Origin of the sequence: Halovivax cerinus, assembly GCF_024498195.1 — an archaeon.
Lineage (GTDB): Archaea > Halobacteriota > Halobacteria > Halobacteriales > Natrialbaceae > Halovivax > Halovivax cerinus.
On the sequence record NZ_CP101824.1, the window covers coordinates 3,306,248 to 3,536,933 of the forward strand.

At 64.9% G+C, this 230,686-nt stretch carries 212 protein-coding genes, 4 tRNA genes and 1 pseudogene (1 of these 217 only partly in view); 103 read left to right on the forward strand and 114 right to left on the reverse strand.

The genetic code is table 11. The features are described 5' to 3' along the window. Positions 1–1,602: the 5' portion of a radical SAM protein gene (locus NO366_RS15690; RefSeq protein WP_256531726.1), read on the reverse strand. The gene continues 111 nt to the left of window position 1, outside the view; only the first 1,602 of its 1,713 coding nucleotides appear in the window; it begins with the start codon at positions 1,600–1,602; its stop codon lies beyond the left edge, outside the window. A gap of 288 nt (positions 1,603–1,890) precedes the next feature. Between NO366_RS15690 and NO366_RS15695 the strand changes: the two genes are divergently transcribed. Together NO366_RS15695 and NO366_RS15700 are read left to right on the forward strand one after the other, a co-directional pair. Beyond that, on the forward strand, positions 1,891–2,049 hold the full coding sequence (locus NO366_RS15695; protein WP_256531727.1) for a DUF7559 family protein: 159 nt from the start codon (positions 1,891–1,893) through the stop codon (positions 2,047–2,049). A 199-nt stretch (positions 2,050–2,248) separates the two neighbouring features. Beyond that, positions 2,249–2,674 (forward strand): Hsp20/alpha crystallin family protein, encoded by a 426-nt coding sequence (locus NO366_RS15700; protein ID WP_256531728.1) that lies wholly within the window; start codon positions 2,249–2,251, stop codon positions 2,672–2,674. Positions 2,675–2,808: 134 nt separating this feature from the next. On the opposite strand, the gene NO366_RS15705 is transcribed toward NO366_RS15700, so the two are convergent. From NO366_RS15705 to NO366_RS15735, 7 genes are all read right to left on the reverse strand, one after another. Then, positions 2,809–4,023 (reverse strand): NAD(P)/FAD-dependent oxidoreductase, encoded by a 1,215-nt coding sequence (locus tag NO366_RS15705; RefSeq protein WP_256531729.1) that lies wholly within the window; start codon positions 4,021–4,023, stop codon positions 2,809–2,811. Further along, positions 4,020–4,784, reverse strand: coding sequence for a creatininase family protein (locus tag NO366_RS15710; RefSeq protein ID WP_256531730.1), 765 nt, complete (start codon positions 4,782–4,784; stop codon positions 4,020–4,022). The genes NO366_RS15705 and NO366_RS15710 overlap by 4 nt, the downstream gene beginning before the upstream one ends. Before the next feature lie 89 nt (positions 4,785–4,873). Further along, the gene (locus tag NO366_RS15715) at positions 4,874–5,677 is read right to left on the reverse strand and encodes a DUF7388 family protein (protein ID WP_256531731.1); all 804 of its coding nucleotides are present in this window, start codon (positions 5,675–5,677) and stop codon (positions 4,874–4,876) included. A 396-nt stretch (positions 5,678–6,073) separates the two neighbouring features. After that, the gene (locus NO366_RS15720; protein ID WP_256531732.1) at positions 6,074–6,661 is read right to left on the reverse strand and encodes an NUDIX hydrolase; all 588 of its coding nucleotides are present in this window, start codon (positions 6,659–6,661) and stop codon (positions 6,074–6,076) included. 3 nt (positions 6,662–6,664) lie between these two features. Beyond that, the gene (locus NO366_RS15725; protein ID WP_256531733.1) at positions 6,665–7,123 is read right to left on the reverse strand and encodes a DUF7109 family protein; all 459 of its coding nucleotides are present in this window, start codon (positions 7,121–7,123) and stop codon (positions 6,665–6,667) included. 73 nt (positions 7,124–7,196) lie between these two features. Beyond that, positions 7,197–8,288 (reverse strand): glycosyltransferase family protein, encoded by a 1,092-nt coding sequence (locus NO366_RS15730; protein WP_256531734.1) that lies wholly within the window; start codon positions 8,286–8,288, stop codon positions 7,197–7,199. 135 nt (positions 8,289–8,423) lie between these two features. Further along, the gene (locus NO366_RS15735) at positions 8,424–9,632 is read right to left on the reverse strand and encodes an MFS transporter (RefSeq protein WP_382273885.1); all 1,209 of its coding nucleotides are present in this window, start codon (positions 9,630–9,632) and stop codon (positions 8,424–8,426) included. A 107-nt stretch (positions 9,633–9,739) separates the two neighbouring features. On the opposite strand from NO366_RS15735, the gene NO366_RS15740 reads away from it, so the two are divergent. Beyond that, positions 9,740–9,910 (forward strand): HVO_0758 family zinc finger protein, encoded by a 171-nt coding sequence (locus NO366_RS15740; RefSeq protein WP_256531736.1) that lies wholly within the window; start codon positions 9,740–9,742, stop codon positions 9,908–9,910. A gap of 218 nt (positions 9,911–10,128) precedes the next feature. Here NO366_RS15740 and NO366_RS15745 read toward each other — a convergent pair whose 3' ends face one another. From NO366_RS15745 to NO366_RS15760, 4 genes are all read right to left on the reverse strand, one after another. Then, entirely contained in the window at positions 10,129–11,331 is a 1,203-nt protein-coding gene (locus NO366_RS15745; protein ID WP_256531737.1) for a DHH family phosphoesterase, read from the reverse strand. 152 nt (positions 11,332–11,483) lie between these two features. After that, positions 11,484–12,371 (reverse strand): SDR family oxidoreductase, encoded by an 888-nt coding sequence (locus NO366_RS15750; protein ID WP_256531738.1) that lies wholly within the window; start codon positions 12,369–12,371, stop codon positions 11,484–11,486. A 255-nt stretch (positions 12,372–12,626) separates the two neighbouring features. Further along, positions 12,627–15,365, reverse strand: a complete 2,739-nt coding sequence (gene acnA, locus NO366_RS15755) for an aconitate hydratase AcnA (protein ID WP_256531739.1) — start codon at positions 15,363–15,365, stop codon at positions 12,627–12,629. 359 nt (positions 15,366–15,724) lie between these two features. Then, positions 15,725–16,150, reverse strand: a complete 426-nt coding sequence (locus tag NO366_RS15760; protein ID WP_256531740.1) for a DUF5791 family protein — start codon at positions 16,148–16,150, stop codon at positions 15,725–15,727. A 260-nt stretch (positions 16,151–16,410) separates the two neighbouring features. On the opposite strand from NO366_RS15760, the gene NO366_RS15765 reads away from it, so the two are divergent. Both NO366_RS15765 and NO366_RS15770 read left to right on the forward strand, forming a co-directional pair. Next, entirely contained in the window at positions 16,411–18,291 is a 1,881-nt protein-coding gene (locus tag NO366_RS15765; RefSeq protein ID WP_256531741.1) for a glycoside hydrolase family 2 protein, read from the forward strand. 276 nt (positions 18,292–18,567) lie between these two features. Then, the gene (locus NO366_RS15770) at positions 18,568–19,449 is read left to right on the forward strand and encodes a coiled-coil protein (RefSeq protein WP_256534038.1); all 882 of its coding nucleotides are present in this window, start codon (positions 18,568–18,570) and stop codon (positions 19,447–19,449) included. A 236-nt stretch (positions 19,450–19,685) separates the two neighbouring features. Here the strand turns inward: NO366_RS15770 and NO366_RS15775 are convergent, their stop codons facing one another. Beyond that, positions 19,686–19,997, reverse strand: coding sequence for a HalOD1 output domain-containing protein (locus NO366_RS15775; protein WP_256531742.1), 312 nt, complete (start codon positions 19,995–19,997; stop codon positions 19,686–19,688). 316 nt (positions 19,998–20,313) lie between these two features. On the opposite strand from NO366_RS15775, the gene NO366_RS15780 reads away from it, so the two are divergent. Next, entirely contained in the window at positions 20,314–21,471 is a 1,158-nt protein-coding gene (locus NO366_RS15780; RefSeq protein ID WP_256531743.1) for a DUF373 family protein, read from the forward strand. A 50-nt stretch (positions 21,472–21,521) separates the two neighbouring features. After that, positions 21,522–22,241, forward strand: a complete 720-nt coding sequence (locus tag NO366_RS15785) for a diphthine--ammonia ligase (protein WP_256531744.1) — start codon at positions 21,522–21,524, stop codon at positions 22,239–22,241. A gap of 178 nt (positions 22,242–22,419) precedes the next feature. Here NO366_RS15785 and NO366_RS15790 read toward each other — a convergent pair whose 3' ends face one another. From NO366_RS15790 to NO366_RS15805, 4 genes are all read right to left on the reverse strand, one after another. Next, on the reverse strand, positions 22,420–23,388 hold the full coding sequence (locus tag NO366_RS15790) for a nucleotidyltransferase family protein (RefSeq protein WP_256531745.1): 969 nt from the start codon (positions 23,386–23,388) through the stop codon (positions 22,420–22,422). Positions 23,389–23,470: 82 nt separating this feature from the next. Beyond that, positions 23,471–26,641: an FAD-binding and (Fe-S)-binding domain-containing protein gene (locus NO366_RS15795; protein ID WP_256531746.1), complete on the reverse strand. Its 3,171-nt coding sequence runs from the start codon at positions 26,639–26,641 to the stop codon at positions 23,471–23,473. Positions 26,642–26,734: 93 nt separating this feature from the next. Continuing rightward, entirely contained in the window at positions 26,735–26,890 is a 156-nt protein-coding gene (locus NO366_RS15800) for a hypothetical protein (RefSeq protein WP_256531747.1), read from the reverse strand. After that, entirely contained in the window at positions 26,887–27,261 is a 375-nt protein-coding gene (locus tag NO366_RS15805; protein WP_256531748.1) for a hypothetical protein, read from the reverse strand. The genes NO366_RS15800 and NO366_RS15805 overlap by 4 nt, the downstream gene beginning before the upstream one ends. 388 nt (positions 27,262–27,649) lie before the next feature. Here NO366_RS15805 and NO366_RS15810 point away from each other — a divergent pair, with 388 nt between their 5' ends. Then, positions 27,650–28,042: a hypothetical protein gene (locus tag NO366_RS15810; RefSeq protein ID WP_256531749.1), complete on the forward strand. Its 393-nt coding sequence runs from the start codon at positions 27,650–27,652 to the stop codon at positions 28,040–28,042. A gap of 50 nt (positions 28,043–28,092) precedes the next feature. Here NO366_RS15810 and NO366_RS15815 read toward each other — a convergent pair whose 3' ends face one another. Continuing rightward, the gene (locus NO366_RS15815) at positions 28,093–28,440 is read right to left on the reverse strand and encodes a winged helix-turn-helix transcriptional regulator (protein ID WP_256531750.1); all 348 of its coding nucleotides are present in this window, start codon (positions 28,438–28,440) and stop codon (positions 28,093–28,095) included. 205 nt (positions 28,441–28,645) lie between these two features. Here NO366_RS15815 and NO366_RS15820 point away from each other — a divergent pair, with 205 nt between their 5' ends. Beyond that, positions 28,646–29,227 carry an FAD-dependent oxidoreductase gene (locus tag NO366_RS15820; RefSeq protein WP_256531751.1) on the forward strand — a complete coding sequence of 194 codons (582 nt, stop codon included), beginning with the start codon at positions 28,646–28,648 and terminating at the stop codon, positions 29,225–29,227. Positions 29,228–29,239: 12 nt separating this feature from the next. Here NO366_RS15820 and NO366_RS15825 read toward each other — a convergent pair whose 3' ends face one another. Further along, positions 29,240–29,410 carry a DUF7837 family putative zinc-binding protein gene (locus NO366_RS15825; protein WP_256531752.1) on the reverse strand — a complete coding sequence of 57 codons (171 nt, stop codon included), beginning with the start codon at positions 29,408–29,410 and terminating at the stop codon, positions 29,240–29,242. A gap of 141 nt (positions 29,411–29,551) precedes the next feature. Between NO366_RS15825 and NO366_RS15830 the strand changes: the two genes are divergently transcribed. Then, the gene (locus NO366_RS15830; protein WP_256531753.1) at positions 29,552–30,319 is read left to right on the forward strand and encodes an HFX_2341 family transcriptional regulator domain-containing protein; all 768 of its coding nucleotides are present in this window, start codon (positions 29,552–29,554) and stop codon (positions 30,317–30,319) included. A 58-nt stretch (positions 30,320–30,377) separates the two neighbouring features. On the opposite strand, the gene NO366_RS15835 is transcribed toward NO366_RS15830, so the two are convergent. After that, positions 30,378–30,947, reverse strand: coding sequence for a hypothetical protein (locus NO366_RS15835; protein ID WP_256531754.1), 570 nt, complete (start codon positions 30,945–30,947; stop codon positions 30,378–30,380). A 164-nt stretch (positions 30,948–31,111) separates the two neighbouring features. Further along, on the reverse strand, positions 31,112–32,248 hold the full coding sequence (locus NO366_RS15840) for a multicopper oxidase domain-containing protein (protein ID WP_256531755.1): 1,137 nt from the start codon (positions 32,246–32,248) through the stop codon (positions 31,112–31,114). A gap of 429 nt (positions 32,249–32,677) precedes the next feature. Between NO366_RS15840 and NO366_RS15845 the strand changes: the two genes are divergently transcribed. The 5 genes from NO366_RS15845 to cruF all read left to right on the forward strand — a co-directional run bounded on the left by NO366_RS15845 (position 32,678) and on the right by cruF (position 39,128). Further along, on the forward strand, positions 32,678–34,714 hold the full coding sequence (locus NO366_RS15845; RefSeq protein WP_256531756.1) for a bacterio-opsin activator domain-containing protein: 2,037 nt from the start codon (positions 32,678–32,680) through the stop codon (positions 34,712–34,714). A gap of 185 nt (positions 34,715–34,899) precedes the next feature. Then, on the forward strand, positions 34,900–35,949 hold the full coding sequence (locus tag NO366_RS15850; protein WP_256531757.1) for a phytoene/squalene synthase family protein: 1,050 nt from the start codon (positions 34,900–34,902) through the stop codon (positions 35,947–35,949). Next, a complete protein-coding gene (locus tag NO366_RS15855; protein ID WP_256531758.1) occupies positions 35,946–37,454 on the forward strand; it encodes a phytoene desaturase family protein in 1,509 nt (502 codons plus the stop codon). Before NO366_RS15850 ends, NO366_RS15855 begins: the two co-directional genes overlap by 4 nt. Then, complete coding sequence (locus NO366_RS15860) at positions 37,451–38,287, forward strand: prenyltransferase (RefSeq protein ID WP_256531759.1); 837 nt, start codon at positions 37,451–37,453, stop codon at positions 38,285–38,287. The genes NO366_RS15855 and NO366_RS15860 overlap by 4 nt, the downstream gene beginning before the upstream one ends. After that, complete coding sequence (cruF, locus tag NO366_RS15865; protein WP_256531760.1) at positions 38,277–39,128, forward strand: bisanhydrobacterioruberin hydratase; 852 nt, start codon at positions 38,277–38,279, stop codon at positions 39,126–39,128. Before NO366_RS15860 ends, cruF begins: the two co-directional genes overlap by 11 nt. Positions 39,129–39,292: 164 nt before the next feature. On the opposite strand, the gene NO366_RS15870 is transcribed toward cruF, so the two are convergent. Together NO366_RS15870 and NO366_RS15875 are read right to left on the reverse strand one after the other, a co-directional pair. Continuing rightward, positions 39,293–39,366, reverse strand: a tRNA-Ile gene (locus tag NO366_RS15870). A gap of 58 nt (positions 39,367–39,424) precedes the next feature. Further along, positions 39,425–40,066, reverse strand: a complete 642-nt coding sequence (locus NO366_RS15875) for an FxsA family protein (protein WP_256531761.1) — start codon at positions 40,064–40,066, stop codon at positions 39,425–39,427. Positions 40,067–40,197: 131 nt separating this feature from the next. Between NO366_RS15875 and NO366_RS15880 the strand changes: the two genes are divergently transcribed. After that, positions 40,198–41,883, forward strand: a complete 1,686-nt coding sequence (locus NO366_RS15880; protein ID WP_256531762.1) for a DUF255 domain-containing protein — start codon at positions 40,198–40,200, stop codon at positions 41,881–41,883. A 145-nt stretch (positions 41,884–42,028) separates the two neighbouring features. Further along, a complete protein-coding gene (locus NO366_RS15885; protein WP_256531763.1) occupies positions 42,029–42,832 on the forward strand; it encodes a TrmB family transcriptional regulator in 804 nt (267 codons plus the stop codon). 54 nt (positions 42,833–42,886) lie between these two features. Here NO366_RS15885 and mptA read toward each other — a convergent pair whose 3' ends face one another. After that, positions 42,887–43,816: a GTP cyclohydrolase MptA gene (gene mptA / locus NO366_RS15890; RefSeq protein WP_256531764.1), complete on the reverse strand. Its 930-nt coding sequence runs from the start codon at positions 43,814–43,816 to the stop codon at positions 42,887–42,889. Between the two features lie 338 nt (positions 43,817–44,154). On the opposite strand from mptA, the gene NO366_RS15895 reads away from it, so the two are divergent. Together NO366_RS15895 and NO366_RS15900 are read left to right on the forward strand one after the other, a co-directional pair. After that, a complete protein-coding gene (locus NO366_RS15895) occupies positions 44,155–45,057 on the forward strand; it encodes a ZIP family metal transporter (RefSeq protein ID WP_256531765.1) in 903 nt (300 codons plus the stop codon). Between the two features lie 413 nt (positions 45,058–45,470). Next, positions 45,471–47,651, forward strand: coding sequence for a histidine kinase N-terminal 7TM domain-containing protein (locus NO366_RS15900; protein WP_256531766.1), 2,181 nt, complete (start codon positions 45,471–45,473; stop codon positions 47,649–47,651). 98 nt (positions 47,652–47,749) lie between these two features. Here NO366_RS15900 and NO366_RS15905 read toward each other — a convergent pair whose 3' ends face one another. Together NO366_RS15905 and NO366_RS15910 are read right to left on the reverse strand one after the other, a co-directional pair. Next, positions 47,750–48,229, reverse strand: coding sequence for a DUF3592 domain-containing protein (locus tag NO366_RS15905; RefSeq protein WP_256531767.1), 480 nt, complete (start codon positions 48,227–48,229; stop codon positions 47,750–47,752). A gap of 220 nt (positions 48,230–48,449) precedes the next feature. Next, a complete protein-coding gene (locus NO366_RS15910; protein ID WP_256531768.1) occupies positions 48,450–49,250 on the reverse strand; it encodes a hypothetical protein in 801 nt (266 codons plus the stop codon). A 272-nt stretch (positions 49,251–49,522) separates the two neighbouring features. Between NO366_RS15910 and NO366_RS15915 the strand changes: the two are divergent. Next, a pseudogene (locus NO366_RS15915) lies at positions 49,523–49,815 on the forward strand (hypothetical protein). Between the two features lie 84 nt (positions 49,816–49,899). Here the strand turns inward: NO366_RS15915 and NO366_RS15920 are convergent. The 11 genes from NO366_RS15920 to NO366_RS15970 form a co-directional block, all read right to left on the reverse strand. Then, on the reverse strand, positions 49,900–50,421 hold the full coding sequence (locus tag NO366_RS15920; RefSeq protein ID WP_256531769.1) for a hypothetical protein: 522 nt from the start codon (positions 50,419–50,421) through the stop codon (positions 49,900–49,902). A 630-nt stretch (positions 50,422–51,051) separates the two neighbouring features. Then, positions 51,052–51,156: transfer RNA gene (locus tag NO366_RS15925), tRNA-Gln, on the reverse strand. 961 nt (positions 51,157–52,117) lie between these two features. After that, positions 52,118–52,546, reverse strand: coding sequence for a type II toxin-antitoxin system VapC family toxin (locus NO366_RS15930; protein WP_256531770.1), 429 nt, complete (start codon positions 52,544–52,546; stop codon positions 52,118–52,120). Next, entirely contained in the window at positions 52,546–52,815 is a 270-nt protein-coding gene (locus NO366_RS15935; protein WP_256531771.1) for an AbrB/MazE/SpoVT family DNA-binding domain-containing protein, read from the reverse strand. The genes NO366_RS15930 and NO366_RS15935 overlap by 1 nt, the downstream gene beginning before the upstream one ends. Before the next feature lie 132 nt (positions 52,816–52,947). Next, positions 52,948–53,370: a metal-dependent transcriptional regulator gene (locus NO366_RS15940; protein WP_256531772.1), complete on the reverse strand. Its 423-nt coding sequence runs from the start codon at positions 53,368–53,370 to the stop codon at positions 52,948–52,950. Between the two features lie 46 nt (positions 53,371–53,416). Further along, positions 53,417–53,911 carry a M41 family metallopeptidase gene (locus NO366_RS15945; RefSeq protein ID WP_256531773.1) on the reverse strand — a complete coding sequence of 165 codons (495 nt, stop codon included), beginning with the start codon at positions 53,909–53,911 and terminating at the stop codon, positions 53,417–53,419. A 193-nt stretch (positions 53,912–54,104) separates the two neighbouring features. After that, on the reverse strand, positions 54,105–55,070 hold the full coding sequence (locus NO366_RS15950) for a hypothetical protein (RefSeq protein ID WP_256531774.1): 966 nt from the start codon (positions 55,068–55,070) through the stop codon (positions 54,105–54,107). Positions 55,071–55,388: 318 nt separating this feature from the next. Continuing rightward, complete coding sequence (gene sufD / locus NO366_RS15955; RefSeq protein ID WP_256531775.1) at positions 55,389–56,609, reverse strand: Fe-S cluster assembly protein SufD; 1,221 nt, start codon at positions 56,607–56,609, stop codon at positions 55,389–55,391. A gap of 2 nt (positions 56,610–56,611) precedes the next feature. After that, positions 56,612–58,042, reverse strand: a complete 1,431-nt coding sequence (gene sufB / locus NO366_RS15960) for a Fe-S cluster assembly protein SufB (protein WP_256531776.1) — start codon at positions 58,040–58,042, stop codon at positions 56,612–56,614. A 56-nt stretch (positions 58,043–58,098) separates the two neighbouring features. Further along, positions 58,099–59,013 (reverse strand): ABC transporter ATP-binding protein, encoded by a 915-nt coding sequence (locus tag NO366_RS15965; RefSeq protein ID WP_256531777.1) that lies wholly within the window; start codon positions 59,011–59,013, stop codon positions 58,099–58,101. Between the two features lie 249 nt (positions 59,014–59,262). After that, complete coding sequence (locus tag NO366_RS15970; RefSeq protein WP_256531778.1) at positions 59,263–60,321, reverse strand: right-handed parallel beta-helix repeat-containing protein; 1,059 nt, start codon at positions 60,319–60,321, stop codon at positions 59,263–59,265. A 556-nt stretch (positions 60,322–60,877) separates the two neighbouring features. Between NO366_RS15970 and NO366_RS15975 the strand changes: the two genes are divergently transcribed. Further along, on the forward strand, positions 60,878–61,768 hold the full coding sequence (locus NO366_RS15975) for a Rossmann-fold NAD(P)-binding domain-containing protein (RefSeq protein WP_256531779.1): 891 nt from the start codon (positions 60,878–60,880) through the stop codon (positions 61,766–61,768). Next, positions 61,769–63,040 (forward strand): glycosyltransferase, encoded by a 1,272-nt coding sequence (locus NO366_RS15980; RefSeq protein ID WP_256531780.1) that lies wholly within the window; start codon positions 61,769–61,771, stop codon positions 63,038–63,040. Between the two features lie 281 nt (positions 63,041–63,321). Here the strand turns inward: NO366_RS15980 and NO366_RS15985 are convergent, their stop codons facing one another. Continuing rightward, positions 63,322–66,039 (reverse strand): DNA-directed DNA polymerase, encoded by a 2,718-nt coding sequence (locus tag NO366_RS15985; RefSeq protein WP_256531781.1) that lies wholly within the window; start codon positions 66,037–66,039, stop codon positions 63,322–63,324. A gap of 351 nt (positions 66,040–66,390) precedes the next feature. Here NO366_RS15985 and NO366_RS15990 point away from each other — a divergent pair, with 351 nt between their 5' ends. The 3 genes from NO366_RS15990 to NO366_RS16000 all read left to right on the forward strand — a co-directional run bounded on the left by NO366_RS15990 (position 66,391) and on the right by NO366_RS16000 (position 67,689). Then, positions 66,391–66,576 carry a DUF7331 family protein gene (locus NO366_RS15990; protein WP_256531782.1) on the forward strand — a complete coding sequence of 62 codons (186 nt, stop codon included), beginning with the start codon at positions 66,391–66,393 and terminating at the stop codon, positions 66,574–66,576. Positions 66,577–66,841: 265 nt separating this feature from the next. Continuing rightward, positions 66,842–67,258, forward strand: a complete 417-nt coding sequence (locus NO366_RS15995) for a DUF7322 domain-containing protein (protein ID WP_256531783.1) — start codon at positions 66,842–66,844, stop codon at positions 67,256–67,258. Then, complete coding sequence (locus NO366_RS16000) at positions 67,255–67,689, forward strand: DUF7346 family protein (protein WP_256531784.1); 435 nt, start codon at positions 67,255–67,257, stop codon at positions 67,687–67,689. Before NO366_RS15995 ends, NO366_RS16000 begins: the two co-directional genes overlap by 4 nt. A 170-nt stretch (positions 67,690–67,859) precedes the next feature. Here the strand turns inward: NO366_RS16000 and rad50 are convergent, their stop codons facing one another. From rad50 to NO366_RS16015, 3 genes are all read right to left on the reverse strand, one after another. Continuing rightward, positions 67,860–70,529 (reverse strand): DNA double-strand break repair ATPase Rad50, encoded by a 2,670-nt coding sequence (gene rad50 / locus NO366_RS16005; RefSeq protein ID WP_256531785.1) that lies wholly within the window; start codon positions 70,527–70,529, stop codon positions 67,860–67,862. After that, the gene (mre11, locus tag NO366_RS16010; RefSeq protein ID WP_256531786.1) at positions 70,526–71,986 is read right to left on the reverse strand and encodes a DNA double-strand break repair protein Mre11; all 1,461 of its coding nucleotides are present in this window, start codon (positions 71,984–71,986) and stop codon (positions 70,526–70,528) included. Before mre11 ends, rad50 begins: the two co-directional genes overlap by 4 nt. A gap of 152 nt (positions 71,987–72,138) precedes the next feature. After that, positions 72,139–72,408 carry a winged helix-turn-helix domain-containing protein gene (locus tag NO366_RS16015; RefSeq protein WP_256531787.1) on the reverse strand — a complete coding sequence of 90 codons (270 nt, stop codon included), beginning with the start codon at positions 72,406–72,408 and terminating at the stop codon, positions 72,139–72,141. Between the two features lie 225 nt (positions 72,409–72,633). Between NO366_RS16015 and pan1 the strand changes: the two genes are divergently transcribed. Together pan1 and NO366_RS16025 are read left to right on the forward strand one after the other, a co-directional pair. Next, positions 72,634–73,848, forward strand: coding sequence for a proteasome-activating nucleotidase Pan1 (pan1, locus tag NO366_RS16020; protein ID WP_256531788.1), 1,215 nt, complete (start codon positions 72,634–72,636; stop codon positions 73,846–73,848). A 104-nt stretch (positions 73,849–73,952) separates the two neighbouring features. Beyond that, the gene (locus NO366_RS16025; protein ID WP_256531789.1) at positions 73,953–74,507 is read left to right on the forward strand and encodes a GMP synthase subunit A; all 555 of its coding nucleotides are present in this window, start codon (positions 73,953–73,955) and stop codon (positions 74,505–74,507) included. A 114-nt stretch (positions 74,508–74,621) separates the two neighbouring features. On the opposite strand, the gene NO366_RS16030 is transcribed toward NO366_RS16025, so the two are convergent. From NO366_RS16030 to pth2, 11 genes are all read right to left on the reverse strand, one after another. Further along, positions 74,622–74,765: a hypothetical protein gene (locus NO366_RS16030; protein ID WP_256531790.1), complete on the reverse strand. Its 144-nt coding sequence runs from the start codon at positions 74,763–74,765 to the stop codon at positions 74,622–74,624. 167 nt (positions 74,766–74,932) lie between these two features. Next, complete coding sequence (locus NO366_RS16035; RefSeq protein ID WP_256531791.1) at positions 74,933–75,247, reverse strand: DUF3194 domain-containing protein; 315 nt, start codon at positions 75,245–75,247, stop codon at positions 74,933–74,935. Next, on the reverse strand, positions 75,247–75,642 hold the full coding sequence (locus NO366_RS16040) for a prefoldin subunit beta (protein WP_256531792.1): 396 nt from the start codon (positions 75,640–75,642) through the stop codon (positions 75,247–75,249). The genes NO366_RS16035 and NO366_RS16040 overlap by 1 nt, the downstream gene beginning before the upstream one ends. 103 nt (positions 75,643–75,745) lie before the next feature. After that, positions 75,746–76,015, reverse strand: coding sequence for a KEOPS complex subunit Pcc1 (locus tag NO366_RS16045; RefSeq protein ID WP_256531793.1), 270 nt, complete (start codon positions 76,013–76,015; stop codon positions 75,746–75,748). Next, on the reverse strand, positions 76,012–76,146 hold the full coding sequence (locus NO366_RS16050; RefSeq protein ID WP_007697490.1) for a DNA-directed RNA polymerase subunit P: 135 nt from the start codon (positions 76,144–76,146) through the stop codon (positions 76,012–76,014). The genes NO366_RS16045 and NO366_RS16050 overlap by 4 nt, the downstream gene beginning before the upstream one ends. Positions 76,147–76,149: 3 nt before the next feature. Next, positions 76,150–76,428 (reverse strand): eL43 family ribosomal protein, encoded by a 279-nt coding sequence (locus NO366_RS16055; protein WP_256531794.1) that lies wholly within the window; start codon positions 76,426–76,428, stop codon positions 76,150–76,152. A gap of 54 nt (positions 76,429–76,482) precedes the next feature. Beyond that, complete coding sequence (locus NO366_RS16060) at positions 76,483–76,674, reverse strand: hypothetical protein (protein ID WP_256531795.1); 192 nt, start codon at positions 76,672–76,674, stop codon at positions 76,483–76,485. Between the two features lie 148 nt (positions 76,675–76,822). Further along, a complete protein-coding gene (locus NO366_RS16065) occupies positions 76,823–77,548 on the reverse strand; it encodes a DUF2103 domain-containing protein (RefSeq protein WP_256531796.1) in 726 nt (241 codons plus the stop codon). Between the two features lie 83 nt (positions 77,549–77,631). Then, on the reverse strand, positions 77,632–78,999 hold the full coding sequence (gene truD, locus NO366_RS16070) for a tRNA pseudouridine(13) synthase TruD (RefSeq protein WP_256531797.1): 1,368 nt from the start codon (positions 78,997–78,999) through the stop codon (positions 77,632–77,634). A 57-nt stretch (positions 79,000–79,056) separates the two neighbouring features. Then, a complete protein-coding gene (locus NO366_RS16075; protein ID WP_256531798.1) occupies positions 79,057–79,710 on the reverse strand; it encodes an alpha/beta hydrolase in 654 nt (217 codons plus the stop codon). Positions 79,711–79,761: 51 nt separating this feature from the next. Further along, positions 79,762–80,100 (reverse strand): peptidyl-tRNA hydrolase Pth2, encoded by a 339-nt coding sequence (gene pth2 / locus NO366_RS16080; protein ID WP_256531799.1) that lies wholly within the window; start codon positions 80,098–80,100, stop codon positions 79,762–79,764. Positions 80,101–80,249: 149 nt separating this feature from the next. Here pth2 and dcd point away from each other — a divergent pair, with 149 nt between their 5' ends. From dcd to aspS, 4 genes are all read left to right on the forward strand, one after another. Next, the gene (gene dcd / locus NO366_RS16085) at positions 80,250–80,849 is read left to right on the forward strand and encodes a dCTP deaminase (RefSeq protein ID WP_256531800.1); all 600 of its coding nucleotides are present in this window, start codon (positions 80,250–80,252) and stop codon (positions 80,847–80,849) included. A gap of 238 nt (positions 80,850–81,087) precedes the next feature. Next, entirely contained in the window at positions 81,088–81,996 is a 909-nt protein-coding gene (locus NO366_RS16090) for a thiamine-phosphate synthase family protein (protein WP_256531801.1), read from the forward strand. A 63-nt stretch (positions 81,997–82,059) separates the two neighbouring features. Next, positions 82,060–82,929, forward strand: coding sequence for a class I SAM-dependent methyltransferase (locus NO366_RS16095; RefSeq protein ID WP_256531802.1), 870 nt, complete (start codon positions 82,060–82,062; stop codon positions 82,927–82,929). Positions 82,930–82,954: 25 nt separating this feature from the next. Then, positions 82,955–84,259 (forward strand): aspartate--tRNA(Asn) ligase, encoded by a 1,305-nt coding sequence (gene aspS / locus NO366_RS16100; protein ID WP_256531803.1) that lies wholly within the window; start codon positions 82,955–82,957, stop codon positions 84,257–84,259. Between the two features lie 568 nt (positions 84,260–84,827). Here aspS and NO366_RS16105 read toward each other — a convergent pair. Next, positions 84,828–86,975 carry a methyl-accepting chemotaxis protein gene (locus tag NO366_RS16105; RefSeq protein WP_256531804.1) on the reverse strand — a complete coding sequence of 716 codons (2,148 nt, stop codon included), beginning with the start codon at positions 86,973–86,975 and terminating at the stop codon, positions 84,828–84,830. 747 nt (positions 86,976–87,722) lie between these two features. Between NO366_RS16105 and NO366_RS16110 the strand changes: the two genes are divergently transcribed. From NO366_RS16110 to NO366_RS16130, 5 genes are all read left to right on the forward strand, one after another. Continuing rightward, entirely contained in the window at positions 87,723–88,553 is an 831-nt protein-coding gene (locus tag NO366_RS16110) for a pantoate kinase (RefSeq protein ID WP_256531805.1), read from the forward strand. Positions 88,554–88,829: 276 nt separating this feature from the next. Further along, entirely contained in the window at positions 88,830–91,628 is a 2,799-nt protein-coding gene (locus NO366_RS16115; protein ID WP_256531806.1) for a DUF1508 domain-containing protein, read from the forward strand. Positions 91,629–91,720: 92 nt separating this feature from the next. Then, a complete protein-coding gene (locus NO366_RS16120) occupies positions 91,721–92,509 on the forward strand; it encodes a 4-phosphopantoate--beta-alanine ligase (protein ID WP_256531807.1) in 789 nt (262 codons plus the stop codon). A gap of 340 nt (positions 92,510–92,849) precedes the next feature. Then, entirely contained in the window at positions 92,850–94,247 is a 1,398-nt protein-coding gene (hflX, locus tag NO366_RS16125; protein ID WP_382273824.1) for a GTPase HflX, read from the forward strand. A gap of 140 nt (positions 94,248–94,387) precedes the next feature. Then, the gene (locus NO366_RS16130) at positions 94,388–95,317 is read left to right on the forward strand and encodes a sulfide-dependent adenosine diphosphate thiazole synthase (RefSeq protein WP_256531809.1); all 930 of its coding nucleotides are present in this window, start codon (positions 94,388–94,390) and stop codon (positions 95,315–95,317) included. 180 nt (positions 95,318–95,497) lie between these two features. On the opposite strand, the gene NO366_RS16135 is transcribed toward NO366_RS16130, so the two are convergent. The 5 genes from NO366_RS16135 to NO366_RS16155 all read right to left on the reverse strand — a co-directional run bounded on the left by NO366_RS16135 (position 95,498) and on the right by NO366_RS16155 (position 103,112). Beyond that, on the reverse strand, positions 95,498–96,703 hold the full coding sequence (locus NO366_RS16135; RefSeq protein ID WP_256531810.1) for a PKD domain-containing protein: 1,206 nt from the start codon (positions 96,701–96,703) through the stop codon (positions 95,498–95,500). After that, positions 96,700–97,242 (reverse strand): hypothetical protein, encoded by a 543-nt coding sequence (locus tag NO366_RS16140; protein ID WP_256531811.1) that lies wholly within the window; start codon positions 97,240–97,242, stop codon positions 96,700–96,702. Before NO366_RS16140 ends, NO366_RS16135 begins: the two co-directional genes overlap by 4 nt. 288 nt (positions 97,243–97,530) lie before the next feature. After that, positions 97,531–99,222, reverse strand: a complete 1,692-nt coding sequence (locus NO366_RS16145; protein WP_256531812.1) for a PKD domain-containing protein — start codon at positions 99,220–99,222, stop codon at positions 97,531–97,533. A 407-nt stretch (positions 99,223–99,629) separates the two neighbouring features. Continuing rightward, positions 99,630–101,354, reverse strand: coding sequence for a PKD domain-containing protein (locus NO366_RS16150; protein ID WP_256531813.1), 1,725 nt, complete (start codon positions 101,352–101,354; stop codon positions 99,630–99,632). A gap of 153 nt (positions 101,355–101,507) precedes the next feature. After that, positions 101,508–103,112 (reverse strand): SagB/ThcOx family dehydrogenase, encoded by a 1,605-nt coding sequence (locus NO366_RS16155; protein WP_256531814.1) that lies wholly within the window; start codon positions 103,110–103,112, stop codon positions 101,508–101,510. Positions 103,113–103,238: 126 nt separating this feature from the next. Between NO366_RS16155 and NO366_RS16160 the strand changes: the two genes are divergently transcribed. After that, entirely contained in the window at positions 103,239–104,018 is a 780-nt protein-coding gene (locus tag NO366_RS16160) for a DUF7001 family protein (RefSeq protein WP_256531815.1), read from the forward strand. A 60-nt stretch (positions 104,019–104,078) separates the two neighbouring features. On the opposite strand, the gene NO366_RS16165 is transcribed toward NO366_RS16160, so the two are convergent. After that, positions 104,079–105,128 carry a KaiC domain-containing protein gene (locus NO366_RS16165; protein WP_425493189.1) on the reverse strand — a complete coding sequence of 350 codons (1,050 nt, stop codon included), beginning with the start codon at positions 105,126–105,128 and terminating at the stop codon, positions 104,079–104,081. 578 nt (positions 105,129–105,706) lie between these two features. Here NO366_RS16165 and NO366_RS16170 point away from each other — a divergent pair. Both NO366_RS16170 and NO366_RS16175 read left to right on the forward strand, forming a co-directional pair. Further along, complete coding sequence (locus NO366_RS16170) at positions 105,707–106,120, forward strand: hypothetical protein (protein ID WP_256531816.1); 414 nt, start codon at positions 105,707–105,709, stop codon at positions 106,118–106,120. 195 nt (positions 106,121–106,315) lie between these two features. Further along, the gene (locus NO366_RS16175) at positions 106,316–106,783 is read left to right on the forward strand and encodes a dCTP deaminase/dUTPase family protein (protein ID WP_256531817.1); all 468 of its coding nucleotides are present in this window, start codon (positions 106,316–106,318) and stop codon (positions 106,781–106,783) included. A gap of 66 nt (positions 106,784–106,849) precedes the next feature. On the opposite strand, the gene NO366_RS16180 is transcribed toward NO366_RS16175, so the two are convergent. Further along, a complete protein-coding gene (locus NO366_RS16180) occupies positions 106,850–107,422 on the reverse strand; it encodes a thioredoxin family protein (protein WP_256531818.1) in 573 nt (190 codons plus the stop codon). A 174-nt stretch (positions 107,423–107,596) separates the two neighbouring features. On the opposite strand from NO366_RS16180, the gene NO366_RS16185 reads away from it, so the two are divergent. Both NO366_RS16185 and NO366_RS16190 read left to right on the forward strand, forming a co-directional pair. Then, positions 107,597–108,067 (forward strand): hypothetical protein, encoded by a 471-nt coding sequence (locus NO366_RS16185; RefSeq protein ID WP_256531819.1) that lies wholly within the window; start codon positions 107,597–107,599, stop codon positions 108,065–108,067. 368 nt (positions 108,068–108,435) lie between these two features. After that, the gene (locus NO366_RS16190; protein ID WP_256531820.1) at positions 108,436–110,301 is read left to right on the forward strand and encodes a GAF domain-containing protein; all 1,866 of its coding nucleotides are present in this window, start codon (positions 108,436–108,438) and stop codon (positions 110,299–110,301) included. A gap of 141 nt (positions 110,302–110,442) precedes the next feature. Here NO366_RS16190 and NO366_RS16195 read toward each other — a convergent pair whose 3' ends face one another. Together NO366_RS16195 and purL are read right to left on the reverse strand one after the other, a co-directional pair. Next, positions 110,443–111,024 carry a response regulator transcription factor gene (locus NO366_RS16195; protein ID WP_256531821.1) on the reverse strand — a complete coding sequence of 194 codons (582 nt, stop codon included), beginning with the start codon at positions 111,022–111,024 and terminating at the stop codon, positions 110,443–110,445. A 192-nt stretch (positions 111,025–111,216) separates the two neighbouring features. Beyond that, the gene (gene purL / locus NO366_RS16200) at positions 111,217–113,448 is read right to left on the reverse strand and encodes a phosphoribosylformylglycinamidine synthase subunit PurL (RefSeq protein ID WP_256531822.1); all 2,232 of its coding nucleotides are present in this window, start codon (positions 113,446–113,448) and stop codon (positions 111,217–111,219) included. A gap of 125 nt (positions 113,449–113,573) precedes the next feature. Between purL and NO366_RS16205 the strand changes: the two genes are divergently transcribed. Next, the gene (locus NO366_RS16205) at positions 113,574–114,260 is read left to right on the forward strand and encodes a PHP domain-containing protein (RefSeq protein WP_256531823.1); all 687 of its coding nucleotides are present in this window, start codon (positions 113,574–113,576) and stop codon (positions 114,258–114,260) included. Then, entirely contained in the window at positions 114,257–115,432 is a 1,176-nt protein-coding gene (locus NO366_RS16210) for an asparagine synthase C-terminal domain-containing protein (protein WP_256531824.1), read from the forward strand. Before NO366_RS16205 ends, NO366_RS16210 begins: the two co-directional genes overlap by 4 nt. 94 nt (positions 115,433–115,526) lie before the next feature. Here NO366_RS16210 and NO366_RS16215 read toward each other — a convergent pair whose 3' ends face one another. The 4 genes from NO366_RS16215 to NO366_RS16230 form a co-directional block, all read right to left on the reverse strand. After that, positions 115,527–116,654, reverse strand: a complete 1,128-nt coding sequence (locus NO366_RS16215) for an Mrp/NBP35 family ATP-binding protein (protein ID WP_256531825.1) — start codon at positions 116,652–116,654, stop codon at positions 115,527–115,529. A 377-nt stretch (positions 116,655–117,031) separates the two neighbouring features. Then, complete coding sequence (locus NO366_RS16220) at positions 117,032–117,349, reverse strand: hypothetical protein (RefSeq protein WP_256531826.1); 318 nt, start codon at positions 117,347–117,349, stop codon at positions 117,032–117,034. After that, complete coding sequence (nrfD, locus tag NO366_RS16225; RefSeq protein ID WP_256531827.1) at positions 117,346–118,692, reverse strand: NrfD/PsrC family molybdoenzyme membrane anchor subunit; 1,347 nt, start codon at positions 118,690–118,692, stop codon at positions 117,346–117,348. Before nrfD ends, NO366_RS16220 begins: the two co-directional genes overlap by 4 nt. Then, a complete protein-coding gene (locus NO366_RS16230) occupies positions 118,693–120,387 on the reverse strand; it encodes a 4Fe-4S ferredoxin N-terminal domain-containing protein (protein ID WP_256531828.1) in 1,695 nt (564 codons plus the stop codon). A 780-nt stretch (positions 120,388–121,167) separates the two neighbouring features. Here NO366_RS16230 and gatC point away from each other — a divergent pair. From gatC to NO366_RS16245, 3 genes are all read left to right on the forward strand, one after another. Beyond that, entirely contained in the window at positions 121,168–121,446 is a 279-nt protein-coding gene (gatC, locus tag NO366_RS16235; protein ID WP_256534040.1) for an Asp-tRNA(Asn)/Glu-tRNA(Gln) amidotransferase subunit GatC, read from the forward strand. Beyond that, complete coding sequence (gatA, locus tag NO366_RS16240) at positions 121,446–122,714, forward strand: Asp-tRNA(Asn)/Glu-tRNA(Gln) amidotransferase subunit GatA (protein ID WP_256534041.1); 1,269 nt, start codon at positions 121,446–121,448, stop codon at positions 122,712–122,714. The genes gatC and gatA overlap by 1 nt, the downstream gene beginning before the upstream one ends. 231 nt (positions 122,715–122,945) lie before the next feature. Further along, entirely contained in the window at positions 122,946–123,359 is a 414-nt protein-coding gene (locus tag NO366_RS16245; RefSeq protein WP_256531829.1) for a DUF8048 family protein, read from the forward strand. Positions 123,360–123,628: 269 nt separating this feature from the next. On the opposite strand, the gene NO366_RS16250 is transcribed toward NO366_RS16245, so the two are convergent. The 5 genes from NO366_RS16250 to NO366_RS16270 form a co-directional block, all read right to left on the reverse strand. Beyond that, entirely contained in the window at positions 123,629–123,979 is a 351-nt protein-coding gene (locus NO366_RS16250) for a helix-turn-helix transcriptional regulator (protein WP_256531830.1), read from the reverse strand. Positions 123,980–124,051: 72 nt separating this feature from the next. Then, positions 124,052–124,795, reverse strand: a complete 744-nt coding sequence (locus NO366_RS16255) for an NRDE family protein (protein ID WP_256531831.1) — start codon at positions 124,793–124,795, stop codon at positions 124,052–124,054. Between the two features lie 114 nt (positions 124,796–124,909). Beyond that, on the reverse strand, positions 124,910–125,917 hold the full coding sequence (locus NO366_RS16260) for an NAD-dependent epimerase/dehydratase family protein (protein WP_256531832.1): 1,008 nt from the start codon (positions 125,915–125,917) through the stop codon (positions 124,910–124,912). A 205-nt stretch (positions 125,918–126,122) separates the two neighbouring features. Then, on the reverse strand, positions 126,123–126,551 hold the full coding sequence (locus NO366_RS16265; protein ID WP_256531833.1) for a hypothetical protein: 429 nt from the start codon (positions 126,549–126,551) through the stop codon (positions 126,123–126,125). A 100-nt stretch (positions 126,552–126,651) separates the two neighbouring features. Continuing rightward, positions 126,652–128,283, reverse strand: a complete 1,632-nt coding sequence (locus NO366_RS16270; RefSeq protein WP_256531834.1) for an amidohydrolase — start codon at positions 128,281–128,283, stop codon at positions 126,652–126,654. 137 nt (positions 128,284–128,420) lie between these two features. On the opposite strand from NO366_RS16270, the gene hmgA reads away from it, so the two are divergent. Both hmgA and ppsA read left to right on the forward strand, forming a co-directional pair. Further along, positions 128,421–129,650, forward strand: coding sequence for a hydroxymethylglutaryl-CoA reductase (NADPH) (hmgA, locus tag NO366_RS16275; RefSeq protein WP_256531835.1), 1,230 nt, complete (start codon positions 128,421–128,423; stop codon positions 129,648–129,650). A 413-nt stretch (positions 129,651–130,063) separates the two neighbouring features. Then, a complete protein-coding gene (ppsA, locus tag NO366_RS16280) occupies positions 130,064–132,394 on the forward strand; it encodes a phosphoenolpyruvate synthase (protein ID WP_256531836.1) in 2,331 nt (776 codons plus the stop codon). 50 nt (positions 132,395–132,444) lie between these two features. Here ppsA and NO366_RS16285 read toward each other — a convergent pair whose 3' ends face one another. Beyond that, positions 132,445–132,786, reverse strand: a complete 342-nt coding sequence (locus NO366_RS16285) for a type II toxin-antitoxin system PemK/MazF family toxin (RefSeq protein WP_256531837.1) — start codon at positions 132,784–132,786, stop codon at positions 132,445–132,447. After that, positions 132,783–133,145, reverse strand: coding sequence for a helix-turn-helix transcriptional regulator (locus NO366_RS16290; RefSeq protein WP_256531838.1), 363 nt, complete (start codon positions 133,143–133,145; stop codon positions 132,783–132,785). The genes NO366_RS16285 and NO366_RS16290 overlap by 4 nt, the downstream gene beginning before the upstream one ends. 164 nt (positions 133,146–133,309) lie before the next feature. On the opposite strand from NO366_RS16290, the gene mfnA reads away from it, so the two are divergent. From mfnA to NO366_RS16335, 9 genes are all read left to right on the forward strand, one after another. Further along, positions 133,310–134,404, forward strand: coding sequence for a tyrosine decarboxylase MfnA (mfnA, locus tag NO366_RS16295; RefSeq protein ID WP_256531839.1), 1,095 nt, complete (start codon positions 133,310–133,312; stop codon positions 134,402–134,404). A gap of 330 nt (positions 134,405–134,734) precedes the next feature. Then, a complete protein-coding gene (gene metG, locus NO366_RS16300; RefSeq protein ID WP_256531840.1) occupies positions 134,735–136,849 on the forward strand; it encodes a methionine--tRNA ligase in 2,115 nt (704 codons plus the stop codon). Positions 136,850–136,934: 85 nt separating this feature from the next. Then, positions 136,935–137,261 carry a hypothetical protein gene (locus NO366_RS16305; RefSeq protein ID WP_256531841.1) on the forward strand — a complete coding sequence of 109 codons (327 nt, stop codon included), beginning with the start codon at positions 136,935–136,937 and terminating at the stop codon, positions 137,259–137,261. 214 nt (positions 137,262–137,475) lie between these two features. Next, on the forward strand, positions 137,476–139,227 hold the full coding sequence (gene pyk / locus NO366_RS16310) for a pyruvate kinase (RefSeq protein WP_256531842.1): 1,752 nt from the start codon (positions 137,476–137,478) through the stop codon (positions 139,225–139,227). Positions 139,228–139,269: 42 nt separating this feature from the next. Next, positions 139,270–139,554 (forward strand): DUF7312 domain-containing protein, encoded by a 285-nt coding sequence (locus NO366_RS16315; RefSeq protein WP_256531843.1) that lies wholly within the window; start codon positions 139,270–139,272, stop codon positions 139,552–139,554. A gap of 73 nt (positions 139,555–139,627) precedes the next feature. Then, positions 139,628–140,233, forward strand: a complete 606-nt coding sequence (locus NO366_RS16320; RefSeq protein WP_256531844.1) for an NfeD family protein — start codon at positions 139,628–139,630, stop codon at positions 140,231–140,233. Positions 140,234–140,444: 211 nt separating this feature from the next. Further along, a complete protein-coding gene (locus tag NO366_RS16325; RefSeq protein WP_256531845.1) occupies positions 140,445–141,551 on the forward strand; it encodes an SPFH domain-containing protein in 1,107 nt (368 codons plus the stop codon). Positions 141,552–141,669: 118 nt separating this feature from the next. Further along, on the forward strand, positions 141,670–142,287 hold the full coding sequence (locus NO366_RS16330; RefSeq protein WP_256531846.1) for a winged helix-turn-helix transcriptional regulator: 618 nt from the start codon (positions 141,670–141,672) through the stop codon (positions 142,285–142,287). A gap of 71 nt (positions 142,288–142,358) precedes the next feature. Then, positions 142,359–142,655 (forward strand): DUF5779 family protein, encoded by a 297-nt coding sequence (locus NO366_RS16335; protein ID WP_256531847.1) that lies wholly within the window; start codon positions 142,359–142,361, stop codon positions 142,653–142,655. Between the two features lie 19 nt (positions 142,656–142,674). Here NO366_RS16335 and NO366_RS16340 read toward each other — a convergent pair whose 3' ends face one another. Next, positions 142,675–143,361: a VOC family protein gene (locus NO366_RS16340; protein WP_256531848.1), complete on the reverse strand. Its 687-nt coding sequence runs from the start codon at positions 143,359–143,361 to the stop codon at positions 142,675–142,677. 156 nt (positions 143,362–143,517) lie between these two features. Here NO366_RS16340 and NO366_RS16345 point away from each other — a divergent pair, with 156 nt between their 5' ends. Further along, the gene (locus NO366_RS16345; protein WP_256531849.1) at positions 143,518–144,213 is read left to right on the forward strand and encodes a phosphoribosyltransferase; all 696 of its coding nucleotides are present in this window, start codon (positions 143,518–143,520) and stop codon (positions 144,211–144,213) included. 18 nt (positions 144,214–144,231) lie between these two features. On the opposite strand, the gene NO366_RS16350 is transcribed toward NO366_RS16345, so the two are convergent. The 4 genes from NO366_RS16350 to NO366_RS16365 all read right to left on the reverse strand — a co-directional run bounded on the left by NO366_RS16350 (position 144,232) and on the right by NO366_RS16365 (position 150,008). Beyond that, entirely contained in the window at positions 144,232–144,720 is a 489-nt protein-coding gene (locus NO366_RS16350) for a DUF8108 domain-containing protein (protein WP_256531850.1), read from the reverse strand. Positions 144,721–144,789: 69 nt separating this feature from the next. Then, positions 144,790–146,058, reverse strand: a complete 1,269-nt coding sequence (locus NO366_RS16355) for a segregation/condensation protein A (RefSeq protein WP_256531851.1) — start codon at positions 146,056–146,058, stop codon at positions 144,790–144,792. Continuing rightward, positions 146,051–149,626: a chromosome segregation protein SMC gene (gene smc, locus NO366_RS16360; RefSeq protein ID WP_256531852.1), complete on the reverse strand. Its 3,576-nt coding sequence runs from the start codon at positions 149,624–149,626 to the stop codon at positions 146,051–146,053. The genes NO366_RS16355 and smc overlap by 8 nt, the downstream gene beginning before the upstream one ends. 43 nt (positions 149,627–149,669) lie before the next feature. Next, the gene (locus tag NO366_RS16365; RefSeq protein WP_256531853.1) at positions 149,670–150,008 is read right to left on the reverse strand and encodes a DUF7518 family protein; all 339 of its coding nucleotides are present in this window, start codon (positions 150,006–150,008) and stop codon (positions 149,670–149,672) included. 168 nt (positions 150,009–150,176) lie between these two features. Between NO366_RS16365 and gatB the strand changes: the two genes are divergently transcribed. Next, positions 150,177–151,667, forward strand: a complete 1,491-nt coding sequence (gene gatB / locus NO366_RS16370) for an Asp-tRNA(Asn)/Glu-tRNA(Gln) amidotransferase subunit GatB (protein WP_256531854.1) — start codon at positions 150,177–150,179, stop codon at positions 151,665–151,667. 45 nt (positions 151,668–151,712) lie between these two features. Here gatB and NO366_RS16375 read toward each other — a convergent pair whose 3' ends face one another. Next, on the reverse strand, positions 151,713–152,285 hold the full coding sequence (locus NO366_RS16375) for a cupin domain-containing protein (RefSeq protein WP_256531855.1): 573 nt from the start codon (positions 152,283–152,285) through the stop codon (positions 151,713–151,715). A 120-nt stretch (positions 152,286–152,405) separates the two neighbouring features. Then, complete coding sequence (locus NO366_RS16380; protein ID WP_256534042.1) at positions 152,406–153,875, reverse strand: MATE family efflux transporter; 1,470 nt, start codon at positions 153,873–153,875, stop codon at positions 152,406–152,408. Between the two features lie 467 nt (positions 153,876–154,342). Between NO366_RS16380 and NO366_RS16385 the strand changes: the two genes are divergently transcribed. Next, positions 154,343–156,886 carry a DNA topoisomerase I gene (locus NO366_RS16385; protein ID WP_256531856.1) on the forward strand — a complete coding sequence of 848 codons (2,544 nt, stop codon included), beginning with the start codon at positions 154,343–154,345 and terminating at the stop codon, positions 156,884–156,886. Between the two features lie 85 nt (positions 156,887–156,971). Next, positions 156,972–157,652, forward strand: coding sequence for a LysE family translocator (locus NO366_RS16390; RefSeq protein ID WP_256531857.1), 681 nt, complete (start codon positions 156,972–156,974; stop codon positions 157,650–157,652). A 64-nt stretch (positions 157,653–157,716) separates the two neighbouring features. Here NO366_RS16390 and NO366_RS16395 read toward each other — a convergent pair whose 3' ends face one another. Further along, positions 157,717–158,274: a DoxX family protein gene (locus NO366_RS16395; RefSeq protein ID WP_256531858.1), complete on the reverse strand. Its 558-nt coding sequence runs from the start codon at positions 158,272–158,274 to the stop codon at positions 157,717–157,719. Between the two features lie 135 nt (positions 158,275–158,409). Beyond that, complete coding sequence (locus tag NO366_RS16400; RefSeq protein WP_256531859.1) at positions 158,410–159,084, reverse strand: HD domain-containing protein; 675 nt, start codon at positions 159,082–159,084, stop codon at positions 158,410–158,412. Positions 159,085–159,270: 186 nt separating this feature from the next. On the opposite strand from NO366_RS16400, the gene NO366_RS16405 reads away from it, so the two are divergent. From NO366_RS16405 to NO366_RS16415, 3 genes are all read left to right on the forward strand, one after another. Beyond that, positions 159,271–159,687 (forward strand): cobalamin B12-binding domain-containing protein, encoded by a 417-nt coding sequence (locus NO366_RS16405; protein WP_256531860.1) that lies wholly within the window; start codon positions 159,271–159,273, stop codon positions 159,685–159,687. Then, positions 159,684–160,886: a methylmalonyl Co-A mutase-associated GTPase MeaB gene (gene meaB, locus NO366_RS16410; RefSeq protein WP_256531861.1), complete on the forward strand. Its 1,203-nt coding sequence runs from the start codon at positions 159,684–159,686 to the stop codon at positions 160,884–160,886. Before NO366_RS16405 ends, meaB begins: the two co-directional genes overlap by 4 nt. Before the next feature lie 334 nt (positions 160,887–161,220). Continuing rightward, complete coding sequence (locus NO366_RS16415) at positions 161,221–162,531, forward strand: dicarboxylate/amino acid:cation symporter (protein WP_256531862.1); 1,311 nt, start codon at positions 161,221–161,223, stop codon at positions 162,529–162,531. Between the two features lie 207 nt (positions 162,532–162,738). Here NO366_RS16415 and NO366_RS16420 read toward each other — a convergent pair whose 3' ends face one another. Next, positions 162,739–163,131, reverse strand: coding sequence for a Zn-ribbon domain-containing OB-fold protein (locus tag NO366_RS16420; protein WP_256531863.1), 393 nt, complete (start codon positions 163,129–163,131; stop codon positions 162,739–162,741). Between the two features lie 55 nt (positions 163,132–163,186). Continuing rightward, entirely contained in the window at positions 163,187–164,353 is a 1,167-nt protein-coding gene (locus NO366_RS16425; RefSeq protein ID WP_256531864.1) for a thiolase C-terminal domain-containing protein, read from the reverse strand. A gap of 215 nt (positions 164,354–164,568) precedes the next feature. On the opposite strand from NO366_RS16425, the gene NO366_RS16430 reads away from it, so the two are divergent. Together NO366_RS16430 and NO366_RS16435 are read left to right on the forward strand one after the other, a co-directional pair. After that, positions 164,569–165,636: a M42 family metallopeptidase gene (locus NO366_RS16430; protein WP_256531865.1), complete on the forward strand. Its 1,068-nt coding sequence runs from the start codon at positions 164,569–164,571 to the stop codon at positions 165,634–165,636. A 97-nt stretch (positions 165,637–165,733) separates the two neighbouring features. Next, positions 165,734–166,819 carry a plastocyanin gene (locus NO366_RS16435; protein WP_256531866.1) on the forward strand — a complete coding sequence of 362 codons (1,086 nt, stop codon included), beginning with the start codon at positions 165,734–165,736 and terminating at the stop codon, positions 166,817–166,819. Between the two features lie 60 nt (positions 166,820–166,879). Here the strand turns inward: NO366_RS16435 and NO366_RS16440 are convergent, their stop codons facing one another. Next, positions 166,880–167,407: a type II toxin-antitoxin system RatA family toxin gene (locus NO366_RS16440; RefSeq protein ID WP_256531867.1), complete on the reverse strand. Its 528-nt coding sequence runs from the start codon at positions 167,405–167,407 to the stop codon at positions 166,880–166,882. 195 nt (positions 167,408–167,602) lie between these two features. On the opposite strand from NO366_RS16440, the gene NO366_RS16445 reads away from it, so the two are divergent. The 5 genes from NO366_RS16445 to hpt all read left to right on the forward strand — a co-directional run bounded on the left by NO366_RS16445 (position 167,603) and on the right by hpt (position 171,933). After that, on the forward strand, positions 167,603–168,370 hold the full coding sequence (locus NO366_RS16445) for an FAD-binding protein (protein ID WP_256531868.1): 768 nt from the start codon (positions 167,603–167,605) through the stop codon (positions 168,368–168,370). A 114-nt stretch (positions 168,371–168,484) separates the two neighbouring features. Further along, positions 168,485–169,264, forward strand: coding sequence for an NAD-dependent epimerase/dehydratase family protein (locus tag NO366_RS16450; protein WP_256531869.1), 780 nt, complete (start codon positions 168,485–168,487; stop codon positions 169,262–169,264). A 58-nt stretch (positions 169,265–169,322) separates the two neighbouring features. Then, a complete protein-coding gene (gene coaBC / locus NO366_RS16455) occupies positions 169,323–170,534 on the forward strand; it encodes a bifunctional phosphopantothenoylcysteine decarboxylase/phosphopantothenate--cysteine ligase CoaBC (protein WP_256531870.1) in 1,212 nt (403 codons plus the stop codon). 103 nt (positions 170,535–170,637) lie between these two features. Then, positions 170,638–171,210, forward strand: coding sequence for a DUF7344 domain-containing protein (locus tag NO366_RS16460; protein WP_256531871.1), 573 nt, complete (start codon positions 170,638–170,640; stop codon positions 171,208–171,210). A 150-nt stretch (positions 171,211–171,360) separates the two neighbouring features. After that, positions 171,361–171,933: a hypoxanthine/guanine phosphoribosyltransferase gene (gene hpt / locus NO366_RS16465; RefSeq protein WP_256531872.1), complete on the forward strand. Its 573-nt coding sequence runs from the start codon at positions 171,361–171,363 to the stop codon at positions 171,931–171,933. Positions 171,934–172,197: 264 nt separating this feature from the next. On the opposite strand, the gene NO366_RS16470 is transcribed toward hpt, so the two are convergent. The 3 genes from NO366_RS16470 to NO366_RS16480 are packed head-to-tail and all read right to left on the reverse strand — an operon-like array spanning position 172,198 to position 175,841. Beyond that, positions 172,198–173,565, reverse strand: a complete 1,368-nt coding sequence (locus NO366_RS16470) for an ABC transporter ATP-binding protein (RefSeq protein WP_256531873.1) — start codon at positions 173,563–173,565, stop codon at positions 172,198–172,200. Next, complete coding sequence (locus NO366_RS16475) at positions 173,562–174,623, reverse strand: ABC transporter ATP-binding protein (RefSeq protein ID WP_256531874.1); 1,062 nt, start codon at positions 174,621–174,623, stop codon at positions 173,562–173,564. The genes NO366_RS16470 and NO366_RS16475 overlap by 4 nt, the downstream gene beginning before the upstream one ends. Before the next feature lie 3 nt (positions 174,624–174,626). Next, positions 174,627–175,841: an ABC transporter permease gene (locus NO366_RS16480; protein WP_256531875.1), complete on the reverse strand. Its 1,215-nt coding sequence runs from the start codon at positions 175,839–175,841 to the stop codon at positions 174,627–174,629. A gap of 376 nt (positions 175,842–176,217) precedes the next feature. Here NO366_RS16480 and NO366_RS16485 point away from each other — a divergent pair, with 376 nt between their 5' ends. From NO366_RS16485 to NO366_RS16515, 7 genes are all read left to right on the forward strand, one after another. Then, positions 176,218–177,159 carry an ABC transporter permease gene (locus tag NO366_RS16485; RefSeq protein ID WP_256531876.1) on the forward strand — a complete coding sequence of 314 codons (942 nt, stop codon included), beginning with the start codon at positions 176,218–176,220 and terminating at the stop codon, positions 177,157–177,159. Between the two features lie 332 nt (positions 177,160–177,491). Then, positions 177,492–179,456, forward strand: a complete 1,965-nt coding sequence (locus NO366_RS16490; RefSeq protein WP_256531877.1) for an ABC transporter substrate-binding protein — start codon at positions 177,492–177,494, stop codon at positions 179,454–179,456. A 66-nt stretch (positions 179,457–179,522) separates the two neighbouring features. Beyond that, the gene (locus NO366_RS16495) at positions 179,523–180,479 is read left to right on the forward strand and encodes an ABC transporter permease (RefSeq protein ID WP_256531878.1); all 957 of its coding nucleotides are present in this window, start codon (positions 179,523–179,525) and stop codon (positions 180,477–180,479) included. Next, entirely contained in the window at positions 180,472–181,527 is a 1,056-nt protein-coding gene (locus tag NO366_RS16500; RefSeq protein WP_256531879.1) for an ABC transporter permease, read from the forward strand. Before NO366_RS16495 ends, NO366_RS16500 begins: the two co-directional genes overlap by 8 nt. Continuing rightward, positions 181,527–182,606, forward strand: a complete 1,080-nt coding sequence (locus NO366_RS16505) for an ABC transporter ATP-binding protein (protein WP_256531880.1) — start codon at positions 181,527–181,529, stop codon at positions 182,604–182,606. Before NO366_RS16500 ends, NO366_RS16505 begins: the two co-directional genes overlap by 1 nt. Continuing rightward, complete coding sequence (locus NO366_RS16510; protein ID WP_256531881.1) at positions 182,603–183,937, forward strand: ABC transporter ATP-binding protein; 1,335 nt, start codon at positions 182,603–182,605, stop codon at positions 183,935–183,937. Before NO366_RS16505 ends, NO366_RS16510 begins: the two co-directional genes overlap by 4 nt. Before the next feature lie 72 nt (positions 183,938–184,009). Beyond that, the gene (locus tag NO366_RS16515; RefSeq protein ID WP_256531882.1) at positions 184,010–184,552 is read left to right on the forward strand and encodes a DUF7974 family protein; all 543 of its coding nucleotides are present in this window, start codon (positions 184,010–184,012) and stop codon (positions 184,550–184,552) included. A gap of 24 nt (positions 184,553–184,576) precedes the next feature. On the opposite strand, the gene NO366_RS16520 is transcribed toward NO366_RS16515, so the two are convergent. From NO366_RS16520 to NO366_RS16530, 3 genes are all read right to left on the reverse strand, one after another. Continuing rightward, the gene (locus tag NO366_RS16520) at positions 184,577–185,464 is read right to left on the reverse strand and encodes a DUF8054 domain-containing protein (protein ID WP_256531883.1); all 888 of its coding nucleotides are present in this window, start codon (positions 185,462–185,464) and stop codon (positions 184,577–184,579) included. Between the two features lie 308 nt (positions 185,465–185,772). After that, a tRNA-Met gene (locus NO366_RS16525) sits at positions 185,773–185,847 on the reverse strand. Between the two features lie 170 nt (positions 185,848–186,017). Then, positions 186,018–186,272, reverse strand: coding sequence for an HAH_0734 family protein (locus tag NO366_RS16530; RefSeq protein WP_256531884.1), 255 nt, complete (start codon positions 186,270–186,272; stop codon positions 186,018–186,020). A 162-nt stretch (positions 186,273–186,434) separates the two neighbouring features. Between NO366_RS16530 and NO366_RS16535 the strand changes: the two genes are divergently transcribed. From NO366_RS16535 to NO366_RS16555, 5 genes are read left to right on the forward strand one after another with little or no spacing between them, the layout of a single operon-like run. Next, the gene (locus NO366_RS16535) at positions 186,435–186,719 is read left to right on the forward strand and encodes a 50S ribosomal protein L44e (protein ID WP_256531885.1); all 285 of its coding nucleotides are present in this window, start codon (positions 186,435–186,437) and stop codon (positions 186,717–186,719) included. A gap of 5 nt (positions 186,720–186,724) precedes the next feature. Then, positions 186,725–186,898: a 30S ribosomal protein S27e gene (locus tag NO366_RS16540; RefSeq protein ID WP_256531886.1), complete on the forward strand. Its 174-nt coding sequence runs from the start codon at positions 186,725–186,727 to the stop codon at positions 186,896–186,898. After that, the gene (locus tag NO366_RS16545) at positions 186,895–187,695 is read left to right on the forward strand and encodes a translation initiation factor IF-2 subunit alpha (RefSeq protein ID WP_256531887.1); all 801 of its coding nucleotides are present in this window, start codon (positions 186,895–186,897) and stop codon (positions 187,693–187,695) included. The genes NO366_RS16540 and NO366_RS16545 overlap by 4 nt, the downstream gene beginning before the upstream one ends. 10 nt (positions 187,696–187,705) lie before the next feature. After that, positions 187,706–187,882, forward strand: coding sequence for an RNA-protein complex protein Nop10 (locus tag NO366_RS16550; protein ID WP_256531888.1), 177 nt, complete (start codon positions 187,706–187,708; stop codon positions 187,880–187,882). 4 nt (positions 187,883–187,886) lie between these two features. Further along, positions 187,887–188,654: a proteasome assembly chaperone family protein gene (locus tag NO366_RS16555; protein WP_256531889.1), complete on the forward strand. Its 768-nt coding sequence runs from the start codon at positions 187,887–187,889 to the stop codon at positions 188,652–188,654. Positions 188,655–188,674: 20 nt separating this feature from the next. Here the strand turns inward: NO366_RS16555 and NO366_RS16560 are convergent, their stop codons facing one another. From NO366_RS16560 to NO366_RS16570, 3 genes are all read right to left on the reverse strand, one after another. Beyond that, a complete protein-coding gene (locus tag NO366_RS16560) occupies positions 188,675–189,472 on the reverse strand; it encodes a DUF7839 domain-containing protein (RefSeq protein ID WP_256531890.1) in 798 nt (265 codons plus the stop codon). A gap of 127 nt (positions 189,473–189,599) precedes the next feature. Continuing rightward, positions 189,600–190,079, reverse strand: coding sequence for a MaoC family dehydratase (locus tag NO366_RS16565; protein WP_343217333.1), 480 nt, complete (start codon positions 190,077–190,079; stop codon positions 189,600–189,602). A gap of 50 nt (positions 190,080–190,129) precedes the next feature. Continuing rightward, positions 190,130–192,040, reverse strand: coding sequence for a CocE/NonD family hydrolase (locus NO366_RS16570; RefSeq protein ID WP_256531892.1), 1,911 nt, complete (start codon positions 192,038–192,040; stop codon positions 190,130–190,132). Positions 192,041–192,287: 247 nt separating this feature from the next. On the opposite strand from NO366_RS16570, the gene NO366_RS16575 reads away from it, so the two are divergent. Together NO366_RS16575 and NO366_RS16580 are read left to right on the forward strand one after the other, a co-directional pair. Then, the gene (locus tag NO366_RS16575; protein ID WP_256531893.1) at positions 192,288–193,139 is read left to right on the forward strand and encodes an HpcH/HpaI aldolase/citrate lyase family protein; all 852 of its coding nucleotides are present in this window, start codon (positions 192,288–192,290) and stop codon (positions 193,137–193,139) included. Between the two features lie 174 nt (positions 193,140–193,313). Beyond that, positions 193,314–194,564 (forward strand): Glu/Leu/Phe/Val family dehydrogenase, encoded by a 1,251-nt coding sequence (locus NO366_RS16580; protein ID WP_256531894.1) that lies wholly within the window; start codon positions 193,314–193,316, stop codon positions 194,562–194,564. A gap of 232 nt (positions 194,565–194,796) precedes the next feature. On the opposite strand, the gene NO366_RS16585 is transcribed toward NO366_RS16580, so the two are convergent. The 3 genes from NO366_RS16585 to NO366_RS16595 are packed head-to-tail and all read right to left on the reverse strand — an operon-like array spanning position 194,797 to position 197,430. Further along, entirely contained in the window at positions 194,797–195,012 is a 216-nt protein-coding gene (locus NO366_RS16585; protein WP_256531895.1) for a hypothetical protein, read from the reverse strand. A 2-nt stretch (positions 195,013–195,014) separates the two neighbouring features. Further along, a complete protein-coding gene (locus NO366_RS16590; RefSeq protein WP_256531896.1) occupies positions 195,015–196,205 on the reverse strand; it encodes an acyl-CoA dehydrogenase family protein in 1,191 nt (396 codons plus the stop codon). A 52-nt stretch (positions 196,206–196,257) separates the two neighbouring features. Beyond that, complete coding sequence (locus NO366_RS16595; RefSeq protein ID WP_256531897.1) at positions 196,258–197,430, reverse strand: DUF7544 domain-containing protein; 1,173 nt, start codon at positions 197,428–197,430, stop codon at positions 196,258–196,260. A 204-nt stretch (positions 197,431–197,634) separates the two neighbouring features. On the opposite strand from NO366_RS16595, the gene NO366_RS16600 reads away from it, so the two are divergent. Both NO366_RS16600 and NO366_RS16605 read left to right on the forward strand, forming a co-directional pair. After that, positions 197,635–198,444, forward strand: a complete 810-nt coding sequence (locus NO366_RS16600; RefSeq protein ID WP_256531898.1) for an RIO1 family regulatory kinase/ATPase domain-containing protein — start codon at positions 197,635–197,637, stop codon at positions 198,442–198,444. Positions 198,445–198,530: 86 nt separating this feature from the next. Then, positions 198,531–200,060, forward strand: a complete 1,530-nt coding sequence (locus tag NO366_RS16605) for an aldehyde dehydrogenase family protein (protein WP_256531899.1) — start codon at positions 198,531–198,533, stop codon at positions 200,058–200,060. A gap of 669 nt (positions 200,061–200,729) precedes the next feature. Here NO366_RS16605 and NO366_RS16610 read toward each other — a convergent pair. The 6 genes from NO366_RS16610 to NO366_RS16635 form a co-directional block, all read right to left on the reverse strand. Next, positions 200,730–201,551, reverse strand: coding sequence for a nitrilase-related carbon-nitrogen hydrolase (locus NO366_RS16610; protein WP_256531900.1), 822 nt, complete (start codon positions 201,549–201,551; stop codon positions 200,730–200,732). After that, positions 201,548–201,997 carry an SRPBCC family protein gene (locus tag NO366_RS16615; protein WP_256531901.1) on the reverse strand — a complete coding sequence of 150 codons (450 nt, stop codon included), beginning with the start codon at positions 201,995–201,997 and terminating at the stop codon, positions 201,548–201,550. The genes NO366_RS16610 and NO366_RS16615 overlap by 4 nt, the downstream gene beginning before the upstream one ends. A gap of 130 nt (positions 201,998–202,127) precedes the next feature. Continuing rightward, positions 202,128–202,352, reverse strand: coding sequence for a DUF7123 family protein (locus NO366_RS16620; RefSeq protein WP_256531902.1), 225 nt, complete (start codon positions 202,350–202,352; stop codon positions 202,128–202,130). Between the two features lie 77 nt (positions 202,353–202,429). Beyond that, positions 202,430–202,615 (reverse strand): DUF7525 family protein, encoded by a 186-nt coding sequence (locus tag NO366_RS16625; protein ID WP_256531903.1) that lies wholly within the window; start codon positions 202,613–202,615, stop codon positions 202,430–202,432. A gap of 183 nt (positions 202,616–202,798) precedes the next feature. Beyond that, the gene (locus NO366_RS16630; protein WP_256531904.1) at positions 202,799–203,830 is read right to left on the reverse strand and encodes a phosphate signaling complex PhoU family protein; all 1,032 of its coding nucleotides are present in this window, start codon (positions 203,828–203,830) and stop codon (positions 202,799–202,801) included. A gap of 338 nt (positions 203,831–204,168) precedes the next feature. Then, positions 204,169–205,245, reverse strand: a complete 1,077-nt coding sequence (locus NO366_RS16635; protein WP_256531905.1) for an ATP-NAD kinase family protein — start codon at positions 205,243–205,245, stop codon at positions 204,169–204,171. 121 nt (positions 205,246–205,366) lie between these two features. On the opposite strand from NO366_RS16635, the gene NO366_RS16640 reads away from it, so the two are divergent. Together NO366_RS16640 and NO366_RS16645 are read left to right on the forward strand one after the other, a co-directional pair. Then, on the forward strand, positions 205,367–205,489 hold the full coding sequence (locus NO366_RS16640; RefSeq protein WP_256531906.1) for a hypothetical protein: 123 nt from the start codon (positions 205,367–205,369) through the stop codon (positions 205,487–205,489). 297 nt (positions 205,490–205,786) lie between these two features. Continuing rightward, positions 205,787–206,140 (forward strand): winged helix-turn-helix domain-containing protein, encoded by a 354-nt coding sequence (locus NO366_RS16645; protein ID WP_256531907.1) that lies wholly within the window; start codon positions 205,787–205,789, stop codon positions 206,138–206,140. 181 nt (positions 206,141–206,321) lie between these two features. On the opposite strand, the gene NO366_RS16650 is transcribed toward NO366_RS16645, so the two are convergent. Next, on the reverse strand, positions 206,322–207,218 hold the full coding sequence (locus tag NO366_RS16650) for a DMT family transporter (protein WP_256531908.1): 897 nt from the start codon (positions 207,216–207,218) through the stop codon (positions 206,322–206,324). Positions 207,219–207,289: 71 nt separating this feature from the next. Here NO366_RS16650 and NO366_RS16655 point away from each other — a divergent pair, with 71 nt between their 5' ends. After that, the gene (locus NO366_RS16655; RefSeq protein ID WP_256531909.1) at positions 207,290–207,421 is read left to right on the forward strand and encodes a hypothetical protein; all 132 of its coding nucleotides are present in this window, start codon (positions 207,290–207,292) and stop codon (positions 207,419–207,421) included. A 9-nt stretch (positions 207,422–207,430) separates the two neighbouring features. Here NO366_RS16655 and NO366_RS16660 read toward each other — a convergent pair whose 3' ends face one another. Together NO366_RS16660 and NO366_RS16665 are read right to left on the reverse strand one after the other, a co-directional pair. Beyond that, a complete protein-coding gene (locus NO366_RS16660; RefSeq protein WP_256531910.1) occupies positions 207,431–208,861 on the reverse strand; it encodes a HEAT repeat domain-containing protein in 1,431 nt (476 codons plus the stop codon). 75 nt (positions 208,862–208,936) lie between these two features. Next, entirely contained in the window at positions 208,937–209,656 is a 720-nt protein-coding gene (locus tag NO366_RS16665; RefSeq protein ID WP_256531911.1) for a protein sorting system archaetidylserine synthase, read from the reverse strand. A 173-nt stretch (positions 209,657–209,829) separates the two neighbouring features. Here NO366_RS16665 and NO366_RS16670 point away from each other — a divergent pair, with 173 nt between their 5' ends. Beyond that, complete coding sequence (locus NO366_RS16670; RefSeq protein ID WP_256531912.1) at positions 209,830–210,276, forward strand: cupredoxin domain-containing protein; 447 nt, start codon at positions 209,830–209,832, stop codon at positions 210,274–210,276. A 158-nt stretch (positions 210,277–210,434) separates the two neighbouring features. On the opposite strand, the gene NO366_RS16675 is transcribed toward NO366_RS16670, so the two are convergent. From NO366_RS16675 to NO366_RS16690, 4 genes are read right to left on the reverse strand one after another with little or no spacing between them, the layout of a single operon-like run. Continuing rightward, positions 210,435–211,076, reverse strand: a complete 642-nt coding sequence (locus NO366_RS16675) for a 30S ribosomal protein S3ae (RefSeq protein WP_256531913.1) — start codon at positions 211,074–211,076, stop codon at positions 210,435–210,437. Continuing rightward, positions 211,073–211,549 carry a KEOPS complex subunit Pcc1 gene (locus tag NO366_RS16680; protein WP_256531914.1) on the reverse strand — a complete coding sequence of 159 codons (477 nt, stop codon included), beginning with the start codon at positions 211,547–211,549 and terminating at the stop codon, positions 211,073–211,075. Before NO366_RS16680 ends, NO366_RS16675 begins: the two co-directional genes overlap by 4 nt. Next, entirely contained in the window at positions 211,546–212,787 is a 1,242-nt protein-coding gene (locus NO366_RS16685) for a hypothetical protein (protein WP_256531915.1), read from the reverse strand. Before NO366_RS16685 ends, NO366_RS16680 begins: the two co-directional genes overlap by 4 nt. Then, complete coding sequence (locus NO366_RS16690) at positions 212,788–213,255, reverse strand: 30S ribosomal protein S15 (RefSeq protein WP_256531916.1); 468 nt, start codon at positions 213,253–213,255, stop codon at positions 212,788–212,790. A gap of 617 nt (positions 213,256–213,872) precedes the next feature. Here NO366_RS16690 and NO366_RS16695 point away from each other — a divergent pair. The 9 genes from NO366_RS16695 (at position 213,873) to NO366_RS16730 (ending at position 219,962) form a co-directional block, all read left to right on the forward strand. Next, the gene (locus NO366_RS16695; RefSeq protein WP_256531917.1) at positions 213,873–214,856 is read left to right on the forward strand and encodes a hypothetical protein; all 984 of its coding nucleotides are present in this window, start codon (positions 213,873–213,875) and stop codon (positions 214,854–214,856) included. A 92-nt stretch (positions 214,857–214,948) separates the two neighbouring features. Continuing rightward, a tRNA-Ala gene (locus tag NO366_RS16700) sits at positions 214,949–215,020 on the forward strand. A 289-nt stretch (positions 215,021–215,309) separates the two neighbouring features. Then, positions 215,310–215,597: a DUF7563 family protein gene (locus NO366_RS18685; protein ID WP_425493190.1), complete on the forward strand. Its 288-nt coding sequence runs from the start codon at positions 215,310–215,312 to the stop codon at positions 215,595–215,597. Further along, positions 215,594–215,887 (forward strand): hypothetical protein, encoded by a 294-nt coding sequence (locus NO366_RS16705; protein ID WP_256531918.1) that lies wholly within the window; start codon positions 215,594–215,596, stop codon positions 215,885–215,887. Before NO366_RS18685 ends, NO366_RS16705 begins: the two co-directional genes overlap by 4 nt. Then, the gene (locus tag NO366_RS16710; protein WP_256531919.1) at positions 215,884–216,333 is read left to right on the forward strand and encodes a hypothetical protein; all 450 of its coding nucleotides are present in this window, start codon (positions 215,884–215,886) and stop codon (positions 216,331–216,333) included. Before NO366_RS16705 ends, NO366_RS16710 begins: the two co-directional genes overlap by 4 nt. A gap of 112 nt (positions 216,334–216,445) precedes the next feature. Further along, on the forward strand, positions 216,446–216,973 hold the full coding sequence (locus tag NO366_RS16715; RefSeq protein WP_256531920.1) for a PD-(D/E)XK family putative nuclease: 528 nt from the start codon (positions 216,446–216,448) through the stop codon (positions 216,971–216,973). Between the two features lie 312 nt (positions 216,974–217,285). Beyond that, positions 217,286–217,573 (forward strand): hypothetical protein, encoded by a 288-nt coding sequence (locus tag NO366_RS16720; protein WP_256531921.1) that lies wholly within the window; start codon positions 217,286–217,288, stop codon positions 217,571–217,573. Positions 217,574–217,576: 3 nt separating this feature from the next. Then, entirely contained in the window at positions 217,577–219,199 is a 1,623-nt protein-coding gene (locus NO366_RS16725; protein ID WP_256531922.1) for a DUF7845 domain-containing protein, read from the forward strand. Between the two features lie 508 nt (positions 219,200–219,707). After that, positions 219,708–219,962, forward strand: a complete 255-nt coding sequence (locus NO366_RS16730; protein WP_256531923.1) for a DUF7692 domain-containing protein — start codon at positions 219,708–219,710, stop codon at positions 219,960–219,962. Positions 219,963–220,297: 335 nt separating this feature from the next. Here the strand turns inward: NO366_RS16730 and NO366_RS16735 are convergent, their stop codons facing one another. Continuing rightward, positions 220,298–220,681: a PD-(D/E)XK family putative nuclease gene (locus NO366_RS16735; protein ID WP_256531924.1), complete on the reverse strand. Its 384-nt coding sequence runs from the start codon at positions 220,679–220,681 to the stop codon at positions 220,298–220,300. 265 nt (positions 220,682–220,946) lie between these two features. On the opposite strand from NO366_RS16735, the gene NO366_RS16740 reads away from it, so the two are divergent. Beyond that, positions 220,947–221,204, forward strand: a complete 258-nt coding sequence (locus NO366_RS16740) for a hypothetical protein (RefSeq protein WP_256531925.1) — start codon at positions 220,947–220,949, stop codon at positions 221,202–221,204. Between the two features lie 26 nt (positions 221,205–221,230). Here NO366_RS16740 and NO366_RS16745 read toward each other — a convergent pair whose 3' ends face one another. Next, entirely contained in the window at positions 221,231–221,467 is a 237-nt protein-coding gene (locus tag NO366_RS16745; RefSeq protein WP_256531926.1) for a hypothetical protein, read from the reverse strand. Between the two features lie 493 nt (positions 221,468–221,960). Beyond that, positions 221,961–222,362: a DUF5518 domain-containing protein gene (locus NO366_RS18690; protein WP_382273790.1), complete on the reverse strand. Its 402-nt coding sequence runs from the start codon at positions 222,360–222,362 to the stop codon at positions 221,961–221,963. Here NO366_RS18690 and NO366_RS16750 point away from each other — a divergent pair. After that, the gene (locus tag NO366_RS16750; RefSeq protein WP_256531927.1) at positions 222,251–222,820 is read left to right on the forward strand and encodes a methyltransferase domain-containing protein; all 570 of its coding nucleotides are present in this window, start codon (positions 222,251–222,253) and stop codon (positions 222,818–222,820) included. The genes NO366_RS18690 and NO366_RS16750 overlap by 112 nt on opposite strands. Positions 222,821–223,033: 213 nt before the next feature. Beyond that, on the forward strand, positions 223,034–224,830 hold the full coding sequence (locus tag NO366_RS16755; protein ID WP_256531928.1) for an amidohydrolase: 1,797 nt from the start codon (positions 223,034–223,036) through the stop codon (positions 224,828–224,830). A gap of 137 nt (positions 224,831–224,967) precedes the next feature. Here the strand turns inward: NO366_RS16755 and NO366_RS16760 are convergent, their stop codons facing one another. Then, the gene (locus NO366_RS16760) at positions 224,968–230,205 is read right to left on the reverse strand and encodes a PKD domain-containing protein (RefSeq protein WP_256531929.1); all 5,238 of its coding nucleotides are present in this window, start codon (positions 230,203–230,205) and stop codon (positions 224,968–224,970) included. Positions 230,206–230,686: the final 481 nt, after the last annotated feature.

Below are 230,686 nucleotides of genomic sequence, written 5' to 3' on the forward strand. Positions count from 1 at the left end.
GACACCGGGAATGACGGTGAGTTCGTCGAGCGACGCGTCGTTCAGATCGAGCGGATACGGAACCCCGGTGACCGACCGGTAGCCGTGGTCGACGATCGCGACGTCCATCGTGGTCTCGAGCGGTCGTTCCCCCGGAATCCCGACGAGGAGCGGGTACGTCCCGAGTTGTCGACCGAAGGTCGTACCGTCCTGGTGGTATTCGAGGTGGACGTCCGGGAGGATCGTCCCGGACGGTACCAGCCGTCGGAGCATCGGATTGTCGATCTCCTCTCTGACCCGACGTTTGTAGGGTTTGAACTGGTTTTTGTGTGCGATGGCGATGTCCGCACCGGTCTCCGACATCTCCGTCCCGGCAAAGGCCATCACCTGTCTGATGTTCACCCGTCGAAGAAGCAACCCCTCGTCGTAGACCCGGTGGAGGAAGTCGAGGTTGTGTTCGTACGTCTGCTCGCGCTCGCCAGCGAGGCCGTGAACCAGATTGATCCCCGGAAGTAGCTTCGGCAATCGCATCGCGGCGTCGGAGCCGAAGGTGGGGGCGTCGTCGGGGTCGTCGCCCGGTCGCCATCCACCGGCTTCGTTGACGATGCGTACGGCCTCCAGGCACTCGTCGGTCGAGACGGCCAGGTTGTTCTCGTCCTGGACGACCGGATCGGCCGATTCGAGTCCGAACGCCGCCGTGTCACCGGGCGTGTTGTACTCGGCGATGATCTCGAGACCGCGACGGGCGGACGACGGCCAGCGCGCGATCGTTACCGGATTGATGTTGTCGAGGTGGAGCGTCTCCAGCTCGGGCGCGACCGCCCGGATACCGGCGTACAGCGTCTCCAGAGCGTCCGGGTTCGGCGCCTCCCCGTCGCCGCCGTAGGCGAGCATGTCGGCCTGCCGGCCGAGTCGGAAGTGGCGAACGCCGTATTCGGAGAGCGCGTCGACCTCGTCGATAACGCTCTCGGGCGGTCGGAACGTCGGATCACCGTACAGCGGTTCCGTGCAGAACGAACATCGATACGCACACCCCCGCGACGTCTCGAGTTCGCAGATGAGGTAGTCGGGGTGGTTGGGGTGCTGTTCGACGACGAACGCGCCGGTTTTCGCCCAGCGCGTCGCCTCCTCGACGTCGCGCATCCGGTCGCCGAAGCCTTCCAGCCCGTTTCGGACGAGATCGTGTGCGGCGGCCTCGACGTCGCCCTTCGCGACGAAGTCGAAGTCCAGATCCTGGCGCTGCGTCTCCGTTGCGCCCTCGTTCGCCTCGCCCACGCCGAACCTGACCGGCCCGCCAAGCAGCGTCGTCCCGTTCGCCGTCCAGGCGAGTTCTTTCACCTCGTCGGGTTCCGCGGGCGTCCCACCGACGTACTTTCCGGGAACGGTGATCCCGCCCAGGTAGACGAAGAGATCCGCTTCGTCGACGTCGCGCCAGCGCGATGGGTGTTCGCGGAGCCCGTCGATCGTGTGGTAGGTGATCCGGTCGGTCGGGACCCCTGCATCGACGAGCGCTCCGGCGGTGTACCGAGGGTACGTCGAAACGTACGGCGGCACCCCGAAGTGAGCCGGCTCGTCGACGTACCCGTCGACGATCGTCACCGTGAGCGACTCGGGGTCGGTCATACGGGACGTACTGATCCGAACGGGAAAACGCTGTCTGACTCCGCTTCGGTGGAATCGAGGATCAACGTTCGCCCCGCGCCGAGACGCCGACCGTGACACGACGAAACCCACCACCACTCACACGAGGCGAATACCAGCACCCCACGCGCCGAGAATACCAACTACCCACGTTCACGTCTACCATCCCACGACCCCGATATCACCTCCATCATCCCACGACCTCCGAGGGAATGGTTACCTCGTAGCGCCATCACAGCGTACAAGGGTTCGGACACCCGATGACCACGTATGCCAGCCACCGCCGAGTATCGCTGTGACGCGGACGAGTGCTTCCTCGACATGTTCGAAGTCCACTACACCTACGACGTGCCCGACGACCACGACGGCTCCGACCTCTCCTGTCCCGTCTGCGGCGAGACCGATAGCGTCCGCGAGATCGAACTGTAGGCAACTCGCCACCGATCCGCGACGGTCGCCGATAGTGGCCGACTCCAGTGCTACCAACGACCACAGCGTCTGACGATTATTTTGACTATACACAAGAGATATAATCGAGGACGTCGTATCAACTTCTGACAGTGATGTTACAGTCCTCCCTCCCCCCATTCCGTGATGCGTCGGCCCGACGCGGTAGAGGTGTCCGTCCGTGAGGGACCGGACAGTCCCTCGCAGCATCGTCGACCTGGTGTATCGAGGTGTCGGACAGGTAACCCGGACGATACAGCGAGTCCGCACCCTCGATTCGGACCTGCTCGAAACCGACGGCTCGTACCTGCTGGTCGTCGACACGCCGGGCGCCGACACGGCCGCACTCGACATACGGTATCTGGAAGGCCAGATACAGGTCGTAGTCGACCGGCCGAGAACGACCGACACCACGTACCGAACCCGGTTTCTGGGTCGATCGACGACGTTGGCCGCCGACATAGCTCTCCCCGACGACGCGGTCGTCGACCCGGAAACGGCGACGGCGAGACTCGATTCGCTGGGGACGGTGAAGATAGAACTCCCCAAGGAGACGGCCGCCGACGAGGACCGCCCGCAGGGCGAAGAGATTCCCATCGACGACTAGCGCTCAAACCCCCGAAACCCAGACCATCACCCGGTTGAGACCGGTCGACGATGACACGCCCACCACGTACCCGTACGCCTCGAAGAGCCGGTCGCGACGGTGCCCGCGTTCCCGTCACAGATCGCTCCCGACCGTCACTCGCCGGTTTCGATGCTCATTCCTGCGTGGATCTCGAACGAGACGTCAGCGTCGACCCTGGAGGGGTCGAACGCACCGATGGCGTCACCCCCGAGAACCCGCTCGGCCAGGCGCTCGCCGATCGCCGGAGCGCGCATGAACCCGTGTCCCTGGAACCCGGTCGCAACGAAGACGTCGTCTGCAACCTCGCCGACGAGCGGATCGCCGTCAGGCGTGGCCGTACAGAGCCCCGACCATGCCCGGCGGAGCGATGGGTCCAGTGACGGATAGCGATGTTCCACCCGATCAAGGAGGGACGTCGCGAACTCGTCCGGTGCTGATCGGTCCCAGTCGTCGGGGTCGGCTTCGACGAATTCGGTGCCGTTGCCCGCCAGAAGCCCGTCCGGGTGGGGCCGCACGTAGAAGTCTTCGGTCGCGTCGAAACACACGGGCTCGTCGTACGTGGCCGTGGCCGTGAGCGCTTTGACACGGTACGGTTTCATCGCGATGTCGACGCCCGCCGCCGCGAGTAGTGCTTTCGTGTGTGCACCGGCGGTCACGACGATGGCGTCGTACGTCGTCGACGACCCGTCCGACTCCGTGATGGCCGTCGGGTCGATCGAGATCGACACCGGCGTGTCGGGGCGTAGCGACGCACCGGCACCGTCCGCCGCAGCGGCCAGACACGCCGTGTACTGGGCCGGATCGGTGTAGCCGGCCGCCCCGGCGACGCCGGCGACGGCGACGTCGTCCGTCCGGAGTGAGTCGAACCGTTCGCCGAGGGCGTCACCGTCCATTTCGACCGCGACGAGCCCGTTCTCCTGCATACGGACGACGTCTCGCCTGATCGCCTCGGCCCGCTCGTCGTCGCCTTCACGTGCGAGAAACACGTACGGGCACTCGACGAACGGGAACGTCTCGTCGCCCGAGAGTTGCCGAAACCGTTCGATCGACTCGCGACCGATCTCCGCGTCGAGTTCGTCGGCGAACGCGGCGTAGCAGACGCCAGCGGCCCGACCGCTCGATCCGCTCGCGACCGAGCCGCGATCGTACAGCGTGACGTCGGCACCGCGACGAGCGAGGTCGTACGCACACGTCGCCCCGATCGCACCCGCACCGACGACGGCGATCTCCCTCCCCTCGCCGTCGAGTTCGAACGCATCCGGACCGACGGCGAGTGGGGCGTTTCCTGGCGCATCTCCGGTGACGTCCGGCGGCATTTCGGGCGTCATCGGTGGTCACGCTGCCAGCAGTCGGCGATCGGACGAGCGGCCAGCCAGTCGACGAGCGCGGCGAGTTCCGACGCCGCCGCGTCGAACAGGTCCGCTCCCGCCTCGGGAGAGGCCTGCGTCGGCTTTCCGACGGCCCCGCTCTCGGTGAAATCGATGGTGTCGAACCCGACGGTCGCGCCGTGGACCGACGACCCCCAGGAATCGGCACCCCCGGCTTCGGCGTCCGTAAGGGCGTCCGGATCGACGTGTTCTTCGTGGAGGTGCCAGACGAGACTCGATTCGGCGGCGTCCGCGTGCCCGCCACCCTCGTCGAAGCGGTCGTCGGCGAGATCGTCGACCGCGTCCCACCAGTTCCACGTCGGGGCGAACGCCGTCTCGGTCGCCCGCAGGTCTCGAGCGACCCTCGAGAGTGCGTCGACGTTACCGCCGTGACCGTTGACAAAGACGACTTTCCGCAGACCGTGCTCGCTCAGACTCTCGACGGTCTCACGAACGTACGCGGCGAACGTCTCCGCGGAGACGGTGAGCGAGCCGTCGAACTGCATGTGGTGTGGACTGACGCCGACCGGAATCGTTGGCAGGGAAACGACGTCGTCTCGTTCGGCGACGGCGCCTGCGAACGCCCGCGCCGCGTAGTGATCCATCCCCAGCGGGAGCGCCGGGCCGTGCTGTTCGGTACTGCCTGTCGGCACCACCGCCACGTCGGCTCGTTCGATCGCGTCGGCCGCCTCGCGCGTCGAACACGTCGCAAGCGTTGGCATGCGTGTCTGTCTGACCGGCAACTACTTACGTGTGTGGTCGCCGGCGGTCGTCGGCCGGCGTCCGCGGAGATTCGAATACGCTTCGCCGCCTACCGCCCGAGGAGCGTCTCGAGACCGCGAGCGGGATAGCCCACGATGGCGGTGACCCCGACGGATCGCAGTCGCTCGATCCGATCGCGTATCGACGAGGCGTCGCCCACGAGGGCGTAGTCGTCGACGGCAGCCAGGAGCGTCTCCCGGGCGTCGCCGGTCGCTCCGGCGTCCGTCTGTGCATCGTCCGGTAGCGCCCTCGCGACCGACGACCGGCGGGCGACGTACGCTCCGACTGCGTCGAGGAGCGCGTCCTCGTCGTCGGTCGCCACGACCGGCGCGTAGACGGCGACGTCGCCCGCGAAGCCGGCCGCCCGGACGGCTCTGACCCCTCGTTTCGTGTTCGGGGAGAGCAGGTCGAACTGCCCGGCACCGGTCGCCATCGCGATACGCTCGATGCTCTCTGTCCCCACCCAGGCGTCGTCCTCGCCCTCGAGCGCGGCGCCCAGGCGCGGGGCGACGGCGCGCGTCCGTTCCGCTTCGGAAAGGTACGCGGGGTGGCCGGCAACGAGAACCCGCCCGACGGTAGCCGGTAGTGCTGCGGCCAGCGAGTCGTCACCCAGTGGGTCGAATCCGTCGGCTCTGACCGGCGTCGTCACGCGGACGTCGGTCGATTCAGCGAGGCGAGCCAGGGCGTCGGCGGCAGGGAGCGACTCCCGGCCCTCGTAATCGATCGTCACCGTCGCGGCCGGGACAGACGCGAGGTCCTCGATCGCTGTCTCTGTCGGCTTGAGGGCGAGCCCATCCAGTCCGATTCGCGAGACGGACCCGTCGGTACGCGCTTTCGTGTGTTCGGTCAACATCGTCGATCACCGGTCGAGACGACGGCTGTGCTAGAATCGGCTCGGAACTCGATCCATCGTCTGTGAGACCATGTAGACGAGAGAAGTAAGCCGGCGTACAAAAGGGTGACGTTTGGTACATCGCAGCGTCCATCGATTCGAACGTGCATTCGTCGGATGATTCGCGTTCGGTGATCGATTCGGGTTCGTCGGGCGATTCGCGTTCGTCAGGTGAGTCGGGTGAGTAGCCGTCGTCAGGTGAGTCGGGTGAGTAGCCGTCGTCGGACGAGTAGGGTCCGCGTCGTCGAGTGAGGCGTACTTCGGGTGAGCTACGTCCGCGTCGGGAAATTCTGTCACGCCAGTCGCTTCTACAACCGTCGGTGACCCGATCCTCGCACGGGACCGAGTGCGACGAGTTCAGTCGACGGTCCGGTCGATCCGCGCCGCCGCGTGAAAGTCCGTCGCGAGATCGAGAAATTGCACGAGGATGCGCGCGGTCGCCCCCCAGACGGTGTAGCCGTCAACGTGAAAGTAGTGAATAATCGACGTCCCACCATCCGGCCGCTCGTGGTGTTCGTATTCGTACACATCGGGGTCGAGCAACGCCGAGAGCGAGAGAACGGCGATCTCGGCCACTTCGTGGTCGTCGGGGACGTACGTCCGGTCGGGAACCCAGGCGACGAACGGCGTCACCGCGTACCCGGTTATCGTGCTGATGTCGTCCAGCTGCCCGACGACGGTCGGTTCGTCGGGGTCGAGGCCGATCTCCTCGTTGGCCTCCCGTATCGCCGTCTCGCGGATCGAGGCGTCTTCGGGTTCGACGCCACCGCCGGGAAAGCTCATCTGTCCGGGGTGTTCGCCGAGGTGGTCTGCGCGTTTGGTGAACAGCAGGCCGTAGTCGTCGGCCCGATCCACGATCGGAACGAGGACAGCCGCGTCGGACGGCTGATCGTCGATCGGCGTCGGCGTGTGGCGCGTGATCGGTTCGATATCGAGAGAATCCATTGGTCAATCACACAGTGCGTCGAGGCGGTCGCGTTCGTCGTCGAGGTCGACCGGCGCCCAGGCCTCGACCTCGTAACTCAGGTCGAGGAGGTCGCGAGCGTGCGCCTCGTCGTTCGCGTCGACCGCCTGGTCGACCTCGGCGGCGAAGCGCTCTCCTGCCAGACGGGCCAGTTCGTCGGCCGACGGCGATCGAGGGGGGACCTCGAGGATGTGCGGCAGGTCCTCCGCGTGCGGGGGCAGTGTCGGAAAGGCAGCCGGTCCGGCCACAAATCCGTCCGAGCCATCGACATCGCAGGCGAGCAGGGCGAACGACTCGAGCGCCGCATCGATGGCGTCGGCTGCCGCCGGTTCGGATCGGCCCGTTCGCGCGGCGAGTTCCGTCAGCGCTCGCTCCAGTTCCGACCGGGTGAGTGCCCCGAAGAGGTCGACGATTCCCGCCAGCTCGTCCACGGTCGGCTCCATACCCGAGACAGAGGCGGCGGACAGTTAGCGTTTTCTGACTCCGTCGCCCGATCCGGCCGTCTCGGGCGACCGATCAGGTCCAGTCCGTCGCCACGGTCAGCACGTCGTCCGGAGAGAGGTCGACCGTCTCCCAGGTGGGGAGGCGCCGGTCCGGGCCGGGTGCCTCGATGGCCGTCACGTATCGTTCGAGCTGGGCGTACTCTGCCGACGCGTCGTACGAGAGCCCGTTGAACTGGGCGTCGGTCCGATACTGCGAGACGAGGCGTCGACCCGCCGCGAGGTACGCCTGACTCAACTCGTCGTAGGTCGGTCGTACACCGTGGTCGGCGAGGACGTGAAACAGCGTCTCGCCGACGCGGCGGCTCATTCCCTCGAGCCCGGTCTCGCCGGCGACAGCGCGGTGATCGTGTTCGTGGTGGCCGAGATCGACCTGGGCGGAGCCGTCGAATCCGGCAGCCGCGAACGCGTCGCCGAGGACGCCCAGCTCCAGCCCCCACGAACGCGGTGCGCGGACGGTTCGGGCCAGATCGGCGGTCATCGCGAACTCGCCGGCGAGCGCGTAGCGAATCGCACACAGGTACGAGACGATCGCGGCGTCGTGGTGTGCCTCGAGAGCGCGAACCAGCGGTTCGTAGAAGAGGCGAACGAGGCGACCGTACAGGCGGTCGTTCTCGACACGGGCGTAGTACCCCTTGGCGAACGAGTACTCCATCGTCAGGGGTGCGAGCAGCCGGCGCACGTGGTCGGACTCGAAGCTGCTGGCGTCGGCGTCGTGGACGACGACGTACGACGCCCGCTCGGTGGCCGGGCCGAGCGCCAGCCAGACGTCGTGGCCCTTGCCGAACCCGTCGTCCAGGCCGACCGATTCGAGAGTCCGTTCGACGGCCGGCGCGTTACACCACAGGACCTGGAGCGAGAGGTCGAACGACGAGAGCCAGGTTTCGAAGTCGTCGATCCGCTGCGCCGGCGCCCGCACGGGGACGAACACGACCGCGGGGTCGACGCGCTCGAGTTGGGAGAACACCCGCTCGGCCGCGAGGCTCGCGTGGTCCCGATCGGTCATCGGTACGACGACCGCCGTCTCGGCCAGGGCCGGGTCGACGGCGGGCGGGCTCCCCCGACCGAAGTCGTGTAGCGTCGTGATCCGCTCCTGGACGAACTCCATCGCTCTGTCCTTGGACTCGACGGGGAAAACAGGTCCGACTCCGGTCACCGTGAACCGCGACCCCATACGCGACGGATCGAGCGACCCCTAATGGGGAGAGCACCGAACGGACCCGTCCGCCGACCGGGTCGAGGGTCACCCGTTCGCGCCGGTGGGTATCCAGCCAGCGACGGTCAACACGACCAGGACGGCCGTCAGGGCGGCCACACCGATCGAGAGTGCGGTGAAGACGGCATCGAAGGAGAACCCGACGTCCACGAGGACACCGACGACGACGCTGCCGATCGCCTGGATCGGCATCATCGCGCCGCTGAAGACCGCGTAGCCGCTCCCGCTGTGGGCCTCCGGGAGTGACGTGAGAACGTACGTGTCGGTGACTGGAAACAGCGAGTGCATGACGAAGCCGAGAACGGCGGAGACGACCAGCACGGGGACGACCGACTGCACCGCTACGAGCGAGAGCATCGAGCCGACGAACGCGACGAGGATGCCGAGCATGAGTGGGACGAACTGGAGACGATCAGCGAGGAGGCCCGCAACCCAGAACGCGGGGACGCCGGCCGCGAATACCACCGTGAGCGCGAGCCGGGCGTCGGCGCTCGTGAGCCCCTTCTCAGTGACGAGGTAGGTCACGTAGAAGTTGAAGACGCCGTTCCACAGCAAGCCGGCGAGGCCGATCACGGCGATCCCGGCGAGGATGAGCCGCCAGTGAGCGGCGAGCGCGACGCGTAACCGCAGGTCGAGTGTCTGCGGGTCGGAGATGGTCGATCGTCTGGCGGCGGCCCAGAACAGGATCGCCGATCCGAGCGCTGCGACCGAGAGCGAGACGAACAGACCGCGCCAGGCTGCGAACGGCCAGAAACGAGCGGCGAGTGCGACCCCGACGGTGCCGGGGGCGACAACGGCGGCTATCTGGCTCGCCGTACCGTGTATACCGATCGCTCGGCCCACCCGGCCGGGATACAGCTGACCGATGAGCGGGCTTGCCGCCACGTAGTAGACACCGCTGGCGATCCCAACGAGCACCGTCGCGACAGAGAGCGTCACGAACGACGGCGCCGCTGCGGCCACCGCCGACGATGCGGCGAGGACCAGGCCCGAGCCGAGCACGACCCGGTGACGCGGATAGCGCGTCAGCAGGTAGCCGGTCGGAAACCGCGGCGCCGCACTCCCGATCCAGACGAGGGTGGCCAGCAGGCCGACGGCCGCCTCGCTCACCCCGAACGCGGTCCGGAAGGGTTCGAGTAGTGGCGCGTAAATCACCCTGGCAAAGTTGACCAGGAACACCAGGACACAGAGCGAGCCGAACACGCCCGCCCGGGGCGAGACAGTCCGCCGAGTGATACCGTACACGACCGTATCGAGGGGCGTCCCCGATTCAAAGATTTCGACACGAAATGTCTCCCCACCGACCCAGGTCTTTTTCTCCCCCACGTTCGTATGATCGAGACATGAAATCCATCAGAAAGGCGCTCCGGGAGGGTGAACTCGAGAAGGACACCTACGATCGCGTCACCTGCGCGACCTGCGGCAAGTCGCTCAAGACGGAGAACGATCCCGACTCCATCACCACCATTCGCCGGTGTCCGGACTGCGGCACCGAGTGGAAAGCGATCCGATAGCACGAGGCCCCGATCACGGTCGGTCGCGCCGGCGATCCGGGCGTCCCGACCGGTACCAAACTGAGCGGCGGCCGACCGCCGAGATCGCCACGGTGGCTGACGGTCGACCGCCGCGACGCTGTCGAATGCCGGCCTCGTTCGCGTGTTCCGTCGCGTACCGTACGCGCTGGATACACGCGAGTGACCGACGCCGAGGTGGGTATCGACGGAGAGCTCGACTACCGTTCACCCGACAGACCCGCGAACAGACGCTGTTCGAACTCTTCCCTGCTGACTCCGTCCGACGGACCGAGGCCGGCCATGTGCTCGATGGATATCTCACCGCCGCCCATACGCGCGTGACCGCCGGCGGACGCCATCGGAATGTCGCTGACGACGTGTCGCAACGTCTCGCCCATGTGCACGCGGTCGTCACGAGATCGACCGGAGAGGTGAAGCGTCCCGTCGTTTTCACCGTACACGACGACCGCAGTCACACCCTCTAGGTGCATCAACTCGTCCGCCGCCTGCGGGATCGCGTCGACGTTACCGATCGAACCGACGTCACAGATCGCGAACGATCCCTCGACGCGGCGATTCCTGATCGCGTCCGCCTTGATCTCGAGGACCTCGTCTGCGACCTGTGGATTGGCGATCCGATCGAGCAGATCTTCGTCGATCCCGGGAAAGAGCGTCGCGCTGGCGTCGAACTCCGCCGGTGAACATCCTTTCGTCAGCTGGTTCGTGTCGGACTGGATCCCGTACAATAATCCGGTCGCGAGCGACTCGGAGACGAGGGGCGCCGACGCCTCGCCGTCGTCGACTTCGGCCGCCAGTTTCGCCCCGATATCGGTCAGGTACTCGACGACGATCGTAGACGCCGCCCCGTAGTCCGGGCGGACGTCGGTGAACTGCGTCCCCGAACCGTTACCCGGGTGGTGGTCGACGACGGCGATCGGTTCGATCTGTTGCGATCCCGTGAATCCGCGCGCGGTGTTGTGATCGACCAGCACCACGTCGTCCGCGGCAAGTTCGGAGGCCGCCTCGATCTGCTCGAGATCGAGTTCGAGGAGCGTCCGAAACGCGCGGTTCTCCTGATGACGGATCTGTCCCGGATACTGAAGCGTCACGTCGGTACCGACCGTCTCGGCGAGTCTGGCCACGCCCATGGCACACGCCATCGCGTCGGGATCCGGGTTCGGGTGCATGAGGATCGCGACCTCGTCTCGCTTCGCGAGCAGGCGACGAAGTCGGTCGCCGGGTGGTCTGTTGAGCCACCGATAGAGGACCAGAGAGCCGGCACCGACCAGGACGACCACGAGTACGGCTGCGGAGAGTACCAGCGGATCCGTGGCTGTGATCGCGTCCACCTCGAGGCCACCCACCGTGACCACCCCACCGGACGGATCACCGGATATCACCGCGGTGAACCGATCGACCATACCCAACCCTCCAAGTCGGTAACCATGAAAGTTCCCCTCACGGTTCGGAACGCGAAATACGTCGATACGCGGCCGGTACGTGTACGATACCTCCCGAATTCGTACACGACCGTGGACATCGCCGTCCACGGCCGGTCAGTGATCGAAGCCAATCACGAATCGCGGTCGTCGACCACGTCGCGGTACCCATCGCGGAACGTGGGGTACGTATATTCGTACCCCGTCGAGACGAGTCTATCGTTGGCACACCGCTTACTGGTCAGGAGGCGGCGTTCGGCCCGATCCGTCAGATCGTCCGCCGCGAGTCGCTCGCGTTTCGTTCGCTTCGGGGGCGGATCACGTCCGCAACGCGTCGCGAGCCAGTCGGCAAGCTCCCACCTGGCCACCGGCTCTTCGTCGACGACCTGGACGACGACACCGCGGCCCGCATCGGTGGTGAGGAGGTGTCGAACGGCCCCCGCCGCGTCGTCGCGGTGAACCAGATTCAGGATGCCCTCGGTGACCGGTCCCTCGAGGTATCGATCCACGCGATACCGACCGGGGCCGTAAATGCCGGCCAGCCTGGCGACCGTTCCGTCGATGGCGTACTCCGGTGGACGCTCGAGCGCGATGCGTTCAGCCTCGGCCAGGACTGCCGCCTTCTCCGTGGCCGGTTCGATCGGTGTCGTCGAGTCGACCCAGTCGCCGTCGTGGTCGCCGTGAACGCCCGTCGACGAGGTGTAGACGAGCCGGTCCGGCGACCGGGATCGACCGCCGAAGTGCTCGATCGCCGTCCGGAGGCCGTCGACGTAGACGGTACGGGCCGCATCTGCGTCCCCGCCGCCGCTGCTCGCGGTGAAGACGACCGCGTCGGCGTCGGGGACCGCCGACAGCGACGCTGCATCGGTGACGTCCGCCCGAACGGCGTCGAAACCCGCCTCTTCGATCGTTGCGAGCCCCTCGTCACTCCGACGAACACCGACGACCTCGTGGCCCGCTTGGGTCAACTGGCGCCCGAGTTCGAGGCCGACGTATCCACAGCCGAGGATGGCCACGCGCATACCAGTACGTCGGAACCGAACGGATAAAACGCCGGCGTCCCGTCGGACGGTGGCTCGCCGGTTCGACGAAAATAATCGAGGAACTCCAGTGGTTCGACGTACGCGGTCGAGGAACTCCACCGAATCGACGTACGCGGTCGAGGAACCCGAAGACTCCTCACTACACTCACGGGTGTGACGGGCCGACCGCCCCGTCACGTAACCCGGGCGAAGAAAACGAGCGAAGAGACGGTCTTCAGCCTGCAGAACGGCCTATCAGGCGTCGAGTTCCTCGGTCAGGAGCTGACGGAGGACCATGTGGAGGACGCCGCCGTGTTCGACGTAGTCCACGGCAGAGGGCGTCGCGACCTGCGCCGTGACGTCGAACGTCGTGGTGTCGCCGGCTTCGGTTTCGGCGGTGACGGTGAGACGCTCGCTCGGTTCGAGGCCGTCTTCGAGTCCTTCGATCGTGAAGTACTCCGTGCCGTCGAGCCCGAGTTCCTCCCAGCCCTCGCCGTCGTCGAACTGCAGCGGGAGGACGCCCATGCCGATGAGGTTGTCGCGGTAGATGCGCTCGTAGCTCTTCGCGATGGTGGCGCGAACGCCGAGCAGGTCGGTGCCTTTCGCCGCCCAGTCGCGGCTGGAGCCAGTTCCGAACTCGATGCCGGCGGTAACGACGAGCGGCGTCTCGTCCTCGCGGTAACGCTCCGAGGCCTCGAAGACCGTGGTCTCATCGCCGGTCGGGTGATGGATCGTGTAGCCGCCCTCTTTCCCGTCGAGCAGTTCGTTCTCGATGCGGACGTTGGCGAACGTCCCGCGCATCATGACCTCGTGGTTCCCGCGGCGGGAGCCGTAGGTGTTGAATTCGTACGGTTCGACGCCGCGCTCTTTTAGCCACTGGCCGGCGGGCAGGTCCTCGCCGAAGGGTCCGGCGGGGCTGATGTGATCGGTGGTGACGGTGTCACCGAGCGTGAGCAGCGTGCGGGCGTCCTCGACGTTCGAGACGCCGGGCTTCTCGAGCGGGAAGTCCTTGAAGAACGGCGGCTCCCGGATGTACGTCGACTCCGGATCCCAGTCGTAGACGTCGCCGGTCGGCGCGTCGAGCGACTCCCAGCGGTCGTCGCCCTCGAACACGCTCGCGTACTTCTCCTCGAAGAGTTCCGGCGAGACGCTCTCGTGGATGGTCTGGCGAACTTCTTCCGGATCCGGCCAGACGTCCTCGAGGTAGATCTCCTCGCCCGCGTCGTTCGTGCCGATCGGCTCCTCTTCCAGGTCGATGTCCATCTTCCCGGCGAGGCCGTAGGCGACGACCAGCGGCGGGCTGGCCAGGTAGTTCGCGCGGATCTTCGGGTGGATGCGCGCCTCGAAGTTGCGGTTACCCGAGAGGACGCTCGTCGTCCAGAGGTCGTGCTCGTCGATCGCGGCCTCGATCGGCTCCGCGAGGGGACCCGCGTTGCCGATGCAGGTCGTACAGCCGTAGCCGACGACGTGGTAACCCAGCTCCTCGAGATCGTCGAGCAGGTCGGCCTGTTCTAAGTACTCCGTGACGACGCGGCTGCCGGGTGCGAGGCTCGTCTTGACGTAGTCGGGGACCTCGAGTCCAGCCTCGGCCGCGTTTCGCGCGAGAAGGCCGGCGGCGACCATCACCGACGGGTTCGAGGTGTTCGTACAGCTCGTGATCGCGCTGACGAGGACGTCGCCGTGACCGATCTCGATCTCGGTGCCGTCGTCCAGCGTGACGGGGACCGTCTCGTCGAGTTCGGGCGGGTTCTTCGAGACGAGACCGCCGTCGCTCTCGGCCGTCCCCGCGTCGATTACACCCTCCTCCTCGAGCAGCGTCGGGAAGTGCTCGTCCAGATCGCCCATCGGGATCCGAGCGTGGGGCTTCTTGTGGCCGGCGAGGCTCGGTTCCACGTCGCCGAGATCGAACTCGACGGTCTCGGTGTACTCGGGGTTCTGCTCGCCGAAGAGGCCCTGCTCTTCGAGGTAGGATTCGACGAGGTCGATGTGTTCGGAATCGCGGCCGGTGAGTTCGAGGTACTCCAGGGTCTTCTCGTCGACCGGGAACATGCTGATGGTCGAACCCTGCTCGGGTGCCATGTTCGAGATGGTCGCGCGGTCGGCGACCGACAGCTGGGAGACGCCGGGACCGTAGAACTCGACGAAGCGGTCGACGACGCCGACCTGTCGGAGCTTCTCCGTGATGTGGAGCACGAGGTCCGTCGCGGTCGCGCCTTCGGGGAGTTCGCCCGAGAGGCGAACGCCGACGACCTCTGGAAGTTGCATCGTGATGGGCTGGCCGAGTAGTGCGGCCTCGGCCTCGATGCCCCCGACGCCCCAGCCGACGACGCCGATGCCGCCGATCATCGGCGTGTGGCTGTCAGTACCGACGAGCGTGTCGGGGTAGAGCCACTGCTCCCCGTCCTGTTCGCGTTCGTGGACGACGCGACCAAGGTGCTCTAAGTTGACCTGATGGACGATGCCCGTCCCCGGCGGGACGACGTTGAAGTCTTCGAAGGCCTGTTCGGCCCACTTGATCGCGCGGTAGCGCTCTTCGTTTCGTTCGTACTCGAGTTCGACGTTCTTCTCGTAGGCCTCGTCGCTCCCGAAGTAGTCGACCTGCACGCTGTGGTCGATGACGAGATCGCAGGGAACCTCGGGTTCGACGGCCGCGGGATCGACGCCCTTCCGGTCGGCCGCCGATCGGAGTGCCGCGAGGTCGACGACCGCCGGGACGCCGGTCAGGTCCTGCAGGACGACGCGCGACACCGTGAACGGCACCTCGACGTTCGGGACGTCGGGGCGCCAGCTCGCGGCGTTTTTCACGTCGTCGACGTCGATCGTGTCGCCGTCGGCGTTGCGCAGCACCGATTCGAGCATGACGCGAATGCTCACTGGAAGCGACTCCAGGTCGCAGAGGCCTTCCTCCTCTAGGACCGTGAGGTCGGCCATCTTGTACGAAGTACCGTCGTGTTCGAACGTCCGAATGGCGTCCGAAACGTCGTCTAATGCCATTGATTACCCTAGCCACCGGACACATTTCAATCCTCCGAGATCCGGCGTATCACCAATCTACGGCCCAAATATTGCGGGATCTACGCCAACGTGTCGTCCAGACGCGTCGGACACAGTCCGTCAGCCTCGGCCCGGGAACACTGCGTCCGCGAGGTATGGCAATAGAGTCGGTCCGCAGCGGCGTGGCGATAACGTTCGTCCACAGCGGCGTGGCGATAACGTTCGTCCGCAGCGACGTGGCGATAACGTTCGTCCGCAGCGACGGGATGGTATCATTCGGCTGTCGCGACGTCAGGCTCGAACGGCCGCGAGCCGATTCGGACTGCAACCACGTCTCGGCGAACGGGTGTACCCGGAGACTACGGCGACTGCGCCGCGATCGCGTACTGGATGTGGACGAACTCGTCGAACGTCATCGGTGCTCGTCGCTCGATCTTCTGTTGAATCTCGGTCGGGTCGAGGTCGATTTGCAGTTCGACTGCGAGCGCCTCGACGTCGAGGACGGCCGTCGTCATACCGAGGAGCAGGTGTTCACACGCTTCCGTTTCGATGGTCTCCGCGTCCGGCTGGTCGGAAGCGAGAGCGGCGATCGCGGACGCCGATTCGAGGGATATCGAGGGCGACTCACCGTCGAGGAGGGCAGCGAGGACGTCCTGGTCGATGCCCGTCTCCGCGCTCGAGGGTTCCAGTCCGACCGAGGAGACGATGGAAGCGAGCTCCTCGTCGTACTCCTCACGGAGCGCCTCCGGCGACGACGGCGCGTCCAGTCTCTGTTCGTAGAACATACCCGACGCGAGGGCGTCGGTCCGGAAAGCCGTTGTTATCCGCGAAGGTCGGCGCGAACGCCTGTCGCCACCTGTGGTGGTCGGCGAATCGGGGCCAAACCCGTGTCGCGAGCGGACACCATCGATCCCGCCAGCGCAGCAATCGGCCGACCCCAACGGTTCACCCGACGAACCACTATCGACTGGCCTGACAGGGACACCCCACGCGCGAATCACAACTGTCGCAACAGCTTTGGCGCCGGCGTTCGGTTGCTGTGATGATGGCCGATACGTGGAGCGGTGGCGTGGTCGCGTCGATGAACGGCGAGTCGCCGCCGACGGTGCCGACGTGGGAGACGGTCTCGGTCCCCGGCGTCCCGAGTGCATTCGACGGTGAGGAGGGACCGATCGCCTACAGACGAACGTTTCCCGACCCGCGAGCCGACGACGCGGAGCGCGCGGAGCTCGAACTGAGAGGCGTCTACGGGCGCGCGCACGTCTGGATCAACGAGACGTACCTCGGCACCCACGAGGGCCCGATCGACCCTGCCCGGTTTCGGTTCGAACCGCGGGAGACGAACGAGCTCGTGGTCGCCTGTGAGCCGTCGCCGAGTACAGCGGCGCTCCGGGATCGGGGCGCCACGGCGGGAGCGGTGGCCGTCCCCGGAATTCGCCACGGAGTCACTGTCCATCGGATCCCCGAATCACGACTTCGGGCCATGCAGGTGGTCCCCGAGGTCGATGGCGACAAGGCTTCACTCTCGGTGACGGTTTCGGTCGACACGATCGAGCCGATCGACGACGTCGTGACGTTCTCACTCCGGCCCAACGGGTTTCGAGGCGGTGGCTCGATGGAACGGACGCCGATCGAAGCCGACGGCGACGAACGCGTCGACGTCCGGACGTGCATCGACGTCCGCGACCCGTCGTTGTGGTGGCCGCGAGAAGCGGGGCCACAGCACCGGTACACCCTCCGGGCCAAGCTCGGAGATCGGTCGATCGAACGGACCATCGGACTCAGAACGATCGAGCAGGACGAAGATGGGCTCCGGGTCAACGGGAGGCAGACGCCCGTTCGAGGACTCTCGATTCCACCAGGGGCCTCCCCCACGAACGCCGTCGACACCGCCGTCGACGCGAACGCGACCCTCGTCCGATTCGTCGGGCACGTTCCACCCCGTTCGGTGTACGAACGCTGCGACGAGGCGGGACTCCTCGTCTGGCAGGACCTTCCGATCACCGCCGAGACTGACGTGGAGACTGCTATCGACGTGGGTGAGCGCCTCGTTCGCCACCGCGACAGCAACCCAAGTCTCGCGGTACTCGGCGTGCGAGACACCGGACACGCCCCGTTCGACGACCCCGTCGGGACCGGCGCGCTGGCCAGACTCCGGATGCGGTGGCGCGCCTGGAGAGCGAGCGCGGATCGAACCGCCGCCGACGAGATCGCGAGCGCGCTGGAGGGCGGACTCGCGTCAGTCCCGCTGGTCGGCGCCCCAGGCACCGGCGCAGACGTCGTCCGGTTCGCCCCCGGCGCCCGCTACGGAGACGCCGAATCGGTCGACTGGCTGTTCGATCGCTACCTCGACGACAGGACGGCGGGCGCCGTCGTGAGTTCGCCCATCACGGCGCGTAAGGGGAGACGGAGTGACCACAGTGTGGCGAACGCGGCGGCCGGAGAACCGTCGGACGGAGCCACCGAGGACCCCGTGTCGACTGATGGCGGAGCGAGCCCTGGTGACGAAGCCGCCGGTGACACAGCACTGCAGGCCAGTGTCGAGAGCCTCCGCCGCAGGCGTACCGGATTCGTCCTCGTCGAACCGCTCTTCGATTCGGGCACCGTCGCGAGCGGCGACAGCAACTCCGCGACCGATGCGGTCGCTCGGAAGAGCGCACCCGCATTCGAACCGCTCCAGGCCGTCGTCGAAGGGACACCGACCGCCGGCGACACGGTGACGGTCTGGCTCCTGAACGAAACGCCGGCGGTGAAAGAGGCGACCGTCACCGCACGGCCGGTGACGACCGACGATCCCCTGACCGCGTCCGTAGCTGGCTTCGATAGCACGGTCGCAGGGACCGTCGAGATACCCGCGGACGCGTCTCACCTCGAGTTGCGAGTCGATACCGACGACCGGTCCGTGAGAAACGAGTACACGCTGTAACCAGAGCGGCTACGGGACACCGAGTACCTGCTATTGTGCGAGGCGGGGAGACCGCGATCGGCCCGTAGACGGCCCAGCGAACCGTGGTAACGATTTTCACAGGGCGATTTTCCGGTACCTTTAACTAGTGGGCGGCAGTAGTTGCTGGTACCAGAGCGTCACCGGTGTGACGCGTATCGCTCGACGACCGATGACAGGAAATCTTACTGACCGAGGTCACGCCGTTTCAGAGCGATTGCTCTCACCGGTGCGGGTATGGCACAGAGGCTTGAACACATGGTAGACGAATCGAAAAACATCGAACTGACAGAGGACGATCTCGAAAACAAATCGAAGGGACAGCTCATCAAGCGGGCCGGTCAACTGCGCGATCGGCGAAACGAGCTGAACCAGATGGCTTCCGAACGCGCGTCGAAGCGCGACGATCTCAACGCGAAGACGCGCGAGAAGGTCGACGAGGCCCAGGAGCACCGCGAGAAACGCGACGAGCTCAACGAGAAGGTCCAGGAGCACAAAGAACAACGCAACGAGCTCAACGCGGATGCCAACGATCTCTTCGACAAGGTCGACCGCCTCAAGTCCGACCTCGAACTCGACGAGGGCAAGGATCTCGAGGAACTCGAATCCGAGATCGAAGACCTCGAGTTCAAACAGCAGACGGAAGTGCTCTCGACGGACGAAGAGCGCGAACTCATCGAGAAGATCGAAGCCAAGCGCGAGGAGTACGCGGAGCGAAAGGACAAGTTAGACGGTAGCGACGAACTCGAAGACCTCCGCGCAGAGGCGGAAGAAGTCCGCTCCGAGGCCTCGAAACATCACCAGAAGGTGACCGAACTGGCCGACAAGGCCCAGGAGCACCACAACCAGATGATCGAGGCCTACCGTGAGGCCGACGACATCCGCGACGACGCCGACGACATGCACGACTCCTTCGTCGAGGCACAGGAGGCAGCCGACCGCCACCACGAGGACTTCGTCCGCGTCCAGAAGCGCCTGCGCGAGATGGACAAAGAGGAAGAACAGGAGCGCAAGTCCGCTCGCGACAAGAAGAAAGAGGAAGCAAAGGAGGAAGCCGAGGAGATCTATCAGAAGTTCAAGGAAGGCGAGACGCTGGAGACCGAGGACCTGATGAAGCTCCAGAAGACGGGTCTCCTGTAAGTCCGCCGATCGGACTGTACCGACGTCGGAGGGCTCTATTCTCCACACGACGCCGTGTCGAGCGGTCCGCTCTTCGAACCCGGCAGGCGGTACGAATCGAGGGCCACGACTGACTCGGCTCGCGAACGCCGTTCGAACGGCGAGGCCAGCACCAGTGTGTCGGTCGTTCCGTCGGGCTCACCCGTCGGTCGTCGAGGCATCGGCCCGATCGAACACCGGGCACCGGGTGATCGGATTCACTCCAGGGCCTGGACGACGATGGTTCCGTCGGCATAGACGGTGACCCCGTACTCATCGAGAGGAATCCACAAATGGCCGCAGTTGCGATCGCCCGAGCGGTTCGTCGGTGAAAACAGCGACTCCAGGGCGTCGGGGTCCAGACGCTCGTACAACCGGGTTACGTGTTCTGGTTCGATGTCGGCGAGGCTGGCGACGGCGTCGACGATCGAAACGGTGATCGACTCGTCGTGCTCCCAGTCGTGCTTGCTGGTCGTGGTGGTCGTCGGTTCGACACCGGTCGTGATGGGTGGGTCGTCGATTGCGTTCATGAGAGTCTCCCCCGTCCGCTGTGGGTGGCCGCGGTGACAGGGAGTTCCGTGGTATGCCAACGGAGGAGATAAAACCCCGTCAGACAAATTTCACAATCCTGTCGTACAAAACGAATACGTCACCGCAGTGGGTGCGGGTTACGCGCGGACACTGTCTTACGTCACTCGGTGTGTCCGTCGGTACGCCGCCACCGCACCACATCGCGACGATGGCAGCGGGTGATCGACTGGCACGTTCGAGAGCGATGTCGAGTCGCGAACGCCGATCCGCGAGAGGACAAAGGATTTTACGCGGGAGCGAGGATGCTCATACGTCGTGACCTCGCTGGTCGTCTGTCTGGATCGAAACGACGACGTCGGTCGCAAGACCGGTCTCTCGACGCCCATCGTTGGCTGGGAGGCCGTTCGGGCTCTCGTGACCGACGTCGGACTCGCAGACCCCGAAGACTCCGGCGTGAACTCGCTGCTAGAAACGCTTCGCGTGGCTCAGGCGTTACGCGACGACAACGAAGACGTCGTGGTCGCGGTCGTCTCGGGCGAGCGGGAGTCGATGGTGAGCGCAGACAGAGCTGTGGCCAGACAGCTGGACCAGCTGGTCGCCGAATACGACCTGGAATCGGCCGTCGTCGTCCTCGACAGTACGGACGACGAGCAACTCATCCCGATCGTCGAGAGCCGGCTTCGCGTCGATTCCGTCGACCGCGTCGTGGTCAGGCAGGCGCGAGACATCGAGTCGACGTATTACCTGCTGAAACAGTTTCTCGGCGACGAGGAGTTACGCCAGACGATCCTGGTTCCCGTGGGTCTCACACTCCTCGTCTTTCCGATACTCGCCTCACTTACCACGCTCGCGCAGGGAGCCGCCGCCATCACGACCGTCATCGGCGTCTTTCTGCTCTACAAGGGGTTCAACGTCGACGAGATACTCACGGCGCTCGCGATCAAGGCCCGCGAGTCGATCTACTCCGGACAGGTGTCGGTGGTCACGTACGTGGTGGCAGCAGGGCTGACGCTGATCGGCGTCTTCGTCGGCGGGCTCGGCGTCTCCGGCTTAGACGACGCCTCCGGTATCTTGCTCCCGATCATGCAATTCGTCAACGACGCCGTTCCGTGGGTGGCGATGGCGGCCCTGGTCGCCAGCGCCGGCCGACTCCTGGACGAGACGATCCGGGACGAACCGCTCCGCCGTTCGTACCTCAACCTGCCCTTCGTCGTCGTCGCGGTCGGTCTCGTGGTTCGTGGCTTCTCTGCGTACTTCCTAGAACAGCAAGGAGTCATCGAACCGGTCGATATCCCGGCCGTCTCGATCGGCGCTACCACCATCGCGTCGTTCCAGCTCCCCGCCAGTCAGCGACTCGCCGTGTACGTCCTCGTCGCGTTCGCGCTCAGCATCGTCGGCGTCAGGCTGACGTCCCGCCTCGCCACGGGCACCATCGACGACTCGGAGTTCGCAGACCGGACGGACTCGGACTGAGCGACGCCGGGAGACGCCACCCATATATTCTCGCCGCCCGACCTGGCCGTATGAGCGACGGCTACTGGATCTCCCTGTTCTCGGGCGGAAAGGACTCGTCGTACGCACTCTACCTGGCTGGAGAACGGGGTATCGACGTAGATGCCCTCCTGACGATCCACCCGGCCGGTGACTCGTACATGTATCACGTCCCGGCGACGGAGCTCGCGACGCTCGCCGCCGAGAGCATCGGGGTTCCGTCGGTCGACGTCCACCCCGACGACTTCGAGACCGACTCGGCCACTGACTCGGGACGCCAGGGCGACCGTGAAGTCGAACCGCTCGCCCGCGCGCTCCGGTCACTCGCGTCCGAGGCGGACGACGGACTCGGCGGCCTCGTCGTCGGTGCCGTAGAAAGCGAGTTCCAGCGAGATCGCGTCGAACGCCTCTGTGACGAGTTCGACTGCGACCTCTTCGCGCCGCTGTGGCACGCCGATCCTCGATCGCTCGGAGACGAGATGCTCGAGGCGGGTTTCGAAATCACGATCGTCCAGGTCGCCGCAGGTGGGTTAGACGAGTCGTGGCTCGGACGAACGCTCGACGCTGACGCGCTCGACGAACTCGACGCGCTGGCGGATAGCCACGGCGTCCATCCGCTCGGGGAAGGTGGCGAGTTCGAGACGATCGTCGTCGACGGACCCCACATGGATCGGCGAATCGACGTCGCGTACGAGACCGCGTGGGACGGAACGCGCGGGTCGATAACGGTGACGGACGCGTCGCTCGAGTGAGCGGACAGGCAGCGGCGGTGTGGGCTGCAGGCGGAGGTGTGGGCTGCAGGTGGCGGTGTGGGCTGCAGGCGGCGTGGCGCGCCGATGGCGATCGGTCGCAGTGTGAGTCGTATGTCGACGGTACCGATCGTGTCAGTCGCGAGTCGACGGTACCGATCGTGTCAGTCGCGAGTCGACGTTACCGATCGTTCGAGATATGCGTGTGCGCGCCGATGAGTGCCGTCGCGAGGTTTACGTCCTCTAGCAGGGTGTCCTCGTCGATGATCGAGCCGCGGATGTCGGCGTTCTGGAGGGTGACGTTTGGGAAGACCACGGATCGTTCCAGGTGCGTGCCGACGATCTCGGCGTCGGCCATGACGTGGACGTTCTCCCCGATCGTCGCGTCTTCGAGCGTCGCCGCTTCGGAGACCAGCGAATCGCCGTCCAAGTGCCAGGCGACGGCGTCGAGGTAACTCTCGGGTGTTCCGATGTCGAACCAGGCGTCCTCGAACGTGTACGCGTAGGTCGGACGGCGTTCCTGGAGCCACTGGATGAACCAGCCGGGTTCGTCCGGGTTGTTTCCGTCCGCGAGGTAGGTGGCGATCAGGTCGACCGCCTCGGCCGGGAACGCATAGCAGGCGATTGAGACGAGCGTGCTGTTCGGTTCGTCGGGCTTCTCCTGGAAGTCGACGACTCGATCGTCGTCCAGCTCGACCAGCCCGTACTCGCTCGCCCGTTCGATCGACCCCACGTCGTAGGCGGCGATCGTCGGAGCCTCGCGCGACTCGTAGTAATCGAGGAAGTCGGGAACGTCGAACGAGAGCAGGTTGTCGCCGGCGATCACGAGGAGTTCGTCGTCGACGGCTTCGCGTTCGATCAGCTGGGCCAGCGCTCCCATCACGCCGAACTTCTCGTCCTCTTCGGTCGTCTCCTCGACGGAAAGCTGCGGTTTCTCGTAGTCCGCATCTGCGAGATGGGCCTCGAACTCGGGGGCGAACCGCTCGTTCGTGCTGACGTACACCGTGTCGATGCGATCGTCGGCCTCCAGATCGTCGAAGATACGGTCGACGACGGTCGTCTCCCCGATCGGCAGGAACATCTTGGGGCGATTCTTCGTGATCGGCCACAGTCGTGTCGCGTAGCCACCCGCAAGGACGACGGCCTTCATGGCACCCGATTCAGTGTGAGGCGATAAGACAGTTACTCTTGGGCGCCGTGACCGTGGACTGGCTCGGGACGGCGAGACGACCCTATCGTGCAGTGTCGAGCGACTCGGCCAGCACTTCGATCGGAGTCGGCGGCGCCTCGGCACCCGTCGAGAGCGACGAGAGTTGCGTCCGACACGATGCGCCGGGGGCAACGACGCGCTCGCCGTCGCTGTCGGCCACCTGGTCGAGCAGAATGGCGCCGATGGCGTCGCTCATCGAGGCGTGTTCAGCCTCGTATCCGAAACTGCCCGCCATCCCACAACACCCGGAGTCGAGTCGGTCGACGTCGAATCCGGCCCGATCAAGGACGGTACTCCCGTGTGACGCGGTCTTCGTCGCCTTCTGGTGACAGTGACCGTGATAGGTGAGCGGGGGATGCGACGATGGATCGGCCGGGAGCTCGTCGACGAGGTCGAACCGATCCAGGTACTCACAGACGCCGAACGTCGCCTCAGCCACGCGTTCGGTCCGCTCGCCGGGGAGCAAGTCGAGGTAGTCAGACTGCACCATGACGGCGTCAGACGGTTCGATCACGACGACGTCCCAGCCGTCAGTGACGAACGGGTGGAGGGAGTCGACGGCGTCAGACGCGCGCGAGCGGGCGAGGTCGAGGAATCCCTTCGAGAACGCCGGTCGGCCGGTGTCGCCGGAGACCGGTGCGAGCGCGACCTCGACGCCGGCCGCCTCCAGCACGGTCACCGCGGCTCTCCCCGCGTCCGGGTTGGTGTAATTCGTGTACGTGTCGGGGACGACGAGCGCCCGGCGGTCTGAGACCGGGGTCGCCTCAGACCTGGTGGTCGGGCGAGTCTCGAACCAGTCGGTAAACGTCTGACGAGTGAACGTCGGGAGGTCACGTCCGGCGTCGATGCCGAGCGTCCGTTCGAGGACCCAGCGGGCGCCGGGAACGGACGGGGCCCAGTTCGAGAGCGGCGCCAGTCGACTCCCCCACGCCGAGAGCGTGTGGACGTTCGCGAAGAGACGGTCGCGAAGCGACGCGCCGTTTCGTTCGCGGTACTCGTTGGTCACCTCGGCTTTGAGCTTGGCCATGTCGACCCCGCTCGGACAGTCGACAGCACAGCCCTTGCAGCCGATGCAGAGGTCGAGCACCTCCTCGACGAACTCGTCCGAGAACGGTTCGTCCGCGTCTAGATCGCCAGTCATCGCCCGTCTGAGCGCGTTCGCCCGACCGCGCGTGCTGGTGATCTCCTCCCGGCTCGCCCGATAGGTCGGACACATCACGCCCCCGGTGGTCGACTGCTCGCCCCGACAGCCACCACAGCCGTGACAGAGTTCGACCATTCCCTGGAAGCCGTTGTCGGTGTCCCACGTGAGCGTCGGTTCGAAGCCCGCCTCGAACTCGTAGTCGGGATCGAACCGGAGGTGCTCGCGCATGTCAGCTGTCCGCGAACGGGTCGACCGCGTCGGGACGACCTCGGTGGCCGCCGGTGAGGCGTCGCCTCCCGCGGAACCTGCCGCCTCGTCGTCGCCAACGACGGTACCCGGGTTGAGCAACCAGTCGGGGTCGAACGCCTCCTTCAGCTCGCGGAACGTGTCCCAGACGCGGTCGCCGTAGAGTCGGCGATTCCACTGCGACCTGGCCCGACCGTCGCCGTGTTCGCCCGAGACCGAACCGCCAAGCTCGACGACCAGTCGGGTTACGTCGTCGCCGATGCCGTGGAACCGATCGAGCCCCGCCTCCGTCTTCGTGTTCACGAGCGGTCTGACGTGGAGGACGCCGGGCCCCGCGTGCGCGTAGAACGACGCGTTCGTGTCGTGGGCGTCGAGGATATCCTCGAATCCCTCGACGAACTCGGGCAGGCGGTCGGGCGGGACCGCCGTGTCCTCGATGAACGAGGCGTGCTTCGCGTCGGTCGTCCGCGAGAGCAATATCGGGAGGCCCGACTTGCGAAGGTTCCACAGCGTCGCCCGCTCGTCCGGTTCGTGCGCCTCGAGGGCGTCGAACGCGCGGGGTGACTCGTCCGTGGGCGCCACAACCCCGTCGGCGGGAGCATCCTCGTCAGAGACTCTGCCGATCGGGTCGACGCGCGGGCACCGATCTTCGAGGAGGTCCGCGACGGCCCGTTCTCCCGCCTCGTCCGACTCGGCGTAGAACTCGACGAGCAACGTCGCGTTCGTTCCGTCCGGGAGCCGATCGGCGACGGGTCCGAACTCCGGCGTCTCACGGGCGAGATCGATGAGGACGTCGTCCAGCACCTCGACCGCAGCGGGATCGTGGTAAAGAATCCGCGAGACGTCGGCCATCGCGTCGTGAAGATTGCGATAGCACAGCATGGCGACGGCCTTGGTCTCAGGGAGCGGTTCGAGCGAGACGGTCGCCTCGGTGACGATGGCGAGGGTCCCCTCGCTCCCGGCCAGCAGGCGCGCGAGGTTGACGGTCCCCGGTTCGCCCGTCGACTCACCGCCGGGAAGGTCGGCGCCGCGGGCTTCCGCCACCAGCCGATCCAGGTTGTAGCCGGAGACGTTTCGCTTCAGATCGGGATACGCCGCCTCGATCGCGTCGCCCTCCTCGTCGAGTATCCGGGCGACGGTGGCGAAGATCCGTTCCTCCAGCGAGCCGTCGAGGTCGCCGCGCCGTTCGAGTTCGTCGACCGTGACCGCGCCGAACTCGGTCACCGTCCCGTCGGCGAGGACGACCTCACACGATTCGACGTACGCGTCGGTCTTTCCGTACAGCAGTGAGTGTGCCCCGGTCGAGTTGTTGCCGATCGCCCCGCCGATCGCGCTCTTGTCGCCCCACGCCGGATCCGGTGCGAACGTGAGTCCGTGTGACTCGACGGTCTCGTTCAGCGTCCCCAGGATCGTCCCCGGCTGGACCGTCGCCGTGGCGGCGTCGGGGTCGACGGCGACGATATCGTCCATGTAGCGCGTGAAGTCGAGGACGACGGCCCGGTTGACCGTCTGGCCGGCCAGACTCGTGCCGCCGCCGCGCGGGAGGACTGGGATCTCCTCGTCGGCGCAGTACCCCATCACGGCCGCGACGTCGTCGGTCGAGCGCGGGAAGACGACGCCGATCGGCGTCACCTCGTAGGCGCTCGCGTCGGTGGCGTACAGCGTCCGCGAGTAGTTGTCCAGTCGTACCTCACCGTCGATCCGCTCGGCGAGCGCCGCGGCGAGGTCCGGTCGCTCGACGCGCTCGCTCCGGTAGTCGTAAGTCGCACGCCGGTCGGCCGCCGGCCCGCGCTCGGTCGCCATACCCGGTGACTGGCCGCCGGACCACTTAACGACCCGGACGCCGGCAGGGCATCGGCGCGGTCCGCATCTGGCCGATCGGTGGGAATTAGCCGATCACCGCAGGTCCTGGACGTCCGCGAGCGTCAGTCCGCAGCCACAGGGACTCGCCGAGTGGGTGTGCGGTCCCGACGACGTGATGCGGACGACCGGCATCCCACAGCGGGGACACGCCGGGAACGGACACTCGTCAGGGTCAGGAAGGTCGGTCATCGGTTCGCTCCGCAGAGCATCGCCGCGACGGTGTCGGCTTCCAGCGGACAGCCACACGGACCGGCCGCGTGCAGGTGCGGTCCCAGCGTCCGGATCGTGATCACCGGTTCCTCGCAGTGCGGGCAGGGCGGATACTGCTCACGCGAGACGATGCCGATGCGATTCGGGTCGATCGGCCGTTCGACGTCGACGCGGAGCGGGTCCTCGGACGAGCCAGTGGTGGCCGAGTGGGTACGCGGCAACGGGAGTGTGTCGAGACTCTGCGTTCTCTGGCGCGAGGTACTCGGCGGGAGAAACGCGCTGCTCTTCGAATCCCCGGAGTAGGCGGGCTGTGCGCGAGGTTTATGGTGGTCTGGTGTATAGCGTGTCATGGCTGATGAAAACCCTCCCATAGGGTTTCGGAAGCCACGTCTCGGGTGTCTCAGCACCCGGGGCATTTCTGCCGACTCCGGAAGACCGGAGCCAGTGGCTTCCGCAGGAGAAAACGGGTTCGAGTATAATATATCTAATGGATATTGTTCGAAGTTTAGATTCGAACGTGGCGACGGAAATTCGGTAAATCGGATCGAACTGTTCTCCACAGCTCGGCGTAGAACCCGTCCCGAATCGGCCGAAGTATTTCACATATTCGGGGTCGATACCTGCCAGCACCCTCCCGGTTGGAGCGGAACCGCCACCGCAACGCACGCGCCCAACCGACCCCCAGACCACAACAGTCCGGTCCGACCGTTTATACGAGAAGGGGCGGCCAGGAGGTCCATGCCGAAATCACGATCGCCCTCGCGTCGCGCCGTCTGTCTGACCGCCGTGGCTCTGACTGGTGGCCTGTTCGGCGTCACACGCACCCGCGCAGCGACGAGTTTTCCCCAACGGAACGAGTTCGACGAACGGACCAACACAGAAGCGCGCCAGGAGCCACCGCGGGACGACGCGTCGAGCGACCGGTTCGACGTCTACCCGGGCGTAGTCGATCGCATCGTCGACGAGACGTTCGTCGTCATTCTGCTCGAAGCGGACGGGCGAGTCGTCGACGAGCTGGTCGAACGCCGGGACGAACTCCCGCCGCTATCGGAGGGGGATCACGTCATCGCCATTTTGGAAGGCGAGACGCTCCGATGCGTATTCCGGGTCTCGGGTGACGAAACCCGGTGAGAGGGGTGGGCATCGCCTTCGGGTCCGCGGTGATCCGAAACCTCGACCGATCACTGGTCGATCCACTGGCTCGCCCAGTCCTCCAGACTGGAGAGGACCGGACAGAGGGCCTCGCCCTTCGAGGTGAGGCTATAGTAGCTCGCGATGGGCTGGTCCTCGACGCGTCTGGTCACGAGCCCCGCGTCGGCGAGGTCGTCGAGGACGCGCGAGAGCGTCCGCGAGTTGGCCTTCGTCGAGCGCTTGATCTCGTTGAATCGTTTCTCGTCCGCCTCGCGGAGGTCGTAGAGCACGACCAGGCGCCACTTCGAGCCGATCTGGTCGATCGCCTCGACCGTCGGACAGGCCGCCTCGTTCGCGCCTTCGACGCTCGTCTCGGATTGGTGAACCTGCTGGGACATGGGTCGCGTAGTCCAGGATTATCTCCACAGCGATATATGGGTTCGGATACGAACCTGCTTTCGTCGTGATACCGGTATCGGTCACACCGACTCGACTGACGGCGCGAACGAACCGTCGAAACGGTCGAATCGACCGTCGCAGTCGCGGCACGGGACGATTCCATCCACAACACGTTTTTGTCGCGAGACCGAAGACAGTCCTGGTATGTCCACAGTACACGTCGTCGGCGGCGGGCCAGCCGGGCTGTCGGCCGCGATCTTTACCGCGAAGAACGGCCTCGAGACCGCGGTGTCCGATACTGACGGCACCTGGATGCACAAGGCGCACCTGTTCAACTACCCCGGCATCGGCTCCGTCGACGGGTCGGCGCTGACGGAGACGATGCGCAACCAGGCCGAGCACCTGGACGTCGATCTCCGTCGCGACGAACACGTCGAGTCGGTCGAACGGGCCGGCGACGGGTTCACGATCACCACGGAATCGGGTGAGGAGTCCGCCAACTACGTGGTGCTCGCGACGGGCGCGAACCGCGACCTCGCCGAGGACGCAGGCTGCGCGTTCGACGGGGACGTCGTCGACGTCGACGTCACCATGGAGACCTCCGTCGACGGCCTCTACGCGACCGGGGCGATGGTCCGCGCCGAGGAGTGGCAGGCAGTCATCTCCGCCGGCGACGGCGCGGCGGCCGCGCTGAACATCCTCTCCGCCGAGCGGGGCGACCACTTCCACGACTTCGACACACCCGCAGACGCCGACGAGCTCTTCGGTTCGCTCGTCGAGGAGTGAGCGGTCGATCGGTCACCGCGGCGTGACCACGTCGTCACACGTCGGACAGGCCGCGTACGCCGTCTCGCACGTGCCGACCTCGTACTCGATCAGTACGGCTGCACGCGGTAGTGACGACCCACAACGCGGGCAGTCGCCGATGGATCGCTCCGCGGTGCGTTCCGCGCCGTCACGTTCGATCATTACGGGTGAAGCGAGGGTGACCGGAGGCAAGTACCCGATCGTACCGGACCGAAAGTGAAAGTGACGGGACGGTCGCCCACCGGATCCGCCCCTCCGACCGAAATCCAGCAGAGTTAACACGAAACCGATCGGGGAGAGACTATGGACGTCACGCAGCGCGTTCACATCGCTCCCGTCAGCGCCGAGTACGATCGAGTCCGGTGTCCGATCGAGGAGCAGCGGGCCGACGTCGTCTACTTGCTCGTCCACGACGACCCAGACGCCGTTCCGCCGTACGTCGACGACCTGCGTGCGGAACTCGACGAGGGCGTCCAGGAGCTGACCGTCGTGGAGACGGATTTTTCGGACGTCTACAGCGTGCTCGGCGACGTCACGACGATTGCGGCCAGTCACGACGGCGACGACGTCTACGTCAACGTCTCGGGCGCGGGAACGATTCCGGCGATCGGCGCGACGATCGCCTGCATGGACGTCTCGACCGACGCCACGGCCTACTACGTCACGCCCGAATCCTACACCCACGACGGCCACGATCACCCGATCACGTCGGGCATGGAGTCGACGACGCCGATCCCGACGTATCCGATCGACTCACCGACGCCGGACCAGATCGCGATCATGGCGTTCCTGGCCGATCCGGCCGCCGTCGACGAGCGGTTCGAAACGACGCGACCGAAGAAGAGCGACCTGATCGAGTTCGCCAGGGACGAAGGACTCTCGTTCATCGCAGACCGAAACCCATCGACCGATAAGGGCGCGTTCAGGGTACTCGACACACACGTCGTCGGCCCCCTGGTCGAGGACGGCTACGTCACCGTCGAGCGGGTCGGCCGACGACGACTGGTCGAACTGACCGAACGGGGCGAGAACGCCTACCGGGCGTTCCACCACAAAGTCGACGAGGCCTGACCCGCTGGTGACGCGGCTGCGTTCGACGACGCAGCTCCGGAACGAACGAGTGACAGCGTTACTCGGAACACTCCTCGCGGAGGCGGACGAACAACTCCACACCCAGGCGCGCGAGCGCGAGATCCGACTCGAACCGTGTTCGGTCCCGTCGAAGCGCGTCGGCGTCGACGTCCGTGAGGGGGCGCGAGGCGAGCGCCCGGATCCGCGGATCGACCGCCTCGAATCCGGGTCCGGCGAGCCGCGGCGGGTTCGACCGCCCCGCGTCCAGCGCGGCGAGGAGTTCGTCGATCGCCACGATAGTCTGGCGAAGCCGACGACGCTCGTCGGGTGACGCGGGCGCCGAGAGTTTGGTCTCGTAGCGCACGATCGCACGAACCACGGCTTTCGGTTCGAGATCGAGGCGCTCACTGGCCGAACACGGATCGATCGGTGCCCGCGTCGATCGGCGACTCGCCACGATCACTGCGGCGGTCGCGGCCGCTTCCTCGCCGTACCGTCTTCGCACCATCGACCCGCAGCACGTACGGACCGCACACGCCACGTCGACCACGTTCGTCGCGTCGAGCGTCGACGCGATTCGGTGGATCGCTTCGCCGTCACTGCCCGTGGATAGCCCACTCTGTGACATACTCGTACCGACGAATAGCGGGATTTTATATACTACCAATATAGTATCGTTACTTTCGATACTATTACTACTATCGACACTTCTCCAGGGAGAGTAGCGACCGGACGTCGACGTGTGCCGCCAGCGACGACTCCCCGACCCGTTCGAGAAGTGAGGAGCGCCGATCAACCCTCGTAGCCGGCGTAGGCCATGACGTCGGCGAAGATGTCGGTGTCCATCGCCTCGCGGTAGACGATCGCGTCGACCATACCGCCGGGATACGAGTTCCCGTTCATCGCGTGATCGACCTTGTGGCAGTGTGCGAGGTAGACCCCCGGGTCGGCGTCGGCCTCGAACTCGACGGTGTGGCGCTGGGCCGGCGCGATGTTGGTCACGTCCTGTTCGTACTGGGCCGCTTCGGGTACCTGTCCCCCGTCCCGCTCGATCACGCGGAAGCGGTGGTTGTGCGTGTGCATGGGGTGTGCCATGTAGCCGGCGTTGACCATGTGTAGCCGGACGGTGTCTCCGTGATCGACGATTATCGGCGAGCCGTCCTCGGGGTGGAGCGTTCGCGGGAGGCTCTTGCCGTTGATCGTAAACACGTCGGGACGACGCGTTCTGGGGCTGTACTCCACGTCTTCGCCGGCGGCCTGCCGGTTGACGCGCGAGTCCCAGTCCTTGACGGTGACGAAGTACTCCTTGTCCGCGGGTTCGTACCCCTTCGGATCGACGCGGAAGATGCCGTACATCCCCATGTCGATGTGGCGATGCGTCTGGTAGTGACAGTGATAGAAGTGCGTGCCGGGTACGTTCGCCGGAATCGTGTACGTGTGTTTCTCACCCGGCATCACCGTGATCCCCGTCGTCGTCGGCACGCCGTCGTTCTCCCAGGTCTTTCGGACCCCGTGAAAGTGCAGCGTGTGGGGCATCTCGGCGTCCGTATTGTCGAGCGTCACCTCCATGTCGTTGCCTTCCGTCGTTCGGAGGATGGGGCCGGGAACGCTCGGGTCGCCGTCGTCGGCCCGAAACGCCCAGACCTGCGGGAGTTCGACGGGACCGCCCATCGAATCGAGCGGGTGGACGGCGTGACGTGCGGTCACGGAACTGATCGTCACGTGCCCGCCCTGATCGTCTACCTGGACGACCTCCGGCGGACTCGTCCACGGGAGGTCGGCCGAGCTCTCGGCCGCCTGCGGTTGTACGTCTGGATCAGCAGATTCGGCGACACAGCCCGCGATGGCAACGCTCCCCGCACCGCCGGTCGCTGCGATGAATTCGCGTCGAGACAGACCGGTTCCGGGCGCACCGATGAGATCGGACATGAGTACAGGTGGACTGTAGAAGGCCCGCCGTATAGCGGGTCCAACCGATTCCTCTCGCGCGAGAATGCCTCGAACGTGTTCGCGTGGGCGTACATGTCCACAGGCTCAGGGGAAGTACGTGCCCGCTGTCCAGTGCAACGAGAGAGGAAGAAAGTGTGTGAGAAGGAGATGTGTGTGAGTGTGTGTATGTGTGTGAGAAGGAGATGTGTGTGAGTGTGTGTATGTGTGTGAGTGTGTACGTGTGAGAGTATGAGGGAGTGAGCGTGCGTCGGACCGACGGCGACTCCCGTCACTATCGGCACACACATACGATCGGACCGATTGGCTGGCGATACCATCGTCTCAGTCCACGTGTCGTTCGCCGTGACCGAGTTCGATGGTGTTCGTTCAGGACGGTCGCTATTTACGGGTCGAGACCCAGAGGCGGTCATGGTCGACACCGCTCTCACGCGCGTCTACTTTCGTGCGAGCGAGTCCGCCGAGACCGCATCGCTCCGCGACGCACTCGCCGGCGCACCCGCTCTCTCGATGGTCGAGGAGTCGGACGGGAGACCGGAGCGACGGCGACCGCCGAACGCCGTCGACTGCGCCGTGTACGTCCACGGCGACGGGCTCGATGGGATCGGACTGCTAGAGCAGGTTCGACGGACGAGACCGACACTGCCGGTGGTACTCGTCGCCGAGGACCTTCCCGGAGACGCCCTACGTCGGGCCATCGCGGCCGACGTCTCCGGGTACGTTCCACGTCACTCGGACGACACCAATCGGCTGCTGATCGAGGAAATCGAGCGGCTCGTCGAACCCGACCGGGGACCCGTCGACGACGGCTCCGACGATGATCAGTCGACTCGAATGCCGATCGAACGCCTCCCGGACCGGCAAGAGCGGCGGCTCAAAGAGCGCGCGATGGACGAAGCGCCCGTCGGTATCGCGATCACCGATCCGGATCGACCCGACAATCCGCTGGTCTACGTCAACGAGTCGTTCGAGGAGTTGACCGGCTACCCACCCGCGGAGACGATCGGACGGAACTGCCGATTCCTCCAGGGACCAGGGACGGATCCAGACGCGATCTCGACCCTTCGATCGGCCATCGACGCCGAGGAGCCAGTCGCCGTCGAACTCGAGAACTACCGGGCCGACGGCGAGCCCTTCTGGAACCGCGTCGAGATCGCGCCCCTCCACCGGGACGGCGACGTGACACACTTCGTCGGCTATCAGACCGACGTTACCGCGCGGAAGACGGCCGAACTCAGGCTAGAGCGAGAACGTGAGACACTCGACACCATCCTCACACGGGTCAACGGACTGGTCAACGACGTGACGGCCGCCCTCGTGGAGGCGGGCGGTCGAGCGGCCGCCGAACGGTCCGTCTGCGAGCGGATCGCCGACACCGACGCGTACCAGGCCGCCTGGATCGGTGACCCCGACCTCGCGACGGGCCGCATAACGGTGTCCGCCGCGGCTGGTGTCTGGGAAACGGATCCCGACGAGATCGGTCGAGCGCTCGGCGACGACGAGGCGACGGTAACCGCCGCGTCTCGGGCGTACGAGACCGGCCACACACAACGCATCACGGACCCGGAAACCATCGACCGTGTTCGAAGAGGAGACTGGTTCGAGGGATGCGAACTCGGTGGCGTGGTCGCGATCCCACTTTCGAATCGGGACACGATTCACGGGGTACTCTGCGTGTACGCGACCGAGGGTACTGCGATCGATGATCGGGAGGGTGTCGTCCTCGACGCGCTCGCCAGAGCGACCGCGACGACGATCGACGCGATCGAGCGGGGCCGACTCCTCCTCGCGGACCACGTCGTCGAACTCGAGATTGATATCAGAGACCCTGCGGTTCCGCTCGTCGCACTTTCCGACCGCACCGATACGACGATCTCCTACGAGGGCGCCGTCGTCGGTGCGAACGGACGAGTCGGACTGTTCGTCGCCATCGAAGCGCCGCCAGCGGAGATCTCGGCCGCGATCGACCACGTCTCAGGCATCACCGACGGTACACTCGTCCACGAACACGACGAAACCTGTCTGTTCGAACTACGCATTGCGGGTCCGTCGATCGTCGGAACGATAGCCGATCACGGTGGGACCACACAAGAGATGACGGCGACCGACGGCGCGTGTCGTGTGACTGCAGAACTGGCGACCGAAGGGGACGCCCGGGCCATCGTGGAGGCGCTCCGAGATCTGTACGACGGCGTCGAACTGGTCGCCCGGCGAAATTCCGACCGGCCACCGACGACGCGCCGAGAGTTTCTCGCCGAACTCGCTGACAGGCTCACCGACAAACAACGTGAGGCGTTACAAACCGCGTACGCGACCGGGTACTACGACTGGAACCGGTCCGTCTCCGGCGACGACCTCGCGGCCGCGATGGGAGTCGCGAGGTCGACGTACCACCAGCATCGGCGAGCCGCCGAACGGAAACTCGTCACTGCGTTCTTCGATCGCTGACCCCAGGCGCGACGGGCTTCGGTCGTCGGTTCCTCATCGCCACTCTATCGACTCGGAGAGAGACCGGATCAGGTCCAATGTACAGTCACGGGTCCGACACGCGTTCACCTGACTCACGCACTAGTTAGGTACACTCCTGTTTATCAGGTCAGCCGTGGTACGTAACGGGGCAACTGCCCCTCCCTATGATCGACGCAGACAACCTGGCCCAGAGCAAGGCGATCCAGCAGCGAACCGGGCGGACGTTCCACCTGGCGACGCGCCTGCTACCGTCTCGAATCAGGAACGCGACGTACGTACTGTACGCGTTCTTCCGAATCGCAGACGACGTGGTCGACGATCCGGACCCACCGCCCGCCGAACGCCAGCTCGCGGAACTAGAACGGATTCGCGACGCCGCGCTGGGGAACCGGCCTGCCGACGATCCGGTTCTGGCGGCGTTTCGAACCGTCAGCGAGCGGTACGAGATCCCGGATCGAGAGGTCAACGAGTTCGTCGACGCGATGGCCACTGACGTCTCGAACACGCGATACGAGACGCACGAGGAACTCGCGGAGTACCTCCGCGGGTCGTCGGTCGCCGTCGCGAACATGATGCTGTGCGTCATGGATCCCGAGGACGCAGACACGGCCCGCCCGCACGCGCGGGCGCTCGCCGAGGCGCTCCAGTTGACCAACTTCCTCCGCGACGTTCGCGAGGACGTCGTCGACTACGGGCGGATCTACCTTCCTCAATCGCGCCTCGCCGAGTACGACGTCTCTGAAGAACAGGTCGAACGATTGGCGTTCTCCCCCGAGTTCGCGGTGTTGATGCGGGCCGAACTGGCGCGAACCGAACGACGGTATCGCGCCGGAATCGACGGCGTCCGATACCTGCCCGAAGGCTGCCAGTTCGCCGTGTTGCTGGCGGGGGTCCTCTACGTCGACCACCATCGGCTGATCCGCGCACAGGGGTACGACGTACTCACCAGTCGTCCATCGCTTGCCACCTCGCGGCGTCTCCTCCTGGCCGCGAAGACCTGGTGGCACTGGCGTCGGACGGAGGACCCGCGCGCCGCGTTCGAAGCCGCGAGTTCGATTCCCCCTCGGAACGACGGTCGATGGGACGAGGATGGGACGGAAGACGACGTCATCGTCGATTCACCCGGATCGACGAACGGTGGCGGTGGAACGCGATCGATCGGCGACGTCGTGTCGTGGGTTCAGACGCGCCTCTTTTCGGGTGAGTCCAAATGAGCGGGCTGACGAGCGGCGACCGGTCCGTCTGCGTCGTCGGAGGCGGTGTCGGTGGCCTCGCGACCGCCTGCTACCTCGCCGACGCCGGGTTCGACGTGACGGTCGTCGAAAAGAACGACCAGCTCGGCGGTCGAGCGAGTCGACTCGAACGCGACGGCTTCAGATTCGACATGGGGCCGTCGTGGTACCTGATGCCGGACGTCTTCGAACGGTTCTTCGCACACTTCGATCGAGCGCCGACCGACTACTACGAGCTAACGCATCTCGATCCACACTACCGGATCTACTGGAAGGACGGCGACAGCCTCGACGTGACCGGCGATCTGACCGATATGGGGGCCGCCCTCGAACGGTACGAGCCGGGTGCCGGGGACGCCCTCGAACGGTACCTCGAGACGGCGGCGGAGACGTACGACATCGGGATGGAACACTTCGTCTACACGGATCGGCCGCGGTTTCGCGACTACGTCGACCTGGACGTGATCCGAAACGCGAGCGGGCTGTCGCTGCTCGGTTCCATGCAGGATCACGTCGAGCAGTACTTCGACCACCCGAAACTACAGCAGGTCGTCCAGTACTCGCTGGTCTTTCTCGGCGGGAGCCCGACGAACACGCCCGCACTGTACAACCTCATGAGTCACGTCGACTTCGGTCTCGGCGTCCACTACCCGTCGGGCGGTATGGGCGCCGTCGTCGACGCGCTCGTCGCGCTCGGGCGCGAACTCGGCGTCGACTATCGAACTGGCTTCGAGGTCACGGCGATCGACGGCGAGCGCGGTGCGTTCGCGGTCCACAACCGTCGAGAGACCATCGGCGCCGATATCGTCGTGAGTGACGCCGATTACGCCCACACCGAGGGAACCCTCCTCTCTATCGACGACCGACAGTACGACGCCGAGTACTGGCACGACCGCACGTACGCCCCGTCGGCGTTTCTCTGCTACCTCGGCGTCGAGGGCGACCTCGAGGGGCTGGCACACCACACGCTCGTCCTTCCGACGTCGTGGGACGATCACTTCGAACAGATATTCGACCGACCGTCGTGGCCCGACGATCCCGCCTACTACCTCTGTGCCCCCTCGAAAACCGACGCGACCGTCGCCCCGGACGGCCACAGCAACCTCTTCGTGCTCGTGCCCATCGCGCCCGGACTCCCGGACGGACCGGACGTCCGTGAGCGCTACCGTGACCAGATTCTCGCAGACGTCGCGGCGAACACGGGCGAAGACCTGCGCGATCGCATCGTCGTCGAAGAGACGTTCTCGGTCTCGGACTTCGCGGCCAGGTACAACAGCCGAAACGGGACGGCACTCGGACTCGCCCACACGCTCAGACAGACCGGACCCCTCCGCCCGGGGCACCGCTCGTCCGAACTCGACGGGCTCTACTTCACCGGCTCGTACACCACGCCGGGCATCGGCGTCCCGATGTGTCTGATCAGCGGCGAGCACGCCGCCGAGACAGTCTTCGAAGACGAACGAACGCGCACGCCCCGGCAGGTATGAGCCACGCGCGTCGACTCCTGAGACGGTCGCGACCGCTGTTCTGGCTCTACCTCGCCGGACCGGCCATCGTGGGTGCGGTCTACGCCGCGGACGCCATAGACGCACTCGCCGCCCCGCTGGTGATCGGCCTCGTCGGCTACTTCCTCGTCCCGGCGAACGTGTTCCTCTACGGGATCAACGACGTCTTCGATGCCGAGATCGACGCCGTCAACTCGAAGAAGGACGGGATAGAGGAGCGCTACGAGGGTGACCGTCTGACCGTCCTCGCCGTGGCCACGAGCGCCGTTCTCGGCCTCGCGTTTCTCCTCGTCATCCCGGCGCGCGCCGGGATCTACCTCCTCGGGTTCCTGATACTCGGGGCGGGCTACAGCACCCCGCCGTTGCGGTTCAAGACGACGCCGCTGCTCGACTCCGTCTCCAACGGCCTCTACGTGCTTCCGGCCGGCGTGACCTACGTCACGCTATCGGGGACGCACCCCCCTGCGCTCGCGCTCCTCGGCGGCTGGCTCTGGGCGATGGGGATGCACACCTTTTCGGCAATTCCGGACGTCGAGCCCGACCGTCTCGCCGGGATTCGCACGACCGCGACCACACTCGGCCGACGAGGAGCCCTCGGCTACTGCGTCGCCTGCTGGACGGCGGCGGCGATCGCGTTCGGACTCCTGGACGGACGCGTCGGCGCCCTCGTGGCGATGTATCCGCTGCTCGTCGGCGCCATCGTCGTCGCGAACGTCCGGGTCGACCGCGCGTACTGGTGGTTTCCGGCCGTCAATTCGGCGGCGGGAATGCTCCTGACACTCGGCGGACTCTGGCAGGTGTCCCATGCGTACTGATCGCGAGACCGGGGGGTCGATCCGAACTCGACGGCTCGACGAATTCGTCCGCGAACACCGGTTCACGATCGCCGTCGTCTTCCCCCTCGTCGGGGCGGTCGTCCTCGTCGCCAGCGCGGAGGGGCTCCTTCCCGACCCACTCGCGTTCAACCCGCTCCTCGTCCTCGTCGGGACGGCCGTCATGCGGCTCCCGCTGATCGTCGGATTCCTGCCGGTGCTCGACAGGCACCTCGCAGGCGCCGTACTCGCCCTCGTCGCCTACACGTACGCGATCGAATTCCTCGGGCTCACGACCGGCTGGCCGTACGGCCACTTCGAGTACGGCGTCTCCCTCGGTCCGATGGTCGGCGGCGTGCCACTCGCGCTCCCGCTCTTTTTCCTCCCGCTCGTCCTGAACGCGGTGGTGCTTTCGACGCTGCTTGTCGGTGCCGGCGACCGTCGCTGGCCCCGTCGACTCGCTCTCGGCGTGGCCCTGGTCATCACGATCGACCTCGTCCTCGATCCGGCGGCCGTCTCGATCGGGTTCTGGTCCTACGCCACCGCCGGGCCGTACTACGACGTCCCCGCGACGAACTACGCCGGGTGGCTCCTGAGCGGCTCGATCGCCGTGGCGCTGCTCGAGGGTACGCTTCCCCGCGCCTCCCTCCAGGCGAGACTCCGTACCTGCGAGTTCGCCCTCGACGACCTCGTGAGCTTCGTCCTCCTCTGGGGTGGGATCAACGCCCTCTACGGTAACTGGCTCCCGGTCGGCCTCGCCGGGGTACTCCTCGCCAGCCTGTTGCGAACCGGTCGGTTCGATCTCGCGTCCCTCGCTCGATCGACGGGCCCCGCCGACTCCTGACGGTTCCACACACTTCCGACGGTGCCCGGTACGAGGGGTCCAACTCGGATGTGAACCGAACGCAGACGTGCTCGCTCACTCCGTTCGCTGCGCGCGACTGATAGGGCTCAAATCCTCGTTCGATCCGACACCTGTGGCTCGCGGAGTTGCTCGCCACAGGAATATGGGCCAACTCGGATTTGAACCGAGAGCCTCCACCTTATCAGAGTGGCGCTCAACCTGATTGAGCTATTGGCCCGCTTCGCACTCAGTGGTAGCCGGGTGGGACCTTTAAACGTTTCTTTCCGTTCGAGCGATCACCGCCCCACGGCGTCGTGGTCGTCGCCGTCCTCGGTGCCGGCGTTCGTCGACTCGTCGTCGATCGAGTACGAGCCGTCCGGGTTCCGCGTCACGTCGTCGGCGTCGATCCGGTAGGAGTCGGTGCCGAGATCGACGGTGTCCGAATCGGTCGCGCCTGAACCGCGCTGAGTCCTGGCGCCCGGGCCCGCCGCATCGGTCGGTCCCGTCGATTCACCCGGGAATCCGGCCGTCCAGACTGACCCGGTCACGAAGCCGTCAGCCTTGCGGTCCAGGTACGGGACGATCGCGACCCGCTTGACGAGGAGGCGAATCGGCACGCGGGTGATCGGGACGGCGATCAAGAACCCGATGGCGTCGGTGACGAGCCCCGGCGTGAGCAAGAAGGCACCGGCGGCGACGAGCAACGCGCCGTCTACCACCTCGTCGGTCGGCGCCTCGCCGGCCGCGAGACGTCGCTCGATCTTCCGCAGCGTCCGCCGGCCCTCTGCCCGGACGAGCAAGAGCCCCACCAGTCCGGTGAGGACGACGAGGAGCACCATCTCGAGGATGCCGACGACGTCGACGTAGACGACGACCGCACCGAGGAGGACCGCGTCGAGAAACGGAATCAGGAGGAGCGCGAGTATCCACCGGAGCATTGCTCGATCTTGGGCCCCCACGCCCAAAACCCTTCCTTTCAGTCCCGTCTTCATTCCCCTCGAAACCGCCACGAGCAGGCGAACCGCCGTCGAACGATGGACTTACCCGCTCCACGGGCCTCGATCCGGACATGACCTCGGAGACGCTCGTCGAGTGGCGTGAGTGGGGAGCCGCAGCGTTCGACGAGGCGCGTGCAAAATCGACGCCGATCTTGCTCTCGCTCACGGCGAGCTGGTGTCGACCGTGCGCGGAGATGGACGCCGAGACCTACGCAGATCCGCGGATCGCTGCCGTCGTGGGTGACGCGTTCGTCCCCGTCCGCGTCGACGTCGACGAGCGACCGCGCGTGCGCGACAGGTACAACACCGGCAGCTTTCCCTCGACCGTCGTCCTCACACCCGACGGGAGCGTGATCGCCGGAGCCGGGTACCTCGATCCCGACGGGATGCGCCAGGTGCTCGATCGGGTTCGCGACCGGTGGGATGCGGACGGCCCCGACGCCGGTCGCGTCCCCCGGGCGCTCGCCACGGACGAGCCGCCTGCGGGAACCCTCGACCGATCGATCGTCTCGCAGGTTTCCGGCGCGCTCGAGGCCACATACGACGAACGGGCCGGCGGCTGGGGTGACGGACCGAAGTTCCCCTACCCGGACGCCCTCGAGTTCGCGCTCAAACGCGACCGGACGATGGCGCGACGAAACCTGGAGGCCGTCGCTACCAACCTGCTCGACGACTACGACGGGGGCTTCTACCGGTTCGCGACCGGACGGGACTGGTCGGGGCTCCAGCGCGAGAAACTACTCGACGAGAACGCGGCGCTCGTCCGGGCGTTCGCGAACGCCTACCTCTACACCGGCGACGAATCGTACCGATCGATCGCAGAGCGGGGAATCGAGTACCTGACGACGACGCTGTGGATCGGTGAGAGCGGCGATTCAGCGGGGCCGACGTCGGAATCGACCCCGGAAACCGCCTCCGGCGCGTTCGCGGCCAGTCAGGCGCCCGGTGACGAGACGGTTCACGTTGGTGACCCAACCGAACGCGAGCTGGCCGACGATCCGTCGATCGACGGGAGGGTCTACAGCGGGAAGAACGCACTGGCAATCGACGCCTTGCTCACGTACGCGGCCTACACCGACGACGACAGGGCGATCCGATTCGCACAGCGAGCGCTCCGGACCGTCCGTTCGGATGGCCTCGACGACGGCGTAGTCGCGCACGTCGTCGGCGACCGGGCCGCGGCGTCACCGTCGTGCCTGCTCGTCGATCAGACGCGCGTCCTCCGAGGGCTGGTCCGTGCACACAGCGTCCTCGGTTCGGACACCGTAGACGACGCACGCGCCGTCGCCGACGCGACGATCGAGCGGTTGCACGACGGCGACTCGTTCGTGGACGGGCCGCTCGACGGTCACGGGCTCCTCTCCCGCCCGCTCCGGCCGATCTCCATCACGGCCGAGTTCGCATCGTCCCTCCTCGACCTGTCGCTGATCACGGGCGAGGACGAGTACCGCGATGCCGGCCGCGGGGCGCTCGAATCGTTCGCCGGCGCGAGCGACCGCCTCGGCGTCGGCGCCGCCGCGTACGGGACAGCCGTCGCCCGGTACGTGGACGATCCACTGGTGATCCGGGTCGGAACCGACCCCGGATCCGACCTCCACCGCGCCGCGATGCGACTCGCCGATCACGAGAAGGTCGTCGTACCGAACGCGTCGGCCGTCGACGACGGCACCGCGGTCGTGGGTCGCGGACCGGCGACGGCTGACCCGGCAGCCGACCCTGCGTCGCTCAGTGCCCGCGTCGAATCACTTCTCGAGTAGTGGACGAACGCCGTCCGGCGTACCGGGACCGTCGAGTGCTGGACGGACGAGTCGACGACCCATACCGGTCCGACTCCATCCGGAACAACTCGCAACGGGCTCAAACTACCGAATTGTTTAATACGTAGCGTTCGTGCAATGGGATATGGCAGATCTTCGGGACCTCGGGCTGTCAGAGTATGAAGCACGCGCATACAGGTCTCTGCTCAAAACTGGACCCACAACGGCCAAGGAGTTGTCGCGCGCGAGTGACGTGCCGATGGGCCGTATTTACGACGTGCTCAACTCCATCGAACAGTACAATCTGGTGCGAACACAGACGGCGAGTCGGCCGAAGAAGTACGTTGCCGTCGAACCGTCGACGGCGCTCGATCGATTGCTCGAGGACAAAAAGCGAGAACTCCAGGAGAAGGTCGAACAGTACCAGTCCATCGTCGACGAGCTTTCGAACGAACTCGTCGCCAGCGAACCCGTCGAAGAGCAGTTCTGGACGGCGGCGATCGGACCCTCCGATACGTTCGACCTCCTGCTCGAACGGCTCGCGGCGGCCGACGACTCGATCGTGATGGTCGCGGCCGACCCCTCCCCGCAGATCGACGTTCGAACCGTTGGCGAGTCGGTGCTCGACGAACTCGAGGCAGCACTGGATCGGGGCGTGCCGGTCGACGTGCTCATGACCCGAACGCTCGTCGACGAACTCTCCGCCAACGTCGGACGTCGCTATCGACGAACCCTACAGTCGCGAGAGGGCTTCGACGTCAGGACGTCGGAGCGGGTGACGGGTTCGTTCAACGTCATCGACGGTATGGAGGTCTGCATTCAGGTTCCGAATCCACTCTCCTCGGGCGAGATATTCGGAATGATAGACCTGAAGGACCCGGACTTCGTCTCGGAGGTGTACGAGGAATTTCACCCGAAGTGGCGAGAGGCCGATCCGCTCGAACTGTAGTCTTCGGCCGGGTGCACAACACGGTAGCCGCGCCTGAGTGTGGCCAGAGGACGCTTAGGCCGATCGAATTTCCTCCCGAAGCGTCCCGACGTCGATGACGCGCTCTGCGTGTGCGTTGTGCTGGTGGATAGACTCGTCGTTCGACTGCTTCATCGTCACGACCGCGTCGTCCGGCAGGTGGTGGAACTCCTCGACGACGCCCTCAGCCATCGAGCGCACGCAGTCCTCGACGAACTTGGCGTCGGCGTGGGACTCGTAGGTCATGTGATCTTCGTCCGGCCGCTTCGCCAGGTTGTAGATTCTGGCGCTCATCGCGTCGCGCGCGATATCGATGACGTCGTCTAAGTCCACCTGCGGGTCACCGTCGGCTTCGACGGTGAGTGTGGCGTGGCCGCGCTGGGAGTGGCCCGGCTGGGGCACCTCGTCTAAGAACGCGTCGATCGTCTCGTCGTCGACCCCGAGGTCCTCCAGAGCCGTACGTGCGCGCGCTTCCGACATCCCCTGCGAACAGGGACAGACCGTCATCCCGTCGACGCGGGCACCGATCTCCTCGCGCGTCCCGTCATCGGTCGCCGACGCGGACGCGATGATGTCGACCGTGTGCTGGGTCTCCCGGTCGCTCTCCGGTGTCCGCTCGCGGCGCATGAACGCCGCCTCCATCGACACCTCGGCCCGCGTCGTGTAGTCGTGTTTCTGGAGCAAGCGGCTGGCCGCGTCGCCGCAGACCTCCTCAGCGCGGTAGGCCTCCTCCCGCGTCGCGTCCTCTAAAATCTCGTCGATGACCTCCATGTTCCGACTCATATCAGCGCCCTTTCGCCACGATGGAAGGTCGACGAAGACGTCGAACTCGGCCATCAACACGATCGGTCGCTTGCCGTTTCTGGCGAGTTTGACCAGTTTCTCGACGCCGGTGACGCCGACCTGGCTCAACCCGACGGTCACGTCGGGAGCGCCCGCCTGCACGTCCGGCAGTTGCTTACTCATCGGGTGTATCCTGGGACGACGCGCGATTAGACCTTTCGGAACGAGCGACGGGATCCAGACGACAGGACGTTTCCGCAGCCGTGGACGAATCGGAGTCGACCGATGCCTCGCGCACCGCGCGTAGTGGAGGCGCCGACACACCTGCCCATGTCGAGTCTCCGACACACCGATCCCGTTCGTACTGCGCCCGGCGATCTGCGGTGCGGTGTCGACGTGCCGCGCGTGTCGCTGTACCGCACGAAACGAGACTCCAGACTGCCCGCCCTGTGTTTTAGGATTGCCAAAATTTGGTTTCCGAATTGGGAAGTGTTTTTGCACGTGGAACCATAGATCCGGATATGGTAGCGATCGAGAACCTCGTCCTCGTCTTCGTCGCGGGGCTGATAACCGCACTCGCGACCGGGCTCGGGGCGATCCCGTTCTTCTTCGTCGACGACTTCAGCGACCGATGGAACGTCGCGCTCTGGGGCGTCGCGTCGGGGATCATGGTCACCGTGTCCGTCTTCGGACTCGCGGACGAGGGACTTGCGTACACCGAAGGCGGAATCCCGACGATGCTCGTCCTCGGGTTGCTCGCGGGCGTCGTGCTGGTCGAGGTCGGTGACGCCGTCCTGGATCGCGTCGACGTCGGCGGCGACGCACAGGCCGCACACGACCACGACGCGCCCCTTGAGGACGACGTTCAGACCGACGGTGCGGGTCACGCTCACGACGACCACGCCCTGGAGGCGAAGGCGATCGCCCAGGGGAATCCGAAGACCCTGTTGCTCATCCTCGGTATCCTCACGATTCACAGTTTCCCCGAGGGCGTCGCCGTCGGCGTCTCCTTCGCCGAACTCGGATTCGACGGCGGGCTCTCGGTCCTCGGCTTCTCGATCCCCCTGCTCGCGGTGTTCATGACTATCGCTATCTCGATCCACAACATCCCGGAGGGGACCGCCATTGCGATCCCGATGCGCGCGATGGGCCTCTCGAAGTGGCGGATGGTCGGCGCCGCCATCTTCTCCAGCCTGCCCCAGCCCATCGGCGCGGTCATCGCCTACGGGTTCGTCTCCTGGGCCCGGGACTTCCTCCCCTTCGGCTTCGGCTTCGCCGCCGGCGCGATGGTGTACCTCGTCGTGACCGAGTTCATCCCCGAGGCGCTCGAAACCGGTGAGAACCTGCCAAACGGCGGATACAGGGAACTCGTAATCGGGTTCGGGGCGGGCGCGTTGGCGATGCTGCCGCTGATGGTACTCTGAAGGTACGAGCCGCACAGACCGACGGGGGCGACGTCTCGTGGCGCACAGACTACAGCCGTGCCCGCCATGACGAGCATGTTCGCGCCCCAACGAACGAACCACCTGCCGATAGACGGTAGCTACATAGACGGAAACCCACGAGACAGAAACGGCGGTAGTGTCGAGGTCCCACACAGTCGACGAAACGGTTCTGCAGCGACAGTCTGTGCTATCCGGCGAGCGATCGACACCGAACGGGGAACGAAGCGCTCCTGGATTGGTATCACGACCGCAGTAATATTTATAATACGATAGCTTTTTGCACCACTACTAACAGATATCGCGACGGGTAGGGACATGGTACGGAGCGTGGATCGGTCGGCGGACGACGAGAGGGCAGATCGATGATAACGAGATTTCTGTCGGTCGATATCGTGCTACTCGTCGTTTCGACGCTCACGAACGCCGGTCTCGCGGTGTACGCCATTCGCAATCGCCAGGAGCCGGGGGCAATCCCGTTCGGTCTGTTGATGTGCTCGCTCGTCGTCTGGTCGGGTACGTACGCTGTCGGACTCCTCACGGCCGATCCGTACTGGCGGATGCTCGTCCTGCGAATCATGTGGCTGGGCCTCACGACCCTCTACGTCTGGCTGTTCCTGTTCGCCCTCTCGTACACGGGAAACGGCGACCTCCTCACGCGACGATCGCTCGCGCTGGTGTTCGTCATCCCGGCCGTCATCACCATCGCCGTCTGGACCAATCCGTGGCACCACCTGTTCTGGATCGACCAGTCCGTGGTGATCGTCGACGGACTGGCGGTGATGGATCCGGTGTTCGGACCGCTGTTCTGGGTACAGGTCGTCTTCAGTTACGCGCTCATCGCCATCTCGGCCAGCCTCCTGCTGAGACTCATCTACCAGTCCGACTATCTCTACGCCGACCAGTCCGTGTTACTGATCGTCGGCATCGCCGCCCCGCTCGCGATGAACATGATCGATATCGTCGGTGTACTTCCACAGCCCGGCGTGGATTACACGCCCCACGCGTTCACCGTAACGGGCCTCGCCTTCGGGTACGCACTGTTTCGTCGCCAGCTGTTCGACCTCGTGCCGGCGACCCGGCAACTGGGTCGTCACGCGGCGATCCGTCAACTGGACGACGGCGTCGTAATCGTCGACACCGAACACCGGATCGTCTACTGCAACGCTTCCGCCGGCGATGTCATCGGCGCCGACCCTGCGGACCTCCTCGGCGTCAACGTCAGAGCCGTCGTCGACGATTCGCGAATCGACTTCGGGCCCGCTGACGCCCTCGCCGAGATAGACCGCGACGATCGCACCTACGAGGTCCGAACGTCCCCGATAACGGACCGCCGCGACCGCCTCATCGGACACACGCTCGTCGTCCACGACGTCACCGCACGAATCGACCGGGAACGGCGACTCGCGGCCCAGCGCGACGAACTCGAGACCGTTAGCGACCTGAACACGGTCCTCCGCGGGGTCAACCGGGGGCTCGTCTCTGCGACGAGCCGAGACGAGATCGAGCGAACGGTCTGTGAAGAGGTAGCCGACGCCGACCTCTACCGGACCGCGTGCATCGGCGACGTGGCGACGTGGACTGGCGACGCCGACCGCTGGTTCGTCGCCGGCGACCACGAGGTCGATTCGGCTCCACTCGCGATCGACGGCGACGAATTCGAGGATGACGACGACGGACGTGTCGACGTCTCGTCTGAGCCGATAGTGCGAGCCGATCACGTCGACGAGGTGGACGGGACGTGGATCGTCGTTCCGCTCGCCTACGGCCGTACGGTCTACGGCGCGCTCGGATTGCACACGAACCGACCGTCAGTCAGCGATCGGGAACGGTCCGTCCTCGCAGAGCTCGGCGAAACCGTCGGTCACGCGATCAACGCGGTGGAGAGTCGCCTGCTCCTCACGGCGGACGCCGTGATCGAACTCGAACTCCAGTGTACGGACGAAGCAGACCCGTTCGTGGCCACGGCCTCCGAACTATCGTGTACGCTCGAGATCGTCGGTATCGTTCCCGGACAGGGGTCGGGTATCGTCGCCTACGTCGGCGTGGACGGCGCCGATACTGCCGACGTAGCCGACGCGTTGGGAACGACAGAGACTGGCCGCGTCCGGACGATAAAGGAGGGGAGCGACGGGCTTCTCGAATGGACCGTGACCGGTGGCGCGCTGTTGCAATCGCTTTACGCACACGGTGCACACGTCGACGCGGCGAGAGCCGACGGTGACACGGCGACGTACGAACTCGCGGTCGCCTCCGAGTCGGACGTGAGAGTCATGCTCGATCACGTCTCCCAGGAATTCCCGTCGACCCGTGTGCTGTCGAAACGCGAACGATCCGGTCCGGTCGATCGCCCCGAGGCGATCGGGGGGAACATCCTACAGGACCTGACCGATCGACAGCGAGAGGCCGTCGAGGCCGCCTACCGCGCGGGCTACTTCAACTGGCCTCGCGATTCGAACGCCGAAGAAGTCGCCGAGACACTCGACATCTCCTCGGCGACGTTGCATGGACACCTCCGGAAGGCTCAGCACTCGATACTGACCGACATATTCAGCGACGAGTCTTCGAACCGGTGAGGCGAGACGGACGGCGATCGACGGGCCTGGAATCCGAATCGAGACACCGAACGCGGTATCGACACCCGATCGGACGACGAGCAGCCAGGCCGTGACGATTACTCGACCACGAGTGACCGACCTGCGAGGATTGTGACCACGAGACCGACAGCGGAGAGACCGAGATACTGGAGCGGGGCACCGTCCTCGACGAGGTACGCGGTGCTGGGATCGTCCGGCTGGACGTACGCGGTCACGGTCTCGCCCTCCGCGTAGTTCTCGAGGAAGTGGGTGGCGGGTTCGGGTGTGTTTCCCTCCGGAACGCACCCCGAACCCGCACCTGGGCAGAGGGTATCGCTCGTGTACACCTGCCCGCCGTAGGAATACTCGTACTCGACGCGTGGTCGGTACTCGTCGTCAGTCCTGTCGTTCGGCGCATCTCCGGGTTCGGCGTCGTACACCTCGCTCGTGAGGACGGTCGCCTCCACCGATTCGGCGCCCCAGGTCGCCTGTTGATCACTGACGAAGAGGGCGGCTCCGGCGACGATAAGCAGGATGCCGAAGACCACCGGGACGAGTGTGTCGAGTGTGTCACTCACGGACGTCACCACACCTGAGTCGCCCTCTCGACGACGCCTGTCTCGACGGTCGCCGGAGTCGAAGCCGTCGACCCGATCGGTTCGGCCGTTCGCGTGTGGTAGTGAGTGAACGATCCATTCTCGAACGGTTACGAATGCTACGAGAACCGTCGACCCGATCGTCCATCCTGGAGTACCGTGCTACCGGCTGAAACGCGGCCATCCGTTCCCCACATTTCGCTCACCAAATCACCGCGAGAGAGCCGAATACGAGCAACAGCGCGCCGACGAACCCGACGATGCCCGCCATCCCGTAGGCGAGGTACGCGCCGATCGTTCCGCCCGTTCGCGCCTGTGCGCGTCCCACGCCAGAGACGATGAACAGGTCCGGCTCCGCTCCGCCCGCGATCGCGACGTCGTCACCGTCCCAGTCCGCCCGGTCGACCGCTTCGCCGAGGACGTACACGTCTTCGCCCGGGTGGATCGAGCCCTGTTCGTAGCGCCGATCGTAGTCACGCCACCGATTCGTATCGCCGATCGAGATCGACTCGGCCGTCGCGGCGTCGGGATCGTCGGCCAGGTCCGCCACGTCGGGAACGGTACGCCCCCGCTCGATGACCGTGTTATCGTCGAGTCTGTAATCGGCCTCGTCCGGCGTGTCGACGAGCACCGACCCGGTCTCGTCCTCGACGCGGAACGGAACGGCGTGACTCGCCTCGTGGAGTACCTGTCGCTCGACGTGTTCGTCGTCGGGGCCGGCCGTATCGACAGGGTCGTCTTTCGCGACCACCCTCGACTGGCTCACCAGGGCCACTTCGCCCGTCAACTCGGTCGTCACCGTTCCGTCACCCTCCTCGATGCGGGCGGTCCCCTCGATGGCGACCGTCGAACCCGGTTCGAGCGACCCGATATCGGAGACGTCGGTGTTGGCGATTCGATCGGACTGCATGCGGTAGAACCGCCCCTTGTCGTAGAGGCCGTACGCCACGCCAACCATGACGAGCCCGAAGGCGGGCATCATGAGTGCGACAGGATCGACCATCGCTACGAACCCCCGGGGGTCGCCAGAGCGCGTTCGATCTCCGACGCTATCGACCGGCAGCGTCCCGGCGTCGTGGTTCGTGGGGACAGTCGTGCGCTCGTCCGCGAGCGCGTCGTCCGTCCGACCGTTCGCTTCGACTCGTTTCTCCCGTTTCGACGTACAGACACGGCAAACACACTCGACCGGGGGGCTATATGACGCGACCCTAGGTGGCTAGGGAAGATCGAGCGGCCCCGGCATACACACGAGTGAGTTCGGGACCCGAGAAGCGAGTGCAGTTTCGGGCGCCTAGGGGATGGTCGATAGAGCCGATGCGCTCGCCACGGTGTTCGAATCCAACAGGATGGACGTCATCACGGACGCACTCCGCGAGTACCTTCAAGCGGTCATGCACGACGACGAAATCAAACAGGAGATCGCCGGTGCGTACTACGACGACGACCTCACCTTCGACCAGTTGACGGAACTCCTGGGACACGAAGAAGCCGCGAACCATCGCGTGCTCAAAACGCAACTGAGCGAGGCGTTCATCGACGACGCGGCGGAGGAGTTGGCCGACCCGTAGATGTCGGTACTCGTTGCCGATACGTCCTTATATTTCCTATTTGGGGTCTCACACCCCATGCAAAATTTGCTCTGGAATGGTACCCTATTTACTCATGAGAGATTCTATAAATTCGCGGTTGCTCGGTATATCCCGATCCGACTTCATATAATTGTAATATTCCTCATTGAAACGAGTTACCGCGTTATCTCTCCCATCAGATTGGGAGATTCTGTTAGTGGACTCGGCAAACAATTCAGCAAACTGAATACAGTTCTCGGTCGCATCTAGAGATTCGGTAACGATATTACGAGCTTTTGTCGGTAATCCAGATTCATACTCGGAAAGCCGGGAGAACGTTTCCTTGGCATCCCTGAATTCACCTAAAGAGAGTGTAAACATATCACCAGATTTAGAATACATGTCAGAATCAAATTTCTCTCTTCCCAATTCTACGATCTCATTTCCCTGTACGAATTGTTGATAACCATCTTCGTACTTTTCAGCCAATTTTTTCTGGTTATGTGTTAATTTCTTTCGGTCGAAAAATCCCAGACAACCTGAAAGAGTGACAGGGCACGTTACGGAAATGATGGAGAGGCAATATCTACGGTTGTATGTATCCATAATTCTATGTGATAACCTAAAGTGTGGTATCTCAGGGGTATACGATTGTAGTTCCAGTCACCAGCTATATTGTTAGTCAATCAAACCATCTGTTGCTTCATCCTTTGTAATCTGCCATTTCCCTGGGCTGAATACACCACCAAATTCTACACCTGCAGGACCTGCACCACCAGATATAGATTCAACTATTAACGCAACCCAACATATATCTTTCGAAAATTTAGGACGATATATCAACGAAGGTCTCAAACGATAGTGATGGATTTACCACTTACTTACCGATCTGTACAGTAGATACGGAGATACATTTCGCTTCAAATCCGTCATGGAATGTAGTTTCGTGGTCGAATCCAAACCGTGACGGTGATCGCCTCATATTCGCCAGGCTCAACTCATAGTGAAATCCCTTCCCTACGCCTATTCCTCGCAGAATAGTCACGATCGGGGTCGAACCGCGAGAACTCGCTTCGCTCGTTCTCTGGGCTCGAACCGCCGGAGATATGTGCCGCTCGCGAATTGCTCGCGGCAGAGTAGTCCCGGGCGGATTCGAACCGCGAGAGCTCGCTTCGCTCGCTCTCTGGGCTCGAACCGCTGGAGATATGCGCCGCTCGCGAATTGCTCGCGGCAGAATAGTCCCGGGCGGATTCGAACCGCCGTCAGCGGCTTACTTCCGCCGTGGGGAAAACCCCACCAGCGTCCAAAGGCCGCTATGATTGGCCACTACACCACGGGACTCCGTCCGCATCACTTGGATACCCGCCGGCGGGATAATAGTGTTACTTTTCGACCGGGAGATCGCGGCCGTGCGTCGACTCCCGATCCCAGCTATCGAAGAAATCTATCGTGGGAAGGCAAGACACGATTGATTTCTGAGAGAGATTCTAGCCCCACGCAGCTATCACAGAGAGGAACGCAACCGTCCCTACGAAGGCAAAATCCGCGCGGTGAGAGTTAGATATAAGTAACTATTCCTCGTAACCCAATTCGGAAGCCGTCGTCTCCATCGATTGCCGCCAGGGGACGTGCGCGAAAATGTCCCGGGTGCTAGCACACCCGAGACGGTGGCTTCCAACCCGCGAAGGCCGAAGCCATGATTCGCTACCCACCCGCGAGACATAAACCCCTCGCACGAGCGCTCAAGTGCTCGGAATCGGTAGCCTCGCGTTTCGACGCCGTTCTCCGGCGCAGCCATCACCATCGACCGTTGGATTGGGGGGATCCATCACCGCTGGGTGGCGACCGTCCGAGACGGCCATCCGGAACGCTCGGGTGACCGATCGGGACGAGTCCGGCATCGGCTCGAGCGGACATCGTGTGCGAACGCTTCCGGTCGCGACGACTCCGACCGCGGACCGGTCCGCGGTCGGCTTCGTGACAGACCGTGCGCGAATCCGGCTCGACGGCGCGATAGAGCTATATGTCACTGGTCGGAACGGGTTCGCATGGCACGGAGCCGTTCCGAGGACGACGATGACGGTGGGCCATCGTGGGTGGACTACGTCCTCGAACTCCTGTCGATCCTGTGGCCGTGAACGGCTATCGGCTCAATGTGGAACGTGACAGGGCATGCCAGCCTGAACGCCAGCAATAGCAACTGTGGCCAGCGGTATTTCTATATGTGTGTTGACAGTTTCATACACCGTGGTCGACACGAACGCCCGTGGAACAATGTACAGTCACCGACAGGGGAGCAGGCTCACCGGTATGGATTATCTGGGCTTTCCAATCGAGTAATTCCATCGACAGCGTCGAAATCGTCGTCGAACGAGTACATGAATTCAACCTCCTCGCGTTCCATGTAGGCGACGATCGATGCATCACCGAACGAGAGTCCCTCGTACGTCTCGAAGAGTTCGAGCCCCCGAACGTAATCTTTCTGCGCTGCATGCTGGATCTCGAATCCAGCAGACTCACTGAGACGATCATACGTCTCCCCGGCTAACCGGTGATGACGTTTTCGGTGGATCCAGTTTAACGTTTCCAATACGACATAGTTCGTCACACAGCCGATCGGAAGTTCGCCCCGATCCATACCGCGGACGATTTCCATCGCCGCCTCGTGATGCGTATCCTGTGAATCAGCCATACCGACGAGAACGGCAGTATCGACGACTGCAACTGCCATTAGTTCGACTCCTCGAACGCGGGATCAGAATCGTGACCTGCAAGATCGTGGGTTTGCAATCCGTCCCCTCCCATTGGCACAGGTTCAAAGTCCGCGAACGCGCCATGACGTTGTTTGACAACAGTAACCGATAGCGAGCCCGCCTCATCGACCTCCCATCGAATCTTGTCCCCGGCCTCGATATCGAGTCGATGACGAAGCGAGGATGGAATCGTTACCATACCACTCTTACTGACAGTCGTTTCCTCGGGGACGCTATCCATCGACATGGTCAAATGTACGACCCACACCCCAATACATGTTGCGCTGCATGTGACGAGAGAACCCGCCTAGATAGGTGTTACCGCTACGCCTTCGTTCCGGATACAACCACTCTCTACGGGATCTTCCGGTAGAATCGCCTAGTCCAGACTCGGCTCCAGATACGAACAGCAATCCGCCTCGGGGTCGAAACACTCCGGGCACTCCGGTCGCCGGTCGATGATCGTGTCGAGTCGCTCCGCCACCGTGTCGTCGATGACGGCCTCCAGGGCGCGCGCCTCGTCGCGAAACTCCTCGACCTCCAGGACGTTCGTCAGAAAGCGCTCGATGATGCAGTAGGTCGTCAGCGCGTCGTGGGCGCGTTCGATCCCCTCGTCGGTCAGCGCCGCACCCTTGTACTTCTCGTGTTCGAGCAGGCCGCGGTCCTCTAACTTTCCGACCATCTCGTTGACACTTGCGGGACTGACGTCCAGCATGTCGGCGAGCGTGCCCGTCGCGGCGGGGCCGTCCTCCATTCGCTGGGCGAGGTAGACCGCCTTGAGATACTGATCGGCCGTGTTCATCGCCACCCCTCCGTCGATGCGACTCGTCGAGTCGGTGTGTTCTCACTCATGCTCGTCGCTCCATGATATCGGTCACATCTTCGACACCCTCGCGCTCCTCCTCGCGAATGCCACGCAGCGTCTCCAGTACCACCTCGCGGTCGATCGCGAACGCGGCATCGGACGCCTCGATCGCCTCGATCAGGTCGTCGTAGAACTTGTAGGCCGTCTCCTCGTTACACAACTGGTCGTAGAGAACGCCGTCGGTCCCCTCCGGCGGGCCGTAGCGGGCGTCGACGAGGGCGTTGATCTCTTCGTACGAGACCGTCTCCGCGTCGAGATCGTCGACCAGCGACTCCAGGCGTTCGCGGTGCTCGGCGGATTCGTCGGCCGCCTCGTCGAGCAACGCCCGGACCTCCGCGTCGATCGCCTCCCGCTCCGCCTCCGGGAGGCTCTCCAGGTGGTGGGCGGCGCGCGACTCGACGACCTCCTCCAGCACGACCCCGATCTGGAGTAATCGGGCGAGCTGGTGGTCGGTCGTAACGCGCTGTCCCAGACTCATACCACACGCTGAGTCGGGCCGGCACTTAACTTCCCGCTTTGGTCTCTACCAGTCCGGTCACGGAACCGTCGGCACAGAACACGACCGACTCGACCGACGGACGGTACTACACGGAGCGTATGCCAGTCGACAGCACTGGATAGTGGTCAGAACGGACGGCGCTGGAACAGCTGGTTCGACAGCCGACGGACCGTCAGTCGACGAGTCGCCAGATGCGGCTGCCGTCGCCGCCAGAGACGCACTCGACCTGCTTGAGCCCCGATTTGAGACAGCGCCACCACCCGCCCGGCGAACCATATCCCGCCGGATGCTCCTCGTACAGCGCGTCGACGAAGTCGTTCTTCTTCGCCGCGCCATCGTCGCGCAGGTGCGCGAGAGCGACGCCGATCAGTTCCCGACGCCGCTCGACGAGGTCGGCGGACCGGCCTGGAACCTCGATGGCGTCCAGATTCGTGATGTCCTCCCCGGGACGGACGTCGTCGCTCGTATCAGCGAGTGAGGTCGCAGAGCGGTACTCCAGGCCGGTCTCGACCGTACGGTCCAGTTGCTTGCGCGTCTTCGCGACCGCCCGTCGAGAGAGTTCGTCGATTCGGTCACCCTCGACCGTCCCCAGATCACCCGCATCGTCCGACAGTTGCTCGTCTCGCATCCGGACGACCCGCTCGGGCCGGAGGTTCATCGAGTCGATTCCATCGCTTTCTGCGGTCGATTTCGATTCGGCATCACCGGCCGGACCGGTCCCGGTCTGTTCGGCGCCATCGTCCGCATCGGGCACGATCGGTTCGGTCGTCACCGGTTCGTCGGGTGTGCCGGTGTCGTCGGTGGCGTCAGACGCTGGTTCTGTCCAGCCGCCGTCGGAGGTCGCAGGCGGTGGCTGTCCGGCCTCGTCGGCTCCAGACGGCGACGTGGCGGACGCCCGCGGCTCGCGCTCCTCCGCCGGTTGGTCGGACTCGATGGACTCCAGGCGCGACTCCAGACGCGCGATTTTATCGCTGTAGACGTCCAGAACGTCTCCCATCTCGGTCTCGTGTTCGATCGAAGCGCGGTTGGCGATGATCCAGCGAACGTACGCGTCGCGACTCTCGAAGCCGATGAGTGATCGCTCCACCTCCAGCGCCTGGAGTGTCTCCTCGTCGAGTTCGACCGAGAGTGTCTGCATCGTTCGAGGGTTGGTCGGGACCCTATTAAAATACCCGTCAGACGGGGTGTAACGATACGAGAGCTGTGCAGTACAGTTCGATGACGTGTTCGGAAACAGATAGGGCCGAACGAAGATCCGCCACGAGAACCGTGCCACTCGGTGAGAATCGGTTGCGATGACGTGTCGGCCTGGCGAAAGAGACGTAGAAATCGTCGATTTACCACGCACGAAGTGCCATCAGTCGGGCGGTATCGACGGAACGAACAGCACACACTGGGGGCGTCGACGACCGGGAGGCGGATCGAGAGTGGCCGAGGACCGCGCCGGGCGGAATCGTCACTCGTTCAGACGAGCCTGGATCAGCGACTGCAGGTCGTCGCGGAACTCGTCGATGCGAATCTCCTCGAAGACCGGGACGAAGAAGCCCTCGACGAGCATGTCGGTGGCCTGGTCTTCCGGGATTCCGCGCGAGGTCATGTAGAGTAGTTCTTCGGCGTCGACCTGGCCCACGGTCGCGGAGTGGCTGGCCTCCGTGTCGTGGTTGTTGATGATGAGCTTCGGGCTCGCGTCGGCCTCGGAGTCGTCCGAGAGCATCAGCGTGTTCTCGCGCTGGTACGAACTCGTGTCCCAGGCCTCGGTGCCGACGTCCTGGACACCCTCGTAGACCGAGCGCGCCTCGTCGTCGAGGACGCCGCGGGTGACGAGGTCGGCCGTCGTGTGTTCGTCGTTGTGCCAGACACGGGCGTTGACGTCGAAGTGCTGCTCGTCGTGGCCGAAGAACGCACCGACGATCTGGCTTTCCGAGCCACTGCCGTCGAGCGTCGTCTCCACGGCGGACTTCGTCAGGCGCGAGCCGAGGTTGCCCTCGATCCAGTTGATCGTGGCGTACGTATCGGCCGAGCCACGCTTGAGTGAGTAGTTGTAGGTGTCCTCGTCCAGGTTCTGCAGCCAGCCGTACTGGACGTGACTGTTCTCGTTCGCGACGACCTCGACGACGGCGCTGTAGTAGCGATCGTCGGCGGTGACAGAGTCGCCGGTGAATTGACGCTCTAGAATCGTCGCGGAGGAGGAATCCTCGGCGACGACGAGCGTGTGGTTGAACAGCGACCGGGAGTTCATCTCGGTCCGGATCGTCACGTCTTCGGCGTCGACACCCTCCGGGACGTAGACGAACGTGCCCGAGGTGAACAGCGCGGTCGACAACGCAGTGAGGTAGTTCTCCTGCGGATCGACGACACTGCCGAAGTGCTCGCGGACGATATCCGCGTACTCGTCGTCGGTGGCCGCCTCGGCGAGCGTCGTCACGACGACCTCGCCGTCGCCGACGAGATCCTTCTCCTCGGCCGCGTTCAGCGGGTCGACGAGCGACTCGAAGTCGAGTGCGTAGAGGTTCGTCCAGTTGCGACCGGGCGTGCGGATGACCGGCGGCATGTCCAGGTCCGAGAGGGCTGCGAGCGCGTCGAGACGCGTCTCGGTGAGCCACTCGGGCTCGTCGTTTGCCGCGCTGATCTCCCGAACCGTCTCCGCCGAAACTGTGGCCTGTAGCTGCGTACTCATGGTTACCCGAGGCTTCCCTCCATCTCGAGCTCGATGAGTCGGTTGAGCTCGACGGCGTACTCGATCGGCAGTTCCTCCGTGATCGGCTCGATGAAGCCGGCGACGATCATCTTCTTGGCGTCGTCGTCGTCCAGCCCGCGGCTCTGGAGGTAGAAGATGTCCTCGTCACCGATCTTGCCGACGGTCGCCTCGTGGGCGACGTCGACCTTCGACTCCTCGATCTCCATGTACGGCATGGTGTCCGACGTCGACTCGTTGTCGAACATCAGCGCGTCACACTCGACGGCCGTCGAGGCGTTCTCGGCGCCGTCGGCGATGTGGACGAGGCCGCGATAGTTGGTCCGGCCGCCGTCCTTCGAGATCGACTTCGACTCGATGGTCGAACTGGTGTCGGGCGCGTTGTGGTAGACCTTCGCGCCGGTGTCGATGTCCTGGCCCTCGCCCGCGAAGGCGATCGTGATGTGGGTGTCCGTCGCGCCGCGACCCTTGAGGATCGTACACGGGTACAGCATCGTGGCCTTCGAACCCATCGAACCCGAGATCCACTCCATGGTGCCGTTTTCTTCGACGATGGCACGTTTCGTGTTCAGGTTGTAGGTGTTACGCGACCAGTTCTGCACGGTGGAGTACTGGACGTGGGCGTCCTCGCCGACGAAGACCTCGACGCCGCCAGAGTGGAGGTTGAAGGCGGAGTACTTCGGGGCGGAACAGCCCTCGATGTAGTGCACCTCGGCGCCCTCCTCGGCGACGATGAGCGTGTGCTCGAACTGGCCCATGCCCTCGGAGTTCATGCGGAAGTACGCCTGGACGGGCATCTCGACCGTCACGCCCTCGGGGACGTAGACGAACGAGCCGCCGGACCAGACCGCGCCGTGGAGCGCGGCGAACTTGTTGTCGCTCGGGGGCACGCAGGAGGTCATGAAGTGCTCCTTGACGATCTCGGGGTGTTCCTGGACCGCGCGGTCCATGTTCATGAAGACGACCCCCTTCTCCTCCCACTGCTCTTGCATGTTCTGGTAGACGACCTCGGACTCGTACTGGGCACCGACGCCCGAGAGCGCCTTCTTCTCGGCTTCCGGGATGCCCAGCTTGTCGAAGGTGTCCTTGATCTCGTCCGGGAGATTCTCCCAGTCGTCGGTCCCCTCGCGGGCCTCGACGTCCGGGCGAATGTACGGCACGATCTCGTCGATATCTATTTCGGAGAGGTCCGGCTGGCCGGGCCAGTCGGTCGGCATCGGCATCTCCTGGAACAATCGCAGCGCTCGGAGGCGCCGTTCCAGCATCCACTCCGGTTCGTCCTTGTCCTCCGAGATGAGCCTGATCGTCTCCTCGTTCAGGCCCTTCTCGGACGTGAGAGCGGCTTTGTGTTCGTTCTTGAACGCAAAGCGCTCCTCGGTGTCCGTCTCTTGCAGGTGATCTTGTTCTGAGCTCATGGTGTTGGTGGTAGGTTACGTCTCTAGCGGTAAGACCCTTCGTCCGGCCAGGGCGATTACGCCGTCTCGTAGACGTCCTCGCGGACCCAGTCGTAGCCCTTGTCCTCGAGTTTCTCGGCGAGTTCGGGGCCGCCGCTCTTGGCGATCCTGCCGTCGAGCATCACGTGGACGTGATCGGGCTCGACGTAGTCGAGGATGCGCTGGTAGTGAGTGATCTGGAGGATACCGGTTCCCTGCTCGTCGCGCAGCGCGTTGATGCCCGCCGAGACGTCCTGGAGCCGGTCGATGTCGAGCCCCGAGTCGATCTCGTCGAGGACTGCGACCGACGGCTCGAGGATCGCGGCCTGCAGCACCTCGTTCTGCTTTTTCTCGCCGCCGGAGAAGCCGGCGTTCAGGTAGCGCTGGGCAAAGCTCTCGTCCATGTCCAGCTGGGCCATCTTCTCGCGCAAGATCTCCTGGAACTCGGCGACGCCGATCTCACCCTCGTCGGCCGGACCTTCCATCGGCGACGTCTCGAAGCCGTCGTCCTCGTCGTCATCGACCGCGTCGTCTTCGTCATCGTCCTCGAAGAGTTCCTCCCGCTCGTCGATCTTCGCGTTCAGTGCCGTGCGGAGGAAGTTCGTCATCGTGACGCCTTCGATCTCGGCGGGATACTGGAAGCCGAGGAAGACGCCAAGGGCCGCACGCTCGTTCGGTTCGAGGTCGAGGAGGTTCCAGGTGCGCTGGTCCTCGTCGATCTCGAAGTCGTCGCCGAACTCGTCTTCGTCGAGGTGGATCAGGACCTCGCCCTCGGTGACCTCGTAAGCGGGGTGGCCGGCGACGACCTTGGCTGTGGTCGATTTCCCCGACCCGTTCGGCCCCATCAGTGCGTGGATCTCCCCCGATTCGACCTCGAGGTCGACCCCTTCGAGGATCGTCTCCTCGCCCTCAGCAACTTTCGCGTGCAGGTTTCGTAATTCGAGACGTGCCATAGGACTCTATCGGCTACACGATGGGTCGACTCACCCATAACGGTTTCGTCTTTGGATGGATCGACTGCCGACACGCCAAGACAGAATCACCGATCAATAGAAAAAATAGGTTGTTAGCCAGATATTGTTTCCATTATCGAATCGCAGGCCAGGTTGACGGAAGGAATGTGTCGGTACCGACCAATTGCCGGGGAGTAAACAGACGACAATTGACGTCCGTTCACGACCGCACTACGGCGGAGGGAACGCTCACGGATTCACATCCGTCCCGAGAATCGTCGAGTCCGGGTGTCGGAGGCGAACCGCGTTCCGGTCGTACCCGGTGATCTGGACACCGACGATCGTCGACGGGCCACAGCCCGGGCGTTCGTCGATACCGTACGGTGTCTCGCGGCCGCACACGACGGTACTCTCACCGACACGTACGTTCGAGCTCGCACGCTCCCCGTCGCCGCGGATCACTACGTCGGCCGTCGTCTCGCCGGAGCCGTTGTTCTCACGGATCCAGGTATCCGACACGCGAACCGACTCGGCGCGACGGACGTTGATCCCGGGCCCAGCGTTGCCGTGAACGGCCGACCCGGTGACGACGACTGACTCGCTCGTCGCACCCTCGTTGCCGAGCCGAATGCCCGACCTGGCGTTGTCCGCGACGAGCGTCGATTCGACGCGAATACCGTCGACACCGTTCTGGACGACGACGCCGGACCCACCGTTGGATCGAACGACGTTCCCGCACACCAGACTGTCCGATCCTGGTCGACCGGTCAGGTTGATGCCGTGGCGATCGTTGTCGTGTGAGACGTTCCGTTCTACGATTCCATCCACGACACCGGCGAACGTGATGCCGTCCAGTCCGTTGTGTGCGGTCCGGCAGTGAGCCACCCTGACGTGTCGGGGCGGTCGAGATCGGTGCGGGTGCGGGTCGATTCCGTACCCGGGAAAGTGATGGCAGTGTACCCGTTCGATGCAGACGGACGTACAACCGGCGACGTAGATTCCATACTCCTGCCCCCGGTTCGACGAACCGAGCGAGACGTTCGCCCGATTGCCGTCGAGTTCGAGATCAGTCACACCGACGGAGTCACCTTCGATCCGAACCAGCCCGGAACTGTCCATCGACACGTCGTTGGCGAACCGAAACGCCGTCCGATCCGCACCGGCGCCCCGCAACCAGGTGTTCGCAGGGACGCGAACGGGCTCCTCGATCGAATCGAATTCACCAGCCTCGACGTGAACGATACCCGGCTGGTCACCGAGCTCGTCTAGGACCCGTCGCAACGTACTCACGCCGTCCGACGGGCTCACACGAATCACCTCGTCACTGCCACTCCGACACGGTGACGGACGCCGTATCGCAGGATCCGAACGGGATCCGTCTCCGGTTCGGCCGCCCGTGTTTGTCCGCACGTTCTCGAGCCGTTCGGCACACCCTGCACAGCCGACGATTCCGCAGGCCAGGAGTGCACGCCGACGGCTGCAGTCGTTTCCCATCACGCGGATCGAAGCTCGTCGAAACTGAGAGTCCCACACATATATAAATTAGTCTAATAAATATATCAAGTATTTCGGTATCCTCAATCGTTTATGGACCACAACTATAAATTCCACTCTTAGAAATTCGATACTATTAAATATCATACGTAGTATTGGTGTTAGATGCAGAGTAGCTAGCAGTAATTTAATCAGAGTTGATTCGAATGACGGACACGGAAACACGGACGGAAACGAGCATAACTGCCGCACTCGCGGGGAGGGAGTGCCAGTTCTGTGGGGTGGGATCGGTCCGACGAGGAACGTACAACGGAAACGAGGCGGCGCTCTGCGAGCGGTGCGCCGTGCCAACGGTACAGGTGTGGTCGTCATGAGACACACAGACACACTCACGATCGAGGTGATCGGAGCCGGAACGGTCGGCGAGGCGACCGGATTGGCGCTCGACGACTGGGGGCACGAGGTTGTGTTCAAAGATCTCGACCACGACGTCCTCGATAGCCTGGACGCGGACGGCCATCGAACGGCGACGCCAGACGAGGCGATCGACGCGGACCTGTCGCTCATCGCCGTTCCCACGCCGTACGACGAGACGACGAACGAGCTCCGGACGACGTACGTCGAGTCGGCGGTGGAAACGCTTGCTGACCAGGACCCATCCGTCGTGGCCGTTCGAAGTACGGTCCCGCCGGGGACGACCGACGCACTTGCGACGACGTACGACATCGACGACTACGCGATGGTTCCGGAGTTCCTCTTCGCCGAGACGGCCAGAGAGGACATCGCGAAGATGGAGTCGCTGGTCATCGGTACCCAGAGTCGGCTGGCGCTTGAGACGATAAAGTGTGCGTTCGGCCCACAGGTGGCGACCTTCGTCGAACTCACACCGACGGAGGCGGAGTTCCTCAAGTTCGGGAGTAACCTCTTCGCGGCAACCAAAATATCGTTCTCGAACCAGCTCTGGAGACTGATGGAGGAGTGTCGATCGGCGAGCGTCGTCGACGAAGCGGTCGATCCCGATCGCGTCCTGAGCGGCGTCAGTCAGATAACACCCTGGACCGGACCGGAGATGGGATGGGAGGGAGGCTGGCCGTACGGAGGCCACTGTTTGCCCAAGGATACGCGAGGACTCCGTGGCTGGGCTGAAGATCGCCACGACATTCCCGTACCGCAACTGTCCGGGACGATCGAGGAGAACGAACTCGTCGATGCGTTCGAAGAACACGAGGAAGACCGACGGACGACCGTCGCCGCCGAATAGATGGTCGCGTCAGCGCTGACGTTTCTACCGCTCGCACTGGTCGGGCTCTGGCGGTGGGGTGTGTGGACCGGGAAGGTCCTGCTCGCACGCACGTACCGTCCCTTCACCGACGACCCACCGGATGTCTCGGTTTCGGTCGTTGCGCCGGTCTACCGGGCGGACCCGGACGACTTTATCGACACGGTGTTCACGTGGTTCGAAAACGATCCGGACGAGATAATCGCGGTAATCGACGAGGGAGATCGAGAGATAATCAGACGGTTTTACCAGCTCGTCGAAAATTACGACGAGTTTAGCTGCATCGTGACGCCGAAAGACGGCAAGCGACCGGCGCTACACGACGGGGTTCGGCGGGCGGAAGGCGACATCATCGCGCTCGTGGACGACGACGTGAAGTGGCGATCGGACACGATGGTCGAGTTCTGCCGGCCCTTCGCTGACCCGACCGTGGGTGCAGTCAGCCCCAAACAGATCGTGAGCGACCAGTCCACGCTCGCCCAGCGCCTCTACGAGGTCCAGATGCGCCTCCAGTTCGCCATCGATTACCCGGCGCTCTCGTCGATCTCCCGGTCACTATCGTGCGTGTCCGGTCGGACGGCCGTCTACCGTCGGGAGGCGATCGAAACGGTCATCGACGATCTAGCCACGGAGACGTTCCTCGGAAAACCGGTCATCTCCGGGGACGATAAGTTCCTCACGCGAGCGATCCAGGCGAATGGCTGGGACGCCGTCTACCAGTCGACGAGTGTCATCGATATCGGTGCGGCTCCAGATGCGAGGACGTTCATCAATCAGACGGTCCGCTGGACACGGAATACGATCCGATCGGACCTCATGGCGTTCTGGGAAGGCTGGGTGTTCCGTCGCAAGTGGCTCGCGTACTACAACGTCGATCGGTTCATCGCGACGTTCGCGATCCTGCTCGCCCCGGTGTACTTTACGCTGTCTCTGACGGCGGGCCTGTACCTCGTCGCGGTCGGCATACTCGTCTGGTGGCTCCTCTCGCGGTCGGTCAAGATGTACCCCTATCTCACCGCGTACACGGGCGGGTTCTCACTCGTCCCGCTGTACACGATCGGTTCGTTCCTCATGTCCCCGGTGTACCTCTACGCACTGTTCAGCGCGAACGCACAGGGCTGGCTCACCCGGGGCGACGACACCCGGTTCGGGTTCCCACCGCTGCGTCGACGACTCGTCACGTCGCTGTCGGTCGGGCTGGTACTCGCGACGCTCGCCGGGTACATCTCGTTACTCCTGACCGTACGGTACTGACCGAACGCGGCCACCCGTTCGCTTCATTCCCTGACGTGGTGACAGCGTTCGCACTGACACCCACACGCGATATCCCGACTACGATCCCATCAGCCGCGCTTCGTCCGCCAGCAGTCGCGTGCGATCCGTCCGGCTCACGACTCCGCCCGGAGACCGGTGGATCCGTACGAGCCGAGAAAACCACACCCGGATACACCGACGGAGCGTACGATTCGGCCGGAAAAACACGGAGGTAGCGTGGGTACTGGCCCCGACGGGAGACTCCCCAGTTGGCGCCCGGGTCAGACGAAACTGTCCAGTCCAGTCTGTTCTTGTCCGGACTTCACTTCCTCCCACGAGATGTCGAGCGCTTCGAGGATCCGCTCGATGGGCCCTTTGAGCGTCTTGTCGAGCATCTTCTCGAAGTCGATTTCGAACTCGGGCGGGATCTGGTCGTCGTACTCGAAACAGATCACGTCCTGATTTCGCTTGAACTCCTCGTACACGCCGTTTTCAGCGGGATCGAGACCCTCCTCGGCTTCGATTCGCTGGAAGAAGTCGTCGTGGACCCGATCCAGGTAGACGCGCTTGGGTTTGCTCCCGCGCTGGAAGTTCGTCCCAAGTAACAGGTTGGCGTACTTCGCCCCGCGAACGTGGGCCGTGTCGGTCTCGTACTCCGTGAGGCGCTTACCGATGCCGCCAGGAATCGCGATCTCTTCGAGCGAGACCTCACCGGCCAGGAAATTCTCGATAATCTCGTTGACGTAAGTTTCGGTCCCCTCGATGTCTCCGTCGCGGACGATCATCTCGATGACCTGGTGCTGGACCTCCTTGGTGATCTGGGCGATGTCAGAGCGTTGGTACTCGAAGCCGGTGATATCGATGTCGTCGACGTCCTTACCCTCCTTCCAGACGATGTGACCGGCGTAGCGCTTTTTCTTTCCTGCCTGGAAGAATCGTCGGTAGAGTTTCTCGAACTCGATCTGGAAGCGGTGGTCGTCCGCGTTCAGTTCCTCGCGCGCGAAGTCGTCGTAGCGGCCGTTGATGTAGTCCTCGATCTCGAAGGACTGTTCTATGGCCTCGTCCGGGGAGACGTCGGGGCCGAGTTCCAGCATGACTGAATCGGTGTCTCCGTACGCAACCTGGTAGTGTAGCTCCTCGGCGGCGGTTTCGGTGAATTCGATAACCTCGCGACCTGTCGCCGTAATTGCTGATGCGGCTGCCTTGTCGTAGAGGCGGAACTGTTCCCACCCTGAGACTCCGTACAGCGAATTCATAATTACCTTGACAGCTCCCTGCTGTCGGTCGTACTGTTCGTACGCGCGCGACCCTGGCTCGTGTTCGTTTCGCAGAGACTTCTTCTCCTCGCGCTCGGCGAGCAGTTCCGTTATCATCTCGCGCATGACACCATCGGGTTCCTGCATGAAGTGCGTCCCCGACGGGGCCACGTGCGTATCGCCGTCGTACTCGTCTGGATCGACCCGGGTCTCGGGCGAAGCGTTGATCGTCACCATGCACATCGGATACAGACTCTTCAAGTCGAGGACGGTCACGTTCTCGCGCACGCCCGTGATGGGGTCGAAGACGGCGCCACCCTCGTACTCGTCGCCGGCTTCCTGCTGGCCCTTCGAGGGAAGCGCCCACCGACCGTTCGCCTTGTGCAGGACGTACATGTCGACGGCGTCGCCTGGCGTCGGCGCGTCCTCTAACTTGCAGCCGACGAACGTGGCCATCTCTCGCCAGAAGGCGATCAGTTCCTGCTGGTGATCCAGTTCCACGCAGATTTCGACGTCCCGGAGGTTGTACTCCAAGAGCCGCGTGGGGTCGTTCTCCCAGAGGTCACCGATCTTGCCGGGGTATCGCTCCTTCCCGACGCCGAGTTCGCTCTCGCCGACGGCGTCCAGTCGATAGGAATCGAGTTCGGTGAAGATGCGACGCTGGTAGCCGTAGAGGAGGTCGAAGACGACGCGACCCTTGACGTCCGGCCCGCCCCAGTTACTCCGCCAGACTTCGCCCAGGCGAGAGAGGCGGTCGGGGTCGAGATCGTGGTCGTGGTGAGGCCCGTCGAGCACGTCGAGTCGATCGAGGAGGTACGGCGCGTCGAAATCGTCGAAGTTCCACCCGGTCAGCACGTCGGGATCGGTCTCGTCGACGTACCCGAGGAACGATTCGAGCATCGCTTCCTCGGTCTCGAAAGCACGGACGTCGTGGTCGATCTCGCCCTCGATCGGCTCGTACTCGTCGAGGGCGAACGGGAGTTCCCCGTCCCCGTCGTCGGCAGCCCAGATCCACAGGAGGTACTCGTCGCGGTACGAGTCGTGACTCGCGAGGCAGATGATCGGTTCCTCGCCGTCTTCCGGAAAGCCGGATCTGTCGTCTACCTCGATGTCGAACGTCTGGACCCGCGGCGTCGCGTCCGCGTCGACGGCTTCGACCTCGTCGTGAGGAACGATCACCGAACCATCGTCGGCCCGGCGCTCGGGGACGCAGATACCGCTGCGGACGTCCTTGTCGATGAGAAATCGGTTCGGAAAGAGGATGTCCGCCTCGTAGTGGTCGAACTCGTCTCTGATCTGTCCGACGTCACGGGGCGTCTGCCCGTAAATCTTCGTCAGCCGGGTGCCACGGATGCTCTCGTAGGGCTGACCGTCTTCGTCCGCCTCGTCCCAGTCGGTGATCCGGTCGTAACTGGCCAGCCGGTCGTCGTCGACCGACTCGGTCGGCGCGTAGAAATACGGCCGGAAGCCGACGACCTGGATGTGTTCGAGTTCGTCTCCGTCGGTGCGACCAAAGACGTGGACGATCGGTCGCTCGTCGTCGCCCCGACCGACGATCGTGTAGTCGACCTGCATGACGGCGACGTCGAGGTCGCCCTGACTGTCCGGTAGTGTCTCACGTCGCGGGTCGAGGACGGTCGCGTCGCTCGAGCGGCCGGCGCCTGCGACGTGGGCGGCCTCCGCGTCCGGTCGCGTCTCCTCGTCGGAAAACGCACCGAGAACCTGCTGGGCCTCGTCACTCATTGCGCCGGGTTTTGGGTCCGGACAGTATAAACCCAGGTACTCCACCACCGGCGTCGAGTACGGTATCGAATCGGGCGGAAGCGGTCGATCACGTACGAGAAAAACACATCCACTCACGTCGAATCGATCGGTCGGACCCTCGTGTACCGCCGAACCCGAGATCACCACGCCGAATCGAACCGCCCCGGACCCGCTCACGACTCCGAACGGGCATTCACGCGTCATCGACTCTACCCAAACGTCCGAACTGGACTCGTCGCCGTCCGAGAAATTCCATATTACCTGGACGGCGTCCGGACGCGGAGAACGGCAACAAGACATTTAACGTGATAACACGTATCACGTGACGAGGTGACAACAGTGTCCACCCGTGTAAACGACGACGTGACGGACGAGCGGGAATCGACGCAGGACCTCTCGACGCTACCCAGTATCGAGTTCTACGAGACAGATGATGGAATCGTCTTCTACGACACTGAGAACCCGCTCGCCTGGGTAGAGACGGACCGGACACTGTGTCTCGACGAAATCGCCTGACCAGACACCGTACCATCGTCCTGCCGGACCGACCGGCCGTGGAGACCGTTTCGGAATCAATTGAACGGCCAACACACACACACACACACACACACACACACACCGACGGGTGTCGATTCCGGTGCGCCATCGGGGACAGCGGTCCGACGCGACGATCGCGTCGGTACGGTACGGCGTTGATCGGCTGGAACGACGGCCCGCTGGCGCTAGCCAGACCGATTGCTGACCGATACCCTTTTTCGCCGGTCGCGTCGAATACCGTCTCGTGGGCCTCGACGACTTCGAACTCGAACCGGGTGCGGCAGAGCCTGACGAGTGGGACCCGGAGGACGACCTCCACGATCCCGACGCCGACGGACTGACGGTCCCGCAGGTGTCGACCGACGAGTCTGACGTCGATTCCGAACTCGTTCGGACCTTCTGGACGATCGTCCTGATCTGCAACGTGGCCATCTTGCTCGTCTCCGTCGGGCCGATGCTGTGGTACTTCCTCGACATGGCGCGCGAGGGACTCGCACTCGTCCTCGGCGGACTCGTCCTCTTTGGTCTCGCGTATCGCCGCTATCGCCGTTTCGAAGACGGAGCGAGTGCACCGACCGAAGCGGACACCGAAACCGACGGCTTCCGACCGGAGTCGACGGGCGAACGATCCACCTCACCGTCGGAGCGTGAGGAATCGTGAGGCCTGTCCGTACCGCCGACGGCAAGCGGTACCTCCTCGTCAAACGATCAGCGGATGCCAGCCTCGTCTACGACCCGTCGACCGGTGACGAGACGTACGTCGGAACCGACCGCCTCGAACCCATCGACGACGTGACCGGCCTCGAAACGGCCGCCGAGGCGATACCCGGCCCCGTTCGTCGACTGCTCGGGTCCGTCCACGACGAGCGTACGCTCGGGTTGCTGGTCGAGCTCACCGATCGCGGACCACTCGGCGTCAGAACGCTCATCGAAGAGACGAGCTACTGCGAGAGCGATCTGGCCGGGACGCTCGGCTCGCTCACCGCTGCTGGACTCATCGTCGAGGTCGAAGTCGACAGTGAACGTGGCTACGCAGCGACGGAAGAAACGAAGACGACGATTTCCACGCTTCGACGGTCGGCGACGGAGTGACGCCGACGGGCGCCACGACGGCTCCGAGCCTCGGGTGACCGACCGCCCCGCCCGACGTCTCCGCGGCTCGACTTGTGCGACCCATCCACCGACCGGGTCGCGAGAACACCCCACCACTCACAATGGTATCTACGGTGGGTTCGCACGCCTCTGTGAGATTCGCTCGCCCACTACTCGGCGAGGATTCGGGCGAGGTCGGTTTTTCGACGTTCGACGGCCGAACGATTCGTCGTCGGGTCCGTCGTGACGTGGACGAGTTCGTCGGCCGCACCGACGAGTTCTTCGTCGTGACTGACGAGCAGGATCTGTTCGACGCCCAGATCACGCATGGTCTCGACGAGGGTGACGAGTTGGCCGACGTGGCCAGCGTCCAGGAAGACCGTCGGCTCGTCGAGAATGAGCGGCGGGAGCGGGCCGGAGCCGTCGACACCCTCTGCCAGGAGACGATAGATCGCACACCGCAGGCTGAGGTTGAAGATTGCCCGCTCGCCGCCGGAGAGTTGGTCGGGATCGAGCGGGTCGCCATCCTTCTGGTAGACGGTGAGTCGGTACGAGCCGTCGAGGTCGATACCTGCGTACGTGTCGTTCTGGTAGAGAAGGTCGAACGTCTCGTTGACGAGCCGCTCTAGGGTCTCCACGTTTCGCTGTCGGAGGTCCGTTCTGAGCGTTCCGTACGTCTCCTGGAGCGTCTCGGCGTCCTCGTAGACCGATTCGACGGCAGTGAGACGATCTGCGACCGCCGCCCGCCGGGCCTCGAGCGATTCGAGTTCCTCGAGTTCGTTCTCGACGGCACCGATCGCACTCTGGACCTCGCTGCGGCGCTCTCGACGGTCCGACAGCGTCTCGTCGACCTGCTCGATGTAGGAGTCGGCCCGTTCGAGGTCGTCCCGTGCAGTCTCGAGTCGGTCTTCGTCGACCGAGTCGCGGAGTTCGTCGCGGCGATCACGTGCGGCAGACAGCTGGGTCCGTCGCTCGTCGTTCATGGTTTCCCAGTCCGCACGCCGTTCCCGAAGCGTCTCGATCTGCCGGTCACACGCCTCTATTTGTTCCGTACAGTCCTGTGCGGTCTCGAGCGCCGTCCGTTCCTCGCGTAGGTCTGCTTGTGTCCCGTTCAGGTCACCGAGTCGGTCCCGGAGATCGTCGATATCCGAGTCGAGATCGGCCGCTCGGTCGTGAGCGGTGTCGGCCTCTGACTCGGCGTCTGCGGCCTCGGCGAGCAAGTCTTCGTACTGTTCTTCCTTCTCGCCGACCGTCTCACGTTTCTCCGCGAGCAGTTGTGCAGTCGTCTCCCGGTTGTCCCGCAGGCGCTCGACACGACGCTCGGCTTCGTGGAGCGCCTCGGCCCGGTCTATCCGCTCTTCGAGGTCGGCCCGCTCCTCGCGCAGTGCGGACAGTCGATCGTCGAGGGCCGCTTTCTCCGCTCGTTTGTCCTCCAGACCGGTGACGTGAGGCGCGTCGTCGACCGGCTGCCCGCACTCGGGACACTGACCCTCGGCGAGGAGGGCCTCGGCGTCCTCGATCGCGGCGACGAGCGCCGTCCGTTCGGCGCGCACGTCCGCTACCTGCTCGTCCAGTTCGTCCGCACGGGAGCGAAGCGTTTCTACGTGGTCGGCCGCATCTCCGAAGTCCACCGGCGCGTCGTCGAATCTGGCGCGTTCGACCTCGATCTCTTCGTCGAGGTCGGCCAGCGCCGATTCGCGCTCGTCGATCGTTTGTCGCGCATCCGTAATCGACGTCTTCAGCTCTTCGGCGCGTTCGCGAGCCGCTTCGGCGTCGGATTCGAGTGTCGACGCCGTCTCCCGGTGGCGTTCGGCGGCGCTCTGTGCCTCCGAGATCGCGACGCGGACGTCCTCCAGTTCGTCACGAATCTCCGTCTCGCGATCTGCGAGGGCGTCGAGTCGGGCCGCGACAGTAGATTCGTCGTCGATCGACACGCGCTCGAGCACGGTCGACCGTCGCTCGGTCAGTTCACGTCGCGTGGATTCGAGGTCGGCGATGTCGTCCGTGGCAGCCTCGCGATCTGACGCCGTCTCGCGGATCTTCTCGCGTAGGGTCTCGATCTCCGCCGTCAGTTCGTCGATCTCCGCTCGAACCTCCTCGTGCGTTTCGAGGACGGCCTCGGCGGCGTCTCTCGTCTCGACAGCCGTCTCCCGCTGGGACTCGTAGCGATCGATCGCCTCGTCGATCTCCGCGCGTTCGGTTTCGAGTTCGTTGAGGCGATCGTGCAGGTTCTTCTCCCGCTTCGCTTCGATCTGTTCGTCGAGCGTGGTCGCCTGACCGCGCACCTCGTCGAGTACGTCTTTGACGCCGAGTCTGGCCTCGCTCGCTCGCTCTCGATAGGTTTCGAGGGCGCCGAGCTGGAGCAGGTCGTCGATCATGTCCTGGCGATCGGCTGGCGAGGCGTGGATGAGTTTGTTCACCTCACCCTGTCGGACGTACGCGCAGTTGACGAACGCCGTGGCGTCCATCCGGAGGAGGGACGCGACGAACGCTCTGACGTCGCGCGCCCCCTCTATCTGGTCGTCCGGTCCCTCGAGAACGCACTTCGTCGTCGACGTGCGCTCGTCGCGGCGTGTGACCCGGCGTTCGATCCGGTAGCGTTCACCGTCGTGCGTAAATCCGAGTTCGACAGCGGTCGACGTCGCGCCGGTCGTCACCACGTCGGACAGCGTTCGGTCGTCGAGCGCCCGCGAACCGTACAGGGCGAAGAAGATCGCCTCGAGCAGCGTCGACTTGCCGCTTCCGTTGACGCCGTGGACGACCGTGATACCGGTCGAGAGATCCAGTTCCGCGTCCTCGTAACACTTGAAGTTCTCGAGCGTGACGTCAGTCACCCTCACGCGAAATCACCGATCGAAACCTGATCGTCGTCTGCCGACCCGTTCGGCGATCCGTCGTCCGAATCGTCGCCCGACACCTCGTCGGATTCGCGTGTGGGTTCCTGCTCGGCCGGCACACCGTCGTCGGGTTCGTCAGAGGTCGATGCGTCGGCCGCTGGCCTCGTCGACGGATTACCCGTTTCCCGCTCCGACTCCGATTCGTCGGCGGTCTGCGAGGACGGCGGGCCGGTCTCATCCGGAGTCGTTACCCCATCGGTGTCGTCGGCCGGAGGGTCGGATTCCACACCGGAATCGGTCGTCGATGGCTCGTCCGAGTTCGGGTCGGCGAGTACCGGTGCGTCGGAAAATTCGAGGCCGTCAGATCCGAGGGCGTCGCGGACTCGACGGCTGACCGTCTCTCGGACGTTCGAATCTGCGATCGTGTCGTCGCGCACGACGCCGTCGATCGTGCGGGCGCCGTCGGAGACGCCGAGGTCTCGCAGTCGTTCGGTGACGGCGACGTCCGGATCGGCGAACGAAACGCGAACGTCTTCGGCGTCGTCCGGGAGGTCGCGACGGTCGTTCGCTCGCGCGACGAGCGCGCCTCGTTCGAGTGCGTACTCTTCGATCGGCGCCGGAGACACCGGTTCGCCGTCCCCGTCGATGGTGACGATAACGACCGCATCGTCGACGTCGTACTGTGAGAGCCGATCGCGGACGCGGTCGATTCCCTCGTCACCGGTCAGTTCGACGTCGACGAAGACGAACTCGCGAGCGGTCTCGATCGCCCGTCGCGTGATGGAGACGTCATCGTCGACGGAGACGAGGTTGTATCCTCGCGGCTCGCGCTCGGACGCGCTCGCACGCTCGGTCGACCCGCAGTAGGTCACCCAGGTGTCGGCAACCGTTTCCGTTCCCGGCGCGTGATTGTCACCGAGGAGGACGGCATCGAAGTCGACGGTCGACTCGCCGAGAACGGCATCGGTGTCCCACGTCGCGTGTGCGAACGGTTCGAAGAGACCGTGAGCGACGAGGATCGCCCGATCGGCCGTGTCTGGAATCGGTTCGAAGTCGTACGCGAGCTCGTCCCGGCGCGACTGCGGGACGTAATCGAGCCCGTAGAAGGCGACGTCGTCCACCACGGTCGGGTCCCGACCCAGCCGGGTCGCGAATCCGAGGTCTTCGAACAGGTCGAGCCACTGGGCGTCGCGTTTGGTCTCGTGGTTGCCGACGATCGCGAGAAACGGGATCCCGGCGTCGGCCAGTTCGCGCAGGACCCCGAGCGTCCCCTGGAGATCGGGGAGTCCAGGGCGGCGATCGTGAAAGAGGTCTCCGGCGTGGACCACGGCGTCCACGTCGTCGTCGATGGCGTCGCGGGCGACGGCCCGGAAGGCGGAGAGAAAATCCGACCGTCGCGCGGGCGAATTGTACTGCTGGTACCCGATGTGGGTGTCGCCCGTGTGAATCACCCGTGTCATCGGTGGGGATTCGGTCGGCGGCCCTAAAGCCGTTGTGCGACCGCGGTGAAAGTGATACCGTGGGGGAAAGACGTCGATTCTGGCGGAGCCGCCCGCCGGAATCGGCGTCGGAGAACGAATCACGTCGGATGACGTTCGCGCCGCCCCGTCGATCAGGAGTCGATTGCGAGCGTGTAGAGTCGCTTTCGGGCGTCGGAAAACGAGAATCGCGAGTCGATGACGTCCTCCTCTTCGAGCCTGCTGATGGCGTATCGAACGGTCCGGGCTGGAAGTAACGTCTCCTCGGCCAGTTGTTGTTGTGACATCGTATCGTTGTACTCGAGCACCTTCGCGACGAGTTTCGCACTCGGCGGTAGCTCGCGTACGTCCTCCCAGCTCCCGCCGGGTTCCGCCTCGGTCTGAACTGCCTCTGATGCACTCATCACTTCCCACTTGTGGATTCTGCGTAATAATATTTCCTGTTTCAATATATGCACCACAATCATATTCAGATCGGCGAGGACTCGCCACGGACTCGGTCGATGGACGGATCCACCACCGAAAATCCAAACGCGAGAGGGGCCACGAGACCTGACGATCGAAAGAATATTTCGACGCAACTACCCTGACCCGAAACCTCTTAAGAAGGAATACCCTACGGAGGTGTGATGACCGACACGGTGGACGACGTCGATCTTCCGTACGAAGACGAGACGTCCAAACAGGAGAAGATTCAGGCGCTCGAAGAACGCCTGGAGATTCTCGAATCCCAGAACGAGGAGATGCGAGACAAACTCCTCGACGCGAACGCGGAGAACAACAAGTATCAGCAGAAACTAGAGCGGCTGAGCCACGAGAACAAGAAGCTAAAACAGTCGCCCCTGTTCGTCGCCACGGTACAGGAGATCACGGACGACGGCGTGGTGATAAAGCAACACGGCAACAACCAGGAAGCCCTCACCGAGGTCACCGAAGAGATGCGCGAAGACCTCACACCCGACGACCGCGTCGCGGTCAACAACTCGCTCTCGATCGTCAAGTCGCTCTCGAGCGAGACCGACGTCCGCGCACGCGTGATGGAGGTTACGGAGAGTCCGGACGTCGGGTACGAGGACATCGGGGGACTCGAAGACCAGCTTCAGGAAGTTCGCGAAACCGTCGAGATGCCGCTCGACCGCCCGGAGATGTTCGACGATGTTGGAATCGATCCGCCGTCGGGCGTCCTGCTGTACGGGCCGCCCGGTACCGGGAAGACGATGCTCGCCAAGGCGGTCGCGAACAAGACCGACGCCACCTTCATCAAGATGGCCGGCTCCGAACTCGTCCACAAGTTCATCGGCGAGGGCGCGAAACTCGTTCGCGACCTCTTCGACGTCGCCCGCGAACACGAACCGGCCGTCCTCTTCATCGACGAGATCGACGCGATCGCAGCCAAGCGTACCGAGTCCAAGACGTCCGGCGACGCGGAGGTCCAGCGTACGATGATGCAACTCCTCTCCGAGATGGACGGCTTCGAGGACCGTGGCGACATCCGCATCATCGCCGCGACCAATCGCTTCGACATGCTCGACCGCGCCATCCTTCGACCCGGCCGCTTCGATCGCCTCATCGAGGTACCCAAGCCCGACGCCGAAGGTCGCGAGCTCATCTTCGAGATCCACACCAGGGACATGAGTGTCGCCGACGACGTCGACTTCGCGGAGATGGCCGAGCGCACGGAAGCGGCCTCCGGCGCCGACGTCAGAGCCGTCTGCACCGAGGCCGGCATGTTCGCCATCCGCGACGACCGCACCGAGATTCGTATGGCCGACCTGCGCGACGCCTGGGAGAAGGTCAAAGCGGAATCCGACGAGAACGCCGACGTCTCGAAGACCTTCGCGTGATCGAGTCGCTAGCCGCTCCGTGATCGAGCCGTCGTCCACACCGTGATCCGCCGCCGAGACACCGTTTCGGACCGTTTTTACCCGCCCGGTCGCTACCCCGTCGCATGACGAAGATCGTGGTCGTAGACAATCACGGCCAGTTCACGCACCTGGAGCGACGCGCACTGTCCGATCTGGGCGTCGACACCGAATTGATCGACAACGAGACGCCGCCGGACGAGGTCGCCGCGGACGGCGTCGTCCTCTCGGGCGGCCCGGACATGGATCGCATCGGACGGAGTCCGGCCTACCTCGACGGAGACGTCCCCGTCCTCGGTATCTGCCTCGGTATGCAACTGATGGCCGCAGAGCTGGGCGGCGCGGTCGGTGGCGGTGAGTACGGTGGCTACGCCGACGTCACCGTCGACATCGTCGACGACGCCGATCCCCTCCTCGGTTCGCTGGCTCCCCAGACCCGCGTCTGGGCCAGTCACGCCGACGAAGTGACCGACCTGCCGGAGGGGTTCACTCGAACGGCGACGAGTACCGTCTGCGAGATAGAGGCGATGAGCGATCCCGATCGTGGACTCTTCGGCGTCCAGTGGCACCCGGAGGTTGCACACACCGAAGCCGGCGACGTCGTCTTCGAGAACTTCGTCGAGATCTGTGAGTCGACCTGATCGACGTCACGTGAAACGAAGCGACGGGCACACGCTTGTTCGACCGCCTCCGAGGCCGCCCGTGTCCCGGCGAACCGCCTGACAGTCCACTCTAGCACCGTCAGACAATCTCCGCTAGGCAGGTATCTCGAAAAATACGAGATACGGCAGACCGAAGAGGACGATCGTCAAGATCGCGAGGATGATGCCGTACCCGACGACGGTCCCGACGCCGGTCAGCCACGCTGGGTGGTCGAATCGCTGGAGATCGAGCGCCATACCTGAGGCCTACTCGGACTGCGTGATAAACGTACCGGACGATAGAAATCCGGCGGACGCCGTGTTCGAGTGGGCCGATGCCTCGATGGGGATGTGACCGGATCACCCAACTGCTTCGTCCGGGACGGGTCCGGTTCACACCGTGGGTTCGGTTTGCAAAAAACGTCCTACTCGGAGAGCTCGTCCGCGAAGAGTGCATCGACCGCATCCTGCGCGGCGCGCGCGGCTTCGTCGGCAACCGTCTCCGGATCGGTCTCCCCCTCGGGGGCATCCAGGTAGACGTCGACGCCGAGGACCCCGTCCTCGAAGGTGACAGTGATGTCGACGTCGCGGACGGAAGACTGCTTGTAGCGATCGAAGATCACACCCTCCGCGGCGTCAGCCGCCGCGTTGACGATCGTTTCGTCGTCCGGTTCGACCGACGACGCCGCGGATTCCGCATCCGGGCTGGCCGGTTCGTCGTCGGGTTCTGCGGGCGTCATTACGCGCCGCCGGCGCCCGGGCCGCCGGGCCCGGACGGGCCGCCCATCGCACCGCCGCCGAGCAGGCCTTCGAGCTCCTCCTGGAGGGACTCGAACTGTTGCTGGACGCGGTCTTCTTGCTTCTCGAGCGTTTCGAGACGGATCTCGAGCGAGGAGACCTTCTCGTCGAGTTCGGACTCGGCCTCGTCGAAGTCCGTCTCGACGAAGAGATCGCCGATCTGGCGGTACATCGTGGTACCCTCGTCGATGTCGTCGAGTTCATCGAGTGCGGTCTGTGCCTCTTGCAGTCCGGATTCGGCTTCCTGTTTCTGGACGGCTACCGTCTGAGCCGTCTCCTGTAGGTCCTGTAGCTGCTCGATTTTCTCCTGTGCTTCCGGCGGCAAGTTACCCTGCATACTCGCCGACACGCCACCCGGACTGATAAACCCAAGCTTTGACGACGGCAGGCTGGTGCTGAACCAATCGTCCAGGTCCCTCACCGATGGCGTTCTGACCGCGTCAGCGAGCCGTCTCCGTGACCGCGAGCGCCAGTGTCCGTTCGGCGACGTCGACGAGTCTGAGCCAGGTGTTTACGGCCGCTCGCAGTGCCGTTAGATCCGCCGCTTCGACGGTGAGCACGATCGTCTCGCCGTCCCGGTCGAGACGGGTCCGAGATCGATCGTCGTCGATCTCGCCGACCTCGCGGTCGACGCTCGTAGCGACGATTCGGGCGCGCCGCTCGGATCGGTAGGTAAAACGAAGCGCCGTCTCGTGGGCGCAGTCGGTCACTCGACGGAGACTTCCTTGACGTCGCGGCTGCGCTCTTTCAGCAGCACGCGGTGACCGCAGTACGGACAGCGGACGCCTCCGTACTCGTCGAGCGTGACGTCGCGCTTACAGCGAGAGCACTTGTACGCCATGGATCACTCCTCGTCGTCGCCGTCGGTCGCGAGCGCGGCGCGGATGGAGCGCGTGACGGTCTCTCCCGCAGGGGTCTTCGGACGATACGCACCGCCGGTGAACGTCTCTCCAGTCTCTTCGTTCTTCCAGATGCCGGTTCCGACGCGGGTCACGTCGTCCCCGTCGACCGTCGCGTGGTTCATGTCCGATTCGATCTCCGCGACGCGCCGGCGGGCGACGCGGCCGTAGCGAGCGCCGAAGCGTCCGGCACTGCCGACCGTTCCTCTCGTGTTCTCGGCCATAGTAGCCGTACGTAGCCCCAGGCCCCCAATAAACCTGTTGAGTCGAACCGGATCTCACCGGCCGTCGTTGGTTCGATTCCAGACCGCCCAGCAGACGACGAGTACCGCCGCTATCGCACCCAGCAGTTCGAATCCACGTGTGATATCCGCCGCGACGACTCCCAGACGGGAGAGTCCGGAGAGAACGTAGCCGGCCGCGACGACGATCGGTATCGCGAGCAACACGATGTCCGGTCGGTCGATCACGGACGGCGACGACCACGCGATGGCGGAAAACGATAGTGCATGGCTGTGTCACCATCGTGGCGCGGTAGAATACGAATTCGTGTTCGACGGCGGTACCAGCGCCGGCGGGCCGAAATCGCCCAGCGCTGGCGTCGGACGACGTCGGCAGCTACTGCCCGTCGACGAACCCGTCGTCGACGAGTGCCTCGTTCAGATCCTCTCGAACGCGCTCGCCCGTCTCACGATCCCAGGCGGTCGTCACGACGCGGTTCTCCTGTACCGACGAGCCGTCGCGCAGGAGGAGCCTGACGTTCCCGTCGCCTCCGGCGCGTGTCACCTTCGCACGAAGGCCGGACTGCGAGCCGGTTCCGCCGGCGTCGATCGGACCGGGGATCACCTTCTTGACGTGCGGATGGCGAGTTACGGTCCCGATCGCCCGCATACCCGTTCGTCCGCCGATGAGCGTACTGTGGCTCCCGCCGAGTTTCTCCGACGGCGGCGTCTCGACCACGTCCAGCGACCGACTTCCCCCGTGGGTCCGCACGTATTCGACCGGATCGGGATCGTCGATCCGGTAGAACTGGTGGTGGAGGTGTCCGCGGACGGTCCGGATCACCTCGCGGTCGCCCGTTGCGTAGACGCCCTCGGGTCGTTTACGGCGTATCTCGTCCGCGAGCCGACCGGCGAAGTTCCGCAGTTCTGTGCGTTTGCGCTCTCCGCCTTCCGGTGTGGTCGTTACCGTCGTCGCGCCCAGGACACGCTCGTCGCGAAGAACGGTGAGTGTGGCACGGTCCCGATCGCACTCGAGGACGACGCGATCGGCGTTGGACTCACGACAGATCAGGCAGAAGTCCCCCGGTTTCTCGAGCGCGGAGCCACACTGGCGACACTCCATACGGCGTGTACCGACTGCGGCCCCAAAACGCACGCGCTTCGTCTGCCCCCGACCGACCCGTCGGTCTGACCCGCGAAGGCGATTCACCCGAGTGAAACCGGGTCGGTCTTGAGGAACTCTCGAAGCACGACCGTCGCGTACGCCCCGCTCGGCAGGGCGAACGAAAGGGTGAGCGGCGCGGACTCGATCGACAGGTCGGTCCTGACGAGGATCGCCCGGCGCGTCCCCGTCGAGCGATACGGGTCGGGGAGTGCGAAGTCGTCGGTCGAAAGCGAGAGGTCCTCCAGGACGGCGCGTTCGATCTCACCTTGCTCGCCCGCGGCCAGGTCGGTCCCGGTCCCGACGAGCGGTGCGGTGACGAACGCGCGTCCGCGATCACAGTGGCGAGCGACCGAATCGACCCGGCGGCCGGTTACTCGCTGAGTCCGATCAGGATCGGGGACGACCAGCCCCTCGGGCGCGTCCGTGTCAGTGAAACAGACCACGTCGCCCTCGACCGGCCGATCGAACGAGAGCCCGCGGTCGAGTCGTTCGCTCAGCATCTCGTTGAACGCGTAGGACTGGGCCGCGTGGACGAACAGTCGCTGGAGGTTCGAGGGAAAACGCGCTAGCGCCTCGCGGAACGTCGCCACGGTCGGCTCGCCATCCGTCTCGGAGAGGACGTGCAAGAGCGACCGCTCGTAGCGGAGGTGTCCCGGGAATCGATCGAGGGCGCCGGCCCAGTCTCGGGTTTCGACGACGTACTCTCGTGCGGACTGTGTGTCGGTCGGTTCGGCCTCGTGCGGGTTCCCGAGGTACGCCATGACTGCGCCCTCCCAGTCCCCCCGAAGGATCGCGAGGCCGACCTCGTGAGTGATCGGACGGTAACTGCCGAACCGCTGCTGGCCGAAGTAGTTGGGAACGCCGATAGACGTCGACCCTTTGCCGCCGTCGTCGGTGTCGCCGGCGGTTCGGCGGCCACCAAAGTTGGCGAGTGCGTCGCGCACGTCCGTCGCACGGTCGGGCGCCTCCGCGTCGGAGACGACGATCTCGAACTCGTTCCCGGCGAGGTCGCCGAAGGTCAGCGACCGACCGGCCCGGCCGACGACGTCTATCTCGGTGCCAGAGAGGGCGGGCAGGTCGGCCGGCTCGACGTCGCGAATCGAAAATAACTGCGTCGTGACGGCCCGCTTGTCCTTCGTCCCGGCCCAGGAGATACGTTCGCGGCTCATTCCCAGCGCGTTCGACAGTTCCGCCGCGAAGTCGTTGGTGTCCCAGTCGGTAAGTGTCGCCCGGATCACGAGGTGTGGGTACGCGTCGGTCGGCGCGTCGAGCGGTTCGGTGGAGAACTGTTCGCGCTCACGTACACGGAAATCGGCAGGTCGGTCCCGAAGGCGGCCGCCCGTCCCGTCGACGTCACTCACGTAGTGCTCGATGCCGACGGCCCGTTCGGTGGGGTGGGCGGGACGCATTGACTGTTCGCCGATTCACCCCGACGGGCTAAACCGGTTCGGATCGGATGTGCGGCCTCAGTCGGTCGCGTTCGAGACGACACCGCCGAGGAGCGCCCGAACGGCGTCCATCTCGTCTTCGATCACGCCGTGGCTCATCCCTTCGTAGATGCGCTCGTCGACGCTCGCCCCGAGCGCCGAGAACGCGTCCGCCGTTTCGTGGACGCGGTCGACCGGGATGTGCGGATCCCGGTCGCCGCAGCCGAGGAAGACGTCGGTCCCGGACACGTCCCCGTCGTAGTCGAAGGTCGTCCCCTCTGGACCGATCAGACCACCGCTCAGCCCGACGACACCACCGTACGACCGGGCGGTCCGCGCGGCGAACTCCGTCGCGAGGCACGCCCCCTGCGAGAACCCGAGCAGGACCGTCCGTTCCGGGGGAACGCCCGCGTCGGAGACGGTCGTTCGCACGCGCTCGAGTTTGTCGAGCGCCGAGGAGAGGTGCGGCTCGTTGGCGTCGATCGGCGCCATGAAGGACTGCGGGTACCAGGTTCCTCGGGCCGCCTGCGGAGCGAGGTACGTGACCGCGTCGCGATCGATCTCGTCGGCGAAGTCGAGCATCCCGCGAGCGCGGGCACCGCGTCCGTGTACGAGTATCACCGCCGCGGCTGCGTCAGCGAGAGGTGGCCCCCGTCGCTCGACGGGAGTCTCCCCGTGTGGATCCTCGGTCATAGTGGACCCACGAACTCCGGGGCCAAATCCCTTCGCGTGGCGGCGACTCCGCTAAAAGAGCGAAAGGTCGCCGGTCACACGGTCGACGGCGTCGTCCGCAGCGGGTCCGATCGCGAGTGTCGTGACGGTTCCCGGCTCCAGTTGTGTGTGCCCCGCGTCGCGAACGATGGCGTTCGGCAGCCCTTCGCTGTCGGCGATCGCTGCCAGTTCGTGCAGTTCTCGTTCGCTCCCGGCCTTCAGGACGACCTTCTTCTGGCCGCCCGACCGCCACTCGCGTCGCCGGCCGTCGTCGGCCTTCTCGTAGGCCGACAGCGACGCGTGGGCGACCTGCGCGGCCAGCTTACCGGTGCCCATCCCGATGTCCGTGCGGGCGACGATGGCCTGCTTCATGTCCGGGGATCGTCGCACGAGACCATAGGTACGGCGATCCGCACCCGTCCGGGCGTTCGGGGTGCCAGATCGAGGTCAGGTGGCCCATCTGTCGCGACCGCGAGCTGTCGATCCGTATCATTTTAACCCAGCCGCGTCAGTCTCAGACCATGATCCTCTCGGATGCGGACATCCTCGACCGACTCGAGACGGGCGAGCTCGTCATCGAGCCGCTCGACGACCTCGACCTCCAGATTCAACCGGCGAGCGTCGACCTCCGCCTCGGGGACGAGTTCCTCGAGTTTCGCCGCACCAACATCCCCTGCATACACCCCAATTCCGAGGGGGAAGTCGACGAGTACGTGACGGAGACGGTGGTCGACGAGGGGGACGACTTCATCCTTCACCCCGGTGACTTCGTCCTCGGGACCACCCACGAACGCGTCGAGATCCCCGCGGACCTGATCGCCCACGTCGAGGGGCGATCCTCGCTCGGTCGACTGGCCGTCGTGGTCCACGCGACGGCCGGCCTCTGTGACCCCGGATACAGAGGGCAGATAACGCTCGAGCTCTCCAACCTGGGGAGTGCACCCGTCGCGCTCACGCCGGGGATGCGCGTCTCGCAGTTGACGTTCACCGAACTGTCCTCGCCCGCAGAACGGCCCTACGGTGCGGAGCGGGGTTCGAAGTACCAGGACCAGTCAGGGCCGCAGGCGTCGAAGATCGGCGGCGATCACGAGTTCGGCGGCGATCAACGCCCCGTGGAGTGAACGACGGACCAGGGATTGGTCGATGGACCATGGACTGATCGACGCCAGGTAGAGTGATCGACAGACCGGGAACAGATCGACGGACCGTTGACTGATCGACGGGTCAGTGGACGGACGGCGAACGACTGAACACCGACGTTCGACCATCGAAACCCGAACGAGCGACAGTCGGGGCCTAGACGGGCCCGACCGACAACCCCAGAGTTATCTCCCAGCCCGTCCTACGAGAACGTATCAGATGAAGTTCGTCGAGGAGCTCGTCGTCGAGGAATTCTTACCGACGGTCAGGTCGATGCTCGCCGCGGAGCTACGCGATCGAGGACTCACCCAGCGCGACGTCGCGTCCGTCCTCGGGATCAGCCAGAGTGCGGTCTCGAAGTACGCCCACGGAGAGGTGACGGTCACCGACGAGATCGCTGGTGACGACCGCGTCCGCGAGCACGTCGACGAACTCGCGTCGGGACTTGCGGACGGCTCGATCACGTCCGTCCAGGCGCTCGTCGATCTCGAGGTCCTGATACGCGAACTCGAAGCCGGTGGTGACGTCCTCGCACGCCTGCACGAGGCCGAGGAACCGGCCCTCGCCGACCACCCGTCGTTTCGCGTCCACGACCCGAGCAGTGAGCTCCGGACGGCCGAGCGCGTTCGCTCGTCGCTCAGGCGGGGCCTGCGTATCATCGAGAACACGAGCGGATTCGCATCGCTCATCCCGGCGGTCGGATCGAACCTGGTGGCGTGTACGCCCGACGCGACGACCATCGACGACGTCGCCGGCGTCCCCGGCCGAATCGTCGACGTAAAAGGTCGCGCGACGATCCCGGCGGACCCGGCGTTCGGCGTCTCCGAACACGTCGCCTCGATACTGCTGGCCGCCAGAGCCAGCGGGAGCGACGCGGGCGCCGCACTGAACGTCCGATACGATCCCGACCTGCTCGCCGCGATGGAAGACGAAGGCCGCGAGAGCGTCGAATTCGACGAGAGTGGTGACCTCGTCGCGAACGTCGGAGACGCGGTCTCGCGAGCACCCGGAGCGACCGTCCTCTACCAGACCGGCGGCGAGGGGATCGAGCCGATCACGTACGTCCTGGGTCCCGACGCGGAATCGGTGGCCGGCGACGTTCGCAAACTGGTCTCGACGGGGCCGTAACCGGTCGATACCGACCGACCCGGACTGGACCTTGAAGGGGACAGACGACGTAGTGAGACTCGAATGGATCCTCGCGATGGAAGCGATCGAACGGTGACGAGCGCCACCGACGGGTCGTCTGACGGACCGACGGATCCGAGGAGGCAGCCGGCACGCACCCAACCGAGTGCCACGCAATCGTTCTACGGGCGCTGGGCCCGGCCGTACGATCTGATCGCGACGTGGACGCCCGGGATTCGAGCCGTGCGCAGATCGGTCGCCGCGGCAGCCCTCCTGGAATCCGGCGACACCGTCGTCGAGTTCGGCTGTGGGACCGGCGCCAACCTCACCCACCTGCGGGATCGGGTCGGGCCGGAGGGAACGGTCGTCGGTGTCGACCTGACGCGTGGCGTCCTCCGGACGGCACGACGGAAGACGGCCGAGTTCGACAACGTCCACCTGATCCACGGTGACGCGATGCGGCCGCCGTTCGATCCGGCACCGATCGAGGTGGACGCCGTCGTCGCGACGTTCCTCGTCGGCATGCTTCCCGACGCGGCGAGTGCAGTTTCGACGTGGTGTGACCTCGTCGGGCCGGGCGGTCGGGTCGTCCTGGCGAACGCGACGCCGACGGACCACTGGAGCGGTCGGCTCCTCAACCACGCGTTTCGACTGTTCGTTGTCGCGTCGACGCCGCCGCCGACGAAAGTCCGCTACGAGACGGACCTCACGGCGCGCCTCGAAGACAGCGTGGCGGCCGCTCACGGGCGATTGCACGACCGATCCAGAGCGGTGATCGACTCCAGGCAGGCACTGGGGTTCGTGCGGCTCACCGGCGGTATCGTCGGGGACGACGGACGTCGACCCCGCCCGACGGGTCGGGACGCAATCGATGGTGACGAGCGCCACGCCGCCGAGCGGACGGGACGACCGGGTTCGAATAAGGGCGTTTAAGTCGCCACCTGGGTAATCGACTGGTATGCAGGACCGAACGTACACGGCAGACGCCGAGCCCGGCGAGTCGGCGACGGTCGCCGGCTGGGTACACGAGATTCGGGACCTCGGCGGAATCGCTTTCGTCATCCTCCGGGACGTCTCGGGGAAGATTCAGGTCAAGTTCGAGAAGGACGAGATGGACGACGACCTCGTCGAGACCGGCCTCGGGGTCGCACGCGAGAGTGTCATCTCCGTCACGGGGGACGTCGAAGAGGAGCCGCGCGCTCCCACGGGCGTCGAAGTGACACCCGAGTCGGTCGAGGTCATCTCCGAGGCCGATCCGGAGCTCCCGCTCGATCCGTCCGGAAAGGTCGACGCCGAGCTCTCGACGCGACTCGACAACCGAACGCTGGATCTCCGGAAACCCGAGGTGCAGGCGGTCTTCACCATCCGCGCGGAGATCCTCCGGGCGGTGCGAGAGCGCTTCCGCGACCTGCGCGCCACCGAGATCACGACGCCGAAGATCGTCGCGACCGGTACCGAGGGCGGCACCGAACTGTTCCCGATCACGTACTTCGGTGAGGAAGCCTTCATGAACCAGTCGCCCCAGCTGTTCAAACAGCTGATCGCGGGCTCGAACGTCGAGCGCGTCTTCGAGATCGGCCCGATCTTCCGCGCCGAAGAGCACAACACGCCGCGACACCTGAACGAGGCGACCTCGATCGACTTCGAGGGCGCCTTCTGCGACCAGTCCGACGCGATGGACGTCGCCGAAGAAGTCGTCGTCGCCGCCTACGAAGCCGTCGCCGAGAACTGCGCCGACGAGCTCGAGACGCTCGGTCTCGCCGAGGACTTTCAGGTGCCCGACGACGGCTTCCCACGCCTGTCCTACGAGGAAGCCATCGAGCGCATCAACGCGACGGGCGATCTCGACGAACAGCTCGTCTGGGGCGACGACCTCCCCACCGAGGGCGAGAAGGCCCTCGGCGACGACGTCGGCGGCCACTACTTCATCACCGACTGGCCCAGCGAGATCAAGCCGTTCTACATCATGGACCACGACGAGGACGAACAGCTCTCGACCGGCTTCGACCTCATGCACCCGCGCATGGAACTCGTCTCCGGTGGCCAGCGTGAACACCGCCACGACGAGCTCGTCGCCGGCTTCGAACAGCAGGGACTCGACCCCGACCAGTTCGAGTATTACACCAAGATGTTCAAGTACGGCATGCCGCCTCACGCCGGCTTCGGCCTCGGCGGCGAGCGCCTCATCATGACGCTGCTCGGTCTCGACAACATTCGCGAAGCTGTTCTCTTCCCGCGAGATCGCCAGCGTTTGTCGCCCTAGGCGACAAACCTGGGAGCTAGCGAGACGACGCGCGAAAGCGTGTCTCGCGAGATCGTCAACGTCTGAGCCCCTAAGGGCGAAGACGGTGAGAGCCAGCAAGTTACGAACGAAGTGAGTATCTTGCGGGACCGGCAACGCCTGTCGCCGTAGGCGAGGGTGCGACCGAAAGGAGCACCCTCGGGAGTACGAGCGGGAGCGTAGCGACACGCGGGTAGGCGACGGCGTAACCGTCGAGTGGGAGCTCGCGGGATCTTTGATCCCGCGTTGTTCCCGCGGGATCGCCAGCGTTTGTCGCCCTAAGCGACAAACCTGGGAGCCGGCAAGGTGCGAACGAAGTGAGCATCTTGCGGGATCACCAGAGACTGAGTCCGTAGGACGCGAGGTCGCATTGCGACCTCGATATGCGAACGGTGAGGGACGAGCCGTGAGCACGAAAGTCTCTGGGAGCCAGCGAGGCGCGACCAGGGAGCGTCTCGTGGGATCGTCACCGTCTGAGGCCGTGAGGCGAGAGGTCGCGTAGCGACCTCGATACGCGAACGGTGAGCCCTCCGAAGAGATTCGTCGGGCGTCAGTCGTCGGATCGGGCTTCCGGGGGCGACGCGGTGTCACCGGGGGTGTCGAAGGTGTCCAGGCGTTCCTGGAGGGTGCCCGAGCGCTGGGCGAGGTCGCCCGCGCTCTCGGTCACTTCGGAGAGGGCCGTCGTCTGTTCCTCCGCGGCCGCCGCGGCCGTACTCGCCTCCGTGCTCACCTGTTCGCTCGCGGTTTCGGCTTCCTCGACGAGGGCGACGACGTCCTGGATCGACGCGGCCTGCTGCTGGCTCGCAGCGCTGATCTCCGCCGTCCCGTCGGACGTTTCCTCGGCGAAGGTCGCGATCTCGTCGAGCGCATCGACGGCCTCAGAGACCGTCTCCGCGCCGTGGATGACGCGCTCGCGCGTGTCCCTGATCTCGTCTGCGGTTCGGTCACCCTGACGCTGGACGTCGTCGACGAGCGTGTCGATCTCTTCGGCGGACTCCTGGACTTCCATCGCCAGTTCCTTGACCTCCTCGGCGACGACGGAGAAGCCTTCGTCCGACTCTTCACCGCTGCGGGAGGCCTCGATGTTGGCATTGAGCGCCAGCATGTTGGTCTGCTTTGCGACCTCCTGAATGAATTCGGCGATCTCTTCGATCTCTTCGATCTGTGCTTGCAACCGCTCGATCTCCGAGACGGCAGTGTTTGCGTCGTCGTCGATCGCGTCCATCGCCTCGATGGCGTCGCTTGCAGCCGTTCTCCCCGCTTGACCCGCATCGGCGGTACGCTCTGCGATTCCGCTCACTTCGTCCGCGAGGGAGGCCACCTCTTCGGTCGTCGCCGCGAGGGTATCCATCTCGGAGGAGACAGTCCGGAACGTCTCGTGTTGGTCCTCGGTGCTGGAGGAGATCCGCTGGACGGAGTCCGTCACCTGGCTACTGGCCGTCTGGACCTCCTGAGCGCTGGCGGTAACCTGCTGGCTGTGTGCGGCGACCTCCTCGGCGAATCGTTTCAGCTCGTCCGTGGTGGCAGCGATCTCGTCCATCATCTGGTTGTACTCGCACGCGATGTCGGCCATCGCCTCGTTCTGACTCGTCTCGTCCATCCGAGCCGTCATATCGCCGTCGGCGGCGTCGTCCATGACGTCACTGAACGACTCGGCTTTGGTCTCCAGGTGGGTCGCGAGCTCGGCGAGGTCGTCGCTTCTGGCCTCGGCGCGTTGCCGGGCCGCTTCGGTGTCCTCGAGCGACGTCGCCAGCGATCGACGCATGCTGTCGAATGCATCGTAGAGCTGCCCGATCTCGTCGACGCGACTGGAGTCGAGATCGACGTCCAGGTTGCCGGCTTCGAGTTCGTTCGCACGCGAAGCGAGATCTTGCAGGGACGAACTGGTGTTGCGACCGACGATCAGTCCGATCAGACCGAGTCCGAGGACGGCCACGGCGATCAGACCGATGAGCGATCGGGTGATGTCCGACTGCAGGGCGAACGCCTTCTGTTTCGATTCGTGCGACATCACGACCCAGTCAGTACCCTCTATCTTCGCGTACCCCATCACCATCACCTGGTCGCCGTGGTCGTAGTCTACGGTTTCCATACCGTCCATGTCACCGTGATCGCCGTGCTCCGATTCTCCCATGTCGACCTCGACGTACCCAGATTCGTCGGGGAAATCGACGTCCTCGTGGTGGACGTCGATCTTCCCGATCCTGTCGGTCTCGTGGCTGAGAACGACTTTGCGCTCCTGTTCGGTCATCACCTGGGTGGACGCAGAGTCGGACTGGGTCGGCGACGTCAGCTGTTCGGAGATCGTAGCCATGTCGAACAGGACGACGAGCCGAGTCGTCTCGTCGATATCCAGCACGATTGCGCCGGTATTCGAGCCCATATACTGGTCCTGATACGGACCGACGAGAACGGGTTCGGGTGCACGCTGGCCCTCGGTTTGCCAGTCCGGCTCGTCGATCGAACCGCTGGCCCCCTGGACCGTCGATGCGTCGATCGTCCCGTTCGCCGTATCGACGTAGTGAATCCCGAGAACCGCGTCGTCCATCGACTCGAGTTGCGTCTCCAGGAACGGTTCGATCAGTGCCGGATCGCCCTCCTGAAGCTGCGCGGCCTGCGACAGTAACACCGTCTGTCGCTGATTCGAGGCGAGTCGTTCCTGGATCGTCTGTGCCTGCAACACCGTCGCGTGTTCCATTTCACTCTCGGTATCCTCCTGGAGGCTCGCTTCGGTTTGGGTGTAGATCAGCCCACCAAACCCCCCAACGATGACCGCCACAACCAGGAGTATCAGTACAAGTTTGACCGCGTACCGACGCCGTAGCGCTGTGATCGGATCGAGTCCTGACACGTCTATCTGCGCGGACTGTTTCTGCGCCTGCAAGATATACTAATCGGAAATCACTAACCCGCCATCATTTTCGAATACATGAACTATTTCCCAGCAAATCCACATACACCAGTGTCATCGTACCGAGTGAGGATACAGCCGATAAAAACCTGCGTTCGACCGCCTCGACGAACTCGTATCGCCACACATAACAAACTGAAAATAATTGTGTGAGACTGACCTATCAGAGTTCTTATTGGCTAGGCCACGGGATTCGGACCGGTTCGGCACCCAGGAGAGTCGGACCGGCTCGGCGCCCAGGGGATCCCGGAACCGTGACCTGCCAGCGTCGGCGCTATACGACGGAACGGGTGAAGGAACGTCGGGTCGAAAACGACGGTGGCGTCGGAGTCGAGACGGGGTAACCGATCGACACGACGCCACTGGCCGAGACGAGCGACAGACGCAGTGTGTCGGCTCGGAGGCCGTCACACCGAACGGTTCCATCCACTCGAATCGTCCCGTCGGTTCGTTTTCGGCAGTCGCGGTCCAGGTGCGGAGACGACCGTCTCAGAAACACACACGTTATACCGGCGGGGTGGGAACGTATACCCGATGTCAGCGGAGAGTACGGCTTTCGTCCCGGGCCACATCACGGGTTTCTTCACGACCCATCCGGATCCGGATCCGACGAAAGCCGGATCGCGCGGGGCGGGCCTGACGCTCTCGGACGGCGTACGGGTGACGGTCGCGCCCGCATCCGAATCGATCGTCGAACTGGACGGCGAGCGGATCGAGGTACCACCCGTCGATCGGGTGCTCGATGCGCTCGACGTGACGGCGCGGATAGAAGCGACAGCCGCGCTTCCCCTGGGTGCCGGGTTTGGCGTATCGGGTGCCCTCTCGCTCGGAAGTGCACTCGCTGCGAACCGGGTGTTCGAGCGTGGCCTCTCGGCGAACGAACTCGTCACGATCGCCCACGGGGCGGAAGTACAGTCGGGTACCGGTCTCGGAGACGTCGTCGCCCAGGCTCGCGGGGGAATTCCGATCCGGCTCGAACCGGGAAGTCCGCCACACGGGTTGCTGGACGCGATTCCAAACCGCACGCGCGTGGAATACGTCACCTTCGGTGAGGTATCGACGTCGGACGTCCTCGAGGGAAATACGGACCAGATAACCCACGCTGGGAAGGCAGCCCTCTCGCGAGTCGTCCAGGAACCGACCCTGGGGTCGTTCATCTACGCCTCCCGTCGGTTCGCACGCGAAAGCGAACTCCTGACGCCACGGGTAGCGGACGCCATCCGGGCCGTCAGTGATGCCGACGGACAGGCGTCGATGGCGATGCTCGGGGATACCGTCTACGCGCTCGGAACTGGACTCAGCGACGCCGGCTACGACCCGAACCACTGCGTCACGCATCCGGCCGGTGCGACGCTCGAATCGTGAACCGGATCGGCGCGGTAGCGTATCGGCACGTCGATACGGTGAGTCCCAGTTCCGTTCACGGAAACCCGTGACCGTGGCGCACGGAGAAGCACCGCCACGGGATCGGAGGTCCGCCCCGTCTGTCGACTCGGTCGTGTGATGGATCGATGGATCGGTCGATACAGCGGCCCGGAAAGCGGTGCTTGAAGGCCGAATGACCCGACCAAAAACATATCCAAATTTCGATAGTTAGCCGATAATTTATTATGCTTCGTTTGAGTTATCCGGTCGAATCCCATGTCCTCGATACGGAATTTCAACAACACATTATTTCGATTGTATGAAAACTACGTCGGTGAACAGGAGTCGAAGAAGGACGTCTACGGCTACTGGCTGTTCGTCCTCGGGTTCGTCGTCGGACTGGTCGCCGTCGTCATCTACGCGGTGAACTACGGGGCCGTAGAACCCGGAACGCCGACGGAGCGGTTCATCAGCAAGGTCGTCGGTATCGTCGGTTCGGTCGGGGTGACCGTGATGCTGTTCGGACTGGTACTCATGCTCCCGGTTCGTCGGCGTGCGATTTACGCAAGCGTGGTCGGGCTCGTGATCACCTTCGCCGGTATCGCATCGTTCGGTATCGCCTACCCGTACCACTGGCGGCTCGACAGCCCGGCTGGAGACGATTACACGTTGCACGTGATCGCGCTCTACACGATCGGTATCGGTATCATCGCCGGAGTCACCGCACTCATTCCCGTCATTACGGGGCGGAAGGGTAAGTACGTCGCCGAGGAGGGCGCGACCGAGGATCCAGACATCCTGACGGGAGACGCACTCGACGGCGCTCAGTTCGCGGTCTTCCGGGACGAGAACGGAGACTGGAAGTGGCACATTCTCCACCTGGAGGCCCTCGCCGCCAGCGAAGAGAGCGCACTGACGCGTCCCGAAGCCGAAGAGGACATCGACATCGTCAAATCCCAGATCGGATCCGCCGGGTTGATGGAGCTTACGACCTCGGCGTTCCGACTCTACGAAACGCTCGACGGGCAATGGGAGTGGACGCTCGTCCGGGACGATGGGAGCGTCGTCGCGCGCTGTGGTGATGCCTTCGACAGCCGCGACGGCGCAGAGGAATCGGTCAGTTTCCTCAAGGATCAGGGGCCGGTCGCGGGCGTGATCGAGATCGACGACGCGGCGTTCAACTACTACCAGAGCCGCGACCGCTGGCACTGGCAACTACTAGACGGCGATCGAGAACCCCTGGCCGTCTCACCGACCGGGTACTCGAGCAAGGCCGACGCGAAGGCCGGTGCCTCAACGTTCGTCGATAACTTCGAAGACGCGCGCGTACTCGCAATGGAGCACGTCGCCATCGAACTCGTCGACGAATCGGACGGCTGGTACTGGCGCTTCGTCGGAACCGACGACGAAGAGATCGGTCGATCCGAAGACGCCTTCGACAGCCGCCGGGACGCAGAAGAGGCCGTGGAGTCGCTCCTCGAGGAGTTCGACGACGTGGCCGTCACCGTCTCCGGCGAGGCGACCTACGAACTGTACAACGTCGGGCAGGAGTGGAACTGGAGACTCGTCGGGTACGACGAACAGATCGTCGCCAGAAACCCGGAGGGTGTCGACAGCTACGAGGAGATCGAGCGAACGACGGACAAATTCGCGACCAACGTCGAGGACGCAGACGTCTTCGAGATCGAGGGAGCGCTCTACGAGCGTTACAAGGTCGACGACCACTGGCGCTGGCGGCTCGTCGACGAGGACCGCGACATCGTCGCCGCGAGTACCGAGCCACACGAGACGGCCGAGGATGCCGCGGACGCGATCGAGCGGATGCAGAACCAGGCGAGCGAGGCGGAGCTCATCGAGTTCGAGAACTCCGCCTTCCAGGTGTACGAAGCCGACACCGGCGAGTGGCGCTGGCGACTCATCGACGAGGACGGCAACGTTCTGGCCGACAGCGGCGCCGAACACGCCTCGAAGGGCGAAGCCGCCGAAGCGATGATGACGCTCAAAGAGCAGGCGCCCGACGCGGAGTTGCTCGAGATCGAGACCGCCGCGTTCGAGCTATTCGTCGACGACGGCGAGTGGGGCTGGCGCCTCATCGACGACGGCGGCAAGCTCATCGCCGAGGATCCGAACTCGCACCCGAACCGCCAGGCCGCCAAACAGGCCATGGACCAGCTCGTCGAGAACATCGACACGGAGAGTCGGACGATGGAGCGGGCTGCCTTCCAGACCTACGTCGACGACGAGTGGTTCTGGCGGTTCGTCCTGCCGGACGGGACAGTCGTCGCGGAGAGCGAGGAATCGGCACCGACCCGAAACGAGATCGTCGACGGGATCGATCGCGTCCGAGACGCTGCAGCCAACGCCGATCGCTCTCGAATCGGCGACCTGTTCGTCCAGCTCGCCGGCTCCGACGCCTGGCACTGGCGTCTGCTCGATCGCGACCGATCGATCGTCGCCGCCTCCGAGGTCAGCTACGACTCGCGCGACGCCGTCGAGACGGCGATCAACGACCTCCTCGCGGCCGCTCCGGATGCCCCGGTCTTCCACGTGGAGAACGCGCTCATCCGGCTGACGAACGGCGACGGCTGGACCTGGGACCTCGTCGATCAGGACCGCGACGTGCTGGCGACGTCGGGAACGACTGTCGACGACGAATCCGACGCGATGGACACCGTCGAGGAGATCAGACGACGGGCTCCCGCTGCGGGACAGGTCGACTTCGACGTCGCGTCGTTCGAGTTCGTCTCCGACGACGATGGCTGGACCTGGCGTCTCATCGACGAAGACGGCCAGGTCGTCGCGCGGTGTATCGAGTCCTTCGAGACCATGGACGAGGCCCGTACCTCCCTCGAGAGCATCCGTGACGTCATCCCCAAGGCGAGCATCCTGGAGATCGACGGCGTCTCGTTCGAACTCCACTACGACGACGAGGGCTGGATCTGGCAACTCGTCGACGAACACGGCGAGCCGATGTCCGAGAGCACGAAGACCTACGAGAGTCGAACCGAGGCCAGAGATGCGATGACCAACGTCAAAGTCCACGCCCCGGACGGCTGGGTCGAGTTCACCGAGTAAGGTCGCTCGAAGCCGGACCGACCGTCCGCCAGACGACGGCGAACCGTCCGGCAAACGGGGCGTTTTTGCTCGTCCGATCGCTGTTTCTACACGTGACCGATTACGAGACCGTCCCGTCGGCCGTCGACGACGAGACCGAGATCCCGACGGATCACCCTCGCTACCAGGATCTGCTCACCCGCCACCGGATCGAAGCGGGCGTCGAAAAAGGCATCACGCACCTGCAAGGCATGCACGCCGAAGGGCGCGGCAGTGCATTCGACTACCTCCTCGGTGAGGAGACGATTCCGAGCGCCGACGAGGCGGAACGGGCGGCGGCCGCCCAGTTACTGCTGGCAGACCACCCCGTGGTCTCCGTCAACGGGAACGTCGCGGCGCTCGTCCCCGGCGAGGTCGTCGACCTTGCGTCGACCGTGGACGCGGCGATCGAGATCAACCTGTTCAATCGCACGCCCGAGCGGATGGAGCGCATCGCCGCTCACCTCCGCGACCACGGCGCCGAAGACGTGCTGGGACTAGACGCCGATGCCCGAATTCCGAACCTCGACCACGAACGGAGCAAGGTCGACGCCGACGGAATCTACGAAGCTGACGTCGTCGTCGTCCCACTCGAAGACGGCGACCGAGCAGAAGCGCTCTCGGAAATGGGGAAAACGGAGATCGTCATCGACCTCAACCCGCTGTCTCGTTCCCCACAGGTCGCGGCGATCCCGATCGTGGACAACATCGTTCGAGCGATGCCGAACGTGACCGAGCACGGACGGGCGCTCGCCGACGCGGACGGTGCGACGTTGCGCGAGATCGTCGACTCGTTCGATCGCGAGGCGGCGCTGGCTGCGGCGGAAGACCGGATCCGATCGGGCGACCTCGCCGGCGAGTGAACCGGGCGTGTACGCCGGCCAGCGTCGGCCGATACCCGTCCACCTCCCCACAACGTTTTTATCACCGGTACCCGACAGTTTAGAGAGAGGACGATGGAGACCTCACTTCTTCCCTGAGTCGGGATCGACGCCGGCGGTCGCCCAGGAAGTCGATATCGTGACGCTCGCGATAGCTAGTCGATAGTCCACGCAGCGAGACCGATAGTCGGCGCCAGCGCCGATGGGTGACGAGGCTCGATTCACGCACCGGATCCCCGAGCCGCAGCACGCGCTCGCGGCCGTACCGCACGACGAACGACGAATTCACGACAGACACATGCAACGTAAATCAGATCGACGAATGGCATCGACGAGCGAGGAACCCACGACGGGTAGCGAAATGGACGTATCGACCGAGGCGGACAGTCCGCCAGGAGTCGAAGCGACGGGCGGGAATGGGTCGAAGCGGACCGCCAGTAAGGGGGTGGCGATCGTGGCCGCCAGGGAGAACCGGGCGCCGGTCGAGACGACCGAGATACGGCAGTTGACCACAGCGGCCAGATACGAGGTCGTCGACGCGTTCACGCAGGTTCGTCCACGAGATCCAGGGACGAACCTCGGCGACGGACTGGTAGCCGAGATCGCTCGGCGCACGGAGGAGACCGGAGCGAGTCTGCTCGTCGTCGACGGCGAGTTGACACCCACACAGACGACGACTCTGGCGGATCGCATGCCCGACGAAACGCGCGTCTTCGACCGATACAGATTGATCCTCGCCATCTTCGGCGAACAGGCCGGCCACCGTCGGGCACAGTTGCAGGTCGAACTGGCACGACTGCGCTACGACCTGCCGCGGATCAAAGAAGCGGCCGACGAAGGACTTCTCAACCGACGAACCGAGCGAGGAACGCCGTACTACGACGTCCGGGATCGCATCGATCGGCTCGAACGGAAACTCGACGAGTTGCCGACACCGGCCGAACAGTTTCGCGAACGACGTCGGCACGCGGGATTCGACCTCGTGACGCTCGCAGGGTATACGAACGCGGGGAAGTCGACGCTGCTCCACCGACTGGCGGACGATCTGTCGGTGACCGACGCGTCCCCGGCGCACCCGGACGAGACGGGCGTCGCCGAGATCGAGGATCGACTGTTCAAGACGCTCGAAACCACGACGCGACGGGCCACGCTACAGGGGCGACCGACGCTGGTTACCGACACGGTCGGATTCATCGGGGACGTGCCACACTGGCTCGTCCGGTCGTTCAGCGAGACTCTCTCCGAGGCGGCGAGCGCCGACGTCGTCGTTCTCGTCACAGACGGGGTCGATCCCATCGAGGAGTTCGAAGCGAAACTCGACGTCTCGCTCTCCGTCCTCGACGATCAGGACGTGGCACGTGGCGACATCGTGGTAGCTGTGAACAAGATCGACGGCCTGTCGCCGAGTGCGGTGGACGATCGCCGCCGGATCGCCGCCGACCGCGTCGATTCGGTCGTCACGATCAGCGCCGCCGAGGGGACGAACCGCGATCGACTGGTGGACGCGATAGACGCGCGACTCCCGTCACGTCGGGAGACGATCACCCTCCCGAACGGAGACGAGGGAATGAGCCTCCTGTCGTGGCTGTACGACCACGTGGTCGTCGACTCCGTCGCGTACGCGGACGAGACGGTCGACGTGACAGTCGAGGGGCGACCGGCGTCGATCGCGAAGGCGCGCGCCCGCGCCGACGCGATAGCTGCCGGCAAGGAATCGTGATCGCGACGGAACCAGGTTGGACGCACTGAGGCGTACGCCATTCGGTGGCGCGACCGCCGGAAACGTGTCGGTTTCGGCCGCACAGGGGGAAATCAGTGTCACGACACCTTTTTCACCACTGGTGAATAACACCGAGTTGTATGGACGACTTCGAACAGTTCAGCGACGTCGGCGAAGCGGACGTAACGCGCGCGATCGGTCAGGAGTGGACCGAGGAGTTCATGGATTTCTCGGACTCGGACGTCATCATCATCGGCGGCGGTCCGTCGGGGCTGACGGCAGCGAAGGAACTGTCGGAACGCGGGGTGAAGACCATGGTCGTCGAGAAGAACAACTACCTCGGCGGTGGGTTCTGGCTCGGCGGCTTCCTGATGAACAAGGTCACGGTTCGCGACCCTGCCCAGCGCGTTCTCGACGAACTCGACGTCGACTACAAACAGTCCCAGGACAGCGAAGGGCTGTACGTCGCGAACGGTCCGGAAGCCTGTTCCGGTCTCATCAAGGCCGCCTGTGACGCGGGTGCGAAGATGCAGAACATGACGGAGTTCACAGACATCGTCATCCGCGAGGACCACCGCGTCGGCGGCATCGTCATGAACTGGACGCCCGTCCACGCGCTGCCCCGGGAGATCACCTGCGTCGACCCGATCGCCGTCGAGGCCGACCTCGTCATCGACGCCACCGGCCACGACGCGATGGCCATCACGAAACTCGACGAGCGCGGCGTCCTCGACGCACCGGGTGTACAGGACGCGCGCGAGCGCGGCCAGGTCATGGACCAGACGGACTCGGACACCTACGGCGCGCCCGGGCACGACTCGCCCGGGCACGACTCGATGTGGGTCGGCAAAAGCGAGGACGCGGTCGTCGAACACACCGGACTCGTTCACGACGGCCTGATCGCGACGGGCATGGCCGTCGCCACCGCCTACGGTCTGCCCCGCATGGGCCCGACGTTCGGCGCCATGCTCGTCTCGGGCAAGCGTGCAGCCCAGGAAGCGCTCGACGAACTCGACGTCGACGCAGAGCCCGTCGACATCACGAGCCGGGCGACGCCAGCCGACGACTGATCGGCCGGCGAGTCAGACGGTTCGCGTTCTCCGTTCCGACGCCGGTCAGTAACGACTGTCCGGGAACGGCGGTTCGAAGCTGATCGAGTGCCTCCTTCGAATTCGATACCCGTCTCGGACAGCGGTCCGTACAAATCAGGAACGGAGGTACGTCTGTTCCCCGGAGGCCGTCGCGAAGGCTTACTGGGATCCGTCTTCGGCGATCGAGACGGAGTACTCACCCCAGCCCTCGGTGGCGTAGACCAGGATACCGACGTCGGTCGTGCCGGAGAGGTTCCCCGAGACGCTCTCCGAGGAGCCCGAACCCGCCGAGCGGTCGTCGTAATCGTCGCGCGTGGGCGTGCGACCGTCGTACGTGACGTAGAGGTCGAAGTCGGCGAAACCGGGCCCGTCTAGTTCGACCGTGAGACTGCAGGGATTGGTCGTCTGTGTCGCGTACGTGTGCACCGCCTCCGAGTTCCACCACGCGAGGTAGCCATCCGCGGCACCCGACGCGGATTCGGCGCCGCAGTTGTCGTCCTCCTCGACGATGACCGTCTGCGTGGTCGAGTCGGTCGCACCCGCGTCGTCGGTCACGGTGAGTTCGGCGGTGTACTGGCCGGCTGAGCCGTACGAGTGGGTGTCGGTCTCGCCACTTCCCATCGACCCGTCGCCGAAGTCCCACTCGTAGCCCGCGATCGATCCGTCGGGATCGCTCGATGCGGCCGCGTCGAAGGTGATCGATTCGTCGACCGCTGGATCGGTCGGCGAGATGTCGAAGCTAGCCGACGGTGGCTGGTTGCCGCCCTCGCCGTCGTCGTACTCCCAACTGTACTGGTTGGCGAGCGTCGTACACTCGGTCGGGGTGAGAACCTCCGTTCCGTTCGGTTCCTCACGCCCGCACTGGCCCGCAGCTGCGTGTCCGTCCTGGACGTATCCTGCGGTCATGGGCGAAATCTCCGCGCCTTCGAACACTTTCCCGAGGCTGTGTTCGTAGTCCTGTGCGTAGCCCATCTCCTGGACTTCGGGGAGGCTGCTGTTGATGAAATTGTGGAGCACCTCCTGGGAGAAGACGAACCCCTCCAGCATCGAGACACAGACCATCGGTTCGATCCAGGCGTGACCCGAGCCCTCGGCGATGCCGCCGTACCCTTCGGCGCCCAGCAAGTGCGAACCTGGCCCCTGGAACTCGCCGTTTTGCTGCAGCCACTGGCGCCAGGGCTGGAGCATGTCGTAGATCGAACCGGCCTGGATGTTCGGGTTCTCGTCCATGATCTGAACGTCGAACGCCGGAATGGTGGAATCGGCGACGATCATGTCGAGCGTCTCCTGGAGTCCATCAGCCGGCGTCTGGACGTCCAGTCCCGACGTGTTCGCGTAGACGTAGACGTTGAACGCATCCGTCATCGTGACTCACCCCCCGCAAACCCGAAGCTGTCGAAGTGGGTCTTCGCCATCCGCAACTCGTCTGGATACGCGACGACGTCTACGATCCGGTTGGAATCGCCGAGTCCGGCGTCGATCGAGAGCGAATCGTATCGATCGTCCGCGTCCGAAATCGCAACGGTCGCACTGCCGGCCTCGCCGAACGTCTGGATGACGGTCGAATCGAAGGTCGAACTGATCGAGGCGATTTTCGTAGCCTCCCACGGTGCGAGCGACACCGTCGTCCGATCGGTCTGTACGCCGACACCCGACGGCGATGTCCCCAGCCTGAGTTCGAGCGTCCGCGTGCGATCGCTGAGGTTCGACAGCACGACGTCCGGAACCGAAACAGACGATGCTGTCGACGGACTGCTGGCGTCAAGATTGAGCCCTGCGATCGGGACGAAGCCGGCCGCACCTGTGGCCTGGAGTACGCGTCGGCGTTCGATCGTGGGTTGTTCGTCGGTCGGATCGTCAGTGTGATCGTCACTGTCACCCATGAGAGACAGTAGTGTCGGCATTATATTTCAACTTTACTTTGAATAAAAAATGTATTCGTACTTAATAGATGAATATAAGTTATGTCTTATGATAGTTAGGGGCTCTGGTTCGATCGCGGAAAATGGCACGAGTAGGGCCCGCAGCGGATAGTTTCGAAGTCCCAGGCCGGCTACCGGGGTCCCGTATCACGAGCGAGTTCCCCGAACCCCTGTTGCTTCCCGTCCGTCTACGGTGCCGACTGGATCAGTTCTGCGAAGCCGAGACGACCGATGGAACGCCCCCGACCGTATCGGGCCACGACGGCTGGCTCATCGTCCCTGTTCGCCGATCGTCACCGAATACTCGCCCCAGCCCTCGACGCCGTCGACGAGAATGCCGACGTCGGTCGCACCATCGAGGCCGCCGGCGATCGATTCGCTGGCACCGGAGCCCGCCGAGCGGTCGTCGTAATCGTCGCGCGTGGGCGTGCGACCGTCGTACGTGACGTAAAGATCGAAGTTCGCGAAGTCCGGCCCTGCGAGCTCGATCGACACGCCACACGGATCGGACGTCTGCGTCGAATACGTCCGAACCTCGTCCGTGTTCCACCAGGCGAGGAATCCGTTCTCCGTGGTAGATTCTGACTCGGCACCACACTCGCCGTCGTCACTGACCGCGATCAGCTCCGACGCGGCGTCCGTGGCTCCGGCGTCGTCGGTGACCATCAGTTCGACCGTGTACTCGCCAGCAGACGCGTAGGCGTGGGTGGCCGTCTCCCCGCTTCCCGACGAACCGTCGCCGAACTCCCACTCGTAGCCGGCGATGGAGCCGTCCGGATCTGTCGACTCGCTCGCGTCGAATGAAACCGTCTCACCCACCGACGGGTCCACGGGCGAGGCATCGAACGCGGCCGAGGGCGCCTCGTTGTCACCGCCGTGATCCCCGGGGTCGGGGAATACGTACAGTTCCGTATTGGCGTAATCGTTCCCGATGAACGACTCCCCCGGGACGCCCACCTTCGCCGTCCAGAAGCTGACGTTGTTCTCCCGCCACCAGTAGATCTCCTCCGGGTTCGCTGGATCGCTGATGTCGTGGACACGGACGCCGCCGCTGTACCACGACGAGTAGAGGTAGTCGCCGACGATGTCACAGTTGTGCGAGGTCCGGGTTCCGCCCTCCGAAGGCGGATCGATCTCCGCCAGAAAGCTGGTGTCGGTGGGATCGGCAATGTCCCAGATTTCGACGCCGAGACCGTCACCGAAGGCCTCTTTGCCGATGATGATGATCGAGGCGTCCTCGTTGACTTGCACGTAGTGGTCGTTGTTCGGGAACATGTCGCTACCGTCGCGAACCGTCCCGATAAGTTCCGGATTGGTGGGATCCGAAATGTCGACCATCGGCGTCCCGTCGTTCCAGTACGCCATGTACATGACGTCGTCTTGTACCCAGAGATCGTGCAAGAGTGGGTTGTCGCCCAACCCACTCGGCTGGTATCGACCGATCTCGTCGAACTCGTCGTTCGAGACGTCGTACATGACGATCTCCGCTACGGGATCGTTGATGGCAAACGCGATGTCGTCGACGAGAAAACTGTTGTGGATGCCGAACCCGTTGTCGAACGCGTCCAGTTGTGTCGGGTTCGCCGGATCGGAAATGTCGTACAGGCCGATGTCGCGGCGGCCGGCGAGGAACAACCGGTCACCGTCGACTTTCGCGTCGAGAATTCCGCTGATTCCGGTATCACCGAGGTTGGCCATCACGGTCGGATTCGACGGATCCGAGATGTCGACCGTGACGAATCCGGTGTCTCGGGAGACGTACGCCACCGTGCCGTCGTCGCCCGTGACGGCCTCGTTCGTCGTGCCCTCAATCTGGACCGTCCCGAGCGGATCGGTCCTCACATTCGGTTCACGCGTCGCGGCCGCCGCTGTCGAACCACCGCCAATCGCGCCGACTGCCGCAGCCCCGCCGATAGACCGAAGCAGCGACCGTCGATCGAAGTTGATATTTGTTTCGCGCATCGAATAGAGTAATGCTATAGTAAGTAATAAATTTATACTATAGTAGTACTAATATATTTCTCGCGGAGGCGGGTAGTCGTTCGTGCGCCCGGGTCCTGCGGTGAGAGCCGAACCGATTACCGTATGCTACCGTTCACAGAATTCGAACCGCCGTTCTATCGGGACAGTCGGACGGGAGCGGGACCCCCGTCACATACCGTGAGCGTGTCGACGTGGTCGGCGAGTCGGTGTGGGTACATCCGTACGACGCGGCGGCCCCGTTGATAGAAATGCGGTGTGCGACTCGGCCCGTGCCGACCGGGGACGACAGTTCCGACAGCGGTGAAACCGAAGAACGACACGACGAACCGGTCTATCGATCGGTTCCGAGACGCGAAAAAAACGTACAGCGGTGCGTTGGATCGTGACTACGCGCCGTCTTCACTGATGGAGACGGAATACTCGCCCCAGCCGTCGGTCGCGTAGACCATGATACCGACGTCGGTGGTGCCGGAGAGGCTCCCCGAGACGGATTCGCTGGCACCAGAGCCTGCCGACCGGTCGTCGTAATCGTCACGCGTGGGCGTGCGTCCGTCGTAGGTGACGTAGAGATCGAAGTCAGCGAAACCGGGTCCGTCGAGTTCGACCGTCACGCCACAGGGGTCGGCCGTCTGGGTCGCGTACGTGGTTACCTCCTCGGAGTTCCACCACGCGAGGAAGCCATCCGCCGAGCCGGAGGCCGACTCGGCACCACAGTCATCACCCTCCTCGACGGTGAGCGATTTGGTGGTGGTGTCGGTGGCTCCAGCGTCGTCGGTCACGGTCAACTCCGCGGTGAGCATCCCGGTCTGCGAGTACGAGTGAGTCGCGGTCATACCGCTGCCAGACGAACCGTCGCCGAAGTTCCACTCGTAGCTGGTGATCGACCCATCGGGGTCGGAGGACGCACTCGCGTCGAACTCGACGGATTCCCCGACTGTCGGATTCTGATTCGAGATGGCGAAGTCGGCCATCGGCGGCTGGTTGTCGCCACCGCCGTCGGCCGGATCGGGGAAGACGAAGAGGCGGTTGTTGCCGCCCGAGATGCCCTCGTCGGTGCCGATGAAGAATTCGCCAGGAACGCCCACCTTCGCGGTCCAGAACGACGAGTCGTTGGATCGCCAGTGGTACACCTCCTCGGGATTGGCCGGGTCCGTGATGTCGTGGACCGTCACGCCCGCGTTGTACCACGAGGAGTAGAGGTGACCGTTCTTGATGTCCAGGTTGTGCGAGGTGCGCTCGCTGCCGGCCGATGGTGGATCGATGTCCGCGAGGTGGGTGGTGTCGGTCTTGTCCGAAACGTCCCAGAGTTCGACCCCGAGCGGAGTACCGCCCAGTTGCTCCTTGCCGATCGCGACGACCGACGCGTCCTCGGTGAGGATGACGTAGTGGTCGTTGTTCGGGTACCGAGAGCTCCCGTCGCGGACCTTCCCGATCATGCTCGGGTTCGAGGGGTTCGAGACGTCGAGCATCACGGTCCCGTCGTCCCAGTAGCTCATCCAGAGGACGTCGTCTTGTATCCAGATGTCGTGGAGGATCGACGCCCCGGAGAGCCCCCAGCTCGTGATCTCCGAGGGGTTGCCGGTGGAGATGTCGATGAGGTGAATTTGGGCGGCGGAGTTGTTGATGAGGAACGCGATGTCCTCAGTCATGTCTGAGTTGTGAATGGTGTAACTCGTCTCGTACCACTCGAGCAACTCCGGATTCGCGGGATCCGAGGTGTCGTAGAGACCCATGCCGCTGGGGCTCCCGTAGTTACCCGGCCCGACGGCGATGACGCGATCGCCTGCCGTCTTGACGTCTAGGACCTCGCTCATCCCAGTGTCGGTCCGCCGGGCGAGTTCCGTCGGGTTCTGTGGGTCAGTGATGTCGACGCTGACGAAGCCCTGATCGATCGCGACGTAGGCGGTCTGCTGGTCGTCGGAGACGACGCCCTCCGCGACGCCGCCGGAGATACCGAGCGTCGAAATCGGATCCTGCATCGCCGTCGCGTCGGCCGTCGACCCGTTTTCGCTCGCCAGCGCCCCCGTCGATCCGACCGCACTCGCAGCAGCGAGGCTGCCGGCGGTCCGTAACACTGTTCGCCTGTTCGGTTTCGAGTGATCGTCTGTCATGCATCAGTTCATGGATTCCGGGACACTATTAATCTATTTCAACTAAATATATATAAAATAATTAATCTATAACAACCCATATTTACGGTGGCGGACGCGGACGATCCCACAGAGAACGAACGACGACCAGACCGACCGATCTGGAACTGACGGTTATTCGACGGATTTGCGCCCGAACGCGAACAGCGTCATCGGATTCTGATCGGCCGCCCGCGGCGAGAGGTGAGCGGTAACCGGGTCGTCGTAGAACGTCAGCCCGAGTCCACCGAGGGTCCGATGGGCGTACGTCGCCAGATAGAGCCGGCCGAGCGTCAGTCCGGCTTCGAGCTGAGCGAGCCGGTACCCCCGGTTTCCGAGCGTCCCGACGATGCGGTCGACGTCGGCCAGCAGGTAGACGTTGACGTGCCCGTCACCCGCCCACGATTGGTCGAGTGCGACGTGGGTTTTCGTCTCGACGTCGACGGCACCCAACCGTTCGAGTTCGTTCTCACCAGGGTGGTAGTGATACGACCCGTCGGGGATTCCGTCGACTGCGGTACAGAGGACGTAGACGTCGAGAAACGCCAAATGCTCCGAATCGCCCCCGTTCCAGTCACCCGGGATCCCGCGCGTCGCCCGGTCCAGGACCGTCGCCACCTGTCGACGCGACGGTCCGTCGGTCGCGTACGTTCGACACGACCCACGACGGACGACGACCGGGTGAAGCGGCCGGGCACTCGCGGTCTCGTGGTCGACCGGCTCGAGATCGATACGTCGACCGGACCCCGCGGAGACACGCCCGATACCACGGCTCTCGCGAACACGCCGGCGCCAGTTCGTCGCCGCTTCGCCGTCTTCGAGCGTACTCGCGTCCCAGGCGTCGGCGATGTTCGATACCGGCACCGAACCGGACGACTCGGGCACGCGGGCCGGATCGATGGGTTCGACGGACGGATCGTCGGGTTCGACGAGCGAATCTGTAGATTCGGCGCTCGTCATCCCCTCGATCGGCGATCCCTCACCGATCGGGACCATCGCCGTCGTCCCTTCCGTTTCCGGGTCGAGGCCGAGCAGGTCAACGACCGGGTCCGCCGCGAACCCGGTGACGACGCCGGCCGGGAGCGAGAGACCGTGGGCGCACGCGAGCAGATTCGCCAGCACGGTCCCGCTGTCCCAGAACGCGTGTCGATACGTCCGGTCGGCGTACTTCCAGGCGTTTCGCCACCACACCGAGGTCGTGACGACCGTGACGGGGGCCGTCGAGACGCGTGTGGCGGGATCGTCGCCGGTGGACGAATCCCCGACCGCCTCGGCCAGGACGCCGCGGTAGTCACCCCGGCGCAGGACGTCCAGTCCGAATCCGGCCGGATCGAAGTGGTAGACGCCCGCTTCGAGCCCAGGGAGGGCTTCGCAGACGACGTAGCACTCTACGTGGTAGAGCTTCCCCGTACAAGACGCCGCCCGGAAGCGGTGTTCCTGGCCGTCGCTGTCGATCTCGTTCGTGATCCCCATCGCCTCGTAGCACAGCGTCGCGACGGTCTCGACGTCGATCGATTCGCGTTCCGTCGACGACGTCCCGGCGAGGGGATCCGTCCGGGTTTCGGTGAGAAGCGACAGTGCCGGGTCCCACGGCGGGGCGATTCCCTCGAACGCGACGAAGGGGCGATCGCGATACCGCTTTGTCGACGGCGGTCGAGTCGCCGGGTCGCGCACATCGGCTGCGTGGACGTCGTCGGGTGCGTGACTGGTCGCAGCGTGTAATTCTCGCACGTCCGTCATACCGAATCCAATCGGCCAGTCGACCATAGATGTTGGTGTCGAAACCGTTCGCGCTTCGAACTGGCCGAGTACTGGCGTCGTCACGCGGACCGCAACCGTTTCGAACGCGGTGGACGAAGCCAGACTATGCTCGAACGCGTCCGGCTCTATGACGCACCGACGACCGTCGTCGACGTCGACGAACTGGCGTCGTGGCTCCGTGATCGCCTCGCGGCGGCGTTCGACGACCCGCCTGAGATCACCGTCGAACCGCGGTTTCTCGACCGATTCGGCTCCGACGAACTCGCGCGAAGCTTCGCAGAGGCCAGGGTGCTGTCGCCGTACGACAGAGAGACGGGAAACACGATGCTCGGCACCGTTCGGTACGAGGAACGAGCCATGGAAGATCCGACACGGGAAGGTGGCGTCCTCTACGACGGAACCCAGATCCAGCGGTCACTCAACACGGCCATCCCAGACGACGAAACCGATCTCTCGACCGCCCACGTCGTCCTGCTCGACCGCGCAGTGGCCACCTGGGGTGACCACGACGGCCGGTGGCACAAGCGCGTGTCCATCCTCGGACACCCGGGAATCGTCTCCGTTCCCGGTCTCTACGAGGCACCGGCCAAACCGGACGCCTACTACAAAGAACAGCAGAAACACGCCCTCCTCTCCGGTGACACCCCGCCGCGAGAGGTCCTCGAGAACCAGGTGGACGGGGAGTTCCTGGTCGCGGACGATCCCCGGACCACGGACGCTCTCGAGGGCTACGTGCTGCAAACCGTCCACTACCTCGAAACGGGAGAGGCCTTCTGCGACGACGACAGCTGTCGGCTCTTCAACGCACACTACCACGAGGACCTCGTCTCGGCGCAGCTACGAGGGACGGACTTCTGCCCCCGCCACGCGGAGCGATACCGCTGAACCGCGTGGCGACCGACCGCCGACCGGTAGGAGCGGTTCGCACCGGTCCGTCCGCCGCGCTCAGAACAGGTTCGCCTGCTGGTGCACCGAGATGCCTTCGTTCGTGATCTCGTAGGGTTTTTTCTCCCGGGAGTGATTGGCGTCGCGGATCTTCTGTATCTCGACCGCGAGTCGGGTTTCCCGGAAGTCGTCGGGCCGGACGTACTGGAGGACGAATACGGCGTCTGTGAGGTACTCGACGATGCCGTGTCTGGACGCGTACGCGGTATCCCGCGCCGCCTCGCTCGTCATGAGGGCCGTCACACCGGCGGCCTTGAGGCTCGCCGTGAACTCGTAGACCTCGTTGCGCCGCCTGGCCTGATCGTCGTACATCATCTCGAGGAGTGAGACGGAATCGAGCACCAGTCGGCTCGCGCCGAAATCCTCGATGAGGGTGGGAAGCTCGTCCTGGATGGCGTCGAGATGAGTCGACATCTCGATCGGGTCGACGTCCACCACGGCGAGGTCGCCGGCATCGACGAACTCGTCGAAGCGCCACCCCTTCTCCGTCGCGCTGTTCACGACGCGTTCGCGGGTCTCCTCCAGGGTAATGTAGACCGCTCGTTCGCCGTTCTCGAGGCCGTGATTCAAAAACTGAAGACCGAGCGTCGTCTTTCCCGTCCCTGCGCTACCGATGGCGACCATGAGCGAGCGTTCGGGAATACCACCCTGAATCATCCCATCGAGACCGTCGACGCCGAGTTCGATGCGCGGAAGAGCGGACTCGACCGCTTCGTCGAAGTCGGGTTCGTCCGTATCGAGACCGAAATCCACGTCCGAGAACCCGTCCGGAGCGCTCGTCTCGTCGAGCTGTGGGACCGATACCTCCGAGAGAGCGTCGCCGAATCCCTGGTCGAACAGGGTCTCCTCATCCGCGTCCGACGCCGGCGTGTCGTCGGCGGCATCGCTCGCCGCCTCGCCGATGTCGTCGGACTCGGCGGAGGAGGATTCGCCCTCGTCCTCGGGGTCCGGATCGGTCGAATCACCGGTTTCCGTCAGGGCTCGCTCGAACCAGTCGTCGGTGAGTTCCTTCTCGGTCATCGGTTGATGGGGTCCGCCGGTGAGTGCCACGACGATGGGCGCCCGCGACCGGTCGTGACGGTGGGAGCACGTGGCCTGTCGCGATGGGGTCCGCCCGCGACCGGTCGCGACGGCGAGGTGATCCGTATCCGTTCGCGACGGTTGGGAGTACGTGCCCGGGCGCGACGGTGGGCCGGCTGTGTCCGTCCGAGACGAGGGGTTCGTCCGTGGCTGGTAGAGCGGCCAGTAGCCGTTCACGAACGTGGATGTGGGCGACGAAGTTATACGTTGTTGCCGTTCGTCGCAAATCGGTCGGTCACACCACTCGGACGGTATCCCTTTCGCGTGGGGCTCTCGATGCGATTTCCCCGAGGGCAGGGCTCTCGATGCGATTTCCCCGAGGGTAGGGCTGTTTCGGCACGAACTGGCGTATCGAACGAACCCAGGATCACATCGAACCGATTCTCCGTGCGCGTCGTCCACTGATCCCGACGGCATCATCGCCATCGATGGCGACGTGCCAGCAGACGGAGTACCCCGATATTCAGGGCGATTGATACTGGGCCAATCCGTTCGATCGAACCAGGCCAACAGATTTTTCACTGCCCGACTCTGCCCCACGGACGACCGTGCGATCCGAGCGATTTCCGCAGCGTCGTCGACGGTGGCTCGCACTCGTCGGGTCGACTGGCTGTTTCCTCGGGGTCAGCGCCGCAGCGTCAGTCGACCCGACGTCCGCGACACACCACGTCGCCGCGTTTGGTCTGGCGGGCGTCGGCGTCGCACTCGCCGGTGTGTCAGTTCGGCAGCTGAAGCGACGAACGCACGCGAGCGTGTCACTCGTGCTGTGGGGGTTCGTTCTCGCCGTCGCGATGGGGCTGGCTATCGTCCGGGGCCCGGCGGCCGGGAATACCGGTCAGCCACTCAGTTGGACGACAGTCCTCTGGACCGTCGCACTCTGGGCGGGCGTCAGCACCGTCTACCTCGGCTGTCGGGAGTACGGATCGACGAGGCCGCCGACCAGTGCGGAAGACGCCCTGTAGACACCGGACTCGACTATCACACGGAGTGCGCTGTGAACACTCATCCGAGCTCTCCGAGCCGTACCTGGCGCCACGAACGTTGGTCCGGTTCGGGACGTAGAGACAACAACGTCGACGAAGACGGCACGACACCGCCCAGGTTTCACTCGGTGATCAGACGTTTTTTGAGACCGTCCGTCGTAGGAGCCACCTGAGATGGCTTCGCAGTCGTCCACGACGCCCGTCGAGAACTTCGTCCACGAACCGACGCAGGTCCACGATGGTGGCATCGATCTCACGGTGAGTGCGGTCTACGAGGTCAGCGCGCCCGGTCGCGTAGACTTCGGCGGCGACGAACTCCAGGACGCCGACCTGGAGCCCGTCCCGACCACGTCACACGATCCGGGAGACACCTACGAGTGGTGGCACCTGGATGGCGGCCAGTACGTCCTCCAGTACAACGAGTTCCTCGCCACCGACGAGGACACCCCGCTGTTTCTCCAGCCTCGAAACGAACTACTCGCCCGCGGCGTGACGCACCCGTCCGTTCGCGTCGGATCGCACCTGCCGCTCGTCTCGGTGACCGTACCCGACGGCGGGATCGAGATCAAAGAAAACGCGAGAGTCTCGACGCTCGTCGGCCTCGACGACCGCTCGACCGACGCCGCAGACGCACCCGAGTGACTACAAACCCGCCATCGCCACTGTGGGGTCGGACAGGTGGCAGATCACGACGGACGACGCGACCGACTACGGCGACTGGTCACCGGACCACTTGATCGAACAGCCACGCGAGGGGTTCCACTCGAGGTCGACTGGATCGCCCGCAACGACCGCGTCCAGGGCCTCGCGGACGTGGAACCGCGTCGGGGTCGCGTCGGGGTCCAGCGCGTCGTCGAGTCGACCGTGGTACGAGAGGCGCCACTCGCCCTCACGTCGGGCGAACAGGAACGGATCTGGTGTACAGACTGCGTCGAAGGCTGCGGCGACGTCCTGTGTGTCGTCCCTGAGGTAGGCGTCCCAGTCGATCGTTCCGTCCTCGACGCGTTCGACCATGCGATCGAACGAGTCCTCCGGGTACGCGTCGGCGTCGTTCGGGTTGACACCGACGACCGCAGCGTCATCGTACTCGGCTGCGAGTTCGTTCAGCAGGTCGAACTTCGCCTTCGCGTACGGGCAGTGATTACAGGTAAAGACGACGAGAAGCGCAGCCGCGTCGGTGAACGATTCGGGCGTGTACATCTCGCCATCGACTCCGGTGAGTTCGAACGGTGGTATCACATCGCCGGGGTCGAGCGCCGACGACGATTCCGTTTCGACCATGCGATGGCGTAGGCCCGCCCGTCGTATCAGCATACCGGATCCAGGGCAGTCTACTGTCACATCGAATTTGCGGTGTCGGAACAGCCGACCACCCCGCCACGCGACCGCCGATGGGGCGGACGAATGCCGGTTCCGAATCGAAGTATTATGTACCTGCCGCGTCATCGCTGGGACATGCAAACGATCGAGGTGACGGACGAACAGCACGCCTACCTGGAACAGGTCCGATCGACCCTCCAGGACGAGGTCGTCGGTCGGTACGGCACCTGTCGCGACTGCGACGCGGTCCAGTTTTTGATCGACAACTTCGACGACGAGCGGAGCCTCTCGGAGGCGTTCGATACGGACGCCCTCGTCGAAAACGGCGAACTGCGATACACGGAAGACGTCTCGTCTACCGAGCCGTCCGACGCCGGTGACCAGTCAGACGCCGACGGCGAAGACGACTCCGATGCCGGTGGAGATGGGGCGACCGACGACGAGATGCTCGACGAGATGATGAACCTGCTCGACACCCACGACGACAAGTGGGACGAGTCTCCCTCCGGCGACCATCGATACCGCGTCGAGCTACCGGACGGTGGGAGTGAGGACGTCCAGACGAAAGACGACGTACGTGCCATCCTGTTCAGGGAGTACCGGTGACGGTGCGCCGACGGTGACACGACCCTGAGTACCAGCACGGTCGACACCGACTGCACCCGCTTACCGGAGGCCCCACGACGGCGAGAACCCGGTTCGATTCGACGAGACGCCGCTCGATCGGACCAGGTCGAAGCCGAACCGGTGTGGATCGACGACGCACCGGATCGGGAACCAGATCGTCGAGACAGCGACGCCGGCCGACCGGAGCGGACGACACCGACGCCGGCCGGCCGGAGCGGACGACACCAGTCGGGCGGCCACGACACTCAAATACCCGCACCCGAATACCACGATACCGAGCCGATGAGTCGAGTGATCCGAAGGAGAAAGCGGACCGATACGCGGCCGCTAGAGCGTCGGAGGGGGCAGTGACCGATCGTACCGTTCCGATGGTCGAGCGCGTTACGGACGTCTTCTTCGCCGTCGATAGCGACCTCTGTCTCTCGTACCTCAATCGGTCCGCTGAGTGGCTCTTCGACGGTTCGCGAGAGGAACTTCTGGGTCGAGTCTGCTGGGACGTGATGCCGCCCGAGGTCGACCAACACGTCTCGGATACGCTCTACGAGGCCCGACTCGCCGGTGGCCTGGTGACGTCGGAGTGGTATCACGAGGAGAGCGACGTCTGGTTCGAAACGCGCGTCTATCCGACGGAGGACGGGCTCTCGGTCTACATGCTGGACGTGACCGCCGGGAAACGCCACACTGACGAACTCGCACGGAGCGCTGCAGCAGTAGACGCGATGGACGACGGCGTCGTCATGCTCGACGAGAACTACGAAGCCGTCTCCGTCAACGACGTCATCACCGATACCCTCGAGGTCGAGACGGACGATCTCGTCGGCGAGCACCTGGACCGGCTCACCGATTTCGCGGAGATCCCCGACGACGACGTCGTGAAAATCGGGAGGGCGATCGACGAGGTCTCCACTGGAATCGCGTCCCGACGAACGCTCGCCGTGCCGTACACGACGGGATCCGGGCGGTCTCGCCGGTGTGAAGTACGGATCGCCTCCGCAACCGTCGAGTCGGCCAGCCTCGCGCTCGTCTTTCGCGACGTCACGGACCAGCACGATTACGAACGACTCGTCCACTCGCTGCACGAGATCACACGCTGGCTCCTGGAATCGACAGATCCCGCCGAAATCTGCGCCGTCGCGGTCCACGCCGGTAGCGACCTGCTCGACTTGCCGATAAGCGGCGTGTGGTTGCTCGACGACGAACAGGGCTATCTCGATCCGATCGCGGGCACCGCCGGCGCTCACGAACGCTTCGGCGGGTTGCCGACGTTCTATCCCGGAGAGGGGCTGGTCTGGGACGTCTTCGAAGCCGGCGAAGCGACGTTGTTCGACGATCTGCAGGCAGAAACCGGGCTGTACAACCCGGATACGCCACTCGAAAGCGAGATCATCGCACCGATCGGCACACACGGAGTCTTGATGACCGGGTCGCTCGAACCGAACCGCTTCGACGAGACCGACCTCCAGTTACTCACCACGTTGACCGAGAACACCAGTGCGGCGCTCGATCGATCGGAGCGCGAACGGACGCTCCGCGAACGAACCGCCCGACTCGAACGACAGTCCGAACGGCTGGAAGCGGTCGCTACCGTCCTCTCCGAGGACTTAAAGACGCAACTGACAGCCGTCGAGAACGCGCTCACCACCGACGACGAACCAGCAGACTGGGAGTTCCCGTTCGCCGAAGACGACGTCTCTGTGACGCTCGATCGGACCGAACGACTCATCGACGACATCCGCGAGTACGCCCGGAACACGACCTCGGTCGGCAGCCGTGCACCCGTCGACCTCGAGACGGCCATCGAGGACGCGGTCGACCAGTCCCGTCTCGAGAGTGCCGCCATCGTCGTCGAAGACGGAGCGACGCTCCGGGCCGACCCGGATCGATTTCGCTACCTGCTCGAAACCGTCTTCGACGATGCCGCGGCCCGATCCAGCGGAGACGTGACGATCCAGATCGGAACAGTCGGCGTCGAGAACCGGGCGGACGGCCCACGGGGCTTTTACATCCTCGACGACGCCTCGATGAATCCGCCGACGGCCACCGACGGGCTACCCGACTTCTCGATCGACGGCTCCGAATCGGGCGACGGCCTCGGACTCGCCGTCGCCCGGGCCATCGCCGAGGCTCACGACTGGTCAGTCTCGATCGGCGTCGGCGAGAACGGCGGAACGAGGTTCGAAGTGAGAGACGTGACGACGCTCGATAGCCTGTGACCGCGGTGACCAGTCCCCTCGGTCACCAGCCCCCTCGGTCACGATGCTCGAATTCGGCGCGACTGGATCGGAGACGGCGTCAGGGACGGAGCCATCCACGCGAGGCTGCAACCGGTACGCGTGGAATCGGGACCCGACTCGCTAGGAGGGCGAGGGATTTCGAGAGATGTCCTGACAGAGGCGATGGTAGACGTCCTGATCGAACAGCTCCTCCATCGTATCGTCGACTTTCGTTCGGACGACGGCCAGCCGGTCTTCAAGGCGCTCGTACTCCCGACTCGACGAGCGTTCGGCCTCGGTCTTCTGGGCGTCGAGTAGCGCCTTCTTCGCCGCCAGGGCGAAGTACTCCTGAAGCTGCTCGTCGTACGTCGAGCGCAAGAGGAGTTGGTCGACGACCGTCGTGAGGTCGGTCTTGGAGACCGGTTTGACGAGGTAGTCGTCGAACCCCATCTCGACGATGTCGAAGTCGGGTTCGACGGCGGTGACCATCGCAATCCGACAGTCGACGTGTTGCTCCCTGATCGTATCGAGGACGGTATCGCCCGACAGCCCCGGCATCCGCCGATCGAGTAGCACGACGTCGACTGATTCGTCGATCGCATCGAGCCCCGTAGTTCCGTCGTACGCCGTTTCGACCGCGTAGCCGTCGGTGAGCCAGGCGGCGTAGAGATTCGCCAGATCGGGCTCGTCCTCGACGATCAGCACGTGCGGATTGCGTGACATTTCTCGTGTCCCCACCGATATCTCAACCGAGACGACGGACAACCAAGAAGATATCGGGCATTCGACCCCACACCAGCGACGCGATTCGACGTCACTGGAACGACGCCGGATGAGTCGTCGGTTGCGAGAGCGGCCCGCTCGCAGGTTCCGTCGAGAGGCGGTCGTCAATCGAGCGCGTCGGAGAGGCGGTATTCACTCGAGCGCGTCGGTGATCGTCGATCGAAGTTCACACAGCCGGGAGGCAGCGCACTCGATCGTCGCGTCACCGACGTCGATCGAGAGTGTTCCGTCGTCGGACGGTCGACCGATGGACCGAACGGCTCCGGCGTCGCCGACGAGATCGCGGACGCGATCCGGATCGGTCGACTGCACGACGACGCGGCCCGGTCCTTCGGCAAAGAGGATGCCAGCGGCACCGGCGGCCGTCGTCGGGTCGGGAAGTGTGACGGACACGCCGATTTCGTCGGTGCACATCTCCGCGAGCGAGACGGCCAGGCCGCCCTGGCTGACGTCGTGGACGGCTCGGGTCGAGGGATCTCGGGCGACCGCGACGATCGCGTCGACGCGCGCACCGGGGTCGCGTGGCAGGTCCGGCCCCTCGTCCGTACCACCGAACTGCGCCAGATACTCGGAGCCGCCGAGTGCAGCGCTCGGGCCATCGTCGTTTCCGATCAGCAGTAAAGCTCCCTCCGGTTCGACGGCCGCCGTCGGCGCGTCGACGCCCGGCCGGGAACCGACCATGGCCAGCGTCGGCGTCGGTGGAATCGGCCCACTCACGGAGTCGTTGTACAGCGAGACGTTCCCGCCCACGACCGGGACGTCGAGCGTCGAACACATCGACGCGAGTCCGTCGACGATGCCGGCGAACCCGCCGTAGACGTCCGGCTTTTCGGGGTTGCCACCGTTCAGACAGTCGACGGCCGCCAGCGGTCGCGCGCCCGTCGCCGCGAGGTTGGTCGCGTTCTCGAGCGCGACGCCTTTCGCACCGACCACCGGATGGGACGCGGTCCAGTTGGGTGCCGCGCCCGCGGAGATCGCGAGACCGACCGGTTCGTCGGCCACGGAGGCGGCGTCGCGGCTCGGGTCTCGCTCCGCGACCGGGGCAGTCACCTCCGGGAGCGCGAGGACAGCCGCGTCGTCTCCTGGACCCACACTCGTCCGAACGCCGACCTCGTGGTCGTACTGACGGTAGATCCACCGCTTCGAGGCCGCGTTCGGGCTGGCGAGGACGGCTTCGAACGCCTCCATCAGGTCGGGTTCGGGATCGGGCAGAGCGGTGGGCGGCGCCTCCGGCGCGACCGATTCGAGGTCGTTCATCGGCGCACCCTCACCGAGGAACTCGGCGTCGACGTCGACGACGGTCTCTCGCTCGCCCGAGTCGTCGCGGTAGGTGCAGACGTAGTTGCCCTCCGTCACGTCGCCGATAACGGAACAGCCGAGATCGAACCGTTCGGCGATCTCGGCCACCCGATCGACGTTCTCGGGACGCACCTCGTAGCACATCCGCTCCTGGGATTCGGCCAGGAGGATCTCCATCGGGGACATGTTCGGCTCACGCTGGTGGACGCGTTCGAGTTCGATCCGCGCGCCCAGACCGCCTTTTGCGACGAGTTCGCTCGAGGCACCGCCGAGTCCGGCTGCGCCGAGGTCGCGAGCGGATTCGACCAGGTCTTCGGAGACCAGCCGCTCGTTGGTCTCGATGAGGAGCTTCTCGGCGTAGGGATCGCCGACCTGGACCGCTGGACGGTCTTCGGTCTCTGCGTCCTCGTCCAGATCCTCGCTCGCGAAGCTTGCGCCCCCGAGACCGTCCCGACCGGTCGCGTTGCCGACGAGGACGAGTTTGTTCCCTGCCTCCTGAGCGACCGCGGTAAGCAGGTTCTCTGGGGGAAGGAGTCCGACGCAGGCGACGTTGACCAGCGGGTTCCCCTCGTAGTCCGGGTGGAAGTCGACGCTGCCGCCAACCGTCGGGACGCCGATGCAATTTCCGTAGTGGCTGATCCCTTCGACGACGCCCTCTAGTAGATACTTCGAGTGTTCGTCTTCGAACGACCCGAAGTAGAGACTGTCCGCGAGCGCGATGGGGTAGGCCCCCATCGACAGGGTGTCACGAACGATCCCGCCGACGCCGGTCGCGGCGCCGTCGAACGGGTCCACGTACGACGGGTGGTTGTGACTCTCGATGCCGAACGTGAGGTAGCGATCGTCGCCGTCGGACGCGGTCGGGACCTCGACGACGGCGGCGTCGTCCCCGGGCCCGATGACGACGTGTGCTCCCTCGCTCTCGAACGCCGGAAGGAGCGGTCGCGACGAGCGATACGCACAGTGTTCGCTCCAGAGATTCTCGAACAACGCGGACTCCGCCGGCGTGGGCTCGCGGCCAAGTTCCTCGACGACGAGGTCGCGGTCGGACTCGGGAAGACTCATTACCTGAGTGGTGCGAGCGACGGAGTAAAGGGGTTTCTAAACGGGCGGCCGGTCCGACCTCGACGGGGGTTGCGCCTGGCCGGCGGACCGGGGCGCTTTTCTTCGAGCGCTCTGAAGAGTACGTCGTGCAGACGGTCGAGCTCCACACCCACTCGTCGCGGTCGTACGACGGTCGCGATCCGGTGGACCTCATTCTCGAACAGGCCGCAGCCATCGGCCTCGACGCGATCGCGATCACGGACCACGACGAGATCGATGCGAGCCTCGAAGCCGTCGATCTGGCACCGGAGTACGGTCTGACCGCTATCCCCGGGATCGAAATTTCGAGTAAGGCCGGTCACGTACTGGGTATCGGGATCGAACGCGCCGTCCCACCGGGGCTCTCCTTCGGTGAGACGATCGATCGTATCCACGACCGCGGCGGCATCGCCGTCGTTCCACACCCCTTCCAGGAGTCGAGACACGGCGTCATGGCCCGGATCGCCCGGGACGAACTCGCCGCAGCAGATGCCGTCGAGGTGTACAACTCCCGCCTGCTCACCGGACGGGCAAACCGACAGGCGAGACGCTTCGCCATCGAACACGGGATGCCAATGACCGCCGGCAGCGACGCCCACATCAGCGAGATGGTCGGACAGGCGATCACCTACGTCAACACCGAGGACCGATCGGCCGACGCGATCGTCGACGCCATCGCCGACGGTCGGACGGCCATCGAGGGGAAGCGGACCCCCTGGCGCATCAGTTTCCAGCAGGCCGCGGGGGCCGTAAAGCGTCGCGTCGTCGCCATGCTCAGTCAGTTCGGGCCATGACCGACGGACTCGCGTTCGGGTCAGGCGATGGATCGCGTGACGCCGTCAACCGGGCACTCGGGACAGGAGAGTCACTGCCGGGAACGGGCGGATTCGCGGGTCTGATCGACGGCCACCTCGTTCGGGACGTGCTCGGTCGCGTCCCGCTGTTCGTCGATGGGGTCGCGATGGACGGCTCGTCGATCGACGGACACGTCGCTCGGACCTCATTGTCGAGAGGCCGAACGATCGCGACAGACAGACGCTCCGCAACCGTCGACGCTGCCGACTGGAGCCGGCGTCCAACGGCGCTCGACGACCCGATTCCGGTTCCATCCGGCACCGTCGACCTCGAACCGCGCTGGACGCTTCCGGAACCAGCCCCCGTCGACGATCGCGGTCGGATAGTGAACCAACTCGATCAGGCGATCACCGACGCCACCAGACGCCAGGCAACCGGCGCCGTCGGCGTTGCGTTCTCTGGCGGGCTCGACTCGGCACTGCTCGCTGCGCACCTCGATGCACCCCTGTATACGGTCGGCTTCCCGGACAGTCACGACGTCGAGGCTGCCCAGGCCGCCGCCGAGGCACTCGGTAGACGTGACGACCTCACCGTCATCGAACTCTCGATAGACGACGTCGAACGAGCCGTCCCGATCGTCGCCCGGGCCATCGGGCGTACGAACGCGATGGACGTCGCGATCGCCACCTCGCTGTACCTCGTCGCCGACGCCGCCGCGTCGGACGGCGCGGAGTCACTCGTCATCGGGCAGGGTGCTGACGAACTGTTCGGCGGCTACGAGAAGATCCACCGGCTCGACCACCGTGTCGAATCGGACACCAAACGCGAGGCCGTTCGGGAACTCCTCGCATCGATCCCAGAACAGCTCTCGCGTGACGTCCTCGCCGTCGAAGCTGGCGGCGTCCGCCCGGTCACACCGTACCTCCACGACGACGTCGTCGCGACGGCGCTCCGGCTCCCGGCTGCGCTCTACGGGACTGAGACGACTCGGAAACGTGCCCTCAGACACGTCGCCCGCGAGTACCTCCCGGAGTCGATCGCCGATCGTCGGAAGAAGGCGTTCCAGTACGGCAGTCTCGTCTCACGTGAACTCGACCGACTCGCCAGGCAGGCGGGGTACAAACGACGGATGGACGACCACGTGCGGCGGTACGTCGAATCGCGACTCTAACGTGAGAGGGGCGGGATAGACCGAGTGAACTGAGACGCACCGGACGATCGGCGACGAGAGACGCTTTATCACGGGTCCCGAACGACCGAGCCGTTCAATCGAAGACGTCGTACTCGCTCTTGATCGGGGTCGATTCGTCGTCTTCGCCGTCGCTCTCGGTCGTCCCACGGTGTGCGGCGACGCGTCGACGGTTGATCTCGCCGATCCGATCGGCGATCGCCGTGACCGTGTCGTCGACGCGCCCCTGCACCTCGCTCCCGTCGTGCTTCACGACGGGACCCGATCCGTCCGTCTCGCCGAAGTCCGGATGCATCGGGAGCGAGCCGACGAGCGGAATGTCGTAATCCGACAGTGTCTGTTCGACGCCCTGGCTATCACCGAGCAGTCGGTGTTCGTCACCGCAACTGGGGCAGACGAAACTGCTCATGTTCTCGACGACGCCGATCACCGGCGTGTCGTGTTCGTTGTACATCTCGATCCCCTTTCGGGTGTCGTCGAGTGCCATGTCCTGTGGCGTCGTGACGATGACGGTGCCGGTGACGGGCATGGCCTGCAGGAGGTTCAGCGTCGCGTCGCCGGTCCCCGGCGGCAGGTCGACGACGAGGTAGTCGAGTCGACCCCACTCGACGCCCTCGAAGAACTTCATCATGAACTTGTTGACCATCGGACCGCGGAGCATCGCGGGGTCGTCGTCGTTCTCCAGGAGGAATCCGGTGGAGATAATCCGGACGCCGTCCGACCGTGGCGGGACGAGATCGTCGTCCGGCGTCACACCCGGTTCGCTCTCGACCGGGAGAATCCGGGGGACGTTCGGACCGTGAATGTCGGCGTCCAGAAGGCCGACCATCGCACCGCGTTTCTCGAGTCCGGCCGCGAGATTCGCCGCGACGGTCGTCTTCCCGACGCCGCCCTTCCCCGACGAAACTGCGATCACGTTCTTCACCCGTGGCAAGACTTCCGCGTCGAATCCGATATCCTCTCCGACGCGAGCGCGCAAGTCCGGTTCGGCGCCCAGGTCCTCGATGGCGTCCCTGATAGCGTTTCCGAGCTCCGCCTCCGTCTCGGCGAACGGCGTGTTGAGAGCGAGCGAAACGGTGACCGTCTCGTCAGTAATCTCGACCTCGTTGACCAGGCCCAGGGACACGACGTCGTCGCCGAGCACCGGATCGTCGATGGATTCGAGGGCGTCGTAGACGGCTTCTTCGGACGGTTGTGAACTCATGAATTCTCGTAGACGAACTAGCCGGCGACGACTCTTGTATGTTTGCTAATCGACCGATGCGGCCGGCGCGAAACGCGACCATCCCATCGGCGAAAACGCGATCGAGCGTCGCGGCGGTCCGCGACCGGGGTTCGATCGCACCCGATACCTGACGGTCGACATCGTCGCACGTGCACACGAATGGGCTCCGATACGAAGCCCGGTTCGGACGGTCACCTGAGACAGCGTCCGCGCAACCGATGGACCGAGTACCGTCTCTCGGGAATTTGACATACACACACATACATCCATACAGCGGTGTCGGCTGACCGACCTGTCGGACTCGATCGGTCAGCGATGCACGAGAGCCACAGAAAAGGGGCGGTCGTCCGCGACGACTACGGGAGCGGTGACGGCGCCCCGCCGTAGAAGACGAGTCCGAGCAGGACGGTGAGGATGAACATGCCGACCCACATGTTCGCCGTGACGCCGACGAGGTAGAGGACGCCGACCAGCCCGGTCTTCTCGTCGCTCGGATTCCCCACGAACCACGAGATCGTCATGACGTAGATCGGCATCAGGATGATGCCGAAGATCATCCACGATCCGGGACCGGGGAAACCGGTCGTTCCGCTCGTGGGTTCGTAGCCGTGATACAGCGGCCAGTCGAGCAGTGCGTACGTCGTCGCGTCGAGTGCGGATGCGAGTAGGCTCATGCTTCTACCTCCGTCGGAGCGTCGTCGTGTCCGTGCTCACCGTTCAGGTGCTCGATGGCGTGCAGTTCGACGATCGGTACGATCTTCGAGACCACCAGGAAGATCAACGAGACCATCCCGATGGTACCGAGGACGGACGCGATCTCGATCAGGCTCGGCATGTACGTGCCGGGAACGGCCTCGTACATGCTGAACTGCACGTAGAGGAACCCTTCGACGACGAACAGGATCTTCTCGATCAGCGTCGCCGACAGCACCGCGAACGCGGTGATGATCGCCCGCGTCTTGGTGAACAGGGCGGGACGAATACCCTGTGCGAAGATGTAGATCATGGAACCGGCCACGAGACCGAGCGAGAGGATGTATCCCGGGTGGTGGAGCTTTCCGTGCGTGGCCTCCCCGCCCGCGACACCGGGCAGGAAGACGCCGTTGATGACCTGCTGAAGCTGGAACCAGAGGAACATCAGACAGAAGAACCCGAGCCAGAGCAAGAGGCCGCGGAAGACGTCGCGGGTGATGATGTGCTCCCAGTCGTAGGCCTTCGTGAAGGCGGCTGCGGCGATGATGACGCCGCTGATCGCGGAGGTGAGCGCGATCGAGAGGAACTGCGGGCCCTGGATGCCGCCGTCCCAGACTGGGTAGGTCGCCAGCAGCGAGAACAGCCACGGGATGACCCCGCCGTGGAGCAAGAGCGGCGCCATGATGATGATCGCCGCGGCGATCCACCAGACCATCCGCTCTATGATCTCGTCTTCGGCTTCGGTGTAGCCGAGCGTGAGGAACTTGTAGACCGGCTCCAGGATGTCGGGGAGATCGTCGCGCAACCTGACGATGTCGTATCTGATGGTCAACCCGAGGTAGGTCGCCGTCAGCACGAAGTAGGCCGTGATGACGGTGACGTCCCACACCAGCGGCGAGTTGTGAACCGTGATGTGGTAGTGGCCGAGGACGCTCGTGACCATGCGGTCCGGTCGGCCCATGTGGACGATGATGTAGAAGCCCGCTGCGGAGAGCCCACCGAGGGTCAAGAGCTCCGCCATCCGGGCGACCGGCATGTACCGTTCCATGCCGAGCAGTCTGACGGCCGCCGAGAGGATGATACCGCCGTGGGCGATCCCGACCCACCAGATGAAAGCGCCGATATAGACGCCCCAGGTCACGCCGCCGCCGCTCCCCCAGTCACCGAGGCCGGTTACGACCAGCCCCTTCTCGAGCTGGTAGGCCCAGCCGACCAGGAATACCAGGAACGCGAGCCCGGCGATGCCAGCGAGGGCGACCCACTTTGCGGTAAACGTGTTGATTGGCCGGAGGATGTCCCCTTCAGATGGTGTCTCGGCGCTCATTTAGATCCCCCTGACCGTCTCTTCGTCGGTGACGTCCATGCGGTTGCTCACGAGCGAGACACTGTCGCCGTTCGCACGCGGGTACGTGACGTCCGCGTACTTCGTCACCGGCTTGTTCTCGGGCAGTTCGTCGCTCGAAAGCTCCTGGGCGTGTGGTCCGGGCTGATTGCCGAGGTAGGTGACGTTCGGGTTGGTTCCGATATCCTCGAGGAGGTTGAACGTCGAGTCCGGCGAGCCGTAGACGGATTGAAGGACGGCGAGCGCATCGTCCACGTTCTCCTCCCAGAGGTTGAGCAGTTGCCGGTTCTCGGTCGACTCGAAGTCGATACCGGCCGCCTCGAGGGCGTCGTTGTACTCGCGAACCTTCGCGACGTCCGTCGCGAACGACCGCTCGTGGGTGTGTTGTTCGGAGATGTCGATCTCGTCGGCCACGATGACGATCGAACGGATGATCGCGATCCGCTCGTATCCGTTCGCGCCGAAGTACGTCGCGGCTGCGTTGTCCGAGTGGAAGAGTTCGAAGGCGTCCTCGAGCGTCGCGTCACCGGACGTGCCGAGTTCCGCTTCGACGTCTTCGAGGGCCGGCAGTCCGAATCCGCTTCCACCGGGGCCGTCGAAGAAGTGTTCGACCGCTCGACCGAACGCCGGATACTCCTTGTAGACGCTCGGGTCGCTCCCCTCGTCGTTGACGTCGCCGAACTGGATCGCACCCGGCGGACAGGCGTCCATGCACGCGGTCGTGCCGACCTTCTCGTCGCCGCCGTAGCCGTCCTGACGGCTCGGACAGAACGTACACTTGCTCATGACGCCGCGCGGGGAGCGGCTGTCGACGGGGCGACCACGCTCGTCGTGGATGTGGTCGCCGTCCATGTCGGCGTGTTGCTCCTTGATCGCCTGCTGACTGATGTCGGGTTCGTCCCACTGGAAGTAGTTGACACCGTACGGGCAGGCGACCTGGCAGTACCGGCAGCCGATACAGACGTCGTAGTCCGTCAGCACGATGCCGTCCTTGCCGCGAGTGTGACGGGCCGTCGTCGGACAGACCTTCTCACACGGCGCGTCGGTACAGTGCTGACACGGTCGAACGAGGTAGGGCCAGTCCTTGACGTTGGCTTCGTCGGGATTCTCCGGCGCGCCCACCGTGTCGTCCTCGTAGGCCATGACGTACATCCAGTTGACCCCCTGGTCGAGGTTGTTCTCCTCGCCACAGGCCTGCATGCACGAGAGACAGCCGTCACAGACCTCCAGGTCGATCGTCATCCCCCACTGCTTGCCCTGGGGTTCGTCGCCTCCGGAAGAGGCGGATGTCGCGGGTCGTTCACGGTTCTCGGCCAGTGCCCCGACACCGAGCGCGGCGCCGCCAACGCCCATCTTCTTCATCACGTCGCGTCGGCTCTGGTCGCCGTCTCCGAGGGACGTGAGCGCGTCGAAGAACCCGCCGTCCGAGTCGTCGAGGTCCTCGATGGCAGCCGCCGTCGGCCGCTCGTCCTCGCCGAACTCGGCTTCGACCTGTTCGTGGTACTTCTCGTGGAACTCGGCTTCGGTCAGCTCACCAGCGACCAGTCGCTGGGCGTCTTCGGCCATGGCGAGTCCGAGGTCGGTGTCGTACTCGGTGTCGTCGAGCATCGACTCGAGTTCGGACTCCCACTCCGCGCCGAGCGGATGGAACGATTCGTCCTCTGTATTCGTACTCATTGTGCCGGCCTCACTGAGGTAGGCTCGTCGTGGTGCCATTGAAAAGGTGTCGACTTGGCCCCGTCGCCGGACCGAACGGCCCGAGACCGGTCGGACACGGTCCGTTGGCCGGTCGGTCGACGCTCCACACCGGCCGTCCGGCAGTCGATCCACCGTTGACAGTCGATCCACAGCTGACTAACGATACTGGACGTACGCATTAGATGAAGCTCCTCGACTCCAGTTCGGTTAATCGTTCCCCCATTCCCACCGGCTGGGAATTGCATTACCGATGGAACTCGACGTCAGACGGTTGATCGGGCCGGTGAGAGGAATTCCGAACCGACGACGTGGGCCCACGATGGTCGGACCGGATCCAGAGGTCCAGGACGTCGTTCGACACCTGTTCCGACGATTTGAACGGCGGTCGGGTCTGATCCGGCGTACGTCGAACCGATCACGAGGACACCCCGATCGCACACCCCAGGAACGAGGATAAGACACCTGACCCGGAGACGATACTGAACTGGAGGCGGACTCATCCGAAGACTGGTGGCGGACTCGTCCTGAAAACTGGTGGCAGGACCATCCTGGAAACGTGGGGCGGGCCCGTCCTGGAGACGGCTCCCCCGACAGAAGGTACCTCCCCGGCAGGATTCGCCGCTCGGACCGATCTGCCTGCGGAGAGCGTGAGACACTCACGCGGTTCGTCACAGACGGGTTCGACACAGGGTGGTCGACTTGGCGGCGCGAGCGCGGTGTATCGAAACCCTTACTCCCGGCAGAATCGTCTCACCGCGCATGAGCGACGACGCCGTCAGCGAGGACGAGGTCCGACACGTGGCACGTCTGGCCAGGGTTTCACTCGCGGACGAAGAAGTCGATCGATTCGCCGCGCAGTTCGAGGAGATTACAGACGCGTTCGACGCCCTCGAAGACGTTCCGTCCGTCGACGGATCGACCGAGTTGACCAACGTGTTGCGTCCGGACGTCACCCGCGCCTCGCTGACCAACGAGGAGGCGCTACGGAACGCACCGGAGACCGAAGACGGCCGGTTCAAAGGGCCGAACGTCTCCTGATCATGTCGGACGCGTTCATCACCGAAACCGAACTCGACGGCCGCGACGACGGGCCGCTCGCCGGGCGGACGATCGCCGTCAAGGACAACATCTCCACGGAAGGGGTCCGGACGACCTGCGGGTCGGCCATGCTCGAAGACTACGTTCCGCCGTACGACGCGACCGTCGTCGAACGGGTTCGCGACGCCGGCGCGACGATCGTCGGAAAGGCGAACATGGACGAGTTCGGAATGGGGACGACCACGGAGACGTCGTTCGTCGGACCGACGGACAACCCCGCAGCACCCGGTCACGTGCCGGGCGGGTCCTCCGGGGGGTCGGCCGCGGCCGTCGCCTCCGGAGCGGCCGACCTCGCCCTCGGCAGCGATACGGGCGGGTCGATCCGCTGTCCCGCCGCGTTCTGCGGCGTCGTCGGCATCAAACCGACCTACGGGCTCGTCTCGCGGTACGGGCTCGTCGCGTACGCGAACAGTTTAGAACAGATCGGCCCACTGGCGCCGACCGTCGCCGACGCAGCGACGCTGCTAGACGTGATCGCCGGCCCCGACGAGCGCGACGCGACCACCCGTGAGGATCCCGGCGACGGATCGTACGCGACGGCCGCCGACGGCGACGTCCACGGAGCAACGATCGGTATTCCGACACAGCTCGTCGAGGGAGCAGACGAGGGCGTCGTCGAGACGTTCCAAGCGGCAGTCGACGACCTGGAATCCCAGGGAGCGGAGACGACCGACGTGGACCTTCCCTCGGTCGAACGAGCCGTCGAGGCGTACTACGTCATCGCGATGTCCGAGGCGTCCTCGAACCTCGCCCGGTACGACGGGGTCCGATACGGTCACTCGAGCGACGCCGATGGGAACTGGAACGAGGCCTTCGCACAGACACGCGCCGAGGGCTTCGGCGAGGAGGTAACGCGCCGCATCCTGCTCGGGACGTACGCCCTCTCTGCCGGGTACCACGACAAGTACTACGCGAAAGCCCAGCAGGCCCGCGACTGGATCAAACAGGACTTCGATCGCGTCCTGGACGAAGTGGACGTACTCGCGTCACCGACCATGCCCGTCCCGCCGTTCGAACTCGGTGAGAGTCTCGACGATCCACTCGCGCTCTACCTCGCCGACGCGAACACAGTCCCCGCCAACCTGGCCGACCTGCCGGCCATCTCCGTCCCGGCGGGCGAGACGGACGGACTGCCAGTCGGCATCCAGTTCGTCGGCCCGGCCTTTGGCGAACGGACGATCATCTCGATCGCCAGCGCGCTCGAGTGAGACGGACAACCGACGATCGATCGACCGAGACCGATCGGTCGGCACTGGACCGGTCACCAGATCGCCGTCGTATTCGACGAGCGAGGGACGCGACGCGATCCGGCCGGACTACGTGTCGGCTCGGTACTGGCGGCGGGTGCATCGAACTCACCCCTGTCAGCGAACGGACCGGTACAAGGGTAGATTTTTATCCTCCGTCTCCGAATCCTGCCAGCAACGCGCTGGTCGACGATGATTCACGAACCCACACAGGATGTCGCCTTCGACGAGTTTTCGCGAGCGTGCGACCTCGTCGAAGCGTACTTCGGTGACACGATCGACGACGTCGCCCTGCACGCACCGGTCTCGCGTCGACAGCTGGTCGCAGTCCTCGCCAGGGCGCAACTCGTGGGTCGACAACTCGCCGCGGGCGAGGGGCTCGCCGAGAGTGACGTGGTACACCGGTCGAACGACGAGACGCTCTACTGGCTCGACGACGGATTCTGGGACGACGTCCGCGGCCGCCACCACCTCTCGCCAGACGAAGGGCGAGCCGCACGCGAGGTACACCGCCGGATCATCGAAGCGATCGCCGGTGACGTCCCGTACTACAATCGCGAACGCGACCCGTACGTGCTCGTGGAACGACAGCTGCCACGCTCGTGAGTTCTCGTCCGAACCCTCGGTCGTGTCGTATCGTCGGCGCCCGCGTCCCCTGTCCGCGTTCCACTCAGTCGTGCGGTATCCTCGGCCCCGAGTCCCCGCTTCGTCCTCGATCACGGTTCCTCGTTCGTCTCCGGTCACGTCGCCCTGATCGTCACCGACGACGGCGGGTGATAGTGACGATCGGCGATCGACGTTTCACGGAGTGCGGACGACGGCGGTCCGCGCGCGGATCGATCGGGGGTACGCGAGTTCGACCGATCGAGTCGCCGTCACTCCTCGTAGGCGAGGTTCATGATCCACTGCGAGAAGGCGTCGCTGTTCGGGTCGACCTCCTCTTCGCCGATGAACGGCGAGAGCATGTCACCGGCCATCAGCAGGGTGAAGTCTAGATCACGAGCAGTCGGCGCGACGTAGTACGTGTTGTGGCCGTCGTAGACCGCCTCCTCGCGATCGACGAGTTCCTTCTCGACCAGGCTCTCGACGATTCGACTGCCCTTGCGAGAGGACACGCCGAGTTCCTTCCAGAAGTCACTCTGGTGGATACCGCCAGACTCCCGAACGAGTTCGAGACCGGCCCGCTCGTCCTCAGAGAGGTCGGCCTCGACTTCTGCGAGACTCACCGTTCCACCTCGTCGACGCGTCGTCGTACCCGGAACCCTGTCTCCATACGTCAACAAGGGGTACCAATCCGCTTAAATGTGGCTTTCGAGACCGACCGGCTCGACGGGTGCCTCGCACGGCGGGCCGTCCGCGTACTCGTAGGAGGTCGTGGCACCGACCGAAACGAGTGACGCCGATCGCGTGCCGTACGACTCGCCGTGCCTGCAGACGCCGTAGTCGTGGTCGGCCATCACCCGGCGCGCGCGATCGAGCCAGTCGGTCGGCGAGTCGTCCGCATCGGGCGCGAGCGCGGTCCGAACCAGCCTGGCGTTCTCGGCGTGCTCCCGACCCACCGATTCGCGACGGGACGGCACCGCGGGATCCGCCGCTAATCCGACGTTGACGAGGACGTGAACGCCCGGATCGAGGTCGATGCGGTCGAGCGTTCCGTCCCACGCACAGACGATCGCGTCCGACGAGTCCGCGAGGGCCAGGTAGAATCCGTCGTACTCGTCCGTTTCGACCGCATCGGCCACGAGGTTGGCCGCCGCGGCCGCCGACGCTGATGCGAGGGCGTCGGCCACGAGCGATCCGCGCGACCGGTCACCGGCGAGTTCGGCGTCCGTCCACCGATTCGTAACCGCGACGAGGAGGCCGTGTTCGTTGACACCGATCCAGGTACCGCCGGCCTCGGCGTCGCGCGGAGCGACGACGATCGGATCGTCGCTGTACCGCGCCGGTGGCTCCGACGGCCGATCGAGGGATTCGTCGCGCGTCGCCGCGGCGACGACTGGTGTGTCGTCGAACACCCGCCAGGCCAGGATGAACGTACACACGCTAGAACGCAGGCATCGAACGACCTTAAGTGCGGCTCCGAATCGAGACGGCGATGCGGTCGAGAGAGATCGAGGCGGCGATGCGGTCAGGCGAGATCGAGGCGGCGGGTTCGATCAGACGGTATCGAGGACGCCCAGCACGCGTTCCTCGTCTTCCCTGTCGGGGCCGTTCTCGCGGCCGGTCCGATCCGACTCGAGGTGGTCGGCCACCGTCCGTTCCATCGCCTCGGAGAGCGGCGTCGACTCCCAGCCGAGGGCCGCAACCTTCTCCGTCGAGAGCATGTGCGGCGGGTCGCGATACAGGACGAAGTCGTCGAGTTCGAGGTCCGCGGTGGCGAGCTCGCGCGGACCCGCGGTGACGATCTCGACGCCGGCCTCGTGGTCGGGATCGACCGCCGCGAGCGACTCGTCGATCAGTTCCACCATGCCGCGCATCGTGACCGCCCGCTGATCGCCGACGTTGTAGATGTCGCCGGCCTCGCCCGCTTCCGCGACGACGCGCAGGCCGCTCGCGACGTCCTCGACGTAGACGCGGTGCCAGAGGTTCGTTCCATCGCCGGGGACGAGCACCCGATCGAAGCGGTGAACGCGATCGATCCAGTAGTCCAGGCGTTCCGTGTAATCGTGCGGCCCGTAGACGATCGGGGGCCGCACACCCATCGCGTTGACTCCATCGGCGGCTGCCTCGAAGACGGCGCGGTCGCCTTCCGCCTTCCGCGGACCGTAGGTCTCCGGTTCGTCGGTCGTGGCCTGCTCGTCGGTGCACTCACACAGCGGCGTGAATCCCTCCCGCTTCGGGATGTCCTCCCGACCGTAGGCGGATCCGCTGGAGATGTAGACGTAGGCGTCGACGTCGTCGAAGACCCGCGTTGCCTGACGAACGTCGCGCGGGAAGTACGCGACACAGTCGAAGACGACGTCGGGGTCCACCGCGGCCGCCGCGGCGAGGTCACCGTCGTCTGTCCGGTCGCCCTGGACGTGCTCGACGCCGTCGGTGGCGGCGAACGGATTCTCGTGGGTGCCGCGATTGAACAACGTCACCTCGTAGTCGTGGGCGAGCAGGTCGTCGACCAGGTGGCGGCCGATGAACCGGGTGCCGCCGATGACGAGCGCGTGTGCCATACGAACGGATCTTCCCTGCGGACAATAACGGTGCCGGATCCGGGAGCGGGTCGGTGCCTCAGTGCCGGGTCCGAGAGCGGGCCGATGTCTCGACGACGGTTACACCCAGGGGATAGTCGCGACGGCGGACGGATGCTCACGTGACGAGACACGGCTCCCTCGTCGACTCCCGGTCGCTCACTCGTGTAGGTCGTGTGGGCGGCGCTCACTCGAGCGTTGGGGAACACTCGACGTACGCGCCGGCCCACGCCCAGATGTACAGCCCGATCGAAATCGCGACCCAGAGCCGAACGACCGGTGCCATCGGATCTCGGACGACCGCCAGCGCGACCCGTGGGCCCTCGAGCCAGCCCCAGATCGCGACCCCCTCGACGAGCACCCATCCGAGGACGAACGTGAATCCGAGTCGGCGACCCGGGGCCCATCGCCCCCACACGCCGACGGCGGCGGCGACGCCAGCTACGCCCGTCAGTGCCGCGAGGATCGAGAGTGTACCGACCCACGGCTGGGTCGCCTGACCGTCGACGACAGTCGTTCCGGACCGGATCGCGGCACCGTATGTAACGGGAAGGTACAGCCCCCAGCCGAGGAGGACCAGACAGAGGCCGACGTGGCCGAGCGAACGGTCGAACATTGACACAACGTCGACCGAACGGACCGATAAAGCCGGTCGGTCAGTCACAGCACGTGCGACGGCCGGCCCACCGTCGATTGCGCCCGGCGGAGTCACTACGTCACAACCGATCGTGAACGAGCGACCCGTCGACAAGCGTCGCCGCGACGTCGATCTCGTCGATCGAGTCGGGCTCGGCCCACGGGGAGTCCTCGAGGACGGCGAGGTCCGCACGTTTGCCGACTTCGATCGTCCCGAGACGATCGTCGTCGAACCCGGCGTACGCGGCGCCGATCGTGTACGCCCGGATGGCCTCTGTCACGGAGAGGCGCTGGGACGCGCCCGGTGCATTGACCGCGTGGTGGACGCCGAGCAAGGGGTCGAGCGGCATACTGTCCGACCCGAACGCCAGGTGGACGCCGGCGTCCACGACGGTTCGAAGTCGGTTGGATCGCGTCCGACGCCGCTCCCCGAGACGCTGATCGTACAACCCACCCGGGTTCGCCCACTGGTGGAAGTTCGGCTGCATCGACGCGACGATCCCGGCGTCGGCCATCCGCCCTAGTTGCTCGTCGGTGGCAAGTTCGACGTGTTCGATGCGGTGGCGCGCGGACCCGACGGTGTCCGTGTCGGCGAGGACGTCGATCGCGGCGCCGATCGCCTCGTCGCCAATCGCGTGGACGGTCAGCTGAAAGTCGTGATCGACGGCTCGGTCGGCGATCTCGCGGAGTTCGTCGGGCTCGACGACCCACTGGCCGCGGCCGTCGTCGGCGTCGCCGGCGGACGCGCTCTCCGTGGCGTCGTCGGCCGACACGTCGGCTTCGGCGTCCACGTCCTCGTACGGTTCGAACAGCTTCGCCGTCCGGGCGCCGATGCTCCCGTCGGTGAAGGATTTGATCCCGCCGGTCCGGACGAAGTCGCTTCCGGCGTTCGTCGCCAGCCCCACGTCGATCGCCGTCTCCAGGTGGTCGCTCCAGTAATCGAGGCGAACCCGACAGTCCAGGTCGCCGTCGCGATCCAGTTCGCGGTAGATCCGTGGCGCGCGAGAGTTTCGAACCTTCTCGTGGACGCTGGTGACGCCGAGTGAGGTGGCGTGGTCGATCGCGGCGGTCACGAGTTCGCGCGTCTCGGCGTCACTGTCCTCCGAACCGCTCCAGACTTCTGTGGCGGCGTCCTCGACGACCACGCCAGTCGGCTCGCCGTTTTCCGTCCGAACGTCCTCGGCGGGGAGTTTGGGACGCATCCGATCGAGCGCAACCGAGTTGAGCGACGCGGTGTGCATGTCGACACGCATCGCGACGACCGGCCGCTCCTCGCTGACGGCGTCCAGATCCTCGCGAGTCGGATAGCGTGACTCCGGCCACCCGCTCTCGTCGTACCCGAACCCGAGGATCCACTCGCGGCCCGTCTCCGCCTGGCGCTCTAGTGCGGCGAGCGCGTCCGAGAGGCTCTCGGCATCGGAGAGGTCGGCGTGGACGAGGTAGAGCCCCTGCGTCTCCATGTGCGTGTGTGCATCGACGAAGCCCGGGACGACGGTCCGGCCCGCACAGTCGATCACGGTCGTTTCGACTCCCTGGAGGTGTTCTACCTCGACCGTCCGCCCGACGCGAACGATCTCTCCGTCGCGGATCGCGACGGCCTCGTGGACGTCGACGACGTCCCCGACCGCCGCATCGGTACTGTCATCGGTCGACGATCCGGCCAACGTGTGGACTTCACCGTCGAGCAGGACGACGTCTGCAGCCTCGGTCATGACTGGACCGGTGCGGGGCAGTCCCAAAACGATTGCGCCATCGGCGAACCGAGGGCACCATCGGTACGAACGGGCCACCGCCACCGCGGTGAATCGAATCAGCAACTGTTAGGACCCGGCCACGTCTCCACTCACGCATGACCGACTCCGAGACCCTCGCCGAGCGCCTTCGGGACGGCGACCTCCGACTCTACGAACTGGACGACCACGCGGACCACGACACCGCCGCCGAAGCCCGTCGCCGGTTCGTCGAAGGGGAAACCGGCGCGACGCTCGAGACGATCGGCGACTACTCGTTCCCGGCCGAAGCGGCCGAGTCGAACGTCGAGAACATGGTCGGCGCCGCGCAGGTACCCATGGGCGTCGCCGGCCCGGTCGCCGTCGCCGGTGGCGCTGCGAGCGGCGACTACTACCTGCCCCTCGCGACGACCGAAGGGGCACTGCTGGCCTCGGTCAATCGCGGCCTCTCGGTCATCGACGCCTCGGGCGGCTCGACCGCTCGCGTAACCAAGAACGGAATGACCCGCGCGCCCGTGTTCCGGGTCGACGGCGTCGTCGAAGCGGCCGAGACCGTCGAGTGGGTGGCGGAGAACGAGCCCCGGTTGCGAGCGGCCGCCGAATCGACGACCAGTCACGGGGAGCTGCTCGGGATCGAACCGTACGTCGTCGGGGACTCGGTGTACCTGCGGTTTTCCTACGACACGAAGGACGCGATGGGGATGAACATGGCCACGATCGCGACCGGCGAGGCGTGCGACGTCGTTGAGGCGGAGACGCCGGCCTCCCTCGTGGCCCTCTCCGGCAACCTCTGCTCGGACAAGAAGCCGGCCGCCGTCAACGCCGTCGAGGGCCGCGGCCGGTCGGTCACGGCGGAGGTCGTGGTACCGGGCGACCTCGTCGAGGAGCGGCTGGGAACCACGGCCGACGGGATCGTCGAGGCCAACACGCGGAAGAACCTGATCGGCAGCGCGAAGGCCGGCAGCCTGGGATTCAACGCCCACGCCGCAAACGTCGTCGCGGCCGCCTTCCTCGCGACTGGGCAGGACGAAGCCCACGTCGTCGAGGGTTCGAACGCAATCACGACCATGGAAACACGCGAACGCGACGGGCAGGGATCGGCAGACCTCTACGCGAGTATCTCGCTCGCGTCCCTCCAGGTCGGAACCGTCGGCGGCGGCACGAACCTCCCGACCCAGGCGGAGGCGCTCGACGTCCTCGGGCTCCGCGGCGGCGGCGAACCGGCCGGCGAGAACGCCGAGGCATTGGCCGAAGTCATCGCCGTCGGCGCGCTGGCCGGCGAACTCTCCCTGCTCGCCGCGCTCTCCTCGCGACACCTCGCGAGCGCACACGAATCACTCGGTCGATAGGCCGATCACTCGATCGATAGACCGGTACCCGAGTATCTCGCCGGTCGGTAGCCGGTGACACGCAACCCATCGGTACGCTTTCAGTCGCATCCCATCCTGACGCCGACACTCGCGGCCCCAGTCGTCCCTCGTCGCCCGTTCGATTCGGCGACGGTGTCGAACGTCCCCCGTCGAGGCGACGACGTACCGCGTACCTCCCGGGTGTGGAGACGGCCTGGCGTCCGTTCGAGTCGGTACGGGTCGGTTCAGTGACACGAAATTCGTCGTCGAAACGATGGTCTACGCGCCGGTCACGTCGAACGGCGATGGTGCAAATATTGCGCTACACTGGAGACTCAGGCGCCGAAGAAGCCTCGCGAGCGGGGGTGCCTTCGGAAGCTTCTTTATTCAGTCCGTCAAGCACACAGACACAGATGGCTGTACTCTGGCTGGACGAGATCGGCGCCGACGACCTGGAATCCGTCGGGGGCAAGGGCGCGTCCCTGGGGGAACTCACCGGGGCGGGGTTGCCGGTCCCGCCTGGCTTCGTCGTCACCGCCAAGACCTACCGCGAGTTCATCGAGAACGCCGGTATCGACGAGGAACTGTTCGAAGTGGTCGACGTGGACGTCGAGGACTCGGCCGCCCTCGCCGACGCCGCCGACCGAGCGCAAGCACTCATCGAAGACACGCCGTTCCCGGACGAGTTGCGAGCGGAGATCCTCGCCGCCTACCGTGAGGTCGGTACGTCCGACGAAGAGGCGTTCGTCGCCGTCCGTTCGTCGGCGACAGCGGAGGACCTCCCCGATGCGTCGTTCGCCGGCCAACAGGAGACCTTCCTGAACGTCACCGAATCCGAGTTGCTCGACCGGGTTCGGCGCTGCTGGGCTTCGCTGTTCACACAGCGAGCGATCTACTACCGCCAGGAGCAGGGGTTCGACCACTCGGCGGTCAACATCGCCGTCGTCGTCCAGCAGATGGTCGACGCCGAGAAGTCCGGTGTCATGTTCACCAGTCACCCGTCCACGGGCGATCCGACGATGATCGTCGAGGCCGCCTGGGGGCTCGGTGAAGCCGTCGTCTCGGGCGCGGTTTCGCCCGACAACTACGTCGTCGACCGAGAGAACGGCGCGATCGACGTGACGATCGCCGACAAGAAGGTCAAACACGAGAAGGACGCAGAAACCGGCGAGACAGTCGAGGTCGAGGTCGCTCCCGAAAAACGCGAAGAGCGAGTCCTCTCTGATGCGGACATCGACCGGCTCGTCCAGCTGGGCGAGCGCGTCGAAGACCACTACGAGACGCCGCAGGACGTCGAGTGGGCGATCGTCGACGGTGACGTCTACATGCTTCAGTCGCGTCCGATCACGACGATTTCGAACGCCGACGGGATCAGCGACGCGACCGATACCGCTAGTGCCAAGAGCGTCACGGACGGCAGCGGCGTCGAAGCAGCAGGCGTCGAGTCGGTCGATGGAACGGCCACCGAAGGCGAACTGCTCGTCGACGGCCTCGGATCGAGCCCCGGACGCGTCGCCGGTCCGGCGCGACTCGTCGAGAAGTTAGACGACCTCGACAAGGTTCGCCAGGGCGACGTCATCGTCACAGAGATGACCACGCCGGACATGGTCCCGGCGATGAAGCGGGCCACGGGGATCGTCACCGACGAGGGTGGGATGACGAGTCACGCGGCGATCGTCTCGCGCGAACTCGGGGTCCCGGCCATCGTCGGGACGACGAACGCGACGACCGTACTCGAGGACGGCCAGCAGATCACCCTGGACGGCGACAAGGGCCAGATTCTCGCCGGGAAGACGGTCGAAACGGACGAGGAGACCGAACCGGTCGAAGACGTCCGCCCGCAGTCGCCGGTCAAGCCGATGACCGCGACGGAAGTGAAGGTCAACGTCTCCATCCCTGAAGCGGCCGAACGCGCCGCCGCGACCGGCGCCGACGGCGTCGGTCTCCTTCGCACCGAGCACATGATCCTCTCGCTCAACCGGACGCCGGCGAAGTTCATCGCCGACGAGGGTGTCGACGCCTACGTCGAGGAGTTAGTCGACGGGATCCGCGGCGTCGCCGACGAGTTCTACCCGCGCCCCGTCCGGGTTCGTACCCTCGACGCCCCGACCGACGAGTTCCGCCAGCTCGAAGGTGGCGAGGAAGAACCGGACGAGCACAATCCGATGCTCGGGTACCGGGGCATCCGCCGTAGCCTCGACCGTCCGGACGTCTTCGCCCACGAACTCGAAGCGTTCCGACGGCTCTACGACCTCGGCTACGACAACGTCGAGATCATGCTGCCGCTGGTCAACGACGCCGAAGACGTCTACCGCTCGAAGCGGCTCATGGAGGAGGCCGGAATCGATACCGAAAAGCGCACCTGGGGCGTCATGATCGAGACGCCGGCATCCGCACTCGGCGTCGAGGAGATGGCCGACGCGGGCATCGACTTCGCCTCCTTCGGAACGAACGACCTCACCCAGTACACCCTCGCGGTCGACCGCAACAACGAACACGTCGCCGATCGCTTCGACGAGCTCCACCCGGCGGTCCTTCGACTGATCGGCGACGTCATCGAGCGCTGTCGCGAACACGACGTCGACACCTCCATCTGCGGGCAGGCCGGCTCGAAACCCGAGATGGTCCGCTTCCTCGTCAACGAGGGGGTCAGCTCGATCTCGGCGAACATCGACGCCGTCCGCGACGTCCAGCACGAAGTCAAGCGCGTCGAGCAGAAGTTGCTGCTCGATTCGGTTCGGTAAGAGAGAGCACTCGAATTTGGACTACTTCCGCGCTCGTTGGATTGGTGCTCTCAGTCCGACCGACCGGCGAGATACGACGTGAGCGTCGACGTGACCTGGTCGACGAGTGATGCTTCGAGCGTTCCCTGCCAGAACTCGATATCGGCCTCGTCGATGGTGTGGACGGTCCACGGAACGAGATTACTCGGTTCCGGCGTCCCACCGTTGATCCACGCGCGTTCAGGGATAGGAACGAGCCCGTCGTACCAATTTTTCGTCGTCAATGGCACGACGAGATACTGGTCTCCGTGAAACGGGTACTGTTCGTCGGTCAGGATACACCAGGGTCTCGAATACTGGTCACCTTTGAACGGGTCCGCACCGTACACGACGTCAGTTCGGTCCCGCGTCATTCGTCTTCATCAGTCGACGGTGTCCCGGCTGCATGTTCCTGCCAGGCCTCTCGGTCCTCGGTCCCGAATCGCTCGTTCAAACGCTCGGTGACGCGGCGGTATTGACCGAACGACGCGATGCGCTCCGGTTCTCCGATCGCCCAGTACGCCGCCTTGTGGCGAACGAGCCCTCGGTCTTCGAGGCGGCCGAGAACAGTCGCGATCGAGTTCGATGGGATACCAGTTTCGTCCGCAATTTCGGCAGCTTTGAACGCTTTGTCGTCGTTCGAGAGGAGAAACTGGAGGACTCTTTCCGGATTGCTCAGGTCCCCCAGTTCCGGTTCTGGAGTTTCTTCGAACGTATCGATATCGATGACCATGATGGCACTACGGGAGCGACTGTGGTAAGCGTTTCCGACGTAACCTATGTAATCGATGTGTTCAACTATCAATGACGCCAACGGTTGTGCGTTCGTCCGCTGAAGGCAGTCATCCCCTGCCCGAGAACACAACAGATAAAGTCGGCACGCTCCTGTTCTGATGCATGCAGGCCGAGCCGGAGGGGTTCGACCGGGTCCTCTCGTCGATGTGTACGGAACCGCACCCGGTCGCCCGGGAGGCCGCCGAACGGTTTCTCGCGACGAATCCCGGCGACCCAGGGACCTACCCGACCGTCGCCGAGCTCGAGGATCGTGCAATCACGATGCTCGGTGACATCGCGGGCCTGGACGACCCTTCGGGGTACGTCGCCAGCGGCGGGACCGAGGCGAACATTCAGGCGGTTCGGATCGCCCGCGAGCGCGCGAGAACGGATGGTATCGAGTCACCGACCGTCGTCGTGCCCGAATCGGGTCACTTCAGTTTTCGGAAAGCCGCTGACCTCCTCGACGTCGAACTGATTCTCGCCCCGACCGACGAAACCCACCGCGTGGAACTCGACGCAGTACGCGAACGCGTCGACGATGCGACGGCGCTCGTCGTCGGCGTCGCCGGCAGCACCGAGTACGGTCGCGTCGACCCGCTGGGGGAACTCGGCGAGATCGCCCACGAGGCCGGCGCACTCTTACACGTCGACGCCGCCTGGGGCGGGTTCGTCCTCCCCTTTACTGACCACGAGTGGACCTTCGCCCAGGCGCCTGTCGACACGATGACGATCGATCCGCACAAGATGGGACAGGCGGCGATTCCCGCTGGCGGGCTGCTCGTCCGGGACGAGGCGCTCCTCGACGAACTCGCCGTCGACACCCCGTACCTGGAGACGACCTCGCAGGCGACGCTGACCGGCACCCGCTCGGGCGCCGGCGTCGCGAGCGCGGTCGCCGCGATGGACGAGCTGTGGCCCGGCGGCTACGCCGCCCAGTACGATCGATCACAGGCCAACGCCGACTGGCTCGCGACGCGGCTCGCCGACCTCGGCTACGACGTCGTCGATCCGACACTACCGCTGGTCGCTGCGGACGTGCCGACACCGACCTTCGAGGCGCTCCGGGACGAGGGCTGGCGAATCTCGCGTACCGGGACGGGCGAACTCCGCGTCGTCTGCATGCCCCACGTGAGCCGATCGATGCTCGAATCGTTCGTCGAGGACCTGGCAGCCGTCAGCGGGCGAACGCCAACGGCGGTACCAACGGACGATTGAGCCCCGGTGGTTCCCGGAGGCGAGTACCCGCGACTCGTCGGGAGTACCCCCGCGACCCGTCACTATACCGGAACGTCCTTCAGAAGCGTTTAATACGGCCTCGGCGAACGATTCTGTGATCGATGGCTGCAGGACGTCGGTGGTGTCGACCCATGCGTTCGCGCCGATAGCCAGCGGGCGGACCGTCACGGGGCCGGTCATACGGCGCGCGACCGCGACGCGGAAACCCGATTTCTGGATCTGGATTGCGGCCGGAGTAGCGTGTATCGCTCTCGACCGAAACCGGCGGGTTTTACGCCCGTCACGCAAACAGACAGCCAAGACCAACACATGAGTCACGAAGACTTCCCGACGGACCGACAGGCGGTGGTGACCTGCGGGCTCCCGTACGCGAACGGAGACTTACACATCGGCCACCTCCGTGGCTACATCGGCGCGGATGCGTTCACGCGCGCGCTCGAAACGCTCGGCCAGAAGACGGCGTACGTTTCGGGGTCGGACATGCACGGCACGCCCGTCGCCGTCAACGCCGAGCAGGAGGGCGTCGACCCCGAGGACTTCGCCCTGGAGTGGCACGAACAGTACGAGGAGACGTTCCCGAAGTTCGACGTCGACTTCGACAACTACGGGCACACCCACGACGAGACGAACACCGAACTGACCCAGGATATCGTCCGGACGCTGGACGAAGAGGGGTACATCTACGAGAAGGAGATCCAGGTGGCGTACGATCCACAAGCCGACCAGCACCTGCCGGACCGGTACGTCGAGGGGACCTGTCCCTACTGCGGCGCGAAGGCCCGCGGCGACGAGTGCGACGAGGGGTGCCAGCGCCACCTCGAACCCGGCGAGGTCGAAGATCCGAAGAGTACGATCACCGGTAATCCGGCCGAGTACCGCGAACGGAGCCACAAGTTCTTCGCCGTCTCGGAGTTCGCCGACTACCTCACCGAATTCCTAGACGGCCTCGAAGGCACCTCGAACGCGCGCAATCAGCCTCGTCAGTGGATCGAAGACGGCCTGCAGGACTGGTGTATCACGCGCGACATGGACTGGGGGATCGAGTATCCAACCGGCGACGACAGCGAGACCGACCTCGTCCTCTACGTCTGGGTCGACGCGCCGATCGAGTACATCGCGAGCACGAAGCAGTACACCGAGCGGGTCGGCGCCGACGAGTACGACTGGGAACAGGTCTGGACGGGAGACGGCGAGATCGTCCACGTGATCGGCCGGGACATCATCCAGCACCACACGATCTTCTGGCCAGCGATGCTCGAAGGGGCGGGGTACACCGCTCCCAGGGCCGTGGCCGCGACCGGGTTCATCACCATCAACGGCAAGGGCCTCTCGACGAGTCGAAACCGCGCCATCTGGGCCAAAGAGTACCTCGACGAGGGCTTTCACCCCGACCTGCTGCGCTACTACCTGACGACGACCGGCGGCCTCCAGCAGGACGTCGACTTCTCCTGGGACGCCTTCCAGGAGAAGGTCAACGGCGAACTCGTCGGCACCGTCGGCAACTTCTGGTACCGGAGCCTGCTGTTCGCCCAGCGCAATTACGACGGGACGCCCGATACGGACGTCTCCGGAGAGGTCGAAGCGCGCATCGAGGACGCCATCGACGAGTTCCGTGAGGCGGTCAACGAGTACTCGCTGCGCGGCGTCGGTCAGGCCGCGGCGCGCCTCGCCCAGTTCGGTAACGAGTACATCCAGCGTAACGAGCCGTGGAAGCTCACCGACGACGATCCCGATCGGGCTGCACAGGTCATCCGGGACTGTGTGCAACTCGCGAAAGCTGTCGGCGTCCTCCTGTACCCGATCGCGCCCGGGAAGGCCCGGGCACTCTGGAACCAACTGGGCGAGAACGGCGACGTCGCCGATGCACACGTCGAGGATGCGCTCGATGCACCGCCGCAAACCTTCGACGAACCTGGCGAGCTCTTCGAGAAGATCGAGGACGACCGGGTCCAGGAACTGAACGAAGCGCTCGAAACGCGGATCGAGGAAGCGGCAAGCGACGACGAAGCGACGACCGAGGGGAGCGACGAAACCGAAAGCGACGACACTGCAGGCGAACAATCCACGAGCATGACCGACACAGACGACCTCGAACCGTTGACGGAGGATCGCATCAGCTTCGAAGACTTCCAGGAACTCGACATCCGCGTCGGGCAGATCGAGTCGGCCGAGGGCATCGACGGCGCCGACGATCTCGCCCGGCTCGACGTCAACATCGGCTTCGAGACGCGACAGGTCGTCGCCGGTATCAAACGGCTGCACGACCTGGACGAGCTCCCTGGGACGCGATGCGTTCTGCTCGCAAACATGGAACCGGCCGAGTTGTTCGGCGTCGAGTCGAACGGCATGATCCTCGCCGCCGGAGAAGAGGCCGACCTGCTCACCACCCACGACGACGCCGAACTCGGCGAGAAGATCCGATAGTCAGCCGCTTCCGTTTTCCCGATGTTCCGGTATGATAGGGGACGATAACGAAACGAATTTTTAACATCTACAGAACGTATCAGTGATGGCTGGCTGGTACCTCGATCGGCGAATTCGAACCTGCGTGGTCGTCGTCCTCATCGTCTCGGTCACGTTTTTCTACCTGCCGACGATATTCTTCGTCGACGTCACGCACTCGGCCGCCGGGTTCCTGGCCGGCCGGCTCGGCGGGACGACACTGAAGGGCGTAATTTCGGGATTCGTCGGCGGATTGCTCGTGGCAGCCGGCTGGCTCGCCCTGACCACAATCACGGGCGACCTGTCGGGGGCGACGCTGCTTTCGATCGCCCTCATTCCGTTCTATACGACCCTCTTCGGGACGATCGGGGGCGCGACCGGAAAAGTCGTGTGAGGATCCAGCGGGTCGACCGGTTCGTTCGTTCGAGAGAGAGAGAGAGAGAGAGAGAGAGAGAGAGAGAGAAATCCGGCACGTAATCGAACCGTTCGAGACTTGCAGGCTGGAACCGGACGACGGGTCCGACGACGCGAGGAGTGGAAGATGACACACGACACATGGGGCGGATGGCGAACGGACCTTTTTCCTGCGGTCGCGCGTAGGCATCGATATGAGAAACGCCAAGATCGTCTGCACGCTCGGCCCGGCCTCGAGCGACCGCGAGACGATCCATCGGCTGGCCGACGCGGGTATGTCCGTCGCGCGGCTGAACGCGAGCCACGGCGACACCGAGGACAGAGCCGCCTTCATCGAGCGACTCAGAGCGGTCGACGAGGAACGCGACCGCCCGATCGCCGTCATGCTCGACCTGCAGGGGCCGGAGGTGCGCACCGCTCCGCTCGAGCGTGACGGACCCGTACCGCTCGAGACCGGGCGGACGGTGCGGCTCGAAGCGGGGCCGAGCGTGTCGCCGGAGACGATCGGCCTCTCTGAGTCGCTCGTCGGAGTTACCGCCGGCGATCGAATCCTGCTCGACGACGGGCTGATCGAACTCGAAGTCACCGAAGCCGATGGGGAGACGGTCGTCGCTCGCGTCGAGAGCGGAGGCGACCTCGGCAGTCGAAAGGGGGTGAACGTGCCCGGGGTCGACCTCGGCCTCGAGACGGTCACGGCGGACGACCGCGCGGAACTCGAACTGGCCGCCGAGTACGACGTCGACTACGTCGCGGCGAGTTTCGTTCGCGATGCGGACGACGTCTACGCAGTCAACGAAGTACTCGAAGCGCTCGGCGCAGACGTTCCCCTCGTCTCGAAGATCGAGCGCGCGGACGCCGTGGATAACCTGGACGAGTTGATCGACGCGTCGTCGGGCATCATGGTCGCCCGCGGCGATCTCGGCGTCGAACTGCCGATGGAGGACGTCCCGATGATCCAGAAGCGGATCATCCGACGTGGACACGAAGGCGGCGTCCCGGTCATCACGGCGACCGAGATGCTCGACTCGATGGTTCACTCACGCCGGCCGACGCGTGCAGAGGCCTCGGACGTCGCGAACGCGGTGCTCGACGGGACGGACGCCGTCATGCTCTCGGCGGAGACGGCCGTCGGCGACCACCCCGTGCGCGTCGTCGAGACGATGGACCGGATCGTCCGTGAGGTCGAGCGATCGGGAGAGTACGCGAACGTCCTCGAGAACCGTGTCCCGAAGTCGGGACCGTCTCGTACCGACGCCCTCGCCAGGGCGTCGCGCTACCTCGCGCGTGACGTCGGCGCCGACGCGATCGTCGCCGCGACCGAGTCGGGCTACACCGCCCGGAAGGCGGCGAAGTACCGGCCGTCCATCCCGATCGTCGCCTCGACCCCTCACGACGACGTTCGCCGGGAGCTCGCGCTCTCCTGGGGTGTCACACCCGTCTGGGCGCCCGTCGGCGACCAGGGGGCCGACGCAGTCATCGAACGAGCGGTTCAGTCGGCGATCGATGCCGGCGTCGCATCGAGCGGTGATACGGTCGTCGTTCTCTGCGGCATGATGACCGATCTGGAGGGGGCGAACACGACTAACATGCTGAAGGTCCACGTGGCCGCAGACACCATCGAGACCGGCCGGGTCGTCGTCGAGGGGCGAGCGACGGGACCCATCGCGCACGCACCGGGAGGTGACCTGACGGACGTGCCGAACGGAGCGATCCTCGCGGTCGACGACGTCGCCGAATTCCACGGCGACGTCTCGAAGGTGGCCGGTATCGTCGACGGACGACCGGGAATGACGGGCTACACCGCACTGGTCGCGCGTGAACTCGGTATCCCCATGCTCAGCGACGCCGACTGCACCGACCTCGAAGCCGGTCGAACGGTGACCATCGACGGCGGGCGCGGCGTCGTCTACGACGGCAACATCGCGACGGACACCACAGGGCGGTGAACCGCCCGCGGTTTTTTGACGACGAAACCCGTACGCCGTCCCATGACCGGCTCCCGGGACTCGACGAACCGGAGTGACCGCGCACGTGACGACCGTCGATCGGACGACGCGTCCGGCATGGAATCGGACGACGCGTCCCGCTGGACGTACGACGGACACGATGGCGGCGAATCCGACGACTCGACCGAGACGGAGGGCGTCGTCCCAGAACCGCTCTCGACCCCTATTCCGTCGGGCGTCATCGACGAAGAGAACGCCGCGTTCGTCGTACTCGGTGCGCTGACGACCGTCGCCGTCTTCGTTCGAATGGCAGGCGTCGCCGTCTGACCGGCGGGTGAACCGAACGCGTCGTTCGATCACTCGGTAAACAGTTAATTACGGTGACGCCCTAGCCTCCGGTATGCTCCAGACGCTGGCGTCGAACGCCGCGCTCGTTCTGCTCGCCACGGGTCTCGTCCTCATGGTCCTAGAGGCTATCTCGCCGGGCGCGTACATCATCGTCATCGGCGTCGCCCTCGCGGGAGCCGGTCTGATCGGGACGCTCGCCGGCGGACTCGGACTCTTTGCGCTGGCGGCGCTGACTCTGGTGATCGGCGTCGCCGCGACCTGGGTGTACCACGAGTTCGATTTCTACGGCGGGAAGGGTCGCGCCCAGACGACCAGTTCGAGTAGCCTCACCGGGGCGAGCGGATACGTCACGAAACCGGTGACCGAACGCGGCGGCGAAGTGAAACTCGAACGTGGCGGGTTCGCGCCGTACTACAGCGCCAGAACGAGTCGTGGCCGAATCGAAGAGGGGACGGAGGTGATCGTGATGGATCCGGGCGGCGGGAACGTCCTCACCGTCGAACCGATCGAATCGGTCGAGCAAGACGAGATCGACAGAGCGCTCGCGCGCGATGCGGATGCGTCCGGAGATCCAGCCCGACCGGAGGATAGCCGCGACGACGACGCCAGCGACCGAACCGTCCTCGACGAAGACGCCGAGACGGAGCGATCCGGGTAGGATCGATCCGGCACGCACACCGTCGACGGGCCCGTCCGATCGACAGCCCTGGTATCGGCGAGCCGACTTGTTCGAGACCGGTCGCTCGGATATACGCCCAGCCGTCCGGAGAGCGACGAATATCCGAACTCGACGCAGGACAGGCCATATCGAGGATCATTCACATTCACGAACGACAACACTTTTGAGCCGTCCGATGGTAGGGAACCATATGGCAACAGTATCAGCGCTGATCATCGGCGCACTCCTCCTGGTGGTCGTTGTCGCAGCGCTCCTGAGTGCGATCGAGATCGTCAACGCGTACGAGAAACGGGCGTTGACCGTCTTCGGGGAGTACCGAAAACTCCTGGAGCCGGGGATCAACATCGTCCCGCCGTTCGTCTCGAAGACGTACACCTTCGACATGCGAACCCAGACGCTAGACGTCCCCCGTCAGGAGGCGATCACCCGGGACAACTCGCCCGTGACCGCCGACGCCGTCGTCTACATCAAGGTGATGGACGCCAAGAAGGCCTTCCTCGAGGTGGACAACTACAAGAAGGCAGTCTCGAACCTCGCCCAGACGACGCTGCGGGCCGTCCTCGGTGACATGGAACTCGACGACACGCTGAACAAGCGCCAGCAGATTAACGCACACATCCGCGAGGAACTCGACGAGCCCACCGACGAGTGGGGGATCCGCGTCGAGAGCGTCGAGGTCCGCGAAGTCAATCCCTCGAAGGACGTCCAGCAGGCCATGGAGCAACAGACCTCCGCGGAGCGCAAACGCCGCGCCATGATCCTCGAAGCCCAGGGTGAACGACGCAGCGCCGTCGAGAAGGCCGAAGGTGACAAACAGAGCGACATCATCCGCGCTCAGGGGGAAAAACAGAGTCAGATCCTGGAAGCGCAGGGTGACTCGATTTCGACGGTCCTTCGGGCCAAATCTGCCGAATCCATGGGCGAACGCGCGGTCATCGACAAGGGGATGGAGACGCTCTCGGAGATCGGTCAGGGCGAATCCACGACGTTCGTCCTCCCGCAGGAGCTATCCTCGCTCGTCGGTCGCTACGGCAAGCACCTAAGCGGGAGCGACGTCTCCGAGGGGGAGGAATCCCTGGAGAGTCTCGAGTTCGACGAGGAGACCCGCGAACTGATCGGCCTCGACGACATCGCGGAGATCATCGGCGAGATCGACGAGGAAGCGGACATGGACGTCGAAGCCATGGAACAGGAGGCCCAGGCCATCAAGCAGGGGAAGGACCCGGCCAACATCGCCGACCCGGACGAAGTCATCGAGGAGATGGATCAGGAGTTCGGCGCCGATTCGAGCGAGTGAGTCGGTCGACCACCCGCTCCGGTCGAACGCGTCGGTCACCGCGACAATTTCTCTTCGCGACGTGAGAATCGAACGAAACGTGTTTTACCGTGGAGTCCGAGTGGACGGTAGAACGCGCATGGCTGGTGACGAACGCGTCGACGAAGACAAACGCGCCACACTCCGCCGATTCGCCACCGTCGGCACGAGCGCGTCGCTCGTCGGATCCACGGGCACCGCAGCCGCCTCGACCGGGGAGAGCGAACCCCGCGACGCCATCACCGGCTACCTCGCCACGACGCCGGGTGCACACTTCTCGAAGATTCGAGACGACCTCAAACTGGGGACGGGCGAGACCCAGCACCACCTCAGGACGCTCACGACAGCCGGCACCGTCGAAGGGTTCCGCGACGGCGACTACCGCCGCTACGTACAAGCGAACCGGTTCGACGACTTCGAGAAGCACGCCCTCGGCTACCTCCGTCGCGACACGCCACGAGGGATGATCATCGAGTTGCTCAAATCGCCCAACGCGGGAGCGAGCGAGCTCGCCGAGACGCTCGACGTCTCGGCGCCGACGGTGAGTAAGTACGCAGGCGAACTCGAATCACAGGGGCTTCTCTCTCGCGAGGACGGCTACGCGTTGCTCCGACCCGAATCGATCTTGCTCTTACTCGTCAGCCACGCCGATTCGTTCGGGTCGGACGCAATTTCGCTCGCCAAAGAGGCGGATCGATTCGTCGTCTACGACGGCTGATCACCCGCCACAGGGTCGCAATCGGTCACCCGTGGGGAACGCTTTTGGCACCTCCCGCCAACCTCGGTGACATGAGCGACTTCGATCTCGATCTGCGAGCGATGGAAGAACACATCGCAGACGACGAAGACGATCCCGAAGGGACCGATATCGTCCTCGACGTCCTCGACGGATCGACCCCGCCGGCCGAACGTATCGAGACCGTGGCGGAGGGATGCGTCCTCCTGCTCGACGTCGACGGTGACGTCAACGAACTGGCCGCCGGCTTCGCCCGCGAGGTGGCAGATATGGGTGGGAACCTCGTTCACTTCCGGGGGTTTCTCGTCGTGACCCCACCGGGCACCACTGTCGACAACAGCCGGTTGTGAGCGATCGAATCCGTCTCGATCAGGCCGATCGTCGCAGTGTCAGGTGATGGCCGTCGGGGTCGACGATCACGCATCCGTCGTCCGTTTCCGCCGTCGAACACGAACGAGCAGCCACGGCTTCCGCGAGGGCCGCCGGCTCGTCAGCGGTGAACCCGAGCGCTACGTGGACCCCACCGCGGGCGTCGGCGATCCCGAGGTGAGGCTCCCACAGTTCGAGCGCGACGGGTCCGTCCATTCTGACCCGGCGACGTCCGGTGCCCCTGTCGACCGTCTCGAACCCGAGATCGGCGTACAGCGATTCCGATCGCGCCAGCGACGACACCTCGAGTGCGACCTCGAAGATTCCGTCGATGCCGGGTCCCGAAACGTCTCGCTGGCCGAGTTCCACGCAATTTCCGTCCGGATCGTAGCAGTACAGCGATTTCGCGTCACCGAACCGCTCCTCCGCTACGTCGAGCGACGCCGCGAGTCGATCCCACCACTCGTCGTACTCCGAGGCGGGAATCGAACAGGCGAAGTGCGTGTGAATCCCGCCACGCGGAATCCCGGTCGGTCGGCGCAGGACCAGTGCCGACGGACCCGTCGCGAACCGAAGCACGTTGGAACGGCGATCCACGACCGACAGGTCCAGCAGCTCCTCGTAGAACGCGGCGGCCTGGTCGAGATACTTCACTTCGAGGGCCAGCCAGTCGAAGTCGGTAGGCATACGGTGGGTTCGACCACCTGAAAGGTATGGCTAGGGGTCGCCCGCTCGACCGAGCGCAGACACGGTTCGGCGGACGTATCACCGGCGGAGACCCCGGCGCCGGGACAACGGATGACTTAACAGACGGTGCTCCGTCACGTCTTCACAGAGCACACGATGTCCGAGTTACCGGAGGACTTCAGCTGTACGATAACCAACTGGGAGTACATCTACAGCCTCTGTCGAGACGTGAGCGAGCAGGTCAGACGGGACACGTTCGAGCCGGACGTGATCGTCGCGCTGGCGCGGGGCGGCTGGTTCGCCGGTCGGTGTCTCTGTGATTTCCTCGGGCTGGACGACCTGACGAGCCTGAAGATGGAACACTACGTCGGCGCCGCCGAGAAAGCCGACGAGCCCACCGTCAGGTACCCGATGCCGGAGGGGAGCGTCGAGGGCAAGGACGTCCTGATCATCGACGATATCGCCGACACCGGCGGGTCGATCGAGCACGCCTACGAGTACGTCACCGACCGCGGGGCCGACACCGTTCGCACCGCCACGCTCCAGTTGCTCGGAACGAGCGAGTTCGAACCCGAGTACGTCGGCGAACGCCTGGCAGAGTGGGCCTGGATCGTCTATCCGTGGAACTTCATCGAGGACATGATCGACCTGATCTCCGGCGTCATGGAAACGGCCGAACAGGAGACGTTCACTGCCGATGAGATCCGACACTACCTCGCGAGTTTCCACGACATCCAGCGCATCGAGATGGAGATCGCCCAGCCCGACCGGTTGTCCGAGGTGCTCACCGAGATGGAACGCCGCGGCGTCGTCGAGACGGTCCGCGGCGAGGAGTGGCGGCTGGCCACCTGACCCCGGCTCCGGGTTCGATCACTCCAGCGCGCGGTCGAGTTCTCTGGCCGCGGATTCGTCCTGCCGCCTGACCCACCCGGTCGACGAATCCGGATCGGTCGCCGACGGTGCCGAGCAGTCGAGACAGTAGTCGTTGATCCCCCACTCGAGCGTGTGAAACGGGACGCCGAACAGCACGACCTGCCGCGCATACCGACGGCGCAGGCCCTTCGTTGCCGTGTCGCCACACTCGACGCAGTGCTTTCGCGGTCCGTCGAACGTGTCGTAATCGACGCGATGTTTCATCCCGAACACGTGGGCGGGATAGAGCGAAAGCGGGCGCGCGCCGGCGAGCGCGATGAGGGCGATCAGAAACAGCAATATACCCGCCAGTATCGCGGGTCCGGAACCGAACAGGAGGGCCGGGCCGAGGAGTAAACCGAGCAGAAACCCGATGACGATCACGACGCGAAGGACCGCGAAGCTGGCGACACGGAACCGATACAGGAGGTCTACGGGGCGGGACACGCTGTGGAAATGTTTCCGAGAGAAGTAATAGAAATTTCGGATCAGAGAGTCGGAGAGAACGGCCTGCTCTCAATCCGCCACCGCTTCGCTCGGTTCGGCGTCCACCGTCACCTGTTGCACCCAGAGGTCCCCGAAGAGTTCGTCCTGTTCTAATCGAATCTGGCCACGGTGGGCCAGAAACAGCAACGCGAGATAGGTCATCACGCGCGAGCCGCCGGCGTCCTCGATCTCTGCGAACAGGACCTCCTCGCGACCGGCCTCGTAGTGCGGTTCCAGCGCCGCCTCGACGTCCGCGATGACGGCGTCGATCTCCTCGTCGTGCTGGGTGTGCGTGACGTCGTCCGCCGTCGGTTCGTCGACGCCGCGGTAGGCGTCTTCGGAGTGGTAGCTGAGTTCCTGCACCCCGCGATTGAACCCGCTCGGGGAGTTGGACGTGTCGTACTCCCGGGAGCGTTTCCACCAGGAGCCACGTTCGGCGTCCCTGAGTTCGCGGACGAGTTCGTCCAGCGTCTCCGGCTTGCCACGGGCGTGCTGGCGTTCGAGTCGGCGGTCCATCTCCGCCTCCAACCGTTCGACCGGATCGAAACCGGACGGTCCATCGTCAGCCTCGACCGGCGCCCCGTCGTCGACGAACGCCGCCTCCCAGGGCGGCACCTCCTCGTCGTCAGGTTCGTCAGGGCTGAAGAGTACGTCGCTCTTCATCCGCAACAGCACGCTCGCGTAGAACAGCGCCCGGCCCGACGTCCGAAGATCCGCCTCGTCTAGCGCGTCGAGAAACGCATCCGTCACTTGCACGATGTCGATGTCCCACGGATCGATCTGGCCCCGCTTTGCCAGCTGGACGAGTAACTCCACCGGCTGGACGTCATCGTCCTCGTCGTCCGTTTCGTCGGGAACCGAATCGGGGTACGGATCGTCCGACTCGGCCTCGTCGGCGAACGCGAGCCCATCCGACGACGTACCCGACGGCGGTTCTCGATCCTCGTGACCGGCGATCGTCAGTGGCACGTCGTCCGCCGCCGACGAAGGCTCGTCGCTCCGCCCCGGCGACGGTTCCTCCGCGGCTCCACCGGCAGATCGTCGACTCTCAGCGTCGCCGGCGTCGTCCGCTTCCGTCGTCTGCGTCGGCTCCTCGCCTGAATTCCCCGACGCTTCCGTCGTCGACATCGGCTCCTCGGAGCCCTCGCTTCGCTCACGGGTCGCTTCGTTCACGGGTCGCTGACGCTCCCCGTTCACAGTCCCGAGGTCTTCGCTTCCCTCAGACCTCGCCTCGCTCCCCGTTCGCGTTTCCGAGGATGGCGTCGTCGGCGTAGCCTCCTCGGTATCCTCGCTAGTCATCAGCAACGACCTCCTCCTCACCGCTCAGGTCGATGCCGGTCACCGCGCTGACGTTGTCCTGTTGCATCGTCACGCCGATGGCGCGTTCGGAGCGGTCGAGCATGGCCTGGCGGTGTGAGACGACGACGAACTGGGCGTCGCCCGCCAACTCGTCGACCATCCGGCCGACGCGTTCTGCGTTGACCGCGTCGAGGAAGGCGTCGACCTCGTCGAGCGCGTAGAACGGCGCCGGGTTGTGTCGCTGGATGGCGAAGATGAAGGCGAGGGCGGTGAGGGACTTCTCGCCGCCGGACATCGCGTCCAGGCGCTGGATGGGTTTGTCGCCCGGCTGGGCCTTCATCGTGAGGCCGCCGTCGAATGGATCGTCCTCGTTCTCCAGGTGGAGCGACCCGGTCCCTTCGGAGAGTTGCTCGAAGATCTCCGTGAAGTGGGCGTTGATCGACTCGTAGGCGTCCATGAAGGTGGCCCGTTTCTGCTTCTCGTAGCGCTCGATGCGCTCGCGGATCCCGTCGGCCTCCTCGACGAGCGTCTCCCGGTTCGCCTCGAGTTCGTCGAGGTCGCTTCGAACCTCGTCGTACTCCTCGATCGCGAGCATGTTCACCGGTTCGAGTGCCTCCATGTCGGTGGTGAGGAGATCGACCATTTCGACGACAGTGTCGTGGTCCGGCACGTCTTCGGGGTCGTACTCGCCGACTTCCTCTTCGAGGGCCTCGATCTCCCACTCGAGTGCCTCCAGGCGGTCGCGCGCGTTCGTGAGTTCGCCCTTGGTGTCAGTGACCGCGTCCTGGGCCTCGTCGCGCGCTCGACGCGCCTCCTCTACGTCCTCGCGAAGCGACGTCCGTTCGTCTTTGAGTTCGGCGAGTTCCTCCTCTAACTGGGCGACCGCCTCGCGCTTCTCGTCGAGAACGCCCTCCTGGGACTCGATCTCGTCCTCGTAGGTCTCGATCCGTTCTTCGTACTCCGCCTTCTGGTTCTGGGCCGACTCGATGTCGTCGTGGAGGTCCTCGATGGCGTCCTCGGCGTAGGTCTTCTCGAGTTCGAGCTCGTTCAGTTGACTGCTGAGATCCGCGATGCGTTCCTCCCGTTCGTCGATCTCGGCTTCTACCTCCTCGATCCGGGCGGTGAGTTCGGGAATCTTCGAATCGGCCAGCTCGGCCTCGAGGTCCGCGATCGACGCCTCGATATCCTCGATAGCCTCCTGCTTTGCCTCGATCTGCCCGGAGATATCGGTCATCTCCTCGTCGACCGACTCGCGTTCGGATCGGAGCTCTTCCAGTTCGGCTTCGTCTGACTCGATCTCCCCTTCGAGCCGGTCGCGCTGTTCGTCAACCTTCTCGATCTCGTTCTCGATAGAGCGAACCTCGTCGGCCGCGTCGGTCTGGCGGTCGCGAGCGTCGTCGAGGCGGGACTCGACGTCTCGCAATTCGTCACGCAGGTCGTCGCGCTGGTCCTGCAACTCGGTGATCTGGGTCGCGACGCGTTCGAGTTTGCCGCGGCCGTCCGTCGAGAACGAGTAGCGCGATCCTTTTCGTGAGCCACCGGTCATCGCACCGCTCTTCTCGACCAGGTCGCCGTCGAGCGTCACCATGCGGTAGTCGCCCATGTACGACCGGGCCGTCTCGATGTCCTCGACGACGAGGGTGTCCCCGAGCACGTACGAGAAGATCCCGTCGTACTGATCGTCGAAGTCGACGAGGTTGTACGCGAAGTCGACGACGCCGGGATCCGACGGGGCGGACGGAAGACTCCGGGAGTACATCTCCGTCATCGGGAGGAACGTGGCCCGGCCGGCATTCTTCGATTTGAGGTGATCGATACAGCGCTGGCCGACGCCGTCGTCGTCGACGACGACGTTCGCGAGTCGCCCACCCGCCGCAGTTTCACACGCCGTAGCGTAGGCACCGTCGACGCTCCCGAGCTGGGCGACCGCACCGTGGACGCCGTCGAATCCAGAATTGAGGATGGTCGTCACCGCGCGGCCGAACGACGAATCGCCGCTCTGGCCCGCCTTCGCCTCGAGTTCGGCGTACTCCTGTTGTTTGGCCTGCAGTTCGTCTTCAAGGTCGTCCAGGTCGTCCTGTAACTGGAATCGCTCGCGCTTGAGATCGGTGACGACCTCCTCGATGTTCTCGCTGTTCGCCGCTGCCTTCTCCAGTTCGCGCTCGAGTTCGGCCCGTTCGTCCGCCAGTTCGGGAAGGAGCGACTCGGTCTCCTCGATCGAGGACTCGAGTTCCGCTATCTGGTTCGACCGGCGGCGGGCCTCGTCGAGCAGGCGATCCTGCTCGCGCTGGAGGTCGTTCTTCTCCGTCTTGGCCGTCTCCAGTTCGTCCTTGTGTTCGGCGAGGTCGGCCTTCACCTCGTCGTACTCGGTGTCGACGTTCTCGAGTTCCGTCTCGAGCGACTCGATCTCCGCCTCGCGCTCCTGAATTTCCGAGGCGATCGAGCCCTTCTCGAGTTTGCACTCGCGCATCTCGTCCCCAAGTTCGTCGACGCGCTCTTGCTTGCGGTCGATCTGGACGAACGCGTCGCGGCGGTCGGCCTCCGCTTCCTCGATCCGCTCGCCGCAGGTCTCGATCTTGTCCTCGAGACGGGCGATCTCGCCTTTGACCGCCTCGATCTCGCTTTTGATCTGTAGTTGTTCGTCCTCGCCCTTCTGCTCGATCTCGTCGTTCAAATCCTCCAGGTCTTCTTGCAGTCGGACGACGGCGCCCTGCTTCTCGTCGAGTTCCCGCTGGAGGGATTCGAGTTCGGCCGCGAGATCGGTGACTCGCTCCGCGACGTCGTCGTGTTCGTCGCGCTTGTCTTCGAGTTCGCTCGCTTTGAGGTACCCCTCGTACTCCGCCTTCTCGCGCCTGAGACGGCGATACCGGAGGGCCGTACGCCGCTCGTCTTCGAGCTGGTCGAGGCGGGTCCGCTTCTCCTCGATGCGCAGTTCTGCCTCGTCGATGCGTTCTTCGACGACCTCTAGTTCCTCGAACGCGTCTTCTTTCTTCGCGTCGAACTCGGCCACGCCCGCGATCTCGTCGATGATCTCGCGGCGGCTGTGGGGTGTCGTGTTGATGATCTCGGTGACGTCACCCTGCATGACGACGTTGTAGCCCTCCGGCGTCACGCCGGCCTGGGCGAGCAGGTCCTTGATGTCCGCGAGGTTGACCGACCGACCGTTCAGGTAGTAGTAGGAGTAGTAGTTGTCCTCGGTCTGTTTGACCCGTCGGCGGATGCGTATCTCGTCGCACTCGCCCACGTCGTCGGAGCCGGCAGCGGTCGCGACCTGGGATCGCTCCAGCGTCCGGTCGGCGTTGTCGAGGACGACCTCGACCTCGGCCTCCCGGGTGCCCGGTGGTCGATCGCCGTCGTCGTAGCCGGGGTTGTAGATCAGGTCGGTGAGTTTCTCGGCGCGGATGCCTCGCGTCCGGGCGAGCCCGAGCGCGAAGAGGACGGCGTCGATGATGTTCGACTTGCCGGAGCCGTTCGGTCCGGTAATAACGGTGAAGTCCTCGTAGAAGGGGATCCGGGTCTTGCGACCGAAACTCTTGAAATTGTCCAGGACGAGGGCTTTGATGTGCATTTCCGGGCGAACCTCCGCGCCACTTCGCTAGCGGGCGGACTGTTTATGCGACGATGATTTCGTCGGTACCTGACTCTTGTGGTTCGGACTCTTCGACTGACTCCGATTCGGCGGGCGCCTCGTCGGTCGTGGGCTCGTCCAGCCCGAGGTCCGCCGGATCGGCGTCCGCCTGGGCGGTCGCCGCCGCGACGTCGTCAGGGGCGGCCTCCCGTCGCTCGCTCGAGCGGCGGTCCGGAACTCGGGTCTGCGGTTCGGCATCGAGCAGTTCCTCGAGCACGCGGATTCGCTCCTTCGACTCGACCAGTTCTTCCGTGAGCCCTTCGACCGTCGACTCGAGTTCGCGAACCGTCGACTCGAGTTCCTCGACGCGATTTCTCGGCATACGCGCTAGGGGCATCTCGGGCCACATAAACGTGCGTCAGACAAACTAATTAATTCTGATGGGTTTTGGACGGCGGGGACCGGCCGCAATCCGGGACCCGTCGCCGATCGGCCCGACGACGCGAGCTGCTCCGTTATCCTTTAAGCCGCGGACTCCGAAGCGAGGACGATGAGTGCCCAGACCGTCCAGCAGGGCGAGCTCGTGACCGTCATCGGGCTCGAGGTCCACGTCCAGCTGGAGACCGAGACGAAGATCTTCTGTGGGTGTTCGACGGGCGACGCGGACGGGCCGAACGAACACGTCTGCCCCGTCTGCCTCGGACTCCCTGGCGCGCTGCCGGTCGTCAACGAGGCCGCCGTCGAAGCCGCGGTGAAGATCGGGAAGGCCATCGACGCGGAGATACCCCGGGAGACGCGCTTTCACCGGAAGAATTACTACTATCCCGACCTCCCGAAGAACTTCCAGATCACGCAGTACGACGAGCCGATCTGCCAGTCTGGCGAGCTCGAAGTGCGCGTCGAGGGCGAGCGACGCCCCATCGAGATCGAACGCGCCCACCTCGAAGAGGATCCGGGCAGCCTCCAGCACGTCGGAGGCGGCGGCGGTATCGACTCCGCCGAGTACACCCTGATCGACTACAACCGCGCCGGCACGCCGCTGATGGAGATCGTCACGGCGCCCGACTTCCGTAGCCCCGCCGAAGTTCGAGCCTTCCTCGCCGAACTCGAGGAGGTACTCGAGTACCTGGGTGTCTTCGACGCCGAGCGCGACGGCAGCCTTCGCGTCGACGCGAACCTCTCGATCGTCGAGGCCGAGGAAACCGACGATAACGGCGAGCTCTCGACGGCGGCGCTCGAATCGGCGAACCGGACCGAAGTCAAGAATATCTCGAGTCACAAGGGCGCGGAGAAGGCCCTGGCCTACGAGGAGACGCGACAGAAAAACGCGATCCAGCGCGGGCGCGCCGTCGAACAGGAGACGCGCCACTGGGACGAGAGTCGCGGCATTACAGTCTCGATGCGATCGAAGGCCGAGGAGAAGGACTACCGTTACTTCGAGGAAGCCGACATTCCGCCGCTGCAGGTCGCCCACTGGCGCGAGGAGATCGAGATTCCGGAACTGCCACGGGCCCGCCGCGAGCGCTTCCGCGAGGAGTACGCTCTCGGCGAGGAAGCCGCCTCGAAACTCACCTCGACCAAACAGGTCGCCGACTTCTACGAGGATCTTGCGAGCGAGTTCGATCCCGATCTGGCGGCCACCTGGGTCGCAGACGAACTGCTGGGCGAACTCAACTACCGCAACATGGCGATCACGGACCTCGCGGGGCGACTCGACGAGGTCTCCCGACTGGTCGAACTCGTCGCGACCGACGAGATCACCGCGAAGAACGCCAGAGAGGTCGTCCTGCGGACGATGCTCGACGAGAACGCCGATCCGGACGCGATCGTCGAGGCCGAGGACCTCGGCAAGACCGGCGAGGGCGAGGTGCAGGCCGCCGTCGAAGCCGCGATCGACGAGAACCCCGACGCCGTCGCGGACTACGCCGAGGGTGACGACGGCGCGATCAACTTCCTCGTCGGCCAGGTCATGCAGGCCACCGGCGGCAGCGCCGATCCGGGAACCGTCAACCAGCTCCTGCGGGCAGAACTCGACGACTGAGCCCGATACCAGCTCGCCAGGCCGTTCGGCGCTCGCCCGGCAGACTCACCACTCACCGTCGATCGGCGGTCGATCGAACGTCGATCCGCAGTCTTGACAGGCTGCAACCGGTTCGTTCCCGTCGTCGAGGACCACCCGAAGATCCGCTCCGGAGCACGACGGACAGGGGGCCGGTTCCCGCTCGACGCCACAGCCCGGGCAGGTAAACGAGAGCGAGTCGCCAGCGGTATCGAGCCGAAGGTTGCCGTGCTCGCACGCGGAGCACACGATCGGGATGCGGATATCAGCGCTCTCTCGGGGCGCCCCGATGGCCAGCACGTCGAGCGGTTCGTCTCCGTCGTTCCGACCGGCCTGGTAGTCGCCTGGAGCGAATCGAATCGCCTCGTCGCTCGAGACGGACACGTCTCCGGCGAGCGTCTCGAACGTCGCTTCACCGGAGTGGACGACGAACACTTCCTCCTGATCGGAGTGGGTGTGCACTCCGGACGGCAGTCGGCCTCCGGGTGGCACCCGGTAGTGAGTTACCGCGAGGTCCGTCGTCCCGAGCGGATCACTCAGCCGAGAAACGGTGAGGGAGCCGTCGTCCGCCGTCGATACGTCGAACGCCTCACGTTCCATACTCGGTCGTTGGACGGGTACGTGAAAAGCGATGGGGCATCTATCGACTACGGAGGGGTCGGCCGGGTCTACGGGCGGTCAATCGTCCACGGAGTGTGGATCGTCCGGGTCTGCGGGCGGTCAATCGTCCACGGAGTGTGGATCGTCCGGGTCTGCGGGCACGTCGTCGCCGCGCTCGCGGCCGCCCTCGGCGGATTCCTCCTCGATGACGGACTCGGTCCAATCACCGAATCGGAACCACGCGAGGGCGACGACGAAGGTGGCGGCCATCCCGAACGAGTAGGCGATCCAGATGCCGTTTACGCCGAGGTCGATCGACGGGACGAGCGGGATCGTGATCGCAAGATACGGGATCGTAATCGAGGTGAACGCGAGGACGAGCGCGACGGGGATGCGGAGGATCCACCGCGAGAGAAGCGAGAGGACCATCGCGGCGCGGGTGTTCCCGGCGCCCCGGAACGCCCCCTGGATGACCATCACCGCCGAGAAGAGCGCCCAGAACGGGGAGATGACGCGGAGGAAGACGACGCCTTCGCGAACGATCTGGGGGTTGTCTACGAAGACGCCGATGGCCCGGAAGGGGAAGGCAAACACCAGCGCCGCGCAGGCGGCGATAAACCCCATCGTGCCGACAATAGCCATCCTGGCTACGGAGCGCGCCCGATCCGGCAGGCTGGCGCCGAGGTTCTGTCCGACGCCGGTCGCGGTCGCCTGGCCGACCGCCCCCGAGACCGACCAGGTGACCGACATCAGCCGAATGCCGATCCCGTAGGCGGCGGTCGCCGTGTAGCCGAATCGCGCGACGAAGCCCGCCATCGCGACCGACGCGAAACTTCGCACCCAGCCGTCGAACGTCGCGGGATAGCCGATGTCGATCAGTTTGTACAGGAGCGTGGCGTCAGGGGCGAGGTCGCGTACGTAGAGTTTGACGCCGTACGTCCCGTCTAACAGGACGTAGATACCGGCGACCGTCGCGACGCCCCGCGAGAGGAACGTGGCGACGGCAGCGCCGCGGGTGCCCCAGGCCGGGAACGGACCCCACCCGAGGATGAGAAACGGGTCGATGACGACGTTCAGCCCGGCCGATATCAGGACGAGCCACATCGCCGTTCTGGTGTCACCGGCTCCCTGGAGCGACGCCCGGAACGCGAAGAACAGGAAGGTAAGCGGCAGCGTGAGGAAGATTACCTCGATGTAGACGAGCGAGTCGTAGAACACCGGTCCCTGCGCGCCCATGATGTGTAGAATCGGCCGTCTGAACGTCAGGCCGAGCCCGGCGAGGACGACCGAGACGGCGATCGCCAGCAGGATCGACTGGGCGACGACGCGGTCTGCGACCCGCCGTCGGTCGGCGCCCACGTACTGAGAGACGAGCGAGATGGTCGACGCCGTCAGCCCCATCGCCGTCGAGACGAACATCCACGAGAGCGGAAACATGAGCGAGACCGCGGCGACGCCGACACCCTCGTCGCCGGGGATCTGCCCGACCCAGAACATATCTGCCAGGTTGTAGACTGTCTGGAGCAGGTTACCGAGGACGAGGGGCCACGACAGGTGAAACAGTTTGGGCGTGATCGCCCCCGTCGTCATGTCGATTCCCTTTCGGTCTGACTGGGACACGAATAGCTCTCCGTTGGAGCGTCGGCGAGTCGGTAGTTAAAAGGTCGCAAACCACGGCGACGTTGCCGGGACGATCGATCGGCCTCTCGAACCCATCGACGGACGCCGTACACACTGCGCGTCGAACTCCCGCTGCTCGTCGAAATCGGGAACCCGGCCTTCAGAAACAGGGCGACCCGTGGAGTTCACCCATGCTCGACATCGCAGTCGTCGCCGAGTGAGGTCCCACCACTCCTGGACAGGCGAAGTGTCGGACGAGGGGTGGAACTGTGGAGTCACAGCGAGACCACAACGGGGTCGTTCGCGCAGGCGCGCAACGCCCGCGTACGCCGCGCATACCCGCGCTGTCTTGCGATTTCGCCGAAACGATTATGGGGGCGACCGGCGTAGCACCGGCCGATGCGAACGCGAGTGACGGCCGGCGGAGGTGGGTCGGCGTGGAACTGATCATCACCGAGAAGGACAACGCCGCGAGGCGGATCGCAGAGATCCTGAGCGGCGGCTCCATGCAGGCGACGCGCGAGAGTGGCGTCAACGTCTACGAGTGGGGCGGCAAACGCTGCGTCGGACTCTCGGGCCACGTCGTGGGCGTCGACTTCCCTCCCGAATACGGCGACTGGCGCGACGTCGAGCCGGTCGAACTGATCGACGCGAGCGTCGAGAAGCGTCCGACGAAGGAGGACATCGTCTCGACGCTGCGGATTCTCGCCCGGCGGGCGACCCAGGTGACGATCGCGACCGACTACGACCGCGAGGGCGAACTCATCGGCAAAGAGGCCTACGAGATCGTCCGCGACGTCGACGACGACGTCCCGATCCAGCGCGTGCGCTTCTCCTCGATCACGGAGAACGAGGTCACGCGCGCGTTCGACGAGCCCGAGTCGCTCGACTTCGACCTCGCGGCCGCGGGCGAGGCCCGACAGATCATCGACCTCGTCTGGGGTGCCTCGCTGACCCGGTTTCTCTCGCTCTCGGCGGGCCAGCTCGGCAACGACTTCATCTCCGTCGGCCGGGTGCAGAGTCCGACCCTGAAGCTGATCGTCGACCGCGAACGCGAGATCGAGGCGTTCGACCCCGACGACTACTGGGAACTCTTTGCCGATTTGGCGAAAGACGATGGCGCGGGTGACGCCTTCGACGCCCAGTACTACTATCTCGACGAGGACGACAACGAGGCCGAACGCGTCTGGGACGAGTCGGTCGCCGACTCCGTCTTCGAAACGCTCTCGTCGGCGAGCGAGGCGACGGTCACCGACGTCAACCGCCGAACGCGCACCGACGCGCCGCCGGCGCCGTTCAACACCACGCAATTCATCCGGGCGGCCAGCGCGATCGGCTACTCGGCCAAGCGCGCGATGTCGATCGCTGAGGACCTCTACACCGCGGGGTACATGACGTACCCGCGAACGGACAACACGGTCTACCCCGACGATCTCGATCCGGAAGCGCTGCTCGACGAGTTCGTCGGCCACCCTACGCTCGGCGAGAGTGCGGAGGAACTCCTCGAGGCCGACGACGACCTCGTGGCCACAGAGGGCGACGAGGAGACGACCGACCACCCGCCGATCCACCCGACGGGCGAGATTCCAGCCCGCGGCGACGTCTCGGACGACGAGTGGGAGATCTTCGAGCTCGTCGTCCGGCGGTTCTACGCGACGTTGGCCGACGCGGCCCGCTGGGAACACCTCAAGGTCGTCGCCGACGTCGAGGATCACTCGCTCAAGGCCAACGGCAAGCGGCTGGTCGAACCCGGCTACCACGCGGTCTATCCGTACTTCAACACCAGTGAGAACTTCGTCCCCGCCGTCGACGAGGGCGAGACACTGGCGATCACCGATACGGAACTGGAGGCCAAGCAAACCCAGCCGCCGCGACGCTACGGCCAGTCCCGACTGATCGAGACCATGGAGGACATGGGGATCGGGACGAAGTCGACGCGACACAACATCATCGAGAAGCTCTACGATCGGGGCTACGTCGAGGACGACCCGCCACGACCGACGAAGCTCGCGATGGCGGTCGTCGACGCGGCCGAGCAGTTCGCCGACGAGGTCGTCAGCGAGGAGATGACGGCCCAGCTCGAAGCCGACATGGACGCGATCGCGTCCGGCGAGGCCACGCTCGACGACGTGACCGAGGAGTCCCGGGAGATGCTAGAGGAGATCTTCGAGGAGCTCGCCGACTCGCGCGAGGAGATCGGCGATCACCTCCGCCAGTCGCTGAAGGACGACAAGCGTCTCGGGCCGTGTCCCGAGTGCGGCGAAGACCTCCTCGTCCGTCGCAGTCGCTACGGCTCGTACTTCGTCGGCTGTGACGGCTACCCCGACTGCGAGTACACCATCCAGCTCCCCTCCACGGGGAAGCCCCACATCTTAGAGGAGACCTGCGACGAGCACGACCTCAACGAGATCAAGATGCTCGCCGGCCGCCAGACCTTCGTCCACGGCTGTCCACTGTGTGCGGCCGAGGACGCCGGCGAAGGGCCGATCATCGGGGAGTGTCCCGAGTGTGGGGAAAGCGCGGCGTCGGAGACGCCGCGAGACGAAGGCGGTGAAACCGCCGAAGCAGAAAGCGGCGAACTCGCGATCAAGACCCTCCAGAGCGGGTCGCGACTGGTCGGCTGTACGCGTTATCCGGACTGCGACTACTCACTGCCGCTACCCCGACGCGGCGAGATCGAGGTCACGGACGAACGCTGCGAGGAACACGACCTGCCCGAACTGGTCGTTCACACCGATGACGACGACCCCTGGGAGCTTGGCTGTCCGATCTGTAACTACCGCGAGTACCAGGCCCGCGAAGCCGAGAGCGGCTCCGACCTGGAGTCCCTCGACGGCATCGGATCGAAGACCGCGGAGAAACTCGCCGAGGCCGGCATCGAGAGCGTCGACGACCTCTCGGACGCCGATCCGGACGCCGTCGCCGCGGACGTCGACGGCATCAGCGCCGATCGCGTTCGGGGCTGGCAGGCGAAGGCCTGACCAGCCACGACTGGGTCGTCAGCCGGTTTCGGCCGATTCGACCGCCACCGGGAACCTTTTGTGCGATTCGCTCCCAGTGAGAGGCGTGTTCGACTCCGTCGGAACGCTGGCCGTGGGTGCCGTGTTCGGACTGGCCCTGGCGGCACCACCCGGCCCGATGAACGCGATCATCGCCGAAGAGAGTGTACTCAGGGGGTGGTTCCCGGGATTCAAGGCCGGACTGGGTGCGTTCACGGCCGACGCCCTCTTCTTCGTCCTCACGCTGGTCGGCGTCGTCGCGATCATCGACGCCCAGCCGGGGATTCGACCGATCCTCTACCTGATCGGTGGGGTTCTCATGTGTTACTTCGCGCTCGACGCGTTCCGAAGCGCGAAAGACGCCTTCGCGTCGAGCGTCGATGGCGACGATCCGGCTGCCGGATTCCGGAAGACGTTCGTCCTCGCGGCGACGAATCCGTACCAGATCGGCTTCTGGCTGACGGTCGGCGTCGGGTTGCTCAAAGAAGGGACGCTCGACGTCTTCTCGCACGTTCCGTACGTCGGCGGCGACCTTGCTGGAACGCTCGTCGTCGAAACCGGATCACCAACGTTACTGATCGGTTTCTTCGCCGGTATCGTCGTCTGGATCGTCAGCTTTCCCGCGACGCTCGTGGGAGTCGGCAATCGGGTCGACGAACTCGCTCCCGTGATCGCCACACTCAGCGGAATCGTCCTCGCCGGGTTTGGCGTCCTCTTCCTCGGCGTGGGGGCGACCGGTCTCGTCTAGCGAGGCCGGTCTAGCACCCTGCGAAAAAACAGTCCACGACCGTTCGTCGGGAGGGCACGCGCGTTCAGCCCAGGACGTACCCGAGCCGCGGGAAGCGCTCCAGGAGCGGCTGGCCGCCGACGCGTATTCGCTCGATGTAGCCGTCCAGTCCGGCCATTCGGCCGGCTGCGAACGCCCCCAGCGCGAGGAAGACGAACGCGTAGACCAGCGTCGAGTCGAACAGCGCCAGCCAGTCGCCCGCCCAGCCGCCGAGGTAGAACAGGACCATCTGCATGGCCCCACCCAGGGCGGCCAGTCTGACGAACGCGCCCGTGATCAGTGCGATTCCGATCAGGAGCTGGGTCGCCGGCACGATCACGTTGATCGTCTCCAACACGACGGGCGTCTGGGCCATCGTCGCGTAGATCCCGCTGACGGGACTGGCCGGATCGACGCCGTGGAGCAGGAAGCCGCTCGCGTCGAACGGCCACTCGCTCACCTTCCCCAGGCCGGCGAACAGCATCACGCCGCCCATCACGAATCGAAGGGCGACGACCACCCACGCGCTGAGCGCGTGCGGGTACCCCGTGAGGGAAATTCCACCGTACTGGGCCTCGAACCGGTTCGCAGCGGTCGTTGACATTATCGGTCACCTCTACACGTAGAGAGACGGGACGACACTACCTATACCGATACGCCGGTTCTCGCGCCGAAAGAACGGTTATCAGAATCTGGGAGCGAGCACGTGTACAAATCGATCCCGACAGGGGTCGGACACTCACTCACCCATGTCTGCGATCTCGTCTTCGAGCCACTCCTGGAACCACGTGACCCGCTTGAGCCGCTGGTGAGCGATGCTCTCGGCCGTCTCGCTTTCGACCCGACTGGCAGCCTCGATCCCGCGTTCGAGTACCCGTTCGACCATCTCGTCGGCGTCCATGTGGACGCGCGACTCGTAGCCCATCCGCAACAACATCAGGGCCGTCCCATTCGCACCGACCTTGTCCAGCAGGTCGGCCTCGATCAGACACTGCGTCTCGAGCGGGAGGTCGGTCACCGGCCCCTGATACGAGTGGTTTTCGACGCCCCGGGCGACCTGGTCGACGAACGATTCGGGGTACTCGCCGCGAGACTGCAGGTACTCCCGCGCGACGCGGGCGCCAGCCTCGGCGTGGCGATCCTGCGCGGTCTCTAGCTTGGCCACGTCGTGGAAGATGGCCGCCGTCTTCGTGACGTCGACGGCGGCGCCCTCGGACGCGGCGATGTCTTCTGCCAGTTCGGCCACGTTCAGGATGTGATTGTGGCGATACTCCGCGGAGTGCCACGGATACCAGCGCATGCGGCCGCCGTCGTCCTCTTTTTCGACGCTCGCCGAGAGGTACTCGAAGACGAACCGCTCCATATCCTCGTACTCGGCGTCGTCGATTCTGGGTTCGGTTATTTCGACGCCCACGAGAGATCCCTCCGATAGTACGTACGTCCGTCGGTCATTACGTGGATATTGGTCAGTTTGGCTCTTTAGCCTTTGGTTCGGGAACACGTTTGACGATCCGCCGGCGCGATCGCACCGCTACCCGGTCCGATCGGACGACCGGGACAGTCCGTTAAAGTCAAACGCGGGGCCGACGAATTCACGGTCATGAGTGCAGAACAGGCGGGTAGATCGATCAGGTGTCTCGTCGCGAAGGTGGGACTCGACGGACACGACCGCGGTGCGCACGTCATCGCCCGAGCGTTCCGGGATGCTGGATTCGAGGTCATCTACTCCGGACTCCACAACGCTCCCGAGGAGATCGTGCAAGCGGCGGTCCAGGAGGACGTCGACGTCCTCGGCATCTCGATCCTCTCGGGCGCGCACAACACCCTCGTCCCGAAGATCATGGACGGCCTGGAGGAGTACGGCGCGGCGTCCGACACACTCGTCCTCGTCGGCGGCGTCATTCCGGACGAAGATCGCGACGGACTGGAGGCCGAGGGCGTCTCGGCGATCTTCGGACCCGGCACCTCGATCGAGGAGACGATCGAGTTCGTCCGCGAGAACGCACCGGAGCGATGAGTGACGAGCCAGCCGCCGGCGCCACGACGGCGGGCGACGACGCGCCCGGGTCGAAGACCGAGTCGACCGACGACGGGCTCGTCGATCGGCTGCTCGCGGGCGACCACCGGGCGCTCGCGCGAACCATCTCTCGGATCGAGAACCGGCGTCAGGGGTACCGCGAACTCGTCTCCGACCTCTACGATCACACCGGAACCGCCGACGTCATCGGCGTGACCGGATCACCGGGCGCCGGCAAGTCGACCCTCGTCGACAAACTCGCCGAGACCTACCGCGAACGCGGCGAGACGGTCGGTGTCATCGCGATCGACCCCTCCTCGCCCTTCACCGGTGGGGCCGTCCTCGGCGACCGCATTCGGATGGCCTCGACGGTCGGCGACATGGACGTCTTCGTCCGGTCGATGAGCGCCCGCGGCACGCTGGGCGGCCTCTCGACGGCGACGACCGACGCGGTCACGGCCATGGACGCCTTCGGCAAAGACAAGGTCATCATCGAGACCGTCGGCGCCGGCCAGAACGAGATCGACATCGTCCGCACCGCCGACACGGTCGCCGTCCTCGTCCCACCAGGGTCTGGCGACGCCGTCCAGACGCTGAAGGCAGGCATCCTGGAGATCGCCGACGTCTTCGTCGTCAACAAGGCCGACCGCGACGGCGCCGACCGCACCGTCCAGGAGCTCATGGAGATGATCGAACTCGGCGAGGGACCGAGCTTCGGTGCGAGCGCCGGCCACCACGGCCCCGACGCGAGCGGTCACCACGGGACAGACGCTGGCGGTCACGACGTCGGAGACGCGGACGGTCACAACGGCGCACACGACGAGCCGGAACGCCAGGAGCCAGTCGACGGTGACGCGTCGGACGCGACGCGATCGTGGCAGCCGCCGATCGTGGAAACCGTCGCCACCGAGAGCCGCGGCATCGACGAGCTCCTCGACGCGTTCGCCGATCACCGTACCTACCTGGTCGACTCCGGCGAGCGTGAGACTCGCAGTCATCGCCGTCACGCAGAGGAGATCCGCACGCTCCTGCGCGAAGACCTCCACGAACTCTTAGAGGGCGAACTCGACCGCCACGGGGGCGTCGACGGGCTCGCCGAGGCCGTCCAGCGCGGCGAGACCGACCCCTACACGATCGCCGACGACGTCCTGGATCCGGTCGAGCGCTGTCTCTCGGACCTGGATGCGTCCATCGAATAGACCGATTCACGACGCGGATCGGACCTATACACGACCGGGACGGAGACGAGTTGTCGGCCATCGAGGGTCGAGGAAGACCTCAGACTGGTCGATAGGTACGGTCGCCGAACCGTACTGTCGGCAGCCGTCGCCGGTATCCGGGACGGCCCGGTGGCGTCGATCCGATGGCGTGCGTACCAGTGAGTGCCTATTCGACCGCTACGGGCCGGTTCCGGAGGTGTATACGCCGCCAGATCCTCGAACTCGCAGAGCACGACGACGAACAGCGTCCGAGACAGCATCAAATACTGGTGGGAAGGGGAGCCGTTTACTTCGACGAACACCGTGTACGGCCATGTTCTCGACAGTCGGGCCACTGTGGCAGCGGTATCGATCGGTGCCGTTGATCTATCGGATCTCGCTCGCGTTCGTCCTCGGATCCGCGGCGGGAATCGCGTTCGGCGACCGAATGACCGTGGTCGAACCGCTCGGCGACCTCTTCCTCCGGTTGCTCAACATGCTGGTGATCCCGATAATCGTCTTCACGCTGTTGACGGGAATCCGCCAGCTCTCACCGGCCCGTCTCGGCCGGATCGGGGGTGCGACCGTCGGTCTCTACGCCGTGACGACCACCATCGCGGGTGTCGTCGGGCTCGCCGTCGCGAACCTCCTGCAGCCGGGTCGCGGCGTCGAGTTCACCGGCGGCGACGCCGAGTCCCAGGCGCCACCCTCGCTCACCGAGGTCGTCCTCGGGATCGTCCCGAGCAATCCCGTCACCGCGATGGCGGACGGAAACCTGCTCGCGACCGTCTTCTTCGTCATCGTCTTCGGCATCGCGCTCACGTACGTGCGGGCGCAGCAGGACGAACTCGCAGACCGTGTCGATTCCCTGTTCGAGGCGTTCGAACTCGGTGCCGAGGCGATGTTCGTCGTCGTGCGCGGGGTCCTCGAGTACGGCGTGATCGGCGTCTTCGCGCTCATGGCCGCCGGCATCGGCACCGAAGGGATCGGCGTGTTCACGTCACTCGGTGCGCTCGTGCTCGCCGTCGCCCTCGCGGTCGTCATCCACATCGTCGGTACGTACCTGTTCTTCCTGATGGGTGTCGTCGCGGACGTCTCGCCGCTCGCGTTCCTCGACGGCGCGAAGGACGCGATGGTGACCGCCTTCGCCACCCGCTCTTCGGCCGGCACCCTCCCCGTGACGATGACCAACGCCGAGGAGGACCTTCGGCTCGAAGAGCGCGTCTACTCCTTCGCGCTCCCCGTCGGTGCCACGGCGAACATGGACGGTGCCGCGATCCGACAGGCGATCACCGTCGTGTTCGCGGCGAACGTCGTCGGCCAACCGCTCGCGCTCACCGAGCAGGTGCTCGTGTTGATCGTCGCCGTGCTCATCAGCATCGGCACCGCCGGCGTCCCCGGCGCGGGGATCGTCATGCTCACCGTCGTGCTCACCCAGGTCGGCCTCCCGCTCGCGGTGGTCGGCTTCGTCGCCGGCGTCGACCCGATCCTCGGCCGCATCGCCACGATGAACAACGTCACCGGCGACCTCGCCGTCGCGACAGTCGTCAGCAAGTGGAACGACGCGATCGACCTTGGTGGTGGTGTCTGGTCGGGGACGGGGCCCGACTCCGGCACAGGCGCCGGTGCGGTCAGCGAGGACTAGGTCGGGAGCGAAACTATCGGCGGACCGACAGCGTCGTGAGCTCTCGTCGACTGACTGTATCGCACACATCCGTCGATCGTCACCTCGGTGGGATCCACCACGGGCACCCCGCAGAGAGTCGCCCGAACCGTTTTGGAACTGGTGTCGGCCCCGATCGGTGGTAGAACGAACGAGGCGAGGGGACGGCGAACGAACGGTTCGATCCGGCTACCGCGGCCGGAAGGCGACGAGTCGCTCGTCGGTCGTCTCGGACTCGATCACGGTCGCCTCGACGGTGAGGCCGACCGCGACCTCGTCCGCGGGGACGTCGATCACGCGCCCCGTCAGCCGCACTGGGCCGAAGTCGACGATGCCCGTGGTGTAGGGCGCGTCGTCCGCGAACGCGGGGGTCGGAACGTGGGTGACCGTGTACGTGTCGAGTTCGCCGACGGCGGGCAACGGTTCCTCGGCGAGCTCACGAGCGCCGCACTCGGGGCAGACCCGTCGCGGCGGGAGCGACCCGTGGCCCTCGGGACAGACGAGGGAGAACGCCTCGTTCGCCTCCAGGGCGTCGAGCCAGTCGTCGTAGCCGTCGTGTCGGGCTCCGGTGTGGTCGCTCATGCTCCCACCTCCAGCGCGCCGCGCTGGCGTACTCGCGGGAGCTCACTGCGTTCGGTCATGCGCCCACCTCCTCCAGTACGTGGACCACGCACGAGGCGACCGTGCCACCCGCATTGTGCGCGACGACGGTGTCGCCGTCGATCGCGTCGCTGTGCGGGTGGTCGCCTTCGAGCAAGTGCGTGAGTTCGACCAGCTGGGAGGCACCTGTCGCGCCGACGGGGTGGCCCTTGGCCTTGAGGCCGCCGGAGAGGTTCACCGGGACGGGGCCGTCGGCGGTCGTGTCGCCCTCGCGTGCGGCCGCAATTCCCTCGCCGGGCTCGGCGATGCCGAGTGACTCGATCGCTAGCACCTCGGCGATGGTGAAGCAGTCGTGGACTTCGGCCGCCGCGACGTCGTCGGCGGTGATGCCGGCGTCGTCGTACGCCTCGGTCGCGGCCTCGTCGGCGGCGGGCGACCGGGCGAGGTGCTCGCGATCGTGCAGTGCCATGCGGTCGCCGCCCTGGCCGGTGCCGGTGATGGCGACGGGTGCCGAAACGTCGTGGGCGTCGGCGTACTCGTCGCTGACGAGGACCAGCGCCGCAGCGCCGTCTGAGATCGGACAGGAGTCGTAGAGCCCGAGCGGTTCGGAGACGGCGGGTGCCTCCAGGACGTCGTCGACCGAGATCGCCCGCTGGTACTGAGCCTTCTCGTTCTCGAGGGCGTTCTCGTGGTTCTTCACGGCGACGTGGGCGAGGTCTTCGCGGTCACCGCCGAATCGGTCGAAGTACGCCGTGGCCATCAGCCCGTAGGCGCCGGGGAACGTCACACCGGCGCGGACCTCCCAGAGGTCGTCGGCCGCGATGGCCAGCGCCTCGGTCGCGCCCGCGGTGCCGAGGTTGGTCATCCGTTCGGCGCCACCGACGAGACAGACGTCCGACTCGCCGTTGCGGATGCTGACGACGGCGTCGCGAATCGCCGTCGCGCTCGACGCGCAGGCGGACTCGTATCGCGTCGCCGGCGCGGAGACACCAGCCGCCTCGGCCATCAGCGGTCCCTGGTGGCCCTGGTGCTCGGCGAGTTCGCCCATGAAGTTGCCGTATCGTACCATCTCGACGTCCGTTCGCGGGACGCCGGCGTCGTCGAACGCCACCGCCGCCGCCTCGGCGAACAGGTCACGGCCGGTTCGCTCCGGCGTGCGCCCGAACGACGTCAGCCCGGCGCCCGCTACGCGCACTGCTGTCATACGATCGGGTACGACCGGGTCCGGTTAATACCTCGTGGTTCACGCAGGTACGACCGGCGTCCGAACGCCAGCACACCACACCGTCCGAGACATCCGGCACGACCTACGCGTCCGGCGTCACGTCTTCCGAGGACACCCCCGGGAAGATACCGATCGATCGAGACGCCCCACCGGCGATCCGGGCGCTTTTATCCACGCGGTCGCGAGTGAGTGCCATGCAGCCGCACACACTGGACGAGTCGCTGGTGGAGACGCTCACCGAGACCAGCGGCGTCCCGGGGTACGAGGATCGAATCCGCGAACTCGTGCAGGCCGAGTTCGTCGAGTCCGTCGACCGCGTCAGGACCGACGCGATGGGCAACGTCGTGGGGACGATCGAGGGGTCGACCGACCACGAGGTCGCCGTCGCGGCCCACATGGACGAGATCGGCTTCATGGTCAGTCACATCGAGGGTGACGAAGGTGAGAGCGGCTTCCTCGAACTCGACGCCCTCGGAGGATGGGACGCCCGCGTCCTGAAGGCCCAGCGCGTCACCGTTCACACGGAAGATGGCGACCTCCCGGGCGTGATCGGCTCGCCACCGCCGCACACGATGGATCCAGAAGATCGGGAGACGCCACCGGACGTCGAGGACGTAGTCGTCGACCTCGGGCTCCCCTACGAGGACGTCGACGAACGCGTCTCAGTCGGCGATCTCGTCACGATGGATCAGTCGACCGAGGTGGTCGGTGAGACGCTCACCGGGAAGGCGATGGACGATCGCATCTGCCTGTACGCCATGCTCCAGGCCGCCGCGGCGATCGAAGATCCCGACGCGACGATCCACTTCTGTGCCACTGTCCAGGAGGAAGTCGGCCTCCGCGGCGCCCGCGCGCTCGGCGTCGACGTCGATCCCGACCTGGCCATCGCGCTCGACGTCACCGTCGCCAACGACGTCCCCGAATTCGACGAGGGCGAACACGTCACCCGTCTCGGGCAGGGAACGGCGATCAAACTCAAGGACGGCAGCGTCATCACGAGCCCCAAAGTACACCGCCGGCTCAGGTCCATCGCGGAGGTCGAAGGGATCGACTTCCAACTCGAGGTTTTGCCCGCCGGCGGGACGGACACGGCCGGCTTCCAGCACACCCACGGCGCCAAACCGGTCGGCGCCATCTCCATCCCGAATCGGTACATGCACACCGTCACCGAGGCCGTCCACCGCGACGACGTGGAGGCCACCGTGGACCTCCTGACGGCCTTCCTCGAACGCGAGGACGGGACGGCAGACTACATGCTGTAAATCCGGCCGTGAACGATCCATACATCGGTTGCTGATTGGACCGTCGGACTGTAGGACCAATACAAATATACATAAACGAAAGTCGAATACGTTCCGTATGGAACGTCGATCGGTCCTCTCCGGAACGGGTCTCGCGCTCGCAACGAGTATCGCCGGATGTCTGGACACCATCGGCGACGAACCGACGTCGGCGACGGCCGGAACGACGTCGGCGTCGGCCTGCGAAGCGGGCCGCGCGGTCCTCGAAGCGATCGGAAACGAAGAGTACGAAACGGCCGCTGCGTACTACCCGACTGCGCTCGAAGAGAGCGGGCACGGCCCGAGCCCGGTCGACCGGTACCGGACAGTTCGGACGCCGGACGGGATCGGCGACATCGAGTGCGGAGAGGCCACCTCGGACCCGGACCTCGAAACCCAGTTCTCCGAGTGGATCGACGGCGACGTGGGAACCGCGAAGACGATCCAGTACACGGCCGACGTCGATGTCGGATCGGTATCGATCGAGACGACTTCACAGGTCGGCGCCGTCGAGATCGACGGCGACTGGTACGCCTGGCTCGACTCCGAGCTCGTCCCCCGACCGAACGCGGGGGTCACCGTGGACGAAGACGGACTGGAGACAGCGACCGTCACCTACACCAGCGGCAGCGATGGTGTCTCCGTGTACATCACCGGGGACGGGATCGACGATCCGACGGCGTACCGCCTCGAGTCGCCCGGCGCATCGACGACCGTCGCGGCGCCAGACCTCCCGCCGGGACGGTACGAGGTCGTCGCCGCGCGCGAACCGTACGACGAGGACGTGGCCACCACCGAGGTCGCCGTGTTCGAACTCGTCGACCGGGACGCCTGGCGAGACGTCGACGAGATCGTCTTCAGCGCGGAGACGGTCGCGTGGGTGGGACGCGCCCCCGACCACGTCGAGGGCGTCGAGAATCCCACGCTCGTCCTGGAGGCTGGACGGACGTACCGAATCGGGTGGGATCGAGGGAACGGACAGGGGCACAATTTCGAGGTGCACGACGCGGCCGGCACCGTCGTCGACGACTACGAGACAGAGCTCGCGATCGAGCCGGACGACGATCAGTTCCTGACCGTCACCGCGACCGAAGAACTCTCGACGTACCGATGTAGGCCACATACGGCTATGTCGGGGGCTATCGAGGTCGTCGACGAACTGTAGCGACGGCCGGTACCCGACCTGCAGGCCGTCCCGGTCCGCGCGGACGGAACGCCGTACGGTTCACCGGCCGGGATGTTCGTGCACCGTCAGGTCCACGTCGCGCGACTCGCCTTCGACGTCGGCGACCAGTCGCCGCACCACGTTCTCCGCTTCCTCGTACAGGCGCGGCCGAACGAGTCCGATCACCCGGTCGAGCGAGACGAATCGCGGAAGGCTGACCGCGTTCGTATCGGCGGTATGTGGGTCGTATGCCACGTCGAAGTAGAGCCGGCTCGCGGTCTGCTCGTCCGGGGGTGCCGACTCGGGTTCGGGGTCGACGCGCCACTCGCCGCCGGCGTCGAGGTCGGCCGTGAGCCGCCACGCGAGTCGAGCGGGTTCCTCCACCGCCGTCACTTCCGACCGGGCGGTGTACGAGAGTTTCCACCACGAGAACGCGAGTTCGTACCGCGTGCCGGCACCCCCGTCGCCGGTCGCTTCGACCGAGTCGAGAACGGGCGCGTACTGCGGGTAGGCGGTGAAGTCACTGACGGCGCCGAAGACCGTCTCGGGATCGCGGTGAACGAGCGTGCTGAGGACGATCCGTTCCACACCCGGAAGTCGATGGCCGGGAGGGTAAGCGTTACTCGTCGGACCGGCGGCCGGCATCGTGGTCTCGGTCGCCGGCGTCGACCGCGGCTCCGCGCACCAGCAGGCCGTCGTATCACGCGTCTGTCCCCTCGGCGTACGAGGGATTTTCCGGACCGAACCGACAGCGTTGTCAGCGCACCGGTGTAGGTTCGCCTCATGAGGGACTGCATCATCGTCGGTGGCGGTGTCGCCGGCCTGTCGGCGGGACTCTTCGCGGCCCGGGCCGGGCTCGACACGCTCGTCGTCTCCGGAGGCGAGTCGATCCTCGCGCGAAACGCGAGCCTGGAGAACTACCCCGGCTTGCCCGCGGGCTTCGACGCGCGGCGCTACCTCGCGTTCGTCCGCGAACAGGCGGAAGACGCCGGCTGCGCGGTCACCGAAGACAGGATCGTCGGCGTCGAGACGGATGGAACCGACGGCGAAGCGAGCGGGGACGACGATCGCGGCTCCGACGACGAGCAGTGGTTCAGGCTCGGTGGAGAATCGTCGACCTACCACGGACGGCGTCTCGTCGCGGCCTCGTGGCCGGACAGCGAGTACCTCGTCGAGCTCGGCGTGGACCGCGAACAGCGAGGAAGCAAGCACGTCATCGCCGTCGATCGGGCGGGTCGGACGTCCGTGGACGGAGTGTACGCAGCCGGACGGATCGCCGGACAGCCACACCAGGCGATCGTCGCCGCCGGCCACGGCGCCACCGTCGGGCTGGCGGTCGTCCAGGACGGCGAGGCACCCTTCTACCACGACTGGGTCGCGCCGGAGGGATACTTCACCGGTCGCGACCGCGAGGTGCCGCCCGCCTGCGCCGAGATCGACGACGAAGAACGGCACGATCGTGAGGCGACGGCCAGGGAACGCCTCAGGGAGCGCCTGGGCGAACCGTTCGAGGCCGAACCGACCCAGCACCCGAGCGTCGACGGCGAGTGATCGGTCACGGTCGTCGGGCAGCCGAACAGGTTCGGGCCCGAGTGTCGCCGACACGAGACGCCTCGCGCACACGACGGGTGACGTTTCTTCCCGTCGGCGGACGTCTACGCCCGCATGGCCCGTATCGCGATCACCGGGGGAACCGGCACCGTCGGCCGGCAGGCGATTGCCGCGTTCGACGACCACGAGACGACGATCCTCGCCAGGACCGACGTCGACGATCTCGACGTCGTCGAACTCGACGTGGCCGACCGCGACCGATTCGTCGACGTCCTCGAGGGCCACGACACGCTCGTACACCTGGCGGCGAACCCCTCGCCGGAGGCAGACTGGGACGACGTGGTCGCGCCGAACATCGAGGGGACGTACAACGCGTACCATGCAGCCGTCGAGAACGACATCGATCGGGTCGTCTTCGCGAGTACGAATCACACCGTCCACATGTACAACGCGGCCGACACCAGCGAACCGGAGTCGATGGTCGTGCGACCGAAACCCGTCGTACCCGACGATCCGCCCAGACCGGACTCGCCGTACGGGATCAGCAAGGTGGCCGGCGAGGCCATCGGCACGTACTTCGCCGATCGCCACGGCCTGACGGTAGTCACCCTCAGGATCGGCTGGCTCATGGACGACGAGTCGCTCCGGGCGACACAGGAGGAAGACGACTCCCACGCGCGATTCGCCCGGGCCATGTACCTGAGTCCGCGCGATTGCCGCGACGCACTGGAAGGGTCCGTGACCGTCACCATCGAGGAATCGCCGCTCACCTGCCACGTCGTCTCGGCGAACGACGAGCGGTACTTCTCGATCGTCGAAGCCCAGACGGGACTGGGATATCGTCCGCGGGACAACGCCGCCGCGGTGCTCGGACTGGATTCCCCGGACGACTGATCGCGACGTCCGAGTGGTCAACGTTTAACCCCTCCCGGGGGCATTCGTCGGGTATCAGATGTCGACGCTCGAAGACGTGTCCGTCGCGCTCGGGGTGACGGGTTCGATCGCGGCCGTGAAGACGATCGAACTCGCCCACGAACTGCGCCGACGGGGAGCCGACGTGCGGGCAGTGATGAGCGACAGTGCGACGGGAATCGTCCACCCGGACGCCGTGGCGTACGCCACCGGAAACGACGTCGTCACGGCCCTCACCGGTCGCGTCGAGCACGTCGAACTCTGCGGTCGAGACGGGTGGGCCGACGTCCTGCTGATCGCACCCGCGACCGCCAACACCGTCGGCAAGCTCGCCGCGGCCGTCGACGACACGCCGGTGACGACGACGGCGACGACCGCCCTCGGCGCCGACGTTCCGGTCGTCGTCGCGCCCGCGATGCACGAACCGATGTACGACCACCCCGGCGTACTCGCGTCGCTCGAGCGAATCGAATCGTGGGGCGTCGACCTCGTCGACCCGCGCATCGAGGAGGGGAAGGCGAAGATCGCCACCGAGGATGCCATCTGTACGGCCATCGAGCGAGCGACGAGCGACGGGCAACTCGCCGGTGAGCACGTCGTCGTGACCGCCGGCGCGACGGCAGAGTCGATCGACCCCGTTCGGGTGCTCACCAACCGGTCGTCGGGCCGGATGGGGCGCGCAGTCGCCAGGGCGTGTTACGCGCTCGGTGCGACGGTGACGCTCGTTCACGGCCCCGTCGGTCCACACGCCGTCACCCGATCCGACGCGGGCGATGGGGGCGACGTCTCGTACGCGGACGTACTGACAGTCGAGACCACCGCGGAGATGGTCGAAGAGACGCGGGCGGCCTGCGAGACGGCTGACGCACTCGTCTCCGCGGCGGCCGTCGCGGACTACACCGTCGACACGCACGACGAGAAGCTTCGGTCGGGTGACCGACGCGAGTTGACGCTCGAACCGACGGCGAAGCTCGTCGACGCGGTTCGCAACGACCGTCCCGACATGCCGATCGTCGGCTTCAAGACCGAGACGAGCGGCGACGACGAAGCGATGATCGAGGCGGCGCGCGACCTGCGCGACCGCGTCCACCTCGCGTTCGTGGTGGCCAACGACGCCAGCGTCATGGGTCGAGGCGAGACGCGCGCGCTACTGGTGCACGCGGGCGACGTCGCGCGGTTTACCGGTTCGAAACGTGCGCTCGCGGACGAGATCGGTGCCTCGCTCGCCGTCGTCCTCCACGGGGAAACGTAGGGCTGCAAATCAGTCACGAAGATTAAATAGAACGCGTTTCAATCGAGCACGTATCCGGCTCTACCGCCGCCCGGTATCCATGGACGAGCCAACCTGATTCAGTATGCCAATCGACCACGCACCCACGGAACAGCTGTCCAAAGGCGAGGTGTTCGAAGTTTTGCGCAACCAGCGACGCCGATTCGTCCTTCAGTACCTAAAACAGGACGATCGGCCAGTCGAGCTCGGCGATCTGGCCCAACAGGTCGCCGCCTGGGAGTACGAGACGACCCTCGAAGGCGTGACGCCCGAACAGCGAAAACGCGTCTACACCACGCTCCAGCAAACGCACCTGCCGAAGATGGACGAGGCGGGCATCCTCGTCTTCGACTCCGACGACGGGGTCATCGAATCGACGGACCGAACCCGGGACATCAGCGTCTACCTCGAGATCGTCCCTGGCCACGAGTTCGCCTGGCGAGAACTCTACCTCTCGCTCGGTGCCGTCAGTTGCGCACTCGTCGCTGCGCTCTGGGGCGGCGTCTACCCCTTCACTCTGATCCCGACGCTCGGCTGGACCGCCCTGCTCGCACTGGTATTTACCGGAACGGCCGTCGCGCACATCTATCACGAGCGAACGATGCGCCTCGGATACGGCAATCAGCCGCCCGAGCTCTCCTACCAGGGCGAGAAGTGAGCCGGCCGACGGCCGGAACGGCACACAGCGCAGGCGAATCGGTTCGGGCCACGTCAGAACCACGCGAGTCGGGTACGGACCCCTTCGACGCTCGCCAGCCGCCGTATCGACATTCGTCAGGTTTTACTCGGCGTCGGCCCCACCAGCGACATGGATCGACTGGAACGGTCGTTACGCGAGGCCCCGATCGTCGAGAAAGACGACGGCTACCAGTACTTCGTCCACCCGATCAGCGACGGGATCCCCAACCTCGATCCCGGCTTGCTTCGCGAGATCGTCATCAGGATCATTCGAAAGGCCGACCTGGCAGAGGTCGACAAGATCGTGACCCCCGCGGCGATGGGGATCCACATCTCCACAGCCGTCTCGCTCATGACGGACATCCCCCTCACCGTCATCAGAAAACGCGAATACGGCCTCGACGGCGAAGTCGCCATCGCTCAGCAAACGGGCTACTCGGAGAACGAGATGTTCATCAACGACGTCCACGAGGGTGAGCGCGTCCTCGTCCTGGACGACGTCCTCTCGACCGGCGGAACGCTCGCGTCGGTCATCGACGCACTCGACGAGATCGGCGCCGACGTCGTCGACTCCGTCGCGGTCATCAAAAAAGTCGGTGGCGAGAACGAGGTCGACGAACGCGGCTATCACGTCAAGACGCTCGTCAACGTCGACGTCGTCGACGGAGCGGTCGTCATCGTCGACGCGAACGGCGACGACTGACGCGACACGACGGGCAGATCGCGGACTGACTGCCGGGCCATCCGGGAAGCCACGGTCGAAGCCACTAGTGACCGGCTAGCTCGACGCAGGAGCGCACGATACCCGACCCGGTGTGAGAGCGCACGATACCACGAGTTCGTCTCCGTCGACTCCAGCACCACGACACGGGCCCTGACGTCGGATCACGTACCGGGTCACGTCCTGGAATCCCGAACCGCCGGGCTCGCACTCGTCGACGGTACAGTCATCAACCCGGAGGAACGCCTAGAGTCCCTCGCCGCGCCAGGGGATCGGCTCCGCGTCCCGGTCGTCGTCGTATCGGTGACACGAGACCGGTCGACCTCGGTGCGTCGACCGTTCGGGAACCGCCCGTTCACAGATCGTCGGCAGGGCCGTCGCGAGCTCCTGCGTGGCCGCGTCGACGTCACCCGATGCGAGCGAATCGACCGCCGATTGGACGTGACGATCCAGGTCCGGATCGTCGAGTTCCGCGGGCAGATCGAAGGCCGCTCTGACGGCCGACGCGCCGACGTCGGTCCCGGTCGTCGGGTCGACGGCCGACGGCAATTCGCCGGTTTCGACGGTAAATCGAAACGCCGCCAGCCGTCGCCAGGTCTCGCCGGAGACGGTCAGGTCCGGCGGCGGAATGAGTTCCGGACAGCGAGTGTGGAACCGACAGCCCGACGGCGGATCACTCGGATCCGGGATCGAGTCGGTGAGGGGACTCTCGAACGTCCGATCGGTCGGGTCGAGACTCGGAACCGAGTTCATCAACACCCGCGTGTACGGATGGGCTGGCGAGTCGAGCACGTCGTCGATCGCCCCCTGTTCGACGATCTCACCCAGGTACATGACGGCGACCCGATCGCAGAAGAGCCGAACGACGTCGAGGTCGTGACTGATGAAGAGGATCGAGATGTCGTGTTCGCGGCGAATGTCCTCCAGCAACGCGAGGACGTCGGACTGAACGCGCGCGTCGAGGGCGCTCGTCGGTTCGTCGGCGACGATGAGATCCGGGTTACAGACGAGCGCTCGTGCGATCGAGATGCGCTGTTTCTCGCCGCCGGAGAACTCGTGTGGATAGCGATCGGCGTCGTCCGCGGACAAGCCGACGCGTTCGAGGACGTCCGCGACGATGGCGCGACGGCGCGATTCGTCCGACATGCCGTGGAGTGAGAGCGGTTCGGCGACGGCCTCGCCAACCGTCAGACGCGGGTTGAACGCCTCGTTCGGGTCCTGGACCACGAGCTGCGCTCTCCGTCTGAACGACCGAAGGTCGGCCCCCGTGAGGTCGGTAACCGACTCGCCGTCGAAGACGACCTCGCCGGCCGTGGGCTCTTCGAGGCGGAGGATCGAGTGGGCGGCCGTCGTCTTTCCGCTCCCCGATTCTCCGACGAGTCCGAGGACTTCGCCGCGACCGATCTCGAAGTCGATACCGTCGACGGCGCGGACCCGACCGACCTCGCGGCGGAGGAACCCGCGCGTGATCGGATAGTGTGTCTCCAGCCCGCGGACACGGAGGAGCGGCTCCGAATCTGTCCAGACCGGCGACCCCTCGGCATAGTCTGCCGAGGTGTGATCACCGTCTTCGGACGGTCTCTCGCGCGGTGGGTCGGCGTTCGCGTCGCTCATCGCGACACCTCCGAGACGGAGTGAACTTCGTTCGCGGTATCGAGGACCTGCGTCGGATCGCCGTCGGGCCCGTAGTGGACGCAGGAGACCGTGTGGTCGGGATCGCCGTCGATCCCGAAGAAGTCGGGCTGATCGCCACCCTCACACGTGGGCTCGGCGTACGGACACTCTCCGCGGAAGCGACACCCGTCCCGCGGGATATCGCCACGGGCCGATCGGTCGTCGCGTCTCGAGAGCCCGTCGTAGCTGTCGAAGAGTGCCTGTGTGTACGGGTGTGCCGGGGTCGAGAAGAGCGAGCTCACCGGGCCCCGTTCGACGATGGTGCCGCCGTACATGACGAGCACGCGATCTGCGAGCGATGCGACGACCCGGAGATCGTGTGTGATAAGCAGTATGGCCGTGTCGTCGTCCGTGAGTTCACGGAGGAGTTCGATCAACTTCGCCTGAACCGTGACGTCGACTGCAGTGGTCGGTTCGTCGGCGATGAGCAGGTCCGGGTCGGCCGCGAGCGCGATGGCGATAGCCACGCGTTGGCGCATCCCGCCGGAGAACTCGTGGGGGTACTCGTCGATCCGGTCGTCGGCTCGCGGGATGCCGACCTTCCGGAGGAGGGAGATCGCCCGTTCCCTGGCGGCTGCGCCCGACGCCTGTCCGTGAATCGTTATCGCCTCGACGATCTGATCGCCGACGGTGTAGACCGGGTCGAGGGCCTGTTGTGGGTTCTGGAAGATGTGGGCGATCTTGTCGCCGCGAATCGATCTGAGGTCGCGTTCGCTCGCGCCGTCGATCCGCTCACCGTCGAACGTGATCCGGCCGTCGACGACGTCTGCGGGCGGCTGGGGAACGATCCCGGTCAGCGATTCGCAGGTGACGCTCTTCCCACTTCCGGACTCGCCGACGATACAGACCGTTTCGCCGGGGTGGACGTCGAAGGTGACGCCGTCTACGGCCCGGATCAGTTCGCGATCCGTTTCGATGTGGGTTCGAAGTCCGTCGACCGAGAGGAGCGGCTCCGTGGACCGGGTCGATACCGTCGTGGAATCTGCGTTCGATGACATTGGTCAGTTCGTTTGTCGGGGGTCGAGGGCGTCTCGGACAGCGTCGCCGGTGATCTTGAGCGACGCCAGCGTGGCGGTCAGTGCGATCATGGGGAACGTCGAAATCCACCAGATGTCCGACGTCGTGGTCGGTGGGCGGACGAAGTCCTGTCCGGTGCTGACGGAGAGTGCCGTTCCCTCCTGGATTATCGATCCCCACGAGTACGTCTGAATGTGGTGGAACCCGAGGAACGCGATGCCCGCCTCCACCAGAACGAACAGGGCGAGGAGGTGAAACACCGACGGAACGAGCGTGTTCGTGATGTTCGGAATGATGTGACGACGGCCGATGTACGGGGCGGACGCGCCGAGACTTCGAGCGACGAGTACGTATCCATCCTCACGCCGCTGAAGCGTCTCACTGCGGACGATCCTGGCGATACCACCCCAGCTCAACAGTCCGAACGTGACGAGCAGGAGGAGCAACGACGTGTTCCAGTACATGTATCCCATGATGAACGCGACGATCGCCGGAATGCACAACTGGACGTCGACGTAACTCATCAGGAGGTCGTCGATCCGGCCACCGCGGAAGCCGGCGACGATGCCGACCACCGCAGCGACCGGAACGATGAACGCGAGCGTAAACACGATCACTTCCACCGCGACGGCCGCACCCTCCGTGATCAGGTAATCGATCGAGTGACCGCGGTGGTTCGTCCCGAGCGGATACGCCATCGACCCCTGACAGTACCGTGTGAAGCCATCGGCCGCGACCGTCACCTCACCAGCACACTGGTTCGCCCACCCCATCTTACTCTTTCCCCAGAAGGGCGGGTTGTACTGATTCGCGAACGTGACGCTCGGGCTCCCGTAGATAGCAGGGCCGACGAACCCCAGAAGGACGACGAGCGAGAGGAGACCGCCCCCCACGGCGTGGACCGGTTTCGAACAGATCCGTCTGAGGCGACGAACCGTTTGATCCCGGTGGCGAAGCATCGGGACGCCGAACAGGGACGCGATCACCACGACACCCCCGTAGACGATCCAGTCGAGTGTATCGATCTCCCACCGACCGACGAAAAATACGCCGGTGTACGAATCGTAGACGTACAGTGCGAAAACGACGGCGATGCCAACAGTAAACGTGAGCCGTTCCGGTGTGAGCAGCGTCCGCGAGTGCTCCACCTCGCTCCAGTCGACCGCTTCGAAGTTCGATCGGGCGTCGTCCGTACTCATGAAGGGCGAGTGTGATTCACTGGCAACCGCATATAAAGGTGTCTGATCACTTACGCGATTCTGGCAACAGTATAGTAATTACCGTTTGTGGCCCCACGAAGCATCGTAGATGGATGGTAGGCCGTGACAGGCACCGCCCGACGTGTCTGCTTTCGATAACTTTTTTACGTGGTAACAGACACCAATCAACGATGCCCTCCTCGATCGAAGCCAGGACACGGGCAGCACGCCTGCCAGCAGGTATCGCCAACCGAGGCAGACTCGCCACACGCAGAGCGCACGCGAACCGAATCAGCCGACCGCGCCTGCCTGCAGACGAACGAGACCAACGCACCCGTACAACGGGTCGTGAAGGGACGACTGTAGACTGGAACCCATGAGCCTCGTTCGCCTGTTCGCGAAACGTATCGTGCTGGGATTCGTGGCCGCCTGGACGGTTCTGACGACCGTCTTCGCCGCGTTCAATTTGACAGACGACTGGGTACTCGCCGGTATAGAGGGACAGATGCGGTGGGGCGGCGCGAGCAAAGAGGAGATACGAGAACGAACGAACGCGTACATGGCCAGGCGAGGCCTCGACGATCCACTCTTCGAACGGTACGTCGACTGGATGGGGAGAATGCTCACCTTCGACTGGGGACAGTCGATCCAGAGCGGAGAACCGGCGCTCGCGATCGTCCGGGAGGGGCTCTGGCGAACTGCGGCGTACGTCGTACCGGGACTCGCTCTCGCCATCGTGATCGGCATCGGTGTCGGGCTGTACGCGGCGCTGCGCCCGAACAGCAAACTCGCGGGCCTGAGCGTCACGACCGCCTACCTCGGATTCGCAGTGCCGAACTTCTGGCTCGCGGCCATGCTCTACTCCCTCGACGGACAGCTGTTCGAGGCACCGCCTGTCGTCTTCGACTCGATCCTCCCGATCGTTCTGACGACGTCGACGTTACTCGGTGGGTACGTGAGTTATGCACGTGCGCACTCACGCGAGTACGCGTCCGCGGAGTTCGTCAAACTCGTCCGGACCAAGGGTGCCGGTCCGATCACGATAGCCCGCCACATCGTCCGAAACGCGGCGATCCCGTTCGTCTCGATGGTCTTCGTCGAAGCGCTGGCGCTCCTCGTACTCACGGTATTCGTCATCGAGATCGTGTTCGGTATCCAGGGCTTCGGGTACACGTTCTTCACCGCGATCGAAGGGCGCGACTTGCCGATCGTCCTCGGGAGTACGCTCGTGATCGTCGCCGTCGGGATCGTCGGTAACATCCTCCAGGACATCGGATACACCGCGCTCGATCCGCGTGTCGACACCGGAACGCGGTAGCCCGTCCGGTCTGTCTCCCGTCGACGGACGAACCGATAGCGGGGGATCGTTCGGGGACAGGGGCTGTCGAACGAGAGATAGACCTCGACCGATCTCGAGTGAGAGTTATTTATCCAATGTTCTGTATTTTGAAATTTTCATGGAGACAATTATACACCACTGGGCAAACGACGCCAGCGTAACAAACTGATGTAATTCCGGACGTTTGTTCTCAATACGCCCGTGTAAATGACCAATCAAAAATAATATAGGGGCCAGAAGCGTGCCGTATGCAAACCCGCTTCACTCAGAAACAATACTTATATATGGGGTAAGAACACTGTTGTCACGCAATGGTGCTAGACCAGGCAAAATCAGCGACGGACGTTGACCGACGAACGGTACTGAAGACCGTCGGTGCAGGTGGTGCGATCACGCTCGCCGGCTGTCTCGACGATGGCGACGGATCGGACGACGCCGACTTCCCGATGGACATCACGCTCGAAGTGAACGCGGACAACGACGACCGCGTCCAGATGGTCGAACTCATCGCGGCCTCCCTGGAAGAGTCGGGATACTTCAACACGACCATCGAGACGTTCGAGTGGACGACCTACGTGAGCCGCGTCATGGGCTCCGACTACCCGACCATGGGCGTCGTTCCCTGCATCGGACTGGCCGGGACCTTCAACCCAGGCAGTTTCTGTAACGCACTCCACCACACGGACAACGTCGGACAGTGCTGTAACCTGACCGGTGTCGGCAACGAGGAACTGGACGGGATGATCGAGTCCGCCCGGTATGGCGTCGAGGTCTCCCAGGACAACGAGCTTCGTGGCGAGCGCTACGACGAGGTCTGGAACGCGCTCGCCGACTACAAGTACAGTTCGATCACCCACTTCGACGTCCAGAACGTCATCACGACGACGGACGTCCACAACTTCGTCTCGTACCCGTTCCAGCAGACCCTGATGAGCCACGCGCTCTACGAACCGGCAGACGAGCAGGTCGCGTGGATCGACCGCGAGAACGCGGCGAGTACGGACGGCGAGACGTCGCTGTCGGAGATCAGCGAAGGCGGCGAACTGAGCATCGGGCTCGGCGCCAACCCGTCGTCGTTCGACCCGCCGTACAGTACGGACACGACGTCGAGCATCGGACAGAATTACATCTTCGAGTACCTGACGACGTCGGACTCGCAGGGGAACGTCTACCCGTGGCTCGCGGAGGACTACACCATCGAAGACGTCCAGGACATCGACGTGACGGCGTACGAGCCGTACATGACCGAAGTGTCGACCACCGAGGATGGGGCCCCTGATACGGACGCGCAGATCATCGTCCAGCACCCGGAGGACGATCCCTCGAGTCAGGACTCGGTCCGCATCCTCACGCCCACGGAAGCCGCCGACGCCGTCGCCGACGGTACCTACGGTATGCACTTCCGGTACGCGCTGGAGCAGGGCGTCACGTTCCACAACGGCGAGGAGATGACCGCCGAGGACGTCGTCGCCTCGCTCAAGCGCGTCGAAAACTCGCAGATCTCCGCCCAGACGTTCGACTCCGTCCTCCACGCGGAGGCGGTCGACGACTACACCGTCGACTTCTACGCGCAAATTCCGGACGCGGAAGCGGAGCGCCTGCTCACGGGTACCACGGCCGTCATGCCCAAGGAGGTCGCCGAGTCGGAGGCCAGTGCGGTCGACCCGCGTCAGAGCGTCGATCCGGTCGGCACCGGTCCGTACGAGTTCGGCGAGATCGACGACGGGAACTACTTCACCGTCGAGCGGTTCGACGACTACTGGATGCACGACAAGGGCATCCAGAACAAGGACTGGTTCGACGGCCCCTCGGAATTCCCGAACGGACCCGTCGTCGATACGGTCTACAACGAAATTATCTCGGACGCCAGTACCCGACAGGGTGCCCTCCAGAACGCGGAGCTCGACGTCACGTTCGGACTCAACGCGTCGGCCCTGGACAGCTTCGTCGAGAGCGACGACTTCATCGTGGACAGTGTCGCCGCCGGTGGCTACGAGTACGTCCAGTACCCGATCGCCGTCGAACCGTTCGACGACGACCGGGTCCGCAAGGCGATCAACTACCTCGTCCCACGACAGCGGATCGTCGACAACATCCTGAACGGCTGGGGATCGCCGGCCTGGACCAGTATCCCCGAACTCGCGCGCGGTGCTGGCACGGCCGACTACGGCGCGCTCGAATCCGAAGTCAAGCCGACGAACGAGTTCAAACCGGACGAGGCGGCGTCACTCCTCGAGGAGTTCATCGAGGACAGTGACTTCACGTCGAACGTCTAGAATCGCGCGAAAATTGCGGACCGACGCCTTTTAGGTACGTGGGCAGCAACCACGGTTTAGAATAGCATGAGCCTCAGACGGTTTATCGTAAAGAGACTACTGGCGATCATTCCAATCCTCTTCGGGGTGTCGATAATCACGTTCGGCCTGGTCCACCTGACCCCGGGCGACCCGGTCCAACAGATTCTCGCCCTCAACCCGGACGCCGGTCCGGCAGAGAAGGCACAGTTACGGCGAGAGTTCGGATTCGACGTTCCGATCTGGGAACAGTACCTGAACTGGATGACCGGGGTGCTCACCGGTGACTTCGGCGACGTGTACCGCTCCGGGCGTGACGTCGGAGACGTCATCTACGCACGGCTGCCCGAAACGCTCCTGCTCGGACTCTTCGGCTGGGTGTTCGGCCTCGTCATCGCGATCCCGACCGGGATCTACGCGGCCGTCAACAAGGACCAGTTCGGCGACACGGTAAGTCGATTCGTCGCCCTGTCGGGCATCTCCATTCCGAACTTCTGGCTGGGGCTGATGCTCATCCTCATCGGGTCGCTCACGCTCGGCCTGTGGCCGGTCACGGCACCCAAGCGAGACCCGCTCCTCTCTACGGGGATGCTGTGGTACCTGGTGCTCCCGGGCCTGACGATCGGAACCGCGTCCGCGTCGTCCATCATGCGGGTGATGCGGACGTCCATGGCCGAGGAGATGAACAAGGAGTACGTGACCGCCGCGAGGGCGAAGGGACTCCCCGAGCGAACGGTCGTCCTCAAACACGTGCTACGGAACTCGCTCATCTCCGTCGTCACGCTGGCAGCGTCGCTGACCGCTGCCATCGTGGCAGGCTCCGTCGTCGTCGAACAGGTGTTCGCCTGGCCGGGACTCGGGAACGAGTTCATCCAGGCCATCCGGAACGCCGAATACAACCTCATCATGGCGATCACCCTCTTTACGGGGGTGTTCATCATCCTCGCGAATCTGGTAGCGGACATACTGTACGCGGCTCTCGACCCGAGGATCCGATATGACTGATAAGAACGTATTAGCCGGACGTGGCCGCATCGAAATTTCCGGGTTCGACCCGAAACGAGTGGAACAGCGAGAGAGCCTCTCTGGCTGGACGGAGGAGGCTGGCCGAGCCACGCAAAGTCGCTGGGCCCGGGCGTGGCAGCGGTTCAAACGAAACCGGAGTGCCCTGCTCGGCCTGGCCGTCGTGGGATTCCTGACCTTCCTCGCCATCTTCGCCCGACCGATCGAGGTCTTCGGGCTCACCGTTCAGCCGATCGCACTCGCACCACACCCGCCAGGCGAACTGCTCTACTTCGCACACCCGGGGGAGGGATTCACCGGCGACTACCAGCCGCCGAGTATGAAGGCACCGATGGGGCTCGACGGCGACGGACGCGATATCTTCTCGCGTCTGCTCTACGGCGGCCGGTACAGCCTCTCGATCGGATTTATCGTCGTCGCCCTGACAGCCGGTGTCGGGCTGATCTACGGCGCCGTCTCGGGCTACTACGGCGGCTGGGTCGACGAGATCATGATGCGCATCGTCGACATTATCTACGCCTTCCCGGGGCTCGTGCTGGCGCTCATCATCGTCTCCATGCTCGGCCGGGGTTACACGCAACTCATCATCGCGTTCTCTCTGTTCGGCTGGGCGGGATACGGACGACTGGTGCGCGGCGAGGTGCTGAAGGTCAAAGAACACGAGTACGTGATGGCGGCAAAGGCACTCGGTGCGCGCGACAGGGGCGTCGTCTTAAGACACATCGCGCCCAACACGATGGCACCACTGCTGGTGGTCGCTTCCCTCCGGATCGGGACCGTCGTGATCGGCGTCGCGGCGCTCGGGTTCCTCGGACTCGGCATGCCCCCGGGAAGTGCGGAGTGGGGGACGATGCTCAACGGCGCCCGTAGTTCACTGATCCAGCTCGATACCTCACCCAAGTGGTGGGCGACCGTCTTCCCGGGAACGGCCATCTTCCTGTTCGTCATGTCGATGAACATGATCGGTGACGGGATCAACGACGCGCTCGACGCCCAGCAGACCGGCGTCGGCAAGGGAGGTGAGGAATAATGGCGCTGCTCGAAGTCGAGGACCTGACCGTCAACTTCTACACGCAGGACGGTACCGTCAACGCCGTCGACAACCTGTCCTACACCATCGAACGCGGGGAGAAGTTCGGCGTAGTGGGCGAGAGCGGGGCGGGAAAGAGCGTCACCGCTCTCTCGCTCATGCGCCTCATCGAACGTCCGGGTCACATCGAGAGCGGCGAGATCCGCTTCAAGGGCCAGGACATCCTGTCGATGTCCGAAGACGAGGTGCGCTCTATCCGGGGCAACGAGATTGCGATGATCTTTCAGGACGCCCAGACGGCTCTGAACCCGGTCTACACCGTCGGCGAACAGATCGCCGAAGCCATGCGACACCACCTCGGCTACGGCAAGTCAGAGGCCAAAGAGGAGACGATCGACCTCCTCGCGAAAGTCGGAATCCCGGAGGCCAGAAAGCGCTACAGTGACTACCCACACGAGTTCTCCGGCGGCATGCAACAGCGCGCGATCATCGCCATGGCGCTCTCGTGTGGCCCCGACCTGCTCATCTGTGACGAACCGACCACCGCGCTCGACGTGACGATCGAAGCGAAGATCTTAGAAGAGATCGAGTCACTCGCCGAAGAGTTCGACACGGCGATCCAGCTCATCACGCACGACCTCGGCGTCATCGCAGAGGTCTGTGACCGGGTCATGGTCATGTACGGCGGGAAACCAGTCGAGAAGGCACCCGTCGAGGACCTGTTCTACGACCCCAAACACCCCTACACGGTCGGCCTGATGAGTTCCATCCCGCGGATCGGCGAATCCGCGGACCGCCTCCAGACGATCCCGGGCACCATGCCAGACCTGGTCGAACTGCCACCGGGCTGTAGCTTCCACCCGCGCTGTCCCTTCGCGGAGGAAGCCTGCACGTTACGCGAACCCGACTTACTCGACACAGCGTCGGGCAAACCCGCGTCAGACGTAGAGACGGACCACGCAGCCGCCTGCCTGGCGTACTCCGGTGACCTGACCGGCGAACTCGACTACACGGTGCGTGTCGACGAAGATCCGAAATCGAACGCGCCTACCAGTCAAATCACGGGTGACAACCAATGAGTGACACCACCGGCGAGCCCATCCTCGAAGCCCGCGGGCTCAAGAAGTACTACGACACGGCGAGCGGCTTCATGGACAGTATGCTCGGTCGATCGAGCAAGGTCAAAGCTGTCGACGACGTCGACATAGAACTCTACGAGGGAGAAACGCTCGGCGTCGTCGGCGAGAGCGGCTGTGGAAAGACGACACTCGGCCGAACGATGCTGCGGCTCATCGAACCGACCGACGGCTCGGTGTACTACAAGGGCCAGGATTTGACCGAGCTGTCCTCGAGCGACCTCCGCGACGTGCGGACTGACATCCAGTACATCTTCCAGGACCCGTTCTCGAGCCTGAACCCACGGATGACGGTCGGCGACATCATCGGCGAACCGCTCGACATCCACGGCATCGCCGAGGGGCAAGAGCGCGACGAGCGGATCTACGAGCTCCTCGAAACCGTCGGCCTGAACGCGAGTCACAGTCACCGGTATCCACACGAGTTCTCCGGGGGACAGCGCCAACGTATCGGCATCGCCCGGGCGCTCGCTGTCGATCCGGAGGTGATCATCTGCGACGAGCCGGTAAGCGCGCTCGACGTCAGCGTCCAGGCGCAGATCTTGAACCTTCTCGAAGACCTACAGGAGGAGTTCGGCCTCTCGTACATCTTCATCGCCCACGACCTGAGCGTCGTCGAACACATCTCGGACCGCATCGCTGTGATGTACCTCGGCGAGATTGCCGAGACAGGCACGACCGACGAGGTGTTCGAACCGCCCTACCACCCGTACGCGGAAGCCCTGCTGTCTGCGATCCCGGAACCGGATCCGCTGTGGGACGGCGAACAGATATACCTCTCCGGGACGGTTCCCTCGCCGATCGATCCGCCGTCGGGCTGTCGGTTCCACACCCGCTGTCCACGGGTGATCCAGCCCGAGGAGTACGACATGCCACAGGAGGAGTGGCGACACCTGATGGACTTCAAACAGCGATTGCACGCGAGCGACGACCTCGAATCCGTCACGGAGACCGTGGATGCGGACGACCAGGTCGACCTCAATACGGTCGCCCGGGACACGCTCGACGAACTGATCAGACGGGAGTTCGATCTGCCGATGCAACTGTCGGATCTACAAGCAGAACAGATCTTCTCACAAGCCATCGACCGACTGGCCGAAGAGAACTTCGACGATGCACGGGCACTGGTCGCGAACGGCTATCAATCGCCGTGCGAACAACGGAATCCCGAACTGCTGTCCACCGGCACCACGCACAAGATCTCCTGTCACCTGTACGACGACGATATCACCCCCGCCACCTCGACGACCGGGGACGCGGTCGCAGACGACTGATCGATCCACCATACCGGGCCTGCACGGCCCATCACAACGGTTTTGTCCGCTGGCTCTCTCCTCACTAACGAGATGCGTCGCATCTACGAATCGAACGCGCTCCAGCGCGAGACGGGCCCGTTCACTCCCAACGAGCGCTCCGACGGCAACAAAGGACCGAGCGTGCCCGACGGAGACGACACCGGTCTCCTCGGAACGCTCGTCCCTGACGCGATCAGCGAGCGCGCCATTGCGATCGACGTATCGACGCCCAAGGCGGTCTACGACGAGAACGAACCCATCCCGTTCCACGTCACGGTGTACAACCGGCTGCCGTTCGGCGTCTCAATCGAAACGCCGACGCCTCTCCTGTGGACGTGGGAGTTACCCGACCGGCCAAACGGGGCCGCTGACGAAACGGCCGATCCGCCGGCTGACGCGAGCCGGCACGTGTTCTCGGGCGACGAACGGAAGCGATTCGACAAACGCTGGCTCCAGCGCTTCCAGGTGTCGAAATCGGAGTGGGAGCGCGCAGCGCCGGGAACCTACACGATCCGAGTACGAGTGAACCTTCCCGGATCGGAACGCGACCAGCACACGAGCGAGACGGTCGTAGAAATCACACCGCAATCGTGACCGTCGACGGGCGTCGAACCGTCGCTACGGAATAAATCCCTTCTTCGCCGTTCCGGCGTCGACGTCGTCGGGATCGAGTTCGACGAAGTGTGCGTCACACGACCCACAGCGATAGGTGACGACCTGAAACTCACGGCAACACGACGTGACCGTCTCTTCGTCGAACGACACCTCGCCACCGCACGTGGGACAGGTCTCCCAGAGCGATCGAATCGATCTGAGTAGCCTGACGCGCTGTTCGACGGGAACGTCCGACCAGTCGTCACGACGGTCGCGAAGGACGTCGTGTGCCGCGACGTCGACGACGAACGCCGGCTCCGAGGGCCACCGACGAATCCGTCGGCGAGTCTCGATCGCGGGGTAGTCTCGATCAGGGACCGACACCTCGTCTGGCGTCACGTCGAACATCTCCGCGACGAACTCTACGTCGACGACACCGTCGAACGACGCCGCACGTTCTTCAGCCTGCGCCCTGAAGTCGGACGAAAGCGTCCGTCCGTCGCCACTGACCTCGACGACACCGGCGTCTTTCAGGTACGTCTCGCCGTCGACGCTGTGTTCTTCCCGGTACTGGATCTTTCTGATCGCCTCGTCCAGCGGATTCCCGCCCCCGCCGTCCGTCACCATCGGCGGTTCGTGCTCGAAGCGTGCGAGGACGGTGTCCGGTAGATACCGCTTGGTCAGCGTGGGCGTTCCCGGGACGAGGTATCCACGGACGTAGATGACCACGAGCGAGAGACCGAACGCGACCGCGCCGAGCGCCGGGTGTACCAGCGCCAGCGCGAGGCCCAAAACCGCGCCGATCGCTACGTTAACGCCCGTACACGGCGGACAGCGGTTCGTACCGGTGTATTCGGGGTTCTTGAGCGACGATAGACCGGATCGAATCGTCGACGTCACAGACTCGTCCATCGGATCACGGTACGCACGCGGCAGTAAAATATGACGTGGTTTCGCACCCGTCACTCCGACACAACCGGGTATCGACCTGGGTGTGATCGAACCTCCGCACGAGCGTCGACTCGACGTCGTCGAATCCCACTGTATCCCTCGGACGACACCGAATCGTCGACGCTCGCGAATTACTCGCGACAAATCATAACGGGAGGGAGATTTGAACAACCCCCCGAGAACCTGCTCGCTTCACTTACAGAACCTCGGTCTCGTTCGAACTACTCGTGCTATACCAGCCACTCGCGAGTTTGCTCGTGGCAGAAGTATAGCGGGAGGTAGATTTGAACTACCGATCTGCGGGTTATGAGCCCGCCGGAATCTCCTGGCTATCCCATCCCGCTGTCTCATCGTACCCGAGAACGGTAGTTAAGGGTTGTGATTCCCGTGCCGTGTGTGGGTTTGTACCGTGAGCGTGTCGAGTTCGCGATGAGCCGAGACGGAGCGACGTGATCGAGACGCTACCGCGGTGGACCCGAGGCCAGTGCCCGGTGAGTACGCCAAACGAGAGAAACTACGCGGCGGAGGCGACGACCGCCACGTCCGATTCGTCGTAGTGTTCGACGTCGAGAAAGTGTGGGATGTAGGAGCGGCGGTCGTAGGCGTCCCGTTCGTCCTCAGAGCCGACGGTGCACCACAGCTGGACGCGGTCCGGACCGTGCCACTCACCCATTCGGTTGATCCCGAAACAGACGAACTCCTCACCGTCGACGGTGATCACGGCGTCCTTCCTGATCCCGGGATCGCCGTGGATGATGAGTTGCTTCATGCGCAAATTCTCGTAGCGCCGTACCGTAAGCGCTTCGGAGTGCGGGCTGTGCGGCGATACCAGGAAGGTGCGGGGAAATCGCAGGAGCCACGTCCAATCGGTGCGTGGCGAACCAAACGGGTTTTAAGCGGCGGTGTCCAACTCGGGGTAAGTGAGATAGTCATGCAGATGCCACGCCGATTCAACACCTATTGCCCGCACTGCAACGAACACCACGAGCACGAAGTCGAGAAGGTCCGGACCGGCCGCTCGACGGGGATGAAGAAGGTCGCCGACCGACAGCGTCGCCGACAGACCTCGTCGATCGGTAACTCCGGGAAGTTCTCGAAAGTGCCGTCCGGGAACAAACCGACGAAGAAGACCGACCTCAAGTACCGCTGCAGCGAGTGCGGCAAGGCCCACCTCCGCGAGGGATGGCGAGCCGGCCGACTCGAATTCCAGGAGTGATATCGATGGCAGGAACCTTCTACCGCGTTCAGTGTGCCGACTGTGAGAACGAACAGGTCGTCTTCGGGAAGGCCTCGACGACCGTCTCCTGTGCCGTCTGCGGAACGACCCTCGCGCGACCGACCGGTGGCAACGCCTCGATCGAACACGAGATCGTAGAAACCGTCGAGTCACGATGAAGTACAGCGGCTGGCCTGATCCCGGAGAACTCGTCGTCGGCAAGATCGACGAGATCGAAGACTTCGGTGTCTTCGTCGACCTCGAGGAGTACGAGGACAAACGCGGTCTCGCACACATCTCCGAGGTCGCGAGCGGCTGGATCAAGAACGTGAGAGATCACGTTCGCGAGGGCCAGATCACTGTCTGTAAAGTACTCGATGTCGACGAATCCGCCCAGCAGATCGACCTCTCGATCAAGGACGTCAACGACCACCAGCGATCCGAGAAGATCCAGGAGTGGAAGAACGAACAGAAGGCCGACAACTGGATGGAGCTCGCGTTCGGCGACGAGGTCGAAACCGAGACCTACACGACCATCGCGAACGAACTCCTGGCCGTCCACGGAACCCTCTACGACGCGTTCGAAGAGTCGGCTATCCACGGCGCAGACGCGCTCTCCGACACCGATCTCGGCGACGACGAGGTCGACGCCATCGTCGACGCCGCCCGCGAGAACGTCTCGGTCCCCTACGTGAACGTAACCGGGTACGTGGACTTAGAAAACCCGACCGCGTCCGGAGTCGACGGCGTCAGAACGGCACTCGAAGCGGGTGCAGGCAACGGCGACGTTCCCGACGAAGTCGACCTGGACGTCACCTACGTCGGCGCTCCGGAGTACCGCATCCAGGTCACGGCGCCGAACTACAAGACAGCCGAGTCACAGCTCGAAGCGAGCGCCGAACGGGCGATCACCGCGATCGAATCCGAAGGCGGCACCGGCTCGTTCCACCGCGAACGCCACACCGACGACGAGTGAGCACCGGCCCGTGAAATCTGATATCCGCGTCTGTCGGACGCACGAACACGACAGACCAGTGTACACCCTCTCCGACACCTGTCCGTTCTGCGGCGAGCGTACCGAAAACAGCGCTCCGGCGCCGTTCTCGCCGGACGATCGCGTCGGCGAGTACCGACGCGCACTTAAGCGACGCCGTCGCTCGTAGAGGTATGGACGAACTCGATATCGAGGTCGTCGCGGAACCGAGCCTCGACGACCCGGTGTTGATCGAAGGATTGCCGGGCGTCGGCCACGTCGGTGCCCTGGCCGCCGATCACCTCCTCGAAGAGTTCGACGACGAATCGACGCTCGTCCGCCGTCTCTACTCGACCGCCTTTCCACCCCAGGTGTCGGTCGACGACGGCGTCGCGTCGCTCACCTGTACGGAGGTTCACGCGGTGACGGACACTGGCGGCCGGGACCTGCTCGTCTACACAGGAGATCACCAGGCCCAGCACGGCGAAGGTCACTACACGCTCGCCGAGGCGTACCTCGACGTCGCGGAATCCTTCGACGTCAGCGAGTGTTACGCGCTCGGCGGCGTTCCCACCGGCGAACTGATCGAGACGTACGACGTCGTCGGCGCCGTCACTGGTGAGGAGATGATCGACGACCTCGAATCGGCCGGCGTCGAGTTCCGAGAGGACGAACCGGCAGGCGGCATCGTCGGGGTCTCCGGACTATTGCTGGGTCTCGGCGCCCGACGCGACCTCACGGCCGCCTGTCTGATGGGTGAGACGAGCGGCTACCTCGTCGACCCGAAGAGCGCGAGGGCCGTCCTCTCCGTACTCGAGTCACGTCTCGGGTTCGAAATCGGGTACGACTCGCTCGACGAGCGCGCCGAGGAGATGGAAGCGGTCATGGGCAAGATCCGGGAGATGGAATCCCAGGCGACGATGGACGTGCCGAGCGAGGACGATTTGCGCTACATCGGGTGACCGTCGCACCCGGCGAGGGACTACCGATTCTCGGTTCCCTGAGCGTCTGAGACTTCGTAGGAGACGTCGCTGTCGCGAAGTTCGTCCGTGATGCGACCGACGGCGTCCGGCGTGGCCGCGACGAGGACGTCGAGGCCCCGCTCGGCCGCCGCCGACGCGACGGCACCGGCGGCGACGGTGACAGCGGGATCGACGTCGATCGACTCGAGCGCGACGACGGACTCGACACCGCTGGCTGCGACGAGATCGACCCGCTCGACGGCCGAGGAAAGCGAATCCGAATCGACCGCAGTCGATCCACCGGCCCGAACCGGTGGAATCTGCAACACTTCGACGGTTCCCGGATCGAGTTCGATGACGCCCTCGAACCCTGTGACGCCCACGTCGCTCCCGGCCGCCCCGTCGGTCGTCGCGATGGCGGTCGCCCCGCCAGATTCTCCAGGTGACGCGTGCAAGTGACCGTCGCGGATCGAAAGCGACACCGTCTCGCCCTCGACGATAGCGTCTGTCGCGATGGCAGCGTCCTCGTCGACGGCCCCGAGGACGTCCTCGGTGACGTGGTCGGCGAATCGCCGCACAGCTTCCGACGCCCGGAAGAGCCAGTCGACGCCCTCGTTGGTCACGCGATAGCGCGACCGCGCTTCCTTCTCGACGAACCCTTCGTCCACGAGTTCTCGAATGTACTCGCTTACGGCCTGGCTCGTCACGCCGACCTCGTCGGCGATTTCGCTCTGACTGACGGCCGGCTGGCGTTCGGCGATCTCGACGAGGATGCGCAGACGCGTCGCGACGCGTTTGTTGTCGAGGACATCGACCATGCGTCTCACTCCGGGGTGAGACGCAAAAAGCTAGGTGATCCTGTCGACGGACGGTGTCGGTCCGATGGTCCCGTCCGAACCCGACGCGGGCACGATACGAAGTATGGGCGAAACGGACGGAGAGCCGTCACTCAGCCGGTCGTTTGCGAGAGAGGACCGTCCGATCGAACTCGCAGACGATCTCGTCGTCCTGGTTGTACACCGTGACGTGCATGGTGACGACGCCGCGCTCGCCGTCGGAGGTCTCTCGCTTCTCGGTGACCGTCGACGTGACACGGATCGTATCGCCGTGAAACACCGGTTTCGGGTGTTCGACGTCGTCGTACGAGAGGTTCGCGACGATCGTTCCGTCGGTCGTTTCGGGGATCGTGATGCCGACTGCGAGCGACATCGTGTAGAGACCGTTGACCAGCCGTTCGCCGAAGTCGGTCTCGGCGGCGAACTCGTCGTCCAGGTGCAGCGGCTGCTGGTTCATCGTCATGTCGCAGAAGCGCTGATTGTCGCTCTCGGAGATCGTCCGGCGTCGTTCGTGCTCGATCGTCTCCCCGACGTCGAACTCCTCGAAGTAGCGTCCAGTCATGCGAGACTGTTCGTTCAACCGGACAATAAGCGAATCGAAGACGATCGAACGGTCCCCCTGAGGGCGAACAGTCCCCCTCAGGAACTATTCGCGTCCCTGAACGCATCGAGCCCGCCGACGACCGGGACGTCGAAACTGCTCCAGCCGGGCAGGAGCGTCACTTCCGGATAGTGCGAGGGTCGTTTGGTGAAGTCGTAGTCGCTCGATCTGAGGACGATCCCGAGACGGTGGCCCGACTCGAAGACGTAATCGTCCGCCTGCATCGGGAACCGAGCGCGGTAGCGGCCTGGGTCGGAATCGAGACGATAGGACTCGTAGAGCGACTCGAAGTTGTTCGCATTCATCCAGCCGCGACAGACGATCGAACCGTTGTCGTACTGGTCGTAGTCGACGAGGATTGCGGTGATGAGCGCGGCCGGTTCGTCACAGGAGAGCGCCAGGTTTGGCTCGATCGTTCCGGAGACGTGCAGATCCGTCTGGAGCTGGTTGGTTCGATAGACCAGCGAGTACGGCGAATCGAGGTCGTCGACGAGCGACGATGTCGGCGTGGATGGATCGTCTTCGAACGACTCCGTGCTCGGATCGCCGATCCGCGGCAGGGTCGTCAACCGGCCAGCACCGTCACCGGCGGGATCGGGCGAGACGGAGACGACATCTACGTCCTGGTGCGGCCAGGCGTCGTACTCGTCGAACGACCCGTCTGGGCGTTCGACCGTCGCGATCGGGACATCGTCGAGGGCGTCGCCCGGTTCCTGCAGCCAGTGGGTGAGCCAGATGTTCAGCGTATCGATCCAGGGGTTCGGGTGTTCTTCAATCGGATCTGCGTGCGCGGCCTGCATCAGCCACATCCGATGGTCCGTGTCGGCCTGTCCCTCGGTCAGGGCATCGTACCAGCGTCCGGCGTTTCTGGTCTTGACGTTGGTATCGTGGAGGCCGTGGACCACCAGCACCGACGCCTCGACCTGGTCGACGTCGAGAACGTAATCGCGCTCGTCCCAGAAGTCGTTCTTGTTGCCGGTGAGTCGGTCCTGTCGGTCGATGAGGTCCTGGCGAGCGGAGTCACAGACGTACGAGCCGGATCGTGTGATGACCGAGTCGAAGAGCGAATCGGTGTCCATCGCAGCGCCGGCGCCGGGGCCGGTCGCGATCACGGCGCCGTTCGCGCGGTAGTACGTGTACCAGCTCGAGATCGCGGCGATCGGAACGATCGTTTCGAGACCGTCCACACCGGTCGAGGCGACCCCGTTCGGGAGCGTGCCGTTGTAGGACACGCCGAGCATGCCGGTCGCCCCGTTCGTCCAGTCGGCCTCGACGGTCGAGCCACCGGATCGCGAGGTGTAGGCCGTCGCGCGACCGTTGAACCAGTCGACGACCGACTTCATGGCATCGATCTCCGCCGGGCCGCCGATGGTTGGACAACCGGTCGACTGTTCAGTGCCGATGGAGGCCGCGTACGCCCAGGCGAATCCTCGCGGCAGGAACTCATCCTCGTAGTCGCTCGGTCCGATCGGCGTACCCTCGGAGCCGGTGAACTCGAGGAGGTCGTCCTCGGACGTGATGAGTGCATCTTCAGAGCCACCCCGAGCGCTCCGTCGACCGTTCGTCTCCTCCGGCACGTAGAGTTCGTCGTCCATCGAGTGCGAGGACCCCTGGTTGAGTCCCCCGTAGTATGGGCTCGGCTGTACGACGACGGGAAGCGGATTCGACGGGCCGGCGTCGTCGGGGTAGGCCACCTCGACGTGGACTCGGTCCGGCGACCCGGAGCCGTCGGTGTCGACCTCCGTCTCGACCCAGACGTCTTCGCGGACGACCGTCGAGTCGGCGAACGCGGGCTGAGATCGACCGTTCCTGATCACGGGTCGTGTCGGTCGACCGTCGCGCCTGGCACCGGCCGTCGACACCATCGCCGCGCCGGAGAGACCGGTCGCAGAGGCCCGGAGAATCCGTCGGCGGGTCGCGTTCTGCCGTCGGTCGGGAGTCTCGTTCATGCACAGTCACCGTTCGTCGTTCGCCCGGCGTCCACCGGACCGTCAGTACGTTCAGTACGCATCAACAAACGATTATAGACGGTGCTATTTAATTTATTTCGTCGTGTTTGGTACATATTATTCCCGTAAGCCGCATAGATCTCGGATGGGGCTGCGACATGGATTCGACGCACGACCGATCGGGACCGGCGGCTGGCTCGCATCGAAAATCCGTACGTTCAACTCACAACCCGCACAAGGCAGTGACATGACTCGACGCTCGATCATGTTCACACCGGGCGATCGCCCGGAGATGATGCGCACGGCGCCCGACTCCGGCGCCGACGTGGTGGTATTCGACCTCGAAGACGCCGTCGCGCCGGCCCGAACGGACGAGGCGCGCGAGGCCGTTCGGGACCTGCTGACGGACGATTCGTTCGATCCCGACTGCGAGGTCTGCGTACGCATCAATGCGGCGGCCGCCGACTGGGAGGCCGATCTGGCAGCGCTCACTGCGGAATCGACGTCGATACGACTGGACTCGATCATGTACCCGAAAGCAGCGTCCCCGGCCGACGTCCGGTCTCTCGCGAGCGCCGTCGACGAATCGTGGCCGATACTCGCTCTCGTCGAGAGCGCTCGGGGGATCCTTCGAGCGGAAGAACTCGCCGCCGTCGACGCCGTCGACGCACTGGTCTTCGGCTCCGAGGACCTCGCCGTCGATCTCGGCGCGACGACGACACCGTCGCTCTCGGAGGTCGCCTACGCCCGGCAGCGCATCGTCGTTGCGAGCGCCGCCCACGACGTGGCGGCCATCGATACGCTCGTGACGGACTTCACCGACGACGAGCAGCTCGAACGCGCCGCGGAAACAGCCGTCCAGTACGGGTTCGACGGAAAGCTGGCGATTCACCCGTCGCAGGTCCCGATCATAAACGACGCGTTCACTCCCGACGAGGACGAACGCGAGTGGGCGCGGGCCGTCCTCGACGCGACGGACGAGGCCGACGCTGCCGATCGAGGGGTCTACGAGGTCGACGGAGAGATGATCGACGCGCCGCTTATCGCGAAGGCCGAGCGCATCGTCGAGCGAGCGGAGGCGGCAGACGTCCGGGACTAAGCAGCTCCCTGTCGGGCGACCGCGCGATCCGTTCCGGCGAACGAACGATCGTCGTACGATTCGACCGGTCATCCGGTGGCTCACCCTCGTACGGACCGCTGGGGCGAGCGCACGGGCTGGGCAATTCTTACGCCGGTACCGCGATTGAAGCCCGCGCGGGTGCTAGCTGGTCTCATGAGCCAGACCAACCCGTTCGAGACGCTCCGGTCGCAACTCCAATCTGCGGCCGACCACATTGACGTCGAGCCGGACGTCCTGGACCGGCTCGGCCACCCGGAACGCGTGCTCGAGGCGAACCTCACGGTCGAACGCGACGACGGAACCCTCGCCCGATTCCCCGCGTATCGCGTCCAGTTCAACGGCGACCGCGGCCCGTACAAGGGTGGGATCAGGTACCACCCCGACGTGACCCGGGACGAGGTGATCGCCTTGTCCGGGTGGATGACGTACAAGTGCGCACTCGTCGACATCCCCTTCGGTGGCGGAAAGGGCGGTATCGTGATCGATCCGAAGGAGTACTCGGACGACGAGCTCGAACGCGTGACGCGCGCGTTCGCAACCGAACTCCGCCCGCTCATCGGCGAAGACCGCGATGTCCCCGCACCGGACGTCAACACCGGCCCACGCGAGATGAACTGGCTCAAAGATACCTACGAAACGCTCGAGGGAACGACCGCACCAGGGGTCGTCACGGGAAAGTCGATCGAGAGCGGCGGGAGCGCCGGTCGCGTCGAAGCCACGGGTCGGTCGACCGTCCTCGCCGCACGTGAAGCGTTCGCTCACCGCGGACGAACGCTCGATGGAGCCACCGTCGCCGTGCAGGGCTACGGCAACGCGGGCTGGATCGCAGCCCGACTACTCGACGAACGTGGTGCGACCGTCGTGGCCGTGAGCGACTCCGAGGGCGCCGTCGTCGATCGTGAGGGACTCGACACGGTGACCGTCAAGGGCCACAAAGACGAGACCGGGAGCGTGGTCGGACTCCCGGGTGCGACGGCACGAACGAACGAGGAGTTGCTGACGATGGACGTCGACCTCCTGATCCCGGCCGGCCTCGAGAACGCCATCGACGCCGACCTCGCCACGGACGTGCGAGCGGACGTCGTCGCCGAGGCCGCGAACGGCCCGACCACGCCGGCCGCCGACGAGATTCTCGTGGACAACGACGTCTTCGTCGTCCCGGACATCCTCGCGAACGCGGGCGGCGTCGTCGTCTCGTACTTCGAGTGGGTCCAGAACCGCCAGCGCCACTCCTGGAGTGAAACGCGTGTGAACGACGAACTCGAGGGGCGCATCGTCGACGCCTTCGACCGACTCACGGCGACGATGGCCGAGTACGACCTCTCCAACCCGCGCACGGCGGCGTACGTGACCGCACTGACCCGGGTCGCCGACGCCGCCGAACAGGGCGGCACCTGGCCCTGAGATCCGAACGTCGTCGATGACGTGCTCGGTCTTCGTCGTCGTGAGTCGGTCTTCGCCGATGACGTGGTCGGACAGTCGCGAGAGACAGAGAAGCGAGCGAACGCCTGTATTCGCAGCGAAAATTGTTACAGCCACCACAGGCGGTCAGACGGGCGCCGGTCGCGGTGATACCAGTACCGTCGTGTGAGAGACCCATCTCCGAGGTCGGAGACCGGCTGTGAGAAACCGCTCCTTAGCCCGAAAGCCTGGAAAAGACGAGGAACAGGCCGACGATCAGGAACACGGCACCCATGGCGCGGGTCACGAGAACACGGTCATCGTCGGTGATCTGTGCGGCATCGTCGTCGATCATGCCCTCCTCGCGACGGAGTTCGATCATCCGTGGGGCAAAGACGACCCCGCTCGCTCCGAGCGCGGCGAGGCCGACGCCGAGCGCGAGCAGCCACACGATTACAGCCCGAGTTCCCGGCCGATGACGAGGTGCTGGATCTCGCTCGTCCCCTCACCGATCTCCATGAGCTTCGCGTCGCGGTAGAAGCGCTGGGGGGCGAAGTCGGTGGTGTAGCCGTACCCGCCCAGCACCTGGACGGCCTCTTCGGCGACCTCGCGGGCGGCCTCGGAGGCGTCGAGTTTCGCGAGCGCCGAGGCCTTGGTGACGGGTTTCCCCTCGTCGTAGCGGCGCGCAGCCTTGTGCGTGAGCAGGCGGGCGCGCTCGGTCTTACGGTACATGTCGACGAGCTTGTCCCGGATGGCGTCGAACTCGCTGATCGGCTGGCCGAACTGCTCTCGCTGGCCGGCGTACTCCGTCGCGTGGTCGTAGGCGCCCTGAGCGAGCCCTGTCGAGAGCGCGGCGATGGAGATGCGACCGCCGTCCAACGTCTTCTTGGTCTGTTCCCAGCCGTCGCCTTCCTCCCCGAGCAGGCGGTCCTCCGGGACGCGAACGGAGTCGAGCGAGAGTTCACACGTCGGCGAGGCGTTCAGCCCCATCTTGTCCCAGACGGTGGTCACCTCGAAGCCGTCGTCTTCCTCGGGATCGACGATGAACGTCGAGATACCGCCGTAGCCGGCGTCGGGATCGGTGACGGCCTTCACGAGAACGGAGCCGGCTTCGGAGGCGTTCGTGATGAACTGCTTCGTGCCGTCGATGACCCACTCGTCGCCGTCCTTCTCCGCGGTTGCACCGCTCCGTTCCGAGGCGTCCGACGCCTCGCGTTTCTCCGCGGTGGTGTTCATGTCGGAGGCGTCGGAGCCGCTGCCGGGTTCGGTCAGCGCCCAGCCGCCGAGGTACTCGCCCTCCGCGAGCGGACGGAGCCACCGTTCTTTCTGCTCGGCGGTCCCGAAGAGTTCGAGCGGCTTTGAGGCCAGAGAAGTGTGTGCGACGTAGGAGAGCCCCACCGATCCCGAGACGCGACCGAGTTCCTCGGCGACGACGGCGTACATGAGCGTGTCGCCGCCCAGACCACCGTACTCGTCCGTGATCGGTACGCCCATCACGTCCAGGTCCGCCAGCTGGTCGAAGATTTCGGCGGGGAAGCGGTGGTCGTCCTCGATCTCCTGGGCGATCGGTTCGAGTTCGGCCTCACAGAAGTCCCGCACCGTCTTGCGGATCATCCGGTGCTCCTCGGGGAGCTCGAAGTTCATATTGGACCAAAGAGCGAGCCGTGAGATAAACGCACCGAACCCCGTCGGACCGCTACCGCCAGTCGGACTCGTCGGTCGAGTCCGAATCGTCGGGGCCGTCGTCCGTCCCGCCCCAGCCGCCGTCGGCGTCGTCGGCTCCATCGTCGTCGGTCGGTCCGCTCCAGTCCGGGCCCGAATCCGTTCCCCAGTCGTCGCTGCCGGTATCCGGGTCGTCGCCGTCGCCGGCCCAGCTGTTACCGTCGTCCCAGTCGGCACCGGTCCGAACGGCGCGGCGCCGATCGGGAATCAGATCGAGGTCGGGATCCGTATCCCCGAGGACGAGTAGCGCGTAGTAGCGCACGAAGACGACGAGGGGCATGTTGATCAGTGCGCTGACGAGCATGATCGCGAGGAACCCGAGGACGGCGAGCGGCACGAGCAGGAAGAGCCCGATTTCCCCCAGCATGACCAGCATCACGCCCACTATCACGAACGGTATCGCGACGAGGAAGGAGACGATCAGCATGAGGATCCCCAGACCGATCGAGGCGGCGATGGAGACGACCGTCACCAGGACGAGGTACAGGACGTACTCGCCCGGGTTCCCGCGGAGCGTGGTCCAGAACCGTCCCCAGGCCGAGAGGACGCCGCGGTCGTCGGCCACCATCGTCGGCACGACGAACTCCGTCGTCAGTCGGGAGACGATGGCGTAGACGAAGAAGACGACGACCGCGAGCGCGATCAGCTGTCCGATCGTGGAGAACGAGATCGTCTCCAGCTGGTCGATCGGCCACACGAGGTAGTACGCCGGAACACCGACGAGGACCAGGCTGAGAAGACCCAGAACGGCCCGGAAGACGAACAACCTGACGCCGCGCCAGAGGTTCGAGCCCAGCCCCGAGAGTATCGATACCGAGCCCGACCGCATCGAGTCGATCAGGACGAACTCGAGCGTCGATCCGAGAACACCGAAGACGATCCAGATCGTGAGGACGATCGCGGCCATCAGTGCGAGGACCGCGATGACGTCGGGTGTCAGACTCGGCCAGTCGACCGCCGACGGTTCGGTCGGCGTCGTTCCCGTTCCCGTCGGATCGCCGGTCGTGAACGAGGTCGGCGAGAATCCGCCTGCGCCGCCGACGAAGAAGACGACGACCGCGAGTTTGAGCCACCGAACCACGTCTATCGGCGTGAGAAAGTCGCGCGTCACGTCGATCGCGTCGCCGAGGTCGTCGATCGCGTACATGGTCTTTCGTCGTCGGATTTACGCTCGCTTGATAAAACGGTGTTGATTTCGCCCAGTTGATAGGTAAGTCCGACGCCGGCGAGACGGCGCGACGATCGGTGGGGCGCGTCGATCCTCTACAGCCGATTCGACGAGTGAAAAGGCGTCCACGCTCGCCGTGGACGCCGGGACGATTATACCGTCTGACCGTAAACCATCCCGTGGATGGACATCCGCCAGCTCGCCCGCGGGACTATCGCCTGGGATCGGCTCGAGCTCGTCGCCCGAACCCTCGCCGAGCGGTACGACCGCGACGCAGTTCGCGTCGAGTTCCTGACGGCGGACAACTGGTTGTCCACACCCTGCGTGATCGACGAGGAGTGGTTCGTCAAGATCGTCTCGACGCAGAACACCAGGGTCCACTCGCTGCTGACCGCCGGTCGAAACGCCGGCGCGCTCACGGCGGGCGCGAGCGGCTTCTTCGATCGCTTCGAGACGCCCCTGGAGATGGTCGAACACGAGTACGAGGCGACGAATCGTATCCGCGAGATCGGCTGTCACGCCCCGGAACCGATCGAGGTCTTCGAGGTCAACGGTCTCGGCGTCCTCGTCCTCGAGTACCTACCGGCGTTCGAGTCGCTCGACGAACTCCCCGAAGCGCGCGTCCGCACGGTGGCTCCGGACCTGTTCGAGACGCTCTCGACGATGCACGAGAACGGGCTGGCCCACGGCGACATCCGGGCCGAGAACCTCCTGGTGAGCGAGGGGCGCCTGCACGTCATCGACGCGACCCGCGTCCAGGCGGGCCGTCAGAGCGAAACCTCCGGGTACGACCTCGCGTGCGCGCTGGCCGTCCTCGAGCCCCGAATCGGCGCCCGTGACGCCGTCGATGTCGCAGCCAGGTACTACGACGGCGATGCCCTCCTGGCCGCACGGGAGTTTCTCGACTTCGTCCGGCTGCGGCCCGACCACGGGTTCGACAGCACCGTCCTCCGCGGCGAACTGGAGAAGGGTGCAGATCTGGACCGCCACTGAACGGTCCGATCGGATCGGACCCGATCGACCGTCCCCCGGTCGGATAGCAGGGTTTTTCATCCGGCTTGGCGAACCTTTGTCCGAGCATGAGTCACGACGGCGAAACCTACGGCCACTACATCGGTGGCGAGTGGACCGACGGCGCAGGCACAGACACGTTCGACAGTCAGAATCCGGCGACGGGCGAGTCGATCGCCACGTTCCACCGGGGCAGCGAAGACGACGTCGACGCCGCACTCGCCGCGGCCGACGACGCGTTCGACGAGTGGCGCGACCTCTCCTACATCGACCGCGCGGAGTACCTCTGGGACATCTACCACGAACTGCGCGATCGCACCGACGAACTCGCCGAGGTCGTCACCAAAGAGTGCGGCAAGGAGATTTCGGAGGGACGTGCAGACGTCGTCGAGGCCTACCACATGGTCGAGTGGGCCGCCGGGAACGCCCGGCACCCCCACGGCGACGTCGTCCCGAGCGAGGTCGGCGCGAAGGACGCCTACATGCGCCGCAAACCGCGCGGCGTCATCGGCTGCATCACGCCGTGGAACTTCCCGGTCGCGATCCCGTTCTGGCACATGGCCATCGCGCTGGTCGAGGGCAACACCGTCGTCTGGAAGCCCGCCGAGCAGACGCCGTGGTGCGGCCAGATCATCGCCGAGATGATGGAGGACGCGGGCGTCCCCGACGGCGTCTTCAACATGGTACAGGGCTTCGGCGACGCCGGCGCCGCCATCACCGACGACGAGCGCGTCGACACGGTCCTCTTCACCGGCTCCGCCGAAGTCGGCCACGAGATCGCCGGCAAGGTCGGCGGCGAACCCGGCAAACTCGCCGCCTGCGAGATGGGCGGCAAGAACGGCATCGTCGTCACCGAAAACGCCGATCTGGACATCGCCGTCCACTCGGCGATCATGTCGTCGTTCAAGACGACGGGTCAGCGCTGTGTCTCCTCCGAGCGCCTCATCGTCCACGAGGACGTCTACGACGAGTTCAAGGACCGCTACGTCGAGACGGCGAAGCAGGTCTCCGTCGGCGACCCGCTCGACGAGGACACGTTCATGGGCCCGGCGATCGAACCCGGCCACGTCGAGAAGATCCAGCGACACAACGAGCTGGCGGAGAAAGAGGGTGCCGAGGTGCTCGTCGACCGCTTCGAACTCGACGACGACGAGATTCCCGAGGGACACGCGGACGGTAACTGGGTCGGCCCCTTCGTCTACGAGATCGACTACGATTCCGACCTGCGCTGTATCAAAGAGGAGTGCTTCGGCCCGCACGTCGCACTCATGAAGTACTCGGGCGACATCGAACGCGCCGTCGAGATCCACAACGACACGCCTTACGGACTGGCCGGCGCCGTCATCTCCGAGGACTACCGCCAGATCAACTACTTCCGCGACCGCGCCGAACTCGGGCTGGCCTACGCCAACCTGCCGTGCATCGGCGCCGAGGTTCAGCTGCCCTTCGGCGGCGTCAAGAAGTCGGGCAACGGCTACCCGAGCGCCCGAGAGGCCATCGAGGCCGTCACCGAGCGCACCGCCTGGACGATGAACAACTCGAAGGAGATCGAGATGGCACAGGGGCTCTCCGCGGACATCAAGACCGAAGACGAGTAACGTCGACACCCGACTCCGTTCGGTCCGTTCTCTCGGTCGTGACACGCCCGTGCTCCGTCAGCGTGACCAGCAGGGCCCCACCAGCACGACTCTCGGCTGGAGCGGTCGCTCGGCCGGAGACGTCGCCGTCGCACCGACTGTGGTCGTCGACGCCGACCGACTCACCCCCGATCGCGTGTTCTGGACCGCCCGGAGCATAGCCGCGGTCGAGACCCCGATTCCGACGCACTCAGTCATTGCACCGACGAGCGAAGCGCTCGACAGGCACCGTCGTCCGGCGAAATGGTGATGGCGGACCGAGAGGAGAACCCGGCTGCCGGCGAGGCCGGGTGCGGGCGGGCCGTGACCGACGTCCGTCCACGTGTGGCGACCGAGGTGATCTCGTTACCGATACAGACGTGAAAAGCGCCTGCTATCGGCGGGAAACACTACGTCGGCGTGCACCAAAAGTGTCCCGGTCGGTGACGGTTCACGCGAACGCACCGTCCGTGTGTCGAAGTGAGACGCGAGCGAGGAGCAACCCGTGGCGGAACCTCGCCCGCCGAGCGACGGGTCGTCCTCCGAGGACCGAACCCCGCGCCCACCGGAGCGACGACGAGGTGCACGAATTTCAATCCGGCAGAAGGGTCGCTCTTCCCGACCGGCTCGATTCCCGCCACCGTCCGGGACTCACTGCCGCCTATCCGCCAGCGCCGGGAACTCCTCGCGCACCCGCGAGACCTGCGACGGATCGACGTCGGCGACGACCAGTCCGGCCTCGTCCCCGATCGAGGCGACCGGCGTCCCCCAGGGGTCGTACACGGTCGACCGACCGAGGAGCGTCGCATCCGGGAACGATCCCGACCCGTTGACGGCCGCGAGAAACAGCTGATTCTCGATCGCCCGCGCTCGCGAGAGGGTTTGCCAGTGTTCGATCCGGGGGTACGGCCAGGCGCTCGGGACGAGAACGAGCGTCGCCCCCGTCTCGACGAGCGTCCGGTACAGTTCGGGAAACCTGAGGTCGTAACAGGTGGTGACGCCGATCGTGAACGGACCGATGTCGGCGACGTCGACGGCGTCGCCGGCCACGAGTACCTCGCTCTCGGCGGACTCGTAGCCGAAGAGGTGGTGCTTGCGGTAGACGAGACGGCGCTCGCCGGCGGCGTCGAACAGCATCGCCGTGTTTGCCAGTCCCTCCTCGGCCGGCGTCGGGGCACTCTCGGTCGCCGAGAGGTCCTCGACGATCGTCCCGGCGAGGACCGCGACGTCGTGCGCCGCGGCGGCCTCGGCGACCATCGCCGCCGTCTCACCGTCGAGCGGTTCGCTCGCCCGTTCGTACTCGTCGAACGCGAAATACCCCGCGGTGAAGAGCTCCGGCAGCGCGACGAGATCCGCTCCACGAGCGGCCGCTCGTGCGATCATCGTCCGAGCCCGCTCTCGATTGTCCGCGACGGCCCCGGACCGTACCGTACACTGTGCGAGGGCGATGGTGAACTGACCGGAGGCGGTCACGTCGATCCCTCCGCGTCGGGCCCGGCGAACGAGCGCTCCGCGGCGCGACGGAGGTTCTCGAGTTCGTCATCCAGTTTCCGGGTGAAGTAGCGTTCGACGCCGGGAAGCGACCCGTCGACGACGAACTCGCTCTCCAGGCGACTCCCCGCGTCGGTGGCGTCGATCTCGTGTCTGCCCGTGACGTCCATCGCGGCGGAGCGACCCACGAACTCCACGAGTGACGGCGGTTCCCGGACCCGATCGTGCGTCTCGACCGTCGCCGTCCGGTCGACGAACGGTATCGGTAGTTCGACCTCCCAGGTGCATCGACGCGGGTCGGACGGGTCGACCGAGAACGATCGGACGACGCTGATGGCTCGCGCCCGGTTCGCCGGGTCCCCGATGAACGCCCACAGCTCCGACGGAGACACGTCGAACGCGTCCGTCCGTGTGACCCGTACGGTCATACCACCCATCCGACCGCCGCGACTAAAAAGACGACGACCGATCGTCGACGTTCGCACTCGTCACCCAAGAGAACCCACACACCACGGACGTCCTGTCGGTCTGTGACCGCTTCGATCCTGACGGCCGCCGTTAGCTCACCGTAACGCGCCAGGTCGTCGATCGTGCGCGTCCCCACTTCTCGATGTCGACGTCGTCCGACTTCTCCGAGAGTTCCGGCAGTCTCGCCCCCACTTGCTTCGACGAGAGGCCGATCGCGTTCGCGATATTTTTCGCCCGGAAGTACTGCTCGCCCCGGGCCGCACTCTCACGAAGATACGAGAGGATCCGCCGGTCTTCGTCTGAGTACTCGCTCATTCGTTCACCGAAAGTACGGGCCGGCACGTCTTAACTGTTGGCAGACGGGGCGACGCCGTCGGCAGTGATTCCAATCGTCACACCCAGGAGAGGTGTGTGACGACGACCGCGAGACTGCCGAACAGGACAGCTCCGGCGAATCCCCAGGCAGCCAGTTGCTCCGGAGCGCCGACGAACATGACGACGGCTCCGAGAACGGCGAGCGCGCCGAAGAGCATCGAGAGACCGATGCCGCGATCGGACGAGGTCGTTGCGGTAGTCATGCGAGTCTCTCGTGAGGGAACGGCCTTAACTATGCTCATTTTCCCGTTCGATAGGCCGGCTGGAACGGGTCCGTTCGGTGGGACGCACCGGTCCGGATGGACCGTTCGGTCTCGTGAACGCGACCGACGGCCGGAATCGAGACCACGTTCCGACCGGGTCGGTCGCCAGTCGGGCCCCTCGCGTCAGTGAATCGTCGTGTAATCGGACTCCTCGTTGAGCGCGAGGTTCGCCGCGATCTCGGCGTTTCTGACGGCGTACTGCGCGGTCTGTTCGAGACTGACGAGGACCTCTCGGACACGGAGGAGATCTTCGTTCGGCATCTCCGGGAGACCCGTGAGCACGTCGTCCTCGTGGTCTGATATCTCGGCGAAACTCGTTCGGGCTCCGATCGCCATGTCGTACTCTCGTTCGACGGCTGCCTCGACGGCCAGCGTGGTGATGTCGTCGACCTCGTCGGTCAGCTCGCGAATATCCGAAACGACGGCGTTCTCGACGTCGAGGCTGTGTCCCTGCGTCTCCAGGACGATGTCAGCGATGTCCTCGGCGTTGTCGGCTGTGAGTTCCAGGTTCTTCGCGATGGAGCGATAACCGATGAGCGAGACGCCGCCGTCCAGTCCCACCGCCTGCGCAACGGCGGGATTCCCGTGGGCGCTGAAGATGAGCCGGAGGATGAGAACGAAGATCTTGTTCGCCTGGCGCTCCCGGTTCAACGCACGCTCTGCGAGGTCGGGATTGCCGTGAGCGAGCGCCTTGATCGCCTCGCCGCGCATGGTTCGCCCGGTCCGCTCGAGTCGAGTGAGCAGGTTGTCGAGCGTGAAGTCGGCCGGATCGACGGAACACCGAATCGCGATGCTCTCCGGCGTCTCCTCGATGACGCCGAGGCCCATCAGCTGCGTCTCCGCCAGATAAACCGCGTTGATGATGTCGGAATCGAGCGCGCCGTCCTCCCGCTCGACGTGAATCACCCGACGTCCGAGCGCGTACTGGGCGACGATCGCCCGCTCGACAGCCGTCGCGTCCAGTTCGTCAGCGTGGACGATCGCCTCGCTCTCTTCGACGTGTGCCGACTCGGGCATCACGGTCAGCGTCCCGTTCGACCCCGTGCGCAACGAGACCTCGTCACCCTTTTCGACGCCCTGTGCGCTCGCCCACTCCGCCGGCAACGTCATCGCCAGCGTCGACGGACCGAGACGCTGGACCTTTCGCGTCTTCATGCGGAGAGCTTGCACGGCACCGTCCTTAACCCTACCCCTACATCCTTATATTCACTCCAGTTTATGAGGATGAGGATAAGGTCGTGATCGAGGACCGACAGACGGTGGAACCCATCGGGGACGGGTACGATACCATCGGGGACAGGTACGATCCGTGAGCAGACTGCCGTGGCGACAGAACACACTCGAGCGTGGTGCCGAAGAGGGCTCGATCCCGGCAACAGGACACACCTGATTGCGGTACCGAAGAGGGCTCGGCGGTCGGGCGACGAGCGTCGGACCGTTGTACCGCACACGACTGAGCACGTCACCGGGCGACGACACGGAGGACAGGGCGTTCACACCACTTTGATCATTCGCGTCGTAAATCGGCCCGTTCTGACGTCCATCCAGCCCCTGAGAGACTCGTCGATGTCGGGGTCGTCGGTATCGACACGGAGGACGTCGAGCGCGTCGAGTTTCGCACCGGAGGCGACGACGTCGATCTCGTCGGCCTGCCCCAACACGGCCGGCGAAAGCTGGTGATTGCCGCGGCCGAAGACGAACCCCTGTCCGCCGATGGGTGAGACGACGACGGTCGCCGGCGGTTCCATCGCCTCCAGGATCTCCGATTCGGCCGCGTCACGCGCGATCGTCTCGCCGTCGCGCCACACGTCGACCCCGAGCGGCGAGGAATCTGCGCCCAGTTCCTCCTGGATCGCTCCGACGGTCCCGCCCGGACCGAAGACGTAGGTCCTGTCGGGGTCGATCCCGCGGGCGAACCCGGCCGCGAGCGTCTCGACGCTCCCACTGGCGAGTTGCTTGCCGGACTGGACCGCCCGCGTGACGGGGACCTGGACGACGGCTTTGAGTTCCGTCCGGACCGTCCCCTCGCGATAGGCCGCTTCGTCGATGTCGTTGACCTCCCGCGCGGCGACGTCGTCGTATGTCGCCGCGACGCGTCCGGCATCCGCGGGCGTGACACCGAAGACGGCGGAGTAGATCTTGACGCCGGCGGGAACGCCGAGGACGGGCGTCTCCCCGCCGTCCTCCTCGACGACGGTCGCGACGTCGACGGCCGTGCCGTCACCACCGACGAACAGCACGAGATCGACGCCCCGATCGAGCAGCGCGCGGACGGTCTCGCGCGTGTCGCTCCCGCCCGTCTCCGTCGGCGACGTCGGGGGTTCGTGGACGACCGTCGGTTCGACGCCCGCCGCGCGGACGGCGTCCGCGCCCATCGGCGCACCCGCTGTGAGGACCGTCGCATCCGGTTCGCGTTCGACGAACGCGGCGATCGCCTCGCGCGCTCGATCGGGTGCACGGGGCTCGGCGCCCCGCTCACGCGCTTCGTCTAGCAGTCCATCGGTCCCCTTGAGCCCGACTCGACCGCCCATCCCGGCGATCGGATTTACGACGAAACCCAGCCGTGTCATGCCGAGGGGTTGCAGCGGAGACGGCAAAAGCCACGCGGCTCCGACGGCCCAGAGTGGCGAGTTCGCGGCGACACCGACGCGGATCTGAACGATTAAGGAGCCCCACCCGTCACTATCGGACATGGTCGAACACGCACCCGTCCTCGAGACCGGATCAACGCTACCCATCGACGCCGTCGGCTGGGGCGTCCTCCTTCTCAGCCTGCTCGTAACGGCTCTCTGGCTCGCGTACGTCTACCGCTGACGCGGGTCGGAGCCCAGAAGCACCCCCAGCGAACGACGAGACGCGGCCGCTGGATACGGGATTCGATCCAGCGTCGGGACGGAAACCCGATGCGGGAATCGACCCGGAGGATCAGATTACGCGGGTCCCGACACGAATGGCCTGATTCCGTGGTGCCCGACCCGACAGGTCTGGACGACGAACAGTCCGGCTCCGGTTCGAATACGACGATGTGACGGCGAAAACGGGATTCCTTCGACGGTGACGGTCTCCGTAACCACAAGATTCAACCCTGATAATTTGCAACACTGTCGTAGGATGTCACACAGTCCGCAGGGGGGGAACCAGGAAGCGCGGTCCGTGCTGGGCGCTCTCGGCAGCAAATACAGCGCGGAGATCCTGTGTGCGGCAGAGACACCGAAGTCCGCACAGGCGCTGAGCGACGACATCGAGATCCCGATCGCGACGTGCTATCGCCGCATCGAGGAACTCGTCGAGGCCGGACTCTTGGAGTGCGAAGGCCGACAGCTGTCAGAGGAGGGGAGACGCACGAGCATCTACCGTCGAACCATCGACGAGGTCGAGATCGACTTCAGCGACGACCGGCCGCGATTCTCTGAGAAACGCCGCACCGAAGCCAAGAATCGACTCCAGGACCAGCGCCGGGAGTGAGATGGGCGATCGAGCGTCGCCGGGCCAGACGCCACATCACCGCGTTCGCACTACGATCGTCCGATCGGTCCGAGCGTGTCGGCATACAAACGCCGACGTCACGTGGTAGCGAATTCTTCCGCGAACGCGGAACCACCAGTACGAGTCGCGTTCGATCGAGAATCGATCAGAGGGTCGTCGGTTACGTACCCGCGTCACGTCCACGTGACGTGACGTAGATTCCCACGAGGACGACCGCACCACCGGTGAGCGTGACCGCGTCTGGCACCTCGGCGAGCAAGGCGAGTGCGAGCACCGTCGATCCGATCGGTTCACCGAGCCAGGCGACGCTGACGACGACGGATTCGACGTGTTCGAGCGTCCAGTTGATCAACGTGTGCCCCAGGATACCCGGGACGACCGCCATCGTCACGAAGAGGAGCCACTCGACGGGCGGGTAGGCCACGTACTCGTGACCCTGTGCGCCGACGAGTGCGAACAGCGTGAGCGAACAGGCGGCGTAGACCACGGTGACGTATGGAAACAACGAGACGCGCTGGCGGATCGATCGCCCGGCGAGGACGTACCCGGCGAGGGTGATCGCACCGACCATGGCGAGCGCATTTCCGAGGGCGGTGGCGTCCGCGAGCGGCGCCTGACCGGCGTCACCGAACGACATGATCGCCGCCCCGCCGATCGCGACGGCGATGCCGCCGACCGTCCGACGCGTGATCCGCTCGCCGAGGAGGAATCCCGCACCGATCGCGACGAAGACCGGCTGGGTCTGCACCAGCGTCACGCTCGCCGCGACGCTCGTGTAATTCAGGCTCTCGAACCAGGACGCAAAGTGGACGGCGAGTGCGATACCGGCGAGCGCGGCGAACGCGAGATCACGACGCGAGAGACGACCGAACTCCTCACGGTGAAAGTGGACGGCGATCGGTGCGACGAGAACCGTCGTGAAGAGCACCCGGTAGAACGCTGCGACGGACGACGGCGCGGCGCTCCAGCGGACCAGGATTGCGCTCATACTCCCGGCCAGGACGGCGACCGCGAGGGCGGTGACCGGCGTGACGCGTCCGTCCGTCGAGAGAGACACGTTGTGGACCTTCCAGGCCAGCACCCAATCAGTTTCGACTGCGGCAGTCGAGACCGACACGGCGACGGTCGATGCAGCGGGCCGGCGAACGCACACTGGAACGCGTTCGTGACGGGAACGTACGCGAGAACGAGGGGACAGAGAACGACACCGTCGATAGCGCGGAGACGCGCTCCGTTCGGGAGACGGATCCCGTCAGGTGACCCGTCCCGTTACCGGGCGCGTTCGGCTTCCGCCTGGACGAGGTAGACACGGTCATCGGCGTACGGCGTCACCGCCTCGAGGGCGTCTTCGGTGCCGATCTGTCGGAGCGCCCACGCGGCGCTCGCACGGACGGAGTCGGTCTCGTCACCAGCGAGGACGTCCGCGAGCGGGGCGATGGTCCGTGTATCGCCGATGAGTCCCAGCGAGCGAGCCGCCCGACTGCGAACGGTGGGGTTCTCGTCGGCCAGCTGGTCGGCGATCGGCTGGACGGCCGCCTCGGCGCCGAGCTGTCCGAGGGCGCGCATCGTCGTGGTACGCATGGCGACGTCGCCGGTGTCGACGTAGTCGAGGAGGGTGTCGACGACGTCCTCCGTGGATTCGCCGATCGCGCCCAGCACCCGGATCGCCCGTTCGTCGCGGCGGTTCGCCCGCTGGACCATGGCGTCGATCGCCGCGGGATCGGCCAGGTGTTCGAGCGCCTCGAAGCAGTGGCCCTCCATGTAGTCCGAATCGAGCGAGTCGAGCGCGAGCAAGATTTGCTCGACGTTGCCCTGCTGCTGGTGGACCTTGAGCGCGTGCCACTCCGGCGGGAAGTCCTTGACGTGATCGAGAACGTCGTAGAATCCCTCTCGACGGAGCTGCTCGCGGACCTCGAGGTCGTCCCAGGCAGTCGCGTCGTCCACTCCGTCGTGCAGGTCGTCGGCGATTTCGAGAAGCGTCGCGATGGTCCCAGCGTCGTCGTCCGGGTCGAGGTCGGCGGCGTCGATCTCGGCCTCGGCGTCCTCGACCGTGGCCGCGAGGTCGGCGACGGCGTCTTCGATCCGATCGTCGACGACCGATCGCACCGCGCCGGGATCGTCGCTCGCGGCGGTGGAGTCGCCCTCGTCTTCGGCCCCGTCGGACGGGTCGACGTCCGAGACGTCGAACGCGGACTCCTCGACCGGCGCGATCGCCTCGTCGGCCGCACCGAGCGCCGCTATCGTCTCGTCGCGTGCAGTGGCGACGACCGGCCGGAGCTGGTCGACGCCCTCCGCGGTCCAACGCGTCGACGACAGGTCGCTCCGTGCGCTCCCGTACTCGTCGACGACGTCCTCGGCGTACGGGCCGCGCTGGTCCTCGATCCCCGACTCGACGTCGTCTATGGCGTCGCCGAGGTCGTCGCGTTCCTCGCGGACCGCTTCGTACGGGTCCTCGGGGACCTCTTCGTCTTCGTCCTCCGGTTCGTCCGGCGGCTCGGGTACCTCGATCGACTCGTGGTCCGCCCGGACGTCGTCGAGCGTGGCCTCGACCTCGTCCAGGTCGGGTTCCGTCTCGGCCGCCTCGAGCTCCGTTTCGAGCGCGTCGACGGCCTCGCGAACGGCCGCGAGTGTCGACTCGAGTTCCTCGACGTCGGGGACCGCTTCGTCCGCCGACCCCTCGTCGGCGTCCCCGTCGCTCATGCCCGCACCTCCCCGCGGTCTCCGGACCGCCGATCGCTGGGCGCCTTCATACCCGCCGTTCGGGTACAAATCCCCCTAAGCGTTTCCATACACCCGGGCGGCGAACCGTCCGCCCTGCCAGTAGAGCCACGGTCCGAGGAGGAGGTACGCGAGGCCGAGCGTCAGAAGGGCGACGGGAAACGACCGACCGGCAACGGACGGAATCGCGACCGCGAGCACGTGGACGATGCCCATCAACAACGCGTCGCGGGCCTGCAGGTCGGGATAGCGGATCGTCGCCACCATCAGGTAACAGAAGGCGATGGTGAGCCCCAGAATGACCACCGGGTCGTCGATACCGGCGAGGATCGCCGCACCGAGGATCGTCCCCGCGAGCGTCGTCTGGACGCCCTCCGTGTAGTCGGCGTCGGTGTCGTACGCCGTGTACAGGCCGAGCCTGGCCACGGCCATCGCGACGAACGTGGCACTGACCGCTCCGATCCCGACCAGCCGTGGGGAGACGGCGGTGGACGCCACGTCGAAGCCGTCCGTGACGACGACGAACGAGAGTGTCGCCGGCGCGACGGCGAACGAGGCGACGTCGGCCAGCGAGTCGAGGTGCGGGCCAGCGGGCGTTCCGCCGAACCGCCGGGCGAGGACGCCGTCCAGACCGTCGAGGACCGCAGCCAGCAACACCAGTCGGGCGGCGAATCGGACGTCGACGAACGCGAACACGACGGCGAGGAACCCGAGCGCCGCGTTCCCGATCGTGACGGCGTCGGCGACGCCGAGCCGTCCGACGAACCGGGGTCGCATACGTCTCCGTGACGCGGCACCGACCTTACGTGTTCCGTCTCGCCGCGAACGCCCTCGGCGAGCCCGCCACCATCGCTCGGCCGTGTCGCTCCCGAACGAGGGATACCGCGCCCATTCCCACAGTCCGGGGACGAACCGCGCCGGTTAAACGACCCACGGCCGAAGTCGCGGGTATGAGACGCCGAGCGTACCTCGCCGGAGCGGGCTCACTCGGCACCCTCACCCTGTCGGGCTGTACCGCGCTCGCCGACACCGCGGACCACCTGTTCGGGGACGAGTACGACGTGGGGATGGACCGCAACGCGTTCACCCCCGCGACCGTCGAGACGCGCGCCGGCGACCCCATCGTCTGGAAGAACACGAGCGGCTCCGTCCACACCGTCACGGGCTACGACGGCTCGTTCGAGGGCGCGGCCGAGTATTTCGCCTCCGGCGGGTACGACTCCGAGTCCGCAGCGCGCGAGACCTGGTTCGACTCGCAAGGCGGCGCCATCGGAACCGGCGACACCTTCGAACACACGATCGAGGTTCCAGGCCGATACCAGTACTTTTGCGTTCCACACGAGCTGGACGGCAACGGACGCGCCCGCATGGTCGGGACGATCGTCGTGACCGAGTGATTTCGGGGACCGGCCGAATCGGGACGCCCAGGAGAATTCGACTGCACGCTCGTCGATGGGCACGGACCGGCCGGGAGCCGGTCGGTGCGCCGACCCACGTCAGAGACGCGGTCACTGACGAACGACAGCTCGCAAAACGGAAACGGGCGCTCGACGGGTCAGTCGTCGGCTTCCACGTCGCTCTCGTCGAGGTCCACGGCGGTCGCCTCCTCTTCGGCCACCTCGTCGGGGTGCGCCTCGAGCGTCGTCTTCTGGACTTCGACGCGTCGGAGCGGGTAGATCGTCTTCGCCTCACCGTAGATCGCCGATGAGAGACGGCCCTGGACGATGCTGTCGACGAGCTCTTCGAAGGTTCGGTCGGCCGCGGCCGACTCGACCATCTCGACCATCTCCTCCCGGATCGCCATCTCCTGGCTCGCGTCGGCCTTCTTGGTCGTGAACGCGACCGGCTGGACCTGCACGCGGTAGTCGTCGGTCGTCATGACCGTCACGTACGCCTCTACCTTCGAGGCACCGCGGCGGACCAGCGAACGCAGGTAGTCCCGCGTGAGGGAGTGTTCGACGAACTCGGTGTAGGCCGAGTCGCTGCCGACGTCAGTGATGCGGAACGTGAGCTTCGTGTTGTTCTCGCTGGCGTTGTTCGTGAGGTCGCCGAGCGTCGTCTCGATCGTTCGGTCGTATACCTGTTCGGCTTCGTCCGCGGGGGTCTCGCCGAGCTCCTCCCGGTCGAACATCTCCGGGGCGAGCACGGTGTACCACCGCTTCTCTTGCTTCGTGCGTGAAACTGATCGTTCACTCATGGTGTATCTGTTGTGTCTGTCTGCGTTCGGTCGTCTGTCGATTCGTCGGTTGGCTGCGAACCGGCCGTCGATGCGCTTTCATCCGGCGCGTCGCCGTTCGTCCGCTCGGCATCCGCTGACGTCTCGTCGTCCGGCGCGTCGCCGTTCATCGTCGAACGCTCGGTCTGCGCGCGGGCCGCGTCTCCCGACCGGGCGCCCGTCGCCACCGCCTCTGCGACCGCGAGGTTGACGAGCGTGTCGTCCACGGTGGACTGGAGTCCGCTCGTCGACTCGCGCTCGATCGTCGTGACGACGACGCGTTCGTCGGCGCCGGCGGTCGTCGCATCGGCCGCTCCTCCCTCGTCGTTCGTCGACCCGTCGTCGACGACGGACTCGACGCGCGTGTCCATCTCGTCGGTGTTGTCGGGAGCCAGCGCAGCGGCGACCGTCTCCGGGTCGGCGTGAGCCGTCCGGATGGTGGCGCGTCGCGTCATACTCGCCCCCGTGCGGATTCGATCACGGCGTCCGCGTCGATCGTCGTCCCGGTGGTGTCGCCGTCGTCCGTCGGCTCGTCGTCGAGCCGGATCGTCGCTGCGCGGTGACCCGCGTCCCACGAGAGATCGTGGGCCGCGGCGATCGCGTCGGCGGCCGGTTCGACCGGGCCGTCCGTGGCAGCGAGCCCGACGCGGTCGTCGCCGACCACGCACACCAGCGACTCCGGCGTGCTCGTCGCGGCGACGAGCTCTGCGACGGACTCGATGGCGTCCGTGCGCGCCGTCTCGGGCGCGTCCTCGCCCAGCCGCAGGACGAAGACGCCGTCGTGGCGCGCCGTCTCGGCGGCGTCGATCGCCGCGTGGACGGCCTCGCCGTGGGCGCGCCAGGCGTCGAGCGCAGCCTCGGGGCCGCCGTGGCCGATGGCCAGCGCGATGGCCGCCGCGGGCGACGTGCGCGCCGTCGCCGCGAGGACGTCGGCCAGGCCGCCCACCGTTTCGAGCGGGGCGGCCGGTGTCACGTCCGGGTGGACGATCCGGTCGAGCGTCTCCGTGGCGCGGTCCGTGGCGCCGTCGCGTCCGATGGCGTCGATCGCGACGAGCGAGGCGACCCGTCGCCCCTCGGCGTCGCCGATCGCGTCGGCGACGGCGTCCGCGTCACCCGACCAGTCGGCGCGGACGAGCGTCGAGTGAGCGAGTCCGTCGACGACGTCGTCGGTCGGAATCGCCACGCCGGGTCGTCGGTCGACGGTACCCGTCTCGCGAGCGATCTCGACCACGTCGGCGACGAGTTCGGTATCGGGTTCGCCGTAGCCGGCCGCGATGGTCCCAGCGAGCGCGAGCGCAGGATCCGGATCGACGTCGAGTTCGTCTTCGGCGGCGAGTTCGTCCACAAGGGCGACGGCCCGACCCGTCAACGATCCGGTCGTCGGGTCGAGGATTTCGACGACGGCATCGGAAGGGACGTCGTCGGTCCGCGGGCCGTCCGACTGGTCCGTGTCGCCGTCGTGAAGCGGTCCGAAGGCCACCGTCACCGCGTCCGCGTCGGTCGCGACGCGATCGGCGCGTTCGGTGCGCTCACCGAGGCTCACCTGGTACGGCGTCCCGCGGGTGGCGAGCGCCCGTGCGAGGACGCCCGCAGCGGCGAGGGCGTCGCCGTCGGGGCGGGCGAGCAACTGGACGAAGCCGGCGCTGTCGAGGGTGGCCGGCGTCGCCTCGGTGGAACGGCCCGTCGTCGTCATCTAGTCTTCTACGATCTCGACGGCGACGTCGTAGCTGTACGTGAAGTCGGGTGCAATTTCGTCGCCGCTATAGTACTGGACGAGTCGGCGTACCTTCGACTCCGTGTTCTGTAGCGCCCGCTTGTTCTGGTGGTCCTGCGGGTTCTCCTGGATGTGCTCGCGCAGGCGGACTGCGCGCTCCATCAGGTTGTACAGGTCCTCCGGGAACTCCGGTGCCGCGTCGTTGTCGTCCAGGATCTCCGTGATCGACTTGCCCGTCGCGAGGGAGACGTCCGGGACCGGCGTCCCGGTGACGCCCTCGTCGCGCAGTTTCATGCCGATCTGGCTGGGGTCGTGGCCCTGCTCGGCCAGCTCGACGACGCGCTCTTCGATCGCGTCTTCGTCCACGTCACTCCACTCCGGCGGGTCGTCTGCCGTCGGCTTGTCCGAACCGGACGAGCCGCGACGGCGGGTGTGCATTCGTGCCATTGTCTGAGGATAGGAACCACACTGACCGCGAAAGTCCGGCGACTGGCCGGGCGCACTTCCGCAATCTCGAGTCGCGCCGAGAGATCGGGTCCGAGGTGGACACCGTGACGCGACGGGTCAGATTTGCGGCCGTGCGATTCCCGCCGAATATCGGACGAGAACCGGTAAAAGCGTGTCGACTCGGGAAGACGGGATCGACGCTGTCGCCCAGACGCGATTCCAGGTCCGTCGTCCCGACAGGTATCGATCGAGGGGTGGAGGGGCCGAGGGCGCACGGCCCGAGTGACAGCCGCTCCGGTGTACGAACCGAGTGGCGGACGGTCTGGGTGGCGGACGGACGCAAGCGGTGGCGGTTGCACACCGGAGCCGGTAGAAGGCACATCGGGAGGCGCACTCTGGGTGCATACGGATAGCCGGCACGAAGTCCTCGCGGCACCGATCACACCAGCGCTCGACCGGATCGCGGGACCGGACGCGCATTACCGTCTCCACTGCAGGCGGTTCGATTATTAGTCATCTTACGGTATTTGCGTTGGTCATATCTATATCTTTTACTTCATTGTGAATTGTATGTACAATCGAACAATTTATCATACATCGATGGGCAGTCGTATATCATGGCAATACATTTCGGTAAAGGAACTCGTGTGTTCGCGAAGACACTCCCGTTCGTCCTGCTCAGGATGGGCGTCGGGGCCCTGTTCGGGCTACTCGCCGTGCTCTACTTTGGCGTGGTCGCCTGGGTGCTGTTCACCCTCGTCGACGGCGGCTCCATATCCGGCATGATCGCGCTCGTCGGCCTGCTCCTGGCGGCCGGATTCTTCGCATGGGTCGTCCGACTGGCCAGGCGGTACGTCCTGTATCTCGTCAGCGCGGGCCACATCGCCGTCATCGCACACATCCTCGATACGGGAGCGGCGCCGGACAGCCAGCTCTCCTACGGCATCGGGCAGGTCAAGGAGAACTTCGCCTCCGCCAGCGCGCTCTTCGCGGTCGACCAGCTCGTGAAAGGTGTCATCAAGCAGTTCAACCGCGCGGTAGCGTCCCTCGCGAACTGGGTCTCGTTCGTCCCAGCGCTGAAGAACATCATCGAGATCCTGCGGCGGGCGATCGCGATGGCCGCCTCCTACATCGACGAGGCGATCCTGGCGCACATCTTCCTCAGCGACGAACCCAACAACTGGCGAGCGGCCCGCGACGGCGTCGTCCTCTACGGCAAGACCTGGAAGCCCGTCCTCACGGCGACGATCATCATCGTCGTCGGGATGTACGTCGCCGCCTTCGTCGGCCTGCTCCTCCTGACGCCGCTCGCCAGCGTCCTCGGGAACCTCTCGCCCACGTTCGAGTACGCCGGCTGGATCATGGTCGCCGGCATCGCCCTCACCGGCTACCTCGGCTTCCTCCGGCCGTGGGTCAAGACGGTCGTCATCACGACGTTCATCCTCGAAGCGCGCGACGAGACGCCCGACAGCCAGACCGTCGACGACCTCGTCTCGAAGTCCGAGAAGTTCTCGGAGCTCATGGCGAAAGCCGAGTCCGAAGAAGCGGCAGAGACCGACCCCGACGCACCCGAGCCCAAGACGCCCGGCTCGGCCGCGTAAGTCGCACTCGGCCGCGCCACCGAATCGCACGCACGCGTCGTGTATTTCGAGGGGTTTATCTATACCCGTCGGGAACACGGACTTGCGAAGGCGGGCTCGTAGATCAGTGGTAGATCACTCCCTTGGCATGGGAGAGGCCCCGGGTTCAAATCCCGGCGAGTCCATTCGGAATTAACCGTTTTATCCGGGGAAATCCACACCGTCGAGAGACCTCAGTTCGTCGGTTTTCAGGCGAATAGCACCCTGACGGTGCTCCCTCGGAAATTGGGGGCAGTCCAATCCGGAACGCGCCCCGACGCTGTCACCGTCTCGATTCAGGGAGGTGAGTCTCATGTCGACGAGTGAAATCGTCGATAGAGACCGCGCTCTACCCATCTGCACCTATTGCGGGCTCCAAATCGATCGTGAACCGCGCGACTGTCCAGCACTCGACGATGGGAGGTGTCATCCGTAATGCACCGATTCGACCCCGATCACCGTCCGAATCGGTGCCTCAAATGCGGAAGCCACGTCACCCCGGAATTCCGCCGGGGGAACGGTGACGATCGCGACCGAGCCCACCGGTGCTACGAGTGCGATTCCCGGAGTCGAATCGATCGCGGTAGCGCTGCGGGCCGGTCCGTCTCGATCGTCGATCCGCTCGACGAGCCGGGGCGTTTCGGCGAACCGATCGACGAACTACCCGCGACGGTTCAGGCTCTTTGCCGGCAGGTCGCGACCGACGGAGGTGAGCGCCGGTGACGGGCGAGTTCGTGCGTGCGAGTCGCCTGTTCGACGTCGAGAGTCGGACGCCCATAGCCCACCCGGCGACGCAGGCGACTGACCGTGATGTTCGGAAGGCAATCGAGACCACCGAGCGCGAACTCGTCACCGACGGCGGGACCGATCGGCCGACTTGCTACAATCCTCTCTGTGACGAACCGGTTCTCGAACCGGAGAACCCGGAGGTTCGCGAGTCCTACTGTAGCTGGGAGTGCTGTGTCGAGGCGCGCGAGGGTCGAGCTGATCGTGACGGAGGCGATCGCCGATGAACGCCCGCGACATAGCCAGGGCCGCCACGGCTGTGATCGCGATCGTGGCGTTAGCTCTCTCCGGAGCGTACGCAGCCGACGTAATCAGGCCGGACGAGACGACGGACGGCCGTCCGAACGTGACTGTGTGGGCCGAGGAGTCGTACTTTGACCGTTGCCTGGTCCTCGCGTCGGTCACCGTCGACACGGACGAGGCAGTCTTAGCACAAAGTGAGTTCCCGAATGAATCCCATTTAGCCGCGCCCGCGAGACTCGTTCGGGAGGACACCGACCGGGTCCCTGTTGCGCTTACAGACGGAGGTGAAAACGTCTCGTTCCGGTCGATCAACACGGCCGAGAATCGAATCGGCGACCCCCTGGTCTACTCGATCGACACCGAGTGCAACGCGACGGTCGTGAGTGATCCGTTCGCCGAGGCGGCAGAACGGGGTGAGTCTGGCCGATGAGCCGACTCGTCGAGCGCGACGACTGCGAGCGCTGCGGCGAGCCGACCGCGGCGACGAGCCGCCTGTGTCCCGACTGCGTTCGCGAGGTCCGGAAAGCGCGGGGTGATGTGCTGTGAGTTCTCGCGCGAGTCTCGGCGAGATCGAGAGTCCGAAGGCTAGTGGCGACGCGATCGAGGCCAGCCTCATTCAGGAGATCGACGCGTTGGGCTACGTGGGCGACCGAACGGCCACCTGGCACGACGCGGTGACGACCGGTCTCCTGGAGCCGTCGACGACGCTGCCCTTCTACGGTATCGTGGTTGTCGAGACGGAGACGCCGATCGAGATCAAGGCCTGCCAGGTCCGGACGAGCAACGGTTCCCGGTCGACGCGCGGCCGATTCTACGTCAAGCGTCAGGCGCACGAGCAGCTGCTCGACGCCGCCGGGATGTACCTGCTCGCGGTGTACGTCCCGCGGCCGGGCCTGCCGAACCTGGCGCGGGCGATCGTGCCCGCGACGCTCGTCGACGAACTCCTCCGCGGTCGGTGGTACGACGTGGCCGCCGATCGGTCCGAGCAGGAGGTGGCGCAGCTGGCGTGGTCGCACGTGATCGATCCGGAGACGGTCGACGAATCGCGGGGTGGTCGCCGTGTCGAGTGACGAGCCAACTCTATCGGACTTCGGTGGCGGGACAGACGACCCGAAACCGGCACCGACCCGATATACCGAATACGGCCACTCAGGAAACCGGTGCCACGCGATCACGGACGATGGAACCCGGTGTAACCGTTGGTCCCTCGATCTACACTGGCTTTGCGAGGTTCATCAGGACACACTGGTTGCCACGATCGACCACGACCCGATTCGACTCATCGAGGCGACGGCCGACGTCCGTTGGAAAGACGTCGAGAACGAGCAGATCCGAGAGGCTGTCGGGAACGTCGATCGGCGCTACTACGGAGGTGAGCGGCGGTGAGCGTCGACGCCGATCGAGACCTGAGCGCCGAGCTCGCGAGTCCGGAGTCGGGCCTCCAGGGTTTCCCCGTCGACGCGATCTGCACTGGCTGCCAGCGCGTTCACGTCAAGCAGGTGCGCCCGGAAGACGTCGACGCGGAGATCGGCGTCGATCCGGTGACGCTCGACGCGGAAGGTCTCACGTCGTTCAAACACGTCTGCCACCGGTGCGGGACGGCGACGTGGTGGAACCCGACGGCGGTCCTGACCGGCTTGATCGAGGCGAAGCGGTCAGCGGAGGAGTGACCGATGTCGCAGGTCGCGGACGCCCCGCACGAGAGCCACGGCCGTTGGAAGTGGGACGAGTGGGGCCGCGGGCCATACACGGCGCTGTCGAAGGTGATGCTCGGACCGCCGTTCGAGGGAGAGATGAATCTCGACGTCGAGGTCGACGGCGAGCCCTGGCACATCTACGTCAAGTATTCGAAATCCGGGTTTGCGCCGGCCGAGAGCGACCCGATCGAAGCGACGCGGTTATACGAGTGGGACATAATCGGCCGCGGTCCGGGTGAGTCGAAGTCGACGTACAACATCTCACCCCGATTCCCGGATATGCGTCACTTCGAGACGGGTGAACCGGTCAATCTCCCGTGGGAGAACCAGTTTGGCGAGGTCGAGGGAGTCGACGTCGAGTACAAACCCTCGAACGTGACGCCCGAGCGATCGCTCGAACTGTTACCCGAGTTCTTCCACGCGATCTTCGAGGAGGCCGGCGAACCGGTGTATCGCGAGTACTTCCGAGAACCGCCGCACCCGGAGTACAGCCGCGAGTGGGCGCACGAGCGATACGTACGCGCTCGCCGAGAATGGGCCGAGCGGATGGCGCAGTCGGGTGTTCTGCAGAAGGTCACGCACCACCTGGCCGATACCGAGGGTGTGAAGATGACCCTCGATATCGACAACGAGGAGGTCGTGAACCACCAGAACCGGCTTATTCTCCCGCCGTCGGCGGTGAGCGAACTGTTTCCCGGACACACCTACGGCCGAAAGTTCGAGATCTACCTGCTCGCCGATCCGAACGCGGTGAGTTCGGATCACCCGTCGTACCATCCGAAGGTGGAGGTCCTCGTAAACAAGTCGTTCAACGACGGCGAGTCGTGGGCGTGGGCCGAGCGCCAGGAAGTCGTCGAGGAGATCGAGGAGACGCTGATGAACTTCCTGGCGTGGGAGGACATTCCGTTGAACCCGGACGGGAGCGGCGTGTACGTCGAAGACGACCACTTCGCGGCCGAAACGCGCGAGGAACCGGTCGAGATCTACCAGGACCCGACGCCAGGTCTCGAAGCGAAAAGCGACCACCTGTTGGTGACGACGCTCCGCGAGATGGGCGACACGGCCGAGGAGGTCGCCGGCACGATCGCGACGGACGGCGGCCAGCGCGTCGACGACCTGGCCGACGACCTGGGGAAGCATCCGGCGACGATCTACCGCGCGATCCAGGAACTCGGTGAGCTCGTGACGCTCGATCAGGGCCACGTCTCGTACCGAGCGCGGAAGTTCCAGGAGGAGATTCGTGCGCTCGTCGAGAGCGCCGAGTACGCCATCGAGAGTACGGCCGACCGACTCCAGCAGGTCATGCACCTGGCGGAGCACGTCGCCGACGTCTCGCCGTTCCAGAAGTGGGTGGCCGAGTACGGCGCCGAGATTCAGTTCGACGAAGACGGCGATCCGGAGCAGCTGCGAATCGACGGTATCCTATCGTGGCTGAAATCCAGCTCGTACGAGTCCGTCCAGGAGGCCGCGCGGAAGGCGATCGAGAAGTGGCGCCACTCGGGGAACGATCCAGCTGTTCTCCGTGGCGCTATTATGAAGTGGCAGACCCCTGAAGGCGGGACCGACACCGGCTACATTGGGGCCGTCGCCGACCGCTGAAATTGCCAGCGTAGTGGCAACACTATTCTAACACTTATTTTCAGCAAGTAGACTTTCATCCAGTTCTGACTATCACAACCATGTTTGTGTTTAGCCGGTCGCCGGCGCGTCGATCAGCGCGACCGCACCGCAACCCCTGCGGGGTCGTTTCGCGCTGCGCGCGAAAGCCCCCTTGGGGCGTGTCCCCAAGGGGACAGAGCCTAAAAATTACACAGCCACCGCCCTGCCTCCGCAGATCTCCAGTTGAAGCACACGAAACGGTGGTTGGTCGGGCGCACCGAGCCGCCTGGAAGGCCGATCGGCCGCGAGTCCTTGGGGTCGCACGTCGACAAAACCGGTTTCCCGAATATGCACACGAGCGCCAGCTCGGCGTGTGCATATCTCGCGCCGATCGAGCCGACCGGCTCGCAGACTCCTCTGACATCCTGACAGAAACACCCCGATTATGGGCTGTGGGCCGGGTTGAGTGAGTCGAAAAACTAGGATTCGGGAGTTCGTGTGTACGAGTATGCGAATCCGCACCGACGGAGACTACGCGTATCGGAAGGACGTGATCGAACGAGCGGCTGACTACTACGGCTGTAACAAGACGAAAGCCGTCACGCAGGCGTGCGAGGACGTGCCCGAACTCGTCGGGGCGGCTCGCCAGGTGATCGAGCGCGAGGACCTGACCGCCGAGCAGCGCCAGGAGATCGCCGAGACGCTATCGACGAAGGCCGTCGGGTTCGACGTCCAGACGACGGTCGAAACTCGCACTGAATGAAAGGTGCCGGTAGTCTTTTATCATAATACGTTATGTTTCTCTCTGCGGGCATGTCCGTCTGTGGTTGCCACCCAGATCGTACTCCACGGTGCCCGCATTTTTCATAAACCGAACCCAACGGGCATTAGGTTTACCGATGTCCGTAATCGGCCAAAACGCCTATTCTTCGCGGGTACAGTGCCTATATTGGCGGGTAGCACCAGTCCGATCCGATCACCGTCAATAGCTTCGGACCCCCGCCGACGAAGACATGGGGCGTGGCGCGTTCGGTCGGTCCCCCCGCCGAGGGCGCCACTATCGTTTTCGTTTCCTACCGATAGCATATAGCCGTCGGTTCAGAACACGTCGCCGATAGGGATCTTCGCCTGCTTCGTATCACGGTGATCGCCGCCACCGTGCCACCGGAGGAGCGGGAGATTCGCCGCTTTGACCATCTTGTCTTTAAGGATCGTACAGCCTGAGCGGCCGTGCGGGCGGTAGACGACGAAGCAGTACCAGCCGTCGTGCCGCCGGAGTTTCCGGTGGTAGGCGTGATAGACCTTGAAGTTTCCCGGCTGGCCGTCGGCATGTTCGATCATCGTCGATTTGATCTCGACCGGTGTTCCGTTTCCGAACCTGGCGTCGTGCCAGCTCGACCGTTCGAGATCGAACCGACGCTTTGCGGCCATCCGCTTTTCGCAGATCGTGCCGAAATGGTTCGCCCGCTTCGAGCGATTCACGCCGAACCACGCGCCACGCGCGTTTTATATATCGACTCCTCTCGGCTGTTGGCTGGCGTGGGCCGTGGGCCGCAAGGTTCGACGAAAGGAGAGAGAACCGCAGTAATAGTGGGGTGTCCCGTGTCGTTGCCGGAATGCCACCCGCCTGCCCCCATGCGATCGTGGCCTCCACGTTGGCAACGGCCTCGGTATGTTTTCCATCAGTATCATATTCGTTCCACCGTTTCCGGACAGTTTCGCGACTCCAGGGGACGAATTTCGCCACTTGCCGGTTGCTCATCCCCTGCTGTTTCGCTCGGATGACCGAGTAGAGAGCGGCTTTCTCGACGGCTACTTTCTCGCTCACATCGTCGCGATCGTCATCCTCGATGAGGCGGATTTCGCGGCGCACCTCCGTACTCATGCGATGTTCTACGGCGGCCGGTGGATAAGCGTTCGGTCGCTCTTCGAAGGAAAGGTGGTCGGATTCTACCCAGAGTGCTTCGTGCGGATGTACGTAAAACAATCCATACCGGAACGCTGACAGCCCAAAGGTACGGTCCGCCCCACCTAGCCCCGATCTAACTGCTGTGTCCACTGATGCGAGAAGTCGGAGAGATTCATCGCGGCGGCGCAGTGTTCACAGCAGTACCGGACGGAGTTCCCGTACTTCTTCGACAGGCCGGACGACGGCTCGACGGAGACCTTGAAGAGGAACGCCGGCGCCACGGCGCGATCACACCGGTAGCACTCTTCGTTCCGAGGCGTCTCGGGAGACCCGGCGCCCGAGCTTCCGATCGATTTCACGCGTGAACACCTCGATCGAGTCGCACGGGGAGGTCGATCATGTGCGCTCTCCAATCCCCGATTTCGAAAGTAAACGACGGAGAGCGATTCGACTCTCGAAACCGAGAGCGGGCGAGACCTTTTTGTCGTAGTGGTGTGTTCCGTAACATGGCAACCAAAACCCCGTTACAGGGTTTGGAAGCCAAGCGTCTCGGGTGTCCTTACCACCCGGGACTTTTGCTGCGAAGTCCCCTGCGACCGACGGAGACGCTGGCTTCCAGCGGGAGCTACGTGGTACTAGTTATTATAATTATTGGACGTTCGAGGAATTAATTATCTGAAGCCACACGCCGCCGTTCCAACGCCAATTTGCCATCGAACGGAAAATTGGCGGAGTCCATTCGTCGAAACCCAGGTGTCGCTTTCGATCTCACCAACTGAGATGGATCGAAACACCAGCCCAGAGAGACCGAGCATCGGCGAGCCTTCAAATACCCGGCTCGCGTCCAGTCCCTCAGCGTCCTTCCGTACAACGTCGGCAGCCATCCGGCATCTCCGTTCTGCGTTCATCCCCTGACGATCGGTCGAGCGAGCCGTAGTGGGGTTGTGCGCGTACCTCCGACGAGTATCGCCGACTGGCAGCGGCTCGCGGGCTCCCGAACGTCGTGGTCGCCCACCCACCGACGATGCCGCCAATCCAACCCGGTAACGCGGCAACGACGAGGAGTACCGGAATCGAGATCAAAAATATGGCGACGACACCGAACGGCGATGGCCACGCCGTGGCCGTCCGAATTAACTGGGATGACAGCCAGACGTACGCCGGTACGCCACCGAGTATCCCCGCACCGATACCCGCACTCGCAGGCTTCCGAGCGTTTCGCTGGGCGAGGTAACCCGCGAGTAGGCCTCCCACCGCCCGAACAGGTCGAGCAGGCCACCGATCTGGCGGTGCGGAACGGCTTTCACAACGTCAGCTTCCGAGAGGGATACATCGAGGACCTGCCCTTCGAGGATGCACCGTTCGACGTCGTGATCTCGAACGGCGTCATCAACCTCTCCGCGGAGAAAGCACGGGTGTTCGAGGAGGCACGTCGTGTCCTTCGGCCGGGCGGGCAGATAGTGCTCGCGGACATCGTCAGCGACCGACAGCTGCCCGAGAGCGTCAAAGCCGACGCGGATCTCTGGGCGGCCTGCATCGGCGGGGCCGAACAGGTCGACAGCTACACCTCGCTCGTCGAAGCCGCCGGATTCGAGGTACAGGAAGTCACCGAGAACACGCGGTACGAGTTCGTCTCCGACCGAGCGGCGAACGCGTGTCAGAAGTACGGTGTGAAGAGCATCTCGGTGCGCGCCAGCACGTCTTCGACGTGAACGGCGCTCCGGCCTGCGCTCGGTTGCCGAACCGAGCGTCGCACCCGTTTGATCGCCGACGCGTGCTCGAACACCGTCGGTCGCCGGTCCCTGCGGAATCGATCATCCGTTCGAACTTTCCAAAATAATAGGCAGTATTCAGTTAATGAATTACGAATGATCCAGACTGTCACCTAGTTTTATGTAATGGTGTGTGGTAGCGCCCCACGTACCATGACCGATGGAGATTCCCAATTCGAAGAACTCGGCGTCGAACTGCACAGCAAGCGGCGGACGTTCATGGCCGCGACGGGTGCCGGCCTGGGCATACTCGGAACCAACTCGGCCGCGGCCCGGCGTGAGACAACGGACGATCCTACCCCAACTGACGAACGGCGCAGGACCGTCGCCGGGAACGCCCGGTTCGCGGACACGGTACTCTTCAACGGGCAGATCCTCACCGTCGACGACGCGTTCTCGGTCGCCGATGGCGTCGCGATCCGCGACGGCCGGTTCGTCGCCGTCGGCGGCCGCGGGGACGTAAAGCGGCTCGCGGGACCGAACACCGAAGAGATCGATCTCGGCGGGCGCACGGTCGTCCCCGGGCTGGTCGACTCGCACCTGCACATGCTGTCGGTCGGGCTGGACCTCGCGAAAGCGGATCTCTTCGACGCGCGGAGCGTGGCCGACGTGATCGCCGTCGTCGAGGCCGAGGCCCAGGAGACGCCGGCAGGCGAGTGGGTCCAGACCTCCTCGAGCTGGCACGAGGGGCAGCTCGACGAGAAGCGCCTCCCGACCCGTGACGACCTGGATCCCGTCTCGCCGGACAACCCTGTCTTCGTCCCCCGCGGCGGGCACGTCTGTACGGTGAACAGCGCCGCGCTCGACCTGGCCGGCATCGACGCGAGCACGGACGACCCAGCGGGCGGGACGATCGTCCGGGATCCCGACACCGGCGAGCCGACCGGCGTCCTGCTGGAGACGGCCCGCGATCTCGTCGAAGGGCTCATCCCGGAGCCGACGCGCGAGGAGCGAAAGGCCGCCATCCCGCGCGCGATGGGAGAACTCAACGCCCGCGGCGTCACCGCGGCCCTCGAACCAGGGCTGTCGATCGCCGACATGCGCGCGTACATGGAGTTCCGGACGACCGGGACCCCGACTGTCCGCACCGACATGCTCGCCCGCGTTCACTCCATCGACGACGTCGACGCGGCGACGAGCCACTACGCCCGGGGCTTCGGCGACGGCATGCTGAAGGTCGGCGGGATGAAGTACCTGATCGACGGCGGGGTGGAAGGCGCGGCGTTGCACGAGCCGTACGAGATCGTCGACGGCGTCCAGGAGGACCCGACCTATCGAGGCCACCTGATCCTCCCGCCCGGCGGGCGCGACGAGTACCGCGAGATGCTCGAGCTCGCGGCCGATCGGGGCTTCCAGGTGCAGACCCACGCCGTGGGCGACCGCGCGATCGACCTCGTGATGGAGGAGTACGCGGCCGTCGACGAATCGGTCGACGTCGGTGACCTCCGGTGGGCGGTGATGCACAATTTCCTCCCGACGGAGTGGAGTATGGAGCAGATGGCGGCGTTAGACGTCGTCGCGACCGTCCAGAACCACCCGACTCGGCTCGGCTTCAACCAGCTCGAGTGGTGGGGCGACGACCGCGGCAACTACGCGATTCCGATCCGTGACCTGCTCGATGCCGGCGTCGCGGTCGCCGGCGGAACGGACGCGAACGTCGTCCCCTGGCGGCCGTTCGAGTCGCTCTGGTGGATGGTCACGAGGCAAACGGTCGGCGCCGGCACCCTCGGCGCGGATCAGGCCATCTCCCGCGAGGAGGCGCTCCGGCTGTGGACGATCGGCAGCGCGTACGCGATGCACTGGGAGGACGAGATCGGCTCGATCGAACCCGGGAAACTGGCCGATCTCGCCGTCCTCGACACCGACTACCTACGATGTGCCGCAGACGACATCGTCGACGTCTCGGTCGATATGACGATGGTCGGCGGGGATATCGTCCACCGGACGTAAGGCAGCCGTATCCATCTGAGTGATTTGGCGTATCGTCGAGCGGACGGGCGTTCGATTGGACAGTCGACGCCGCGATGCGTGTCTAATTGTTTCGGACGGTAGACGGGGAAAACCGGGCTGTCGATGGACGAACGGAACTACGTCCGGTATCGACGCTGTGCCAGGGCGACCGTGACACATAGCGCTACGACGGTTGCCGCAGCCCCGAAACCGGGAACAGAATCCTCGCCGCCCGATGAGTCTATCCGGTCGCTCCTGTCGGCATCACCTTCACTATCAGTACCACCGTCGGACCCGTCTCCCGAGGTGTCGTCAGGCGACTCGTTGTCCTCGTCGCCAACCTCTTCGTCGGTACCGTCGTCTTCGTCCTCGCCCGGATCGTCGCCGCCGGGGGGAAGAGGCGGAAGTCCCCCGCCTGCTCCGCCGACGGTGATCGACTCCTCGGCCGTCACCTCGTTGCCGGCGGTGTCGACGAGGGTGAGCGTCACGGTGACGGAATCACCGTCTTCGAGCGCCGAAAGGTCGACGCGGGCGCGGTCGTCGGTCAGGTGCCGATCGATCCCCTCGTCGGCGCCCTCGATTGCGAGTACCGACGCTTCGACGTCGATTGGAGTGATCGACGGCGAGTACTCGAACGAGACGGTGACCGGACCGTCCCCCGGTTCGATGTCGGTTCCGGGGTCGACGGTCACGTTCTCGACGATCGGTGGCGTCTCGTCGACACCAGCGACGGCGAACTGACTGAACCCGTCCACAGTGGCGACCAGTTCGTTGCTGGCGCCCGTGTAGTCGGTCGAGATCGGCTGGTATTCGGGTTCGCCGTCGGGTGATCGAATAACGACGAGATCCGCAGGATCGAAATCGTCGGTGAGTTCCGGATCAAGATCCGAAAGGGATACCAGTAGCGTCGCGTTCTCGAGTTCGGCGTCGGTCAGGCCGTCGTCGACGACGTTCAGGTAGCCGTCGGCGACGAACCGGGAATCGAGGGTCGTCGAGGCCGGCGGTTCGTCGCTTTCCGTGAGGACGGCCTGGCGAACGGTGTCGTTGCCGATCGCGGAGGCGTTGACCGCGAGATCGATCTCGTACCCGCCGCCCTCCGAGACCAGCGACGCAGTCCCGTTTTCGATCTCGTAGCCCGAGATCGTGGATTCGAGCGCCGTCGGTCCGCCGTTCCCCGCGTCGTCGACGACCGTTCCCGAAACGGAGTAAGTCGTGTTGACGCCATCGACCAGCCCGCCCTCGAACTCGATCGTGAGTTCGTCCGCCGGATCTTCGAGGCGAGTCGGATAACTGGACGGCGTCCGATCGACCGATTCCGCCCCCTCGGCGACGATCTCGAGGTCGGTCAGGTCGAGCGGTTCGTCCGCCTCGAGGGTGAGGGTCGCGACGTCCTGGCCGAGATCCTCGACGGTCGCGCGCGGTTTGGGCGGCGTCGTATCGACGTCGACCCGACCGTCATCACGGTCGGCGACGTTCCCGTGCTCGTCGACAGCTTCGACGAAGGCGGTGTAGTTCCCGTCGGCGACGAGGGCGTCTGCGTGGATCGTCGCTTCGACGGTCCCCGGATCGACGTCGTCCACCGAGACGGTCTCGGTGTATGGCGCGAACGTCGCGTTGAGACCGAGTTCGACCGACGCCAAGGCGGCGCCCGTGGGTTCGACCGTTGCCCGGACCGTCGCGGAGTCGTTCGTCCGAGACTCCTCGACCTCGAGGTCGGTTATCGTCGGTGGCCTGTCGTCGTGTTCGACGGCTACCGTTTTCTCGTACGTTTCGCTCGCGTTGCCGACGACGAATTCGACGGACACGTTGTAGGTTCCCGCGTCATCGAACCGGTGTTCCAGGACCGGGTCGTCCGTCGTCTCGGTGGTTCCGTCCCCGAGATCCCAGCGGAAGGCGTCGATTGCGACTTCGGTCCCGTCCACGAACGCCGTCGCCTCAGAGGCGTCGAGCGTGACCGTCTCCGTGTTGTAGGGCGTCGCGTCGGAGACGTCGAGCGCCGGTTCGATCGTGAGGGATCGTACCTCGACCGACAGACTCGAAACGTCGTCGTCGCTCCGGACCTGGAGGGCGTGCGTTCCCGCATCGCCTCGCTCGGTATCCCACTCGAACGAGACGGTGTCGGACTCGTTCTCGTCGAGCGAGAGCGACGTTTCGTCGAGAACCGAGCCGTCGCCCGAGACGAGCTCGATCGTCTGGGTCGCGCTCACGTCCTCGGTGTTATCGACCGCCGCCTCGACGGATAGTGTATCACCCTCGGTCACAGGGTCAGATGCACTGAGTCCAGTAACGATGAACTCTCCATCGGGAACGTCGTCCGGGCCGACGTGGAACCGCTGGGTCTGTTCGATCCGTGAATCTCCAGACTCGTAAGCCACGGTCACGGCGTATTCGCCAGACTCGGTCGGAGCCCAGTCGACAGTGTGACCACTCAAATTGAACGTCCCGTCGCCGGTAATGTCCCATTCGACATCGACCATGCTCGGGCCGATCGTTGGGAGATCCCCGTCTGCGACTAGTCGACCGTCGGCGTAGTGGAACGACACGCGATGAGTGACGTCTTGCCTGTCGCGCCCGGGATCGTCGTCGGTTCCTTCCCAGCGGTCGTAGAAGTCGTCGAACGATTCGCCCGTTGTCGAAGCGAACCGGCTACGCATGTCGTCACCGTCGTCGGTGTTTTCGACAAGGTCCAGAAACGTTTGCCGGCCGTACTCGGCGTAGAATGCGCTGACGAAATCGCTCGCGTGGTCGTACTCTCTACCGGACATCCCCCAATCGAGAAGATCGGTTCTGTCGAGTCTCTCGTCGTATATCGAGTACGGTTGTCTCGTCGATGCTTCGAACGTGGCGTGACCTTCCAGGAGGTAGTTCCAGTCGCCGTCAGGCTCCATGTCCATTTCGAACTGGGCCAGGTGGACGAGCTCGTGTTCCGTCGTGCTCAATGCGCCCGGATTTCCGGACGACCCCGACCCACGAGCCGTTTCGATGACGACTCGATCCGGATGGTCGGCGTACCCGGAACGATCGACCGGGGAATCGACCACGTCGCTGGCGTCTTCTACTGCGTCGAAATCGATCGATGCCGGTAGATCGCCGACCCGCTGTTCGATGTTTCGAATCAGGAGTTCGACGTCGGGCTGCATAGTCGCTACCCCGACTCTGGTCTTGCGACTGTCCGCTTCGTACTCTATGCGATCCGTCTCCGTCTGGTACTCGTGGACGCGAAGCGTAACGGTCCGAGTGACGGGTTCGTCGACTCCGTCGACGTCGAGGGTGGCCGTGATCGTCGCCTCGCCGCGCTGGGCGAACTGGACCGAGTCGTCTCCGGTCGCCGCTCCCACGCCATCGACCTCGAGGGCGTCCAGAGTCGCTGTACCACCAGCCTCGACGGATACTGTCTCCTCGACGAGAACGTCCTCGTCGAAGTAGAGATCAGCTTGCGGCGTCCCATCGACCGTCAACCCGATACCCACGTCGACGGGGACGATCTCGACGCTCGTCGTGTCGGTCTCGCCGACCTGATCCGTGGCAGTGACGGACACCTCGACCGGCTGGTCGTCTTCGACGGCCACGTCGCAGGTTTCGCCACAATCGAGGGCCTCGCCGCTCCCGTCGGTCCACTCGAACTCGAGATCGCCCGTCCCGGAGCTGTTCGCCGCGGAGACCGTGACCGTCGTCGGCGTGGATTCGGGATACCGCTCGTCCGGTTCGAGGGATGCCACGACCGGTTCGGTGACCGTCACGGACTCGACGTACCGCTGTGAGTCCGCGCCGTCGGGATCGGTGACGATCGAGACGTCTCGCGTCCCCGATCGCTCGAACGTGTGCTCGACTGTCTCCCCGTACGCGTCCACCTCGCCGTCGTCGTCGAAGTCCCAGCCGAAGGTGGTGGCATCGACGGTGGCTTCGAACGTCGCCGGCTCGTCTATCGCGGGCATTTCCGGGTCGACATCGAAGCCGGATTCGGTCGGTCCGTCGAAAGTCAGCACCGACGCGTTTTGCCCGTCGTCGACGGTCACGACGGTCCCGTTCGCGACCGCGGTGATTCTGTCCGGCGTCCCGCCGCTCTCGTGAGCGACCGACTCGATGCGCTTCCCAGAGGACAGGTCGTGGGCGGCAACCTCGCCTCCCGCGACGCCGATGGCAACGTCGCCCACGACGAGCGGTTGCGCGTCGAACGGCAGGGAGGCTGTTTGATTGAACCCTGTCCGCGAGTACACGCCCTCGTTGGTGATCAACCGGGAAGAAGTGACGGCCTGTTTAGCCGCCGAATCTCCGGAATTGAAAGTTTCGTTGGCAAGTACCTCACCGGTCACCGCGTCGAATTGGACGATGTCGGTGTCTGCAGAGTAGTCGACTGAGACGTATAGAGATCCGTCGGCAACGACCGGAATCGGTGGGTCGGAACGTGACATGAACCGGTGGGTTGTGACCTCGACCCATCGAACGGTTCCGGTCGCTCTATCGACTGCGACTGCGCACCCGGTTTGCGTGCCCGATTCCGGAACCTCACAGTCAGCCACGGAGAAGACTGTGTCGTTGGTGAGGGCAAGAGGCCCGTTTGTGGCAGAAAACGTGGCTCGTTCTTCCTCCGGGGCTGCAGTCCACTCGGTCTCACCGGTCTCCGTGTCGAGAGCGTGAACGGAAGACCTCGTCTGGAAGTAAACCGTCTCATTAAGGGCCGTAACGCCCCATCTTGTGAATTCAATTCGTTCCTTCTGCCAGCGCTTCTCCCCGGTTTCTACGTCAAGTCCAACAAGTTCGCGGTTGGACGCGTTGGTTGGTTCGACATAGACGATGACTGCGGTGTCACCAGTTATCTGGATGTCAGTTACATGTCGCTCACTGGAACCGCGATCGATCGACTCCCATCGAGTCTCACCGGTCTCGCGGTCGATGCCGAAGACGATCGATCCATCGTAGACTTCTTCGCCCTCGGTGTGGCCCACTCCGGCGACCACCACGTCGTCAGTTCCGAGGGCCGTCTCGACCGGCATCGATCCATTGCCGTCACGGCGTTCTACGTCGAAGCGCCACCCGGAATCGATCGGTCTCGGTGGCGTCGCATTCTCTGCAGCGCCGGTGTTCGCTGTATCGAACCGTTCGTCGGGCCAGTATCCCGTCGGTGGCTTCGGAACGCCGAGATCGACGGAAGCGTTTGGTGGTTCGGACTCGTCGACGGTCCCGTTCGCTTGCACCCGCTGGGCCCCATCGACGACTGGGTACGTTCCACCGGGAGCGAACGTCTGGGTGTCGTCCGGTGAGATGGACGCCGACTGTTCGAGCGTTCCGACAGATTGCGTCGAGGACGGTTCGCTCCCACCGACGCCGACCACGACCAGTGAGGAAAACAGCAACAATGCGACGACAGCCGCCATCAGAACGACCGGGCCGGAGGTGTGGACCGGTCTATCCACGACGATCAGCTCCGGATAGTGCCGATCCGTGCCGCGCACACACCGAAACCGGAATCGATCCCCCCAACCGTTTCAGCCAGTTTGTAATATTCGAAATGAAAGCCATCGTGACCTCGCAATAGCAAAGAAAGTTAGCCCATAACGTATGAATTTACCGACCAGATTGTGGCGGCTGTCGGAGCCGAGTGGAAAGAATGGAGACGGGACCAAAATGCCCGTCCCGCACTCGGGCCGACGAAGGCGTGTGCGTCTTCTGGTGATACGTCCGTTCGAACTCGATACTCCGGAACTGAAAACAAATGGTGGAGGATCAGTTCACGAGACGGACCGATCACGTCTCGTATCCGGTCCGAACGAGCAGGAGAACAATCTGAGTCCGGGCTCGCACACTGCGTGTCGATCGTTCTGTAATCGAGCGAGACCGAGAACGGCTCTTCGCGGG

Excerpts from the sequence above, each read along its gene's own strand:
- NO366_RS15695 (WP_256531727.1), top strand. The coding sequence starts at position 1,891 with ATGCCAGCCACCGCCGAGTATCGCTGTGACGCGGACGAGTGCTTCCTC.
- NO366_RS15705 (WP_256531729.1), bottom strand. The coding sequence starts at position 4,023 with ATGACGCCCGAAATGCCGCCGGACGTCACCGGAGATGCGCCAGGAAAC.
- NO366_RS15710 (WP_256531730.1), bottom strand. The coding sequence starts at position 4,784 with ATGCCAACGCTTGCGACGTGTTCGACGCGCGAGGCGGCCGACGCGATC.
- NO366_RS15715 (WP_256531731.1), bottom strand. The coding sequence starts at position 5,677 with ATGTTGACCGAACACACGAAAGCGCGTACCGACGGGTCCGTCTCGCGA.
- NO366_RS15720 (WP_256531732.1), bottom strand. The coding sequence starts at position 6,661 with ATGGATTCTCTCGATATCGAACCGATCACGCGCCACACGCCGACGCCG.
- NO366_RS15725 (WP_256531733.1), bottom strand. The coding sequence starts at position 7,123 with ATGGAGCCGACCGTGGACGAGCTGGCGGGAATCGTCGACCTCTTCGGG.
- NO366_RS15730 (WP_256531734.1), bottom strand. The coding sequence starts at position 8,288 with ATGGAGTTCGTCCAGGAGCGGATCACGACGCTACACGACTTCGGTCGG.
- NO366_RS15740 (WP_256531736.1), top strand. The coding sequence starts at position 9,740 with ATGAAATCCATCAGAAAGGCGCTCCGGGAGGGTGAACTCGAGAAGGAC.
- NO366_RS15745 (WP_256531737.1), bottom strand. The coding sequence starts at position 11,331 with ATGGTCGATCGGTTCACCGCGGTGATATCCGGTGATCCGTCCGGTGGG.
- NO366_RS15750 (WP_256531738.1), bottom strand. The coding sequence starts at position 12,371 with ATGCGCGTGGCCATCCTCGGCTGTGGATACGTCGGCCTCGAACTCGGG.
- acnA (WP_256531739.1), bottom strand. The coding sequence starts at position 15,365 with ATGGCATTAGACGACGTTTCGGACGCCATTCGGACGTTCGAACACGAC.
- NO366_RS15760 (WP_256531740.1), bottom strand. The coding sequence starts at position 16,150 with ATGTTCTACGAACAGAGACTGGACGCGCCGTCGTCGCCGGAGGCGCTC.
- NO366_RS15765 (WP_256531741.1), top strand. The coding sequence starts at position 16,411 with ATGGCCGATACGTGGAGCGGTGGCGTGGTCGCGTCGATGAACGGCGAG.
- NO366_RS15770 (WP_256534038.1), top strand. The coding sequence starts at position 18,568 with ATGGTAGACGAATCGAAAAACATCGAACTGACAGAGGACGATCTCGAA.
- NO366_RS15775 (WP_256531742.1), bottom strand. The coding sequence starts at position 19,997 with ATGAACGCAATCGACGACCCACCCATCACGACCGGTGTCGAACCGACG.
- NO366_RS15785 (WP_256531744.1), top strand. The coding sequence starts at position 21,522 with ATGAGCGACGGCTACTGGATCTCCCTGTTCTCGGGCGGAAAGGACTCG.
- NO366_RS15790 (WP_256531745.1), bottom strand. The coding sequence starts at position 23,388 with ATGAAGGCCGTCGTCCTTGCGGGTGGCTACGCGACACGACTGTGGCCG.
- NO366_RS15795 (WP_256531746.1), bottom strand. The coding sequence starts at position 26,641 with ATGGCGACCGAGCGCGGGCCGGCGGCCGACCGGCGTGCGACTTACGAC.
- NO366_RS15800 (WP_256531747.1), bottom strand. The coding sequence starts at position 26,890 with ATGACCGACCTTCCTGACCCTGACGAGTGTCCGTTCCCGGCGTGTCCC.
- NO366_RS15805 (WP_256531748.1), bottom strand. The coding sequence starts at position 27,261 with ATGACACGCTATACACCAGACCACCATAAACCTCGCGCACAGCCCGCC.
- NO366_RS15810 (WP_256531749.1), top strand. The coding sequence starts at position 27,650 with ATGCCGAAATCACGATCGCCCTCGCGTCGCGCCGTCTGTCTGACCGCC.
- NO366_RS15815 (WP_256531750.1), bottom strand. The coding sequence starts at position 28,440 with ATGTCCCAGCAGGTTCACCAATCCGAGACGAGCGTCGAAGGCGCGAAC.
- NO366_RS15820 (WP_256531751.1), top strand. The coding sequence starts at position 28,646 with ATGTCCACAGTACACGTCGTCGGCGGCGGGCCAGCCGGGCTGTCGGCC.
- NO366_RS15825 (WP_256531752.1), bottom strand. The coding sequence starts at position 29,410 with ATGATCGAACGTGACGGCGCGGAACGCACCGCGGAGCGATCCATCGGC.
- NO366_RS15830 (WP_256531753.1), top strand. The coding sequence starts at position 29,552 with ATGGACGTCACGCAGCGCGTTCACATCGCTCCCGTCAGCGCCGAGTAC.
- NO366_RS15835 (WP_256531754.1), bottom strand. The coding sequence starts at position 30,947 with ATGTCACAGAGTGGGCTATCCACGGGCAGTGACGGCGAAGCGATCCAC.
- NO366_RS15840 (WP_256531755.1), bottom strand. The coding sequence starts at position 32,248 with ATGTCCGATCTCATCGGTGCGCCCGGAACCGGTCTGTCTCGACGCGAA.
- NO366_RS15845 (WP_256531756.1), top strand. The coding sequence starts at position 32,678 with ATGGTCGACACCGCTCTCACGCGCGTCTACTTTCGTGCGAGCGAGTCC.
- NO366_RS15850 (WP_256531757.1), top strand. The coding sequence starts at position 34,900 with ATGATCGACGCAGACAACCTGGCCCAGAGCAAGGCGATCCAGCAGCGA.
- NO366_RS15855 (WP_256531758.1), top strand. The coding sequence starts at position 35,946 with ATGAGCGGGCTGACGAGCGGCGACCGGTCCGTCTGCGTCGTCGGAGGC.
- NO366_RS15860 (WP_256531759.1), top strand. The coding sequence starts at position 37,451 with ATGAGCCACGCGCGTCGACTCCTGAGACGGTCGCGACCGCTGTTCTGG.
- cruF (WP_256531760.1), top strand. The coding sequence starts at position 38,277 with ATGCGTACTGATCGCGAGACCGGGGGGTCGATCCGAACTCGACGGCTC.
- NO366_RS15875 (WP_256531761.1), bottom strand. The coding sequence starts at position 40,066 with ATGCTCCGGTGGATACTCGCGCTCCTCCTGATTCCGTTTCTCGACGCG.
- NO366_RS15880 (WP_256531762.1), top strand. The coding sequence starts at position 40,198 with ATGACCTCGGAGACGCTCGTCGAGTGGCGTGAGTGGGGAGCCGCAGCG.
- NO366_RS15885 (WP_256531763.1), top strand. The coding sequence starts at position 42,029 with ATGGCAGATCTTCGGGACCTCGGGCTGTCAGAGTATGAAGCACGCGCA.
- mptA (WP_256531764.1), bottom strand. The coding sequence starts at position 43,816 with ATGAGTAAGCAACTGCCGGACGTGCAGGCGGGCGCTCCCGACGTGACC.
- NO366_RS15895 (WP_256531765.1), top strand. The coding sequence starts at position 44,155 with ATGGTAGCGATCGAGAACCTCGTCCTCGTCTTCGTCGCGGGGCTGATA.
- NO366_RS15910 (WP_256531768.1), bottom strand. The coding sequence starts at position 49,250 with ATGGTCGATCCTGTCGCACTCATGATGCCCGCCTTCGGGCTCGTCATG.
- NO366_RS15920 (WP_256531769.1), bottom strand. The coding sequence starts at position 50,421 with ATGGATACATACAACCGTAGATATTGCCTCTCCATCATTTCCGTAACG.
- NO366_RS15930 (WP_256531770.1), bottom strand. The coding sequence starts at position 52,546 with ATGGCAGTTGCAGTCGTCGATACTGCCGTTCTCGTCGGTATGGCTGAT.
- NO366_RS15935 (WP_256531771.1), bottom strand. The coding sequence starts at position 52,815 with ATGTCGATGGATAGCGTCCCCGAGGAAACGACTGTCAGTAAGAGTGGT.
- NO366_RS15940 (WP_256531772.1), bottom strand. The coding sequence starts at position 53,370 with ATGAACACGGCCGATCAGTATCTCAAGGCGGTCTACCTCGCCCAGCGA.
- NO366_RS15945 (WP_256531773.1), bottom strand. The coding sequence starts at position 53,911 with ATGAGTCTGGGACAGCGCGTTACGACCGACCACCAGCTCGCCCGATTA.
- NO366_RS15950 (WP_256531774.1), bottom strand. The coding sequence starts at position 55,070 with ATGCAGACACTCTCGGTCGAACTCGACGAGGAGACACTCCAGGCGCTG.
- sufD (WP_256531775.1), bottom strand. The coding sequence starts at position 56,609 with ATGAGTACGCAGCTACAGGCCACAGTTTCGGCGGAGACGGTTCGGGAG.
- sufB (WP_256531776.1), bottom strand. The coding sequence starts at position 58,042 with ATGAGCTCAGAACAAGATCACCTGCAAGAGACGGACACCGAGGAGCGC.
- NO366_RS15965 (WP_256531777.1), bottom strand. The coding sequence starts at position 59,013 with ATGGCACGTCTCGAATTACGAAACCTGCACGCGAAAGTTGCTGAGGGC.
- NO366_RS15975 (WP_256531779.1), top strand. The coding sequence starts at position 60,878 with ATGAGACACACAGACACACTCACGATCGAGGTGATCGGAGCCGGAACG.
- NO366_RS15980 (WP_256531780.1), top strand. The coding sequence starts at position 61,769 with ATGGTCGCGTCAGCGCTGACGTTTCTACCGCTCGCACTGGTCGGGCTC.
- NO366_RS15985 (WP_256531781.1), bottom strand. The coding sequence starts at position 66,039 with ATGAGTGACGAGGCCCAGCAGGTTCTCGGTGCGTTTTCCGACGAGGAG.
- mre11 (WP_256531786.1), bottom strand. The coding sequence starts at position 71,986 with ATGACACGGGTGATTCACACGGGCGACACCCACATCGGGTACCAGCAG.
- NO366_RS16015 (WP_256531787.1), bottom strand. The coding sequence starts at position 72,408 with ATGAGTGCATCAGAGGCAGTTCAGACCGAGGCGGAACCCGGCGGGAGC.
- pan1 (WP_256531788.1), top strand. The coding sequence starts at position 72,634 with ATGACCGACACGGTGGACGACGTCGATCTTCCGTACGAAGACGAGACG.
- NO366_RS16025 (WP_256531789.1), top strand. The coding sequence starts at position 73,953 with ATGACGAAGATCGTGGTCGTAGACAATCACGGCCAGTTCACGCACCTG.
- NO366_RS16030 (WP_256531790.1), bottom strand. The coding sequence starts at position 74,765 with ATGGCGCTCGATCTCCAGCGATTCGACCACCCAGCGTGGCTGACCGGC.
- NO366_RS16035 (WP_256531791.1), bottom strand. The coding sequence starts at position 75,247 with ATGACGCCCGCAGAACCCGACGACGAACCGGCCAGCCCGGATGCGGAA.
- NO366_RS16040 (WP_256531792.1), bottom strand. The coding sequence starts at position 75,642 with ATGCAGGGTAACTTGCCGCCGGAAGCACAGGAGAAAATCGAGCAGCTA.
- NO366_RS16050 (WP_007697490.1), bottom strand. The coding sequence starts at position 76,146 with ATGGCGTACAAGTGCTCTCGCTGTAAGCGCGACGTCACGCTCGACGAG.
- NO366_RS16055 (WP_256531794.1), bottom strand. The coding sequence starts at position 76,428 with ATGGCCGAGAACACGAGAGGAACGGTCGGCAGTGCCGGACGCTTCGGC.
- NO366_RS16065 (WP_256531796.1), bottom strand. The coding sequence starts at position 77,548 with ATGGAGTGTCGCCAGTGTGGCTCCGCGCTCGAGAAACCGGGGGACTTC.
- truD (WP_256531797.1), bottom strand. The coding sequence starts at position 78,999 with ATGCGTCCCGCCCACCCCACCGAACGGGCCGTCGGCATCGAGCACTAC.
- NO366_RS16075 (WP_256531798.1), bottom strand. The coding sequence starts at position 79,710 with ATGACCGAGGATCCACACGGGGAGACTCCCGTCGAGCGACGGGGGCCA.
- pth2 (WP_256531799.1), bottom strand. The coding sequence starts at position 80,100 with ATGAAGCAGGCCATCGTCGCCCGCACGGACATCGGGATGGGCACCGGT.
- dcd (WP_256531800.1), top strand. The coding sequence starts at position 80,250 with ATGATCCTCTCGGATGCGGACATCCTCGACCGACTCGAGACGGGCGAG.
- NO366_RS16090 (WP_256531801.1), top strand. The coding sequence starts at position 81,088 with ATGAAGTTCGTCGAGGAGCTCGTCGTCGAGGAATTCTTACCGACGGTC.
- NO366_RS16095 (WP_256531802.1), top strand. The coding sequence starts at position 82,060 with ATGGATCCTCGCGATGGAAGCGATCGAACGGTGACGAGCGCCACCGAC.
- aspS (WP_256531803.1), top strand. The coding sequence starts at position 82,955 with ATGCAGGACCGAACGTACACGGCAGACGCCGAGCCCGGCGAGTCGGCG.
- NO366_RS16105 (WP_256531804.1), bottom strand. The coding sequence starts at position 86,975 with ATGGAACACGCGACGGTGTTGCAGGCACAGACGATCCAGGAACGACTC.
- NO366_RS16110 (WP_256531805.1), top strand. The coding sequence starts at position 87,723 with ATGTCAGCGGAGAGTACGGCTTTCGTCCCGGGCCACATCACGGGTTTC.
- NO366_RS16115 (WP_256531806.1), top strand. The coding sequence starts at position 88,830 with ATGTCCTCGATACGGAATTTCAACAACACATTATTTCGATTGTATGAA.
- hflX (WP_382273824.1), top strand. The coding sequence starts at position 92,850 with ATGGCATCGACGAGCGAGGAACCCACGACGGGTAGCGAAATGGACGTA.
- NO366_RS16130 (WP_256531809.1), top strand. The coding sequence starts at position 94,388 with ATGGACGACTTCGAACAGTTCAGCGACGTCGGCGAAGCGGACGTAACG.
- NO366_RS16135 (WP_256531810.1), bottom strand. The coding sequence starts at position 96,703 with ATGACGGATGCGTTCAACGTCTACGTCTACGCGAACACGTCGGGACTG.
- NO366_RS16140 (WP_256531811.1), bottom strand. The coding sequence starts at position 97,242 with ATGCCGACACTACTGTCTCTCATGGGTGACAGTGACGATCACACTGAC.
- NO366_RS16145 (WP_256531812.1), bottom strand. The coding sequence starts at position 99,222 with ATGCGCGAAACAAATATCAACTTCGATCGACGGTCGCTGCTTCGGTCT.
- NO366_RS16150 (WP_256531813.1), bottom strand. The coding sequence starts at position 101,354 with ATGACAGACGATCACTCGAAACCGAACAGGCGAACAGTGTTACGGACC.
- NO366_RS16155 (WP_256531814.1), bottom strand. The coding sequence starts at position 103,112 with ATGACGGACGTGCGAGAATTACACGCTGCGACCAGTCACGCACCCGAC.
- NO366_RS16160 (WP_256531815.1), top strand. The coding sequence starts at position 103,239 with ATGCTCGAACGCGTCCGGCTCTATGACGCACCGACGACCGTCGTCGAC.
- NO366_RS16175 (WP_256531817.1), top strand. The coding sequence starts at position 106,316 with ATGGCTTCGCAGTCGTCCACGACGCCCGTCGAGAACTTCGTCCACGAA.
- NO366_RS16180 (WP_256531818.1), bottom strand. The coding sequence starts at position 107,422 with ATGGTCGAAACGGAATCGTCGTCGGCGCTCGACCCCGGCGATGTGATA.
- NO366_RS16185 (WP_256531819.1), top strand. The coding sequence starts at position 107,597 with ATGCAAACGATCGAGGTGACGGACGAACAGCACGCCTACCTGGAACAG.
- NO366_RS16195 (WP_256531821.1), bottom strand. The coding sequence starts at position 111,024 with ATGTCACGCAATCCGCACGTGCTGATCGTCGAGGACGAGCCCGATCTG.
- purL (WP_256531822.1), bottom strand. The coding sequence starts at position 113,448 with ATGAGTCTTCCCGAGTCCGACCGCGACCTCGTCGTCGAGGAACTTGGC.
- NO366_RS16210 (WP_256531824.1), top strand. The coding sequence starts at position 114,257 with ATGACCGACGGACTCGCGTTCGGGTCAGGCGATGGATCGCGTGACGCC.
- NO366_RS16215 (WP_256531825.1), bottom strand. The coding sequence starts at position 116,654 with ATGAGTTCACAACCGTCCGAAGAAGCCGTCTACGACGCCCTCGAATCC.
- NO366_RS16220 (WP_256531826.1), bottom strand. The coding sequence starts at position 117,349 with ATGAGCCTACTCGCATCCGCACTCGACGCGACGACGTACGCACTGCTC.
- nrfD (WP_256531827.1), bottom strand. The coding sequence starts at position 118,692 with ATGAGCGCCGAGACACCATCTGAAGGGGACATCCTCCGGCCAATCAAC.
- NO366_RS16230 (WP_256531828.1), bottom strand. The coding sequence starts at position 120,387 with ATGAGTACGAATACAGAGGACGAATCGTTCCATCCGCTCGGCGCGGAG.
- gatC (WP_256534040.1), top strand. The coding sequence starts at position 121,168 with ATGAGCGACGACGCCGTCAGCGAGGACGAGGTCCGACACGTGGCACGT.
- NO366_RS16245 (WP_256531829.1), top strand. The coding sequence starts at position 122,946 with ATGATTCACGAACCCACACAGGATGTCGCCTTCGACGAGTTTTCGCGA.
- NO366_RS16260 (WP_256531832.1), bottom strand. The coding sequence starts at position 125,917 with ATGGCACACGCGCTCGTCATCGGCGGCACCCGGTTCATCGGCCGCCAC.
- NO366_RS16265 (WP_256531833.1), bottom strand. The coding sequence starts at position 126,551 with ATGTTCGACCGTTCGCTCGGCCACGTCGGCCTCTGTCTGGTCCTCCTC.
- NO366_RS16270 (WP_256531834.1), bottom strand. The coding sequence starts at position 128,283 with ATGACCGAGGCTGCAGACGTCGTCCTGCTCGACGGTGAAGTCCACACG.
- hmgA (WP_256531835.1), top strand. The coding sequence starts at position 128,421 with ATGACCGACTCCGAGACCCTCGCCGAGCGCCTTCGGGACGGCGACCTC.
- ppsA (WP_256531836.1), top strand. The coding sequence starts at position 130,064 with ATGGCTGTACTCTGGCTGGACGAGATCGGCGCCGACGACCTGGAATCC.
- NO366_RS16285 (WP_256531837.1), bottom strand. The coding sequence starts at position 132,786 with ATGACGCGGGACCGAACTGACGTCGTGTACGGTGCGGACCCGTTCAAA.
- NO366_RS16290 (WP_256531838.1), bottom strand. The coding sequence starts at position 133,145 with ATGGTCATCGATATCGATACGTTCGAAGAAACTCCAGAACCGGAACTG.
- mfnA (WP_256531839.1), top strand. The coding sequence starts at position 133,310 with ATGCAGGCCGAGCCGGAGGGGTTCGACCGGGTCCTCTCGTCGATGTGT.
- metG (WP_256531840.1), top strand. The coding sequence starts at position 134,735 with ATGAGTCACGAAGACTTCCCGACGGACCGACAGGCGGTGGTGACCTGC.
- NO366_RS16305 (WP_256531841.1), top strand. The coding sequence starts at position 136,935 with ATGGCTGGCTGGTACCTCGATCGGCGAATTCGAACCTGCGTGGTCGTC.
- pyk (WP_256531842.1), top strand. The coding sequence starts at position 137,476 with ATGAGAAACGCCAAGATCGTCTGCACGCTCGGCCCGGCCTCGAGCGAC.
- NO366_RS16315 (WP_256531843.1), top strand. The coding sequence starts at position 139,270 with ATGACCGGCTCCCGGGACTCGACGAACCGGAGTGACCGCGCACGTGAC.
- NO366_RS16320 (WP_256531844.1), top strand. The coding sequence starts at position 139,628 with ATGCTCCAGACGCTGGCGTCGAACGCCGCGCTCGTTCTGCTCGCCACG.
- NO366_RS16325 (WP_256531845.1), top strand. The coding sequence starts at position 140,445 with ATGGCAACAGTATCAGCGCTGATCATCGGCGCACTCCTCCTGGTGGTC.
- NO366_RS16330 (WP_256531846.1), top strand. The coding sequence starts at position 141,670 with ATGGCTGGTGACGAACGCGTCGACGAAGACAAACGCGCCACACTCCGC.
- NO366_RS16335 (WP_256531847.1), top strand. The coding sequence starts at position 142,359 with ATGAGCGACTTCGATCTCGATCTGCGAGCGATGGAAGAACACATCGCA.
- NO366_RS16340 (WP_256531848.1), bottom strand. The coding sequence starts at position 143,361 with ATGCCTACCGACTTCGACTGGCTGGCCCTCGAAGTGAAGTATCTCGAC.
- NO366_RS16345 (WP_256531849.1), top strand. The coding sequence starts at position 143,518 with ATGTCCGAGTTACCGGAGGACTTCAGCTGTACGATAACCAACTGGGAG.
- NO366_RS16355 (WP_256531851.1), bottom strand. The coding sequence starts at position 146,058 with ATGACTAGCGAGGATACCGAGGAGGCTACGCCGACGACGCCATCCTCG.
- smc (WP_256531852.1), bottom strand. The coding sequence starts at position 149,626 with ATGCACATCAAAGCCCTCGTCCTGGACAATTTCAAGAGTTTCGGTCGC.
- NO366_RS16365 (WP_256531853.1), bottom strand. The coding sequence starts at position 150,008 with ATGCCGAGAAATCGCGTCGAGGAACTCGAGTCGACGGTTCGCGAACTC.
- gatB (WP_256531854.1), top strand. The coding sequence starts at position 150,177 with ATGAGTGCCCAGACCGTCCAGCAGGGCGAGCTCGTGACCGTCATCGGG.
- NO366_RS16375 (WP_256531855.1), bottom strand. The coding sequence starts at position 152,285 with ATGGAACGTGAGGCGTTCGACGTATCGACGGCGGACGACGGCTCCCTC.
- NO366_RS16380 (WP_256534042.1), bottom strand. The coding sequence starts at position 153,875 with ATGACGACGGGGGCGATCACGCCCAAACTGTTTCACCTGTCGTGGCCC.
- NO366_RS16395 (WP_256531858.1), bottom strand. The coding sequence starts at position 158,274 with ATGTCAACGACCGCTGCGAACCGGTTCGAGGCCCAGTACGGTGGAATT.
- NO366_RS16405 (WP_256531860.1), top strand. The coding sequence starts at position 159,271 with ATGAGTGCAGAACAGGCGGGTAGATCGATCAGGTGTCTCGTCGCGAAG.
- meaB (WP_256531861.1), top strand. The coding sequence starts at position 159,684 with ATGAGTGACGAGCCAGCCGCCGGCGCCACGACGGCGGGCGACGACGCG.
- NO366_RS16415 (WP_256531862.1), top strand. The coding sequence starts at position 161,221 with ATGTTCTCGACAGTCGGGCCACTGTGGCAGCGGTATCGATCGGTGCCG.
- NO366_RS16420 (WP_256531863.1), bottom strand. The coding sequence starts at position 163,131 with ATGAGCGACCACACCGGAGCCCGACACGACGGCTACGACGACTGGCTC.
- NO366_RS16425 (WP_256531864.1), bottom strand. The coding sequence starts at position 164,353 with ATGACAGCAGTGCGCGTAGCGGGCGCCGGGCTGACGTCGTTCGGGCGC.
- NO366_RS16430 (WP_256531865.1), top strand. The coding sequence starts at position 164,569 with ATGCAGCCGCACACACTGGACGAGTCGCTGGTGGAGACGCTCACCGAG.
- NO366_RS16435 (WP_256531866.1), top strand. The coding sequence starts at position 165,734 with ATGGAACGTCGATCGGTCCTCTCCGGAACGGGTCTCGCGCTCGCAACG.
- NO366_RS16445 (WP_256531868.1), top strand. The coding sequence starts at position 167,603 with ATGAGGGACTGCATCATCGTCGGTGGCGGTGTCGCCGGCCTGTCGGCG.
- NO366_RS16450 (WP_256531869.1), top strand. The coding sequence starts at position 168,485 with ATGGCCCGTATCGCGATCACCGGGGGAACCGGCACCGTCGGCCGGCAG.
- coaBC (WP_256531870.1), top strand. The coding sequence starts at position 169,323 with ATGTCGACGCTCGAAGACGTGTCCGTCGCGCTCGGGGTGACGGGTTCG.
- NO366_RS16460 (WP_256531871.1), top strand. The coding sequence starts at position 170,638 with ATGCCAATCGACCACGCACCCACGGAACAGCTGTCCAAAGGCGAGGTG.
- hpt (WP_256531872.1), top strand. The coding sequence starts at position 171,361 with ATGGATCGACTGGAACGGTCGTTACGCGAGGCCCCGATCGTCGAGAAA.
- NO366_RS16470 (WP_256531873.1), bottom strand. The coding sequence starts at position 173,565 with ATGAGCGACGCGAACGCCGACCCACCGCGCGAGAGACCGTCCGAAGAC.
- NO366_RS16475 (WP_256531874.1), bottom strand. The coding sequence starts at position 174,623 with ATGTCATCGAACGCAGATTCCACGACGGTATCGACCCGGTCCACGGAG.
- NO366_RS16480 (WP_256531875.1), bottom strand. The coding sequence starts at position 175,841 with ATGAGTACGGACGACGCCCGATCGAACTTCGAAGCGGTCGACTGGAGC.
- NO366_RS16485 (WP_256531876.1), top strand. The coding sequence starts at position 176,218 with ATGAGCCTCGTTCGCCTGTTCGCGAAACGTATCGTGCTGGGATTCGTG.
- NO366_RS16490 (WP_256531877.1), top strand. The coding sequence starts at position 177,492 with ATGGTGCTAGACCAGGCAAAATCAGCGACGGACGTTGACCGACGAACG.
- NO366_RS16495 (WP_256531878.1), top strand. The coding sequence starts at position 179,523 with ATGAGCCTCAGACGGTTTATCGTAAAGAGACTACTGGCGATCATTCCA.
- NO366_RS16500 (WP_256531879.1), top strand. The coding sequence starts at position 180,472 with ATGACTGATAAGAACGTATTAGCCGGACGTGGCCGCATCGAAATTTCC.
- NO366_RS16505 (WP_256531880.1), top strand. The coding sequence starts at position 181,527 with ATGGCGCTGCTCGAAGTCGAGGACCTGACCGTCAACTTCTACACGCAG.
- NO366_RS16510 (WP_256531881.1), top strand. The coding sequence starts at position 182,603 with ATGAGTGACACCACCGGCGAGCCCATCCTCGAAGCCCGCGGGCTCAAG.
- NO366_RS16515 (WP_256531882.1), top strand. The coding sequence starts at position 184,010 with ATGCGTCGCATCTACGAATCGAACGCGCTCCAGCGCGAGACGGGCCCG.
- NO366_RS16520 (WP_256531883.1), bottom strand. The coding sequence starts at position 185,464 with ATGGACGAGTCTGTGACGTCGACGATTCGATCCGGTCTATCGTCGCTC.
- NO366_RS16530 (WP_256531884.1), bottom strand. The coding sequence starts at position 186,272 with ATGAAGCAACTCATCATCCACGGCGATCCCGGGATCAGGAAGGACGCC.
- NO366_RS16535 (WP_256531885.1), top strand. The coding sequence starts at position 186,435 with ATGCAGATGCCACGCCGATTCAACACCTATTGCCCGCACTGCAACGAA.
- NO366_RS16540 (WP_256531886.1), top strand. The coding sequence starts at position 186,725 with ATGGCAGGAACCTTCTACCGCGTTCAGTGTGCCGACTGTGAGAACGAA.
- NO366_RS16545 (WP_256531887.1), top strand. The coding sequence starts at position 186,895 with ATGAAGTACAGCGGCTGGCCTGATCCCGGAGAACTCGTCGTCGGCAAG.
- NO366_RS16555 (WP_256531889.1), top strand. The coding sequence starts at position 187,887 with ATGGACGAACTCGATATCGAGGTCGTCGCGGAACCGAGCCTCGACGAC.
- NO366_RS16560 (WP_256531890.1), bottom strand. The coding sequence starts at position 189,472 with ATGGTCGATGTCCTCGACAACAAACGCGTCGCGACGCGTCTGCGCATC.
- NO366_RS16570 (WP_256531892.1), bottom strand. The coding sequence starts at position 192,040 with ATGAACGAGACTCCCGACCGACGGCAGAACGCGACCCGCCGACGGATT.
- NO366_RS16575 (WP_256531893.1), top strand. The coding sequence starts at position 192,288 with ATGACTCGACGCTCGATCATGTTCACACCGGGCGATCGCCCGGAGATG.
- NO366_RS16580 (WP_256531894.1), top strand. The coding sequence starts at position 193,314 with ATGAGCCAGACCAACCCGTTCGAGACGCTCCGGTCGCAACTCCAATCT.
- NO366_RS16590 (WP_256531896.1), bottom strand. The coding sequence starts at position 196,205 with ATGAACTTCGAGCTCCCCGAGGAGCACCGGATGATCCGCAAGACGGTG.
- NO366_RS16595 (WP_256531897.1), bottom strand. The coding sequence starts at position 197,430 with ATGTACGCGATCGACGACCTCGGCGACGCGATCGACGTGACGCGCGAC.
- NO366_RS16600 (WP_256531898.1), top strand. The coding sequence starts at position 197,635 with ATGGACATCCGCCAGCTCGCCCGCGGGACTATCGCCTGGGATCGGCTC.
- NO366_RS16605 (WP_256531899.1), top strand. The coding sequence starts at position 198,531 with ATGAGTCACGACGGCGAAACCTACGGCCACTACATCGGTGGCGAGTGG.
- NO366_RS16615 (WP_256531901.1), bottom strand. The coding sequence starts at position 201,997 with ATGACCGTACGGGTCACACGGACGGACGCGTTCGACGTGTCTCCGTCG.
- NO366_RS16620 (WP_256531902.1), bottom strand. The coding sequence starts at position 202,352 with ATGAGCGAGTACTCAGACGAAGACCGGCGGATCCTCTCGTATCTTCGT.
- NO366_RS16625 (WP_256531903.1), bottom strand. The coding sequence starts at position 202,615 with ATGACTACCGCAACGACCTCGTCCGATCGCGGCATCGGTCTCTCGATG.
- NO366_RS16630 (WP_256531904.1), bottom strand. The coding sequence starts at position 203,830 with ATGAAGACGCGAAAGGTCCAGCGTCTCGGTCCGTCGACGCTGGCGATG.
- NO366_RS16635 (WP_256531905.1), bottom strand. The coding sequence starts at position 205,245 with ATGACACGGCTGGGTTTCGTCGTAAATCCGATCGCCGGGATGGGCGGT.
- NO366_RS16640 (WP_256531906.1), top strand. The coding sequence starts at position 205,367 with ATGGTCGAACACGCACCCGTCCTCGAGACCGGATCAACGCTACCCATC.
- NO366_RS16645 (WP_256531907.1), top strand. The coding sequence starts at position 205,787 with ATGTCACACAGTCCGCAGGGGGGGAACCAGGAAGCGCGGTCCGTGCTG.
- NO366_RS16655 (WP_256531909.1), top strand. The coding sequence starts at position 207,290 with ATGCAGCGGGCCGGCGAACGCACACTGGAACGCGTTCGTGACGGGAAC.
- NO366_RS16660 (WP_256531910.1), bottom strand. The coding sequence starts at position 208,861 with ATGAGCGACGGGGACGCCGACGAGGGGTCGGCGGACGAAGCGGTCCCC.
- NO366_RS16665 (WP_256531911.1), bottom strand. The coding sequence starts at position 209,656 with ATGCGACCCCGGTTCGTCGGACGGCTCGGCGTCGCCGACGCCGTCACG.
- NO366_RS16670 (WP_256531912.1), top strand. The coding sequence starts at position 209,830 with ATGAGACGCCGAGCGTACCTCGCCGGAGCGGGCTCACTCGGCACCCTC.
- NO366_RS16675 (WP_256531913.1), bottom strand. The coding sequence starts at position 211,076 with ATGAGTGAACGATCAGTTTCACGCACGAAGCAAGAGAAGCGGTGGTAC.
- NO366_RS16680 (WP_256531914.1), bottom strand. The coding sequence starts at position 211,549 with ATGACGCGACGCGCCACCATCCGGACGGCTCACGCCGACCCGGAGACG.
- NO366_RS16685 (WP_256531915.1), bottom strand. The coding sequence starts at position 212,787 with ATGACGACGACGGGCCGTTCCACCGAGGCGACGCCGGCCACCCTCGAC.
- NO366_RS16690 (WP_256531916.1), bottom strand. The coding sequence starts at position 213,255 with ATGGCACGAATGCACACCCGCCGTCGCGGCTCGTCCGGTTCGGACAAG.
- NO366_RS16695 (WP_256531917.1), top strand. The coding sequence starts at position 213,873 with ATGGCAATACATTTCGGTAAAGGAACTCGTGTGTTCGCGAAGACACTC.
- NO366_RS18685 (WP_425493190.1), top strand. The coding sequence starts at position 215,310 with ATGCACCGATTCGACCCCGATCACCGTCCGAATCGGTGCCTCAAATGC.
- NO366_RS16710 (WP_256531919.1), top strand. The coding sequence starts at position 215,884 with ATGAACGCCCGCGACATAGCCAGGGCCGCCACGGCTGTGATCGCGATC.
- NO366_RS16725 (WP_256531922.1), top strand. The coding sequence starts at position 217,577 with ATGTCGCAGGTCGCGGACGCCCCGCACGAGAGCCACGGCCGTTGGAAG.
- NO366_RS16730 (WP_256531923.1), top strand. The coding sequence starts at position 219,708 with ATGCGAATCCGCACCGACGGAGACTACGCGTATCGGAAGGACGTGATC.
- NO366_RS16750 (WP_256531927.1), top strand. The coding sequence starts at position 222,251 with ATGACAGCCAGACGTACGCCGGTACGCCACCGAGTATCCCCGCACCGA.
- NO366_RS16755 (WP_256531928.1), top strand. The coding sequence starts at position 223,034 with ATGACCGATGGAGATTCCCAATTCGAAGAACTCGGCGTCGAACTGCAC.
- NO366_RS16760 (WP_256531929.1), bottom strand. The coding sequence starts at position 230,205 with ATGGCGGCTGTCGTCGCATTGTTGCTGTTTTCCTCACTGGTCGTGGTC.